Source organism: Streptomyces sp. NPDC026301 (assembly GCF_055567935.1).
Genome location: NZ_JBVHPN010000006.1, coordinates 169991 through 397221 on the forward strand (window position 1 = coordinate 169991; position 227231 = coordinate 397221).

At 72.2% G+C, this 227231-nt stretch carries 196 protein-coding genes, 1 tRNA gene and 1 pseudogene (2 of these 198 running past the window's edge); 83 read left to right on the forward strand and 115 right to left on the reverse strand.

The window, feature by feature from the left end:
- From secD to ACZ4MH_RS12420, 3 genes are all read right to left on the reverse strand, one after another.
- On the reverse strand, positions 1–67 hold the 5' end (the start) of the coding sequence (gene secD, locus ACZ4MH_RS12410) for a protein translocase subunit SecD (RefSeq protein WP_351591055.1). 2294 nt of this gene lie to the left of the window's left edge; the window shows 67 of its 2361 coding nt (coding positions 1–67); the start codon lies at positions 65–67; its stop codon lies off the left edge, out of view.
- A gap of 116 nt (positions 68–183) precedes the next feature.
- Positions 184–603: a hypothetical protein gene (locus tag ACZ4MH_RS12415; protein ID WP_351591058.1), complete on the reverse strand. Its 420-nt coding sequence runs from the start codon at positions 601–603 to the stop codon at positions 184–186.
- Between the two features lie 118 nt (positions 604–721).
- A complete protein-coding gene (locus ACZ4MH_RS12420; protein WP_351591061.1) occupies positions 722–1144 on the reverse strand; it encodes a globin domain-containing protein in 423 nt (140 codons plus the stop codon).
- Positions 1145–1296: 152 nt separating this feature from the next.
- On the opposite strand from ACZ4MH_RS12420, the gene ACZ4MH_RS12425 reads away from it, so the two are divergent.
- Positions 1297–1881 (forward strand): pyridoxamine 5'-phosphate oxidase family protein, encoded by a 585-nt coding sequence (locus ACZ4MH_RS12425; RefSeq protein ID WP_351591064.1) that lies wholly within the window; start codon positions 1297–1299, stop codon positions 1879–1881.
- An 88-nt stretch (positions 1882–1969) separates the two neighbouring features.
- Here ACZ4MH_RS12425 and ACZ4MH_RS12430 read toward each other — a convergent pair whose 3' ends face one another.
- The 5 genes from ACZ4MH_RS12430 to argC are packed head-to-tail and all read right to left on the reverse strand — an operon-like array spanning position 1970 to position 6828.
- Positions 1970–2509: an arginine repressor gene (locus tag ACZ4MH_RS12430; protein ID WP_351591067.1), complete on the reverse strand. Its 540-nt coding sequence runs from the start codon at positions 2507–2509 to the stop codon at positions 1970–1972.
- A gap of 8 nt (positions 2510–2517) precedes the next feature.
- The gene (locus tag ACZ4MH_RS12435; protein ID WP_351591070.1) at positions 2518–3738 is read right to left on the reverse strand and encodes an acetylornithine transaminase; all 1221 of its coding nucleotides are present in this window, start codon (positions 3736–3738) and stop codon (positions 2518–2520) included.
- Positions 3735–4655, reverse strand: a complete 921-nt coding sequence (argB, locus tag ACZ4MH_RS12440) for an acetylglutamate kinase (protein WP_351591072.1) — start codon at positions 4653–4655, stop codon at positions 3735–3737. The genes ACZ4MH_RS12435 and argB overlap by 4 nt, the downstream gene beginning before the upstream one ends.
- On the reverse strand, positions 4652–5803 hold the full coding sequence (gene argJ / locus ACZ4MH_RS12445; protein ID WP_351591074.1) for a bifunctional glutamate N-acetyltransferase/amino-acid acetyltransferase ArgJ: 1152 nt from the start codon (positions 5801–5803) through the stop codon (positions 4652–4654). The genes argB and argJ overlap by 4 nt, the downstream gene beginning before the upstream one ends.
- Entirely contained in the window at positions 5800–6828 is a 1029-nt protein-coding gene (argC, locus tag ACZ4MH_RS12450; RefSeq protein WP_351591077.1) for an N-acetyl-gamma-glutamyl-phosphate reductase, read from the reverse strand. The genes argJ and argC overlap by 4 nt, the downstream gene beginning before the upstream one ends.
- A gap of 157 nt (positions 6829–6985) precedes the next feature.
- Here argC and ACZ4MH_RS12455 point away from each other — a divergent pair, with 157 nt between their 5' ends.
- Positions 6986–7909: a TIGR03564 family F420-dependent LLM class oxidoreductase gene (locus tag ACZ4MH_RS12455; RefSeq protein WP_351591080.1), complete on the forward strand. Its 924-nt coding sequence runs from the start codon at positions 6986–6988 to the stop codon at positions 7907–7909.
- A 71-nt stretch (positions 7910–7980) separates the two neighbouring features.
- On the opposite strand, the gene ACZ4MH_RS12460 is transcribed toward ACZ4MH_RS12455, so the two are convergent.
- Positions 7981–9204 (reverse strand): beta-ketoacyl-[acyl-carrier-protein] synthase family protein, encoded by a 1224-nt coding sequence (locus ACZ4MH_RS12460; RefSeq protein WP_351591082.1) that lies wholly within the window; start codon positions 9202–9204, stop codon positions 7981–7983.
- 228 nt (positions 9205–9432) lie between these two features.
- On the opposite strand from ACZ4MH_RS12460, the gene ACZ4MH_RS12465 reads away from it, so the two are divergent.
- Both ACZ4MH_RS12465 and valS read left to right on the forward strand, forming a co-directional pair.
- The gene (locus ACZ4MH_RS12465; RefSeq protein WP_351591085.1) at positions 9433–10392 is read left to right on the forward strand and encodes a D-2-hydroxyacid dehydrogenase family protein; all 960 of its coding nucleotides are present in this window, start codon (positions 9433–9435) and stop codon (positions 10390–10392) included.
- An 81-nt stretch (positions 10393–10473) separates the two neighbouring features.
- A complete protein-coding gene (gene valS / locus ACZ4MH_RS12470) occupies positions 10474–13053 on the forward strand; it encodes a valine--tRNA ligase (protein WP_351591088.1) in 2580 nt (859 codons plus the stop codon).
- A gap of 3 nt (positions 13054–13056) precedes the next feature.
- On the opposite strand, the gene ACZ4MH_RS12475 is transcribed toward valS, so the two are convergent.
- The 3 genes from ACZ4MH_RS12475 to ACZ4MH_RS12485 form a co-directional block, all read right to left on the reverse strand.
- On the reverse strand, positions 13057–13626 hold the full coding sequence (locus ACZ4MH_RS12475; protein WP_351591091.1) for a histidine phosphatase family protein: 570 nt from the start codon (positions 13624–13626) through the stop codon (positions 13057–13059).
- A 215-nt stretch (positions 13627–13841) separates the two neighbouring features.
- Positions 13842–14039 carry a DUF1918 domain-containing protein gene (locus tag ACZ4MH_RS12480; RefSeq protein ID WP_351591094.1) on the reverse strand — a complete coding sequence of 66 codons (198 nt, stop codon included), beginning with the start codon at positions 14037–14039 and terminating at the stop codon, positions 13842–13844.
- A 190-nt stretch (positions 14040–14229) separates the two neighbouring features.
- Positions 14230–15531: a glycoside hydrolase family 10-like protein gene (locus tag ACZ4MH_RS12485; protein WP_467754499.1), complete on the reverse strand. Its 1302-nt coding sequence runs from the start codon at positions 15529–15531 to the stop codon at positions 14230–14232.
- Between the two features lie 166 nt (positions 15532–15697).
- On the opposite strand from ACZ4MH_RS12485, the gene ACZ4MH_RS12490 reads away from it, so the two are divergent.
- Together ACZ4MH_RS12490 and ACZ4MH_RS12495 are read left to right on the forward strand one after the other, a co-directional pair.
- Complete coding sequence (locus tag ACZ4MH_RS12490; RefSeq protein ID WP_351591100.1) at positions 15698–16555, forward strand: 3-hydroxybutyryl-CoA dehydrogenase; 858 nt, start codon at positions 15698–15700, stop codon at positions 16553–16555.
- A 465-nt stretch (positions 16556–17020) separates the two neighbouring features.
- A complete protein-coding gene (locus ACZ4MH_RS12495; RefSeq protein ID WP_351591103.1) occupies positions 17021–17278 on the forward strand; it encodes a hypothetical protein in 258 nt (85 codons plus the stop codon).
- 46 nt (positions 17279–17324) lie between these two features.
- On the opposite strand, the gene ACZ4MH_RS12500 is transcribed toward ACZ4MH_RS12495, so the two are convergent.
- The 10 genes and pseudogenes from ACZ4MH_RS12500 to infC all read right to left on the reverse strand — a co-directional run bounded on the left by ACZ4MH_RS12500 (position 17325) and on the right by infC (position 28204).
- A complete protein-coding gene (locus tag ACZ4MH_RS12500; RefSeq protein WP_351591106.1) occupies positions 17325–17855 on the reverse strand; it encodes an NUDIX hydrolase in 531 nt (176 codons plus the stop codon).
- Positions 17856–17905: 50 nt separating this feature from the next.
- On the reverse strand, positions 17906–19243 hold the full coding sequence (locus ACZ4MH_RS12505) for a transcriptional regulator (RefSeq protein WP_351591109.1): 1338 nt from the start codon (positions 19241–19243) through the stop codon (positions 17906–17908).
- A gap of 73 nt (positions 19244–19316) precedes the next feature.
- Positions 19317–20546, reverse strand: a complete 1230-nt coding sequence (locus tag ACZ4MH_RS12510; RefSeq protein WP_351591112.1) for a PP2C family protein-serine/threonine phosphatase — start codon at positions 20544–20546, stop codon at positions 19317–19319.
- Positions 20547–20810: 264 nt separating this feature from the next.
- Positions 20811–23336: a phenylalanine--tRNA ligase subunit beta gene (gene pheT / locus ACZ4MH_RS12515; protein ID WP_351591115.1), complete on the reverse strand. Its 2526-nt coding sequence runs from the start codon at positions 23334–23336 to the stop codon at positions 20811–20813.
- A complete protein-coding gene (pheS, locus tag ACZ4MH_RS12520) occupies positions 23336–24463 on the reverse strand; it encodes a phenylalanine--tRNA ligase subunit alpha (protein ID WP_351591118.1) in 1128 nt (375 codons plus the stop codon). Before pheS ends, pheT begins: the two co-directional genes overlap by 1 nt.
- A 140-nt stretch (positions 24464–24603) precedes the next feature.
- Positions 24604–25755: a sensor histidine kinase gene (locus ACZ4MH_RS12525; protein ID WP_351591121.1), complete on the reverse strand. Its 1152-nt coding sequence runs from the start codon at positions 25753–25755 to the stop codon at positions 24604–24606.
- A 36-nt stretch (positions 25756–25791) separates the two neighbouring features.
- Positions 25792–26646 (reverse strand): TrmH family RNA methyltransferase, encoded by an 855-nt coding sequence (locus ACZ4MH_RS12530; RefSeq protein WP_351591123.1) that lies wholly within the window; start codon positions 26644–26646, stop codon positions 25792–25794.
- Positions 26647–26747: 101 nt separating this feature from the next.
- A complete protein-coding gene (gene rplT / locus ACZ4MH_RS12535) occupies positions 26748–27131 on the reverse strand; it encodes a 50S ribosomal protein L20 (protein ID WP_351601715.1) in 384 nt (127 codons plus the stop codon).
- A 101-nt stretch (positions 27132–27232) separates the two neighbouring features.
- Positions 27233–27427: a 50S ribosomal protein L35 gene (rpmI, locus tag ACZ4MH_RS12540; RefSeq protein ID WP_030251934.1), complete on the reverse strand. Its 195-nt coding sequence runs from the start codon at positions 27425–27427 to the stop codon at positions 27233–27235.
- Positions 27428–27551: 124 nt separating this feature from the next.
- Positions 27552–28204: pseudogene (infC, locus tag ACZ4MH_RS12545) on the reverse strand (translation initiation factor IF-3).
- 411 nt (positions 28205–28615) lie between these two features.
- Here infC and ACZ4MH_RS12550 point away from each other — a divergent pair.
- Positions 28616–29005 (forward strand): DUF1844 domain-containing protein, encoded by a 390-nt coding sequence (locus tag ACZ4MH_RS12550; protein WP_351601721.1) that lies wholly within the window; start codon positions 28616–28618, stop codon positions 29003–29005.
- Between the two features lie 88 nt (positions 29006–29093).
- Here ACZ4MH_RS12550 and ACZ4MH_RS12555 read toward each other — a convergent pair whose 3' ends face one another.
- The 4 genes from ACZ4MH_RS12555 to ACZ4MH_RS12570 form a co-directional block, all read right to left on the reverse strand.
- Complete coding sequence (locus ACZ4MH_RS12555; RefSeq protein WP_351601723.1) at positions 29094–29840, reverse strand: MIP family channel protein; 747 nt, start codon at positions 29838–29840, stop codon at positions 29094–29096.
- Between the two features lie 91 nt (positions 29841–29931).
- Entirely contained in the window at positions 29932–30666 is a 735-nt protein-coding gene (locus tag ACZ4MH_RS12560; protein WP_351601726.1) for an SseB family protein, read from the reverse strand.
- A gap of 59 nt (positions 30667–30725) precedes the next feature.
- On the reverse strand, positions 30726–31913 hold the full coding sequence (gene mycP / locus ACZ4MH_RS12565) for a type VII secretion-associated serine protease mycosin (RefSeq protein ID WP_351601729.1): 1188 nt from the start codon (positions 31911–31913) through the stop codon (positions 30726–30728).
- Complete coding sequence (locus ACZ4MH_RS12570) at positions 31910–32860, reverse strand: hypothetical protein (protein WP_467754485.1); 951 nt, start codon at positions 32858–32860, stop codon at positions 31910–31912. Before ACZ4MH_RS12570 ends, mycP begins: the two co-directional genes overlap by 4 nt.
- Positions 32861–33402: 542 nt before the next feature.
- Between ACZ4MH_RS12570 and ACZ4MH_RS12575 the strand changes: the two genes are divergently transcribed.
- Positions 33403–34617 (forward strand): amino acid deaminase/aldolase, encoded by a 1215-nt coding sequence (locus tag ACZ4MH_RS12575; protein ID WP_351590083.1) that lies wholly within the window; start codon positions 33403–33405, stop codon positions 34615–34617.
- Between the two features lie 42 nt (positions 34618–34659).
- Here the strand turns inward: ACZ4MH_RS12575 and ACZ4MH_RS12580 are convergent, their stop codons facing one another.
- The 5 genes from ACZ4MH_RS12580 to ACZ4MH_RS12600 all read right to left on the reverse strand — a co-directional run bounded on the left by ACZ4MH_RS12580 (position 34660) and on the right by ACZ4MH_RS12600 (position 40649).
- Positions 34660–35676, reverse strand: coding sequence for a DUF2510 domain-containing protein (locus ACZ4MH_RS12580; protein WP_351590243.1), 1017 nt, complete (start codon positions 35674–35676; stop codon positions 34660–34662).
- Between the two features lie 28 nt (positions 35677–35704).
- Positions 35705–37003 carry an HAD family hydrolase gene (locus ACZ4MH_RS12585; RefSeq protein ID WP_351590085.1) on the reverse strand — a complete coding sequence of 433 codons (1299 nt, stop codon included), beginning with the start codon at positions 37001–37003 and terminating at the stop codon, positions 35705–35707.
- A 103-nt stretch (positions 37004–37106) separates the two neighbouring features.
- Complete coding sequence (locus ACZ4MH_RS12590) at positions 37107–37901, reverse strand: 3-oxoacyl-ACP reductase (protein ID WP_351590086.1); 795 nt, start codon at positions 37899–37901, stop codon at positions 37107–37109.
- A gap of 1 nt (position 37902) precedes the next feature.
- Positions 37903–39270: an aldehyde dehydrogenase family protein gene (locus tag ACZ4MH_RS12595; RefSeq protein ID WP_351590088.1), complete on the reverse strand. Its 1368-nt coding sequence runs from the start codon at positions 39268–39270 to the stop codon at positions 37903–37905.
- Between the two features lie 11 nt (positions 39271–39281).
- Complete coding sequence (locus tag ACZ4MH_RS12600; protein ID WP_351590090.1) at positions 39282–40649, reverse strand: glutamine synthetase family protein; 1368 nt, start codon at positions 40647–40649, stop codon at positions 39282–39284.
- A gap of 73 nt (positions 40650–40722) precedes the next feature.
- Between ACZ4MH_RS12600 and ACZ4MH_RS12605 the strand changes: the two genes are divergently transcribed.
- The 3 genes from ACZ4MH_RS12605 (at position 40723) to ACZ4MH_RS12615 (ending at position 43767) form a co-directional block, all read left to right on the forward strand.
- On the forward strand, positions 40723–41460 hold the full coding sequence (locus ACZ4MH_RS12605) for a FadR/GntR family transcriptional regulator (protein WP_351590092.1): 738 nt from the start codon (positions 40723–40725) through the stop codon (positions 41458–41460).
- Between the two features lie 92 nt (positions 41461–41552).
- Positions 41553–43022, forward strand: a complete 1470-nt coding sequence (eat, locus tag ACZ4MH_RS12610; protein WP_351590094.1) for an ethanolamine permease — start codon at positions 41553–41555, stop codon at positions 43020–43022.
- A 31-nt stretch (positions 43023–43053) separates the two neighbouring features.
- On the forward strand, positions 43054–43767 hold the full coding sequence (locus ACZ4MH_RS12615) for a gamma-glutamyl-gamma-aminobutyrate hydrolase family protein (RefSeq protein WP_351590097.1): 714 nt from the start codon (positions 43054–43056) through the stop codon (positions 43765–43767).
- A gap of 40 nt (positions 43768–43807) precedes the next feature.
- Here the strand turns inward: ACZ4MH_RS12615 and ACZ4MH_RS12620 are convergent, their stop codons facing one another.
- Positions 43808–44368, reverse strand: a complete 561-nt coding sequence (locus tag ACZ4MH_RS12620; RefSeq protein ID WP_351590100.1) for a helix-turn-helix domain-containing protein — start codon at positions 44366–44368, stop codon at positions 43808–43810.
- 124 nt (positions 44369–44492) lie between these two features.
- Between ACZ4MH_RS12620 and ACZ4MH_RS12625 the strand changes: the two genes are divergently transcribed.
- Complete coding sequence (locus tag ACZ4MH_RS12625; protein ID WP_351590103.1) at positions 44493–45626, forward strand: arylsulfotransferase family protein; 1134 nt, start codon at positions 44493–44495, stop codon at positions 45624–45626.
- 3 nt (positions 45627–45629) lie between these two features.
- On the forward strand, positions 45630–47069 hold the full coding sequence (locus ACZ4MH_RS12630) for a solute carrier family 23 protein (protein WP_351590106.1): 1440 nt from the start codon (positions 45630–45632) through the stop codon (positions 47067–47069).
- Here ACZ4MH_RS12630 and ACZ4MH_RS12635 read toward each other — a convergent pair.
- A complete protein-coding gene (locus ACZ4MH_RS12635) occupies positions 46972–47931 on the reverse strand; it encodes a LysR family transcriptional regulator (protein ID WP_351590109.1) in 960 nt (319 codons plus the stop codon). The two genes, ACZ4MH_RS12630 and ACZ4MH_RS12635, sit on opposite strands and share 98 nt — an antisense overlap.
- 94 nt (positions 47932–48025) lie before the next feature.
- Here ACZ4MH_RS12635 and ACZ4MH_RS12640 point away from each other — a divergent pair, with 94 nt between their 5' ends.
- Positions 48026–49174: a TDT family transporter gene (locus tag ACZ4MH_RS12640; RefSeq protein ID WP_351590112.1), complete on the forward strand. Its 1149-nt coding sequence runs from the start codon at positions 48026–48028 to the stop codon at positions 49172–49174.
- Between the two features lie 59 nt (positions 49175–49233).
- Here the strand turns inward: ACZ4MH_RS12640 and ACZ4MH_RS12645 are convergent, their stop codons facing one another.
- From ACZ4MH_RS12645 to ACZ4MH_RS12655, 3 genes are all read right to left on the reverse strand, one after another.
- Positions 49234–49971, reverse strand: a complete 738-nt coding sequence (locus ACZ4MH_RS12645) for a helical backbone metal receptor (RefSeq protein ID WP_351590115.1) — start codon at positions 49969–49971, stop codon at positions 49234–49236.
- Positions 49972–50087: 116 nt separating this feature from the next.
- Positions 50088–52691 (reverse strand): ABC transporter permease/substrate binding protein, encoded by a 2604-nt coding sequence (locus ACZ4MH_RS12650; RefSeq protein WP_351590118.1) that lies wholly within the window; start codon positions 52689–52691, stop codon positions 50088–50090.
- Positions 52684–53973: a quaternary amine ABC transporter ATP-binding protein gene (locus tag ACZ4MH_RS12655; protein WP_351590121.1), complete on the reverse strand. Its 1290-nt coding sequence runs from the start codon at positions 53971–53973 to the stop codon at positions 52684–52686. The genes ACZ4MH_RS12650 and ACZ4MH_RS12655 overlap by 8 nt, the downstream gene beginning before the upstream one ends.
- Before the next feature lie 352 nt (positions 53974–54325).
- Here ACZ4MH_RS12655 and ACZ4MH_RS12660 point away from each other — a divergent pair, with 352 nt between their 5' ends.
- Positions 54326–55240 (forward strand): 5'-3' exonuclease, encoded by a 915-nt coding sequence (locus tag ACZ4MH_RS12660; protein ID WP_351590246.1) that lies wholly within the window; start codon positions 54326–54328, stop codon positions 55238–55240.
- Positions 55241–55294: 54 nt separating this feature from the next.
- Positions 55295–56194, forward strand: a complete 900-nt coding sequence (locus tag ACZ4MH_RS12665; protein WP_351590124.1) for a siderophore-interacting protein — start codon at positions 55295–55297, stop codon at positions 56192–56194.
- 154 nt (positions 56195–56348) lie between these two features.
- On the opposite strand, the gene ACZ4MH_RS12670 is transcribed toward ACZ4MH_RS12665, so the two are convergent.
- On the reverse strand, positions 56349–56948 hold the full coding sequence (locus ACZ4MH_RS12670) for a MerR family transcriptional regulator (RefSeq protein ID WP_467754486.1): 600 nt from the start codon (positions 56946–56948) through the stop codon (positions 56349–56351).
- Between the two features lie 235 nt (positions 56949–57183).
- On the opposite strand from ACZ4MH_RS12670, the gene ACZ4MH_RS12675 reads away from it, so the two are divergent.
- From ACZ4MH_RS12675 to ACZ4MH_RS12685, 3 genes are all read left to right on the forward strand, one after another.
- Positions 57184–58107: a hypothetical protein gene (locus ACZ4MH_RS12675; protein ID WP_351590249.1), complete on the forward strand. Its 924-nt coding sequence runs from the start codon at positions 57184–57186 to the stop codon at positions 58105–58107.
- Positions 58104–58556, forward strand: a complete 453-nt coding sequence (locus ACZ4MH_RS12680) for an ABA4-like family protein (RefSeq protein ID WP_351590129.1) — start codon at positions 58104–58106, stop codon at positions 58554–58556. The genes ACZ4MH_RS12675 and ACZ4MH_RS12680 overlap by 4 nt, the downstream gene beginning before the upstream one ends.
- 120 nt (positions 58557–58676) lie before the next feature.
- The gene (locus ACZ4MH_RS12685) at positions 58677–60977 is read left to right on the forward strand and encodes an ATP-binding protein (RefSeq protein WP_351590132.1); all 2301 of its coding nucleotides are present in this window, start codon (positions 58677–58679) and stop codon (positions 60975–60977) included.
- A 168-nt stretch (positions 60978–61145) separates the two neighbouring features.
- Here ACZ4MH_RS12685 and ACZ4MH_RS12690 read toward each other — a convergent pair whose 3' ends face one another.
- Positions 61146–63971, reverse strand: coding sequence for a DEAD/DEAH box helicase (locus ACZ4MH_RS12690; RefSeq protein WP_351590134.1), 2826 nt, complete (start codon positions 63969–63971; stop codon positions 61146–61148).
- Positions 63972–64265: 294 nt separating this feature from the next.
- On the opposite strand from ACZ4MH_RS12690, the gene ACZ4MH_RS12695 reads away from it, so the two are divergent.
- Positions 64266–64592 carry a hypothetical protein gene (locus tag ACZ4MH_RS12695; protein WP_351590136.1) on the forward strand — a complete coding sequence of 109 codons (327 nt, stop codon included), beginning with the start codon at positions 64266–64268 and terminating at the stop codon, positions 64590–64592.
- A gap of 112 nt (positions 64593–64704) precedes the next feature.
- Here ACZ4MH_RS12695 and tatC read toward each other — a convergent pair whose 3' ends face one another.
- The 10 genes from tatC to ACZ4MH_RS12745 all read right to left on the reverse strand — a co-directional run bounded on the left by tatC (position 64705) and on the right by ACZ4MH_RS12745 (position 73358).
- Positions 64705–65676 (reverse strand): twin-arginine translocase subunit TatC, encoded by a 972-nt coding sequence (gene tatC / locus ACZ4MH_RS12700; RefSeq protein ID WP_351590139.1) that lies wholly within the window; start codon positions 65674–65676, stop codon positions 64705–64707.
- A 65-nt stretch (positions 65677–65741) separates the two neighbouring features.
- Complete coding sequence (tatA, locus tag ACZ4MH_RS12705; RefSeq protein ID WP_351590142.1) at positions 65742–66035, reverse strand: Sec-independent protein translocase subunit TatA; 294 nt, start codon at positions 66033–66035, stop codon at positions 65742–65744.
- A 196-nt stretch (positions 66036–66231) separates the two neighbouring features.
- The gene (locus ACZ4MH_RS12710) at positions 66232–66450 is read right to left on the reverse strand and encodes a hypothetical protein (RefSeq protein ID WP_351590145.1); all 219 of its coding nucleotides are present in this window, start codon (positions 66448–66450) and stop codon (positions 66232–66234) included.
- Between the two features lie 173 nt (positions 66451–66623).
- Positions 66624–66866 (reverse strand): hypothetical protein, encoded by a 243-nt coding sequence (locus ACZ4MH_RS12715; protein WP_223731428.1) that lies wholly within the window; start codon positions 66864–66866, stop codon positions 66624–66626.
- A gap of 60 nt (positions 66867–66926) precedes the next feature.
- Positions 66927–67877: a helix-turn-helix transcriptional regulator gene (locus ACZ4MH_RS12720; protein WP_351590148.1), complete on the reverse strand. Its 951-nt coding sequence runs from the start codon at positions 67875–67877 to the stop codon at positions 66927–66929.
- Positions 67878–67894: 17 nt separating this feature from the next.
- Entirely contained in the window at positions 67895–68893 is a 999-nt protein-coding gene (locus ACZ4MH_RS12725) for a helix-turn-helix transcriptional regulator (RefSeq protein WP_351590152.1), read from the reverse strand.
- Between the two features lie 227 nt (positions 68894–69120).
- On the reverse strand, positions 69121–69495 hold the full coding sequence (locus tag ACZ4MH_RS12730; RefSeq protein ID WP_351590155.1) for an FKBP-type peptidyl-prolyl cis-trans isomerase: 375 nt from the start codon (positions 69493–69495) through the stop codon (positions 69121–69123).
- A 99-nt stretch (positions 69496–69594) separates the two neighbouring features.
- Entirely contained in the window at positions 69595–70575 is a 981-nt protein-coding gene (locus tag ACZ4MH_RS12735; RefSeq protein ID WP_351590158.1) for an FKBP-type peptidyl-prolyl cis-trans isomerase, read from the reverse strand.
- A 152-nt stretch (positions 70576–70727) separates the two neighbouring features.
- A complete protein-coding gene (pafA, locus tag ACZ4MH_RS12740) occupies positions 70728–72089 on the reverse strand; it encodes a Pup--protein ligase (protein ID WP_351590161.1) in 1362 nt (453 codons plus the stop codon).
- Positions 72090–72098: 9 nt separating this feature from the next.
- On the reverse strand, positions 72099–73358 hold the full coding sequence (locus ACZ4MH_RS12745) for an MFS transporter (RefSeq protein ID WP_351590164.1): 1260 nt from the start codon (positions 73356–73358) through the stop codon (positions 72099–72101).
- 169 nt (positions 73359–73527) lie between these two features.
- On the opposite strand from ACZ4MH_RS12745, the gene ACZ4MH_RS12750 reads away from it, so the two are divergent.
- Positions 73528–74565, forward strand: coding sequence for a LacI family DNA-binding transcriptional regulator (locus tag ACZ4MH_RS12750; RefSeq protein WP_351590167.1), 1038 nt, complete (start codon positions 73528–73530; stop codon positions 74563–74565).
- Positions 74566–74668: 103 nt separating this feature from the next.
- On the opposite strand, the gene prcA is transcribed toward ACZ4MH_RS12750, so the two are convergent.
- From prcA to arc, 5 genes are all read right to left on the reverse strand, one after another.
- The gene (gene prcA / locus ACZ4MH_RS12755) at positions 74669–75487 is read right to left on the reverse strand and encodes a proteasome subunit alpha (RefSeq protein ID WP_351590170.1); all 819 of its coding nucleotides are present in this window, start codon (positions 75485–75487) and stop codon (positions 74669–74671) included.
- Between the two features lie 88 nt (positions 75488–75575).
- Positions 75576–76421, reverse strand: a complete 846-nt coding sequence (gene prcB / locus ACZ4MH_RS12760) for a proteasome subunit beta (protein WP_351590173.1) — start codon at positions 76419–76421, stop codon at positions 75576–75578.
- 193 nt (positions 76422–76614) lie between these two features.
- A complete protein-coding gene (locus ACZ4MH_RS12765) occupies positions 76615–76833 on the reverse strand; it encodes a ubiquitin-like protein Pup (protein ID WP_030616454.1) in 219 nt (72 codons plus the stop codon).
- A 215-nt stretch (positions 76834–77048) separates the two neighbouring features.
- Positions 77049–78560 (reverse strand): depupylase/deamidase Dop, encoded by a 1512-nt coding sequence (dop, locus tag ACZ4MH_RS12770; RefSeq protein WP_351590177.1) that lies wholly within the window; start codon positions 78558–78560, stop codon positions 77049–77051.
- A gap of 276 nt (positions 78561–78836) precedes the next feature.
- Positions 78837–80603, reverse strand: coding sequence for a proteasome ATPase (gene arc, locus ACZ4MH_RS12775; protein ID WP_351590180.1), 1767 nt, complete (start codon positions 80601–80603; stop codon positions 78837–78839).
- Between the two features lie 252 nt (positions 80604–80855).
- Here arc and ACZ4MH_RS12780 point away from each other — a divergent pair, with 252 nt between their 5' ends.
- Positions 80856–81149 carry a ferredoxin gene (locus tag ACZ4MH_RS12780; RefSeq protein WP_351590183.1) on the forward strand — a complete coding sequence of 98 codons (294 nt, stop codon included), beginning with the start codon at positions 80856–80858 and terminating at the stop codon, positions 81147–81149.
- Between the two features lie 146 nt (positions 81150–81295).
- Here ACZ4MH_RS12780 and ACZ4MH_RS12785 read toward each other — a convergent pair whose 3' ends face one another.
- The 3 genes from ACZ4MH_RS12785 to ACZ4MH_RS12795 form a co-directional block, all read right to left on the reverse strand.
- The gene (locus tag ACZ4MH_RS12785; protein ID WP_351590186.1) at positions 81296–81913 is read right to left on the reverse strand and encodes a hypothetical protein; all 618 of its coding nucleotides are present in this window, start codon (positions 81911–81913) and stop codon (positions 81296–81298) included.
- 242 nt (positions 81914–82155) lie between these two features.
- Entirely contained in the window at positions 82156–83151 is a 996-nt protein-coding gene (locus ACZ4MH_RS12790) for a tRNA (adenine-N1)-methyltransferase (protein WP_351590189.1), read from the reverse strand.
- Between the two features lie 200 nt (positions 83152–83351).
- On the reverse strand, positions 83352–84788 hold the full coding sequence (locus ACZ4MH_RS12795) for a site-2 protease family protein (protein WP_351590192.1): 1437 nt from the start codon (positions 84786–84788) through the stop codon (positions 83352–83354).
- A gap of 136 nt (positions 84789–84924) precedes the next feature.
- Between ACZ4MH_RS12795 and ACZ4MH_RS12800 the strand changes: the two genes are divergently transcribed.
- Together ACZ4MH_RS12800 and ACZ4MH_RS12805 are read left to right on the forward strand one after the other, a co-directional pair.
- Positions 84925–85872 carry a RecB family exonuclease gene (locus tag ACZ4MH_RS12800; RefSeq protein ID WP_351590195.1) on the forward strand — a complete coding sequence of 316 codons (948 nt, stop codon included), beginning with the start codon at positions 84925–84927 and terminating at the stop codon, positions 85870–85872.
- Positions 85869–86540: a response regulator gene (locus ACZ4MH_RS12805; protein ID WP_030252059.1), complete on the forward strand. Its 672-nt coding sequence runs from the start codon at positions 85869–85871 to the stop codon at positions 86538–86540. The genes ACZ4MH_RS12800 and ACZ4MH_RS12805 overlap by 4 nt, the downstream gene beginning before the upstream one ends.
- Before the next feature lie 111 nt (positions 86541–86651).
- Here ACZ4MH_RS12805 and ACZ4MH_RS12810 read toward each other — a convergent pair whose 3' ends face one another.
- From ACZ4MH_RS12810 to metH, 4 genes are all read right to left on the reverse strand, one after another.
- On the reverse strand, positions 86652–88238 hold the full coding sequence (locus ACZ4MH_RS12810; RefSeq protein WP_351590199.1) for an ABC transporter substrate-binding protein: 1587 nt from the start codon (positions 88236–88238) through the stop codon (positions 86652–86654).
- Positions 88239–88369: 131 nt separating this feature from the next.
- Complete coding sequence (locus ACZ4MH_RS12815; RefSeq protein ID WP_351590202.1) at positions 88370–89977, reverse strand: ABC transporter substrate-binding protein; 1608 nt, start codon at positions 89975–89977, stop codon at positions 88370–88372.
- A gap of 385 nt (positions 89978–90362) precedes the next feature.
- Positions 90363–91064: an HAD family hydrolase gene (locus ACZ4MH_RS12820; protein ID WP_351590204.1), complete on the reverse strand. Its 702-nt coding sequence runs from the start codon at positions 91062–91064 to the stop codon at positions 90363–90365.
- Between the two features lie 170 nt (positions 91065–91234).
- Entirely contained in the window at positions 91235–94744 is a 3510-nt protein-coding gene (gene metH, locus ACZ4MH_RS12825) for a methionine synthase (protein ID WP_351590207.1), read from the reverse strand.
- A 277-nt stretch (positions 94745–95021) separates the two neighbouring features.
- Between metH and ACZ4MH_RS12830 the strand changes: the two genes are divergently transcribed.
- The 8 genes from ACZ4MH_RS12830 (at position 95022) to ACZ4MH_RS12865 (ending at position 105115) form a co-directional block, all read left to right on the forward strand.
- Positions 95022–95786: an IclR family transcriptional regulator gene (locus tag ACZ4MH_RS12830; RefSeq protein ID WP_351590210.1), complete on the forward strand. Its 765-nt coding sequence runs from the start codon at positions 95022–95024 to the stop codon at positions 95784–95786.
- A 236-nt stretch (positions 95787–96022) separates the two neighbouring features.
- The gene (locus ACZ4MH_RS12835; RefSeq protein ID WP_351590213.1) at positions 96023–96811 is read left to right on the forward strand and encodes an MIP/aquaporin family protein; all 789 of its coding nucleotides are present in this window, start codon (positions 96023–96025) and stop codon (positions 96809–96811) included.
- Between the two features lie 73 nt (positions 96812–96884).
- Positions 96885–98411: a glycerol kinase GlpK gene (glpK, locus tag ACZ4MH_RS12840; RefSeq protein ID WP_351590215.1), complete on the forward strand. Its 1527-nt coding sequence runs from the start codon at positions 96885–96887 to the stop codon at positions 98409–98411.
- A 3-nt stretch (positions 98412–98414) separates the two neighbouring features.
- The gene (locus ACZ4MH_RS12845; RefSeq protein WP_351590218.1) at positions 98415–100028 is read left to right on the forward strand and encodes a glycerol-3-phosphate dehydrogenase/oxidase; all 1614 of its coding nucleotides are present in this window, start codon (positions 98415–98417) and stop codon (positions 100026–100028) included.
- A 174-nt stretch (positions 100029–100202) separates the two neighbouring features.
- Positions 100203–100874, forward strand: coding sequence for a FadR/GntR family transcriptional regulator (locus ACZ4MH_RS12850; protein WP_351590220.1), 672 nt, complete (start codon positions 100203–100205; stop codon positions 100872–100874).
- A gap of 355 nt (positions 100875–101229) precedes the next feature.
- Positions 101230–102360: a PAC2 family protein gene (locus ACZ4MH_RS12855; protein WP_351590222.1), complete on the forward strand. Its 1131-nt coding sequence runs from the start codon at positions 101230–101232 to the stop codon at positions 102358–102360.
- Between the two features lie 368 nt (positions 102361–102728).
- Positions 102729–104474: a S8 family peptidase gene (locus tag ACZ4MH_RS12860; RefSeq protein ID WP_351590225.1), complete on the forward strand. Its 1746-nt coding sequence runs from the start codon at positions 102729–102731 to the stop codon at positions 104472–104474.
- Positions 104475–104542: 68 nt separating this feature from the next.
- The gene (locus ACZ4MH_RS12865; protein ID WP_351590228.1) at positions 104543–105115 is read left to right on the forward strand and encodes a hypothetical protein; all 573 of its coding nucleotides are present in this window, start codon (positions 104543–104545) and stop codon (positions 105113–105115) included.
- A gap of 128 nt (positions 105116–105243) precedes the next feature.
- Here ACZ4MH_RS12865 and mshC read toward each other — a convergent pair whose 3' ends face one another.
- The 4 genes from mshC to ACZ4MH_RS12885 form a co-directional block, all read right to left on the reverse strand.
- Positions 105244–106473 carry a cysteine--1-D-myo-inosityl 2-amino-2-deoxy-alpha-D-glucopyranoside ligase gene (mshC, locus tag ACZ4MH_RS12870; protein WP_351590231.1) on the reverse strand — a complete coding sequence of 410 codons (1230 nt, stop codon included), beginning with the start codon at positions 106471–106473 and terminating at the stop codon, positions 105244–105246.
- A 111-nt stretch (positions 106474–106584) separates the two neighbouring features.
- A complete protein-coding gene (locus tag ACZ4MH_RS12875; RefSeq protein WP_351590234.1) occupies positions 106585–107421 on the reverse strand; it encodes an SCO1664 family protein in 837 nt (278 codons plus the stop codon).
- Positions 107385–107975, reverse strand: a complete 591-nt coding sequence (locus ACZ4MH_RS12880) for a DUF3090 domain-containing protein (RefSeq protein ID WP_351590237.1) — start codon at positions 107973–107975, stop codon at positions 107385–107387. The genes ACZ4MH_RS12875 and ACZ4MH_RS12880 overlap by 37 nt, the downstream gene beginning before the upstream one ends.
- Before the next feature lie 103 nt (positions 107976–108078).
- Complete coding sequence (locus tag ACZ4MH_RS12885; RefSeq protein ID WP_467754487.1) at positions 108079–108777, reverse strand: histidine phosphatase family protein; 699 nt, start codon at positions 108775–108777, stop codon at positions 108079–108081.
- Positions 108778–108885: 108 nt separating this feature from the next.
- Here ACZ4MH_RS12885 and corA point away from each other — a divergent pair, with 108 nt between their 5' ends.
- Complete coding sequence (gene corA, locus ACZ4MH_RS12890; RefSeq protein WP_351601953.1) at positions 108886–109896, forward strand: magnesium/cobalt transporter CorA; 1011 nt, start codon at positions 108886–108888, stop codon at positions 109894–109896.
- 119 nt (positions 109897–110015) lie between these two features.
- Here the strand turns inward: corA and ACZ4MH_RS12895 are convergent, their stop codons facing one another.
- Together ACZ4MH_RS12895 and ACZ4MH_RS12900 are read right to left on the reverse strand one after the other, a co-directional pair.
- Positions 110016–110804 carry a ferritin-like domain-containing protein gene (locus ACZ4MH_RS12895; RefSeq protein ID WP_351601950.1) on the reverse strand — a complete coding sequence of 263 codons (789 nt, stop codon included), beginning with the start codon at positions 110802–110804 and terminating at the stop codon, positions 110016–110018.
- A gap of 258 nt (positions 110805–111062) precedes the next feature.
- Positions 111063–112118, reverse strand: coding sequence for an LLM class F420-dependent oxidoreductase (locus ACZ4MH_RS12900; protein WP_351601947.1), 1056 nt, complete (start codon positions 112116–112118; stop codon positions 111063–111065).
- A 269-nt stretch (positions 112119–112387) separates the two neighbouring features.
- Between ACZ4MH_RS12900 and ACZ4MH_RS12905 the strand changes: the two genes are divergently transcribed.
- The gene (locus ACZ4MH_RS12905) at positions 112388–113371 is read left to right on the forward strand and encodes an aldo/keto reductase (protein WP_351601944.1); all 984 of its coding nucleotides are present in this window, start codon (positions 112388–112390) and stop codon (positions 113369–113371) included.
- A gap of 761 nt (positions 113372–114132) precedes the next feature.
- A complete protein-coding gene (locus ACZ4MH_RS12910) occupies positions 114133–116343 on the forward strand; it encodes a helix-hairpin-helix domain-containing protein (protein ID WP_467754488.1) in 2211 nt (736 codons plus the stop codon).
- 152 nt (positions 116344–116495) lie between these two features.
- Here ACZ4MH_RS12910 and ACZ4MH_RS12915 read toward each other — a convergent pair whose 3' ends face one another.
- On the reverse strand, positions 116496–117362 hold the full coding sequence (locus tag ACZ4MH_RS12915; RefSeq protein WP_351595531.1) for a hypothetical protein: 867 nt from the start codon (positions 117360–117362) through the stop codon (positions 116496–116498).
- Positions 117363–117409: 47 nt separating this feature from the next.
- Here ACZ4MH_RS12915 and ACZ4MH_RS12920 point away from each other — a divergent pair, with 47 nt between their 5' ends.
- Complete coding sequence (locus tag ACZ4MH_RS12920) at positions 117410–117598, forward strand: DUF5703 family protein (protein ID WP_030252120.1); 189 nt, start codon at positions 117410–117412, stop codon at positions 117596–117598.
- 302 nt (positions 117599–117900) lie between these two features.
- Here ACZ4MH_RS12920 and ACZ4MH_RS12925 read toward each other — a convergent pair whose 3' ends face one another.
- The 3 genes from ACZ4MH_RS12925 to ACZ4MH_RS12935 all read right to left on the reverse strand — a co-directional run bounded on the left by ACZ4MH_RS12925 (position 117901) and on the right by ACZ4MH_RS12935 (position 120726).
- Positions 117901–118770 (reverse strand): chaplin, encoded by an 870-nt coding sequence (locus ACZ4MH_RS12925; protein ID WP_351595527.1) that lies wholly within the window; start codon positions 118768–118770, stop codon positions 117901–117903.
- Positions 118771–118940: 170 nt separating this feature from the next.
- Positions 118941–119174, reverse strand: coding sequence for a chaplin ChpH (gene chpH / locus ACZ4MH_RS12930; protein WP_351595524.1), 234 nt, complete (start codon positions 119172–119174; stop codon positions 118941–118943).
- A gap of 205 nt (positions 119175–119379) precedes the next feature.
- The gene (locus tag ACZ4MH_RS12935) at positions 119380–120726 is read right to left on the reverse strand and encodes a M20/M25/M40 family metallo-hydrolase (RefSeq protein WP_351595521.1); all 1347 of its coding nucleotides are present in this window, start codon (positions 120724–120726) and stop codon (positions 119380–119382) included.
- A 249-nt stretch (positions 120727–120975) separates the two neighbouring features.
- Between ACZ4MH_RS12935 and ACZ4MH_RS12940 the strand changes: the two genes are divergently transcribed.
- Together ACZ4MH_RS12940 and ACZ4MH_RS12945 are read left to right on the forward strand one after the other, a co-directional pair.
- Positions 120976–121063 (forward strand) — tRNA-Leu (locus ACZ4MH_RS12940).
- Between the two features lie 170 nt (positions 121064–121233).
- Complete coding sequence (locus ACZ4MH_RS12945) at positions 121234–121938, forward strand: HAD family hydrolase (RefSeq protein WP_351595518.1); 705 nt, start codon at positions 121234–121236, stop codon at positions 121936–121938.
- Between the two features lie 32 nt (positions 121939–121970).
- Here the strand turns inward: ACZ4MH_RS12945 and ACZ4MH_RS12950 are convergent, their stop codons facing one another.
- Both ACZ4MH_RS12950 and ACZ4MH_RS12955 read right to left on the reverse strand, forming a co-directional pair.
- The gene (locus tag ACZ4MH_RS12950; RefSeq protein ID WP_351595515.1) at positions 121971–123608 is read right to left on the reverse strand and encodes an ABC-F family ATP-binding cassette domain-containing protein; all 1638 of its coding nucleotides are present in this window, start codon (positions 123606–123608) and stop codon (positions 121971–121973) included.
- A gap of 388 nt (positions 123609–123996) precedes the next feature.
- Entirely contained in the window at positions 123997–125397 is a 1401-nt protein-coding gene (locus tag ACZ4MH_RS12955) for a cytochrome P450 (protein ID WP_351595512.1), read from the reverse strand.
- Between the two features lie 102 nt (positions 125398–125499).
- Here ACZ4MH_RS12955 and ACZ4MH_RS12960 point away from each other — a divergent pair, with 102 nt between their 5' ends.
- Positions 125500–125901: a (2Fe-2S) ferredoxin domain-containing protein gene (locus ACZ4MH_RS12960; RefSeq protein ID WP_351595534.1), complete on the forward strand. Its 402-nt coding sequence runs from the start codon at positions 125500–125502 to the stop codon at positions 125899–125901.
- Here the strand turns inward: ACZ4MH_RS12960 and ACZ4MH_RS12965 are convergent.
- The gene (locus tag ACZ4MH_RS12965; protein ID WP_351595509.1) at positions 125879–127447 is read right to left on the reverse strand and encodes an APC family permease; all 1569 of its coding nucleotides are present in this window, start codon (positions 127445–127447) and stop codon (positions 125879–125881) included. The genes ACZ4MH_RS12960 and ACZ4MH_RS12965 overlap by 23 nt on opposite strands.
- A gap of 31 nt (positions 127448–127478) precedes the next feature.
- On the reverse strand, positions 127479–128477 hold the full coding sequence (locus tag ACZ4MH_RS12970; protein ID WP_351595506.1) for a hypothetical protein: 999 nt from the start codon (positions 128475–128477) through the stop codon (positions 127479–127481).
- Between the two features lie 297 nt (positions 128478–128774).
- Between ACZ4MH_RS12970 and ACZ4MH_RS12975 the strand changes: the two genes are divergently transcribed.
- From ACZ4MH_RS12975 to ACZ4MH_RS13015, 9 genes are all read left to right on the forward strand, one after another.
- The gene (locus ACZ4MH_RS12975) at positions 128775–129437 is read left to right on the forward strand and encodes a TetR/AcrR family transcriptional regulator (protein WP_351595503.1); all 663 of its coding nucleotides are present in this window, start codon (positions 128775–128777) and stop codon (positions 129435–129437) included.
- On the forward strand, positions 129434–130198 hold the full coding sequence (locus ACZ4MH_RS12980; protein WP_351595500.1) for a glucose 1-dehydrogenase: 765 nt from the start codon (positions 129434–129436) through the stop codon (positions 130196–130198). The genes ACZ4MH_RS12975 and ACZ4MH_RS12980 overlap by 4 nt, the downstream gene beginning before the upstream one ends.
- A gap of 43 nt (positions 130199–130241) precedes the next feature.
- Positions 130242–130784, forward strand: coding sequence for an NUDIX domain-containing protein (locus tag ACZ4MH_RS12985; RefSeq protein WP_351595498.1), 543 nt, complete (start codon positions 130242–130244; stop codon positions 130782–130784).
- Positions 130785–130794: 10 nt separating this feature from the next.
- The gene (locus tag ACZ4MH_RS12990) at positions 130795–131205 is read left to right on the forward strand and encodes a YidH family protein (RefSeq protein WP_351595495.1); all 411 of its coding nucleotides are present in this window, start codon (positions 130795–130797) and stop codon (positions 131203–131205) included.
- Positions 131206–131230: 25 nt separating this feature from the next.
- On the forward strand, positions 131231–131575 hold the full coding sequence (locus ACZ4MH_RS12995; protein ID WP_351595493.1) for a DUF202 domain-containing protein: 345 nt from the start codon (positions 131231–131233) through the stop codon (positions 131573–131575).
- Positions 131576–131803: 228 nt separating this feature from the next.
- On the forward strand, positions 131804–132844 hold the full coding sequence (locus ACZ4MH_RS13000) for a phosphotransferase family protein (RefSeq protein ID WP_351595491.1): 1041 nt from the start codon (positions 131804–131806) through the stop codon (positions 132842–132844).
- Positions 132845–132852: 8 nt separating this feature from the next.
- On the forward strand, positions 132853–134067 hold the full coding sequence (locus ACZ4MH_RS13005) for an acyl-CoA dehydrogenase family protein (RefSeq protein ID WP_351595490.1): 1215 nt from the start codon (positions 132853–132855) through the stop codon (positions 134065–134067).
- 255 nt (positions 134068–134322) lie between these two features.
- Positions 134323–134610, forward strand: coding sequence for a hypothetical protein (locus ACZ4MH_RS13010; protein WP_351595487.1), 288 nt, complete (start codon positions 134323–134325; stop codon positions 134608–134610).
- On the forward strand, positions 134592–135005 hold the full coding sequence (locus ACZ4MH_RS13015) for a DNA-binding protein (RefSeq protein WP_351595484.1): 414 nt from the start codon (positions 134592–134594) through the stop codon (positions 135003–135005). The genes ACZ4MH_RS13010 and ACZ4MH_RS13015 overlap by 19 nt, the downstream gene beginning before the upstream one ends.
- 214 nt (positions 135006–135219) lie before the next feature.
- Here the strand turns inward: ACZ4MH_RS13015 and ACZ4MH_RS13020 are convergent, their stop codons facing one another.
- The 3 genes from ACZ4MH_RS13020 to ACZ4MH_RS13030 all read right to left on the reverse strand — a co-directional run bounded on the left by ACZ4MH_RS13020 (position 135220) and on the right by ACZ4MH_RS13030 (position 138393).
- Entirely contained in the window at positions 135220–135813 is a 594-nt protein-coding gene (locus ACZ4MH_RS13020; RefSeq protein ID WP_351595481.1) for a TetR/AcrR family transcriptional regulator, read from the reverse strand.
- 47 nt (positions 135814–135860) lie between these two features.
- Positions 135861–137522: an AMP-binding protein gene (locus tag ACZ4MH_RS13025; protein ID WP_351595478.1), complete on the reverse strand. Its 1662-nt coding sequence runs from the start codon at positions 137520–137522 to the stop codon at positions 135861–135863.
- A 97-nt stretch (positions 137523–137619) separates the two neighbouring features.
- On the reverse strand, positions 137620–138393 hold the full coding sequence (locus ACZ4MH_RS13030) for an SDR family oxidoreductase (RefSeq protein WP_351595475.1): 774 nt from the start codon (positions 138391–138393) through the stop codon (positions 137620–137622).
- Between the two features lie 160 nt (positions 138394–138553).
- Here ACZ4MH_RS13030 and ACZ4MH_RS13035 point away from each other — a divergent pair, with 160 nt between their 5' ends.
- From ACZ4MH_RS13035 to ACZ4MH_RS13045, 3 genes are all read left to right on the forward strand, one after another.
- On the forward strand, positions 138554–139828 hold the full coding sequence (locus tag ACZ4MH_RS13035; RefSeq protein WP_351595473.1) for an exo-beta-N-acetylmuramidase NamZ family protein: 1275 nt from the start codon (positions 138554–138556) through the stop codon (positions 139826–139828).
- 90 nt (positions 139829–139918) lie between these two features.
- Positions 139919–141250, forward strand: coding sequence for an MFS transporter (locus tag ACZ4MH_RS13040; RefSeq protein WP_467754500.1), 1332 nt, complete (start codon positions 139919–139921; stop codon positions 141248–141250).
- Between the two features lie 96 nt (positions 141251–141346).
- Positions 141347–142678, forward strand: coding sequence for a serine-threonine protein kinase (locus ACZ4MH_RS13045; protein WP_351595469.1), 1332 nt, complete (start codon positions 141347–141349; stop codon positions 142676–142678).
- Positions 142679–142746: 68 nt separating this feature from the next.
- On the opposite strand, the gene ACZ4MH_RS13050 is transcribed toward ACZ4MH_RS13045, so the two are convergent.
- A complete protein-coding gene (locus tag ACZ4MH_RS13050; protein ID WP_351595466.1) occupies positions 142747–145569 on the reverse strand; it encodes a penicillin acylase family protein in 2823 nt (940 codons plus the stop codon).
- A 222-nt stretch (positions 145570–145791) separates the two neighbouring features.
- On the opposite strand from ACZ4MH_RS13050, the gene ACZ4MH_RS13055 reads away from it, so the two are divergent.
- The 3 genes from ACZ4MH_RS13055 (at position 145792) to ACZ4MH_RS13065 (ending at position 148110) form a co-directional block, all read left to right on the forward strand.
- Positions 145792–146403 (forward strand): hypothetical protein, encoded by a 612-nt coding sequence (locus tag ACZ4MH_RS13055; protein ID WP_351595463.1) that lies wholly within the window; start codon positions 145792–145794, stop codon positions 146401–146403.
- Between the two features lie 232 nt (positions 146404–146635).
- Positions 146636–148000: an L-lactate MFS transporter gene (locus tag ACZ4MH_RS13060; RefSeq protein ID WP_351595460.1), complete on the forward strand. Its 1365-nt coding sequence runs from the start codon at positions 146636–146638 to the stop codon at positions 147998–148000.
- Positions 147997–148110, forward strand: a complete 114-nt coding sequence (locus ACZ4MH_RS13065; RefSeq protein WP_467754489.1) for an MFS transporter small subunit — start codon at positions 147997–147999, stop codon at positions 148108–148110. The genes ACZ4MH_RS13060 and ACZ4MH_RS13065 overlap by 4 nt, the downstream gene beginning before the upstream one ends.
- A gap of 6 nt (positions 148111–148116) precedes the next feature.
- Here ACZ4MH_RS13065 and soxR read toward each other — a convergent pair whose 3' ends face one another.
- Positions 148117–148608: a redox-sensitive transcriptional activator SoxR gene (soxR, locus tag ACZ4MH_RS13070; RefSeq protein ID WP_351595457.1), complete on the reverse strand. Its 492-nt coding sequence runs from the start codon at positions 148606–148608 to the stop codon at positions 148117–148119.
- Positions 148609–148707: 99 nt separating this feature from the next.
- On the opposite strand from soxR, the gene ACZ4MH_RS13075 reads away from it, so the two are divergent.
- Entirely contained in the window at positions 148708–149169 is a 462-nt protein-coding gene (locus ACZ4MH_RS13075; RefSeq protein WP_351595454.1) for a MaoC family dehydratase, read from the forward strand.
- An 18-nt stretch (positions 149170–149187) separates the two neighbouring features.
- Here the strand turns inward: ACZ4MH_RS13075 and ACZ4MH_RS13080 are convergent, their stop codons facing one another.
- Positions 149188–149811 (reverse strand): TetR/AcrR family transcriptional regulator, encoded by a 624-nt coding sequence (locus ACZ4MH_RS13080; RefSeq protein WP_351595451.1) that lies wholly within the window; start codon positions 149809–149811, stop codon positions 149188–149190.
- Between the two features lie 118 nt (positions 149812–149929).
- Positions 149930–151084 (reverse strand): acyl-CoA dehydrogenase family protein, encoded by a 1155-nt coding sequence (locus ACZ4MH_RS13085; RefSeq protein ID WP_351595448.1) that lies wholly within the window; start codon positions 151082–151084, stop codon positions 149930–149932.
- Positions 151085–151198: 114 nt separating this feature from the next.
- On the opposite strand from ACZ4MH_RS13085, the gene ACZ4MH_RS13090 reads away from it, so the two are divergent.
- Positions 151199–151840 (forward strand): TetR/AcrR family transcriptional regulator, encoded by a 642-nt coding sequence (locus ACZ4MH_RS13090; RefSeq protein WP_351595445.1) that lies wholly within the window; start codon positions 151199–151201, stop codon positions 151838–151840.
- Positions 151841–151946: 106 nt separating this feature from the next.
- Entirely contained in the window at positions 151947–152954 is a 1008-nt protein-coding gene (locus ACZ4MH_RS13095) for an urea transporter (RefSeq protein WP_467754490.1), read from the forward strand.
- Here the strand turns inward: ACZ4MH_RS13095 and ACZ4MH_RS13100 are convergent.
- The 3 genes from ACZ4MH_RS13100 to ACZ4MH_RS13110 form a co-directional block, all read right to left on the reverse strand.
- Positions 152929–154317, reverse strand: a complete 1389-nt coding sequence (locus ACZ4MH_RS13100) for an MFS transporter (RefSeq protein WP_467754491.1) — start codon at positions 154315–154317, stop codon at positions 152929–152931. The genes ACZ4MH_RS13095 and ACZ4MH_RS13100 overlap by 26 nt on opposite strands.
- A 214-nt stretch (positions 154318–154531) precedes the next feature.
- Positions 154532–155611, reverse strand: a complete 1080-nt coding sequence (locus tag ACZ4MH_RS13105) for a zinc-binding dehydrogenase (protein WP_351599732.1) — start codon at positions 155609–155611, stop codon at positions 154532–154534.
- Between the two features lie 183 nt (positions 155612–155794).
- Positions 155795–157213: an aldehyde dehydrogenase family protein gene (locus ACZ4MH_RS13110; protein WP_351599733.1), complete on the reverse strand. Its 1419-nt coding sequence runs from the start codon at positions 157211–157213 to the stop codon at positions 155795–155797.
- 267 nt (positions 157214–157480) lie between these two features.
- Between ACZ4MH_RS13110 and ACZ4MH_RS13115 the strand changes: the two genes are divergently transcribed.
- Positions 157481–159838: an ATP-binding protein gene (locus ACZ4MH_RS13115; protein ID WP_351599734.1), complete on the forward strand. Its 2358-nt coding sequence runs from the start codon at positions 157481–157483 to the stop codon at positions 159836–159838.
- Here the strand turns inward: ACZ4MH_RS13115 and ACZ4MH_RS13120 are convergent.
- The 3 genes from ACZ4MH_RS13120 to ACZ4MH_RS13130 form a co-directional block, all read right to left on the reverse strand.
- Positions 159777–161060 (reverse strand): MFS transporter, encoded by a 1284-nt coding sequence (locus ACZ4MH_RS13120; RefSeq protein WP_351599735.1) that lies wholly within the window; start codon positions 161058–161060, stop codon positions 159777–159779. The genes ACZ4MH_RS13115 and ACZ4MH_RS13120 overlap by 62 nt on opposite strands.
- 3 nt (positions 161061–161063) lie before the next feature.
- Positions 161064–162521 (reverse strand): CitMHS family transporter, encoded by a 1458-nt coding sequence (locus ACZ4MH_RS13125; RefSeq protein ID WP_351599736.1) that lies wholly within the window; start codon positions 162519–162521, stop codon positions 161064–161066.
- Positions 162522–162671: 150 nt separating this feature from the next.
- Complete coding sequence (locus ACZ4MH_RS13130) at positions 162672–163286, reverse strand: TetR/AcrR family transcriptional regulator (RefSeq protein WP_351599737.1); 615 nt, start codon at positions 163284–163286, stop codon at positions 162672–162674.
- Between the two features lie 153 nt (positions 163287–163439).
- On the opposite strand from ACZ4MH_RS13130, the gene hmgA reads away from it, so the two are divergent.
- The 3 genes from hmgA to ACZ4MH_RS13145 all read left to right on the forward strand — a co-directional run bounded on the left by hmgA (position 163440) and on the right by ACZ4MH_RS13145 (position 166809).
- Entirely contained in the window at positions 163440–164765 is a 1326-nt protein-coding gene (hmgA, locus tag ACZ4MH_RS13135; protein ID WP_351599742.1) for a homogentisate 1,2-dioxygenase, read from the forward strand.
- 12 nt (positions 164766–164777) lie between these two features.
- Positions 164778–165527, forward strand: coding sequence for a GntR family transcriptional regulator (locus ACZ4MH_RS13140; protein ID WP_351599738.1), 750 nt, complete (start codon positions 164778–164780; stop codon positions 165525–165527).
- Between the two features lie 73 nt (positions 165528–165600).
- A complete protein-coding gene (locus ACZ4MH_RS13145) occupies positions 165601–166809 on the forward strand; it encodes a type ISP restriction/modification enzyme (protein WP_351599739.1) in 1209 nt (402 codons plus the stop codon).
- 42 nt (positions 166810–166851) lie between these two features.
- Here ACZ4MH_RS13145 and ACZ4MH_RS13150 read toward each other — a convergent pair whose 3' ends face one another.
- Together ACZ4MH_RS13150 and ACZ4MH_RS13155 are read right to left on the reverse strand one after the other, a co-directional pair.
- Positions 166852–168597 (reverse strand): amidohydrolase, encoded by a 1746-nt coding sequence (locus ACZ4MH_RS13150; RefSeq protein ID WP_351599740.1) that lies wholly within the window; start codon positions 168595–168597, stop codon positions 166852–166854.
- A gap of 369 nt (positions 168598–168966) precedes the next feature.
- Positions 168967–169227: a hypothetical protein gene (locus ACZ4MH_RS13155; protein WP_030252229.1), complete on the reverse strand. Its 261-nt coding sequence runs from the start codon at positions 169225–169227 to the stop codon at positions 168967–168969.
- A 344-nt stretch (positions 169228–169571) separates the two neighbouring features.
- Here ACZ4MH_RS13155 and ACZ4MH_RS13160 point away from each other — a divergent pair, with 344 nt between their 5' ends.
- On the forward strand, positions 169572–171368 hold the full coding sequence (locus ACZ4MH_RS13160; RefSeq protein ID WP_467754492.1) for a serine/threonine-protein kinase: 1797 nt from the start codon (positions 169572–169574) through the stop codon (positions 171366–171368).
- A 3-nt stretch (positions 171369–171371) separates the two neighbouring features.
- Here ACZ4MH_RS13160 and ACZ4MH_RS13165 read toward each other — a convergent pair whose 3' ends face one another.
- Positions 171372–172178 carry an SGNH/GDSL hydrolase family protein gene (locus ACZ4MH_RS13165; RefSeq protein ID WP_351601079.1) on the reverse strand — a complete coding sequence of 269 codons (807 nt, stop codon included), beginning with the start codon at positions 172176–172178 and terminating at the stop codon, positions 171372–171374.
- A gap of 302 nt (positions 172179–172480) precedes the next feature.
- Between ACZ4MH_RS13165 and ACZ4MH_RS13170 the strand changes: the two genes are divergently transcribed.
- From ACZ4MH_RS13170 to ACZ4MH_RS13200, 7 genes are all read left to right on the forward strand, one after another.
- Positions 172481–173716: a S8 family peptidase gene (locus ACZ4MH_RS13170; protein WP_351601076.1), complete on the forward strand. Its 1236-nt coding sequence runs from the start codon at positions 172481–172483 to the stop codon at positions 173714–173716.
- A 239-nt stretch (positions 173717–173955) separates the two neighbouring features.
- Positions 173956–174369 (forward strand): hypothetical protein, encoded by a 414-nt coding sequence (locus tag ACZ4MH_RS13175; protein ID WP_351601073.1) that lies wholly within the window; start codon positions 173956–173958, stop codon positions 174367–174369.
- A 2-nt stretch (positions 174370–174371) separates the two neighbouring features.
- Positions 174372–175514, forward strand: a complete 1143-nt coding sequence (locus ACZ4MH_RS13180) for a GNAT family N-acetyltransferase (RefSeq protein ID WP_351601070.1) — start codon at positions 174372–174374, stop codon at positions 175512–175514.
- Between the two features lie 315 nt (positions 175515–175829).
- Positions 175830–176642, forward strand: coding sequence for a glycosyltransferase family 2 protein (locus tag ACZ4MH_RS13185; protein ID WP_351601067.1), 813 nt, complete (start codon positions 175830–175832; stop codon positions 176640–176642).
- Positions 176639–177778 carry a glycosyltransferase family 2 protein gene (locus ACZ4MH_RS13190; protein ID WP_351601063.1) on the forward strand — a complete coding sequence of 380 codons (1140 nt, stop codon included), beginning with the start codon at positions 176639–176641 and terminating at the stop codon, positions 177776–177778. The genes ACZ4MH_RS13185 and ACZ4MH_RS13190 overlap by 4 nt, the downstream gene beginning before the upstream one ends.
- Before the next feature lie 41 nt (positions 177779–177819).
- Positions 177820–178590, forward strand: a complete 771-nt coding sequence (locus ACZ4MH_RS13195; RefSeq protein WP_351601082.1) for a polysaccharide deacetylase family protein — start codon at positions 177820–177822, stop codon at positions 178588–178590.
- 84 nt (positions 178591–178674) lie between these two features.
- Positions 178675–182595, forward strand: a complete 3921-nt coding sequence (locus ACZ4MH_RS13200; RefSeq protein WP_467754493.1) for a lipopolysaccharide biosynthesis protein — start codon at positions 178675–178677, stop codon at positions 182593–182595.
- A gap of 82 nt (positions 182596–182677) precedes the next feature.
- Here ACZ4MH_RS13200 and ACZ4MH_RS13205 read toward each other — a convergent pair whose 3' ends face one another.
- Positions 182678–184063: a GH39 family glycosyl hydrolase gene (locus ACZ4MH_RS13205; RefSeq protein ID WP_467754494.1), complete on the reverse strand. Its 1386-nt coding sequence runs from the start codon at positions 184061–184063 to the stop codon at positions 182678–182680.
- 182 nt (positions 184064–184245) lie between these two features.
- Here ACZ4MH_RS13205 and ACZ4MH_RS13210 point away from each other — a divergent pair, with 182 nt between their 5' ends.
- Positions 184246–185358 (forward strand): DUF5925 domain-containing protein, encoded by a 1113-nt coding sequence (locus ACZ4MH_RS13210; protein ID WP_351600213.1) that lies wholly within the window; start codon positions 184246–184248, stop codon positions 185356–185358.
- Positions 185359–185538: 180 nt separating this feature from the next.
- Here the strand turns inward: ACZ4MH_RS13210 and ACZ4MH_RS13215 are convergent, their stop codons facing one another.
- The 7 genes from ACZ4MH_RS13215 to ACZ4MH_RS13245 all read right to left on the reverse strand — a co-directional run bounded on the left by ACZ4MH_RS13215 (position 185539) and on the right by ACZ4MH_RS13245 (position 192372).
- Entirely contained in the window at positions 185539–186501 is a 963-nt protein-coding gene (locus ACZ4MH_RS13215) for a pirin family protein (RefSeq protein WP_351600211.1), read from the reverse strand.
- 18 nt (positions 186502–186519) lie between these two features.
- Positions 186520–187302, reverse strand: coding sequence for a dimethylargininase (gene ddaH, locus ACZ4MH_RS13220; protein WP_351600209.1), 783 nt, complete (start codon positions 187300–187302; stop codon positions 186520–186522).
- A 191-nt stretch (positions 187303–187493) separates the two neighbouring features.
- Positions 187494–187883, reverse strand: coding sequence for a GntR family transcriptional regulator (locus tag ACZ4MH_RS13225; RefSeq protein WP_351600207.1), 390 nt, complete (start codon positions 187881–187883; stop codon positions 187494–187496).
- 226 nt (positions 187884–188109) lie between these two features.
- The gene (locus ACZ4MH_RS13230; protein ID WP_351600205.1) at positions 188110–189282 is read right to left on the reverse strand and encodes a methyltransferase domain-containing protein; all 1173 of its coding nucleotides are present in this window, start codon (positions 189280–189282) and stop codon (positions 188110–188112) included.
- 67 nt (positions 189283–189349) lie between these two features.
- A complete protein-coding gene (locus ACZ4MH_RS13235) occupies positions 189350–190852 on the reverse strand; it encodes a tripartite tricarboxylate transporter permease (RefSeq protein WP_351600203.1) in 1503 nt (500 codons plus the stop codon).
- A 3-nt stretch (positions 190853–190855) separates the two neighbouring features.
- Positions 190856–191392 carry a tripartite tricarboxylate transporter TctB family protein gene (locus ACZ4MH_RS13240; protein ID WP_351600201.1) on the reverse strand — a complete coding sequence of 179 codons (537 nt, stop codon included), beginning with the start codon at positions 191390–191392 and terminating at the stop codon, positions 190856–190858.
- On the reverse strand, positions 191389–192372 hold the full coding sequence (locus tag ACZ4MH_RS13245) for a Bug family tripartite tricarboxylate transporter substrate binding protein (protein ID WP_351600221.1): 984 nt from the start codon (positions 192370–192372) through the stop codon (positions 191389–191391). The genes ACZ4MH_RS13240 and ACZ4MH_RS13245 overlap by 4 nt, the downstream gene beginning before the upstream one ends.
- Positions 192373–192526: 154 nt before the next feature.
- Between ACZ4MH_RS13245 and ACZ4MH_RS13250 the strand changes: the two genes are divergently transcribed.
- From ACZ4MH_RS13250 to ACZ4MH_RS13260, 3 genes are all read left to right on the forward strand, one after another.
- Positions 192527–193222: a response regulator gene (locus ACZ4MH_RS13250; protein WP_351600199.1), complete on the forward strand. Its 696-nt coding sequence runs from the start codon at positions 192527–192529 to the stop codon at positions 193220–193222.
- A gap of 118 nt (positions 193223–193340) precedes the next feature.
- On the forward strand, positions 193341–194390 hold the full coding sequence (locus ACZ4MH_RS13255) for a lytic polysaccharide monooxygenase (protein ID WP_351600197.1): 1050 nt from the start codon (positions 193341–193343) through the stop codon (positions 194388–194390).
- A 334-nt stretch (positions 194391–194724) separates the two neighbouring features.
- Positions 194725–195336: a pyridoxamine 5'-phosphate oxidase family protein gene (locus ACZ4MH_RS13260; protein WP_351600219.1), complete on the forward strand. Its 612-nt coding sequence runs from the start codon at positions 194725–194727 to the stop codon at positions 195334–195336.
- On the opposite strand, the gene ACZ4MH_RS13265 is transcribed toward ACZ4MH_RS13260, so the two are convergent.
- Together ACZ4MH_RS13265 and ACZ4MH_RS13270 are read right to left on the reverse strand one after the other, a co-directional pair.
- Complete coding sequence (locus ACZ4MH_RS13265; protein WP_467754495.1) at positions 195300–196463, reverse strand: DNA polymerase Y family protein; 1164 nt, start codon at positions 196461–196463, stop codon at positions 195300–195302. The two genes, ACZ4MH_RS13260 and ACZ4MH_RS13265, sit on opposite strands and share 37 nt — an antisense overlap.
- The gene (locus ACZ4MH_RS13270; protein ID WP_351594483.1) at positions 196460–200605 is read right to left on the reverse strand and encodes a DNA polymerase III subunit alpha; all 4146 of its coding nucleotides are present in this window, start codon (positions 200603–200605) and stop codon (positions 196460–196462) included. The genes ACZ4MH_RS13265 and ACZ4MH_RS13270 overlap by 4 nt, the downstream gene beginning before the upstream one ends.
- Positions 200606–200800: 195 nt before the next feature.
- Between ACZ4MH_RS13270 and ACZ4MH_RS13275 the strand changes: the two genes are divergently transcribed.
- Positions 200801–201901: an ABC transporter permease gene (locus tag ACZ4MH_RS13275; protein WP_351594486.1), complete on the forward strand. Its 1101-nt coding sequence runs from the start codon at positions 200801–200803 to the stop codon at positions 201899–201901.
- 75 nt (positions 201902–201976) lie between these two features.
- Here the strand turns inward: ACZ4MH_RS13275 and ACZ4MH_RS13280 are convergent, their stop codons facing one another.
- Positions 201977–202747 (reverse strand): SDR family NAD(P)-dependent oxidoreductase, encoded by a 771-nt coding sequence (locus tag ACZ4MH_RS13280; RefSeq protein WP_351594488.1) that lies wholly within the window; start codon positions 202745–202747, stop codon positions 201977–201979.
- A gap of 131 nt (positions 202748–202878) precedes the next feature.
- Between ACZ4MH_RS13280 and ACZ4MH_RS13285 the strand changes: the two genes are divergently transcribed.
- A complete protein-coding gene (locus ACZ4MH_RS13285; protein WP_351594489.1) occupies positions 202879–203517 on the forward strand; it encodes a TetR family transcriptional regulator in 639 nt (212 codons plus the stop codon).
- A gap of 21 nt (positions 203518–203538) precedes the next feature.
- On the opposite strand, the gene ACZ4MH_RS13290 is transcribed toward ACZ4MH_RS13285, so the two are convergent.
- Entirely contained in the window at positions 203539–205191 is a 1653-nt protein-coding gene (locus tag ACZ4MH_RS13290) for an amidohydrolase (protein ID WP_351594491.1), read from the reverse strand.
- 270 nt (positions 205192–205461) lie between these two features.
- On the opposite strand from ACZ4MH_RS13290, the gene ACZ4MH_RS13295 reads away from it, so the two are divergent.
- From ACZ4MH_RS13295 to ACZ4MH_RS13310, 4 genes are all read left to right on the forward strand, one after another.
- The gene (locus tag ACZ4MH_RS13295) at positions 205462–206058 is read left to right on the forward strand and encodes a TetR/AcrR family transcriptional regulator (protein WP_351594493.1); all 597 of its coding nucleotides are present in this window, start codon (positions 205462–205464) and stop codon (positions 206056–206058) included.
- A 13-nt stretch (positions 206059–206071) separates the two neighbouring features.
- Entirely contained in the window at positions 206072–206731 is a 660-nt protein-coding gene (locus tag ACZ4MH_RS13300; RefSeq protein WP_351594496.1) for an ATP-dependent endonuclease, read from the forward strand.
- Between the two features lie 125 nt (positions 206732–206856).
- On the forward strand, positions 206857–207585 hold the full coding sequence (locus ACZ4MH_RS13305) for a DinB family protein (protein ID WP_351594498.1): 729 nt from the start codon (positions 206857–206859) through the stop codon (positions 207583–207585).
- Positions 207582–208346, forward strand: coding sequence for a metallophosphoesterase family protein (locus ACZ4MH_RS13310; RefSeq protein ID WP_351594501.1), 765 nt, complete (start codon positions 207582–207584; stop codon positions 208344–208346). Before ACZ4MH_RS13305 ends, ACZ4MH_RS13310 begins: the two co-directional genes overlap by 4 nt.
- Positions 208347–208398: 52 nt before the next feature.
- On the opposite strand, the gene ACZ4MH_RS13315 is transcribed toward ACZ4MH_RS13310, so the two are convergent.
- The 11 genes from ACZ4MH_RS13315 to ACZ4MH_RS13365 form a co-directional block, all read right to left on the reverse strand.
- Positions 208399–209466 (reverse strand): S1 family peptidase, encoded by a 1068-nt coding sequence (locus ACZ4MH_RS13315; protein ID WP_351594504.1) that lies wholly within the window; start codon positions 209464–209466, stop codon positions 208399–208401.
- A gap of 388 nt (positions 209467–209854) precedes the next feature.
- Positions 209855–210946 (reverse strand): slipin family protein, encoded by a 1092-nt coding sequence (locus ACZ4MH_RS13320; RefSeq protein ID WP_351594507.1) that lies wholly within the window; start codon positions 210944–210946, stop codon positions 209855–209857.
- Positions 210947–211216: 270 nt separating this feature from the next.
- Positions 211217–212113: a S1 family peptidase gene (locus ACZ4MH_RS13325; RefSeq protein WP_351594510.1), complete on the reverse strand. Its 897-nt coding sequence runs from the start codon at positions 212111–212113 to the stop codon at positions 211217–211219.
- 284 nt (positions 212114–212397) lie between these two features.
- Entirely contained in the window at positions 212398–213183 is a 786-nt protein-coding gene (locus ACZ4MH_RS13330) for a DUF1684 domain-containing protein (RefSeq protein WP_351594513.1), read from the reverse strand.
- A gap of 5 nt (positions 213184–213188) precedes the next feature.
- Positions 213189–214505 (reverse strand): NtaA/DmoA family FMN-dependent monooxygenase, encoded by a 1317-nt coding sequence (locus ACZ4MH_RS13335; RefSeq protein ID WP_351594516.1) that lies wholly within the window; start codon positions 214503–214505, stop codon positions 213189–213191.
- Positions 214505–215536 (reverse strand): LLM class flavin-dependent oxidoreductase, encoded by a 1032-nt coding sequence (locus ACZ4MH_RS13340; protein ID WP_351594519.1) that lies wholly within the window; start codon positions 215534–215536, stop codon positions 214505–214507. The genes ACZ4MH_RS13335 and ACZ4MH_RS13340 overlap by 1 nt, the downstream gene beginning before the upstream one ends.
- Before the next feature lie 41 nt (positions 215537–215577).
- The gene (locus tag ACZ4MH_RS13345; RefSeq protein WP_467754496.1) at positions 215578–216582 is read right to left on the reverse strand and encodes an ABC transporter substrate-binding protein; all 1005 of its coding nucleotides are present in this window, start codon (positions 216580–216582) and stop codon (positions 215578–215580) included.
- A gap of 1 nt (position 216583) precedes the next feature.
- Entirely contained in the window at positions 216584–217345 is a 762-nt protein-coding gene (locus tag ACZ4MH_RS13350) for an amino acid ABC transporter ATP-binding protein (protein ID WP_351594525.1), read from the reverse strand.
- A complete protein-coding gene (locus ACZ4MH_RS13355) occupies positions 217342–218232 on the reverse strand; it encodes an amino acid ABC transporter permease (protein WP_351594528.1) in 891 nt (296 codons plus the stop codon). Before ACZ4MH_RS13355 ends, ACZ4MH_RS13350 begins: the two co-directional genes overlap by 4 nt.
- Positions 218216–220066: an FAD/NAD(P)-binding protein gene (locus ACZ4MH_RS13360; protein ID WP_351594531.1), complete on the reverse strand. Its 1851-nt coding sequence runs from the start codon at positions 220064–220066 to the stop codon at positions 218216–218218. Before ACZ4MH_RS13360 ends, ACZ4MH_RS13355 begins: the two co-directional genes overlap by 17 nt.
- Entirely contained in the window at positions 220063–220935 is an 873-nt protein-coding gene (locus tag ACZ4MH_RS13365) for an amino acid ABC transporter permease (protein ID WP_351594534.1), read from the reverse strand. Before ACZ4MH_RS13365 ends, ACZ4MH_RS13360 begins: the two co-directional genes overlap by 4 nt.
- Positions 220936–221371: 436 nt before the next feature.
- Between ACZ4MH_RS13365 and ACZ4MH_RS13370 the strand changes: the two genes are divergently transcribed.
- The 4 genes from ACZ4MH_RS13370 to ACZ4MH_RS13385 all read left to right on the forward strand — a co-directional run bounded on the left by ACZ4MH_RS13370 (position 221372) and on the right by ACZ4MH_RS13385 (position 224616).
- The gene (locus ACZ4MH_RS13370) at positions 221372–222418 is read left to right on the forward strand and encodes an LLM class flavin-dependent oxidoreductase (RefSeq protein ID WP_351594537.1); all 1047 of its coding nucleotides are present in this window, start codon (positions 221372–221374) and stop codon (positions 222416–222418) included.
- Positions 222415–222933 (forward strand): GNAT family N-acetyltransferase, encoded by a 519-nt coding sequence (locus ACZ4MH_RS13375; RefSeq protein ID WP_351594540.1) that lies wholly within the window; start codon positions 222415–222417, stop codon positions 222931–222933. Before ACZ4MH_RS13370 ends, ACZ4MH_RS13375 begins: the two co-directional genes overlap by 4 nt.
- Complete coding sequence (locus tag ACZ4MH_RS13380; RefSeq protein ID WP_351594543.1) at positions 222930–223865, forward strand: ABC transporter substrate-binding protein; 936 nt, start codon at positions 222930–222932, stop codon at positions 223863–223865. Before ACZ4MH_RS13375 ends, ACZ4MH_RS13380 begins: the two co-directional genes overlap by 4 nt.
- Positions 223866–224160: 295 nt before the next feature.
- Positions 224161–224616 (forward strand): cell division protein SepF, encoded by a 456-nt coding sequence (locus tag ACZ4MH_RS13385; RefSeq protein WP_351594545.1) that lies wholly within the window; start codon positions 224161–224163, stop codon positions 224614–224616.
- 51 nt (positions 224617–224667) lie between these two features.
- On the opposite strand, the gene ACZ4MH_RS13390 is transcribed toward ACZ4MH_RS13385, so the two are convergent.
- Together ACZ4MH_RS13390 and ACZ4MH_RS13395 are read right to left on the reverse strand one after the other, a co-directional pair.
- A complete protein-coding gene (locus ACZ4MH_RS13390; protein WP_351594548.1) occupies positions 224668–225855 on the reverse strand; it encodes an acyl-CoA dehydrogenase family protein in 1188 nt (395 codons plus the stop codon).
- A 130-nt stretch (positions 225856–225985) separates the two neighbouring features.
- Positions 225986–227231, reverse strand: partial view of an MFS transporter gene (locus tag ACZ4MH_RS13395; RefSeq protein WP_351594551.1) — the 3' portion only. Its footprint extends 380 nt past the window's final position; the window shows 1246 of its 1626 coding nt (coding positions 381–1626); its start codon lies off the right edge, out of view; its stop codon occupies positions 225986–225988.

The window sequence follows — 227231 nt, forward strand, 5'->3', positions numbered from 1 at the left end:
AGAGGTAGAGCGAGAGGGCGAGGACGGCGAGCGCGAGCAGCGCGCGCAGCCTCGAAGCGCGGTTCATGGGCAGGGGCCTCCAACAGGCGGTGCCGCGCGGCCGGTTGCGTACGGGCGCGGCGGAGAACCGGCGGACGCCCCCGGTGACCTGGTCCGGTCAGGGGGTGCCGCCGTCTGGCTCGATCACCTGTGGGAGAGGGGTGGGGCGCGGGCCGCCCAAAGGCCCGCGGCGCACTGCGGCCGGCCGTCGGCCTCCCGGCGCACGGACGGCCAGGGCAGTGCGCGCAGCCGGGGTGCGTAGTGGCTTGCGGGGTCCAGGCCCGGGGCCGGGTGCGCGGCGTGCTGTTCGGCCGGCGTCGCGCGGCCGGTGCGCGGGAGGGCGTGCAGACAGCCGGGCTGGGTGGGCCCGGAGTGCGCGTGCGGCGGGGACGTCTGGCCCGCGGAGGCGTACTGGGACGTCTGGCCCGCGGAGGCGTACGGCGCGCCGCCCTCGTACGAGGTCGTGGCAGCGGCCGCCGCCGTGGGGCTCAGCCCGCCGAGGACGAGCGCGAAGACCGCGAGCAGCGCCCGCAGGGCGGCCGTGGGCCGCATCCGCCGGTCCATGCCGCCTCCTCGTCCGGGCTCGCCGTCCGGATGCCGGCCTGATCGCCGCACCCGGACGGATGTCCGCACACTCTGCCACGGACGGGAGGTTTCCGGAGGGCCCCGGCCAGGACGCCTGCTAGGACGCCTTCGCCTCCGGCGCGGTCATGGCGTCCGTCATCACCGCGGTGACGGTCTCGTACAACGCCGCCCAGGACGCCTCGATCTCAGGGGTCCAGGCGTCCCCCGCGAAGTGCCGCAGCGCGGCGATCAGGCTGCCGCCGACGGCCGGGAAATGCTCGGGGAGGGCGCCGTACCCGGCGTGCCGGGCGCCGAGCCCCTGGAGGATGCGGACGACGGTGTCGGTGTCCTCCAGGTTGGCCACCAGCCCGCCGATCGCGTTCCAGAGGCGGTCCTCCTGCTCTTCGAGGTGCTGGGCGAACAGCGGCCGCACCCCGGGGTGATGGGCGAAGAGATGGGCGTAGAAGTACTTCGTCACGGCGGTGCCGTGGGGCTCGACGGCGGCGTAACTGCTTTTGACGAGCGCGGGGTTGAAGGTCATGACGGGACAGTAGGCAGCGCGCGTTTCCGTGGGCCGGTGCCGCCGTGACCGTACGGGAAGCGCTCCCTCAGCGAGGGCCGGGTGCCGTTGTGAGACGGGGGCAAATCCGGGCACCCGCCCAGCTCCGTTGCCACGGGCGGATACTGGGCCGCATGGGAAAGGTTCACGCACGTATAGACGGCAGGCTGCGCACGTTCATCGAGGCGCAGAAGATCTTCTTCACCGCGACCGCGCCGCTCTCGGGGGACGGCACCGTCAACCTCTCGCCCAAGGGCCTGTCCGGGTCGTTCGCGGTCCTCGACGAGCACACCGTGGCATACCTCGACTTCGCCGGCAGCAACGCCGAGACCGTCGCGCACCTGCGGGAGAACGGCCGCATCACGCTGATGTGGTGCGCCTTCGAGGGCCCGCCCAACATCGTCCGCGTGCACGGCCGCGGCGAGCCGGTCTTCCGCGACGACCCGCGGTGGGACGGCCTGCTCGCGCACTTCCCCGGCATCGACGGCGCCGCGCACGGCCTGCGCGCGGTCATCGTCGTCACCGCCGAGCTGATCCGCGACACCTGCGGCTACGGCGTGCCGTTCATGACGTACGACGAGGACCGCCCGCTGCACCGCTCGCGCTTCGAGCGGGAGACGGACGAAAGCCTGGACGCGTACTTCCAGAAGAAGGAGTGGATCGCGCAGAGCATCGACGGGCTGCCGGGGCTGCCCCTGCCGCTGCCGCCGCTGCCGTAGAAGCGCGCGGGCCCCGCAGAAGCGGACGGGCCCCGCCTCCCTCAGGGGAAGCGGGGCCCATGCGCGCCCGTGCGGAGTCAGCTGCTCGTCAGCCGTTCCGCTGCGCCAGCCGCAGCAGGTGATCGGCGAGCGCCTGGCCGCCGTCCGGGTCGCGGCTGATCAGCAGCAGCGTGTCGTCGCCGGCGATGGTGCCGAGGATGACGTGCAGCTCGGCCTGGTCGATGGCCGAGGCCAGGAACTGCGCCGCACCCGGCGGCGTACGCAGCACCACCAGGTTCGCCGACGCCTCGGCCGAGATCAGCAGCTCGCTGGAGAGGCGGCGCATCCGCTCCTCCTTGGCGGACTCGCCGAGCGGCGCCTTGGGCGTGCGGAAGCCGCCCTCGCTCGGCACCGCGTAGATCAGCTCTCCGTTGGTGTTGCGGATCTTCACCGCGCCCAGCTCGTCCAGGTCCCGGGAGAGCGTCGCCTGGGTGACGCTCAGCCCGTCGTCGGCCAGCAGCTTGGCCAGCTGGCTCTGGGACCTGACCGGCTCGCGGTTGAGAATGTCCACGATCCGGCGGTGCCGGGCGGTCCGTGTCTGCGGTACGGCGTGGCCGTGCAGCGAATCGTTGTCCTGCGCCTCGGTCATCGTTCTGCTCAGTCTCCGGATCGTCGTTCCCCGTCGGCCGCCTCCTGGGCCGCGTCGAGGACGCCGGGCAGCTTCTGGAGGAACACCTCCACCTCTGCGTCCGAGACGATCAGCGGCGGCGCGAGCCGGACCACGTCCGGCACGCAGGCGTTCACCAGGAGACCAGCGTCCTGAGCGGCCTGCTGCACCTTCGGCGCGTGCGGCCCCGTCAAGACGATACCCAGCAGCAGGCCCGCACCGCGGACCGAGCCGACCAGCGGGTGTCCGAGAGCCTCGATCCCGCCGCGCAGCCGCTCCCCGGCCCGCTTCACGTGATCGAGCAGCCCGTCCGCCTCGATGGTGTCCAGGACGGCCAGCGCGGCGGCGCAGACGACGGGGTTTCCGCTGAAGGTGGAGCCGTGCGCGCCGGGCGTGAGCAGCTCGGCGGCCTTCCCGTACGCGAGGGTCGCGCCGATCGGCAGCCCGCCGCCCAGCCCCTTGGCGAGCGTGACGACGTCCGCCTCGACGCCCTGGGCCTGCGCCTCCAGCCAGTTCCCGGTCCGGCCGATGCCGGTCTGGATCTCGTCCAGGACGAGCAGGGTGCCGGTGGCGGCGGTGATCTCGCGGGCGGCCCGGAGGTACCCGGCCGGGGGCACGATGACGCCGTTCTCGCCCTGCACCGGCTCCAGAATCACGAAGGCGGTGTCGGTGGTGACGGCCTCCCGCAGCGCCTCGGTGTCGCCGTACGGTACGTACGTCACGTCACCGGGCAGCGGGCGGAACGGGTCCTGCTTGGCGGGCTGGCCCGTCAGCGCGAGGGAGCCCATGGTCCGGCCGTGGAAGCCGCCGACGGTGGAGACGATGTGGGTCCGCCCGGTCAGCCGGCCGATCTTGAAGGCGGCCTCGTTGGCCTCGGCGCCCGAGTTGGAGAAGTACACCCGCCCTGGACGGCCGCCGGCGATCTGCAGCAGCCGCTCGGCGAGCGCGACGGTCGGCTCGGTGATGAAGAAGTTCGAGACGTGCCCGAGGGTGGCGACCTGGTCGGAGACGGCGCGGACGACGGCCGGGTGCGCGTGGCCGAGCGCGTTGACCGCGATGCCGCCGAGGAAGTCGAGGTACTCGGCCCCGTCGGCGTCCCAGACCTTGGCGCCCTCGCCGCGCACCAGTGGGATCCGGGGCGTGCCGAAGTTGTCCATCATGGCGCCCTGCCAGCGCCGGGTGAGCCCCGTGTTGCTCAGTCCGTTCGTCATGCCGCCCCCTCGTCCTCGTGTGCGTCGGGCACGACCATCGTGCCGATGCCCTCGTCGGTGAAGATCTCCAGCAGGATCGAGTGCTGGACCCGCCCGTCGATCACCCGGGCGGTGTGCACGCCGTTGCGTACCGCGTGCAGGCAGCCGCGCATCTTGGGCACCATGCCGCTGGCCAGGTCCGGCAGCAGCTTCTCCAGCTCGGTCGCGGTGAGCCGGGAGATGACCTCGTCGCTGTTCGGCCAGTCCTCGTACAGGCCCTCGACGTCGGTGAGGACCATCAGCGTCTCGGCGTTCAGCGCGGCGGCGAGCGCCGCGGCCGCCGTGTCGGCGTTCACGTTGTACACGTGGCCGTCGTCCGCGCTCCGGGCGATGGACGAGATCACCGGGATCCGGCCGTCGTCCAGCAGCGCCTCGACCGCACCCGCGTCGATGGCGGAGATCTCGCCGACCCGGCCGATGTCCACCCGCTCGCCGTCGATGTCCGCGTAGTGCTTGGTCGCGGACATCAGGTGGGCGTCCTCGCCGGTCATGCCGACGGCGAGCGGCCCGTGCTGGTTGAGCAGCCCGACCAGCTCCCGCTGGACCTGCCCGGCCAGCACCATCCGTACGACGTCCATGGCCTCGGGCGTGGTGACCCGCAGCCCGGCCTTGAACTCCGACTCGATGCCCAGCGTGGCCAGCTGCTTGCTGATCTGCGGGCCGCCGCCGTGCACGACGACCGGGCGGAGCCCGGCGTGCCGCAGGAACACCACGTCCTGCGCGAAGGCGGCCTTCAGCTCCTCGTCGATCATGGCGTTGCCGCCGAACTTGATGACGACGGTCTTGCCGTGGTGGCGGGTGAGCCAGGGCAGCGCCTCGATGAGGATGCGGGCCTTGGGCAGCGCCGTGTGTTTGCGTGCGGTGGTCGGCTCGCTCATGAGGAATACGCGCTGTTCTCGTGGACGTAATCGGCGGTGAGGTCGTTGGCCCAGATGATCGCGGACTCGGCACCGGCGGCGAGGTCGGCGGTGATCCGGACCTCCCGGTACCGCATGTCGACCAGGTCGCGGTCCTCCCCCACCGAGCCGTTCTTGCAGACCCACACGCCGTTGATCGCGACGTTCAGCTGGTCGGGCTCGAAGGCGGCGGAGGTGGTGCCGATGGCGGACAGCACCCGTCCCCAGTTCGGGTCCTCACCATGGATGGCGCACTTGAGCAGGTTGTTCCGCGCGATGGACCGCCCGACCTCCACGGCGTCGTCCTCGCTCGCCGCGTTGATCACCTCGATGCGGATGTCCTTGCTGGCGCCCTCGGCGTCGCCGATGAGCTGCCGCGCGAGGTCGTCGCAGACCTCGGTTACGGCGGCCGCGAATTCCGCGGCCTCCGGGGTCACGCCGGACGCGCCCGAGGCGAGCAGCAGCACGGTGTCGTTGGTCGACATGCAGCCGTCGGAGTCGACCCGGTCGAAGGTCGTACGGGTCGCGCCGCGCAGCGCCGTGTCCAGCTGCTCCGCCGGCACATCGGCATCCGTCGTCAGCACGACGAGCATGGTGGCCAGCCCCGGCGCGAGCATCCCCGCGCCCTTGGCCATGCCGCCGACGACCCAGCCGTCGCGCTCCGCGAATGCCGTCTTGTGCACGCTGTCGGTGGTCTTGATCGCGATGGCGGCCTTCTCGCCGCCGTGCGCGCTCAGCTCACCGGCCGCCTTCTCGATGCCCGGCAGCACCTTGTCCATCGGCAGCAGCTCGCCGATCAGCCCGGTCGAGCAGACCGCGACCTCCCCGGCGTTCTGGCCCAGCACCTCGGCGACCTTCTCGGCGGTCGCGTGGGTGTCCTGGAACCCCTTCGGCCCGGTGCAGGCATTCGCCCCGCCGGAGTTCAGTACGACGGCACTGACCTGCCCGGCCTTGAGCACCTGCTGGGACCAGAGGACCGGCGCCGCCTTGACGCGGTTGGCGGTGAAGACGCCGGCGGCGGCCAGTCGCGGACCGGTGTTCACCACGAGGGCGAGGTCCGCGTTCCCGTTCTCCTTGATCCCGGCGGCGATGCCCGCCGCCGTGAATCCCTTGGCTGCCGTAACCGTCACGGCGCGACTCCGATCGTGGAAAGTCCCGTGTCCTCGGGGAGCCCGAGGGCGATGTTCATGCTCTGTACGGCGCCACCGGCCGTACCCTTCGCGAGGTTGTCGATCGCGCAGATCACGATGATCCGCCCGGCGGCCGCGTCGTACGCGACCTGGAGCTGCGCCGCGTTCGACCCGTACACGGCCGCGGTGGCCGGCCACTGCCCCTCAGGCAGCAGCTGTACGAAGGGCTCGTCGCCGAACGCCTTCTCGTACGCGGCCCGCAGGTCCTCCCCCGTCAGCCCCGGCTTCGCCTTGGCCGTGCAGGTCGCGAGGATGCCGCGCGGCATGGGCGCGAGCGTCGGCGTGAAGGACACACTGACCGGCTCGCCCGCGGCAGCACTCAGGTTCTGGATCATCTCGGGGGTGTGCCGGTGCACGCCCCCCACGCCGTACGGGCTCATCGACCCCATGACCTCGGAGCCGAGCAGGTGCGGCTTGGCCGCCTTGCCCGCGCCCGACGTGCCGGACGCGGCGACGATCACGGCCTCCGGCTCGGCCAGCCCCGCCGCGTATGCGGGGAACAGCGCGAGCGAGACGGCGGTCGGGTAACACCCCGGGACGGCGATGCGCTTGGACCCCTCCAGCGCGGCGCGCGCCCCGGGAAGCTCGGGGAGCCCGTACGGCCAGGTACCGGCGTGCGGGGACCCGTAGTACTTCTCCCAGTCCCCCGCGTCCTTCAGCCGGAAGTCCGCGCCGCAGTCCACGACCAGCACGTCCGGCCCGAGCTCCTCGGCCACGGCGGCGGACTGCCCGTGCGGCAGCGCGAGAAAGACGACGTCGTGCCCGGCCAGCACCTCGGTGGTGGTCGGCTCCAGCACCCGGTCCGCCAGCGGCAGCAGGTGCGGCTGGAGCGCGCCGAGTCGCTGCCCCGCGTTGGAGTTCCCGGTCAGCGCCCCGATCTCCACCTCGGGGTGCGCCAGCAGCAGCCGCAGGACTTCCCCGCCCGCATACCCACTGGCCCCGGCCACCGCCGCTCGTACAGTCATCGAACCCTCCTCGTCGATGGCATGACTATACGGACTACGACACTTTTATGCAACGCCGCATAGCGCCCCTTGATCAAAGCGGCCGAGTTCACGCGACCGACAAGAAGCTGTCACGTACGGACGGAATGAGGGGGCGGCGGTGGGGGGTTTCAGGGGCATGACAGTGGGAGTAGCACTCAACGCGACCGGTGACGTCAATCAGATCGACGCCTCTGTGCGGCTGGCCGAGGAGGCCGCGGCGGCGGGGCTGCGGTCCGCCTGGTTCGGGCAGACCTTCGGCGCCGACTCGCCGCAGCTCGCGGCGATCGTCGGGCGTGCGGTACCGGGCCTGCAGGTGGGCACGTCCGCGATCCCCGTCTTCGGACGCCATCCGCTGGCCGTCGCCGGCCAGGCCCTGACCGCGCAGGCCGCCACGCACGGCCGCTACCACCTCGGCCTCGCGCTCGGCACCCAGCTCCTGACCGAGACGGGCTTCGGCATCCCCTTCGCACGGCCCATCGCCCGCCTGCGGGAATTCCTCACCGCGTTGCGGCAGTTGACCGAGACCGGCACCGCCGACTTCCACGGCGAGCTGCTCACCGCGACCACGCCGGTCCCCGCGCGCGTACCGGGCGCCGACGACGGCGTACCGCTGCTCGTCGCCGCGATGGGCCCGCAGGCGCTGCGGGCCAGCGGGGAGCTGGCGGACGGCATCCTGCCGAACCTCGCCGGCCCCCGCGCCCTGGCCGAGCACATCGTCCCGGCCGTCACCGCGGCGGCGGAGGCCGCCGGGCGTGCCGCGCCCCGCATCGTGGCGTTCGTGCACGGCGTGGTCACCGACGACGTCGACGCCGTGCGCGAGACGGTCACCGGACAGCTCGCGTTCTACGAGCAGATCCCGTCCTACGCCCGGGCCATCGAGCTCTCCGGCGGCAAGCGGGCCGTCGATGTGGCGGTGATCGGCGACGAGCGGACGGTCGCCGCCGAGGTGCGGCGCTACCGCGACGCCGGGGCGACGGAGGTGGTCTTCGTGGGGACGGAGGCCGCCGGGGACGCCGACCGCCGCCGCACCTGGGACCTCCTGGGAGAGCTGGCGGGCTGACCGAGGCGCCCCGCGGCCGGGGGTCCGCCCGCCACAGCGCGCCTCGGCGCCGGTGCGCGGGCGGCGTTCCGTCAGGGCGCCGGCGTGAAGACCAGCGACGCATTGTGGCCGCCGAAGCCGAAGGAGTTGGTGAGGGCGGCCGGGAGGGCGATCCGGCGCGGGGCGCCGGTGACGACGTCGAGCTTCACCTCCGGGTCGAGCGTCTCGACGTTCAGGGTGGCGGGCACGACGCCGTCGCGTACCGCGAGGATCGTCGCGAGCGCGCCGAGGGAGCCCGCCGCGCCGAAGAGGTGGCCGGTCATCGACTTGGTCGCGGTGACGGCCGGGTGGGTGCCGATCGCCTCGGTGACCGACTGCGCCTCGGCGAGGTCACCCTTGGGCGTGGAGGTCGCGTGGGCGTGCACCAGCCCGATGTCCTGCGGCGTGAGCCCGGCGGCGGCCAGCGCCCGGCGCATGGCCCGGACCTGGCCCTCCGGGTGCGCGGCCGTGATGTGGAAGGCGTCCGAGGTGACGCCGGCGCCCGCGAGGGTGGCGTGGGCACGGGCCGCCCGGGCGGCGGCGAACCCTGCGCTTTCCAGTACGACCACGGCCGCGCCCTCGCCGATGACGAAGCCGTCCCGGTCCACGTCGAAGGGGCGGGACGCCCGCTGCGGCTCGTCGTTGCGCGTCGAGTGGGCCTTGGCCTGCGCGAAGCCCGCCATCGTCAGCGCGCAGACGCACGCCTCGGCGCCGCCCGCCACGACCACGTCGGCGCGGCCGAGCCGGATCAGGTCCAGGCCCATGGCGATCGCCTCGGCCCCGGACGCGCAGGCGCTGACGGGGGTGTGGGCGCCGCCGCGGGCGCCGAGTTCGATGCTGACCCAGGCGGCCGGGCCGTTCGCCATCAGCATGGGGACGGTGTGCGGCGACACCCGGCGCACGCCGGACGCCTCCAGCACGTCGTCCTGGCCCAGCATGGTGAGCGCGCCGCCGGTGCCCGTGCCGATCACCACGGCCAGCCGCTCCGGGTCGACCTCGGGCGCGCCCGCGTCGGCCCATGCCTCGCGCGCCGCGACGAGCGCGACCTGCTCGCAGCGGTCCATGCGGCGGGCCTGTACCCGGTCCAGTACCTCGGTCGGTTCGACCGCGAGCCGGCCCGCGATCCGGCCGGGCAGTGCGGCCGCCCACTCCTCGTCGAGCGGGCCGATGCCGGACTGTCCGGCCAGCATCGCGCTCCAGGTCGACGCGGCGTCCCCGCCGAGCGGCGTGGTGGCGCCCAGGCCGGTGACCACGACGTTGTCGGTGTTCATGCTCATGAGCGAGCTCCGTTTGTAGTAGAGATACAACGCCCCGCGTGGCCGAGGGACCCATTCACGGGGCGAGTCGTCGACTCACCGGCCACTCTGCCAAGGAGATTGGGGAGAGGCAGGTAGCGTGATCAACGGAGTCCGGCCTTGGGATATTGTGGAGTCTCCACACAACCAGGAGCAAGATCGACAACGGTACGACCGGCCGGGGCCGGGTCCGGACAGGAGGGGCTGAGAATGAAGCTGCGGTGTGCGGTGCTCGACGACTACCAGGGCGTCGCGCTGTCCATGGCGGACTGGAGCGCGGTGGCCGGGGACGTCGACGTGCGCGTCGTACGGGAGTACATCGGGGACCGGGAGCGGCTGGTCGAAGCGGTCGGGGACTGCGAGATCCTCGTCGTGATGCGCGAACGGACGCCGTTCCCCGCGGAGTTGTTCGCCCGGCTCCCCCGGCTGCGACTGCTGATCACCTCCGGTATGCGCAACGCCGCGATCGACCTGGAAGCGGCGGCCCGGCACGGCGTGACCGTGTGCGGTACGGCCAGCAATACGGAGCCGCCGGTCGAGCTGACCTGGGCGCTGCTGCTGGGCCTGGCCCGCGGCCTCGTCCGGGAGAACACCGCGCTGCGGGAGGGTGGGCCGTGGCAGAGCACGGTGGGCGCCGACCTGCACGGGCGGCGGCTCGGGCTGCTGGGGCTGGGGAAGATCGGTACGAGGGTGGCAGCCGTCGGCCAGGCGTTCGGGATGGACGTCGTGGCGTGGAGCCGTAACCTCACGGACGAGCGGGCCGCGGCGGCAGGCGTCCGGCGGCTGCACACGAAGGAGGAGCTGCTGGAGAGCAGCGACTTCGTCTCCGTGCACCTGGTGCTCGGGGAGCGGACGCGGGGGCTGCTCGGCGCGGCGGAGCTGAAGCGGATGCGGCCGACGGCGTATCTCGTCAACACCTCGCGGGCCGCGATCATCGACCAGGACGCGCTCGCGGAGGCGCTGCGCGGCGGGTGGATCGCGGGCGCGGGGGTCGACGTGTTCGACGAGGAGCCGCTGTCCGCGGGGCATCCGTACAGGTCGCTGCCGAATCTGCTGGCCACGCCGCACCTGGGCTATGTGACGCGGCGCAATTACGAGGGGTACTTCCAGCAGGCGGTGGAGGACATCGCGGCGTTCGTGGCGGGGGCGCCGGTGCGGCAGCTGGGCTGAGGACCGCGGAAAGGCGGCCGGGTGGCGACGCGCGGAAAACGGGAGGCCGCGGGCGCGGGGGCGTGACTAGCATGGCCCCGCATGACGTCCCCTCAGCGCCCGCGCGGCGTTCCCGAGCGGCCCGTTCTCGACGGGCTGGAAGAGAAGTGGTCCCGGCAGTGGGAAGAGTCGGGCGTCCATGTATTCGACCGGTCCGCCGAGCGCGGCCGGGTCTTCTCGATCGACACCCCGCCGCCCACGGTCAGCGGCTCCCTCCACATCGGCCACGTCTTCTCGTACACGCACACCGACGCGGTCGCCCGCTACCAGCGGATGCGCGGCCGGGAGGTCTTCTACCCGATGGGGTGGGACGACAACGGGCTGCCGACCGAGCGGCGCGTCCAGCACCACTTCGGGGTGCGCTGCGACCCGTCGCTGCCGTACGACCCGGACTTCCGCCCGCCGGAGCGGCCAGGAAAGCGTCAACTGCCCGTCTCCCGGCGGAATTTCATCGAGCTGTGCGAGCGGCTGACCGCCGTCGACGAGGAGGCGTTCGAGGAGCTGTGGCGGCGCCTCGGCCTGTCGGTCGACTGGACGCTGACGTACCGCACGATCGGGGACACGGCCCGGACGGTCTCCCAGTACGCCTTCCTGCGGAACCTCGCGCGCGGCGAGGCGTACTCGGCCGAGGCGCCCACGCTGTGGGACGTCACGTTCCGTACGGCGGTCGCCCAGGCCGAGCTGGAGGACCGGGACCGCCCCGCCGCGTACCACCGGCTGGCGTTCGCGCGGACGGACGCCGCCTCCGGCCCCTCGCCCGTCCCGCCGCTCCTCGTCGAGACGACGCGTCCCGAGCTGCTGCCCGCGTGCGTCGCGGTCGTCGCGCATCCGGACGACGCGCGCTATCAGGAACTGTTCGGGAAGACCGTGCGCACCCCGCTCTTCGGGGTCGAGGTGCCCGTCCTCGCGCACCGGCTCGCCGACCCGGAGAAGGGCACCGGCGCCGCCATGATCTGCACCTTCGGCGACACGACGGACGTGACGTGGTGGCGTGAGCTGGCGCTGCCGACCCGCCCGGTCATCGGCTGGGACGGCCGCTTCGCCGCCGGGCCGCCCGCCTGGCTGGAGAGCGAGCGGGCCCGGGCGGCGTACGGAGAGCTGGCCGGGGCCACCGCGTTCACCGCCCGCGAGCGCGTCGTCGCCATGCTGCGGGAGAGCGGCGAGCTGACCGGCGAGCCCCGCCCCGTCACCCACCCGGTGAAGTTCTACGAGAAGGGCGACAAGCCGCTGGAGATCGTCACCACCCGCCAGTGGTACCTCCGCAACGGCGGCCGGGACCGGCCGCTGCGGGACGAACTGCTGCGGCGTGGCGCCGAGTTGCACTGGCACCCGGACCGGATGCGCGTCCGGTACGAGAACTGGGTCGGCGGCCTGAACGGTGACTGGCTGATCAGCCGGCAGCGGTTCTTCGGCGTGCCGATCCCCGTCTGGTACCCGCTGGACGCCACGGGCGCCCCCGATTACGGCACGCCGATCGTCCCGGACACGGCGGCGCTGCCCGTCGACCCGAGCGCCGAGGCACCGCCCGGGTACACGGAGGCGCAGCGCGGTGCCCCGGACGGCTTCATCGGGGATCCGGACGTCATGGACACCTGGGCGACCTCCTCCCTCACCCCGCAGATCGCGGCCGGCTGGCCGGCCGACCCCGACCTCTTCGAGCGGGTCTTCCCGATGGACGTCCGGCCGCAGGCTCACGAGATCATCCGTACCTGGCTGTTCTCCACGGTCGTCCGCGCGCACGCCGAGCACGGCACACTGCCGTGGCGGCACGCCACGATCTCCGGCTGGATCCTCGACCCGGACCGCAAGAAGATGTCGAAGTCGAAGGGGAACACCGTCACGCCGCTGGACCTGCTGGCGCACCACGGGTCCGACGCGGTGCGGTACTGGGCGGCGAGCGGGCGCCCCGGCACGGACACCGCGTTCGACACCGGCCAGATGAAGATCGGCCGCCGGCTGGCCACGAAGATCCTCAACGCGAGCCGGTTCGTCCTCGGCTTCGCGCCGGTCGCGGACGGCACACCGGTCACCGAACCACTCGACCGTTCCCTCCTCTCCGTCCTGGCCGCAACGGTCGAGGAAGCCACCGCCGCCTTCGAGGACTTCGACTACGCCCGCGCCCTGGACCACACCGAACGGTTCTTCTGGCGCTTCTGCGACGACTACCTGGAACTGGTCAAGGACCGGGCGTACGGAACGGCGGAGACCGACGCCGCCGGGGCGGCCTCGGCGCGGGCCACCCTCACGACCGTGCTGAGCACGCTGCTGCGCCTCTTCGCGCCGGTGCTGCCGTTCGTCACGGAGGAGGTCTGGTCGTGGTGGGCGCCCGGCTCGGTGCACCGCGCCCCCTGGCCGGAAGCGGACCCGCTGCGCGCGCTCGCGGACGGCACGGACCCCGCGCTGCTCGACACGGCGGCGGAGGTCCTCACCGCGGTCCGCCGGGCGAAGTCCGCGGCCAAGGTGTCCATGCGGACGACGGTGACGGGGGCGGTGATCACCGGACCGTCCACGGCACTGGAGGCGTTCACCCTGGTCGCCGCCGACGTCCGCGCGGCGGGGCGGATCGCCCGCACCGAAGAACGCCCCGGGCCGGCACCGCTCACGGTCGACGTCACGCTCTGAAATTCAGGACGACAGTACGAGGGTCCAGGAGCCCTGGTGGCCGTGGAGGGCGGTCACCGAGAGGGGGAGGACGTCGAGGTGCCAGTAGGCGTGCGGCGGGACCTTGAGGGCGTAGATGAGGGCGGCGCGGATCACGCCGGGTTCGGCGACGGCGAGGGCGCTGCCGCCGTCGCCGACCGGGCGGGTGTCGAGCCAGTTGCCGACCCGGATGATGAACGCGAGCAGGGACTCGCCGCCGTGCGGTGCCGTGCGCGGGTCCGCGAGCCAGGCGTCCACGGCCTGCGGCTCGGCGGCCGCCACGTCGCGCAGCGTGCGCCCGCGCCACCGGCCCATGTCGCAGTCGCGCAGCGCGGGCTGCACCAGGGGGGTGAGGCCGAGGAGCTCGCCGGTCTCGCGGCTGCGGGCCGAGGGTGAGCAGTAACGGAGCTCGGCGGCGGCCAGCGGGCTCAGGGCGGGCGCTGCCCGCTCGACCTCGTGCCACCCCATCACGTCCAGCGGCCGGTCGTCGTCGAAGCGCGCTTCGAGCAACGAGGAGCTGCGCCCGGCAGCGACCAGCGTGAGGCGAACAGTCATTCGGTGATGGTAAGAGCGCTTCCGCCGCCGAGAGCCCCGCTGTCACAGATGAAGTCACATATTTGCGGGGCATGTTCGGCATTGACGGCCGGAGTGTGATGTTCCGCCACCCCCGCCATGATCGACACCGGGCGCATGTGCACGGCAAGGGCCCGGCGGTCTCCCGCCGGGCCCTCGTCCTGTCGGTATCGCCGTCGGCCGTCTCGGTATGGCTGTCAGCCGTCCGTCGACTTCTCGTGCCGTACGACGGTGTCGGGGCCGGGCGACATGATCGCTTCATGGCCGTCCTCGAAGCGGACGCGGTACGGCGGGGTCCCGTTCATTCCGAGTACTTCGACGACCTCGGCTTCCCGGTCGTGCTGGCCGACGATCCTGCCGTGCACCAGCAACCGGTCGCCTTTGTGGGCCTCCATCAGAGCTGACCTCCATCCGGATGGTCGGGGATGCGCCCGGACCTGCCGGCACGCAGTCGTCGCGGGCGCTGAGCCGTGCCGCTGGGGAACCGCGCGCCCTCACGGTCAGTTTAGGCCCGGCGGCCGTTCCGGGCGCCGCTCGCGATCGGCCATCGGCGTGACGGGGCGGTGCCGGCCGGGTCCCGCCCGGTCAGCGCGGCGGCCGCACCCGTGACGGATAGTGGTCGGCCACCACCCGCGCCATCGCCCCCGTACGGTCCGTGGCCACCTCCTTCGCGGAGAAGTAGACGTTGCCGCGCACCTGCCGGTAGCCGCCGTCGAAGGTGAGGTGGCGGGAGAGTTCGAGCGGGTTCTGCCAGGGTGCGGGCTGGGCCGGGTCGCCGGCCTTGTAGAGGGCCTCGCCGATGTAGAGGTGCACGCGGGTGCCGTCCACGGTCCGGGCCCACCAGGGCACGAGCTTGGCGTAGTCGGCGGCGGCGAAGCCGATGTTCCAGTAGACCTGCGGGACGACGTAGTCGAGCCACTCCTCGCGGACCCACTTCCGCGTGTCGGCGTACAGATCGTCGTACGTCTGCACGCCCGCCCGGGTGTCGGAGCCCGTCGGGTCGGTGGCCTGGTTGCGCCAGACCCCGAACGGGCTGACGCCGAAGCGGGCCGTGCGCCGGGTCGTACGGACCCGTTCCCCCAGCTCGCGCACCAGCTGGTCGATGTTGTCGCGGCGCCAGCTCGCCCGGTCCGGGAAGGCGTCACCGTACTCCGCGTAGGCCGCGTCGTCGTCGAAGACCTGGCCCGCGACCGGATAGGGGTAGAAGTAGTCGTCGAAGTGGACGCCGTCCACGGGGTAGCGGCGCACCGCGTCCATGATCGCGTCGAGGACGAAGGCGCGGACCTCCGGCAGGCCGGGGTTGTAGTAGAGCTTGCCGCCGTAGGGCAGCACCCATTCCGGGTGCAGCCGGGCGGGGTGGGTGGGGACGAGTTTCGTGGGGTCGGTGTGGTTGGCGACGCGGTACGGGTTGAACCACGCGTGCAGCTCCAGATCGCGCGCGTGCGCCTCGCGGACGGCGAAGTCCAGCGGGTCCCAGCCGGGGTCGCGGCCCTGGACGCCGGTGAGGTACTGCGACCACGGCTCGTACGGGGAGGGCCACAGCGCGTCGGCGGTGGGGCGCACCTGGAAGATCACCGCGTTCAGCCGGGCGGCGGCCGCCTTGTCGAGGTACGCGACCAGTTCGGCCTGCTGCTGCGCGGCGGTCAGGCCCGGCTTGGAGGGCCAGTCGCGGTTGGCCACGGTCGCCAGCCACATCCCCCGGAACTCCGACCGACGGCTGACCTCGTCGTCCCGCCCCCGCCCGTGACCTGCGCCTTCGACGGGGTTCCCGGCCCCGCCCGGCGTGCTCGCCGCCGCACCCGGCGTCCAGAGCATCGAGGACGCCGCCCCGAGCGCCGCCACCGTGAAACCTCTGCGAGTGAAACTGTTCCGGGCGATTCTCCCTATTCGTCGCATACCGCCACCCCTTCCGTCCGGTACGTCCGGCTCTCCACGCTCAGAATGCCCGCCCCGCCCGCCCCTGCGCACCAGCGCGCGGAGTAACGTCGGGGCCGAGGCGGGCGTCGGACCCTTACGGCCCCCGCCGGTCCCGAAGATCAGCGAAAGGCACGATGTGACCGACATCGAACGCGTCGGAGTGGTCGGCTGCGGCCAGATGGGCGCCGGCATCGCCGAGGTATGTGCGCGGGCCGGCCTGGAGGTCATGGTCGCCGAGACCACCGGCGAGGCCCTGGAGCTCGGCCGCACCCGCCTGACCAATTCCCTCGGCAAGGCGGCCGAGCGCGGCAAGATCACCACCGCGGAGCGCGACGCGACGCTCGCCCGGCTCAGCTTCACCACCGACCTCGGCGAATTCTCCGACCGCGACCTCGTCATCGAGGCGGTCGTGGAGAACGAGCAGGTCAAGACCGAGATCTTCCAGGTGCTCGACCAGGTCGTCACGCGCCCCGACGCGATCCTGGCCTCCAACACCTCCTCCATCCCGCTGGTGAAGCTCGCCGTCGCGACCTCCCGCCCGGAGCAGGTCATCGGCATCCACTTCTTCAACCCCGCCCCGGTGCAGAAGCTGGTCGAGATCATCCCGGCGCTCACCACCGGCGAGGACACCATCAAGCGCGCCGAGGCGATGGTCCGCGACCACCTGGGCAAGCACGCCATCCGCGCCCAGGACCGCTCCGGCTTCGTCGTCAACGCGCTGCTGATCCCCTACCTGCTCTCCGCGATCCGGATGTTCGAGCAGGGCACCGCCAGCCGCGAGGACATCGACAACGGCATGGAGCTGGGCTGCGCCCACCCGATGGGCCCGCTGAAGCTGGCCGACCTGATCGGCCTGGACACCGTGGCCTCGGTCGCCGACTCGATGTACGAGGAGTTCAAGGAGCCGCTGTACGCCGCTCCCCCGCTGCTGCAGCGGATGGTCGACGCGGGCCGCCTGGGCCGCAAGACCAGCTCGGGCTTCTACGCGTACTGAGCCCGCTCGGCCGTTACGGAACGTAGCGGTCCGCACCTACGCGTCCGGCCCGTGCCGCTCCCTTCCTTCCGGAGCGGCACGGGCCGTCGTCGTCCCACGGGGGCGCCGGACGGCATCCGAAGGCGTGGGCCGTCCGGCCGTCCGCCGCCGCTCGGGGGAAAGACGGCGGTCGGACACCGCCGGCGGGCGCCCGTCCGCCGGCTGCTGCCCCCGTGGCCCTGTTGAGTCAACTCCTCGGCCACCATGGTCGGGACCGTGTGAAAGGGCCCGGTTGGGGTGCGCGATTCGCACCCCGTGTGAAGTCCGCGCACCCCTGCCGGGACGTCGGCGACGCCTGATTCACACGGGGTGTGCGCACTTGACTCGCATATTCCTGCCGCACACTCTCCCGCCCTGCCCCACAAAGCTGTTCACTGTCTGTAGTACGAAAAACACCGAGTATCCGAGAGGAATGAGGAGCGGACAGTGACCGCCCACCCTGAATCCGACCCAGTGGCCACCGACGTGGCGGAGCTGAGGCGCTGCTGCGATGTGCGTACCGCACGCGTCGACGGCCAGCTCGCCCTGCTGGCGCAGCGGTCCGAGCAGTACGAGCGCGAAGCGGACGAGCTGCACAGCCGGCTCACGCGCATCGAACACGGACGGTGGCCACTGCCGTCCATCGTCGCGCTCACGGGGATCGCGGCCCTGGCGGTCGCCGTGTGGCAGGTCCTGACGAACTGACCGGCGCGGGGCGCCGGTCAGCCCAGGGCCGTGGCGGACCCGCTGCTCAGCCGAGCCGGAGGTGATGCAGCATCAGCAGCGCCGCCGCCATGTTGGCGGCCGGCACCTCACCCCGCGCCACCATGTCCGGCACGAGCTTGAGCGGTACCCACTCCCGCCGGTCGGACTCGAAGTCGTCCTCGGGAGGGCCGACGTACTCCGCCCGGTCGGACCAGTAGATGTGGTGCCGGGCGTCCGTGAGGCCGTTGGACGGCTCCACGGACAGCAGATGGGTCAGGGGGCCGGGCCGCCAGCCGGTCTCCTCCTCCATCTCACGGGCGGCCGCGACGGCGACGTCCTCGCCGTCCTCGACCACCCCGGCGGCCAGCTCCCAGCCCCAGGTGTCGGTGATGAAGCGGTGCCGCCACAGCAGCAGCACCTCGTTCGCCTCGTTGACCACCGTGGCCACCGCTACGGCCCGCATACGGATCAGGTAGTGGTCCAGATGCCGCCCGTCCGGGAGTTCCACATCAGCGAGGTTGACCCGGAACCAGCGGTTCTCGTACACGGTCTGCTCCTTGAGGTTTTTCCATCGCACGTGCCTGCCACCTTCCGCCGAAGAGATGGCACGTGGACACGAGCCATCCGTCAGAGCGGAACGCGCAACGCCTCATCGATCAAGTCGGCCGCGGCGTCGGTGGCGCTGCTTCCGGTTCCGGCAAGGAGTTCGCGTACCGCCCGCAGGCGGTCACGTAACCGCTGCGACTCCATGCCCCGTGCCTGTTCCGCCATCTGCGTCGCGCTGGCAACGGCCTTTTCGGTCTCTCCCTGTCTCAGCTCGATGTGCGCGAGCATGGCGAGCCGGTGCACCCGGCCGCGGTCGTGCGCGGGGGTGTCGACGGCGGCGGTGGCCTGTTCCTGTGCGGCCCGCAGGTCGCCCAGGCTGAGCAGTGCCTCCGCCACCTGTACGTTGACCAGGCCCGGCTGGACGTAGCCGGTCTCGTCCGGCTCCAGACCCGGCCGGATGCGCTCCGCCGCGGCCTCGGCACGGCGGATGCAGGACAGCGCGCCGGCCCCGTCGCCCAGCCGCGCGTACGCCTTCGCCTGCATCGCGTACAGGTCGGCGGCCAGCGCAGCGGTGATGTGCGGGCCCGCGGCACGCAGCGCCGCCTCGGCGAAGGCGACCGCCTGGCGGTACTCGCGGGTGAACAGCGACTGGTTGACCAGCAGCGCGATGATGTACGCGCCGAGCCCGCGGTCGCCGCTCGCCTTGGCCAGCCGCAGCGCCTGGTGGAAGTAGCGCTGCGCGAGCCCGAAGGCGTCCGAGTCGTACGCACAGATGCCGGCCACGGCGACCAGCCCGCCCGTGGCGCGGTGCAGCTGACGGCCGGTGGCGTCGGTGTAGCTGCCGCGCAGCAGCGGCGCCGCCTCGGTGTTGAGGAAGCCGACGATGCGCGCCCTGGTCGCGACGCCGCCGGCCTTGCGGTACATCTGCTCGTAGTGCGTGCGCGCCGAGCGCAGCATCTCGATGTCGGCCATGCTCACCCGGGTCAGGCCGCTGCGCGAGACGTCGGAGTCCTCCGGTGGGTTCTCCCACTCCCATACGGGCATGACCGCCGAGGTCCCGGTCAGCGCGGGCGCGCTGAGGACGTGCGGGCGCTGCTGCTCGTCGGAGCGCCACAGGGCGGTGGCCCGTTCGACGAAGCCGGAGAGCGGGTGGTCGGCGGCGCGGCGGGCGCCGGGCCGGCTCAGCCCGATGTCGTCCAGGCCCACCGGGCGGTGCAGCCGGTCGCTGAGGATCTCGCAGATCAGGTCGGGGACCTGGCCGCGCGGCCGCTGGCCCTTCAACCAGCGGGCCACGGCGGTGTGTTCGTACCGCAGGGACAGGCCGCGCCGGCGGCCGAGCTGGTTGATGTGCACGGCCAGCCCGGCGTGCGAGATGCCCGCCTCGTCCAGGATCGCGTCGAGCAGGGTATTGGGCTCCATGGCCCCCTCCTGGTCCGCGCCCTCGCTCGTCGCGGGCGCGCTTCGCCTCACCACCAGCGTAATCAGGGGAAGTTCACACGGGGTGTGAACGCTGTGGGCCGGCGAGCGCGAGCAGGGCGACGTCGTCGGTGAGCCGGCCGCCCGCGTGCCGGACGATCCGGTCGCGCACGGCGGCGACGAGGGCGCGGGGGGCGAGCGGGCACGTGTCCGCCCCGGACAGGCACGCGAGCAGTTCCGTGTGCAGCGGGAAGAACGCACCGTGCGCGTCGCGGGCGTCCTCGGCGCCGTCCGTGTACAGCAACAGCCCCTCGCGGCCGGCCAGCCGCCCGGAGAACGGGCGGAGCCGGTCCGGGAGCGGGAACAGGCCGAGCGGGGGCAGCGGTTCGTCCTCGGCGACCGGCTCGGCCGTGCCGCCGCCGAACCGATACGGCCAGGGGTGACCGCAGTTCAGTGCGGTGTACTCGCCGCCGTGCGCGATCTGGAGCAGCAGGACGGTGACGAACTCCTCCGCCGCGCCCGGGTCCTCGGCTTCCGCCGCCAGGGGGCAGCCCGGCTCCGTCGTCCGGCTCCGCTCGGCCAGGTGCCGGGCCAGCGCGCGGTCCAGACGGCGTAACACCCCGGACAGCTCCGGCTCGTCGTGCGCGGCCTCGCGGAAGCAGCCGAGCATGGCCGAGACCGTGCCGATGGCCGTCAGGCCGTGGCCGCGCACGTCGCCGATGACGACCCGCAGGCCGTACCGCGTCGGCACCGCGTCGTACAGGTCCCCGCCGATGAGCGCGCCCTCGCCCGCCGACAGGTGCCCGGCGGCGATCCGTATGCCGTCGATCCGCTCCGGCAGCGGGCGCAGCACGAGCCGCTGCGCCGCCTCCGCGACGTCCCGGGTGCGCGCGAGCTCGCGGAGCAGGCGGGCCCGCCGCCCCGCCGTCAGATAGCTGGCGGCGACCACGACGAGGATCGCGGCGCAGGTGCCCAGCCGGGTCGCCGACGGGGTGTACTGGTCGGCCGCGCCGAACGGCACCAGCGCGATGAGCGCGCACAGGCCGCCGAGCACGACACACTCCCGGCGGCCGGTGCCGGCGCAGGCGATGGCCGGGGCGGCGGCGAGCAGTTGGAGTGGCTGGCCGTGGCCGGAACCGGTGAGCTCCCAGGCGAGGACTCCGGCCACCCAGACCCCGGGGAGGACGAGGACGAACAGCCGGCGGACGAAGCTCCCGAACGTTTCTCCCGCCACGGGCGGCAGCGGCCGCCACGCCCGGACGCGGAAGCAGGCCGTGCCGGGCCACCGCCTCCAGGTGCGGTTCATCCGGATGCTCCCCCTCGACCGTGCCGTCGCGTGGTCGCGTGCCGTCGCGCGCCGCCCGCCTGCCCTGGTGCCGCCGCATAAATGCTCCGCGGCGTGATCGATTCTGGCGACGCGAAGCGTCGGGCCCCCCGTCCACCGCCGCCTTCTCACCCCATCGAGTGACACGGGGAGTTGACGTTCCCCCGGCATACCGGCCGGCGGTCCGCACGCACGAGGGCGGGGGCTCGACCCTCGTCGAACCCCCGCCCTCGCAGTGCTGCTTCGTTACGCCCGGAGGGACGCGCCCGTACGCTCCACCGCCGTCGCCACCGCCGCGTCACGGGCCGCGGTGGCCTCGTCCGCGGTCAGCGTGCGGTCGGCCGCGCGGAAGCGCAGCGCGTACGCCAGGGACTTCTTGCCCTCGCCGACCTGCTCGCCGGTGAAGACGTCGAACAGCCGCAGGTCCTCCAGCAGTTCACCGGCCCCGGACCGCAGCGCGGACTCGACGTCGGCGGCCGGGACCGCGGAGTCGACGATCAGCGCGACGTCCTGGGTGGCGACCGGGAAGGTGGAGATCCGCGGCGCGGGCACCACACCCGCACCGGCCCGCTCCAGGAGGTCCAGGTCGATCTCCATCGCGCAGGTCCGCTCCGGCAGGCCCAGCGCCTTGATGACGCGCGGGTGCAGCTCACCGGCGTGGCCGACGAGCACCTCCGCGCCGTCCACGACCGCGCGCAGCGCGGCGCAGCGGCCCGGGTGCCAGGGCGCCTGCTGGTCCTGGCGGACGATCAGGTCCACGCCCGCCTCACGGGCCACCAGGCGGCCCGCCTCGACGGCGTCGGCCCAGGTCGCCGGGTAGCCCTTGCCCCACCAGCCGGCCTGCTCGCGGGCGCCCGCGAGGACCACGGCGGCGCGGCGCGGCTGCTCGGGCAGCGCGCCGTTCAGCGCGGCGATCTCCGCGTCGGTCGGACGGCGGTCGACGGGCAGCCGGGCGGCCGGCTTCTCGTCACCGGTGGGCAGGAAGACCAGGCCGGTCTCGAAGAGCGCCAGGTCGTGCGCGCCCCGGCCGTCGTTGCGGCGCAGCGCGGACAGCAGGCCCGGCAGCAGCGTCGTACGGAGCGAGGGCTCCTCGTCGGAAAGCGGGTTGGCCAGCTTGACGGTCCGGCGGCGCGCGTCGTCCGCCTCGATGCCGAGCTGGTCGAGGACCGCCTCGCCGATGAACGGGTAGTTCAGCGCCTCGACGTACCCGGCGCCTGCCAGCGCGCGGCCGGCCCGGCGGTGCAGCCGCTGCCGCTCGGTCAGGCCGGTGCCCGCGGGCGGCGTCGGCAGCGTGGCGGGCAGGTTCTCGTAGCCCTCCAGCCGGATGACCTCTTCGGCGAGGTCGTTCGGGTCGGTGAGGTCCGGGCGCCAGGACGGCACCGTCACCATCAGCTCGTCCTGGCCGTACACGTCACAGCCGACCTGCTGAAGGCGGCGCACGACGGTCTCGCGGCCGTACGCCACGCCCGCGACCTTGTCCGGGTGGTCCGCCGGGATGGTGATCGTGTGCGGCCCGCTGGGCGCCACGATCTCCGTCACGCCCGCCTCGGCGGTGCCGCCCGCGAGCAGGACCAGCAGGTCGACGGTCCGCTGGGCCGCGGCGGACGCGGCCTCGGGGTCCACGCCGCGCTCGAAGCGCTTGGACGCCTCGGAGGACAGCTTGTGGCGGCGGGCCGTGCGCGCGATGGTCAGCGCGTTGAAGTGCGCGGCCTCGATGACGACCTCGGTCGTGCCCCGCACCTCACCCGTCTCCGGGTCGGCCGCGTGGTCGGCGATCTCGGTGTTGGCGCCGCCCATGACGCCCGCCAGGCCGATCGGCCCGCGGTTGTCGGTGATGACCAGGTCCTCGGCGTCCAGCACGCGCTTCGTGCCGTCCAGCGTCGTGATCTTCTCGCCGGGCTCGGCTCGGCGGACCCCGATCGTGCCCTCGATGAGGGAGCGGTCGTAGGCGTGCAGCGGCTGGCCCAGTTCGAGCATCACGTAGTTGGTGACGTCGACGGCGAGCGAGATCGGGCGCATGCCGGCCTTCTGCAGCCGGCGCCGCAGCCAGATCGGCGAGCGGGCCTCGGGCTGGAGGCCCACGACCGTACGGGCGGTGAAGCGGTTGCAGCCGATCGGGTCGGTGACCTTGACCGGGTAGCCGTAGCTGTTCGGCGGCGGCACGTCCAGCAGCGCCGGGTCGCGCAGCGGCAGACCGTAGGCGGTGGCGGTCTCGCGGGCGACGCCGCGCATGGAGAGGCAGTAACCCCGGTCCGGGGTGACCGCGATGTCCAGTACCTCGTCGACCAGCTCAAGGAGCCGGATCGCGTCGGTGCCGACCTCGATCTCGGGCGGCAGCACGATGATGCCGTGCGTGCCGTCGTCGCCCATGCCCAGCTCGTCCCCGGAGCAGATCATGCCGTGCGAGACCTTGCCATAGGTCTTGCGCGCGGCGATCTTGAAGTCGCCGGGCAGCGTGGCGCCCGGAAGGACCACGACGACTTTGTCGCCGACGGCGAAGTTACGGGCGCCGCAGACGATCTCCTGCGGCTCGCCCGTGCCGTTCGCCGCTCCGACGTCGACCGTGCAGAAGCGGATCGGCTTCTTGAAGCCCTCCAGCTCCTCGATCGTGAGCACCTGGCCGACGACCAGCGGGCCCTCGATGCCGGCGCCCAACTGCTCGACGGTCTCCACCTCCAGACCGGAGGCAATCAGCTTGGTCTGCACGTCACGACCGGACTCACCGGCCGGCAGGTCGACGTACTCCCGCAGCCAAGAAAGCGGGACCCGCATCAGATCTCCATCCCGAAAGGCCGGGTGAAGCGCACGTCACCCTCGACCATGTCTCGCATGTCCTCGACGTTGTGGCGGAACATCAGCATCCGCTCGATGCCGAACCCGAAGGCGAATCCGCTGTACTTCTCCGGGTCGACGCCGCAGGCGGTCAGCACCCGCGGGTTGACCATGCCGCAGCCGCCCAGCTCGATCCAGCCCTCGCTGGAGCAGGTGCGGCAGGGCGCGTCGGGGTTCCCCACGGACGCGCCGCGGCACACGTAGCACACCATGTCCATCTCGGCGGACGGCTCGGTGAACGGGAAGTAGTTCGGGCGCAGCCGGGTCTCCATGCCCTCGCCGAACAGCGCCCGGACCATGTGGTCCAGGGTGCCCTTGAGGTCCGCCATGGTCAGGCCCTCGTCGATGGCGAGCAGCTCGACCTGGGTGAAGACGGGGGTGTGGGTGGCGTCCAGCTCGTCGGTGCGGTAGACGCGGCCCGGGCAGATCACGTAGAGCGGCGGCTCGCGGTCCAGCATCGAGCGGATCTGCACCGGCGAGGTGTGCGTGCGCAGCACCACGCCGGTCTGCCGCTCGTCGCCGTCGGCGGCCGACTCGACGAAGAAGGTGTCCTGCATCGTGCGGGCCGGGTGGTCCGGGGCGATGTTCAGCGCGTCGAAGTTCAGCCACTCCGACTCCACCTCGGGGCCCTCGGCGACCGCGTAGCCCATGGCCACGAAGACGTCCTCGATGCGCTCCGAGAGGGTGGTGAGCGGGTGCCGGGCGCCGGCCTGCACGCGGTCGTACGGCAGCGTGACGTCCACCGCCTCCTCGACCAGCACGCGGGCGTCCCGCTCGGCCTCCAGCTCCTCCTGGCGGACCTTGAGGGCCTGGTTCACGCGGCCGCGGGCCTGGCCGACGCGCTTGCCGGCGTCCGCCTTGGCGTGCGGGGGCAGGGCGCCGATCTCCCGGTTGGCGAGCGCGAGCGGCGAGGTGCCGCCGGTGTGGGCGGTCTTCGCCGAAGCGAGCTCGTCGAGGTCGGTCGCGGCGGCGAAGGCGGCGAGCGCCTCGTCCCGCATGCGCTCGATCTCTTCCGGTTTCAGGGCCTCGACCTCAACAGGGTCGTACGACTTATTGGGTGCGGACATCTCTTCCCGTGCTTCCGGTGGTCTTGGCGCGCGGCTTGCCCCCGACGCGTGAGTGCCAAAGGTGCCAAAGGTCAAGTCTAAGGGGCATCGCGGCCACGCCTCACCGACGCCCCAGGCAGGACGGCGCCCGTCGGTCCCGGTCAGGCCATGAAGGCCGGGGTGCCGACGGGCAGGGTAAATCGGAACTGCGCGCCGCCGGCCGGGGCCCGGCCGACCGTGATCGTGCCGCCGTGGGCCTCGACGATGCCCTTGACGATGTACAGGCCGAGGCCCGTGCCGCCGCGCTTGCTGCCCCGCCAGAAGCGGGTGAAGACGCGGCTCATCGACTCCTCGGGGATGCCGGGGCCCTCGTCGCTCACGGTGACGGTCGTCCCCTCCGTGCCGGTCGTCATGGGTGTCGGTGCCACCTCGATGGTGACCGTTCCCTCGCCGTGCCGCACCGCATTTTCCAGCAGGTTGCCCAGTACTTGATCAACCTTGTCCGGATCGGCCCACATGTCGGGGAGCGGTTCCCGCATGCGGATCAGGAAGCGGTCCGGGCGCTGGCCCGCGGTGGTCTGCGCCTGGACGTGCCGCCGTACCGCCGCGGCCATGTCGACCCGCTGCCGGCGCACCTCCAGCCGCCCCGAGTCGATCCGCGAGATGTCCAGCAGCTCGGCGATCAGCCGCGTCACACGGTTCGCGTCCGCGTCGACGGTCTCCAGCATCAGCCGCTTCTGGTCGTCGGTGAAGCGCTCCCACTTCTGCAGCAGGGTCGCGGTGAAGCCCTTCACGGAGGTCAGCGGCGAGCGCAGCTCGTGCGCGACGGTGGCGATCAGCTCGGCGTGGCTCAGCTCCGTACGGCGGCGCGCCTCGGTGCCGCGCAGCGTGACGACCAGGCGCCGCACGGGGCCCAGCGGCCGGACGCGTACGTACCGCGCGGAGACCAGCAGCTCCCGGCCGCCGAGCAGCAGATTGCGCTCCGGCTGGCCGGTGCGGATGGCCAGCCCGCCGTACGGGTCGGTCAGCTGCCACCAGCGGCGACCCTCGATGTCCTGCAGCGGCAGCGCGCTCTCCAGGGGCAGCCCGAGCACGTCGCCCGGGTCGACGGCCGTCAGCCGCGCGGCGGCGGCGTTGAAGCACACCACCCGGCCGGTCTCGTCGGCCACCACGAGGCCGTCGGGGAGCTCGTCCGGATCCAGTCCGGCGGCCGTGCCGGCCGCGTCGTACGGGAGCGGAGGGTTCTCGCCGGGGTCGCCCGAGAGGCAGACGTCCACCACGGACGCGCGTGTGCCGGAAGTCCGCACATTCATCCCGCTGCCCCCTTCCGGTGTGGGCACGCCACCCTACTATTCCGCGGCGGCCGAGCGGCACCCTCCGGGCGTGCGCTGGGCGCGCGCGGAGGCGTACAGGCACACCGCGGCCGCGGTCGCGAGGTTCAGGCTCTCGGCCTTGCCGTGGATGGGCACCCGCACGACCGCGTCGGCCAGCGCCCGGGTCTCCGCCGGCAGGCCCCATGCCTCGTTGCCGAAGATCCAGGCCGACGGGCCGCTCATCGTGCCCGCGTCCAGCTCGGCGTCCAGGTCGGCCTCCCCCGCGCCGTCCGCCGCCAGGATGCGCACGCCCGCGCCCTTGAGCCCGTCGACGACCCGCTCGACCGGCACGCCGACGGCGACCGGCAGGTGGAAGAGCGAACCGACCGAGGCCCGTACGGACTTGGGGTTGTACAGGTCCACGGAGGCGTCGGTGAGCACCACGGCGTCGGCACCCGCGGCGTCCGCGCAGCGCAGTACCGTACCGGCGTTCCCGGGGTCGCGGACGTTGGCCAGCACCGCGACCAGCTTGGGCCGCGCGGCCAGGATCTCCTCGAACGGCGAGTCCAGGAAGCGGCAGACGCCGACCAGGCCCTGCGGGGTCACGGTCTGCGAGAGGTCGGCGATCGTGTCGTCGTCGGCGAGCAGGACGCGTACCCCGGCGTCCTGGGCCGCGGCCACGATGGCCTCGTGCCGCTCGGCGGCCTCGGGCGTCGCGAAGACCTCCAGCAGGGTCGGCTCGCCGCCGTTGCTGTGCCGGACGGCCTCTCTGACCGCCTGCGGGCCCTCGGCGATGAACCGGCGCTCCTTGCCGCGGAAGTTGCGGCGGGCCAGCCGCCGGGCGGCGGCTACGCGCGGGGAACGCGGGGAGATCAGCTCGGGGGTGCCCATGGGCGGCGGCTCACTTCGTCGTAAGGGGGTGGTGCAAAACGGCGGCGGACCCGCAGGCTCGGGGCCTGCGGGTCCGCTCGACGACTTCCTCAGGCTGAGGTTCAGGCAGCCTTGGGAGCGTTCACGTCGCTCGGCAGCGCCTTCTGCGCCACCTCGACCAGCGCGGCGAACGCGTTCTGGTCGTTGACCGCGAGGTCGGCCAGGATCTTGCGGTCCACCTCGACGTTGGCGGCCTTCAGACCCTGGATGAAGCGGTTGTACGTCATGCCGTTGGCGCGGGCAGCGGCGTTGATGCGCTGGATCCACAGCTGACGGAAGTCGCCCTTGCGCTTCTTGCGGTCGTTGTAGTTGTAGACGAAGGAGTGGGTGACCTGCTCCTTGGCCTTGCGGTACAGGCGCGACCGCTGGCCGCGGTAGCCGCTGGCCTGCTCGAGGATCGCCCGGCGCTTCTTGTGGGCGTTGACTGCCCGCTTGACGCGTGCCACTTGTTAACTCCTTGTAGCGGGGCCGTGGTGGTCGGCACACGGCCCGGTTCGAAATAGGTCCCGGTCTTGGTCTCGCGCCGCCTTCACAGGGGCGCGACGACTCACTTGCCGAGAAGCTTCTTGATCTTCTTGGCGTCGCCCGGGGCCATCTCGGCGTTGCCGGTGAGGCGACGCGTCAGCTTGGACGACTTGTGCTCGAGCAGGTGGCGCTTGCCGGCGCGCTCGCGGAGCACCTTGCCGGAGCCCGTGATCTTGAAGCGCTTGCTGGAGCCGCTGTGCGTCTTGTTCTTCGGCATGCGCCGTTCTCTCCTCGTCAGTGGCGCTCCCGCCGGCCGGTGGGCCGGCATACGGGAGCGTCAGTTGTATCGATCGGTGTCCGGGGCGGTGACCCCGGCGCTCTCCGGGGTTCGCACCCCTGGATCACGCCTCGGCGGGCTCCTCGGCGGCCTGCTCCTGCTCCTCGGCAGGTGCAACGCCCTGGCGCTCCGCCTTGCGGGCGGCCTGCGCCTCGCGGGCCTCGGCCATCGCCTCGGTCTTCTTCTTGTGCGGACCGAGGACCATGATCATGTTCCGGCCGTCCTGCTTCGGGTTCGACTCGATGAACCCGAGGTCCTGGACATCCTCCGCGAGCCGCTGCAGCAGCCGGAAACCGAGCTCCGGGCGGGACTGCTCGCGACCACGGAACATGATCGTGATCTTGACCTTGTCACCCTGCTTGAGGAACCGGACGACGTGACCCTTCTTGGTGTCATAGTCGTGCGGGTCGATCTTCGGCCGGAGCTTCATCTCCTTGATGACCGTGTGCGCCTGGTTCTTGCGCGCTTCACGGGCCTTCATGGCCGACTCGTATTTGAACTTTCCGTAGTCCATGAGCTTGCAGACCGGCGGACGGGCGTTCGCCGCCACCTCGACCAGGTCGAGGTCGTACTCCTGCGCAAGCTCCAGGGCCTTGGCAAGCGGCACAATGCCGACCTGCTCGCCACTGGGACCGACGAGTCGCACCTCGGGGACGCGAATCCGGTCGTTGATGCGGGGCTCGGCGCTGATGGATCCTCCTCGGTTTAGCACCACACGACCGCCTGGCGGACAGCCGCGTAACGTCTGTTCGGTGTGACCATCCGCGCCGGAACATGCAAAACGCCCCGGACTGGGACACAGGCGGGGCTCCGGAAACTGGCTCGGGAGCACCGTCGCGAATGTCACCGCGGGGCGCAGCCTGACCGATGACCCGCCTGCCCTGAGGGCTGGAATCGGGTGGGAGATCGGAGCCTCCACTTGTGGGCCGGACACATAAGTGACCGGCCGGTCGAAGTCAATGGTACATGACCCGGGCGGGGCCTGTACCGGCCCTGGGCGCGCACGGCCTCGCCGGGTACGCGCGGCGGCGCCCCACGCGTGGGCGCGGGCGCGCCGGGGCCTACTCTGAGGGCAGCGCACCGGCCGCACGGAGCGGGCGCACCGATCGTACGGACAGATAGAGAGCCATGAGCGACGCCACCCCTCCCTCCTCCGACCCCGCAGCCGCCCAGGACGCGCAGCCCGCGGACTTCGACGCGATGACCCGCGACATCGCGGACGTGCCGGCCGTCGAGGTGATCACGACGGTCGCGGTGCACCTGATGAGCTCGGCCGCGGTCAACCTCGGCCTCGCCGAGGAGGGCGAGCAGCACAAGGACCTGGACGAGGCGCGCAAGCTGATCCACGCGCTGGCCGGGCTGGTGACCGCGAGCGCCACGGAGATCGGCTCGTACCACGCCGCGCCGCTGCGGGACGGGCTGAAGTCGCTGCAGCTGGCGTTCCGCGAGGCGTCGGTGGTGCCGGACGAGCCGGGGCAGGGTCCGGGCGAGAAGTACACCGGGCCGGTGTTCGGCTGAGCGGCCCGCTCCCCCGGCACGACAGTGGCCCCCTGTTCCACGGATTCCGTGGAACAGGGGGCCACTGTCGTGAGGGCGGACGGGGAGGTCAGACCGCCGAGCGTTCGTCGGCGGGCGGCTCCCGGTCGGCCGGGGGACGCAGCGGGCTGTACGGGGTGTGGGTGAGCCTGTGTGCCAGGGCCGCCAGCACGCCGCCGATCAGCGGCGCGACGATGAACAGCCACAGCTGGGAGAGGGCACCGCCGCCCGCGAAGAGCGCCGGGCCGAAGCTGCGCGCCGGGTTCACGGACGTGCCGGTGAGCGGGATGCCGATGAGGTGGATGGTGGCCAGCGCGATGCCGATGGCCAGGCCGTCGAAGCCGACCAGGGCCACCTTGTGGGTGACCGCGAGGACGACGAAGACCAGCAGGAAGGTGAGCACGATCTCGGCGACGAACGCGCCGCCGAGGTTGATGTGCACCGCCGAGCGGTCGGCGAAGCCGTTGCTGCCGAAGGCTCCGTCGGTCTTCAGGCCCGGCACCTGCTTGGCCACCAGGAAGAGCAGTGCGGCGCCGACGATGCCGCCCAGCAGCTGGGCGATCCAGTACTCGACGGCCGTACGGACGGTGATGCGGTGGGCCACCAGCATCCCGAGCGTCACCGCGGGATTGACGTGGCAGCCGGAAATGGGGCCGAGCGCGTAGGCCAGGGCCAGCAGCGTGAAGCCGAAGGACAGGGCGATGCCGAAGGTCCCGATGTACTCCCCGGCCAGCACGGCAGCGCCGACCGCGAAGAACACCAGGAGCAGCGTGCCGAGGAACTCGGCCACGACCGAGCGGGTCTCCGGGGTGTCCATGTAGGGGCCTTCCTCGAAGGGATCTTGCACCTGCTGCGATTGTGCGTCCGTCCCGAGGTCCGCGCCTGTCGTAGCGCCTGGTGGCGGCCGGTCAGCGGCTGAAGAGCGGTTCGCTCCGCGGGGTCGCGCCCGGCGCCAGGAGGGCCAGGTCGAGGCCCTTCACAAGGCGCTCGCGCAGCACGTCGTCCGAGGCCAGAGCGGTTGCCAGGCGCTGCGCGACCTCGCCGGCCGGGGCGTCGGGGGCGAGGCCGAGGGCGAGCGTGGCATCGGTGTCGGCGGACGGCGCCAGATGGGCTACCCGCACCCCCGGCTCGCTCGCGAGCACCGCGCGCAGCGCCTCGGTGACGGCGGGGTCGGCGAGCGGGTCGCCGGTGGTACGGCCCTCGGCGAGGGCGCGCAGGGCCCCGCCGGTCAGCGGGTACGTCACGGGGCCCGCGACGTCCACGACGATCGTGTCGGCCTTCTCGTGGGAGGCGGCGAGCAGCGCCTGCTGGAGCGGTACCGCGACGGGGCGGGCGTCCGGGCGCCAGCGGTGCAGCGTCTCGGTGGACGTGAAGGCGGGGAGCGCGCGGCGGCCGTCCGGGGCCTGCAGCGTCGGCACGGCCATGTCGCTGGTCTTCTCACGGGTGAGGCCGTCGGGGCCGGTCTCGGCCTCTCCCAGCAGGGCCACCACCGGGACGAGCAGCCGGGCGTCGCGGAGGGCGGCCAGCAGGCGGGGCTCGGCGGTGCGGTCCGCCGACCAGGCCGCCAGGGCGGCCGTGAGCTCGGGGGCGGCGGTGCCGTCGTCGTCGGAGAAGCCGGGGTCCGGGATGTTCTTCAGCGTCACGTCATGAGGCTAGCCGAGACCGGATGCGGCGCCGGAACCGGCCGGGCGCGGCACGCTGGTCAGGCGCGGCGCCGCCACAGGACCACCGCGGCCGCCACCAGCGCCGCGCCTGCGGCCGTGGCCGTCCATGGGAGCCAGGAGCCGGCGGTGCCCGTCGAGCGGGCGTCCGGACCGGCGCCGAAGTACCGCTTGCTGTACGTGGCCCGGCTGCTGGTCAGGGGCTTTGTGGGGGCGCCCTTGGCGAGGGCCGCCGCGGGGTCCACCAGGCCGGCGCCCAGGTCGTCGTTGCGGCCGTGGGCGGGGGTGTCGCGGGCGGTTTCGGTGAGCAGCTGCTTGATCTCGGCGGGCCGGAGGTGGGGGTGGGCCGCGCGTACCAGGGCGACCGCGCCCGAGACGTACGCGGCGGCGGCGCTCGTGCCCCAGCCCTCGTAGTACTTGCGGTCCGGGTTGGCGATGACGACGTCGACGCCGGGCGCGCTGACCGTGGCGTACCAGCGGCGGGTGGAGAAGCGGGCGCGGGTGCCGTAGCGGTCCACCGCGGTCACCGCGATCACGCCGGGGTAGGCCGCCGGGTAGGAGACGTGGTCGCCGTGCTGGCCGCCGTTGCCCGCGGAGGCGACGACCGGGACGCCCTTGCGCAGCGCGTACTGGACGGCGGCGTCCTCGCGCGGCTCCGGGTGAGCGGAGTCGCTGTCGTCGCCGAGGGAGAGATTGATGACGTCGGCGCCGTGGTCGGCGGCCCAGCGGATGCCGTCGGCGAGGGCGTTGGCGCGCTCGGTGCGGGCCTTCTTCCGCTCCGGGTCCGCGTCTTCGAGGATCACCCGGACAGGGAGGATCTTCGCCTCGGGCGCGATGCCGAGCACGCCGTCGGAGTGGCCGTGGCCGTGCCCGGCGATGATGCCGGACATCGCCGTGCCGTGGTCCGCCCAGGTCTTGTCGCCGCGCGCCGCGCCGAAGCCGATCAGGTCCTTGCCGGGGAGCACCTGGCCCTTGAGGTCGGGGTGGGTGGCGTCCACGCCGGTGTCGAGGACGGCGACCGTGATGCCGTCCCCCTTGGTGGTCCGCCAGGCGTCGTGGACGTGCAGGGCGTCCAGGGCCCATTCCTGGGTGCGTATGCCGTCGGCCCGGGCGGGCGGGGCCGTGAGGGCGGCCACGGCGGTGGCGGCGAGGACGGCGGCGAGCACGCGGGGCGTGCGTCGGGAGGCGTGGGTGCGCCGCTCAGCGCCGGAGGCGGTCCCGGGCGTCATTCGGCCGCCTCCGTCGCCTTGGCCAGCTGCGTGCGGAAGGTGCGTTCGATGCCGTCCGCGACCCCGGCGGCGTCGTGGCCGAGCCCCGCCTGGGCGGGCGCGGAGGTGGCGCCGGTACGGGTGGCCTCGTCGGCCGGCCGCGGGTCGGGCACGGCGCGGCCGTCGGCGAAGCCGGAGACCGCGTACACGACGAAGGGCGCGTCGGGCAGCACCTGGACGCTCCAGCCGGCGCGCTGGTCGGGCCCGAACTCCGCGGCGGGGGTGCCGGGTGCGGTGTACGGGCGGGGCATCAGGTCGCGGCGGGTGGCCAGCCGCTCGGTGGTGAACCGCTTGTTCAGCGCGCGCATCCCGGTGAGGTCGGTTCTGGTGGTGACCACGCCGACGGTGATCACGCTGCTGTGGGTCGCGTCCATGTAGTCCGCGCGCAGCAGGCGCTTGCAGCCTGCCGGGGCCAGCGCCTTGGCCAGCAGCGGGTCGAACGCCTTGGCGCAGCCGCCGTCGGGCGCGACCGCGATCCGGTACCAGGTGCGGTCGGCGCCCCCGGGGCCGGCGGCCGTGCCGTGCAGGGTGTGCGGGAAGAGGGTGCGCACGGGGACGCTGTGCCACAGGTCGCGCGCGTCGGTGAAGGTGGCGGCCGCGGCCTCGTCCCCGCTCGGTCCCCCGGCGAGCCAGCTGCCGGCCGCGGCCCCGCCGATGAGGCCGAGCCCGAGGACGAGGCAGGCAGCGGCGGCGGCCTTCCGCCAGGCGAGGCGACGCGACGGGGCGAGCACGGCGGGCGCGGCGGTGCCCGGGGCGCCCGGGGCGGCGACGGCCGGGGTCGCGAGCGGCGCCTTCTCCGGGGGCAGCGGCTTGCGCGCGGCGGGCTGCTCCTGGGGGGACGTTTCCGCTGGGGACGCCGGGGACGCCGGGGACGGTACGGCCGGCTTCCCGGCCGGTGCCGCCTTCATGGCCGGTGCCTTGGCGCTCTTCGCCCCGTGCCAGCTGGCCGCCCCCTGGGCGAGGTGGAAGGACGCGGTGTCCCGGTACCCGGGCGGCGCCGGACGGCTGGGCTTCGGCGGGACCGCGGGCCGGGGCGGAACGGCGGGGATGTCCGCCGCGGGTTCCTCGTGAGCGGCACCGGAAGGGGTGGCGCCGGAAGCGGCGGCGCCCGGGGCAGCGGCCCCCGGGGCAGCAGCGCCCGGGGCAGCAGCGGCCGGCCGGTACGGCGGTGGCGGAGGTATCGGAGGCAGGCGACGCGGGCCGGCGTAGTTCGCTTCGGTGCTCACCCGCGCTCCCCCTCGCGCAGTTCGGCCCCGTGCCCGGGCGGCGTGCGGGGCGGGACGGTATGGATCAGACCTGATGCCGCGGGTCTGCGGGCCGCGGTCTGCGCCACTTTACGGGCTGTCGCGCCCCCGGCCGCAACTCCTGTCCGGTACCGGTCCCTCCTTGTGTCCGGTCTGTCGCGATCTCTCCCCTACCCTGCGGTAATGCCGTCTGGCAGGCTGCCGTCATGAGCCGGTTCACGTCCGATTCCCCTGCCTTGGGGGCCCGTTACGACCGGGCCACCGCCCATCTCGACGCACCGCTGGCCATCGTCGACCTCGCGGCGTTCGATGCCAACGCCGCGGATCTGGTACGGCGCGCGCACGGCAAACCGGTGCGGGTGGCGAGCAAGTCCGTACGCTGCCGCGCCCTGCTGGAACGCGTGCTGGCCCGGGACGGGTTCGCCGGGATCATGAGCTTCACGCTCGCCGAGTCGCTCTGGCTGGCCCGCTCCGGCTTCTCCGACGTCCTGCTGGCCTATCCGTCGGCGGACCGGGCCGCGTTCGCCGAGCTGGCGGGCGATCCGAAGCTGGCCGCCGCGGTGACGGTACTGGTCGACGACGTGGCGCAGCTGGCGCTGATCGACGCGGCGCGGGGCGGCGGCCGGGCGGAGATCCGGGTGTGTCTGGAGCTGGACACGTCCTTCCGGACGGGCGGCGGCCGGGTGCGGGTGGGGGCACGCCGCTCGCCGCTGCGCGACCCCGCACAACTGGCTGAATTCGCGCGGGTGGTGGCGCGCCGCCCCGGCTTCAAGGTCGTCGGCCTGATGGCGTACGAGGGCCATGTGGCGGGCGTCGGGGACGCGGTGGCGGGCCGGCCGCTGTTCTCGCGCTCGGTGCGCGTCATGCAGGCCGCGGCGCGCAAGGAGCTGGCGCGGCGGCGCTGGGAGGCGGTGCGCGCCGTCCGGGCCGAGGCGCCGGACCTGGAGTTCGTCAACGGCGGCGGGACGGGCAGCGTGCAGCACACCGCGGCGGAGGCGGCGGTGACGGAGGTCGCGGCCGGATCGGGGCTGTACGTGCCGCGGCTGTTCGACAACTTCCGTTCGTTCAGCGGGCGGCCGGCGGCGCTGTTCGCGATGCCGGTCGTGCGGCGGCCGGGGCCCGGCGTGGTGACCGTACTGGGCGGCGGCTATCCCGCGTCCGGCGCGGCGGGCCCGGACCGGCTGCCGGAGCCGTATCTGCCCGCGGGGCTGGCGTACGACCCGCAGGAGGGGGCCGGCGAGGTGCAGACGCCGCTGCTGGGCGCGGCCGCCGACCGGCTGCGGGTCGGGGACAGGGTGTGGTTCCGGCACGCCAAGGCCGGTGAGCTGTGCGAGCGTTTCGACGCGCTGCGGCTGGTGGACGGGGACCGGGTGGTGGCGACCGTACCGACGTACCGGGGCGAGGGGCAGACGTTCCTGTGACCGGGGCGCGGGAGTACGGGGCGGCGGACCGCCCCGTACGCGCTACGCCGTCGGCTCGATGCCTTCGAGGATCTTGTCCATGTCGGCGAGCGGCGGGGCCTGGCCGCCGACGTCGAAATTGAAGCGGACGACGACCATCGAGCCGGAGCCGCCGGGCGAGGGGAAGGCGACGGACTGCGCGATGCCGTCCGGGCCCTTCTTGTTGGTGACCTTCCAGCGCACCAGGTAGCCCTGCTGGCCCGCGACGGTCACCTTCGCCGCCTTCAGCTCCTCGTGGTTCTCGACGCCGCCGTAGTGGTCCTTCTCCCCGTACTGGCCCTTGCCGTAGGTCTCCTCGACGTTCTTCTTGATGTCGGCCTCGGCGATGCCCCGGGCCGTGGTCTCGGCGAAGCCGGCCGCGGTCTCGGAGAGGACCTTGCCGCGCATGCACTGCTTGGACGCGTCGCCCTTGCACTCGTACGGACCGATGTACAGGTCCATGTCCCGGCCGAAGTCGTCCTTGTGCCAGCCGTCCAGGACCGGGATGGCGATGCTGTTCAGGGCGTCGACGAGGGTGTCCTCGTCGTCGCTGGGGGCCGGTTCGGGCGCGGCCGAGGTGGTGGCGGGCTCGGGGGACGGGCTCTCACTGGCACTCGCCGTCGCCGTCGGGCCTGGCTCGGGGTCGACGTGCGGCTCCTCACCGCCGCCGACGGCGAGGGTGATGCCGACGACGGCGGCGGCCACGACGACCGCCGCACCGGCGATCGCGGCGATCATCGGGCCGCGCTTCCTGCCCCCGCCGCCTTGCCCGGGGCCACCGGGCTGCGGGCCGCCGGGCTGCGCGGGCCCGAAACCGCCCGGCGCACCCTGCGGGTATCCGTAGCCGGGCTGCTGCTGCGCCTGCTGCGGATACCCGTAGGCGCCGGGCGTGCCTTGCTGCGGATAGCCGTACGCCGCCGGGGCGGCAGCCTGTGCCGCGCGGGTGTGGTCGGTCCACGCCGAGCCGTCCCACCAGCGTTCGGGGGCGGGACCGTTGCCTGTGTACCCCGGGTCTGGATACCAGCCCGGCGGTGTCGTCATGCTCACGCCGGACACCTTATGGCCGGAATCAGCCGCCGTACACACGGTCCTGCTGGTCGGGCACCACGCCGCCGTCGGCGCGGCGCAGCGGTCCGAAGCCGCCCTCGGGCTTGTTGTACGCCGCGGTGGAGCACGGGTAGCTGCCGGACTTGCGCGGCAGCGGCTCGATGAACATGGGGTTGACCACCCAGCGTCCGTCGGCGTTGTCGTAGGCCCGGCACATGACCTCGTTCTTGTTGCGGTTCAGCACGAGGTGCGCGCCGGTGGCGTCGCCGACGAAGGTGACGTCGGTGTCCGCGTCGCCGCCGCCCAGCGCGATGCGGTGCGCGAAGTCCTGCTGCTGCCACGCCTTCGGGCCCTTGATCCCGAAGATGTCCTGGTTGATCCAGCAGCGCTTGCCGTCGATGTACGGGATGGCCTCGCCCTTGGTGTCGCCGACACCGCCGCAGCCCTCGTTCTCGTACGTGATGCGGCCGTGCTTCACGACGCTGCGGATGGCGATGGTGTGCTTCTCGTCGACGCCGATGCCCTTCGACCAGACCTCGGTGACGGGCTCGGAGCCGGCGGAGACGATGTAGACGTCGAAGCCGGCGCGCTGGAGGGTGCCGACCAGGTCCCGCTGCTGCGCGTAGTAGCGGACGTAGCCGGGGACGGTGTGGCTGCCGACCTTGTCCTTGCTGCCGATCGGCGCGGCCAGGACGTGCTTGCGCGCGGCGGCGGCGTAGGAGCGCAGCTCGGCGACGGTGTGGCCGGCGAACAGCTGCGGGATCCAGGCGTACTGGGGCACGGTGCGCCGGTGGTTCCAGCTGCCCTCGAAGGCCGCTGCGCCGTCGGCGGTCTTGGCCTCGTCGCGGATGGCGAAGATCTCGTCGGCGCAGGCGGTGTTGGTGGAGGTGTGCAGCGGCGCGCCGACGGGCACGGAGGTGCCGCACGCCTTGGTCAGGGCGCGGTCGGCGGCCGGGGTCAGCCACTTGCTGGTGTCGCGCCAGTGCGCCGGGCGGAGGATCTTGTCGTGGTTCAGGGACCAGACGAGCGTCGCGTCGGTGACGTCGTTCTTGGTGATCGTGTTGTCCCAGTCGAAGGCGGCGACCGGGCGCTGCCCGTGGCCGTGCGCCAGTTCCGGATGGGAGCAGACGCCGCGTTCGTCGATGGTGCGCTGGAGCTTGTCGCGGTTGGTGCCGTACCACTTCAGGCTCTGCGACAGCTGCGGGCAGCCGGCCTGCGGGGTCTTCGGTGCGGCCGGGGCCGCGCCGGCGGGCACGGCGGCCGCCAGGGTCGCGGTGACGGCCAGGGCCAGGGCCGGGGCGAGGGTGTGCCGGATGCGCATACGTCCTCCGTTACGGGTGCGGGCCGTGGAGCGGAACGGCTCCGGGGCCGGCAGCCCCGTGCTGCCGGCCCCGTTCATGATCGGGAAACTTTACCCGTGGCGCTTACATGGGAGTGACATACGCTCCGGCGATTCCGCCGTCGACGAGGAATTCGGCCGCGTTGACGAACGAGGAGTCGTCGCTGGCGAGGAAGGCGACCGCGGCGGCCATCTCCTCGGGCTCGGCGAACCGGCCCACGGGCACGTGCACCAGGCGGCGCGCGGCGCGCTCCGGGTCCTTGGCGAACAGCTCCTTGAGGAGCGGGGTGTTGACGGGCCCGGGGCAGAGCGCGTTCACGCGGATGCCCTCGCGGGCGAACTGCACGCCCAGCTCGCGGGACATCGACAGCACGCCGCCCTTGGAGGCGGTGTAGCTGATCTGGGAGGTGGCGGCGCCCATGACGGCGACGAAGGAGGCGGTGTTGATGATGGAGCCCCTGCCCTGGCGCTGCATGTACGGGAGGGCGTACTTGCAGCACAGGTAGACGGAGGTGAGGTTGACCTCCTGGACCCGCTTCCAGGCGTCGAGCCCGGTGGTGAGGATGGAGTCGTCGTCGGGCGGCGAGATGCCCGCGTTGTTGAAGGCGACGTCGACGGAGCCGTAGGTGTCGTACGCGGTCTTGAACAGCGCCTCGACCTGGCCTTCGTCGGTGACGTCGACCTGGACGAAGAGCCCGCCGACCTCGGCCGCAGCGGCCTTGCCGGCGCTCTCGTCGATGTCGGCGCAGACCACGTTGGCGCCTTCGGAGGCCAGCCGGCGGGTGGTGGCCAGGCCGATGCCGCTGCCGGCACCGGTGATCACGGCGGTACGGCCGACCAGTCGGCGGCACACGGGGGTCTCGGCGGTCCGGTCGGTCATGTCACTGCTCCTCGGTGCTGATGAAGACGTTCTTGGTCTCGGTGAAGGCGGCGAGCGCGTCGGGGCCCAGCTCACGGCCGAGCCCGGACTGCTTGTAGCCGCCGAACGGGGTCCAGTAGCGGACGCTGCTGTGCGAGTTGACGGAGAGGTTCCCGGCGGCGACGGCGCCGGAGACGCGCAGCGCGCGGCCCACGTCGCGGGTCCAGATCGAGCCGGAGAGGCCGTAGTCGGTGGCGTTGGCGAGCCGGACGGCCTCGGCCTCGTCCTCGAAGGGCAGGACCACGGCGACCGGGCCGAAGATCTCCTCGGTGGCGGCGCGGTCCCCGGGCCGGCCCTCCAGGACGGTCGCGGGGTACCAGAAGCCCTTGCCCTCCGGTGCCTCGCCGCGGATGGCGACCGGGGCGCCGTCGGGGACGTAGGACCGTACGCGGTCGCGCTGGGCCGCGGAGATCAGCGGGCCCATGCCGGTGGCGGGGTCGGCCGGGTCGCCGACGGTGACGGCCTTGACCGCGGGCTCCAGCAGCTCCAGGAAGCGGTCGTACACGGACCGCTGGACGAGGATGCGGCTGCGGGCGCAGCAGTCCTGGCCGGTGTTGTCGAGGAAGGAGCCGGGCGCCGCGGCGGCTGCCTTCTCGATGTCGGCGTCGGCGAAGACGATGTTGGGGCTCTTGCCGCCCAGTTCGAGCGTCACCCGCTTCACGCCGTCGGCGCACTTGGCCATGATCTGCTTGCCGACGCCGGTGGAGCCGGTGAAGACGACCTTGGCGACGCCGGGGTGCTCGACCAGCGCGCTGCCCGCGACGGGTCCGGCGCCGGGCAGGACCTGGAACAGGCCCTCGGGGAGGCCCGCTTCCAGGCCGAGCTCGGCGAGCCGGAGGGCGGTGAGCGGGGTCGTCTCGGCGGGCTTGAGGAGGACGGCGTTGCCCGCGGCGAGGGCGGGCGCGGTGCCCCAGGCGGCGATGGGCATCGGGAAGTTCCACGGCGCGATGACGGCGACGACGCCGAGCGGTTCGTGGAGCGTGATGTTGAGGCCGCCGGCGACCGGGATCTGCGTACCGGTCAGCCGCTCGATGCCGCCGGCCGCGTATTCGAGCAGGTCGCGGGCGTTGCCGGCCTCCCAGCGCGCGTTGCCGACCGGGTGGCCGGCCTCCCGTACCTCCAGCTGGGCGAGCTCTTCGAGGTGGCTGTCGACGGTGGCGGCGAAGCGGCGCAGCAGCCGGGCGCGGTCGCCGGGGGCGAGCGCGGCCCACTGCGCCTGTGCCCTGGTGGCCCGCGCGACGGCGGCGTCGACGTCCTCGGCCGTGGCGGCCGGTACCGTCGCGATGACCTCTTCGGTCGCCGGGTTGAGGATCTGGTGCTCGGAAGACAAGTGCGTGGTCCTCACATGCGTTCGAAGGAGCGGAACCGCTCCCAGTCGGTCACGGCGGAGTCGTAGGCGTCGAGCTCCACCCGGGCCATGTGGAGGTAGTGCTCGACGACCTCGTCACCGAAGGCGGCGCGTGCGATGGGGCTCTTCTCCCACAGGTCGGCGGCCTCGCGGAGGGTGGTCGGCACGTGCTCGGCGTCGCCGGTGTACGCGTTGCCGGTACAGGCGTCCGGCAGCTCCAGCTTGTGCTCTATCCCGTACAGCCCGGCCGCGACCATGCCGGCCACCGCGAGGTACGGATTCACGTCGCCGCCGGGGAGGCGGTTCTCGAAGCGGTGGGCGTGGCCGTGGCCGATGACGCGGAGCGCGCAGGTGCGGTTGTCCGGGCCCCAGGCGACCGCGGTGGGCGCGAAGGAGCCGGGCCGGAAGCGCTTGTAGGAGTTGATGTTCGGCGCGTACAGCAGCGTGAAGTCGCGCATCGCGGCGATCTGTCCGGCCAGGAAGTGCCGCATCAGCGACGACATGCCGTACTCGCCGTCCGCGTCGGCCAGTACGGGGGCGCCGTCCTCGTCGCGCAGCGAGAGGTGGATGTGGCAGGAGTTGCCCTCGCGCTCGTCGTACTTCGCCATGAAGGTGAGCGCCATGCCCTCCTGGGCCGCGATCTCCTTGGCGCCGGTCTTGTAGACGGCATGCTGGTCGCAGGTGGTGAGCGCCTCGTCGTAACGGAAGGCGATCTCGTGCTGGCCGAGGTTGCACTCGCCCTTGGCGGACTCCACCGTCATGCCTGCCGCGCCCATCTCGTTGCGGATGCGGCGCAGCAGCGGCTCGACCCGGCTGGTGCCGAGCACGGAGTAGTCCACGTTGTAGAGGTTGGCGGGGTGCATGTCGCGGTAGCCGCGGGACCAGGCGTCCTCGTAGCTGTCCTTGAAGACCATGAACTCCAGCTCGGTACCGGCGTAGGCGCGCCAGCCGCGCTCGGCGAGCCGGTCCAGCTGGCGGCGGAGGATCTGCCGCGGGGAGGCGACGACGGGGCTGCCGTCGTGCCAGGCGAGGTCGGCGGTGAGCAGCGCCGTACCGGGGCTCCAGGGCGTGCGGCGCAGCGTCCCGGTGTCGCCGTGCATGCAGAAGTCGCCGTAGCCGCGCTCCCAGGAGGACATGGCGTAGCCGTCGACGGTGTTGAGGTCGACGTCGACGGCGAGGAGGTAGTTGCAGCCCTCGCTGCCATGGGCCAGGACGTCGTCGAGGAAGAACCGGGCCGCGAACCGCTTGCCCTGGAGCCTGCCTTGCATATCGGTGAAGGCGAGGACGACAGTGTCGATCTCCCCGGTGTCGACGAGCCTTCTCAGCTCCTCGACCGAGAGCGGGGGCGTGCGGTCTGCCACGGTGGTGCCTCCTGTCGCTGCGTCCGGAGGTCATAAGGTAGGCACACGAACCATTGATTGGGAAGGGGTTGCGGTGGACGGAGCGGCGGACCGACTGGCGCCGGTGCTGCGCCCGGTGCGGGCGGGCAACGGTTTCGAGGAGGCGCTGGAGCAGATACTCCAGATCGTGCGGCTGGGACTGGTCCCCCGGGGCGAGCGGCTGCCGGCCGAACGCGAACTGGCCGAGCGGCTGCAGATCAGCCGGGTCACGCTGCGCGAGGTGCTGAAGGTGCTGCAGGACGAGGGGCTGGTGGTCAGCAGACGCGGGCGGTACGGCGGCACGTTCGTACGGGAACGGGCGGAGACCCCCGGCGAGGACGAGCTGCGCCGCCGCATCGCGCAGGTCGACGTCGAGGACACGCTGCGGTTCCGCGAGGTGCTGGAGGTGGGCGCGGCCGGGCTGTGCGCGGGGTACGGGCTGGATGGGGAGCAGGCGGGGCGGCTGCGGGAGGCGCTGGCGGCCACGCACGACGCGCCGCTGGCCGACTACCGGCGGCGGGACACGCTGCTGCATCTGACGCTGGCCGAGCTGTCGGGCTCGGCGACGCTCGCCGCGCAGTACGCGGCCGTCCGGGCGACCGTCAACGACCTGCTGGACTGCATCCCGCTGCTGGTGCGCAACCTGGAGCACTCCCAAGCGCAGCACACCGCGCTGGTGGAGGCGGTGCTGGAGGGCGACGCGGACGGGGCGCGGGAGGTGATGCGCGAGCACTGCTGCGGGACGGCGGCCCTGCTGCGCGGCTTCCTCACGGGCCGGCCGCCGACGCCGTAACCGTTCTTTTACGGCACGGGTCTTGCGCCCCACCCTCTCGTACGACAAAGGTATGGTGCTAAACCTTTACCCCGCCGAGGCAGGAGCGGCTCATGGCCGACAGCACGGAACCGCGCACCGCACCGCCCACTCCCCCGCCACCCGGGGCCGCGCCCGAGGACGCCTACCTGGAGAAGCGCTCGCTGCGCCGGGGCAGCGCCGGCCCGCTGCTGCTCACGGGCCTGGGCGTCGCGTACGTCGTCTCCGGCGACTTCTCCGGCTGGAACAACGGCCTGGCCCAGGGCGGCTTCGGCGGTCTGGCGCTGGCCGCGCTGCTGATGGGCGTGATGTACACCTGCCTGGTCTTCGCGCTCGCGGAGCTGGCGTCCGTGCTGCCCACGGCGGGCGGCGGCTACGGCTTCGCGCGCCGCGCGCTCGGCACCTGGGGCGGCTTCCTGACCGGTACGGCCATCCTCATCGAGTACGTCCTCGCACCCGCCGCGATCTCCATCTTCATCGGCGACTACGTCGAGTCCCTCGGCCTGTTCGGCCTGACGTCCAGCTGGCCGGTCTACCTCGCCTGCTTCGTGATCTTCATCGGCATCCACCTGTGGGGCGTCGGCGAGGCGCTGCGCTTCAGCCTGGTCGTCACCGCGATCGCGGTGGCCGCGCTGGTCGTCTTCGCGCTCGCCGCGGTCACCGACTTCCACGTGAGCGCGCTGAACGACATCCCGGCGGACAAGGGCGCCTTCGGCGCGTCCTCCTGGCTGCCCTTCGGGATACTCGGGATCTGGGCGGCGTTCCCCTTCGGCATGTGGTTCTTCCTCGGTGTCGAGGGCGTGCCGCTGGCCGCCGAGGAGACCAAGGACCCGGCCCGCACCCTGCCGCGCGCGATGGCCGCCGCGATCGGCGTCCTGCTGCTGCTCGCCCTGGTCACCTTCCTCACCGCGACCGGGGCGCGCGGCGCCGCCGCCCTCCAGTCCGTCGGCGACCCGCTGGTCCAGGCCCTGCAGCCGCACGGCGAGCCGACCGTCACCTCCCGCATCGTCAACTACGCGGGCCTGGCGGGCCTGATCGCCTCCTTCTTCTCCCTCATCTACGCCGGGTCCCGGCAGCTCTTCGCCCTCTCCCGGGCCGGCTACCTGCCCCGCTTCCTCTCCCTCACCAGCCGCCGCAAGGCCCCCTACCTGGGCCTCCTCGTGCCCGGCGCGCTGGGCTTCGCACTGGCGGCGGCCACCGGCGACGGCGCCCGGATGCTGAACGTCGCGGTCTTCGGCGCCACCATCTCCTACGCCCTGATGGCCCTCTCCCACATCGTGCTGCGCCGCCGCGAGCCGGGACTGGCGCGCCCGTACCGCACCCCCGGCGGCATCCTGACCTCCTCGATCGCCTTCGTCCTCGCCTGTTCCGCGCTGGTCGCGACGTTCCTGGTGGACAAGGAGGCGGCCTTCATCGCACTGGGCGTGTACGCCGTCGCGCTGGCGTACTTCGCGCTGTACTCGCGGCACCGGCTGGTGGCCGCGGCACCGGAGGAGGAATTCGCAGCGCTGGCCGCCGCCGAGGCCGAACTCGACCGCAACTGACCGCTCACCTGCACCCCGACCGGAGGTCCCCGTGCCCACCCCGCCGCTCATCGGCATCAGCACCTACCTGGAAGACGAAGCCCGCTGGGGCGTGTGGACCCTCCCGGCCGCACTGCTGCCGGCCGGCTACCACCGCCTGGTCCAGCGCTCCGGTGGCCTCGCCGCCATGCTGCCGCCGCACGAGCCGGACCTGGACCGGGACGCGGCGAAGGAGGCGGCGGCCGCGGTCGTGGCCCGCCTCGACGGCGTGGTGATCGCGGGCGGCCCCGACGTACGGCCCGACCGGTACGACGCCGAGACCGATCCCCGCACCGGGCCGCCGGCCCTCGCCCGCGACACCTGGGAAACGGCCCTCATCGAGGCAGCCATCGACTCGGGCACGCCCCTGCTCGGCATCTGCCGCGGCATGCAGCTGCTGAACGTCGCGCTCGGCGGCACGCTGTACCAGCACATCGAGGGCCACGGCGGGCCACCCGGCGTCTTCGACCACCACAAGGTCACCGCCGTGGCGGACAGCCGGCTCGCCGGCATCCTGCCCGAGCCGGTCTCCGTACCGACGTACCACCATCAGTCCGTCGACCGGCTCGGCCGCGGGCTGCTGGCCTCCGCGTACGCCGAGGACGGCACGGTGGAGGCGCTCGAACTGCCGGACGCGCCGGCCTTCGCGCTGGGCGTGCAGTGGCACCCCGAGGCGGGCACGGACACCCGGGTCATGGACGCACTGGTGGCGGCCGCCGCCCGCTGACGCTGCCTCAGAAGGACAGCTGCCTCAGAAAGACATGGGCTCAGAGCCCGATGTCGTCCGCGACCCCCACCAGAAGCACCCGCGTGCCCGCCTCCCGGGCGCGCCAGCGGTGCGTCACGCCGCCCGTGCAGTAGAGCGTGTCGCCGCGCCCCAGCTCGTACCGCTCCCCCTCGGCCTCCGCCTCCACGGCACCCTCGACGACGTACAGCAGCTCGTCGTTCGGGTGCCGGAACTCCCGCCCCCACTCGTGGGCGCCGGTGAACTCCAAGGCGTGCAGCTGCTGTTGGCCGCGTACCAGCGGCCGCACCGTGCCCGCCGCGCCGTCCTCCAGCGCGGCCGCCGCATCCGCGCGCACGACGTCGACGGCGCGGCGGTCCTCCGCCGCGCCCAGCAGCTGGACCGCCGTGCTCTCCAGCGCGTCCGCGATCCGCTGCAGCGACCGCATGCTGGGGCGGGCCCGGTCGTTCTCGACCTGGCTGAGGAAGGGCTTGGACAGGCCGGTACGCCCGGCCAGCTCGGCGAGCGTCAGGTCCAGCGCGCGGCGGCGGCGCCGCACCGCCCGGCCGACCCGCGGCACCGGCCCCTCCTGATCTTCACGCATCCTGCACTCCCTCTCCCCTTTATCGCCACGTTCACGGCATTGCAACAAACGGTCCCTAGCATCGAACCTGTTTGATGTCATCAAACAAAGTTTGACACTCCGACGAACAAGGGACGGACCCGCCATGACCGCTGTCGATCAAAACACACGCCGCCGCCGCGGCACCGGCCTGCTCGCCCTCGACGAGGACGCCGCCTCCCCCGGCTACACCCTCTACGCGCCGCTCACCGGCACCGGCGAGGTCTACCTCGTCGACCTGCACGGCGAGGTCGTCCACCAGTGGAACCTCCCCTATCGCCCGGGCCGGCACGCCCGCATCCTCCCCAACGGCAACCTGGCCTACAACGGCGTACTCCCGGACCAGGAAGCCCTGTTCCCGATGTGGCACAAGTACCGCGGCGGCGTGATGCAGGAGATCACCCCCGACGGCACCGTCGTCCGCGAGCACATCGACCCGCTCCAGCACCACGACGCGCACCACTGCGGTGACGGCCGCATCCTCTACGCCGCGCTGGAGCCGCTCACCGGCGAGCGCGCGGCAGCGGTACGCGGCGGCGTCCCCGGCTCCGAGCCGACGACGGCCGAGGGCCCGACCGTCTATGCCGACACCATCAAGGAGGTCGACGCGGACGGCACCGAGCTGTGGTCCTGGCGCGTCGCCGACCACCTCGACCGCGACGAGTTCCCCCTGCACCCCGACTACTCCCGCGAGCACTACCCCCTCATCAACGCCGTCCTCCCGCTCGCCGACGGCAACATCCTCGCCAGCCTCCGCAGCGCCTCCGCGGTGATCGTCATCAGCCGCGAAACCGGCAAGATCCTCTGGCGCACCGAGCCCGGCATCGTCTCCCAGCAGCACAACCCCACCGAACTGCCCAACGGCAACATCCTCATCTTCGACAACGGCGTCTTCCGCCCCGGCTGGGACGTCCCCTTCTCCCGCGTCATCGAGGTCGACCGCTCCTCCGGAAAGATCGCCTGGGAGTACCACGACCCGGCCCGCGAGGCGTTCTTCGCCCCCTTCATGGGCAGCGCCCAACGCCTCCCCAACGGCAACACCCTCGTCTGCGACTCCCCCGCCGGCCGGATCTTCGAGGTCACCGCCGACGGCTACCTCTGCTGGGAGTACGTCGTCCCGCACTTCGGCGGCTACCGCGAGCCCGAGGTCGGCCGGATCTTCCCCGCCCAGCACAACGCCCTGTTCCGCGCGTACCGTTACGGTGCCGAGGAACTGCCCTGGCTGCCGGAACAGGGATGACCGGTGGCCGCCCCCGCCGGCACCACCCGCACCGGAGGCGACGCCCCTGACGGCGGACCGCCCGGCCCCGACGGCCGGCCGGTCCACCCGGTGGACGAGCGGCTCCCGCTGCTCCGTCTCCTCCCCCTGGCCGCGCAGCACGTCCTCGCGATGCTCGCGGCCCCGGTCTCCACGGCGTTCCTGATCGCCACCGGCCTCGGCCTGCCCCCGGACCGCACAGCAGCACTCCTCAGCGCAACACTTGTACTGTGCGGCGCGGGGGCCCTCCTCCAGTCCTTCGGCGTCCTGCGGATCGGCGCCCGGCTGCCGTTCATGATGCTGCCGGGCGGCGCGGCCGTCGCGATCTTCCTGCAGATCAGCAAGGAACACGGCCCGGCCACCGCGTCCGGCTCCGTCCTGATCGCGGCCGCCTTCCTGCTCGCCGTCCTCCCCCTCTACGGCCGCATCGTGCGCTTCTTCCCACCGGTAGTCCTGGGCTCCACCGTCCTCCTCATCGGCATCAACATGATCAACGTCACCGCGCCGATGATCGCCCACGACACCTGGCTCGCCCTCGTCACCATCGGCGCCACCGCGCTGTGCTACCTAGCACTGCGCGGCGTGTGGCGCCAGATGTCGGTACTGGCGGGCATCGCGGCCGGAACCGCGGCCGCGCTCCTGACGGGCACCGGCATGAAGGCCATGCCCGAAGGCGGCACGGTACTGGCCCTCCCGCATCCCTTCCCCTACGGCGCCCCGCACTTCGACCTGCTCGCAGCCGTCCCCCTCATCGTCTTCACCCTCGCCTCGCTCGCCGAGGCCACCGGGCAGACGGTCCTCAACAGCGAGGCGGTCGGCCGCACCCCGAACCCCGCCCGCGACGTCCCCCGCACGGTCCGCGCCGACGCACTCACCTCCCTCGCCGCGGGAGTGCTGGGCACCTCCATCATGGTCACCAGCGCCGAGAACATCGGCATCGTCCAACTCACCCGAGTCCGCAGCCGCTTCGTCACCGCCGGCGCCGGCGCCCTCCTCGTCCTCATCGGCCTGCTGGCCCCGGTCTCCCAACTCCTGGCCGCACTCCCCACCCCGGTCGTGGGCGGCGCGGGCCTCGTCATCTACGCGGTAATCGCCGCCATGGGCATAGGCATGCTCCGCCGCGCCGACACCTTCGAGGGCCCGGTCACCACAGTCCTGGCCCTCACCCTCCTGGCCGGCCTCCTCCCCGTCCTCGCCCCGGACCTCTACACCCCACTCCCGACCTGGGCCCGCACCCTCTTCGGCAGCGGGGTGCCGGCGGGGGCGATCACGGCGGTGGTACTTACGGCGTTGTTCACCAAGTCCTCCACGGCGCCATCCACTCCGGTCACCCCACCCCCCGAGTCAGCCCCAGCAGCTGCCGAGCCGGGCCCGCAGGGCGTTGGCCCGCCGGCCAGACCGCCCGCAAGTCGCGGCCCAGTCTGATCCCCGGTACCGGGATCTCGACCAGGCGCCTCGCCGCCAGTTCCTCGCCTACGGCGAGTTCGCTGAGGACCGACGGGCCCGCGCCGCTGACTGCTGCGGCCTTTACCGCCGTTGTGGAGGCCAGTTCGAGGAGGGGGGGTGCTAGTGGGGGGAGGGCTGCGTCCAGTACTTGGCGGGTGCCGGAGCCTTGTTCTCGGAGGATCAGGGGGGTTGCGGCCAGTTCGCGGGCGGTGAGTGGGGTGCGGCGGCGGGCCCAGGGGTGGGACGGGGCGGCGACCACCACCAGGCGGTCGTGGCCGATGACCGCGCCGTCCAGGCCGGGCGGCACGTCCAGGCCCTCCACGAAGCCGAGGTCGGCCTCGCCGGAGAGGACCCGCTCAGCGGCCACCGTGGAGTTGCCCGCGAAGAGTGACACCGCGGTGTCCGGGCGTTGGGTGCGCAGGGCGATCAGCCAGCCGGGCAGGAGGTACTCGGCGATGGTCATGCTCGCGGTCACGCGGAGGCGGGAGTCCCGTCGGCCGCGCAGCGCCTGCGCGCCCGCGTCGAACGCCTCGGCCGCTTCGACGATCCGGCGCGCCCAGTCCGTGACGAGCGTACCGGCGTCGGTCAGGCGCGAGCCGCGCGGCGAGCGTTCGACGAGGCCGACGCCCAACTGGCGCTCCATGGAACGGAGTCGGCTGGAGGCGGCGGGCTGGGAGATGCCCAGCTCCTTGGCGGCCCGGCCCAGGCTGCCCAGCCGGGCGACGGCGAGCAGTAGTTCCAGTGCGGCCAGATCCGGTACGCGGTATGCCAGCCTGCCGTTGTGCGGCCCCTCCGCCGCACCGATTTCAGATCCCCGCAATCCCCGCTCTGCTTCGCTCATAAGGCCAGCTTACCCGTTACTCATAACCCCAGCTTATGACCTCATAGACACGATGTCCCTGGTGGGGGCGGGCGCGCGGCGGAACCCTGGAGGCATGGCTACCCTCGCGCAACACCGCTCCCGCCCCGTGACGGGCTTCCAAGGCCGCGCCCGCGGCTCGGTACGGCACCTCGGCCCCAACTGGTACGCCGCCGTCATGGGCACGGCGATCATCGCCAACGCCGGTGCCACGCTCCCGGTGCAGGCCGGCGTGCTGCACGCTGCGTACGAGGTCGTCTGGGCGTTGTCGGCCGTCATGCTGGCCGTGCTGCTCGTCGCCCGCGCCGCGCACTGGATCCGCCACACCGACCAGGCCAGAGCCCACCTGCTCGACCCGATGGTGGCGCCGTTCTACGGCTGTCTGGCGATGGCCATGCTGGCGGTCGGCGGTGGCACGCTCGCCGTCGGCAAGGACGTGATCGGCGTGTCCGCCGCCGCGGCGGTCGACGGCGTGCTGTGGGTCGCGGGGACCGTGACCGGCCTGGTCGCCGCGGCGGCCATCCCGTACCTGATGGTGACCCGGCACCGGATCGACGTGGGGACGGCCTCCCCCGCCTGGCTGCTGCCGATCGTCGCTCCCATGGTCTCCGCGGCCATCGGCCCCGGCCTGATCCCGCATCTGCCGGCCGGCCAGTGGCGCTCCGCGATGCTGCTGGGCTGCTACGGCATGTTCGGACTGTCGCTGCTGACCGTGCTGGCGATGCTGCCGCTGGTCCTGTCGCGGCTGATCCACCACGGGCCGCTGCCGCTCGCCGCGACGCCCGCGCTCATCCTGGTCCTCGGCCCGCTCGGCCAGTCCACGACCGCGGTGAGCAACCTCGCGAACGCCGCGCCCGCCGCGGGCTCCTCGTACGCCGACGCGATGACCGCCTTCTCCGTGCTGTACGGCGTGCCGGTCATGGGCTTCGCGCTGCTGTGGCTGGGGCTGTCCGCCGCGATGGTGGTCCGCGCCTTCCGGAGCGGGATGCGCTTCTCGATGACCTGGTGGGCCTTCACCTTCCCCATCGGTACGTGTGTCACCGGCGCCGCCGGGCTGGCGGGCCACACCGGCCTGGCCCTGTACGACTGGCTCACCGTGGGCCTGTACCTGCTCCTGGTGGCGGGCTGGCTGACGGCCTTCGTGTACACCGCGCGCGGCCTCTTCCGCGGCACGCTCCTCGCGCCGCCCGCCTCGGCGCCGGCCCCGCAGCCCGCGGCCGTCTGAGCAGTCACTTCCCTACCCGGCGGTGCACCGGCCCTTGGCCCCGGTGCACCGCCGTACTGTCATGCGGCCGCCGCCAGCGCCGCCCTCAGCACGCCCGGCGCCTCCGCCAACGACGGCCCGTACCAGGTGAGATGGCGGCCGCTGACCAGCGCGGCGGGCAGCCCGGGGAAGGCCTCGGGCCCGTCGTCGGCGGCGAAGCGGTACGGCTCGTCGGGGAGTACGACGAGGTCGGCACCGCGGTCGTTCAGCTCGTCCAAGGGGATGCGCGGGTAGCGCTCGGCGTGGTCCGCGTACAGGTTGCGCACGCCCAGCCGGGCCAGCAGGTCGCCCGCGAAGGTGTCCCGGCCGAGCACCATCCACGGCCGCCGCCAGATGGGCACCACGGCCGCCGACCGCGGTTCCCCGGCCGGCACCTCCCGCCAGGCCGCCTCCGCCGCGTCCAGCCAGCCGGGGCGGGCCAGCCCGCAGCCGCGCACGAGGACGCGGTCCAGTTCGCGGAACGCCTGCGGCAGGTCGCGGACCTCGGTGACCAGCACGTCCAGGCCGGCGGCGCGCAGCGCGGCGAGGTCGGCCGGGCGGTTCTCCTCCTCGTTGGCGATCACCAGGTCGGGGCCGAGGGCGGCGATCCGCGCGGTGTCGGGGTTCTTGGTCCCGCCGATGCGCGGCACGTCGAGCCCTGCGGGGTGGCTGCACCAGTCGGTGACACCGGCCAGCAGCCCGGGCGCGGTCGCGGCGACCGCCTCGGTCAGGGAGGGAACGAGGGAGACCACACGGCGTACGGGGGTACGAGCGCTCATCGGCCCACCGTACGCGGACGGGCCCCGCCACCGGAGTGCGGTGGCGGGGCCCGTTCCCGAAGGGGTGTGACGGCCGGTCAGTACCAGCCTTACGGCCGGTCAGTACCGGTACGGCGTCACTTCACCGGGGCCATCTCATCGACGATGCCCGGGTGCGCGTCGACCCACTTCTTGACGCCTTCCTCCTCGTGGCCGGTGCCCGCGTCGTTGACGGCCTTCTCCAGGCTCGCCAGGTCATCGGGCTGCATGTGCCAGTTCTTCAGCCAGCTGTTGAACTCGGGGAACTTCTTGGGGAAGCTCTTGTGCGCGACCGACTTGATCTTGTTGCCGGCCCCCCAGGTGCCCTTCGGGTCCTTCAGCTTGGTCAGGGGGTACTTGTCGTACGCCCAGTGCGGCGACCACAGGACGACCGCGATCGGCTCCTTCTTGCCGATCGCCCGCTCCAGCTCGGCGAGCATGGCGCTGGTACCGGCCTCGGTGACCTTCATGTTCTGCAGGCCGTACGCGGGCAGGACCTTGCTCTTCAGGCGCTTCATCTCGCCGGTGCCCGGCTCGATGCCGATGATCTTGCCCTTGAACTCGTCCTTGTGCTTGCGCAGGTCGTCCATGGACTTCACGCCCTTCACATAGGAAGGCACCGCGATCTCCAGGGACGTCTTGTCGTACCACGCACCGAGGTCGACCAGATCGTTCTTGTACTTGTCCCAGTACTGCTTCTGCGCGACCGGCAGCCAGGCGTCCATCTCCACGTCGACCTGGCCGGTCGACAGCCCGGTCCACATCGGACCCACGTCGAGGTTGCGCATCTTCGGCTTGTAGCCGCGCTGCTCCAGGACGTACTTCCACAGGAACGAGGTGGCGATGCCCTCGTCCCAGGACGGGTAGCCGATGTTCGGCGCGGCGCCCGCGTCCTTGCCCTTGGCGTACGAGCCCGGGGCCGGGGCCAGCTTGTCGGCCATGCCCGGGTTCTTCTTCAGCCAGGCGCGGACACCGTCCTGCTCGTGCCCCTTGCCGGCGTCCTGGATCGCCGCCTCCAGGCCGGTGAGCTGCTTCTCGTCCAGGTGGAAGTTCTTCATCCACGAGGCGACCTGCGGCTCTTCCTTCGCGAAGCCCTTGCGGCCGAGCGTGTGGATGCCGTCACCGGAGCCGAAGGAGCCCTTGGTGTCCTTGAGCTTGGTCAGCTTGTACTTGCTGTACGCCCAGTGCGGGGACCACAGGGTCACCGCGATCGGCTTCTTCGCCTTGATGGAGCGGTCCAGCTCGGCCAGCATCGAGGAGGTGCTGGAGGACTGGAGCTTGTACTCGCCGTCCAGGCCGTAGTCCTTGAGGACCTTGTCCTTGACGATCTTCATCTCGCCGGCGCCCGGCTCGATGCCGACGATCTTGCCGCCGAACTCCTTGCCCTTGCCCTTGAGGTCGTCGAGCGTCTTGACGCCCTTGACGTAGGACGGGACGGCGACCTCCAGCGAGGTCTTGTCGTACCAGGCGCCGTAGTCCTCGAGCTTGTCCTTGTACTTCTTCCAGTACGACTCGTGCGTCACCGGCAGCCAGGAGTTGGTCTGCACGTCGATGTCGCCCTGGGCCTGGCCCGTGTAGAGCGCGCCGGCCTCCAGGGCCTGCGCCTTGGGCTTGAAGCCGCGCTGCTCCAGCAGCTCCTTCCACAGGTACGTGGTGGCCTTGCCCTCGTCCCAGTTGACGTAGCCGAGGTTGATCTGGCGGCCGTCGCCGATGCCGGCGGCGGCGTCGCCGCCCTTGCTGCCGAAGGCGTTCAGACCGCCGGCGGCCAGCGCGAGCACGACCACACCGGTCATCGCGAGCGAGGTCGCCGGGCGCCACTGCAGGAACTTCAGACCGCCGAGCGTGGCCTGTGCCTTGGCCAGCGCGCGCCGGCCGAGCGGCGAGACCCGCTGGTTCAGGGCGCCGGTCATGCGGTCGAGGTACATCGCGAGGATGACCACCGCGAGGCCGGCCTCGGTACCCAGGCCCACGTCGACGGAGCTGATCGCGTCGTAGACGGAGGAGCCCAGACCGCCGCCGCCGACCATGCCGGCGATGACGACCATGGACAGCGCCAGCATGATGACCTGGTTGATGCCGGCCATGATCGTGGGCAGCGCGAGCGGGATCTGCACGCGGAAGAGCGTGCGGCGCGGGTGCGTGCCGAACGCGTCGGCCGCCTCCACCAGCTCCTGGTCGACCTGGCGGATGCCCAGCTCGGTCATGCGGACGGCGGGCGGCATGGCGAAGACGATGGTCGCCACGATGCCGGGGACCACGCCGAGGCCGAAGAAGAGGATGCCCGGGATGAGGTAGACCATCGCCGGCATCGTCTGCATCAGGTCCAGCACCGGGCGCACCGCGCCGCTGACCGCGCGGTTGCGGGCGGCCCAGATGCCCAGCGGCACCGAGATGACCACGATGACCAGGCAGGCCACCAGGACCAGGGAGAGACTCTCCATGGTGGTGTCCCACTGTTCGATCGAGTCGATCAGTGCGAAACCGAGGAAGGTCAGGACGGCGGCCAGCAGGCCGCGCAGCCACCAGGCGAGCACCGCGAGGATGCCCGCGAGGATCAGCGGCTCGGGCGCGGCGAGCACCATGTGGAAGAAGCCGTACACCGCGTTGAGCACGTGGGTGATGAAGCCGAAGAGCCAGTCGACGTTCGACTGCAGCCACTTGACGGCCCCGGCGGCCCATGTGCCGATCTCGATCCTAGGCACCGGCGATCACCTTGCTCTCGTCGGCGTCCTTGCCGTCCGTGTCCTCGGGCGCGGCGTCCTCGGCGTCCTTGGCCGCGTCGTCCTTGGACAGGGGCTGCTTGTCCCCGGGCTTCTCGTCCTCGGGCTGCGCGCCCGCGGGCTTCGCGTCCTCGGGCTGCTTGTCCTCGGGGGCGGGCTGGGCCGGTACGGCGGCGACGGCGTCGTCCGGCGCCTGCGGCTCGGGCTCGCCGAGCGCGGCCAGCAGCTTCTGCGCCGGCACCGCGCCGATGAGCTCCCCGGCCGCGTCGGCCACGGCCACCGGGACCGCGCTGGCGGAGCAGGGCGCGAACAGGTCGACGAGCGGGGTGTCCTTCGTGACCGTGGCGGGCGCGGCGGCACGGAACTGCTCGGCGGTGGATATCTCCGTACCGTCGGCGTCCTTGCTGCCCAGCACCGACGCCACGTCCGTCATGATCGCGCCGGCGGTCAGCACCCGGGTGCGGTCGACGTCCTGGATGAAGGACGCGACGTAGTCGTTGGACGGCCGTACGAGGATGTCCTCGGCCGAGCCGTTCTGCACGATCCGGCCGTCGCGCATGACGGCGATCCGGTCGCCGAGCCGCATGGCCTCGTTCAGGTCGTGCGTGATGAAGACGATCGTCTTCTTCAGCGTCTTCTGCAGCTCCAGCAGCTGGTCCTGCATGTCGCGGCGGATCAGCGGGTCCAGCGCGCTGAAGGACTCGTCCATCAGCAGCAGGTCCGCGTCGGTCGCCAGCGCGCGGGCCAGGCCCACGCGCTGCTGCATGCCGCCGGACAGCTCGTCGGGCCAGGACTTCTCCCAGCCCTTCAGGCCGGCCAGCTCCAGCGCCTCATGGGCGCGCCGCCGGCGCTCGGCCTTCGGTACGCCCTGGACCTCCAGGCCGTACGCGGCGTTCTCCAGGACGCTGCGGTGCGGGAAGAGCGCGAAGTGCTGGAAGACCATGGAGATCTTCTGCGAACGGACCCTGCGCAGCTCTTTGGGGCTGAGCGTGGTCAGGTCCTGGCCGTCGAACCGCACACTGCCCGCGGTCGGCTCCAGCAGCCCGTTCAGCATGCGCAGCAGCGTGGACTTGCCGGAACCCGACAGACCCATGACGACGAAGATCTGGCCTTCGTCCACGGTGAACGACGAGTCGATCACCGCTGCCGTCGTACCCTCGGCGCGCAGCTCGTCACGGGTCGCCCCGCCCTCGAGTTTCCGCACGGCGTCATCGGGTCGTCTGCCGAACACTTTGTACAGGTGCTCGGCTTGCAGCCTGGACACATGCACCTCTCTGGTCGAACCAAGGAACGGCCCGTCCCAGCCATGGGTGATCCCCAGGCCGAAAGGCTGGGGAGGGGCCGTGGAGCGGCACGGCTTCGGGCCGCTTGCGCCGGGACAGAAAAAGTTGAATTCCTTACCGGTTCCGCTCCGGATGCGCGCCTGCCCCCCTTTATTCACGTCAAACACAACAGTGACTCGCCTCACAAGCGGCACACGTTTGACGCGAGGTCACACGCGACCCGGACACGGCGGCTCGCGACCCAGACGCGAGGGGGTGCGCGGCGTTGTCAGCGGCGTTGTCAGCGGCGTTGTCAGTGGCGTGCGGCATCATCGGCGTGTGACCCGACGCCTGATGCTCCTCGACACCGCCTCGCTGTACTTCCGCGCGTACTTCGGCGTGCCGGACTCCGTCCGCGCCCCGGACGGCACGCCCGTCAACGCCGTCCGCGGCCTGCTGGACTTCATCGCCCGCCTCCTCCAGGACCACCACCCGGACGACCTCGTGGCCTGCATGGACGCCGACTGGCGCCCCCAGTGGCGGGTCGACCTCATCCCGACGTACAAAGCGCACCGCGTCGCCGAGGAGGCCCCCGAGGGCTCCGCGGCGCCGGACGTCGAGGAGGTCCCGGACACGCTCTCGCCGCAGGTCCCGGTGATCGAGGCGGTACTGGACGCGCTGGGCATCGCGCGCGTGGGCGCGGCGGGATACGAGGCGGACGACGTCATCGGCACGCTCGCCACGCGCGCCGCCGGCCCGGTCGACATCGTCACCGGCGACCGCGATCTGTACCAGCTCGTCGACGACCGGCGCGGCGTGCGCGTGCTGTATCCGCTCAAGGGCGTCGGCACCCTCCAGGTCACCGACGAGGCCTGGCTCCGCGAGAAGTACGGCGTGGACGGCGCGGGCTATGCGGACCTGGCGCTGCTGCGCGGCGACCCGAGCGACGGCCTGCCGGGCGTGCCGGGCATCGGCGAGAAGACCGCGGCGAAGCTGCTGGCGTCCTTCGGCGACCTGGCCGGGATCATGGCCGCGGCCGACGACCCGGCGGCGAAGCTCACGCCCGCGCAGCGCAAGCGGCTGACCGAGGCCCGCCCGTACCTCGACGTCGCGCCCACGGTCGTCCGCGTCGCCTCGGACGTCGCGCTGCCCGACTTCGACCCGGAGGTGCCGAAGGAGCCGGCCGACCCCGCGACGCTGGAGGAGCTGGCCGGGCGGTGGGGCCTGGGCGGCTCGCTGCAGCGCGTCCTCTCGGCGCTTCCGGCGTGAACTGTTAGGTTAGGTGAACCTAACTTTTCATTCGCAGCGCCCAGGGGGCCCACCGTGGCAGCAGACCGTCCCGCCGAACGTCCCGCCCGTAGGAAGGCCGTCACCTACCGCGCCCGCGTGGTGCACACCGAACGCCTCAGCCCGCACATGATGCGGGTCGTCCTGGGCGGCGCGGGCCTGGCGGAGTTCCCCGCGGGCGAGTACACCGACCACTACATCAAGCTGCTCTTCCCGGTGCCGGGCGTGACTTACCCGGAGCCGTTCGACATGGCGCAGATCCGCGCCGACTTCCCGCGCGACCAGTGGCCGCGCACCCGGACGTACACGGTGCGCTCCTGGGACCCGCAGAGCCTGGAGCTGACGGTCGACTTCGTGATCCACGGCGACCAGGGGCTGGCCGGGCCGTGGGCGCAGCAGGCCGAGGCGGGCGCGGAGATCCGTTTCCTCGGCCCGGGCGGCGCGTACGCCCCGGAGGCCGCGGCCGACTGGCACCTGCTCGCCGGGGACGAGAGCGCGCTGCCGGCCATCGCGGCGTCGCTCGCCGGGATGCCGGAGGACGCCGTGGTGCGCGCCTTCATCGAGGTTCCGGACGCCCGCGAGGAGCAGAAGCTGCGGGCGCCGGCCGGCGCGGAGATCGTCTGGCTGCACCGCAACGCCGAGCCGGTGGGCGAGCGGCTGGTCGAGGCCGTGCGCGCGCTGGAGTTCCTCCCCGGCCGGGTCCAGGCGTTCGTGCACGGCGAGGCGGGCTTCGTGAAGGAGCTCCGCCGGCTGCTGCGGGTCGAGCGCGAGATCCCGCGCGCGGACCTCTCCATCTCCGGTTACTGGCGCCGCGGCCACGACGAGGACGGCTGGCAGGCGTCGAAGCAGGAGTGGAACGCGACGGTGGAGGCGGAACAGGAGACGGGTTCGGCGACGGGTTCGGTGACGGATTCAGTGACGCCGAACGCCTCCTGAGCGCGCAGCGGCTGACGTTGCGTCAGCTTTGACGCGTCAGCCTTGAGGCGTCAGCCTTGAGGGGAGCGGGCGCCTGCCGGGTGGCGGGCGCCCTCTTCGCGCGCCGGGCGGCGGGCGCCCTCGGCGCACGCACCGCCGTCCCCCGCCGAGCGACTCACCCCGCCTCGCCCCCGTACGCGCGCGACGAGGCGTCCGTGTGGGCCAGCCGACGCAGCGCCGCGAGGACGGCGTCCCCGATCACCGTGCCCACGACCACCCCCTCGACCAGCCGCTCCACGTCCGGCGCGCGCCGCACGTACGCCAGGTCCGCGGCCGCTATCCGCTCACAGGCGTCGGCGTAGACGTCGAGCACCTCCTCGAACCCGCCGTGCCCCAGCCCGCGCAGCGTGACCAGCGCGCCGGCCAGCGCCTCGCCCGGCGGGCCGTCCGGCGCCACCCGCCACCCGCGCCGCGCCACCAGCTCCGCGACGGCCTCCCGCGCCTCCGCCAGCTCCTCCGGCCCGGCACCCTGCGGCGGCGTCAGGCTCTTCTGTGCCGCGCCGAGCACCTTGTGCACCGGCCGGTCCGCGTCCTCGACCGCCGCCAGCACCTCGCGCACGGCCGAGACCGACAGCCCGCCGACGTCCAGCAGGCCGCGGATCAGCCGCAGCCTGCGCTCGTGCGCCTCGCCGTAATCCGCCTGGTTCGGGCTGGTCAGAGAGCCCGCCGGGAGCAGCCCTTCGCGGACGTAGTACTTGATCGTCGGTACCGCCACTCCGGTCCGCCGACTCAACTCCCCGATGCGCACTCGCTCTTCACGCCCTTCCGAAGTTCTTCAAGGGGTTGCCAACCACTCCCCCCATCATAGATAGTCCCACTATCAGATAGCGGCAAGTGCCACTATCTATTCAGCACCATGACGATGACGGGGGTTACTCATGTCTGCTCCACTCCTGCCCGCCCTGCGCTCGGCGGCCGTGCACCGCCCACTGACCTGGTTCTCGATCACGATGGCCGTCCTGGCCGTCGTCTCGGCGGTCGGCCTGGTCGCCGACGACCGGGTGCTCGTCGGTTCGCCGATCTGGTTCAAGCCGCTGAAGTTCGCGGTCTCGTTCGCCCTGTACGGGCTGACGCTCGCCTGGATGCTCGCCCGGCGCCCTGCGCCGAGCCGAATCGGCTGGTGGGCCGGCACGGTCGTCGCCGTGACCGGCGCCGTCGAAATGGCCGTCATCGTCGGCCAGACCGTCCGCGGCCGGCGCAGCCACTTCGACGTCGCCACCCCGCTGGACCAGGCGCTCTTCCAGGTCATGGGCGCGACCATCGTCGCGCTGTGGCTCGCCACCTTCGTGATAGCCGGGCTCCAGTTCCGCGGCGGCCGGGGCACCGACCGCGCCGCCACCTGGGCCGTTCGGCTCGGCGCGGTGATCGCGCTGGTCGGCCTGGCGCTCGGCGGCCTGATGCTCATGCCCACCCCCGACCAGCAGGCCGCCGCGGCCCACGGCATCCGGGACGTGATCGGCGCGCACAGCGTGGGCGTGCCGGACGGCGGGCCCACGATGCCGCTGACCGGCTGGAGCACCACCGGCGGTGACCTGCGCATACCGCACTTCGTCGGGATGCACGCGATGCAGGCCCTGCCGCTCTTCCTGCTCGGTCTCGACGCGCTCGGCCGCCGGGCGCCGCGGCTGCGGGCCGCGCGCGTACGGCTGCGGCTCGTCCTGGTCGCGGCCGGCTTCCTCACCGGGCTGCTGGCGCTGGTGACCTGGCAGGCGCTGCGCGGTCAGCCGCTCGTGCACCCGGACGCGGCGACGCTGGGCGCGCTGACGGCCCTGCTCGCCGCGACCGCGGGCGGCACGTACGCCGCGCTGCGCGCCCCTTCCCGTACGGACGACTCCGCAACGCCCTCCGCCATCGCCCAGGAGGTGACGGCATGACCGCCTTCCTCTTCGACCTCTCGTTCTGGCTCGCGGCGCCCGTCTGGGCACTGCTGATCCTCGCGCCCGGCCGGCGGTGGACCGATCGGATCGCCGCCTCCCCGCTGCCGATGGTCCCGGTGCTCCTGGTCTACCTGGCGCTGGCCGTACCGGTCTTCCCCCGGCTCTGGACCGCCGTGTCCCACCCCGAACTCGGCGGCTTCCAGGACCTGATGGCCCTGGACGGGGGCGCGGCGGCGATCTGGGCGCAGGTCATCGCCTGGGACCTCTTCCTCGGCCAGTGGATGTACCGCGAGGCCCGCCGCCTGGCCATCCACCCGCTCGTGATGGGCCCTCTGCTGGTCCTGACCGTCCTGCTCTCCCCGATCGGCGTCCTGCTCTTCCTCGCCATCCGCGCCACACGGCTGCGCACGACACGGGCCAACGAACCAAGCCCGTCCGGTCTTTGAGGACGGGCCCACCCGCGGCCCCCGTCCCTCCATCGGATGGCCGACCTCCGTTCCACCCACCCGGCCGGCCCGTACGGCGTACCGTATGGGCCCCGGCTGTCGGCACTTTGGACGGGTTACATGGCAGTTGAGTTCAGTCGGCGCAGTGGCACCCTTCCCCTCGAGCTGACCGGCTTCGTCGGCCGCACGGAAGAACTCGCGCAGGTGCGCCGGATGCTGGCCGAGGCCCGGCTGGTGACGCTCATGGGGCCGGGCGGGGTCGGCAAGACGCGGATCGCGCTGCGCACGGCCGCCGCCGTCAGGGAGGACTTCGCCGACGGCGTCCGCGTGGCCGAGCTGACCGCTCTGCGCGACCCCGAACTGCTGCCCAATGCCCTGTGTACGCTGCTCGGCGTCCCACCGCAGTCCGCCGCCGAGCCACTGGACGCCCTCGTCGACCATCTGCAGGACCGGCAGCTGCTGCTGATCATGGACACCTGTGAGCATCTGGTCGACGCCTGCGCGATGCTCGCCGACATCGTGCTCGGCGCGGCGCCCGGGGTGACCGTGCTCGCCACCAGCCGCCAGCCTCTCGACGTACCGGGCGAGCACGTCTTCCCGGTGCCACCGCTGCCCCTCGGTACGGCCGTCGAACTGTTCGCGCAGCGCGCCGCGGCCGTCACCCCGGGCTTCGCCCTCACGGACCGGAACCGCCCCGACGTCGAGGCCCTCTGCCGCCGCCTGGACGGCATTCCGCTGGCGATCGAACTGGCCACCGTCCGGCTGCGGGCCGTGGGACTCAAGCACCTGGTCGCCCTGCTCGAGGAGCGCTTCCGGGTGCTGACCGGTGGCCGGCGCACCGCCCTGGCCCGTCACCAGACGCTGCGCACGGCCATCGGCTGGAGCCACGAGCTGTGCACGGACGCCGAACGGCTGCTGTGGGCACGGCTGTCGGTCCTCGCGGGCTCGTTCGATCTGGAGGCCGTACGGCGCGTGTGCGGGGGCGGTGCGCTGCCCGCCCACGAAGTGGTCGAAACGCTCATCGGGCTCGTCGACAAGTCCGTTGTCATCCGCCTGGACGGCTCCGAGGCCGAGGAGGTCCGCTACCGCCTCCTGGACACGATCCGCGAGTACGGCGCCGACTGGCTCGCCGGGCTCGGTACGGACGAGGAAACCGCCTGCCGGGAACGGCACTTGGCGCACTACCGGGCATTGGCGCAGCGCTTCGCGGACCGCTGGTGCAGCAGTGAGCAGGTCGAGCTGTTCTGGACGGTGGACCGCGAGCGCGCCAATGTACGGGCCGCGCTCGAATACGCCTGCCTGCGGACGGGCCACGAACGGGAAGCGCTGGCCTTCGCGGTCACGCTCGGGCACTACTGGGGCCTCGGATCGTACTTCCGGGAGGGGCGGCGCTGGCTGACGCAGTGTCTGGAGCAGGTGCCCGAGCCGGTGCCGGAGCGGGCGGACGGGTTGCGCCTGCTGTGCTGGTACGCCATCCGTCAGGGCGACCGGGGACCGGCGCGGGCCACGGCCCGGGAGTCCCGGGCCGTCGCCGAGCGGCTGGGCGACGAGCGACTGCTCGCCCTCGCCGCCCACTACGTGGGAACCCAGAGCCTGATCTGCGGAGACCCGGCCACCGCCATCGCCGCCTTCGAGGAGGCCCGCGAGCGGTTCCCACGCCTCGGCGACCACCCCGGCCTGGCGCAGGCCCTGATGGACTACGCCGCCATGCACGCCATCGTCGGGGAGCCCGACAAGGCACTCGCCGTCGCCGAGGAGGCCCTGGACCTCCTCGCCGAGCATCCGGGCGAGGGCTGGGTCCGCGGCAATGTGTTCGCCGCGCAGGGCATCGCGTACTGGCGCGCCGGAGACATCGCGGCGGCCTCTTCCGCCGCGCGGGCGGCGGTCCGGCAGAAGTACCGGATGGCCGACAAGCACGGTGCGGCCGCCTGTCTGGCCATCCTGACCTGGCTCGCCGCCGCCCAGGGCCGGTACGGCCGCACCGCATGTCTCGTGGCGGCGGCCGAGCAGCTCGGCGAGGACCTGTCGGCCGTCCTGCTCGGCGTACCGGTCCTGATCGACGCCTACGACCGCGCGCGGGCCGAGGCCGGCAAGGCGCTGGGCGAAACCCGCTTCGAGCGCCTGCGCCGGTACGGCGCCGAGCTGTCCATGCGGGAAGCGGTCGACTTCGCGGAGGCGGACGAGGACACCCCCTGCACGATGACGCCGGCCGCCGACGCGCGGCGCGCGGGCGACGGCCTGACCCGGCGCGAGCACGAGGTCGCCGAGCTGGTGGGGCAGGGCCTGTCCAACCGGGAGATCGCCGAGCGGCTGGTGATCTCCAAACGCACCGCGGACGCGCACGTCGAGCACATCCTGGGCAAACTCGGCTGCTCGTCACGCACGGAGATCGCGCCCACGCTGGCGGAGAGGCAGCCCTGAGGCGCTCCCGCTCGATCGGGCCCCGGCTGCCGCCCCGACACCGGGGAGCCGGCAGCCGCCCCCGCCGACGCCCGGCACCGCGGTAACGAGGAAGCCGCTCCCACCGACGCCCGACACCGCGGTAACGAGGAAGCCGCAGTAACGAGGAAGTCCCCTGGAGGTCAGGGCCTACCCCACCGACGAGTAAGCCACCACTCCCCGCAGCACCCCGTCGACCGCCTTGCGGGCCGCCTTCGTCACCGTCGAACCCTCCGGGGCCGCGGCAGCGATCTGCCCCAGTACGTCGATCAGCTGCTTGCACCAGCGGACGAAGTCACCGGCCGGCATCTCCGCCTCGCGGAGCACCGCGTCGAGCCCCACTCCGGACGCCCACTGGTGTGCCGCCCACGCGAACCCGAGGTCCGGCTCGCGCTGGCCGACGCCCTCCGCCTGGCTGATCCGGTGGTCCTCCTCCAGGGCGTCCAGCCGCCCCCAGATCCGGACCATCTCGCCCAGCGCCGCCCGCGCCTTGCCCGAGGGCAGCTTCGGCGCGACCGCGTCGTCCGCCTGCCGTGCCTCGTACACCAGGGCCGACGCGCACGCCGCGAGCTCCTGGGGCGACAGCCCCTCCCAGACGCCCTCGCGCAGGCACTCGCTCGCCAGCAGGTCCAGCTCGCCGTACAGCCGCGCCAGCCGTCGGCCCTCGTCCGTGACCGTGTCGCCCTGCAGATAGTCCAGCTCGGTCAGCAGCGAGCAGATCCGGTCGAAGGTGCGCGCGATGGTGTTCGTACGACCCTCGATGCGGCGCTCCAGCTGACGCGTGTCCCGCCGCAGCCGGTGGTACCGCTCCGCCCACCGCGCGTGGTCCTCGCGCTCGTCGCAGCCGTGGCACGGATGCGCCCGGAGCTCGGTGCGCAGCCGCGCGATCTCCCTGTCGTCCGCGGCCGGGGACCGCTGCTTGCGGTGCCGCTCCGGCCGGATGTGCCCGGCCTTCGTACGCAGCGCGGACGCCAGGTCGCGGCGCGACTGGGGACTGCGCGCGTTGAAGGACTTCGGGATGCGCATCCGGTCCAGCGCCTGCACCGGCACCGGGAAGTCGATCGACGCCAGCCGCTTGACCTGCCGCTCCGCGGTGAGCACCAGCGGCCGCGGCCCGTCCTCGGCGTGGAATCCACGATGGCCGTTCGTCCGCCCCGAGGGCATCCCCGGATCGAGCACCAGCGCCAGCCCCGCGAACTTCCCCGTCGGTACGTGGATCACGTCGCCCGGCTTCAGCTTCTCCAGCGCCGCCGCGGCGGCCGACCGGCGCTGCGCCGCGCCCTGCTTGGCCAGCTCCGTCTCGCGGTCCTTCAGCTCCCGGCGCAGCCGCGAGTACTCCTCGAAGTCCCCGAGGTGGCAGGTCATCGCCTCGCGATAGCCCTCCAGCCCCTCTTCGTTCTTCTGCACCTGCCGCGAGATGCCGACGACCGACTTGTCGGCCTGGAACTGCGCGAAGGACATCTCCAGCAGCTCGCGCGAGCGGTGCCGGCCGAACTGGGAGACGAGGTTGACCGCCATGTTGTACGACGGCTTGAAGGAGGAGCGCAGCGGGTACGTACGCGTGCCCGCCAGGCCCGCGACCGCGGCCGGGTCCATGCCGCGCTGCCACAGGACCACCGCGTGGCCCTCGACGTCGATGCCGCGCCGCCCGGCCCGGCCGGTGAGCTGGGTGTACTCGCCGGGGGTGATGTCCGCGTGCTGCTCGCCGTTCCACTTGACGAGCTTCTCCAGGACGACCGAGCGCGCCGGCATGTTGATGCCGAGGGCCAGGGTCTCGGTGGCGAAGACCGCCTTGACCAGGCCCTTCACGAACAGCTCCTCGACCACCTCCTTGAAGGTGGGCAGCATGCCGGCGTGGTGCGCCGCGATGCCGCGCTCCAGGCCCTCCAGCCACTCGAAGTAGCCGAGGACGTGCAGGTCCTCGTCGGGGATGCCGGCCGTGCGGGCCTCAACGATCTTGCGGACCTTCTCCCGCGCCGCCTGGTCGTTCAGCCGCAGGCCCGCGTACAGGCACTGCTGGACCGCCGCCTCGCAGCCGGCCCGGCTGAAGATGAACGTGATCGCCGGGAGCAGGCCTTCATTGTCCAGCCGGTCGATCACCTCGGCGCGGCTGGGCGTCCAGATCCGGCTGCGCTGCCGCCGCTCGCGCTCGCGGTCCGCCTCGCGCAGGTTGTTGCGGCCGCGGCGCTTGTCGCGGCCGAAGGTGGGGCGGCTGTTCTCCATCCGGGCCAGCCGCACCAGGTCGGGGTTGACCTCGCGCTTGCCCTGGCCGGGCTCGGCGCCGTCCCGCTCCTCGAAGAGGTCGTACATCCGGCGCCCCGCCAGCACGTGCTGCCACAGCGGCACGGGGCGGTGCTCGGAGACGATCACCTCGGTGTCGCCGCGCACGGTGTCCAGCCAGTCGCCGAACTCCTCGGCGTTGGAGACCGTGGCGGAGAGCGAGACCAGCGTCACGGAGTCGGGGAGGTGAATGATCACCTCTTCCCACACCGCGCCGCGGAAGCGGTCGGAGAGGTAGTGCACCTCGTCCATGACCACATAGCCCAGGCCATTGAGGGTCTGGGAGCCGGCGTAGAGCATGTTGCGCAGCACTTCGGTGGTCATCACGATCACCGGTGCGTCGCCGTTGACGCTGTTGTCTCCGGTCAGCAGGCCGACCTTCTCCGCGCCGTACCGCTTGACCAGGTCCTGGTACTTCTGGTTCGAGAGGGCCTTGATGGGGGTCGTGTAGAAACACTTGCGGCCCTGTCTCAGGGCCAGGTGGACGGCGAACTCGCCGACAATCGTCTTACCGGATCCGGTCGGAGCGGCGACCAGCACACCCTTACCGGCCTCCAGGGCCTCGCACGCCTCGATCTGGAACGCGTCCAGCGCGAAGTCGTACATCTCCTTGAAGGGGAAGAGTGCGGTGGCCTGCTCGGCCGCGCGCGATCGCGCGGCGGCATAGCGCTCAGCAGGGGACATGTCCTCGGTCATCGTGTCTACGAGCCTACCGGCCACCTCTGACAGTCACGCGATCTTTAACCGACCCCTCCCGGAACGCCCTCCCCCTCCCAGCGGCCTGCCCACCTGAACGAGGGTGACTGTCCCTCCCCGAGCCGGCGTTCCGAACGCTCCGTGACCGAGTCACCAACGCGGAGTATCCGGCCGAAAATCGTCACTCTCCCACCAAGATCACCCAAACGCTGTACTATCCCTCGCGCTGCGCAAGATCATCTTGCGGCGTGGTTTGACCTTCCATAAGCGAAAAATGACAGAAAGGGTACGACTATGCGCTTCGGGACACGCGCCACTGGTGTGGCGATCGGCCTGGCGGCCACTCTCGGACTGGCGAACGCCGCTCCCGCGATGGCCGCCGACATGAGCACCCAGGCCGTACACAGAGGCAGCACCGGCTGCTTCAACTACTCCTGGGGCGATGGCACCGTCACGTGGACCGTCTATTACAGCAACACCTGTAACAGCAAGCAGGCGTTCTGGGTGAAGACCGGCATCGGGTCCGTCGGCGAGACCTGCATATCCGTAGGAGCCAAGGGCAACGGCTCCAAGGTCTTCTACAACAAGCCCATGAGCTTCGGAAACTCCAAGAGCTGCTGAGACCGGCGACTGCCGCCCGGGCCCGGTAACGCACTGGATCCCGCGGAACGAAAACGAGGGCGGGCCACCCGCAGGTGGCCCGCCCTCGTCGGCGTGTGCAACGTGACGGCTCTTACGTGATGTCGTCCATGTCGTCCCGGCGGGACTCCAGGGCGCGGCCGGGGCCGGACTGCTCCGGGAGGGCGCGCGGGGCGTCGACGGAATCGATGCTGCCGATGTCCTCGGGGGTGAGGTCCAGCTCGGAGGCTTCGTCGTCGGCGGGGCCTTCGGCGATGGCTCGGGCCTTGCGGCTGTCATTCAGGAGGGAGATGGCCACGGCGCCGAAGTACAGGAGCACGATGGGCGCAGCGAGCCCGATCATGGAGAAGGGGTCGACGCTGGGAGTGGCGATCGCCGCGAAGACGGTGATGCCCATGATCATGCCGCGCCACCAGCCGAGCATCCGCTTCCCGGAGAGCACACCGCCGAAGTTGAGCAGGATCAGCAGCAGCGGCAGCTCGAAGGAGAGACCGAAGACCACGATCATCCGGGTCACCAGGTCGAGCAGCTTGTCCAGCGTCAGGAGGTTGTCGATGCCCATCGGGGTGAAGTCGATGAGCACCTTCGCCGTCGTAGGCAGCATCTGGTACGCGAAGTACCCACCCATGAGGAACAGTGGGAAGCCGGCGCCCACGAAGCTGAGCGCGTACTTCTTCTCGTTGCGGTGCAGGCCGGGCGCGAGGAATGCCCAGAGCTGGTAAAGCCAGACCGGCGAAGACATGATCATGCCCGCCATCAGGGACACCTTCAGCGCGAGGGTGAAGGGTCCGAGCAAGTCCATCATCACGATGCGGGCGCAGGTCTCCCCGCCGCCCTTCTGCGCCAGCTCGGAGAACGACAGGCCGCAGCCCACCGTCTGCAGCACCGGCTTCGTGATCAGGTTGATGATGTCTTCGTAGAAGAAGGCCGAGACGACGCTCGCCACCACAATGGCCAGCACGGACTTCGCGAGCCGGTTGCGCAGCTCGCGGAGGTGCTCCGCGAGGGGCATCCGACCCTCGGGGTCCCTGTCCTTTTTATCCTTCTTCGGGGCAGACTTGAGCAACCCACGTCCTCATCTCGTGCGGCGGGCAGCGGTACCGGGCCGCCGCCCCAGTCGTCGGCCCTGGGTCAGCGCTTGGTCGTGCTGTCGGTCGGCTCGGCGACCGGGCGGGAGCTGTTCACGTCACCGGGCGACGCCTGGATCGTCTTCGGGGTCTCGCCCTGCGCGTCGTTCGGCGGGTCGGCCGGCGCGGACTGCGACTGCGAGCCCTCCGACTTCATCGCCTTGGCCTCGCTCTTGAGGATGCGCGCCGACTTGCCGAGGGAGCGGGCCATCTCGGGGAGCTTCTTGGCACCGAACAGGAGGATGACGACGACGAGGATGAGGATGATCTCGGGAGCGCCGATCTTTCCAGTGAACATAAGTGGTTACCTTCTCACCGAGGCGGCTGGGGTGGGGCTGCCCGACTGGTCGGACAAGCGTCCGTTTCGCCGTGCTGCCAGCGATCGTAACGCGCGGGGGTTAACCGGCGGCAATCCCTGTGCATACTCCCGATTGCGGGCCGTGCCTCGCTCGTCGTCCCGCATCCAGCAGCGTACCGCCCCCGCGCGGCCGATTTCAGACCCTCTGCCCGCCGGGTCCCGCCATCGCCCCGGCGTCCCCGGCCAGCGGCCCCGCGGCCCGCTCCAGGTCCTGCGCGGCGTGCTGGATCCGGCGGGAGGCCTCGTCCACCTGGCGGGCCAGCCTGCGCACCTCCACGAAGACGCGGACGGCCAGGACGCCGAGCACGGCGAGGCCGAGGAAGCCGAGGGCGATGGCGATCATGGGCCAGAGCATGGGGCGAGCCTACCGGCGCCTACGGGGCAAATCGAACGCCCCCGCACCCCCACCGGGGGATTACCCAGGGGAGCCGCGCGGGAACCGCTCGCGGCACCGCCCCCGCCCCCGCCCCGCCCGTGCGCAGGCGAAGCCCGTATGCGACTGTCGCTCGCCTCGTACGCGGCCGACGCTCACCCCGTATGCAGCCGCAGCGTCCGTACCCCGCCGCCGGTCAGCAGTTCCACGATCCGTTCGCCGGCCGGCTTGCGGACGGCGGAGCCGCAGTCGGGGCAGGTGAAGGAGTAGAAGGTGGTACGGCGGCTGCCGCCGATCGCCAGCCGCAGCGCGTCCGAAGCCAGCTCGAAGTGGCCCCGGCAGTCCGGGCAGGCCGCCTTGAAGATCACGGGCGCGGCCGGCGTGGTCACGGTCGTCATCGCACTCACAGCTCCCCTGCGGTTTCCTCGACTGTCCCTGCCTGCTCCGGGCCGCGCGCCTCAGCCGCCGTACGCGGCGAGCGCACGCGCCGCCGCGTCCCGCGCGCTGTCCGCCAGTTCCTGCGGGGCGACGATCCGCCCGTCCCGGCCCAGCCGCAGCGCGAGGCGCCGCAGCGAGGCGGGCTCCGGGGTACGGAGGGTGATGCGCAGGCCCCCCTCGGGCAGCTCCTCGGCGGTGTCGTGCGGGTAGTACTCCGCGACCCAGCGGCCGCCGGGCCCCACCTCGATCACGACCTCCGGGTCCTCGGCGGCCGGCTGCACCAGCCCCTCGGACAGGTCCCGCAGCTCGACGGGCGGCGGGTCGGAGGGCGCGTCCAGCAGCTTGATTTCGGCCACCCGGTCCAGCCGGAAAGTACGGCGCGCCTCGGAGAGCCGGCACCACGCCTCGACATAGGTGTGGCCGACGGCGAAGAGGCGGATGGGGTCCACCTCGCGCTCGGTGAGCTCGTCGCGGGCGGGCGAGTAGTACTTCAGCCACAGGCGACGGCGCTCGGCGATGGCCCGGTCCACGTCGGCGAAGACGCCGCCCTCGGACTCGAAGGTGACCGACAGCCGGGCGCTGGCCCCGGCCGCCTCGCCGGCGGCCGCCTCCAGCTTGGCGGTGGCGCGCAGCAGCGCCTGCCGGTCGCCTTCGCGCAGGCCGGGCAGGGTGGACACCGCGCGCGCCGCCACCAGCAGCGCGGTCGCCTCGTCGGCGGCCAGCCGCAGCGGCTCGGCGACGTCGTCGGGGTTGTGCCACCAGATGCGGTCGCCGTCGGTGTCGATGTCCAGCAGGTCGCCGCCGCGGAAGCTCGTACCGCACATGGGCAGCACGTCGAGGTCCGCGATCAGCTCGTCCTCGGTGATGCCGAAGGCCCTGGCCACGTCGCTGACGCGGGCGCCGGGGCGCTCGCGCAGGTACGTCACCAGGGACAGCATCCGGCGGGTCTGGTCGATGGCATTGCTCGCCATGGTCTGGTCGCTCCCCCTCAGCCCTTGGCCACGGCACGCAGCCGGTCCACGACGTCGGCCCGCAGCTCGGCCGGTTCCAGTACGACCACGTCCGGGCCCAGCTCCACGAGCCAGGCGTCCAGGCCGTGCCCGTACGGGATCTCCAGCTCGTCCCAGCCCCCGCCCGCCTCACGCACGGACAGCGCGCGGGCGCGCAGCGGGTAGCCGTGGTCGGCGCGCAGCTTGATGCGCGCGGTGCCGGTGGCGGTCTCGCCCGCCCAGCTCTCCACCGTCTCCCGTACGGTCACGTGGTCGGGCACCTCGGCGGTGAACTTCCCCGCGCGCGAGCGGACCTTGCCGGTGATGCGGGAGAGCCGGAAGACCCGCTCGGCCTGCCGGTCGCGGTCCCAGCCGGCGAGATACCAGTGGCCGCGCCAGCATTCGAGGATCCACGGCTCCACCTGGCGCTGCTCGGGCCGGGCCGCGTTGGCCTTGCGGTAGTCGAAGACGATCGGGCGGCGGTCCCGGCAGGCCAGCATCAGCGGCTCGAAGGCCGCCTCGTGGGCGGGGATGCGCGGCTCCAGGGCGCTGTGCGGCTGGGCGGGGTCGTACGGGCCCTCGTCCTCCGCCGCCAGCGGCATGCCGGCGGCGCGCAGCTTCTGGAGTGCGCCGCTGGCCGCGCCCGCGAGCCGGGCCTGCTGCCAGATCTTCGCGGCCAGGCCGAGGGCCGCGGCCTCCTCGGCGTCCAGGGTGATCGGCGGGAGCCGGTTGGAGTCCCGGCGGGCCAGGTAGCCGGTATCCCCCTCCAGGCCCTCGACGGTCTCGATGACCATGCCGAGCTCGCGCAGGTCGTCCTTGTCTCGCTCGAACATGCGGTTGAACGCGTCGTCGCCCGCGCCCGCCGGACCGTCCCCCGGGCCGAACGCCTCGACGTACGCCTCGATGGATCCGCGCAACTCCCGCTTGGTGAGCGGGCGCCGGGTCCCCAGCAGGCACAGCGCCAGGTTCATCAGCCGCTCGGCCTTGGCAATGGCCATCGACGCCCTTTCTCTAGCTCCCGACCGATGACCGTACCGCTACCGGGAGCCGCTTCAAAAGCCGAGGGCCCATACCCCCGAGGGGGGCATGGGCCCTTAAGGCTCGCGCCACGCGCCGTGCCGGTGCCGCACAAGGACGCAACCGGCGTCCGGACACGGTGTCCGCGTGGGCGAAGATCAGCGCCGGACCGGTATCCGGTCGCGGACGCTCCGTCTCCGGCCGGTTCTCAGACCGAGACCAGGTCGCAGACGAAGATCAGCGTCTCGCCCGGCGCGATGCGGCCGCCACCGGCGCCGCGGTCGCCGTACGCGAGGTGCGCGGGGATGGTCAGCCGGCGGCGGCCGCCGACCTTCATGCCCTGCACGCCCTGGTCCCAGCCGGCGATGACCTGGCCGGCGCCCAGCTGGAACTGCAGCGGCTTGCCGCGGTTCCAGCTCGCGTCGAACTCCTCGCCGGTGCTGAAGGACACGCCGACGTAGTGGACGGAGACGGTGTCCCCCGCCTTGGCGACCGGCCCGTCACCCTCCCACAGGTCCACGATCTCCAGATCGGCGGGCGCGGGGCCCTCGGGGAAGTCGATCTCGGGCTTGTCGATGCTCACGTGTGTGCTCCTACGAACGAATCGTTCTACAACGCGGGACAGTCTCGCAGATGGCCGGGCCGTGATCATCGCGGCGGGCGGCGTACCGCCCCGGCGCCCTCAGAACGTGTCGAGGATGTCCACCGAGAAGACCAACGTCTGGTTGGCCAGCTCGCCGCCCTGCGGGCTCGTACCGTACCCGTCCTTGGGCGGCACGACGATCTCGACACGGTCGCCGACGTGCTTGCCGACCAGGGCCTTGTCCCAGCCCTTGACGACCGCGTTGGTGCCGATCTGGAAGGCGGTCGCGCCGCCGTGCTTCCAGGAGGAGTCGAACATCTTGCCGTCCTCCCACTTCACGCCCGTGTACTGCGCGATCAGGCCCTGCCCGGCCTTCACCTTCGGGCCGTCGCCCTTGATGAGCACCTGGCTCTTGGTCTCCTTGGGGGCCTTCTCGCCCTTGGGGACGGTGATCTTCGCGGGCTTCCGGCTCGGCGCCTTCACCTCCGGCATACCGGCCTCCGGCGCCGCCTGCTCGCCCTTCGCCTCGCCGTTCTTGTCGGCCTTCTTGGCGGCGACCACGTCGACGACCCAGACCAGGCCGTCGGTGGGCTTCACGCCCGCCTGCGGGTTCAGCTGGTCACCGATGATCGCCTTCGCGGTGCCCTCGATCTCGAAGCGGGTGCCGACCTTCTTGCCGGTCACCGCCTCCATCACCTTCGTCGGCAGCTCCCGGGTCGCCTGCCCGGCCACGCCGACGGACTGCGAACGCGGCGCGTCCGCCTTCGCGCCCGGCTGCTTGGTCCAGCTGCTGCCCAGCGACTGACCCTTCGTCATCTGGCCCACGAAGTCGAGCCGGACGAACTCACCCTTCTGCACGGTCGCGCCCTTGCCCTCGGAGAGGGTCTTCACGACCGCCTTGTCCGGCGCCTTGGCCTTCTTGTCGACCTTGATCTTGGGCTGCTCGCCGGCCTTGCCTTCCACCGACGCGACGCTCGCGCCGGAGCCCTCGTCGTCGGACCCGCACGCGGCGGTGAACAACAGGAGGGGCACGGCGATCGCCGCGGCCGCGGCACGGCGGGTGTTCTTCGTGAGCTTCATCAGTCCAACTCGGGCTAGAGGGGTGGGTGGGCAATGCCCGCCACTCTACGACCTGACCCCCACCGCAATTCCAGAGACAACACGGCAGGAGACAACACGGCGGTGTGCCCCGGCGCAAAGGCCGTTGACACACCGCCGTGCCACGAATCGGGTCACATTCCCGCGATGAGCTTCTCCACCCGGTCATCCACCGACCGGAACGGGTCCTTGCACAGCACCGTGCGCTGCGCCTGGTCATTGAGCTTGAGATGCACCCAGTCGACCGTGAAGTCCCTGCGCTGTTCCTGTGCCCGGCGGATGAAATCGCCGCGCAGTCTCGCCCGCGTCGTCTGCGGCGGCACGGACTTGCCCTCGAAGATCTTCAGATCGTTGCACACCCGGGCCGCCTGGCCCTTTTTCTCCAGGAGGTAGTACAGACCCCGGCGGCGGTGGATGTCGTGGTACGCGAGGTCTATCTGCGCCACCCTCGGGTGTGACATCGTGATGTTGTTCTTCGCGCGGTAACGGTCGATCAGCTGGTACTTCATGACCCAGTCGATCTCCGTCGCGATCCGGTCCAGCTGCTCGTCCCGGATCGCCTCCAGCGTGCGGCCCCACAGCTCCAGGACCCGCTCGACGGTGCCCGTGCGGATGCCGCGGCGGTCGCAGAAGTCCACCGCCTTCTCGTAGTACTCCTGCTGGACTTCGAGGGCCGACGCCTCCCGGCCGCTCGCCAGCCGCACCTTGCGCTGACCGGTGATGTCGTGGCTGACCTCGCGGATCGCCCGGATCGGGTTCTCCAGCGTCAGGTCCCGCATCACCGTGCCCGCCTCGATCATGCGCAGTACGAGGTCGGTGGCGCCGACCTTCAGCAGCATGGTCGTCTCGGACATGTTGGAGTCACCCACGATGACGTGCAGCCGGCGGTACCGCTCGGCGTCGGCGTGCGGCTCGTCACGGGTGTTGATGATCGGCCGGGAGCGGGTCGTCGCCGAGGAGACCCCTTCCCAGATGTGTTCGGCGCGCTGACTGACGCAGTACACCGCGCCGCGCGGGGTCTGCAGCACCTTGCCGGCGCCGCACAGCAGCTGACGGGTCACCAGGAACGGAATGAGGATGTCCGCGAGCCTGGAGAACTCCCCGTGCCGCGCCACGAGGTAGTTCTCGTGACACCCGTAGGAGTTTCCCGCCGAATCGGTGTTGTTCTTGAAGAGATAGACGTCTCCGGCGATTCCCTCCTCGTGCAGGCGGCGTTCGGCGTCGACGAGCAAGCCTTCGAGAATGCGCTCGCCGGCCTTGTCGTGGGTGACCAGCTCGGTCACGTTGTCGCACTCGGGAGTTGCGTATTCCGGGTGCGATCCCACGTCCAAGTACAGGCGGGCACCGTTCCGCAGGAAGACATTGCTGCTGCGGCCCCATGACACGACACGGCGGAAGAGGTACCGCGCCACTTCGTCAGGAGACAGGCGGCGCTGTCCCCTGAACGTACACGTGACGCCGTACTCGTTCTCCAGCCCGAAAATGCGGCGGTCCATGACTGAACATTACGCCTGATGGCCTGCTCTGAAACCGGGTTCGACAGCACCGTTTCGATCATTTTCCGCCTGGCCGCCACCCACCGGACGCATGCCGGACGGCAGCAGAAAACGCCGCGCCGCGACCATCACCGCCAGCGCGGCGACACCACCGCCGCCCGCGACCGCGAAACCCGCCGCCGCGCCGCCCAGCTCCACCGCCGGGCCCACCACTGACGTACCCACGGCGGCCCCCACTCCGAACGTCGTGACCAGCCACGAGAACGCCTCCGTCACCGTGCCGCGCGGCGCGTGCCGGTCCACCACGATGAACGCGCAGGCCAGCGCAGGCGCCAGGAACACCCCCGCGAGCCCCGTCAGCGCCGTCATCCCCGCCACTCCCGGGACCAGCGCCAACGGCAGATACCCGAGGGCCAGCAGCCCGATCAGTATCCGCAGCCGGTGCTCCGGCTCCCCCGGCCACTCCCGCGCCCCGTACACCACGCCGCCGATCAACGCCCCCACGCCCAGCGCCGACAGGAGATAGCTGGAAACCATCTGCCCGCCGTGCGTATCGGCGTACGCCACCGCCGCCACCGCGATCGAACCGAGCGCGAGCCCCACGAAGAAGAACGACCCGATGAGGACGAGCATGCCGCGCGAGCGCAGCGCCCCCAGCCAGTGCGCCTCACGCGGCGCGCTGCGCCACTGCCGGGACGGCGGCGAGACCACCACCGACAGCGCGCCCAGCACCCCCAGCGCGTTGATGACCAGCAGCGCCACCCGCTCGGACCACGCCGCCACGCTCAGCGTCACCAGCAACGGGCCCACCGCGAACATCACTTCCTGCGCCACCGCGTCCAGTGCGTACGCCGCGTGCACCCGCTCCGGGCGCTTCAGCACCCCCGGCCACAGCGCGCGCAGCCCGCCCTCCAGGGGCGGCGTGAAGAGCCCGGCCACCACCATGGCCGCGTACGCCGGCCACAGCGGGTCGATGCCGACAACGGCCAGCAGAACCATGCCCAGCGCCGACAGGACGGCCGCGGGCAGCATGACGCGCGGCTGGCCCCACAGGTCCACCGCGCGGCCCAGCAGCGGCTGTCCTACGGCCGTACAGAGGCCGTACACGGCCGAGAGCACCCCGGCCAGGGCGTAGCTGCCACCCTCGGCGCGGGTGAAGAGGACCACCGCCAGCGCCGCCGTCGCGTTCGGCAGCCGTCCGATCAAGGTGCCGGTCAGCAGCCGCGCCGCGTGGCGCGTCCTGAGCAACTCCGCGTAACCCGCGGCCATACCCACCCCTCTCCGCCGGCCGTCCGGGCCGGGTACGTCCAGTGTTACGTATAACGTCGCCCGCCATACGTACCATGGCCGCTGACCGCGGGTCCACCGCAATTGAGGTGGCGCGCGCACGAGGCAGGGCACGGCGCGCAGCCGCCGACACGAAAGGGCAGCCACACCAGTGACGGAGCAGGCGACCACGTCCGGACGCGTCACCAGCAAGGACGTGGCGCGCGCCGCCGGTGTCTCGCAGGCGGCCGTCTCTCTCGTACTCGGCGACAAATGGCGCGGCCGCGTCTCCCTGGCCAAGGCCGACGCCGTACGCGCCGCCGCCCGCGAGCTCGGCTACCGCCCCAACCTCGCGGCCCGCAGCCTCCGCCTCGGCCGCACCCGCACGGTCCTCCTCGTCGTCCCCGTCCTCACCACCGAATTCTTCGCCCGGGTCTATACGGGCGCCGCCCGCATCGCCGCCGACAGCGGCTTCGGCCTCGTTCTGTACCCCTCCCCCGAGGGCATCGGTCCGGCCCGCGACCCCTTCGACTCCGCCCGTGCCACCCTGGACGGCGTCATCGCCTCCTCCATGGCCACCGACGCGCTCACCGCCCTCTACGGCGAGGGCCTGCCCCTGGTCATGCTCGACAACGACCCCGACGACACACCGGCCGCCGCCACCGTCAACCTCGACATCGCCGACGGCGCCCGGCAGACCGCCCGCCACCTGCTCGGCCTCGGCCACCGCCGGCTGACCCACCTCGCCGCCGCCGTCGACTCCTGGACCTTCCGCCGCCGCGGGGACGCCCTCGCCGAAGCCGTGGCCGCCGTGCCCGGCGCGACCCTGGAGGTACAGGCCGCGCCGCTCGACGTCGACGCCGGGCTGCGCGCCGCGCACGCGGCACTGACCGCCCCGGGGCCCCGCCCCACCGCCCTGGTCTGCGACGACGACATCCTCGCCGCCGGCGCCTGCAAGGCCGCCCGCCGGCTCGGCCTGCGCGTCCCCGAAGACGTCTCCGTCACCGGCTTCGACGACCTCGCCCTGGCCACCGCCGTCGAACCGGAGCTGACCACCGTACGGCTGCCCGCCGAGGAGTTCGGCGCGGCCGGTATGCGCGCCCTGATCGACGTACTGGCCGGCCGGCCGCCCGCCGCGCCCACCACGCTCCCGGTCGAGCTGATCACCCGCGGCTCGACGGCCGCCCCGCCCCAGGGACGACACTCCTGAAGCACCCCTGAAACGCCGCGCGCCCCGGCGGGCTGTGAACCCACCGGGGCGGCGCGACGAACGAGCGGAGCACGCGCACTCCCGTGCGCGCTCCGTGCGGTACTTACTCCGCCGAGCCTTCCGAGCCCTCCGAGCGCTCGGATCCGGTGTCCTCGGCCGGCGTACCGGACTCCGACTCCTGGTCCTCGGCGGAACCCGCCTCGGTGGCCGACTCCGACGACCCCTCCGAAGCCAGCAGCCGGGACAGCTGACTGCCCAGCACCCGCTTGAACTTGCGCTGCTGCGGCCGCTTGCGGTCCAGGACCGCGACCTCCAGCTGCTCGGGGGTCAGCGTGCGCTCCCCGCCGTTGTTGTCCCGCGACAGCGACTCCACGGCGAGGTTCAGCGCCTCGCCCAGCGACATGCCGTCCCGGTGATGCTGATCGAGGTAAGTACTGATCTGATCGGCATTGCCGCCGACCGCGACCGAACCGTGCTCGTCCACGATCGAACCGTCATGCGGCAGGCGATAGATCTGATCGTCCTCGGAGGTGCTCCCCACCTCCGCGACCAGCAACTCCACCTCGTACGGCTTCTCGGCCGCGCTGGAGAAGATCGCACCGAGCGTCTGGGCATACGTATTCGCCAGCCCGCGCGCGGTCACGTCCTCACGGTCGTAGGTGTACCCCCGCAGATCGGCGTAGCGCACCCCACCGATCCGGAGGTTCTCGAACTCGTTGTATTTACCGACCGCCGCAAAGGCGATCCGGTCATAAATCTCACTGACCTTGTGCAGTGCACGGGAAGGATTCTCGGCGACGAAAACGACGCCGTCGGCATACTGCAGAGCGACGACACTGCGCCCGCGCGCGATGCCCTTGCGGGCGTACTCGGCGCGGTCCGCCATGGCCTGCTGGGGTGAGACATAGAACGGCGTCGACACCGGCTATCCGTCCCTTTCTGTCAATGGCTCTCTCACTGGCGAAAGCACCTCCGGATCATCCGTCATCCGCAAGTCCGCTGCCGCCCCGTCAGAGCAGCGCCGCCCGCGGACCGTCCGGCTGCTCCAGGCGCCGCTCGTGCACCGCACGGGCGATCCGGGAGACCTCGTCATCGGGGAGCCTCTTGAAACCCTCATCGGTGATCACCGTGACGATCGGGTAGATCCGCCGGCCCATGTCCGGGCCGCCGGTCGCCGAGTCGTCGTCCGCCGCGTCGTACAGCGCCTGCACGACCGCGGTCGCCGCTTCGCTCTCCGAGAAGTCGTTCCGGAAGAGCTTCTTCAGCGCGCTGCGCGCGAACACCGAACCGGAACCGGTCGCGGCGTACCCGTGCTCCTCCGACCGCCCGCCGGTCACGTCGTAGGAGAAAATACGGCCCTTCTCCCGGTCGACGTCGAACCCCGCGAACAGCGGCACCACGGCCAGGCCCTGCATGGCCATGCCGAGATTGCTGCGGATCATCGTCGAGAGGCGGTTCGCCTTGCCCTCCAGGGACAGCTGCGCGCCCTCGACCTTTTCGAAGTGCTCCAGCTCGAGCTGGAAGAGCTTCACCATCTCCACGGCGAGCCCGGCCGTACCGGCGATCCCGACCGCGCTGTACTCGTCCGCCGGAAAGACCTTCTCGATGTCGCGCTGCGCGATGACGTTGCCCATCGTCGCCCGGCGGTCACCGGCGAGCACCACACCCCCGGGGAACGACGCCGCCACGATGGTCGTCCCGTGCGGCGCCTCGATCGCCCCCTGCACGGGCGGCAGCGGCCGGTTCCCCGGCAGCAGCTCCGGCGAGTGCTCGCTGAGAAAGTCCATGAAGGAGGAGGACCCAGGCGTCAGGAAGGCAGCTGGTAGACGCCCGGTGCTTCGAGTATTGGCTTCCACACGTTTCCTTCCGGATACTCGGCCGCCCGCCCGAGGCGGCCGGCCGATCCTTGACTTGGCCCAGCGCTGCGCCGCAGCTGAAGCACGTTGCGCCCCGGACCTTGTGCATACCGTTTACATGATCCACATGCGGCGAAGCGCATCGCCGGGCGCCCCCGACCTTTCGTCGGGACGCGCCCTGGCGGAATGCGCGTTACTCTCCGCCCTTCTGAACAAATGAGCGAACGAAGTCCTCGGCGTTCTCCTCGAGCACGTCGTCGATCTCGTCCAGCACGGAGTCCACGTCGTCCGACAGCTTTTCCTGGCGTTCCTTGAGGTCCTCGGACGCTTCCGCGTCCTGGGTCTGCTCCTCGACCTCTTCGGTGGTACGCGAAGCCTTCTGCTGCCCGCCGCCGGTGTCCTTGGTCGCCATATCCCTCACCCCGCTCGGTTCGCCCCGCTCGATGTGACTGTCAAGATCAGACCCTACAAGCTGGGTCCGACATCGGCCCTGTACTTTCCCTCAACGTCCGGGACTCACCTTGATGATTCCCGCCGGGCGGACTTTTCAGCCGCCCGGCGGGCCCCGGATCGGTCACGATCGGACCGCGAATGGGCCGTGAGCGGCCCGTACGCGCGCTTGCCGCCTCAGCCGCCGGAGAGGACCCGGACCAGGTCCTCGGCGGTGCGACAGCGGTCCAGGAGCTCCTTGACGTGATTGCGGGTGCCGCGCAGCGGCTCCAGTGTGGGGACCCGCTGGAGCGAGTCGCGGCCCGGCAGATCGAAGATCACGGAGTCCCAGGAAGCCGCCGCGACATCGTCCGCGTACTGCTCGAGGCAGCGGCCCCGGAAGTAGGCCCGGGTGTCCTCCGGGGGCTTGATCTCCGCCCTCTCGACGTCCGCCTCGGTCAGCAGGCGCTTCATCTTGCCGCGCTCCGCCAGTCGGTTGTACAGGCCCTTGTCGGGCCGTACGTCGGCGTACTGGAGGTCGACCAGGTGCAGCCGGGCCGCGTCCCATTCCAGGTTGTCGCGGCGCCGGTAGCCCTCCATGAGCTCCCGCTTGGCGACCCAGTCCAGCGTGCCCGACAGGCTCATCGGGTCGTTCTCCAGCCGGCCCAGCACGTCCTCCCACCGGGTGAGGACGTCCTTGGTCTGCTCGTCCGCGTCGGCCCCGAAGCGCTCCTCCACGTACTTGCGCGCCAGCTCGTAGTACTCCATCTGGAGCTGCACAGCGGTGAGTGTCCGGCCGCTGCGGAGCGTGATCAGGTGCTGGAGGCTCGGGTCGTGGGAGACCTGGTGCAGGGTGCGTACGGGCTGGTCGACGGCGAGGTCGACGTTGATGAAGCCGTCCTCGATCATGGAGAGGACCAGCGCCGTCGAGCCCAGCTTCAGATACGTGGAGATCTCGGAGAGGTTCGCGTCGCCGATGATCACGTGCAGCCGGCGGTACTTCTCGGCGTCCGCGTGCGGCTCGTCGCGGGTGTTGATGATGGGCCGCTTGAGCGTCGTCTCCAGGCCCACCTCCACCTCGAAGTAGTCCGCGCGCTGGCTGAGCTGGAAGCCGTGCTCGTGGCCGTCCTGGCCGATGCCGACCCGCCCGGCACCCGTGACGACCTGCCGGGAGACGAAGAACGGGGTCAGGTGGCGCACGATGTCCGAGAAGGGGGTCTCCCGCTTCATCAGGTAGTTCTCGTGCGTGCCGTAGGAGGCGCCCTTGTTGTCGGTGTTGTTCTTGTAGAGGTGGATCGGCTGGGCGCCGGGGACCTGGGCGGCCTTCTCGGCGGCCTCGGCCATGATGCGCTCGCCGGCCTTGTCCCACAGGACGGCGTCGCGCGGGTTGGTGACCTCGGGAGCGCTGTACTCGGGGTGCGCGTGGTCGACGTAGAGCCGCGCGCCGTTGGTGAGGATGACGTTGGCCAGACCGATGTCCTCGTCCGTGAGCTGGCTGGAGTCCGCGTTCTCACGTGCGAGGTCGAAGCCGCGGGCGTCCCGCAGCGGGTTCTCCTCCTCGAAGTCCCAGCGGGCGCGGCGCGCCCGGTGCATCGCCGCCGCGTAGGCGTTGACGACTTGGGACGAGGTGAGCATGGCATTGGCGTTCGGGTGGCCGGGGACGGAGATGCCGTACTCCGTCTCGATGCCCATTACTCGCCGTACGGTCATGCGGCCCTCCTTGCCCGGCGGCGCCCCCTGCTGGGGTCGGCGCTCAAGTACCGCTGCGCTTCCGGTCCGTATGCGGTCCCCGCTTCCGCACTGTGTGGTGGTGCGGTGGTACCGAAGAGCCTAGAACGCCGATGCGGCGCTGGGGAGATCATTACAGTCATTGCTCCAGTCCGGTTTTCCCTGTTCCGCCGGGTGATCTCCAGGGTGCGTCCCGGCCCCTGGAAAGCGTCCGGCTGCGGACGCCCCGTCTGGGACATCCGCAGCCGGTGAGCGGTGTTACAGGTACTGCCCGGTGTTCGCCACCGTGTCGATGGAGCGACCGGTGTCCGCGCCTTGCTTGCCGGTGACCAGGGTGCGGATGTAGACGATCCGCTCGCCCTTCTTGCCGGAGATCCGGGCCCAGTCGTCCGGGTTGGTCGTGTTGGGCAGGTCCTCGTTCTCCTTGAACTCGTCCACACATGCCTGGAGCAGGTGGGCGACGCGGAGACCCTTCTGGTTCTGTTCGAGGAATGCCTTGATGGCCATCTTCTTGGCGCGTCCGACGATGTTTTCGATCATGGCGCCGGAGTTGAAGTCCTTGAAGTACAGGACTTCCTTGTCACCGTTGGCGTAGGTGACCTCCAGGAAGCGGTTCTCCTCGGATTCCGCGTACATCTGCTCGACGACCGACTGGATCATGCCGCTCACCGCGGCCTTCTTCGAGCCGGCGTGCTCGGCGAGGTCGTCGGAGTGCAGCGGGAGCCGGTCGGTGAGGTACTTCGAGAAGATGTCCTTGGCCGCTTCGGCGTCCGGACGCTCGATCTTGATCTTGACGTCGAGCCGGCCGGGCCGCAGGATCGCCGGGTCGATCATGTCCTCTCGGTTCGAGGCACCGATGACGATCACATTTTCCAGGCCCTCCACACCGTCGATCTCAGAGAGCAGCTGCGGGACGATGGTGTTCTCCACGTCCGAGCTGACGCCCGAGCCCCGGGTGCGGAAGAGGGAGTCCATCTCGTCGAAGAAGACGATGACGGGCGTGCCCTCGCTGGCCTTCTCCCTGGCCCGCTGGAAGACCAGGCGGATGTGCCGCTCGGTCTCGCCGACGTACTTGTTGAGGAGCTCGGGGCCCTTGATGTTGAGGAAGAAGCTCTTCCCCGCGGGCTTGCCGGTCACCTCGGCGACCTTCTTGGCGAGGGAGTTGGCGACCGCCTTGGCGATGAGCGTCTTGCCGCAGCCGGGCGGGCCGTAGAGCAAGACGCCCTTGGGCGGGCGCAGTTCGTGCTCCTTGAACAGATCGGGGTAGAGATACGGGAGCTCGACGGCGTCCCGGATCAGCTCGATCTGGCCGCCCAGACCGCCGATCTTGGTGTAGTCGATGTCCGGTACCTCTTCGAGGACCAGCTCTTCGACCTCGCTCTTGGGAATGACTTCATAGACGTAGCCGGAGCGGGGCTCGAGAAGCAGGGCGTCGCCGGGGCGGATGGTGACGTCCATCAGAGGCTCGGCGAGCCTCACCACCCGTTCCTCGTCGGTGTGCCCGATGACCAGGGCGCGCTCGCCGTCCTCAAGGATTTCCTTGAGGGTGACGATGTCCCCGGCGCTCTCGAACTCCATGGCTTCGACCACGTTGAGCGCTTCGTTGAGCATGACCTCCTGGCCACGCCTGAGCTCTACGAGCTCGACGCTCGGGCTGACGTTCACCCGGAGCTTTCGGCCTCCGGTGAAAATGTCGGCCGTGCCGTCCTCGTTCGCCTGCAGGAAGACACCGAAGCCGGCCGGCGGCTGTGCGAGCCGGTCGACCTCCTCCTTGAGTGCGACGATCTGGTCGCGGGCCTCACGGAGTGTGTTGGCGAGTCGCTCGTTCTGAGCCGAAACGCCGGCCAGGTTGGTCTGCAGCTCGACGATCCGCTCTTCGAGAATCCTCGTGTGACGCGGAGAGTCGGCGAGCTTGCGTCGCAGGACGGCGATCTCCTGCTCGAGATAGGCAACCTGGCCGGCAGGGTCTTCAGACCCCCGCCCCGGCCGGATGCCGCGGTTGATGTCGTCGTCGTGGGCTGCCACGGTCCTCACCTCCTCCAAGGGGAGCTGGACGCTTCCTGACCCTACCTGGGCCGGTGCAGGTTGAAACCCCTAGATCGAAAAGACTGTCGGGGTGTGTCCGATCTTCACCCTTGCGCACGTCCTCACCCTGGGGTGATACCCACCCGACAACATCGGAAAGCGACCGGTTGTATCGTCGACACGGTCAACACCCGTCAGTGCTGGCACTACTTAGACAACATCGGTTAAACGTACGCAGGAACGGCAGGCGAGATGAGCGCCCAGGAAGAAGCCACCGAGCTCGAGGTCTGGATCGACCAGGACCTCTGCACCGGCGACGGCATCTGCGCGCAGTACGCGCCGGAGGTCTTCGAGCTCGACATCGACGGGCTGGCGTACGTGAAGAGCGCCGACGACGAGCTGCTGCAGGCGAAGGGCGCCACGACTCCGGTCCCGTTGCCGCTGCTCAACGACGTGCGGGACTCCGCGAAGGAGTGCCCCGGCGACTGCATTCACGTGCGCCGCGTGTCGGACAAGGCCGAGGTGTACGGGCCCGACGCCGAGTAACCGGAGGCCGGGCGGCCGTACGGCGAGCAGTCGGCCGAGCGGCCCGGCGACAGGGAGCAACGGACCGTGTCCGGCCGGAAACCGACGGCCGGACACGTAGCGAAACCGCGGACACCTCGTGATGCCGCGGTCACGCAACGGCGCGATCAGACCCCGCGGGCGGGGGGAAGCTCGCCCCCGTCGCTCTCCGCGACGGAAATTTCGCTCTGGACGAACTTGCCGTTCTGCCAAGTCCACTTGGCGCCCTTGTGGACATCGGGGCAGCAGCGCGGCACGTCGGTGCTGGAGTATCCCGAGAGCGTGGCGCTCAGCGCACGGCCGGTCAGTGTGAGGTCCTGCACATTCAGCTTGTCGGCGGGGTCGACGAGGGTGGCCACGACGCGCGGCGCGGCGCCTTTCACGGACGGCGCGGCGAGGACGTACACGCCGCTGGGCGGGGTGCCCATCTCGGCGTGGCAGCGGACCACGGCGACGGTCTCGGGGCCGCCGTCGCCGTCGAGGTCGCCGGAGAGCTTGTCCGTCACATCGACCTTGTTCGGTCCGCAGTCGAGCGGGTAATGGGCGGCGCGGGCGTCCGGAGCGGTGGCCGCGGGGGCGGAGCGGCCGGCGGTCGAGGTCGCGGCGGAGGCGGTGGAGACCGCGGCGCCGGCGGGCTGGACGAAGGAGGCCAGGGCCACCACACCCGCGACAGCGGTCGCGGTGGCGAGCCACTGCATGGGGGTCGTGCCGGTGTGCGGAAGGTCCGGGCCTGCCAAGGACTGCACGCGGAATAACTCCTGGGAAGAGCTGTGGCGGTGGGGGTTGCCCGGCATCGTTCCACACGACGCCCCGCCACGGAACCAACAAGTCCGGACCAAGAAGAAAACTTGAGGAACTCGGTCCTTGCCTTGGGAACGCGGGGCCCACGCCGGTGGTTCCCGGCTGTCCGGAAACGCTTCGGCGCCGCCGGGTTCCCGTGGGGGAACTCACCGGCGGCGCCGCGCGGTTCGGTACGGCTGCGAGCGCGTCAGCTCTCGGCGGCGTCCTGGCCGGCCTCGTCCCGCTGCTCGCGTTCCTTCTTCTCGCGGAGCTTCTGGGCCGGGGTCTTGTGCACCGGCTGCTCCTCGGCGGGAGCGGACTGGCCACCGGGGCCGCTGTAGTCCTCGCCGTACGCGCCCTTGGCGGGCCGGCGGCGGCGCAGCGGCGGCTCCACGCCGTCCGCGAGGCGGCGGGCGGTGAGCAGGAAGCCGGTGTGGCCGATCATGCGGTGGTCGGGGCGGACGGCCAGGCCCTCGACGTGCCAGGTGCGGACCATGGTCTCCCAGGCCGACGGCTCGTTGAAGGTGCCGTGCTCGCGGATGGCCTCGACGGTGCGCGCCATCTGTGTGGTCGTGGCGACGTACGCGCAGAGGATGCCGCCGGGGACGAGCGCCTTGGATACGGCGTCCAGGCACTCCCAGGGGGCGAGCATGTCCAGGATGACGCGGTCGACGTCGGTGTCGGAGAGGTTGTCCTGGAGGTCACCGACGGTGAGCGTCCAGGCGGGGTGCGGGCCCCCGAAGTACCGCTCGACGTTCTGGGTGGCGATCTCGGCGAAGTCGGCGCGCCGCTCGTAGCTGTGCAGCATGCCCTGGTCGCCGATGGCGCGCAGCAGGAAGCTGCTGAGCGAGCCGGATCCCACTCCCGCCTCGACGACGCGGGCGCCGGGGAAGATGTCGGCCATCGCCAGGATCTGCCCCGCGTCCTTGGGGTAGACCACGGCGGCACCGCGGGGCATGGACAGGACGTAGTCGGGGAGCAGGGGGCGCAGCGCGAGGTAGGCGACGTTCCCGGTGGTACGGACAACACTGCCCTCGGGAGCGCCGATCAGCTCGTCGTGGGGGAAGGCTCCCTTGTGGGTGTGGAAGCTCTTCCCCGCTTCGAGCGTGAACGTGTAGTGGCGACCCTTGGGATCGGTGAGCTGGACCTGGTCCCCGACCTTGAAGGGCCCGCGACGGCGGGCGGCACCGGTCGGTTCGGACATGTGACCAGCCTACCGGGCGTGCGGAGCGCTCCGTACCAGGGCGGGTCCGGGGGTGGGCGGCGCTGCGCTACGGGGGCGGTCGAACACCCGCGGCCCCCCAGCAGGGGGTTACCCAGGAGAGGCGGGGGATTACCCAGGAGAGGCGGGGGATTACCCGGGCGGGGCGGCGGAATGCGGCGGGAAGTGCGGCGTGGAGTCGCTCAGGACGGGCGGGCCATTGCCGCCACGAAGGCCTTCTCGACGTCGGCGGTGGAGAGCACGCCGTAGATCTCGCCGGTGTCCTCCACGACGAGGTACTCGGTCGCCGGGGTGGCGCGGAGGTGGTCCAGCAGGTCCTCGCCGGCCAGCTCGGCCGGGACCCGCATGCCCTCCTTGAGGTCCTGGGCGAGGCCGCTGACGGCGACCCAGGGGCGGCGGTGTTCCGGGATGCCCACGATGGCGGCCTCGCGGACGACGGCGGTGGGCACGCCGTGCCCGTCGACGACGACCAGCGCGCGGGCGCCCGCGTCGTTGGCCCGGCGCAGCGCCTCGGAGAGCGGCGTGTGCGACTCCACGGGGACGGCGCGCCGGGTGAGCGCACGGGCGCGGAGGTCCGGGAGGTGCGCGCGGAGCCGGGCCATGCGCAGGCTGTTGCCGGCGCCGGTCCAGATGATCGCGGCGAGGATCGCGGCGAGCAGGGCGTCGGTGAGGGAGTCGACGCCGCCGATGTCGGGGCGTTCGTTGCCCAGCGCCCCGGTGTGGGTGAGCAGCGGCAGTCCGACGAGGACGGCGACGGCGAGCGCGCGGCCGACCCAGGCGGCGGCGACGGTGCCGGTCATCGGCTTGCCGCTGATGGCCCAGACGACGGCGCGGAGCATCCGGCCGCCGTCGAGCGGGAGCCCGGGCAGCAGGTTGAAGATCGCGACGATGAGGTTGGAGATCATCAGGCCGGCGACCAGGACGCCGGGGACGGTGCCGGGCTCGACGAGGTACATCGCGCCGTAGAAGACGCCGGCCAGCACGAGGGAGAGCAGCGGGCCGACGAAGGCGAGGACGAATTCGCGGCCGGGGGTCTCGGACTCCTTCTCGATCTCCGAGACGCCACCGAAGAACTGGAGCTGGATACGGCGCACGGGGAGCTTGAAGCGGAGCGCGGCGACGGTGTGCGCCAGCTCGTGCACCAGGACGGAGGCGTAGAAGGCGACGGCGAAGAAGAGGGAGACGAGGTAGCGGGCGCCGCCGAGCTCGGGCAGTACGCGTTCCAGCTGGCCGCCGAAGACCCAGGTGATGAGGGCCGCGACGAGGAACCAGCTGGGGGCGACGTACACGGGGACGCCGAAGGGCTTGCCCATGAGGATGCCGCCGCCGAGACCGCGGCGTCCGTTGGCGGCGCCGTTGACGGAGCCGGGCGTGGCGCCGCGGCGCGGCTTCCCGGACGCGTTCCCGGCAGCGGTGCCGGGCGCGCTCTCCGCGGCCGTACCGGGCGTGTCGGTGTCCTCCCGCGGTGCTTCCGGGGAGCGCGGGGTGCCGCTCGGCTCGTCCGGTGCCCGCTCGGGCAGGTCCTTTCCGGCCTCCGGCGCCGCCTCCTGGGCAGTGTCCGGTGCGGTGGCGGACTCCTGGGCGTCCTGCGGGCCCTGCGGCTTCCCGCTCTCGTCCACGGTGTCCCCTCGTCGGTGTACGGCCTTCGCCCGTGACCGGCCTGTCCGGTCCGATACCACGATCATGCAGGGCGAAGCGGTCCGCCGTCGATGGTATGCGGAGTGTTGTCAGTGGCGGGCCGTAGGGTCTAGGGCTATGGACACGAGCACCGAGAAGGCCGTACGGGCCGCGCCTGCCCCGGCGCGCCCGGTGGCGCTGTCGCCCTCCCGCGCGAGCGACTTCATGCAGTGCCCGCTGCTGTACCGCTTCCGGGTGATCGACAAGCTGCCGGAGAAGCCCAGCGAGGCGGCGACGCGGGGCACGGTGGTGCACGCGGTCCTGGAGCGGCTCTTCGACGCGCCGGCGACGGAGCGTACGGCGCCTAGCGCGCGGGCGATGGTCCCCGGGGAGTGGCACAAGCTCCTGGAGAAGCGTCCCGAGCTGGCGGAGCTGTTCGCGGACGATCCGGAGGGCGAGCGCCTCGCGCGCTGGCTGTCGGACGCCGAGGCGCTGGTGGAGCGGTGGTTCACGCTGGAGGACCCGACGCGCCTGGAGCCGGCCGACCGCGAGCTGTACGTGGAGACGATGCTGGAGTCGGGGCTGCGGCTGCGCGGCTTCATCGACCGGGTGGACGTGGCGCCGACGGGCGAGGTGCGGCTGGTCGACTACAAGACGGGCAAGGCGCCCCGCCCGGAGTACAGCGAGGGCGCGCTCTTCCAGATGAAGTTCTACGCGCTGGTGCTGTGGCGGCTGCGCGGGCTGGTGCCGCGCCGGCTGCAGCTGGTCTATCTGGGCAGCGGTGACGTGCTGACGTACGACCCGTCCGAGGCGGACCTGCGCGGAGTGGAGCGCAAGCTCCTGGCGCTGTGGGACGCGATCCAGAAGGCGACGGACTCGGGCGACTGGCGGCCGCGCCCGACGAAGCTGTGCAACTGGTGCGACCACCAGGCGGTGTGTCCGGAATTCGGCGGCACTCCCCCGCCATATCCCTTGGCGAAGGAGCCCTCGGCGAAGGATCCGCTTCCGGTGATCCCCGGACCGCCGTCCGGTGACGCCGCTGCGGGGCAGAATGGGGCCGCAGGCCAATCGAAGGAGAGTTCGTGACTATCCGCGTCCTGCTGGTCGACGACCAGCCGCTGCTGCGTACGGGCTTCCGGATGATCCTGGAAGCCGAGCAGGACCTCGCGGTCGTCGGCGAGGCCGGTGACGGCATGCAGGCGCTGGATCAGGTGCGGGCGCTGCAGCCCGATGTGGTGCTGATGGACATCCGCATGCCGCGGATGGACGGGGTGGAGGCGACCCGCCGGATCACGGGCCCGGCGAAGGACGGCCCGGCGAAGGTCCTGGTGCTGACGACGTTCGATCTGGACGAGTACGTCGTGGAGGCGCTGCGGGCCGGTGCCAGCGGCTTCCTGCTGAAGGACGCCCCGGCGAACGAGCTGGTGCAGGCGATCCGGGTGGTGGCGGCGGGCGAGGCGATGCTCGCGCCGAGCATCACGCGCCGGCTGCTGGACAAGTACGCGACGCATCTGCCGTCGGGCGAGGAGCCGGTGCCGGACGCGCTCGGCACGCTCACCGAGCGCGAGGTGGAGGTGCTGAAGCTGGTCGCGCGGGGCCTGTCGAACGCGGAGATCGCGGCGGATCTGTTCGTGAGCGAGACGACGGTGAAGACGCACGTGGGGCATGTGCTGACGAAGCTGGGCCTGCGGGACCGGGTGCAGGCGGCGGTGTACGCGTACGAGAGCGGGCTGGTGCGCCCCGGCGCGCAGTAGGGCCGCCAACGGAGGAAGGCCCGGCGCGGTCCCCATGGCAGGGCGAAGGCCCGGCGCGAGCGATCGCGCCGGGCCTTTCCCGTGCCGTCGCGGCCGAAGGCCGCGGGCCGGCTACTCCTCGGCGCTCTTGCTGATCTCCCAGAAGCGGAAGACCGTCGAGGAGTCCAGCGTCCACTCCAGGCCGGAGACGGTGTCCCGGGCGACGGCGTACTGCTTGCCCTGCCACAGCGGGATGAGCGGCAGTTGGTCGGCGACGATCTGCTGGACCTCGCGGTAGTCCTTCTTGGTGGCGCCGCGGTCGGGCTCGGCCGCGGTCCTGGGCAGCAGGCTGCCGGTGATGCGCGAGGAGTCGAAGCCGTTGTTCAGGACGTTGCCCTTGCCGAAGAAGGGCTGGGTGAAGTTGTCGGGGTCCGGGTAGTCCGGGACCCAGCCCTTGACGTACACGCCGTACTTGCCGGCGGCGACGCCCTTCTCGTAGTCCTCGAACGGCACGCTCTTGACCTTGGCGTCGAAGAGGCCGCTGGCGTTGAGCTGCTGGGCGAGTTCTTGGAGGGCCGCGTCGGTGTCGGGGCCGTACCGGGTCGGGGTGGACCAGAGCGTGACCTTGGCCTTGCCCTGGACGCCGGCGGAGCGCAGCGCCGCCTCGGCCTTGTCGCGCTGCGGGCGGGAGCCGTAGGTGTCGAAGAAGGCCGTGGTGTGGCCGGTGATGCCGGCCGGGACGATGGAGAAGAGCGGCTCGACGGTGCGCTGGTAGACGTCGCGGACCAGGGAGGCGCGGTCGATGGTGTACGCCATGGCCTTGCGGACGCCGAGCTTGCCGACGACCGGGTCCTTCATGTTGAAGACCAGGTGCATGACCTCGGCGCTGTCGCCCTCGACGACCTGGGTGTGGCCGCTGTCGACGGCGTGGTCGAGGTCGGCGATGTCCTTGTTGGCGAGGCCGCGGTAGGCCAGGTCGATCTTCCCGTCCTGGACGGCGTGCTTCAGGGCCGTCTGGGAGTCGAAGAACTTCATGGTCATGCCGGAGTTCTTGACCTTCGCGGGGCCCTTGTAGGACCCGTTGACGGAGAAGACGGCCTGCTTGGTGCCGTAGCTGTCGAGCTTGTAGACGCCGGAGCCGATGGCCTCGCCGTCGGTGCGGAGCTTGTCGGCCGGGTATTCCTTGCGGTCGACGATGGAGCCGGCGCCGGAGGCGATCTTCATGGGGAAGGTCGCGTCGGGCGTCTTGAGGTGGAAGACGACAGTCTTCTCGTCGGGGGTGTCGATCTTGTCGAGCCCGGCGAGCATGACGGCGGGGCCGTTCTTGTCGTTGATCCGCAGGGTGCGGTCGAAGGAGTACTTCACGTCCTTGGACGTGAGGGCGTCCCCGTTGCTGAACTTCAGGCCGTCCTGCAGCCTGCAGCGGTAGACCTTGCTGCTGTTGTCGGTGAAGGTGCAGCTCTTGGCGGCTTCCGGCTGGGGCGTGGTGCCGCCCTTGGGGAAGCTGATCAGGGACTGGAAGACGTTGTTGAACAGCAGCCAGGAGCCGGGGTCGTAGCCGGACGCCGGGTCGATCGACTGGACCTTGTCCGTCATGCCCATGACCACGGGTTCACCGACCCCGGCACCCTCGTCGTCGCCCGAGCCGCAGCCTGCCAGCAGGGCTGCGGCCAGCCCCGCACACAAGGGGGCGGCGAGCAGCTGGTCACGTTTCCTCACGTGCGCGTTCCTCACAGTTGGTGTCGCGGTTGCCTGCCGACGAGGCCGTCGGCCGATGAGCGGGGAACCCGCTCTGCGGGCCGGCCGGCCGGTGCCCGTACTGCGGGCGCCGGCCGGCCGGTGCTCCGGCGTCAGTCGGCGACGCCTCGGCCCAGTTCCCAGATCTGCAGCGCGGAGGAGGAGTTGAGCGCCCACTCCACGCCGGTGATGTCGTCACGCGCGGCGACGTACTGCTTGCCCTGCCACAGGGGAAGGACCGGAACGTCGTCGGCCACGATGTTCTGCGCCTGCTTGAAGCTGCCGGCGGCGGCGTTGCGGTCGGTCTGCTGACGCGTGGCCGGGATCAGCTGGTCCTCGATCCGGTGGTTGCGGTACGGGGAGCCGAGGAAGTTGCCCTTGCCGATGAACGGCGCGAGGTAGTTGTCGGCGTCCGGGATGTCGGCGTACCAGCCCATGCCCCAGACCGGGTACTTGCCCTTGGCGGAGTCCTCGCGGAAGGTCTGCCAGTTGTCGACGCCCTTGAGCTTCACATCGAAGACGCCGCCCTTGTTCAGCTGCTTCCGCAGCTCCTTGAACTCGTCCTCGGTGATCGAGCCGTAGTGGTGCTCGGTGTAGGCGAGGGTGAGCTTGACCGGGGTGTTGATGCCCGCGCGCTGCAGGATGCGCTTCGCCTCGGCCGGGTCCGCGTTGCCGTACTTGCTGAAGAAGGAGTTGATGTGGCCGGTGAGGCCGGTCGGCACCAGAGAGTACAGCGGATCGCCGGTGTGCGCGTACACGTCGCGGACCAGCGCCGGGCGGTCGACCAGCTGGGCGATGGCCTGGCGCACCGCCTTGTTGCGGACGGCGGGCGCGTCGGTGTCGAAGGCGAGGTAGCGGATCTCCTGGCCCGGCATCTCCTGGAGCACGACGTGGGAGTCCCTGGAGCTCTGCAGGCCCTGCACCTGATGCGGCGACAGGCTGCGGTTCATCAGGTCGATGTCGCCCTTGCGGAGCGCCTTTTCCATGGCGTCCGAGTCGGCGAAGAACCGCATCTCGACCTTGTCGTTCTGCGGCTCGATGCCCCCCTTGTAGTGGGGGTTGCGGGTGAAGACGGCCTTGGTGACGCGGTTGCCGCTGTGCTCGGCCCGGAGCTGGTACGGGCCGGAGCCGACCAGGTCGAAGCCCTTGTAGAGGGCGCTTCGGGGATAGACGTTGCGGTCGACGATCGCGGCGGCGGGGGTGGCGAGCTTCTGCGGGAAGGTGGCGTCGGGCTTCTTGAGGTGGAAGACCACCTCACTGCGGCCGGCCGTCTCGACGGTGTCGACGTTGTTCATGAGCGACACCGGGCCGTTGGCGTAGTTGATCCGCAGCATCCGCTCGACGGAGAACTTCACGTCGGCGGCGGTGAGCGGGTCGCCGTTGCTGAACTTCAGGCCGTCCCGCAGGGTGCAGCGGTACTGCTCGTTCCGGGTGTCGCGGAAGCCGCAGGAGCGGGCCGCCTCGGGGACCGGTGCGGTACCGGTGCGGGGCAGCCGCATCAGCGTCTGGAAGGTGCCGCGCAGCACGTTCCAGGCGCCGACGTCGTAGGTCTGCACGGGATCGAAGGGGGCCGGGGCCGCCTTGGACGCCTCGACGGTGTCCGTGGTGCCGACGACGATCGCCTTACCGTCTCCGCCTGCGCTGTCGCCGCTCCCGCAGGCGGCCAGTACAGGGGCGAGCAGACCGGCCAGGGCCGGCAGCACCAAGGTCTTGCGATTCATCGTCGGCAGGTTCCTTATCAGCGCAGAGGTGTTGCTCGCGTCGACATTAGTAGGAACGGTCAGCGGGTCCGTGACACAGCAGAGTTGAGCGCATATCACGCCCAGATAACGCCCGCAGGGTGACCGATATCCGGACACCGGAACGATTCGTACGCCGATTGACCAATGCGGACACTTACCCCCGCCCGACCTTCCTCAGCACCCTCATGGAACACCATTCACCCCGCTTGTCGATGGCCCGACGCGTGATAAACGTCACGGATTGCAATGCAACCGGTGACATGAGAATTCAGCACCGCTATTCGTCACGGAAAATGAGCGGGCCACTCCTCAGCGTCCCTTCCGACCCCGTTCGGCCTTTCTCGCCACAACGCTCAGTGCACGGTCATCGCTTTTCCGTGATGAGGGCCCGCAGAAAAGGCAGATCGACCTCTTCCAGCGACGGTACGACGGTCCGGGTGGGGGCCGGCTCGATCGGCTGCACCGACGGCACGGCGACCACCCGGCAGCCGGCCGCCTCGGCCGCCGTCACGCCCGTCACGGTGTCCTCCACGACCGCGCAGCGCGCCGGGTCCACGCCGAGCCGGGCGGCGGCGGTCAGATACGGCTCGGGGTGCGGCTTGGTGCGGGCCAGGTCGTCACCGGCGAGGGTGAGGTGGAAGTTCTCCGCGCCCAGCGAATGGAGCATGCGCTCGATGATGTCGCGGTGCGAGGCGGAGACCAGCGCGGTCGGCACCTGATGGGCCGCCAGCTCGGCCAGCAGCCGGCGGGCGCCGGGCATCAGTGGCACGCCCCGCTCGATCCGGGCGGCGAAGCGGGCGTTGAGCAGCACGGTGAGCTCGGCGAGCGCGATCGTCGCGCCGGTGGCCTGGATCAGGTACGAGGCGCTGCGGGTCATCGGCCCGCCGACCACGACCTGGCGGTGCGCCTCGTCCAATACGTACCCGAGGTCGGCGAAGACCTCGGCCTCCGCCTCCCACCAGAAGCCTTCGGTGTCGACGAGGGTGCCGTCCAGATCGAGGAAGACGGCCTGGAGGGTGGAGCCTTCGGCCGTTCGGGTGCCGACGGCGGGGATGCTGCTGGTCATCCGTACACCTCCGTTGCAGGGGTCCCCGGAGGGACAAAAGGGCCGGCCGCCTTCCCGAGGGAAAGACGACCGGCCGCTACCGGACCGATAAGTGTACGACTGTGCCGGTCCGTGCGCTCTCGTCCTCGACCGGAAGCCCTGCTTCGGGCCCCGGCCGGGCGAGGAACGCGCTACCGCGCGTTGAAGTACTTCGCCTCCGGGTGGTGGATGACGATGGCGTCCGTGGACTGCTCCGGATGGAGCTGGAACTCCTCGGAGAGCTGGACGCCGATCCGCTCCGGCTGCAGCAGGTCCGCGATCTTCGCGCGGTCCTCCAGGTCCGGGCAGGCGCCGTACCCGAGGGAGAAGCGCGCGCCGCGGTACTTCAGCGCGAACATGTCCTCCATCTCGGCGGGGTCCTCGCCCTGGAAGCCCAGTTCGCCGCGGACCCGGGCGTGCCAGTACTCGGCGAGCGCCTCGGCGAGCTGGACGGAGAGGCCGTGCAGCTCGAGGTAGTCGCGGTAGGAGTCGGCCGCGAACAGCTTGGCCGTCTCCTCGCCGATCTTCGAGCCGACGGTGACGACCTGCAGGCCGACCACGTCGGTCTCGCCGGACTCCTCCGGGCGGAAGAAGTCCGCCAGGCACAGGCGGCGGCCGCGGCGCTGGCGCGGGAAGGTGAAGCGGGTGCGCTCGGTGCCGTCCTCGTTCAGCAGGATGAGGTCGTCGCCCTTGGAGTGGCAGGGGAAGTACCCGTGGACCACGGCCGCTTCCAGGAGGTTCCCGGTCTGCAGCTTGTCCAGCCAGCCGCGCAGCCGCGGCCGGCCCTCGGTCTCCACCAGCTCCTCGTACGTCGGGCCGTCACCCGTACGGGCCTGCTTCAGGCCCCACTGGCCCTTGAAGAGCGCGCCTTCGTCCAGCCAGGAGGCGTAGTCGGCGAGCTGGATGCCCTTGACGACGCGGGTGCCCCAGAACGGCGGGGTCGGGATCGGGTTGTCGATGGCGACATCCGAGCGGACGGAGCCCTCGGGCTCCTCGACCTCCAGGACCGGGGTGTCCCGCTTGGGCACCCGGCGCTGCTTGAGTTCCGGCAGGGTGGCGCCGGGCACGCCGCGCTTGACCGCGATCAGGGCGTCCATCAGGCGCAGGCCCTCGAACGCGTCGCGGGCGTAGCGGACCTCGCCCTCATAGATCTCGTGCAGGTCCTGCTCCACATAGGCGCGGGTCAGGGCGGCGCCGCCGAGGATGACGGGGAAGTCGGCGGCCATCTTGCGCTGGTTGAGCTCCTGCAGGTTCTCCTTCATGATCACCGTGGACTTCACCAGCAGCCCGGACATGCCGATCACGTCGGCCTTGTGCTCCTCGGCGGCCTCCAGGATCGCGGAGACCGGCTGCTTGATGCCCAGGTTCACGACGTTGTAGCCGTTGTTGGACAGGATGATGTCCACCAGGTTCTTGCCGATGTCGTGGACGTCGCCGCGGACGGTGGCCAGCACGATGGTGCCCTTGCCCTCGTCGTCGGTCTTTTCCATGTGCGGCTCCAGATAGGCCACCGCGGTCTTCATGACCTCGGCGGACTGGAGCACGAACGGCAGCTGCATCTGGCCGGAGCCGAACAGCTCACCGACCACCTTCATGCCCGCCAGCAGCGTGTCGTTGACGATCTCCAGCGCCGGACGGGTCTGCAGGGCCTCGTCGAGGTCCGCCTCCAGGCCGTTCTTCTCGCCGTCGATGATGCGCCGCTGCAGGCGCTCCTCCAGGGGGAGCTGCGCCAGCTCCTCGGCCGCCCCCGCCTTCAGCGACTTGGCCGTCGCCCCCTCAAAAAGCGCCATCAGCTTCTGCAGCGGGTCATAACCCTCGGCGCGCCGGTCATAGATCAGATCCAGCGCGACCTTGACCTGCTCCTCATCGAACCGCGCGATCGGCAGGATCTTGCTCGCGTGCACGATCGCGGAATCCAGACCCGCCTTGACGCACTCATCCAGGAACACGGAGTTCAGGACGATGCGGGCGGCCGGGTTCAGGCCAAAGGAAATGTTGGACAGGCCCAGCGTGGTCTGCACGTCCGGGTGGCGGCGCTTGAGCTCCCGGATCGCCTCGATGGTGGCGATGCCGTCCTTGCGGGACTCCTCCTGACCGGTGCAGATGGTGAAGGTCAAGGTGTCGATGAGGATGTCGGACTCGTGGATGCCCCAGTTGCCGGTCAGGTCCTCGATGAGCCGCTCGGCGATGGCGACCTTGTGCTCGGGCGTGCGGGCCTGGCCCTCCTCATCGATGGTCAGCGCGATCAGCGCCGCGCCGTGCTCCTTGGCCAGCGCGGTGACCTTCGCGAAGCGGGACTCGGGCCCGTCACCGTCCTCGTAGTTCACCGAGTTGATGACCGCCCGGCCGCCCAGCTTCTCCAGCCCGGCCTCGATGACCGGCACCTCGGTGGAGTCCAGCACGATCGGCAGCGTGGAAGCGGTGGCGAACCGGCCCGCCAGCTCCTCCATGTCCGCCACGCCGTCGCGGCCCACGTAGTCCACGCACAGGTCCAGCATGTGCGCGCCCTCACGGATCTGGTCCCGCGCCATCTCCACGCAGTCGTCCCAGCGGGCCTCCAGCATCGCCTCGCGGAACTTGCGCGAACCGTTGGCGTTGGTGCGCTCACCGATCGCCAGGTAGGAGGTGTCCTGACGGAAGGGGACGGTCTGGTAAAGCGAGGCGGCACCCGCCTCGGGGCGCGGGTTGCGCTCGGTGAGGGCCACGCCGCGCACCCGCTCCACGACCTGGCGCAGGTGCTCGGGCGTGGTGCCGCAGCAGCCACCCACCAGGGACAGGCCGTACTCGCCGACGAAGGTCTCCTGCGCGTCGGCCAGCTCGCCCGGGGTCAGCGGGTAGTGCGCGCCGTCCTTGCCCAGCACCGGCAGGCCCGCATTGGGCATGCAGGAGATCGGCACCCGGGAGTTGCGCGCCAGGTAGCGCAGGTGCTCGCTCATCTCGGCCGGGCCGGTCGCGCAGTTCAGCCCGATCATGTCGATGCCCAGCGGCTCCAGCGCGGTCAGCGCCGCGCCGATCTCCGAACCCAGCAGCATGGTGCCGGTGGTCTCCACCGTCACCGAGCAGATGATCGGCAGGTTGGTGCCGGTGACCTCCAGAGCGCGGCGGGCGCCCAGGATGGCGGCCTTGGTCTGCAGCAGGTCCTGGGTGGTCTCCACCAGCAGCGCGTCCGCGCCGCCGGCGATCATGCCCTCGGCGTTCTGCTGATAGGCGTCCCGCAGCGTGCGGTAGGGGGCGTGGCCCAGGGTGGGCAGCTTGGTGCCCGGGCCCATCGAGCCCAGCACCCAGCGCTGCTGCCCGGTGGAGGCGGTGAACTCATCCGCCACCTCACGGGCGATGCGCGCACCGGACTCGGACAGCTCGAAGACCCGCTCGGGAATGTCGTACTCGCCCAGCGCCGCATGGTTCGCGCCGAAGGTGTTGGTCTCCACACAGTCCACGCCCACCGCGAAGTACTCCGCGTGCACGGAGCGGACGATGTCCGGGCGGGTGATGTTCAGGATCTCGTTGCAGCCCTCGAGCTGCTGGAAGTCCTCCATGGAGGGGTCCTGGGCCTGGAGCATGGTGCCCATGGCTCCATCGGCGACCACGACGCGCGAGGCGAGCGCCTCGCGGAAGGCGTCGATGCGGGCTGAGGGGGTGGTCGTAGGCGTGTGCGAGGCCATGGAGCTGCTCCCGTGGTTGCGACGGCTGTCGGCTTTGCGTCTTCCGGTACGAAGGCGCACCGGGCCAGGGTAGCTGGCGGGCACCGTCCGGCAACGGCCGTCCCACGCCGTGGGACGACGCGGCACCCGTACGGCCTGGTGAGCGGGGACTCGTACGGCCGTGCGCGGGCCGTACGCGGTGGCGTGATCATGGAGCGGTGCACGGCCCACTCTGCTCGGGTCGGCATCGACCGATATCGTTTGGCATTGTCGAACCGCTCTTCCCGGAGGTTGCTCCATGGCACGGACCATTCAGTCGCTGGAGCGCGCCGCGGCCATGCTGCGGCTGCTGGCCGGCGGCGAACGGCGCCTGGGGCTGTCCGACATCGCCTCGTCGCTGGACCTGGCGAAGGGCACGGCCCACGGGATCCTGCGCACCCTCCAGCAGGAGGGCTTCGTGGAGCAGGACGCGGCCTCGGGCCGGTACCAGCTGGGCGCTGAGCTGCTGCGGCTGGGCAACAGCTACCTCGACGTGCACGAGCTGCGGGCGCGCGCCCTCGTATGGACCGACGACCTGGCCCGCTCCACCGGCGAGAGCGCCTATCTGGGCGTGCTGCACCAGCAGGGCGTACTGATCGTCCACCACGTCTTCCGGCCCGACGACAGCCGGCAGGTGCTGGAGGTGGGTGCCATGCAGCCGCTGCACAGTACGGCGCTGGGCAAGGTGCTGTCGGCGTACGACCCGGTGGCGCACAGCGAGGCGGTGGAGAACGCCCGGGAGGCGTTCACCGTGCACACCCTCACGGACCTGGAGGACTTCGAGGGCGTGCTGGATCTCACCCGCGCCCGGGGCTGGGCCGCGGACGTGGAGGAGACCTGGGAGGGCGTGGCGTCGGTGGCCGCGCCCATCCACGACCGGCGGCGGATGCCGGTGGGCGCGGTGGGGATCACCGGCGCCGTGGAGCGGGTGCGGCGGGACGGTGAGCTGCGTCCGGAGATCGTCGCCGCGGTGCGCGACTGTGCACGTGCCGTGTCCAGGGATCTCGGCGCCCAGCGCTTCTAACCGTTTTGTCGGCTATTTCCGCTTAGGTTTTCCCTCACAGAACCCTTGACGGGCTACTGGCCGTAAACAAAACTGCCGTTCGTCGGTCGGCATTGTCGAACGCAATACGACGATTGTCGTATGGTGGGCACTGCCGGATCGCCGACAACGCCCTCACCGAGGGCTCGCACCACCGGAGGGACCCGGGGTACGGCGCATCTCGGTGTCCATCTGGACGAAGGACAAAGGAGTCGCGGGTGTCCAGCTCCGACATCTTCATCAGCGAGACCATCGGTACCGCTGTGCTGATCCTGCTGGGCGGTGGCGTGTGCGCCGCCGTCACTTTCAAGCGCTCGAAGGCGTACGAGGCCGGCTGGGTGGCCATCGCCTTCGGCTGGGGATTCGCCGTCCTCACCGGCGCGTACATCGCCGCCAAGTCCGGCGCGCACCTGAACCCCGCCGTCACGGTCGGCCTGGCCATCCAGGGCGGCATCAAGTGGAGTCAGGTGCCGGTCTACTTCGCCGGTGAGCTGCTCGGCGCGATGATCGGCGCGCTCTGCGTGTGGCTCGCCTACCAGGGCCAGTTCAAGGCGCACCTCACGGATCCCGAGGTCATCAACCCCCCGAAGGGCGAGGAGGGCCTGGTCGACCAGGCCGAGGCCCCCAAGGCCGGCCCGGTGCTCGGCATCTTCTCCACGGGCCCGGAGATCCGTAACGCGTGGCAGAACCTCGTCACCGAGATCATCGCCACCATCGTGCTCGTGCTGGCGATCCTGACCCTGGGTCTGAGCGACGACGGCAAGGGCGTCGGCCCGCTCGGCAGCCTCCTGGTCGCCTTCGTGGTCGTCGGCATCGGCCTCTCGCTGGGCGGCCCGACCGGTTACGCCATCAACCCGGTCCGCGACCTCGGCCCGCGCATCGTGCACGCGCTGCTGCCGCTGCCCAACAAGGGCGGTTCGGACTGGGGCTACGCCTGGATCCCCGTCGTCGGGCCGCTGATCGGCGGCGCCATCGCGGGCGGCATCTACCAGCTCGCGTTCGCCTGAGCCGCCGAAGCCGAAGCCTGAGCCGAAGCCGCAAGAGCCGCACTCCCCCACCGCACCTCCTGGAGCACACACCATGAGCGACACCCACACCACCGGCCCGTTCATCGCGGCCATCGACCAGGGCACGACCTCCAGCCGCTGCATCGTCTTCGACCGCGACGGCCGCATCGTCTCGGTCGACCAGAAGGAACACGAGCAGATCTTCCCCAAGCCCGGCTGGGTCGAACACGACGCCACCGAGATCTGGGCGAACGTCCAGCAGGTCGTGGCCGGCGCGATCGAGAAGGCCGGCATCACCTCCGCCGACGTCAAGGCCATCGGCATCACCAACCAGCGCGAGACCACGCTGCTCTGGGACAAGAACACCGGCGAGCCGGTCCACAACGCCATCGTCTGGCAGGACACCCGCACCGACGCGCTCTGCAAGGAGCTCGGCCGCAACGTCGGCCAGGACCGCTTCCGCCGCGAGACCGGCCTCCCGCTCGCCTCGTACTTCGCCGGGCCGAAGATCCGCTGGCTGCTGGACAACGTCGAGGGCCTGCGCGAGCGCGCCGAGGCCGGCGACATCCTCTTCGGCACCATGGACTCCTGGGTCATCTGGAACCTCACCGGCGGCGTCAACGGCGGCAAGCACGTCACCGACGTCACCAACGCCTCCCGCACCCTGCTGATGAACCTGCGCACCCTCCAGTGGGAGCCCAAGATCCTCAGCTCCATGGGCATCCCCGCCGAGGTGCTCCCGGAGATCAGGTCCTCCGCCGAGGTGTACGGCGAGACCGCGTCCGGCGTGCTGGCCGGAGTGCCGGTCGCCTCCGCGCTCGGCGACCAGCAGGCGGCCCTCTTCGGCCAGACCTGCTTCGCCAGCGGCGAGGCCAAGTCCACGTACGGCACCGGCACCTTCATGCTGATGAACACCGGCGGCGAGCCGGTCAACTCCTACAACGGCCTGCTGACCACCGTCGGCTACCGCATCGGCGACGAGCCCACGGTCTACGCCCTGGAAGGCTCCATCGCCGTCACCGGCTCCCTGGTGCAGTGGATGCGCGACCAGATGGGCCTGATCAACTCCGCCGCCGAGATCGAGACCCTGGCCAGCACGGTCGAGGACAACGGCGGCGCCTACTTCGTACCGGCCTTCTCCGGCCTGTTCGCCCCCTACTGGCGCTCGGACGCGCGCGGTGTCATCGCGGGCCTGACCCGCTACGTCACCAAGGCGCACATCGCCCGCGCCGTCCTCGAGGCCACCGCCTGGCAGACCCGCGAGATCACCGACGCCATGACGAAGGACTCCGGCGTCGAGCTGACCGCACTGAAGGTCGACGGCGGCATGACCTCCAACAACCTGCTGATGCAGACGATCTCGGACTTCCTGGACGCGCCCGTGGTGCGCCCGATGGTCGCCGAGACCACCTGCCTCGGCGCTGCCTACGCGGCCGGCCTGGCCGTGGGCTTCTGGTCCGGCACCGACGAACTGCGCGCCAACTGGCGGCGGGCCGCCGAATGGACCCCCCGCATGGACGCGGCCACCCGTGACCGCGAGTACAAGAGCTGGCTCAAGGCCGTCGAGCGGACCATGGGCTGGATCGAGGACGAGGAGTAAGACATGAGCACCCTGCAGAGCGTCCCGGCACTCGGGACGCACCCGGCCGACGGTTCACTCCCGAGCCGCGCCGAGACCCGGGAGCGGCTCGACAAGGCGACGTACGACCTCCTGGTGATCGGCGGCGGCATCCTGGGCATCTCCACCGCCTGGCACGCCGCGCAGTCGGGACTGCGGGTGGCCCTGGTGGACGCCGGCGACTTCGCCGGCGCCACCTCCTCCGCCTCCTCCAAGCTGCTCCACGGCGGCCTGCGCTACCTGCAGACCGGCGCGGTGAAGCTGGTGGCGGAGAACCACTTCGAGCGCCGCGCCGTCTCCCGCCAGGTCGCCCCGCACCTGGCGAACCCGCTGACCTTCTACCTGCCGGTCTACAAGGGCGGCCCGCACGGTGCGGCCAAGCTCGGCGCGGGCGTCTTCGCCTACTCCGCGCTCTCCGCCTTCGGCGACGGCGTCGGCCACGTCATCAGCCCGGCCAAGGCCCAGCGCGACGTGCCCGAGCTGCGCACGGAGAACCTCAAGGCCGTGGCCGTGTACGGCGACGACCAGATGAACGACGCGCGGATGGCGCTGATGACGGTCCGCGCGGCCGTCGCGGCGGGCGCGACCGTACTGAACCACGCCGAGGTCACCGGGCTGCGCTTCACCCAGGGCCGGGTCACCGGCGCCGACCTGAAGGACCGCACGGACGGCGCCGAGTTCGGCGTCAACGCCCGGCTGGTGCTGAACGCCACCGGCCCGTGGGTGGACCACCTGCGCAAGATGGAGGACCCGAACTCGGCCCCCTCCATCCGTCTCTCCAAGGGCGCGCACCTGGTCCTCAAGCGCACTTCCCCCTGGAAGGCCGCGCTGGCGACCCCGATCGACAAGTACCGCATCACCTTCGCGCTGCCGTGGGAGGACCAGCTGCTGCTGGGCACCACCGACGAGGAGTACGAGGGCGACCCGGCGGATGTGTCGGTCACCGAGAAGGACATCAAGCAGATCCTGGACGAGGCCGCGTTCTCGGTCCGCGACCAGCAGCTGGACCGCGACCTGATCACGTACTCCTTCGCGGGCCTGCGGGTGCTGCCGGGCGGCCCCGGCGACACCTCCAAGGCCAAGCGCGAGACGGTGGTGACCGAGGGCAGCGGCGGCATGCTGTCGGTGGCCGGAGGCAAGTGGACGACGTTCCGGCACATCGGACGTACGGTCATGAACAAGCTCGCGGCGCTGCCCGGGCACCCGCTCGGCGAGGACCTGGAGCCGATCTCGGAGCTGCCGAAGAAGCTGCCGCTGCCGGGCATCGCCAACCCGCAGGCGGTCGCGCACCGGCTGCTGGTCGACGGCGGTACGCCGGGCCCGCGGATGTCCGCCGACACCGCCCGCCACCTGGCCACCCACTACGGCTCGCTGTCCTTCGACATCGCCCGGCTGGCCAACGAGGACGCGGCGCTGGCCGAGCGCATCCACCCCGACGCGCCCGAGATCTGGGCGCAGGTGGTGTACGCGCGGGACCACGAGTGGGCCGAGACCGCTGATGACGTGCTGCGCCGCCGTACGACGCTGACGATCCGCGGCCTGGCCACGGACGACGTCCGCGCGAAGGTCGAGGACGTACTGGCCGCCCGCAAGAGCTGAGGCCGGCACGCGCCGCGGGGCCGCCGGGCCCCGCCGGCCGGAACAGGGGCGGGATTCCGGGGTACCGGGGTCCCGCCCCTCGGCGTGCGCGCGCCATAATGGCTGCACCTCCAGACATCCGATGTCTGTGGGCGGTTTTCAGGCTTTCGGGCGTTCCGAGCGGGGAGGTCGGCCATGGCGGTCACGGACGAGGCCATCGAGAAGATCAAGGGCATGATCGTCTCCGGCGCGCTGCGGCCCGGCGACCGGCTGCCCAAGGAGAGCGAACTCGCCGCCGAGCTGGGCCTGTCCCGCAACTCCCTGCGCGAGGCGGTCCGCGCGCTGGCCCTGATCCGCATCCTGGACGTGCGCCAGGGCGACGGCACGTACGTCACGAGCCTGGACCCGCAGCTGCTGCTGGAGGCGATGAGCTTCGTGGTGGACTTCCACCGCGACGACACCGTCCTGGAGTTCCTGGCCGTCCGCCGCATCCTGGAGCCGGCCGCCACCGCGCTGGCCACGTCCCGGATCGGCCCGGCGCAACTGGACGCGCTGGACGCACAGCTGGACGCGCTCGGGACCGCGCCCTCGGTGGAGGACCTGGTCGCGTGCGACCTGGAGTTCCACCGCTCCATCGTGGCCGCCTCCGGCAACTCCGTGCTCTGCTCGCTGCTGGACGGCCTCTCCGGGCCGACCACGCGCGCCCGCATCTGGCGCGGGCTGACCCAGAAGGACGCGGTGGCCCGCACCCTCACCGAGCACCGCGCCATCCTCGGCGCGCTGCGGGCCCGGGACGCGGAGGCCGCGCGCGCCTGGGCGACGGTCCACATCGCCAGCGTGGAGCAGTGGCTGCGGGCGTCGCTGTGACGCGCGCCGCCCGGTGGGGCGGGCGGGCCGCAGCGGGGGCGGTCCGTAAGCCGCGGAAACCGGACGTCGTGCCGGGCGGCCGGGCGGCGCCACCGGGCCCGCTGCGGAGCCCTGCCGGGCGGTGGCACGGAGGGACATCCGATCTGTCTCGCGCTCCGATGTATGGACCCCGCCCCTTCGCCACCTCCCAGGTGGCGCCCGGCAGTTGACAGGGACAGATCGGATGAATGAGGACTCGTTAGTGCAGAGGGGCTGCGTTCGGGTACCACGGACGCCGTAGGCTGGGAGCGCACGGAACGGGAACTGCAACCGGCGGCCGCCGACGAGGGGCCGACCGGCCGGAAGGAGGCGCTGGGTGATCGAGCTGGAGGGGGTGCCCGAGCTGATCGATCCGGTCATGGTGGCCGCGTTCGAAGGCTGGAACGACGCCGGCGACGCCGCCTCCGCCGCGGTCGCGCACCTGGACCGGGAGTGGAAGGGCGAGGTCTTCGCCGCGCTGGACGCCGAGGACTACTACGACTTCCAGGTGAACCGGCCCACCGTCTTCCTGGAGGGCGGCGTCCGCAAGATCACCTGGCCCACGACCCGGCTGTCCGTCGTCCGGGTGGGCGGCGACAAGCCCCGCGACCTGGTGCTGGTCCGCGGCATCGAGCCCAGCATGCGCTGGCGGTCCTTCTGCAACGAGATCCTGGGCTTCGCGCACGAGCTGGGCGTGGAGATGCTGGTGGTACTGGGCGCACTGCTCGGCGACACCCCGCACACCCGCCCCGTCCCGGTCAGCGGCGTCACCTCCGACGCGGACCTGGCGCGCACGATGGGCCTGGAGGAGAGCAAGTACGAAGGCCCCACGGGCATCGTCGGCATCCTCCAGGAGGCGTGCACGCACGCCGGTGTCCCCGCGGTGAGCCTGTGGGCGGCCGTGCCGCACTACGTTTCGCAGCCGCCCAACCCCAAGGCGACGCTGGCCCTGCTCAACCGCCTGGAGGACCTGCTGGACCTGCGTATCCCGCTCGGTGAGCTGAGCGAGGACGCGCGGGCGTGGCAGCTGGGCGTGGACCAGCTGGCGGCCGAGGACAGCGAGGTCGCCGAGTACGTCCAGTCGCTGGAGGAGGCCCGGGACACCGCCGAGCTGCCGGAGGCGTCGGGCGAGGCGATCGCCCGGGAATTCGAGCGCTATCTGCGGCGGCGGGACCCGCAGGCCGGGCCCGGCGTGGCGACGGACGGCGGCGACGGCTCCTACCTGCGCGATTCCAGCAGCGGCCGGACCCGCCCTGCCAAGCCGCCGAAGCCGGAGGGCGCCGGCCAGGAGCCGGCCCGCGGCACGGAGGACGGCCCCGGGAAGCCGGGCGGCAAGCCCGCCGACACCCCCGGTGGAACGGACACTCCGGAAGCGCCCGGGGAGGCCGCGGAAGCGACCGGGGAGGCCGGTCCGGCGGCGCCGTCGGACCCGCCGGACTCCCCGGACGGCGATTCCTCGGAGGACTGACCGAAACGGAGCGGGGCGGTGCTGCGGCACCGCCCCGCTTCGTCGTTCCCGCCGCGCGGCGGGTGGCCCGCGGGCACTCCCGCCTCACCACAGCGCGTACGCCTCCGTAGTGTTTGACCTACTTGACAACCCGTCATCGCTTTCCGGTCGATTTGCCCATGGTTCCCATTCGACCGGATCCCAAACGTCAGGGGCGTCGACGGGTGGACGGGGGCGAGCGGAGGTAGCAGGGTGACGCACCGAAGCCCCGGCGACACAGCGCCGCAACATCCGGTACACACTCGCCGTTGCGCGGCGCGGACCGTACGGGGTGCAGGCACGGAGCGGCAGGGCACGGCGCAGCACCCCCGAAGGGAGCGGTCCCAGCGATGACCGACCAGGCACCTCCCGGTACGGGCCCCGGCATGGCGGGCCCCGGACCCGACGGAGCGGGATTCACCTACCAAGGAGCCGAACCGGAGCTGATCGTCGTCGCGCGGGCCGAACCCGGGCTCCGCGCCGGCACGGACGGCGTACGGTCCGCCTCCGGAGCGGACATCTCCGCGCTGGAGATGTTCCTCAGCGACCAACAGCTCTCTCTGGAGCCGCTGTTCGGCAGTGAAGAGCGGATACGGGCGGCCATGCCGCAGGAGCCGTCGGCGGGCGCCGGCACGCTCCCCGACCTCTCGCTCTTCTACCGGGTACGGGGCGGTGACACCCGGGCGGTGGAGCTGACCGCCCGGCTCTCCGCCCTCCCGGAGATCGAGACGGCGTACCTCAAGCCCGGCGCCGTGCCCGCCTCTTCGGCGGCGCGCGGCCCGGAGGAGAACCAGCGGCGCAAGGAAGGGGCGCCGGCCACCCCCGATTTCACCGGCCGCCAGGGCCACCTGGGGGCCGCGCCCGAGGGCGTGAACGCCGTATGGGCGTGGCAGCGGCAGGGCGGTGACGGCGAGGGTGTCACCATCGTCGACGTCGAGGGCGCCTGGCAGCTGGGCCACGAGGACCTGGCGGACCGGCTGGCCGGCATCGTGGTCGGCACCCCGATCCAGGACCTGGCCTGGCGCAACCACGGCACGGCCGTCCTCGGTGTCATCGGGGGCGACCGCGACGACAAGGGCGTGGTGGGCGTCGCGCCGGGCGCGGTGACCGCCGCGGCCTCGATCCAGGGCATCGGTTCGGCGGCGGCGATCCACGCGGCGGCCGAGCGGCTCTCGCACGGCGACATCCTGCTGGTCGAACTCCACCGGCCGGGGCCCCGGTTCGACTACGAGCACCGCGACGACCAGCGCGGCTACATCGCGCTGGAGTGGTGGCCTGACGACTTCGCCGCGATCCGCTGGGCGACCGCGAAGGGCGTCGTCGTGGTGGAGGCCGCCGGCAACGGCGCGGAGAGCCTGGACGACGCGCTGTACGAGCGCCGTCCGGACCGCTTCCCGCAGTGGTGGCGCAACCCCTTCAACCCCTCCAACCAGGCGTCCGGCGCGATCCTGGTCGGCGCGGGCGCCCCGCCGCCCGGCACCCACGGCCGCGATCACGGCCCGGACCGGTCGCGGCTGGGGTTCTCCAACTACGGCATGCGGCTGGACGCCCAGGGCTGGGGCCGCGAGGTCACCACGACCGGCGGCTTCTGGGACCGGCCCGGCGACCTGCAGGGCGGTACGGAGGAGATCGCCTGGTACACGGACAGCTTCTCGGGCACTTCATCGGCCTCTCCCGTCGTGGTCGGCGCGCTGGCGTCGCTGCAGGGCATGCTCAAGGCCGCGGGCGCGGACCCGATGAGTCCCGAACAGGCGCGTGAAGTGCTGCGGACCACCGGGTCGCCGCAGCAGGACGCGCCAGGCCGGCCGGCCTCCCAGCGGATCGGCAACCGGCCCGACATCAGGGCGGCAGTGACGCACCTGGTGCCCTCCTCGGTCGGCTCCGGCCAGGCCGAGCGGTACTGGGACGAGTTGCTCCCGTACCCCCGAGAACTCCCTCCGCGGCTCCGGCTCTTCGTGGCCGGTGCGTGGCGCAACCTGAACCGGCCGGCGCCCGAGGTGCGCCAGGCGGTGCACTCCGCCTTTGCGGGGGGACGGCCCGATGTACGTGTGTGGTACTCCGACGACGAGGTCGTCGGCCTGGTCATCACAGGCTGAAGAGCTGGTCGTCACCGGCTGAAGCACACCAACAAGTCAGGGAAGGCAGCACTCTTATGACCACTCAGATGAACCCTCTCGCCCAGCTCGGCCAGCAGGGCCAGCAGGGTCCCAGCACGTCCCCGTTCGGCCAGCAGGGCGGCATGGGTCAGCAGCAGCCGTTCCAGCAGGGCGGCATGGGCCAGCAGCAGCCGTTCGGCCAGCAGATGCAGCCCTTCCAGCAGCAGGGCCAGGGCATGCTGGAGCAGCTCCAGCAGCTCGGTCAGCAGCAGCCGTTCCAGCAGCTGCTGCAGCAGTTCGGGCAGGGCCAGCAGGGCCAGGTCGGCCAGCAGGAGCAGCAGCAGGAGCAGCAGGTCCTGCAGCACCTGCAGCAGGTCACCCAGTCCGCGGTGCAGCAGGTCACGGCGCAGCCTCTCCAGGCCGGTATCGCCAACGCCTACATCTCCGTCGTGCAGCCCCTCCCGGGCCAGCCGCGGCAGATCTTCCTGCGCATCAACAACCAGTTCCGCGTGCTCAACCACCCGACCGACGTGGTCTTCGAGCAGGTCCAGGAGGCCTTCGCCTTCGGTCACCAGGTCATCGGCATCTGGGACACGCAGACCCCGCACATCCTGCGTGCGATCTACGTCCGCAAGGTCTGAAACGCCGGACCGGGTGAGCACCGGCTGACCGGCTGACCGGTCGGCCACCTGAGAGAAACACGCGGGGCGCTTCCTCCTCGGAGGAAGCGCCCCGTTGCGTTCGGGCCCGAGTACGAGCCGTCAGCGGGTCACAGCGCCACGCCGAGCAGCGCGTCCACGGTCCGGGAGACCAGGCCGGGCGCGCCCTCGTCCGTACCGCCGGCGGCCTGCTGCCGCTCGGCCCAGCGGTCCACAGCGGCGAGCGCGGCCGGCGAGTCCAGGTCGTCGGCGAGCGCCTCGCGGACCTCCTCGACGAGCGCGTCGGCGGACGGGCCGTCGGGGCGGGAGACCGCGGCGCGCCAGCGGGCGAGCCGGTCCACGGCGTCCTGGAGAACCTGGTCGGTCCACTCCCAGTCGGCGCGGTAGTGGTGGGCCAGCAGGGCGAGCCGGATGGCGGCCGGGTCGGTACCGTCCCGGCGCACCTTGGAGACGAAGACGAGGTTGCCCTTGGACTTGGACATCTTCTCGCCGTGCAGCGCGACCATCCCGGCGTGCACGTACGCCTTGGCGAAGGGGTGCTCACCGGTCAGCGCCTGCGCGTGCGAGGCGCCCATCTCGTGGTGCGGGAAGGCCAGGTCGGACCCGCCGCCCTGCACGTCGAAGCCCATGCCCAGGTGGTCCAGGGCGATGGCGACGCACTCGATGTGCCAGCCGGGGCGGCCCCGGCCGAGCGAGCCGCCGTCCCAGCTGGGCTCGCCGTCGCGCGCGGCCATCCACAGCATCGGGTCGAGCGGGTTCTTCTTGCCCGGGCGCTCCGGGTCGCCGCCGCGCTCGGCGGACAGCAGCCGCATCGCCTCGGCGTCGAGGTTCGAGACCCCGCCGAAGTGCGGGTCGGACTCGACGGAGAAGTACACGTCGCCGTCGAGCTCGTACGCGGCGCCCGCGTCGCGGAGCCGCTCCACCATCGGCACGATGCCCGGTATGGCCTCGACGGCGCCGATGTAGTGCTTCGGGGGCAGCATCCGCAGGGCGGTCATGTCCTCGCGGAAGAGGGCGGTCTCGCGCTCGGCGAGCGCGGTCCAGTCGTCGCCGGTGGCCACGGCCCGCTCCAGCAGCGGATCGTCGACGTCGGTGACGTTCTGTACGTAGTGGACCTGCCGCTTCGTGTCGAGCCACACGCGCTGAACGAGGTCGAACGCGTTGTAGGTCGCCGCGTGCCCCATGTGGGTCGCGTCGTACGGCGTGATGCCGCAGACGTAGATACGGGCGACGGGACCGGGGGCGAGGGTCACCCGTCCGCCGGTCGCGGTGTCGTGGATCCTCAGGTCGCGGCCCTGGCCGGGCAGGGCGGGGACCTCAGAAGCGGGCCATGCATGCATGACATGCAGCGTAACCGGACGCAGGTTCCGGATACGAACCGGAGTGTGGGTCTTGGCCGGAAAGGCCCTCTTGAGTCTTCGGCCCGGCCGTGCATGGCCGGGCCGTCCGGGTCACACCGGCGGCCAGGGAATGGGCGGCCATTCCCCGCTGGGCTGCGGATGCACGCCGGAGCGCAGCATTCCGGCGATCCGCTCGCGCAGCGCGGCGATCTCCTCGCCGGTGAGACATTCGGCCAGTCGGGCGGCGAGCGGCTCTCCCTCGGCGGTCTCCTCGGCCAGCCGGTTCAGCACCGCGACGGCCTCCTCGGTCAGCGGCTCGCCCGCCCAGCCCCACAGGAGGGTGCGCAGCCGGTCCTCGGCGTGGAAGGTGACGCCGTGGTCGATGGCGTACACCCGGCCGTCGGCGGTGGGCAGCAGGTGGCCGCCCTTGCGGTCGCCGTTGTTGATCACCGCGTCCAGGACGGCGAGCCGGCGCAGCCGCGGGTCGTCGGCGTGCACGAGGAGCGCCGTCCGTCCCTCGCCGACCTGCGCGAGGCCGACGGCCTTCCAGCCGGGCCCCGGCTCCTCGTCCTCGATCAGCGCCAACAGCTCGGGGCTGTCGTCCTCGTCGGACGCCGCTATCCACTCCTGGACCATGCCGCGCCCGTACGGGCCGTCGCGCAGCACGGTGGGCGGGATCAGCTCCCAGCCGGTGGCCCGGGAGATCTCGTACGCGGCGACCTCGCGCTCGGCGAGCGTGCCGTCGGGGAAGTCCCACAGCGGGCGCTCCCCCGCGACCGGCTTGTACACGCAGTGGCCGGTCCGGCCCTCGTGCGTGATCGTGCAGTACAGGACGGCGTTGGACGCCTCGCGGACCCGGCCGCGCACCGTGAGCTCGCCGTGCCGGAGCCGTTCCTCCAGCTCGGCGGGCGTCAGGCGTCTCGCCGGTATCCGTTCTGGCGCGGACATACGTGTCCCTCCGGGTCGAGCGGCAGGCTGCACAGCGGGCACGGCGGACGGCCGGCGTTCACGACCTCCAGGGCGCGCTTGGCGAAGGCGCGGGCCATGGTGCCGGTGAGCCGGACGCGCAGCATCGGGGGGCCGTTCTCGTCGTCCTGGAGCAGCCGCTCCTCGGCCTCGGCGAGGTCCTCCTCGTCGTCGGCGTCCAGCTCGACCAGCGCCTGGGCCTCGACGATCATGCGTTCCTCGTCGCCGTCCCAGGCCAGCGCCATGGTGCCGACGCGGAACTCCTCCTCCACCGGGTTCTCCAGCGGCGCGGTGTCGGAGATCTCGGACGGGGCGACGGCCGGGACCGGGGCGTTGCCGCCGCTGCGGCGCACCACCTCGTCCAGCAGCTCGTCCATGCGCTCGGCGAGCGCGGCGACCTGGGTCTTCTCCAGCGCGACGCTGGTGGTGCGCCCGGCCGCTGTGGCCTGGAGGTAGAAGCTGCGACGGCCAGGCAGCCCGACCGTGCCGGCCACGAAGCGGTCCGGCGCGTCGTAGAAGAACACCTGACGGGACAAGGTCCTGCTCCGTTTGACTCGACTGCGGGGGTCTGTGGTCGGGATGAGGATCACAGGTGGCGTGGTGGGCAGCGCCGTCGCACCACCCTACTGCGCCTGCTGATCACGATGCTCCCGCGCCACCGCCGATCGCCGCGTCGCGCTCCGCGGCGGCGCCGGAGCCGTCCTCCTTGGGCGCCAGCGAGCCGAGGTCACCGGTGTCGCCGAGCCGGACGAGGTACGGGCGCAGCGGCGTGTAGCGGACGGCCGTCACCGAACAGGGCTCGACGGAGATCCGCTGGAAGAGGTCCAGGTGCATGCCGAGGGCGTCGGCGACGACGGACTTGATGATGTCCCCGTGCGAGCACATCACGTACACCGCTTCGGGGCCGTGCTCGTCCTCGATGCGGGCGTTCCAGGACCGGACCGCCTCCACGGCGCGGTGCTGCATGGTGCGCATGGTCTCGCCGCCGGGGAAGCCGGCGGCGGAGGGATGCTGCTGGACGGTCCGCATCAGCGGCTCGTCGGCCAGCTCGGCGAGCTTGCGCCCCGACCAGTCGCCGTAGTCGCACTCGTTGATGCCGTCCTCCGTGTGCAGCGGCAGCCCCGGGCGGGCCGCCAGCAACGGGCGCAGCGTCTCCTGGCAGCGCTGGAGGGGGCTGGCCACCGCGGCGACGAGCGGCACGGCGGCGAGCCGGCCGGGCAGCGCGGCGGCCTGTGCGACGCCGCGCTCGTCCAGGGCGACGCCGGGCGTGCGCCCCGCGAGGACGCCGGAATTGTTGGCGGTGGAGCGGCCGTGCCGTACCAGGAGCAGCGTGGGCATGGCGCCACCCTACGTTCTACGGGGCGAGCGGAGCACGGGGCCCACGGGGCGAGCGGAGGACGGGCCGCCCGGGGGCCGCCCTGGCAGGAGTGGCGCCCGGCAGCGAGAATGCCCCGTGTGATCGTGGATTGTGCCATCTACCGGAACGGCCGGCGGATCGAGAAGCCGGCGGGATACTCCACCGCGCTCGACGAAGCCCGCGCGGAGGGGCACTCCTTTCTGTGGCTCGGCATGCATGAGCCGACCGCGGAGGAGTTCGAGCAGGTCAGCGAGGAGTTCGCACTGCATCCGCTGGCCGTGGAGGACGCGCTCAAGGCCCATCAGCGGCCGAAGCTGGAGGTGTACGACGACTCCCTGTTCATGGTGCTGAAGCCGATCGTGTACGACGACTCCGAGGGCAGCGTCAGCTCGGGCGAGCTGATGCTCTTCATGGGGGACTCCTTCGTCGTCACCGTGCGGCACGGCGAGGGCAGCCCGCTGGCCTCCGTACGCGCGCGCCTGGAACACGACCCCGACGTCCTCAAGCAGGGCCCGACGGCGGTGCTGTACGCGGTCAGCGACGCGGTGGTCGACCACTACATCGACGTGGCGGCGGAACTCCAGCTCGACCTGGAAGAGTTGGAGGCCGACGTCTTCGCGCCGGCCGGCACGGACACCAAGAGCGGCGGAAACACTCGGAGCACCGCTCAGACGATCTACGCCTTCAAGCGCGAGGTGCTGGAATTCCGGCGCGCCACGGGACCGTTGGCCGAGCCGATGGCGCGCCTGCAGAACCCGGGCGTCCCCTTCGTGCACGACCGGGCGCGGCCCTTCTTCCGCGACGTGGACGACCACCTCACGCGGGCCAACGAGTCCGTGGAGGGCATGGACCGGCTGCTGTCGGACATCCTCTCGGCGCACCTGGCGCAGATGGGCGTGCGGCAGAACGACGACATGCGCAAGATCTCGGCGTGGGCCGCGCTGGCCGCCGTACCGACCATGATCGCGGGCATCTACGGCATGAACTTCGAGCACATGCCCGAGCTGAAGTGGTCCTTCGGCTATCCGGCGTGCCTGCTGGTCATGGCCGCCCTCGAAGTGACGCTGTACCGCCTCTTCAAGCGACGCGAGTGGCTGTAGGGCTGCGTACGTAGGCGCTGCGGCTGCGGGGGCTGCATCTTCAGGGGCTGCGGGGCTGCGTCTCCTGGGGCTGTGGGGAGCGTGTCCGTACGATGGCGCCTCGGGCGGCCTCCGGGGCGTCAGGCGAACTCCGGGGCCGTCGAGGCCGGGCCGCCCAAGGCGTCCGGCTTCTCGGGCATCCGAAGGCCGACCATGCGCCGCCACCCGAAGGCCCGCTCGTAGGCGTACACGGCGTGGATGCCGGCCGTGAGCAGCGCCCGCTTCGCCCGGGGCCAGCGCAGGATGTGGCCCATCCGCTCCATCACCGCGAGGCTGACGTCACGGTAGACGGCGATCTCGGTCCGCACGCTCTCCCGCAGGACCCGCCGGATCTCCTCGTCGTGTCCGGCACCGGCCAGCCGCAGCAGCTCCTCGTGACAGTACGCGAGGTGGTTGTCCTCGTCCCTGGCGATCATCCGGACCGCCTTGCCGACCTCCGGGTGGTCGCCGAAGTACTTCTTGAGCAGCGCCATCTGCTCGGCGGCCCGCTGCTCGGTGACCCGGCTGTGCGCCAGGTAGGCGACGATGTCGGGCTCCGTCAGCGGCTCGTCGCGCTGCAGCTTCTCGTGCGCGAGCCCGATGCCGCGGCGCTCCAGGAGCATCGTGTAGTCGGCGGCCGCGGGGACCGCGACGGCCTGCAGCCCGCGGCGGCGCAGCAGGGCGTTGAAGATCCGGCCGTGCTTCTCCTCGTCCGCGCCGTGCCGGGCGACCTTCGGGGCCATCGCGCGCTGGCTCTCCGGGACCAGCGCGGCGATCCGCCCGTTCTCCCAGCCGCCCTGCGACTCGCCGCTCGCGGCGATGGAGCAGAACAGCCGGAAGGACTCGTCGTGGTCCAGGATTTCTTGGAACAGACTCTTCGCCGTGAGCATCGACGGACCTCCAGGACGCCACTTCGAACAGGACACCCGCAAAGGAAAAGTCAAGTGCGGTGTGCTGTCTCCGGCAACACGGGGCCCGGTGAACTCGCCCGAACGATGGACCGGCGTGCGGTGCACGGGGCGTAACCACCCCGGGCGTCGGCGCGTTGTGCTGTGTGACGGCCGTGGCGGGGAAGACCCCCGAGCCCCCACCACGGCCGCAGACTTTCCGACGCGGACTTCCAGGCGCAGACCGTCAGGCGCAGGCTCTCAGGCCAGTCCGGCCCGCTCCAGGGCCTCGGTGCCCGCCCGCAGCGCGGCGATCCGCTCCTCCAGCGTGAAGCCCGCGGGCGACAGCGTCAGCGTGGTCACGCCGGCCGCCGCGTACGCCTGCATCCGCTCCGCGATCCGCTCCACCGAGCCGAGCAGGGTGGTGGAGTCGATGAGCTCGTGCGGGACGGCGGCCGCCGCCGCGTCCTTCTCGCCGGCCAGGTACTTCTCCTGGATGTCGGCGGCCGCCTGCTCGTAGCCCATCCGCCGCGCCAGCTGGTTGTAGAAGTTCTGCTTGCGGCTGCCCATGCCGCCCACGTAGAGCGCGGTGTACGGGCGGAAGGTGTCGGCGAGCGCCTCGACGTCCTTGTCCGCGCCGAGGGCCAGCGGCAGCGTCGGGCAGACGTCGAAGCCCTCCATCGTGAGCCCGGCCTTCTCCCGGCCCGCCCGGAGGTGCGAGATCGCCGTGTCCTGGAGGTGCTCGGCGGCCGGGAAGATCAGCAGCGCGCCGTCGGCGATCTCGCCCGTCTGCTCCAGGTTCTTCGGCCCGATCGCCGCGATGTAGAGCGGGACGCGCTCGCGCTTCGGGTGCACCGTGAGCTTGATCGGCTTGCCCGGCCCGCCGGGCAGCGGCAGCGTCCAGTGCGCGCCCTCGTAGGACAGCCGCTCCCGGGACATCGCCTTGCGGACGATCTCCACGTACTCCCGGGTGCGCGCCAGCGGCTTGTCGAACTTCACGCCGTACCAGCCTTCGGAGACCTGCGGCCCCGAGACGCCGAGCCCGAGCCGGAAACGGCCCTCCGACAGCGAGTCCAGCGTCGCGGCGGTCATGGCCGTCATGGCGGGCGTGCGCGCCGGGATCTGGAAGATCGCCGACCCGACGTCGATCCGCTCCGTCTGCGCGGCGACCCAGGACAGCACGGTCGGCCCGTCGGAGCCGTACGCCTCCGCCGCCCAGCAGACCGCGTACCCGAGCCGGTCGGCCTCCTGTGCCACGGCGAGGTTGTCCCCGTCCATACCGGCACCCCAGTAGCCGAGGTTGATCCCGAGCTTCATGCGGCTCCCTCACTCATCGATGACGCTCACTCGTCGGCTTCGACGGTCGCCGGTCGCGCCGGACACCGCGGTTCACCGGTCGCACCGGACACGGTGGCGATCCATCGGAACGCGGTGGCGATCCATCGAATTACTCATCGGTAATGATGCTGCTCGGGGACTGTAACGCGGGCCCCGCGCACTGCGTAAGAGGTGCACCGGACAGCGCCGCGCTGTGGGTTGTCCACAGGTCCCCGCAAGTCCGGGACGGGCCAGTAATCTCAGGGCCCATGGAGCAAAGGCACCTCGGCCGCACCGGCCTGCGCGTGTCCCGTCTCGGCCTGGGCACGCTGACCTGGGCGCGCGACACGGACGACCGCGACGCCGCCGACCAGCTCAAGACGTTCTGGGAGGCGGGCGGCACCCTCGTCGACACCGCCGACGTCTATGCCGACGGCGGCGCCGAGTACCTCCTGGGCCGGCTCGTGGAGGGCCTGGTGCCCCGCCGTGACCTGGTCATCGCGACCAAGGCCGGCAGCGTCCTGGAGGCGGACCGCAGGGTCGACGGCTCGCGCCGCCACCTGCTCGCGGCGCTCGACGACTCCCTGGAGCGCCTCGGCACCGACTACGTCGACCTCTGGCAGGTGCACGCCTTCGACCCGGAGACGCCGCTGGAGGAGACGCTGCAGGCCCTGGACACCGCCGTCAGCAGCGGCCGCGCGCGCTACGTCGGCGTCACGAACTTCTCCGGCTGGCAGCTCGCCAAGGCCGCCACCTGGCAGCTGGCGGCGCCGGCCGTGCGCGCCCGGCTGGCGAGCGCGCAGATGGAGTACTCCCTCCTGCAGCGCGGCGTCGAGCGCGAGGTGCTGCCCGCGGCGCTCGACCTCGGGCTGGGCCTGTTGCCCGCCTCCCCGCTCGGCCGCGGCGTCCTCACGGGCAAGTACCGGCACGCCACGCCGCCCGACTCGCGCGGTGCGTCCGCGCACCTGGCGCCGTTCGTCGCGCCGTATCTCGACGACGCCGCAGGACGCATCGTCGACGCGGTCGCCACGGCGGCGGACGGCCTCGCCGTCACCCCGCTCCAGGTCGCGCTGTGCTGGCTGCGGGACCGCCCCGGCGTGACCGCGCCGATCGTCGGCGCACGCACGGCGCAGCAGCTCAGAGCGGCATTGTCAGTGGAGACCCTTAGTCTTCCTGACGAGATCCGGCGTGCACTGGACGACGTCTCCGCGCCCGTGCACCGCTATCCCGACCACGACTGGAGCACCCTGTGAACACCGACCACCCCACCGGCGCCCCCGCCCCTGCCGAGGCCCCGGAGCCGCCGGCCCCGGCGGGCGACGGCACCGCGCGGCCCGAGGGCGATGACGCGGGGGCCGCGTCCGCCGGAGGTGAGGCCGGCACGGGCGGTGGTGCGGCGGGCGCCGGGGCCGGTGCGGCCGCCGGTACTGGGGCCGGTGCGACCGCCGGCGCCGGGATCGGTGCGGCCGCCGGTGGTGCGGGCGGGAGCAATGCCTCGGCTGCCGCGCTGGCCGCCGCTGTGCGGGCCGTGGAGAGCGGCGAGCGGTCGGCGGCGTCCTTCTTCAACGAGGCCCCGCGCGGCCCGGCTCCGGCGGGTCGGGGCGCGGCGGGCACGACGGCCGCTCCGGGTGCGTCGGGGGCATCCGGCGCGCCCGGTGCCCCGGGTGGCTCGACCTCCGCGGGAGCTCCGGCCGGTGGGGCCGGTGCTCCGACGAGGGGCGGACAGTCCGGTGCGCGGCCCGGCGATGGCTTCGGCCCCGAGGGGGGCCGGGCGGGCGATTCCGGTGCCGCTCCCGGGGGCCGCCCGATGACGAACGGCGGCACGCCGCCGGGTGGGTACGGCTCGGGTACGGCTGCCGGGCCGGGGACCGGCGGACCGGCACGCGCGGACGTCGGGACAGCGGGTGGCGCGCAGGGCGCCGGTGCGGCTCCTGGCGGCGGGCACGGGCCGGGCGGCCCGCAGGGGCCCGGGGCGCAGGGTTCCGGCACCTCGGGACCCGGTCCGCAGGGTGCCGTGGCGCGGGAAGTGCTGAGCGGGCCGCTCTCCCCCGGGGTCGACGGGGCGCGCCGCGTGCTTGCGGCGGGCGGCGCGCCCGAGGCGCTGGCCGAGAAGGCCGTGCGCGCGCTCGGCGAGCAGGCCGGCGAGACGCTGCGCGAGGACCCCTGGCGGCTCCTCGCCGTCGCGGGCGTACGGCTGGAGCAGGCCGACACCTTCGCCCGCGCCCTGCTCGGCCCCGAGTGCGGCCCGGGCGACGAGCGCCGCGGCCAGGCCCTGATCGGCTGGCTGCTGGAGCAGGCCGCGCTGGCGGGCCACTCAGCGCTGGAGGCGAGCGCCCTGCGCGCCGCGCTGGCCGCCCGAGCCGTTCCCGACCCGGACGAGGCACTGCAGACAGCGATCGCCGAGGGCGAGGTGCTGGTGTTCCAGGACGCCCTGGACGACCCGTCGGCGCCGCCGCGCCAGGCGGACGCCGAGGAGGACGAGGAGCAGCCCGTCCGGCTCCTGTTCGGCCTCGACCGCTTCGCGATGGCCGAGGAGAGCGTCGCGGACGGCCTCGCCCGCCTGCTCAACACCTTCGAGCCGGTCCCCGAGACGGACGCGGAAGCGGACAGCGGGACCCCCGCGGAGGAGGACGAGGAGGACGAGACAGGCCCGGACGCACCCGCATCCGCCGCCACCGAAGCCGCCGAGGAGGCGGCCCGGGAAGCGGACGCAGAGGGGGACGCGGAGGTGGACGTGGACCTGGCAGCCGAAGCCGGTACCGACACGGACACCCCCGCCATGGACGCCGCCGCTCCCGGCGCCGCCACCGCTCCGGAAGGCGCACCGTCCCCGGACGAGGCCCCGTCCGCCGGCGGACCGGCGGCCCCGGACGCCCACTCGGCGTACGACACCGCCCCGCGCCCGCCGCGCGTCTCGGCCGCGCGCTGGGAGGCCGTCGCCGCGGCCGCGCCGTCGTCCTCCGCCGGGGAGCTCATCCGGACCGCCGCGCACAGCGGCCTGGTCGCGCACACCGGCGGCGAGGCCGCCCGCGCGGAGCCCGCCGCGCTGATCGCCGCGGCCCGCGCGCTCGGCCTGCGGGCCGTCGGCGCCACCCACACCGCGGACGGCCGCCGCCGGTTCGCCGCCCTCGTCACCGAAGCCGCCAAAGCCACCGAAGCCACCGAAGCCACCGGCCAGTACGGCGCCGCCGGCACACCGGCCCCCGAAACCGCCCCCACTCCGCCCTCCGACGCCGCCTCCTCCGACGCCTCCTCCGCCGCCGTCACGCTCGGTGGCCTGCTGGCCGGGCGCGAAGGCCCCGGCCGGGACGCGGACGGCTCGCTCGCGCTGGACCTGCTCGTCGTGCTGGACGCGCCGCAGCTGGATCTGGAGACCGCCGCGCTGCTCATCGAGTCGCTGGCCGACGGCACCCGCCTCGTTCTCAGCGGCGACCCCGGTGTGCTGTGGTCCGCCGGCCCCGGTCGGCTCTTCGCCGACCTGCTCGCCGCCCGCTGCTGCCCGCAGGTGGCCTCCCGTACCCCTGACTTCGGACCCATCGGCGAGCTGGTCTCCGGCATCGGCATCGGCGAGCTGACGCAGGTCGAGGCGCCGGAGAAGGAGGTCGTGATCGTTCCGGTGCGGGACGCCGGCGAGGCGGTGCACCGTACGGTCCAGCTGGTCGCCGATTCAGTACCGCGCGCGATCGGCGTACCGACGGCGGAGACCCAGGTCATCACCGTGGGGCACGGCGGCGCCGCGGGCACCCGCGCGCTCAACGCCGCGCTCAAGGAGCGGCTCAACCCCGGCCCGGGCCGGTTCGGCGGCTTCGACCCCGGCGACCGGGTGGCGTACAGCCCGGCTCCCGGCCGTACGGTACCGGGGCAGGTCACCGGAGCGGACGCGGACGGACTGCACCTGGACTGCGGCGGCGCCCCCGTCGTCGTGCCCCGCGACGAGGTGGCGGGCGGCGCGCTGCGGCACGGCTGGGCGCTCACCGCCCACCAGGCCGCGGGGATGCGCTGGCCGGCGGCCGTCGTGGTGGTGCCGGGCGACGCGGCCCCGGGGCTGACCCGCTCCTGGGTCTACACCGCCTTCGGACGCGGCGAGCGCCATCTGTCCGTGGTCCAGGGCGCCGACCAGGCGCTCGCCCGCGCGGTCGCCGAAATCCCCGCCAAGGACCGCACGACCCGCCTGCGCACCCTCCTCAGCCTGCAGCAGGCCCAGTGGCAAACGGACGCGTCGTAACCCCGGCGCCGCGGGTCCGACCGAGCACGGCCCCGGAGCCCCGCACCCGCGGGACTCCGGGGCCCGCCGGTCCGTCACTCCGATTCCCGGGCCCGCCCGGGTCCGCCCGGGTCCGCCCGGGTCCGCCCGGTCCGCCGGGGCCGGTGGGCCCCTCAGCGCTCCCGGTCCATGACCTCCAGCTCGGGGTCGGCGGCGGCGCCGCCCCGGCCGCTCCCGTTGCCCCGGCGGGCCCCGTTCGCGTCCTCGTCCCCCGCCGCGTGCACAACCTCTCCCGAGTCCACGTCCACGTCCAAGACCTCGTCGTCCTGGCCGTCCTCGGCGTCCTCGTCGTGCTCCTCTTCCTCGTCGTGCTCGTCCTCGAAGTCCAGCTCTTCGTCGAAGACGGAGCTGACGTCGAAGCGGCAGACGACGCGCTGCGGGTCGGCCTGCTCGAAGGGGGCGGCGAGCCATTCGCCCGGCTCCGGCGGCTCCTCCGCGGCCGCCACCCACAGCGTGGAGTCGCCTTCCTCCAGGCCGAACTCCTTGTGCCGGGACGCGATCTCGTCCGGCTCGTACTCCCCGAAGAGCACGCCGAGCGCCGCGTGCACGCTGCTGCCGACCACCGCGGCCGCCGCGTTCCCGCCGGGCCTGGACGGGCTCTGCGCGGCGCCCGGTTCCGTGGCCGAGCCGGGGTCGAGGTCGGCGATGCGCTGCGCCTGCGACAGCAGCCGCTGCGGCTCCACGACGGTGTAGTCCCGGCGGATCAGCACGCTGAGCGCGCTCGGCTCCTCGGGCCCCGCGTACGCGGGCAGCCCGTCGCTGCCGGGGATCTCGAAGGGCGTGACCTCGTCGTAGGTGTCGTAGAGCAGCTCGTCGTACGCCTCGGCCGCCGCGGCCAGCTCGTCGAACGCGGCGTAAACGGCGGCATCGTCCTCACCCGAGCGGCGTTCGACCGCGTCGAGGTGACGGTCCAGCGCGGCTTTGACCGCCTCGGCGGCGGCACGTACCTCGGCAGCGGAGGGCTGCGCAGCATCAGACATAGTGCAGACGCTATCCGTACCCGGGCCGGTCCCGCACAATAGATGCGATGCCGGAATATGAATTCTGCGATGTGTATGTGCCGCGGGGGGTCTCCCGCAAGGCCGCCACACGCCTGCTGACCGACCACGCCGAGTACGGACACTGGGAGTTGGACCGCCTCCGCCTCAACCCGGACGGCAGCCGCAAGGTGCGGCTGCGCCGCCGGATCATCCGCCAGATTCGCGCGACCTGGTGACACGGGCCCGTACGGGTCCGATGACGCCCCGACCGCCGGGTCGGGCGGGGCGTGAAAAGCGCCCCGCCCCGGAACCCCGAGGGCGGGGCAGCACCGTAAAGCGCAGACATTCCTCCGGTTTTGTGCCGCTTCGCGGAATTACCTGGTCCGAGCAGGATCCACCTGCCGCCCCGCCGAGAACGGCTTATTCCGCGCGCCTGGCGGCCGATAATCATCCCTCGGCAGCACCTCGCGCGACGCGCCGTTCAGCCACGATCGGCCGTGTCCCCCTCCAGGCGGACCGCCGAGCGGACTGCCCGTAGCTATCCCCGCGTTCCTCCCGTCGTCCGGGCCTTGCGGTACACGAGGACGCCCGCGCCGAGCAGGGCCGCGCCGGCCGGGAGGAGCGCACCCACGGGGCCCGCGCCCGTCTGCGCCAGCTGTTCGTGCGCGGTGGCCGGGGCGTCGGCCGCGGGCGTGGTGACGATCTCCTCGTGCGAGCGCGGCGGGGTCTGCGGGTGCGGGGTCGAGCCCTCGTCGCCGCCCGGCTGCGTCGGGCCCGGGCCGCCCGGCTCGTGGGAAGGGGGTGTCGTGTCGTCTCCCGGCGGCTGGGACGACCCCGGCCCACCCGGCGACCCCGGTCCACCCGGCGACTGCGGCCCGCCCGGGGCCCCCGGCCCACCCGGCGACTCCGGGCCGCCCGGGGGCTTCGGCTCGCCGGGGTGGGACGGCGGCGTCGACGGCGCGTCGTTCCCGCAGTCGGCGCCCGTGGCCGGGTTGAGCGCGCCCACGACATTCACGCTGTTCCCGCAGATGTTGACCGGGACGTCCACGGACACCTGCACGCTGTTTCCCGAGCCGACGCCCGGGGAGTCGTGGGTACTGCCCTTCGCTCCGGCAGTCGGGCCCGAGCCCTCCCCCGAGCCGTGGCCGCCGTGGGCTCCGCCGCCGGAGCCGTTCCCGCAGCTGTTCCCCGCGGCCGGGTTGAGCAGGCCGACCACATTCACGGTGTTTCCGCAGACATTGACCGGGACATGGACCGGGACCTGGACCGTGTTTCCCGACAGCACCCCCGGTGAATGAGCGGACGCGCCGCTCGTGCCCGAATCCGCGTGCGCGTAACCGCCGGAAACGGCGAGCGCGCCACTCGCGGCCACGACGGTGATCAGGCTTTTCCTCGCGACCTTACGCATAGGTCGTCCCTTCCCCTTTTCGCTTTTCGAAGGGCGGACAGTGTGGGTTCCCGTCCGCCGGGACGGACGGTCGTGGGTGTCCGTCCGCCGAAAGCCCGTCGGCCCCGGAGCGCATGGCACGCGCTGCGGGGCCGACCGGGATCACGCCCTCATGGGGGTGATGCTCAACGTCAGTCGTTGACGCAGGTGTTGCCGAAGGCGGGGTTCAGCAGCCCGATCACGGAGACCGTGTTGCCGCAGGCGTTCACCGGGACGTGCACCGGCACCTGAACGGTGTTGCCGGAAAGGACACCGGGCGAATTGAGGGCAGCGCCCTGCGCGCCCGAGTCGGCGACGGCCAGACCCGCGCCCGCGAGCACCAGAGAACCAGCAGCAGCCGCAGCAGCGACGACCTTCTTGATCATTGTTCCTCCTTGTAGGCAATGCGACCGCAAACTTCGGGCCGCACTCCATGTAACGAGGAAGGCGTATTGAAGCTACGAGCCTATGGTTTCATTCACTCTTTTCAGTTAAGTGCTCACGAAAGGCTGACCCGGGTTGACGCACGGGGTCGACGGCGCCGCCCCGCGCGACCCCGGCTTCCGGCCGCCGCGGCGTCCTCGGCTCGGCTCAGCTCAGCTCGATGAACCGGTCGAGCACCCGCGTACCGAACTTGAGGGCATCCACCGGCACCCGCTCGTCCACGCCGTGGAACATGCCCGCGAAGTCCAGCTCCGGCGGCAGCTTCAGCGGCGCGAACCCGAAGCCGCGGATGCCGAGGTTGTCGAAGTGCTTCGCGTCCGTACCGGCGGAGAGCATGTACGGCACGGCCTTCGCGATCGGGTCCTCGGCCCGCAGCGCGGTCTGCATCGCGTCGACGAGGGCGCCGTCGAAGGTGGTCTCCAGCGCCTTGTCCGCGTGCATGGCCTCACGCTTGACCCGCGGCCCGAGGATCCGGTCCAGGTCGGCGTGGAACTCCTCCTCGTACCCCGGCAGGAAGCGCCCGTCGACGTGCGCGGTGGCCTGCCCGGGAATGACGTTGACCTTGTAGCCCGCGCCCAGCTGCGTCGGATTGGCGGTGTTCCGCAGCGAGGCGCCGATGAGCTTGGCGATGCCGCCGAGCTTGGCGAGCGTCTCGTCCATGTTCTCCGGGTCGAGCTCGGTGCCCAGCGCGTCCGAGAGCTCGTCGAGGAAGTGCCGCAGCGTCTTGGTCACCCGCACCGGGAACTCGTACCGCCCCAGCCGCGCGACCGCCTCGGACAGCTCGGTGATCGCGTTGTCCTTGTGGATCATCGAACCGTGGCCGGCCGTGCCGTCCACGGTCAGCTTCATCCAGTCCATGCCCTTCTGGGCCGTCTCGACGAGGTAGAGCCGCAGATTCTCGTTGACGGTGAACGAGAACCCGCCGACCTCGCTGATCGCCTCCGTGACGCCGTCGAACAGCTCCGGGTGCTCCCGGACGAGGTGCCCCGCGCCGTACACCCCACCGGCCTCCTCGTCCGCGAGGAACGCCAGCACGATGTCGCGCGGGGGCTTACGGCCGGAGCGCAGCCGGTCGCGCACGACCGCCAGCGTCATCGCGTCCATGTCCTTCATGTCGACGGCGCCGCGGCCCCACACGCACCCGTCCACGATCTCGCCGGAGAACGGGTGGTGCGTCCAGTCCACGGCGTTGGCCGGCACGACGTCCGTGTGCCCGTGGATCAGCAGCGCGGGCCGCGACGGGTCCTCGCCCTGGATCCGGGCCACGGTGGAGGCGCGCCCCTTGTGCGACTCAAAGATCTGCGGCTCCAGCCCGACCTCGGCGAGCTTCTCCGCAACGTACTCGGCGGCCACGCGCTCCCCCGGGCCCGAGTGATCGCCGTAGTTGCTGGTGTCCATCCGGATCAGATCGCGGCACAGGTCGACGACCTCGTCCTCGCCGGTGACGGCCGGTACCGGCCTCGTCGTGTCCGGTGCCGGCTTCGACTCGCTCACGCTGCCTCCTCATGCTTCACGGCCGCGGCTCGCACCGGTACGCGCGGTCACCGCGGCGGGGTCCGGTCCATCCTCCCTCTCCCCCGGCCCGCGCCCAAGGCCGCAATCCTCCCGACACACGCTGGTCACAGGCCCGCGCCGGCCCGGCCCTCGGAACGCCCCGGCCGAGCGCGTGATCGACCACCCCCAAATGTTTGCTATGGTTTTCCACGTCGGAACGGCCCAGGCGGCCCGCCCGACAGACACCTTGTCCGGGTGGCGGAATGGCAGACGCGCTAGCTTGAGGTGCTAGTGCCCTTTATCGGGCGTGGGGGTTCAAGTCCCCCCTCGGACACCACAGTGGTGAGGGCCGGTCGAGTCGATACTCGGCCGGCCCTTCGCCATGCGTACCGGCGGGTGCCGCCCCCGCCGATAACCCCGTGCGTCGGGGCGGGGCCGCTCACTACTCTGCGCGGGCCGGACGAACGACGTACGAGACGTACGAGTAGTGCACGGGGAGGAACTGCGTTGGGTGGTACGGAGAAGGTTCTGATCTTTGACGCGGATGACACGCTCTGGGAGAACAACGTCATCTTCGAGCGGGTCATCGAGGAGTTCCTGGACTGGATGACGCACCCCGAGGTCGGGCTGCGGCTCGGGCGGGACGGGGTGCGGGCGGCCCTGGACGCCGTGGAGGCGGCCAACGCCGAGGTCCACGGCTACGGCAGCAAGGTGTTCCTGCGCAGCCTGGGCGAGTGCCTGGCGCAGCTGCACGGGCGGGACGCCACCGCCGAGGAGCTGGCGCGGATCGCGGCCTGGGCGGCGTCGTTCGACGGCGAGACCGTGGAGCTGATCCCCGGGGTCGCCGCCACCCTCGCCGAGCTGGCGGGGCGGTACGAGTTGCTGCTGCTGACCAAGGGCGAGGCGGAGGAACAGCAGCGGAAGGTGAACAACTCGGCGCTGGCGCACCACTTCCGCGGGGTGCACATCGTCGCGGAGAAGGACGTCGGTACCTATCGGAATCTGGCGCGGGAGTACGCGCTGACGCCGGAGTCGGCCTGGATGATCGGCAACTCCCCCAAGTCGGACATCCTCCCCGCGCGTGCCGCCGGGATGAACGCGGTGTTCATCCCGAACGACAACACGTGGGTACTGGAGCACAGCGAGCTGGACCCGGCGGACGAGAAGGTGCTGCGGCTCTCCGCCTTCACGGAGCTGCTCCACCACTTCTGAGCCCCCTCTGTGGGCGATACCCGCCCGGAGCGCTACGCCTCCGGAGCGCCCGGCTCCGGAGTGGCGTCCGGGGGCGGGCTGCCCAGGTCCAGCGTGCGGGTGATGCCCGCCTCTGCCAGGAATCGTTCGTCGTGGCTCACCACGATCAGGGCTCCTTCGTATGCGTCGAGGGCGGCGACCAGCTGGCGCACGGACGCCAGGTCGAGGTTGTTGGTGGGCTCGTCGAGAAGCAGCAGCTGCGGGGCCGGCTCGGCGAGCATGAGGGCGGCGAGGGTCGCGCGGAAGCGCTCCCCGCCGGAGAGGGTCGCGGCCGGCTGGTCGGCGCGGGCTCCCTTGAAGAGGAAGCGGGCCAGCCGGGCCCGTACGTGGTTGGCGGTGGCCTGCGGGGCGAAGCGGGCGACGTTCTCCGCGACGGTCAGCCGGTCGTCGAGCACGTCCAGGCGCTGGGGCAGGAAGCGGTGCGGTACGTGGACCGTCGCCTCGCCGCTCTCCGGGGCGAGCTCGCCGGTGACCGTGCGGAGCAGCGTCGTCTTGCCGGAGCCGTTGGGCCCGGTGAGGGCGAGCCGCTCGGGGCCGCGCAGCTCCAGGTCGACGCGGGTGCCGCAGCGGGTCGTCAGGCCCTGGAGCGTGAGCACGCCGCGGCCCGGCGGCACGGCGGTGTACGGCAGGTCGATGCGGATCGCGTCGTCGTCGCGGACCGCGTCGGCCGCTTCGCTGAGCCGCTCCTTGGCCTCCTTGAGCTTCTCGGTGTGCATGATCCGGTGCTTGCCCGCCGAGACCTGGGCCTGGCGCTTGCGCTCGTTCATGATGATCTTCGGCTCGCGCTTGTTGGCGGACATCTTGTTGCCGTAGCGGACCCGGCGGGCCAGCTTGACGTGGGCGTCGGACAGCTCGCGGCGCTGGCGCTGCACGTCGGCCTCGGCGACCCGCACCATGCGCTCGGCCGCCTCCTGCTCGACGGCGAGGGCCGCTTCGTACGCGCTGAAGTTGCCGCCGTACCAGTGCACCTCGCCGGCCCGGAAGTCGGCGATCTGGTCGACCAGCTCCAGCAGCTCCCGGTCGTGGCTGACCACGACCAGCACGCCGGACCAGCGCTCGACCGCTTCGTGCAGCCGGGCGCGGGCCCGGCGGTCGAGGTTGTTGGTGGGCTCGTCCAGGAGGAGCACGTCCGGTCGGCGCAGCAGCAGCGCCGCCAGCCGCAGCAGGACGGACTCGCCGCCGGAGACCTCGCCGAGGGTGCGGTCCAGCTCGATGCCGTGCAGGCCGAGCTGGTCGAGGGTGGCGCGGGCGCGCTCCTCGACGTCCCAGTCGTCGCCGACGGCGGTGAAGTGGGCCTCGCTCGCGTCGCCGCCCTCGATGGCGTGCAGCGCCGCGCGGGTGCGGGCGATGCCCAGTACCTCGTCGACCGGGAGGGCCGTGTCCAGGGTGAGGTTCTGCGGGAGATAGCCGATGTCGCCGGCGGTCTTCACGCTGCCGGCGGTCGGCGTCAGCTCGCCGGCGATGAGCTTCAACAGGGTCGACTTTCCCGCGCCGTTGAGGCCGATGAGGCCCGTGCGGCCGGGGCCGATGGTGAGCTGGAAGTCGTCCAGGACGGTCGTGCCGTCGGGCCAGGCGAAGCCGAGGCCGGTGCAGACGATGGAGGCGGGGGCGGAATGCGGGGACATTGACATACGGGTCTCCTGGCGAGCGGGTGCGGGCTGAGGGGAAACAGCACGGAGAGACACCGCTGGAGCGGGGGACCGTAGAGGTGCCGGCCGCCGGGGATGCGTACGGAACTGCCGTACGCATCCCGCGTACACGGAGGTGTACGCGGGCGGCCGGACGGCCGTCGTGGGCACGATGGCACGCCGAGGTCGGGTCACGATGCGCTGGACCAGCGCGGTGTCTCAGGACCTCAGACGAGCAACGGCCTTCTCCAATCGACGGCAATGGGGCCGGGAAAGACGCTACGCCGAGCGCGGCCAAAATGCAAACGCTATTTTCGTTGCGTTTATGCGGAACGGTTTCGGCGCGCCCGGCGGGACCGCGGGACGACGGCCGCCGCGGCCGTCCCGGCCGTTACGCGCGCGGCCGCAGCCGGACCCGCGCCGGGCCCTTGGCCTGCAGGGTGATGCCCGCGGCGACCGGCACCTCGGCGTCGTCCGCCGCCTCCAGCTCGTACCCGCGCAGCAGCGTCGCCAGCGCCAGCACCGACTCCAGCATCGAGAAGTGCTGGCCGATGCAGGCCCGCGGGCCGCCGCCGAACGGGAACCACGCGTACCGGTGCCGCGCGGCCACCCGCTCCGGCGTGAACCGCTCGGGGTCGAAGCGCTCCGGGTCCTCCCACAGGTCCGGATTGCGGTGCGTCACCCAGGGGGCGACCACGACGTCCGAGCCGGCCCGGATGCGGTAGCCGCCGATCTCCGTGTCCGCGACGGCCCGGCGGCCGACCACCGGAGCGGCCGGGTACAGCCGCATGCCCTCCTTGAGCACCCGCGTCAGATACGGCAGCCGCTCCAGGTCGGCGGCGGTGGGCGCGCGGTCACCCAGTACCTCGTCGACCTCCTGCCGGGCGCGCGCCTGCTCCTCCGGGTGGCGCGAGAGCAGGTGCAGGGTGAAGGCCATGGACGTCGCGGTGGTCTCGTGCCCCGCGAGCAGGAACACGAGCACCTGGTCGCGGATCTCGGTCGCGTCCAGGCTGCCGTCCTCCTCGCTGCCGGCCTGCGCGAGAAGGGTGAGCAGGTCGTCGCCGACCGGCCCTTCGGGGGCCGCGCGGCGCTCGGCGATGATCCGGTCGCAGACCGCGTACACCTCCGCGATCGCGGCCATCGCGCGGCGGTTGCCGGGGGTCGGCCACTCGCGCGGCACGTTCACCGGTGCGTACGCGCGGCTCAGGGCATAGGCGTTGATCACGGGGAAGGAGCGGTGGATGACCTCCACGGCGGCCTCGACATCGGCCCCGAAGAGGATGCGCGCCACCGTGCGCAGCGCGAGCCGGCCCATCTCGGCGACGAGGTCGACGGTCGTCTCCTCGCCCCATCGTTCAACAACCGCGCCGGCCTCCTGCGCGATCGCGTCGGCGTACCCGTCCACCCTGCGCTTGGTGAAGAGCGGCTGCACCAGCCGCCGCTGCCGCAGATAGTCGGCGTCCTGGCTGGTCAGCAGGCCGTTTCCGAAGGCGGCCCGGACCTCTTCGTAGAACGGGTTGTCCTTGCGGAAGTTCGCCGACTCCGTGGCGAGCACCTGTTGCACGCCCTCGGCGGAGAAGACGCCGTGCAGGACCGTCCGCAGGCCGGGCGGCCCCGCCGACACCCGCACCACGTCACCGTGGTCGCGGCGGGCCCGCAGGAACGCCCCCAAGGAGTCCTGCTGCAGTTCGAACATCGACCCGAGGAGCGGCAGCCCCTTGGGGCCCGGTATGTGCGCCGCCGCACCAGAGGGCACGGCGCCGGAACCGGTGTGCGTATCAGTGTTGGTCATGCCAGCGGTCCTACCCCAAAAGCCCCCTGGTCACCGTGAGTTGAGGGCCACACCCGTGGTGCCTCTGGATCGGCGTCGGCACCCCCGTACGATGGACGGGTGATCAACAAGCGTTCCCGCCGCCCCGCCGCCCAGGCCGCCTCCTGCCGCGTCACGGTGTGCCGCGGCTGCTGCTGCGGTGACGCGGGCAAGATCCCCGGCGTCGACCACGCGGGCCAGATCCCGCGGCTGCGCGCGGCCCTGGACGGCGCTGCCCCGGTACGCGCTTCGGAGTGCCTGGACGTCTGCGACCAGGCGAACGTGGTCGTGGTCCAGCCGTCCCCCGAGGGGCGCGCGGCGGGCGGCCGGCCCGTGTGGCTGGGCCTGGTCAACGACGACGACGCGCTGGCGGACATCGCCGCGTGGATCCGGGCGGGCGGCCCGGGCATCGCCGAGCCGCCCGGCGTCCTGGACCTCTACGCCATGAAGGTCTCCCGCCGCGTCAGCGCGTCCCTGGAGGGCTGAGGAGGCCGCGGCCCGGCTCCGTGCCCGGCACCCCGTCGGCGGCGGCCTTCTCCAGTTGGAACGCCTCGTTGCCCAGGCCGATCCTGGCGTGCACCTCGGGGCGGGTGGCGCGCAGCACGCGCCCGTACACGAGGCCCACGACCGCCGCGAGGCCGATGAGCGCGGGCAGCAGCCAGCTCAGCGCGGAGCCCGCTCCGGCGCCGACCAGGACACCGAAGTCCTTGACCGCGTAGACCAGGACGACCAGCAGCGCGAGCCCTGCGAGGGCCGCGGCGGCGAGCCGCCCGGCCTGGGCGCGCCCTGCGCCGCGGCGTACGAAGAAGGCGATGACGGCGGCGCAGGCGGTGGCCATCAGGGCGATGACGCCGAGCGCGCCGAGGTTGCCGCCCCAGGTGAAGAGCTTCAGTACGGGGGCGGTGGGGTCGCCCGTGGGCGCGTGGTCGGTGACGGCGAACGCCACGACGACGAGCAGCGAGACGACGGTCTGCAGGAACGAGCCGAGGGCGGGCGCGCCGCTGGCCTTCGAAGTGCGGCCGAGCGCTGCGGGCAGCAGGCCCTCGCGGCCCATGGCGAAGGCGTAACGGGCCACGACGTTGTGGAAGCTGAGCATCGAGGCGAAGATGCCGGTCACGAAGAAGACGTGCAGGACGTCGGTGAAGAGGCCGCCGAGGCGGGGCTCGGCGAGCGCGAAGATCAGCCCGGGGCCTTCCTTGCCGGCGGTGGCGACGACGTGGTCAGGGCCGGTGGCGACGCCGATGAGCCAGGAGCTGAGGGCGAAGAAGACCGCGGAGAAGCCGACGGCGAGGAACATCACGCGCGCCACGACGGTCCCCGGCCGGCTGGTCTCCTCCGCGTACACCGGGGCCTGTTCGAAGCCGAGGAAGCCGGCGACGGCGAAGCACAGGGCCGTACCGAGGCCGGCGCCGCCCAGCGTCGCGGGGTCGAAGGCGTGCAGGGACAGACCCTGCGGCCCGGGCTGTGCGGCGAACGCGAGGTCGAAGACCACGATGAGGGCGACCTCGACGAGGAGCAGGACGCCCAGCACCTTCGCGTTGAGGTCGATCTTCAGGGCGCCGAGGGCGCCGGTGAGCAGGACGCCCAGGACGGCGGGGACCCACCACACGACGGTGACGCCGAAGAACGTGTCCAGCAGGGCGGCGAATTCGAAGCCGAAGATGCCGTAGATGCCGACCTGGAGGGCGCAGTAGGCGGCCAGCGCCACGAAGGACGCGCCGGCGCCCGCGGTGCCGCCCAGGCCCCTGGCGATGTACGCGTAGAAGGCGCCGGCGTTGTGCACGTGCCGGCTCATCTCGGCGTATCCGACGCTGAACAGCGCCATCACCACGCCGAGGATGACGAACAGCAGCGGCTGCCCGACGATGCCCATGACCTGGTACGTGGTCACCATGACGCCGGCCACGGCCATCAGCGGGGCGCTGGCGGCCAGTACGGACAGCAGGAGGCCGGGCGTGCCGATGCGGTCGGCGCGCAGGGCGCGTTCCTGTCCCTTGAAGGTGCTGATCTCGTGCGTACTACCGGTGGGCATGGCGGGGCGGTCCTTTCCGGGGCGGGCGGGATCAGGTGGCGCGCAGGGCGAGGTCGCGAGCGGCCCGGAAGGCGCGCGCCGGGTCGCGGTCGGGGTAGCCCCACGGCTCGGCGGTGACGTGCGGGCCGATGCGGTGGAAGAGGGCGGCCGCCTCGGCGAGCCGCCCTTCGCAGTACTTGGCGTGGGCGAGGAAGTTCAGGTCGACCTTGCCGCGCGGGTGGCCGGTGGCGCGCGGGTGTCCGGTGGTGGCGCGCGGGTGGCCGGTGGCGCCCTCCCACTCCAGCCACCAGTCGAAGGCGGCCTTCATGGCCTGGCGGGCGCGGCGGGTGGCCCAGTGCCCGGACGCCGCCGGGTCGGCGGGCTCCAGCCCCGCGGCCGCCAGGACGCGGTAGCGCTCGGCGTGGGCGACGACGGGCAGGACGGCCAGCGGGGAGTCGGCGGGGGCCTGCTCGGCGGCCCAGGCGGCGAAGTCGTAGACCTGGTGCAGCGGGTCGTCGGTGTCGCCCGGCTGGTGTTCGGCGAGGCACGCGGCCATGAGGTGGTGGGCGTGGTGGTGTCCGGGATGGCGGGCGCGCACCTGGTCGAAGGCGTACTCGCGGGCGTCGGGGGTGCCGGTGGCGCGGGCCAGCATCAGCAGGGCGAGCCAGGGCGTGGGGTCGTCGGGGGCCATCCGGGCGGCGGTCAGGCAGCTCTCGCGGGCGTTCTCGGCGGACTCCTTGCCGTGCAGTACGCGGTGGACCGCGGCGGTCGCGACGAAGGCGGCCGCGTCGGGGCTGTCGGGCTCGGCGAGCTGCCACTCACGGGCCCAGACGGCACCGGACCTGGCGGCACCGAGCGCGATCAGGCGGTGGCCGCGGCGGTCCCAGTCGGTGCCGGTCGCGGCGAGGAGGGTGCGGGCGGCGGTCCAGCGGCCCTGGGCGAGCGCTTCGAGGCCCGCGGCGAGCTCGGTGTCGTCGAGCGCCGGACGGACTCCGGCGGGGTCCTTGCGGCGGACGCGCCCCAGAGGTGGGGGTGGGGGCGGTGGAGTCATACCAGGGGTCTCTCCACGGCGCTCTTCCCTCCGGCGCCCCGCGCGGGGCAGACATGTGCAGGTTCGATGAACGGATCGACACGGGGTGATCACAGACAGCAAAGCGGCCCCAGGGGTTCCCGTCAACCCCCGTCCGGGCGCCCCGGGACGTCGCCAACGCCCCTACCTGCGCGGCTCGTTCGGAAGATCAAAAGCGTGCCGCCGGCACGGTCCGGCAGACGGAGAAGGCCGGCGACGCCCGCCGCACTCGCCCCACAGGCATGGCGCTTAATAATGGCCAGTATTAATATGAGGCCCATGGCGAGGACGTCGGGGTCCGTGACCCGGGAGAAGCTGATCCGCGCCGCGGAGGAGATCTTCGCGGCGCAGGGCGTCGACGGCGCCCAGACCCGCGACATCGTGCGGCTGGCCGGCCAGGGCAACCCCTCGGCGGTGCAGTACCACTTCGGTTCCCGCGCGGGCCTGTTGGACGCGGTGATGGCCGGCCGGCTGGCCCGTACGGAAGCGGCGCTCGTACCCCTCCTGACGGCGCTGCCGGAGCCGTCCCTGGAGGAGCTGGTCCGGGCGCTGGTCACGGCTGAGGCGACCCAGCTGGGCGACCCGCGGGGGCTGCGCTGCCTACGGATCTCCGCACAGCTCAGCCACGAGAGCGGCATCCGTACGCGGACGCCGCACCCGACGCTCGCGGGCACCGCCTACTGGCAGCTGATCGAACGGATCGAGACCTCCCTCGCGGCCGACGGGCTGCCCGAGGCGATCCGGCTGGAGCGCACGGACCTCGCGCTGACGCTGATCGGCGCGGCGCTCTCCGACCGGGCCCGGCAGTACCTCGACGGTGCACGCGCGCTCACCACGGAGCCCGTCTTCCTCGCCGACCTCGTCACGACCACGGTGGCGCTGCTGCGCGCCCCCGCACCGGAGCAGGGGCGCCCCGCTCCCCGACACAGGAGTGCACGATGACCGATCTGACCGGCAAGACCATTCTGATCACCGGCGGCGCGCGCGGGCTGGGCGCCGAGGCGGCGAAGCAGGCCGTGGACGCCGGCGCGAACGTCGTACTCACCGACGTACTGGCGGAGGACGGCGAGGCGACCGCCGCGGCGCTGGGCGACCGGGCCCGCTTCCGCACCCACGACGTGACGTCGGAGGAGGACTGGCAGCGCGCCGCGGACTTCGCGGTCGCGGAGTTCGGCGGCCTCGACGGGCTGGTCAACAACGCGGGCATAGCCACCGGCCAGCCGCTGGAGACCCTCTCGGTCGACTTCTTCCGGAAGGTGCTCGACGTCAACCTCACCGGCGTCTTCATCGGCATGAAGACCGCCATCCCCCTGATGCGGCAGCGCGGCGCGGGCTCCATCGTCAACATCTCCTCGGCGGCCGGCCTGATGGGCCTGGCGATGACCGGCGGCTACGGCGCGTCCAAGTGGGGCGTGCGCGGGTTGTCCAAGATCGCGGCGGTGGAGCTGGGCACGGACCGCATCCGGGTCAACTCCGTGCACCCGGGCATGACGTACACCCCGATGACGGCCGGCGTCGGCATCCAGAAGGGCGAGGGCAACTACCCCAACACCCCGATGGGCCGGGTCGGCGAGCCGCACGAGATCGCGAGCGCGGTGGTGTACCTGCTCTCCGACGCGGCGTCCTACGTGACCGGGGCCGAACTGGCGGTGGACGGCGGCTGGACGACCGGTCCGACGGTGAAGTACGTGATGGGACAGTGACCTCTTGGGGATGACGGGACGGGCCGTCTGATTGCATGGCCCCATGACCGATCAGCAGCCGCTCAGCGCGGACGAGATCCTCGACATCGTGGACGAGAACGATCAGGTCGTGGGGCAGGCCCCACGCGGCGAGGCATACGCGAAGAGGATGCGCCACCGCAGCGTATTCGTGCTGGCCCGGGACGCCGACGACCGGATCTTCGTGCACCGCCGCACCGCACAGAAGCTCATCTTCCCCTCGCACTACGACATGTGGGTCGGTGGCGTGGTCGGCGCGGGCGAGTCGTACGACGAGGCGGCGCTGCGCGAGGCGGAGGAGGAGCTCGGCGTCTCCGGGCTGCCCCGCCCCGTACCGCTGTTCACGTTCCTCTACGAGGCGCCCGAGCACACGTGGTGGTCGGCGCTCTACGAGGTGCGCTGCACGCTGCCGGTGAACCCGCAGGTGGAGGAGGTCGCATGGCACACGTTCCTCACGGACGAGGAACTGGAACGCCGGCTGCCCGAATGGCAGTGGGTACCGGACGGCCTGGAGGCGTTCCGGCGGCTGCGGGACTGGGAGGCCGCCGGGCGGCCGGCCGCCGGATAAGGTGCGAAACATGATCTTCACGGACCGGATGCGGGCGCTCGCCGCCGACCTGCGCCTGTGGTTCGCGCCCGCGCGGATCCGCAACGAGGGCTCCACCCCCGACTACCGCTTCTCGCTCGCCAACGAGCGCACGTTCCTGGCCTGGCTGCGCACGGCGTTCGCGCTGATCGGCGGCGGCTTCGCCGTCGACCAGTTCCTGCCGTCGCTGCACCAGACGGTGCGCACGGTCTTCACCGTGGCGCTGCTCGCGGGCGGCGCGCTGTGCGCGGTGCGCTCGGTCAGCCACTGGGTGCGCTGCGAGCGGGCGATGCGGCGCGGCGAGGACCTGCCGGCCTCCCGCTTCCCGTCGCTGCTGGGCGCGGGCGTCGGGCTGCTGGCGGTGGCCATCGCGGTGGTCGTGCTGCTGGGCTGGACGCGCTGATGCCGGCCGGTACGGGAGGCTGACGATGGCCGGCACGGAAGAGGGCACGGCCGCCGTCCGGGACCCGGGGCTGCAGCCCGAGCGGACCCGGATGGCGTGGCGGCGCACGACGCTGTCCTGCGCGGTGGCCGTGGTACTGGCCTGGCGTCAGGTGCTGCTCACCCGCGAGCCCACCGGGGCGGAGGTCGTCCTCGTCGCGCTGCTCGTCCTCGCCGGGCTGGCCTTCCTCACCGCGGCGCACACCCGGATGCGCACGCTGGCCGCGCCCGCCACCACGGGACGGCCGCGCACGATGGACGCCCGTACGGCACTGCTGGCGGCGGGCTGCACGCTGGTACTGGTGGGACTGGGCGCGGCGATCGTGCTGTAGGCGTCTTGCGGGGCGGTCGCGGTCCGCCTTCCCGGGCGGCCTCGGTACGCCCCGAGGCGGTCGTCACGGTCCGTCACCTCCCCCTATCCGCCTGGTCGGCGCCCCTCGTGTGACGCGCGGAACACCCCTCGCCCCCAACCGGTTCACTCCACCCTCTGGACGCCATACCGACTAGTCGGCATGATCGTGGACGGTCCCACTCCACCGGCCAGCACACGGAGGCGCACGATGAGCAAGGACAACCCGCCCGGCCTCGACCTGGAGCGGCTCCGCGCCCACCTGGACCGGGAGTGCCCGGGCCTGGTCGCGGGCCCGCTGACCGCCGAGCTGGTCCAGGGCGGCCGGTCCAACCTCACCTACCGCGTCACCGACGGCGCCGGCCACTGGGTCGTCCGCCGCCCGCCGCTCGGCCATGTCCTGGCCACCGCGCACGACATGGCGCGCGAGCACCGTGTCATCAGCGCGCTGCACGATACCCGGGTACCGGTCCCGGAGACGCTGGCGCTCTGCCGGGACGAGGACGTCATCGGGGCGCCGTTCTACGTGATGGAGCTCGTGGCCGGCACTCCGTACCGCACGGCCGACCAGCTGCGGCCGCTCGGCCCCGAGCGCACCCGCGACATCGTCCTCCGCCTCGTGGACACCCTCGTCGACCTGCACGCCGTCGACCCGGCGTCGGTGGGCCTGGGCGACTTCGGGCGGCCCGACGGCTTCCTGGAGCGGCAGCTGCGCCGCTGGGGCAAGCAGCTGGCCGCGTCCCGGAACCGCGAACTGCCCGGCATCGACGAGCTGCACGAGGCGCTGGGCAGGAAGCTGCCCGCTTCGCCCGCGCCCGCGATCGTGCACGGCGACTACCGCCTGGACAACGTACTGGTCGGCGCGGACGACCGGATCTCGGCGGTGCTGGACTGGGAGATGTCCACGCTCGGCGACCCGCTCACCGACCTGGGCCTGCTGGCCATGTACAGCGAGCAGGAGGAGTCCCCCGACTCGCCCGTCACCACGACCCGCAGCGCCCCGGGGCATCCCGAACCGGGCGAGCTGATCGAGCGGTACGCGGCCGGCTCCGGACGCGACGTCTCGCAGGTCGCCTGGTACACCGCGTTCGCCTACTTCAAACTCGCGGTGATCCTCGAAGGCATCCACTACCGCTACACGCTCGGGCAGACCGTCGGTGCCGGCTTCGACCGGATCGGCGAGGTCGTGCCGCGCTTCATCGACAACGGCCGCCGCACCCTTTCCACCCTGTCCCCCGTGAAGGAAGGCTGAGCACGCTCATGGACTTCGCATTCGACGCCCGCACGCAGGAGCTGCGCGAGAAACTGCTCGCGTTCATGGACGAGCACGTCCACCCCGCCGAGCAGGTCGCGCACGAGCAGCGGGCCGAGCTCGCCTCGCCCTGGGACACCCCGGCGATCGTGGAGGAGCTGAAGGCGGAGGCCCGCAAGCAGGGGCTGTGGAACCTCTTCCTGCCGGACGCGGAGCACGGCGCGGGGCTCACCAACCTCCAGTACGCGCCGCTCGCCGAGATCACCGGCCGCTCCCCGCAGCTCGCGCCGACCGCGCTGAACTGTGCCGCGCCGGACACCGGCAACATGGAAGTACTCGCCCAGTTCGGCAACGAACAGCAGCAGAAGCAGTGGCTGCAGCCGCTGCTGGCCGGCGAGATCCGCTCCGCGTTCGCGATGACCGAGCCGGACGTGGCCTCGTCCGATGCGACGAACATCGAGACGCGCATCCAGCGGGACGGCGACGACTACGTCATCAACGGCCGCAAGTGGTACATCTCCGGCGCGATGAACCCGCTCTGCCAGATCTTCATCGTGATGGGCAAGACCGACCCGGGCAGCGAGGACATCCGCCGCCAGCAGTCGATGATCCTCGTCCCGCGCGACACCCCGGGCCTGACGGTCAAGCGCGCCATGCAGGTCTACGGGTACGAGGACCACCACCACGGCGGCCACGCCGAGGTGGTCTTCGACAACGTACGCGTCCCGGCGGCGAACCTCGTCGGCGAGGAGGGCGGCGGCTTCGCCATCGCCCAGGCCCGCCTCGGCCCCGGCCGGATCCACCACTGCATGCGGCTGATCGGCATGGCCGAGCGGGCGATCGAGCTGATGTGCAAGCGGGCGGTGGCGCGTACCGCCTTCGGCAAGCCGCTGGCGCAGCAGGGCGTCGTCCAGGAGTGGATCGCGGACGCCCGGGTCGCCGTCGAACAGCTCCGCCTCCTCGTCCTCAAGACGGCGTGGCTGATGGACACGGTCGGCAACAAGGGCGCGCACACGGAGATCCAGTCCATCAAGATCGCGACGCCGCGCACGGTCGTGGACATCATCGACCAGGCGGTCCAGCTGCACGGCGCGGGCGGCGTCAGCCAGGACTTCCCGCTCGCCGAACTGTGGGCCGGCGCCCGCACGCTCCGCCTGGCCGACGGCCCGGACGAGGTCCACCAGCGCTCCCTGGCCCGCCGGGAGATCAAGAAGTACATGTGAGCGGTACGCGGACGAGCCGCACGAGGGCGAGCCGCACGCGCACGCCGATGCGCCGGTGAGCCGAGGCTTCACGCAGGCCCCCACCTGGGTAACCCCCTGGTGGGGGCCCACGGGTGTGCGCAATCGGGGCCAGCGCCGCAGTCATACAAATGAGCCCCGCCTACGGACGCGGCATCTCAGTCGCACGGAAGCACCGACCCGGACCCGTGCGCCCCATTCGGAGCCGATTTCCTACTCGATTGATACCATGCCCGTATGTCCTCCGAGACGACGTACGGCATCGGCGAGGGGCCGGCGACCCGGGTCAGTCTTTCCCTGCCCGAAGGGACCGCCGAGGCGATCCGGTCCAGGGTCGGCAAGCGTGAGTTCTCCGCTTTCATCGCCGCTGCCGTCGAGCGCGAGTTGCGCGGCCAGGCCATGGACGAGTACCTGGCCGACTACGAGCGCCGCAACGGACCGGTTTCCGAAGCCGCCCAGGACCGAGCGCGGAAGGTGTTCGACGAGGTCTTCGCCGAGGAGGACCAGTGGCCCGCCGCAGGCTGAGCCATGAAGGAACACTGGTCCTCGACAGTGAAGGGCTCTCGAAACTGCTGAGTGACGACGATTGCGTCGTCGCCCTGGTCGCGGAGGCACGACGACGGGGCATGGAGGTCGTGATCTGCGCGCTCACGCTCGTCGAGGCCGTGCATGCCCGTACCGACAGGGCCCGGCTGCACTGGCTGCTGTCGGGCCTGCGGGTGACCGCGGTCGGCGAGGAGGAGGCGAAGCGGGCCTCCGCGCTGCTGATGGCCGCCGGGCTGCACGGCCACAAGTACGCGATCGACGCGGCAGTGGCCGAGACCGCTCTGCGTCAGCAGCGGCCCGTGGTCATGCTGACCTCCGATGCCGACGACATGACGAAGCTCTGCGGTGGCCGGGTCCGGCTCGTCGCGGTGTGAAAGCGGCGGGAAGCAGTGTGAAAGCGGCGGGCAGGCGCTAGGGCGTGTCTTTTGGATCAGCCCGGATCGGGTCGCGGCGTCTGGTGCGGTGCATCGCAAGGCGGAGCATTGCCCGCGTACCGGGTTGTACGTGGGCATTGCGACAACGCCGCGAGGTGCCGTGCCAGGCGTCGCGGCCCCGGGATGATCCGAAAGACGCGCCCTAAGGCCCCGTCTACGGGCGCAGCGCCCGCAGCAGTAGGTCCGCCAGGTGGTCGGCGACCTCGCGGGGGGTGAGGGGGCCGCCCTCGCGGTACCAGGTGCCGAGGTGGTGGACCGAGCCGAAGTGGTAGTCGACGATCAGGTCGGCGGGGACGTCGGGGGTGAAGACGCCGGAGCGCTGGCCCTCTTCGATGAGGGCCCGGAAGCGTTCGTGGTAGCGGCGGCGCTCGGCGCGTACCTGCTTGTCCTTCTCCGGCGAGAGCTGGTGCATGGAGCGGAAGAAGATCTTCGTGTCGTCGAGGTTCTCGATGGTCGTGACGACCACGTCGGCCGCGGCGTCCCGCAGGCGCTGTTCCACCGGCGCGTCGGCGCCCGCGAACCGGTCCAGGCGCTCCTGCTGGAGGCGGAGCACCCGCCCGTAGACCTCGTGCAGCAGGTCGTCCTTGGAACCGAAGTAGTGGTACAGCGCGCCCTTGGTGACGCCCGCCGCCTCGACGATCTCCTGGACCGAGGTCCGGTCGTACCCCTGCTCGGCGAAGAGCCGGGTGGCGGTGGCCAGCAGCCGCTGTGCCACGGGCTTCGTGCTCCCGTCCGTCGTGCCGGCCATCGCCCTCACCTGTCCTTCTCCGTACTGACGTGCTGGTTCACCGGAGGCTAGCCGCGGTTGCGCAGCTCCCGTCGGAGGATCTTCCCACTCGTCGTCTTCGGCAGCTCGGGCAGGACCTCCACCTCCCGGGGATATTTGTACGCGGCCAGCCGTTCTTTGCAGTAGGCGGCCAGCTCGGCGGGGTCGGGGGCCTCGCCGGATCGCAGGCTCACGTATGCCTTGACGCTCTCGCCGCGGTAGGCGTCCGGCACGCCGACGACGGCGGCCTCGCGCACGGCGGGGTGGGTGTAGAGCACGTCCTCGACCTCGCGCGGCCAGACCTTGAAGCCGGAGGCGTTGATCATGTCCTTCTTGCGGTCGACGACGTACAGCCAGCCGTCGGTGTCCATGAAGCCGATGTCTCCGGTGCGCAGCTCGCCGCCGGGGAGCGCCTCGGCGGTGGCGTCGGGGCGGCGCCAGTAACCGGGCACGACCTGCGGGCCGCTGACGGCTATCTCGCCCTGTTCGCCGAAGGGCACGTCCCGGCCCTGTTCGTCGATGATCCGTACGACGGTGTCGGGGCCCGGTACGCCGACCGCGAGGGTGCCCGAGACCTTGTCGACGGGCGCTTCCAGCTGCGGCGGCACGCTGGCGCAGGGGGCCGTGCACTCGGTGAGGCCGTATCCGTTGCGGATGTACGGGCCGAATTCCGCGCGGAACTTCTCGACCAGGGCGGGCGGCAGCGGCGCGCCGCCGGAGGAGACGGTGGTGAAGGACGCGAAGTGGTCGCGGGAGACGTCCGAGTGGGCCATCAGGGCCATGTAGGCGGTGGACGGGCCGACGGTGAAGGCCGGGCGGTGCTCCAGGAAGGCGTCCAGGACGACGCCGGCCTCGAAGCGGTACGCCAGGGCCAGGGTGCCGCCGCCGGTGATGCAGGAGGCCAGCTCGCAGACCATGCCGGTGATGTGGAAGAGCGGCGCGAGCGCGAAGTAGGTGGCGCCGTCGGGGAGTCCGAGGCCGGTGCGCTGGCGTTCGGCGTTGTAGGAGATGTTGCCGTGGGTGTTGGTGGCGCCCTTGGGGGTGCCGCTGGTGCCCGAGGTGTAGCTGATCAGGGCGATGTCGTCGGCGGTGAGTTCGGGGACGCCGTCGGCGGGGCCGCGGCCCGCGTGCGCGCGGGCGGTGGCCAGCAGGTCGTCGGCGCCCTCGCGCGGCCCGAGGCGTGCGCCGCGCAGTACGCGGGCGTCGTCTCTGGTCTGCAGGTCCCGCTCGCAGGCGGTCAGTGCGATGCGTACGGAGGGGGCCGCGGCCGCGGTGTCGCGCAGGAAGGCGTCCCAGGTGTGGTCGGCGCAGACGACGGCGGTGACCTCGGCGTCGGTGAGGACGTGGGTCATCTCGCCCGACTTGTACATGGGGTTGACGGGGACGACGACGCCGCCCGCCTTCCAGACGCCGAACAGCGCGAGGACGAAGTGCGGGGTGTTCTGCAGCATGATCGCCGCCCGGTCGCCGGGCCGGAAGCCCCGGTCGCCCAGGTAGGCGGCGATGGCGTCGGAGAGCGCGTCGGTCTCGGCGTAGGACAGCCGGCCGTCGAAGTAGGCCAGCGCGGTCCGCTCGGGGACCCGGCGGGCCGCTTCCTTGAAGGCGTGCAGGGTGGAGGGGTGCGGGTGCACGGGGGCGCGCTGTGCCTCGTTCAGCTGCGGCAGCCACGGCTTGTCCTGGTACGACGTCATCGGCGTGCGGCCCTTCTCTCTTCTCGTCCCGGTGGTACTGATCCCGTACGGCGCGGTCGTCCCCGCCGCGCCGTACGGAGCTGTGGTCCCGTGCCGCTCAGGCGCCGGCGCCCTCGGCGGCGTCGAGCTTGCGCTGGAGGTGGTTCATGCCGCGGAGCCAGCGGTCGGGGTCGGCGGCGCGGGCCGCGTAGTAACCGGCGACCTCCGGGTGCGGCAGGACCAGGAAGCGCTTCTCGGTGATGGCTTCGAAGAGGGCGTCGGCGACGGCCGCGGGCTCGATGGCGCCGGGGGTGAGGACCAGGTCGCCGGCGGATCCGGTGTTGCTGAGCATGTCGGTCCGTACGCCCTGGGGGCAGATGGCGTGCACGTCGATGCCGCGGTGCCGGTAGGTGGCGGAGAGCCATTCGGCGAAGGCGTACGCGGCGTGCTTGGAAACGCTGTACGGGGCGGAGCCGATCATGGTGAGCAGCCCTGCGGCCGAGACGGTGGCGACGAAGCGGCCGCTGCCGCGCTCCAGCCACTCCGGTATCAGCTCGCGCGCGGCCCGCACGTGGGCCATGACGTTGACGTCCCAGGCGAGATCCCAGTCGCTGTCGGGTGCCTCGGGGCCGCCGCCGGTGCCCACGCCCGCGTTGGCGCAGAAGATGTCGATGCGGCCGCCGAGGGCCTCGCGGGCTGCCGGGACGATCGCCGAGGCGTCGCCGGGGACGGCGATGGCGCCCAGCTCGGCGGCGGTGCGCTCGGCCTTCTCCTTGTCCAGGTCGTTGACGACGACCCGTGCGCCCTCGGCGGTGAAGCGTGCCGCGAGCGCGGCACCGATGCCGCCGCCCGCCCCGGTGACCACCACGGTCTTGTCCCGCACGGCTTCCACTTGCGTCTCCCTCGGCTCGACCGGACCACGACCAGCAGGCAGACTAACCAGTCGGTATGTAGGAAGGGAAGAGCCCGACGCACCCTGTGCGGTGCGTTCCCCCGCGGCCTCGCGCGCGTTAGCGTCACAGCACACGAACCGCGATCACGGAGGTGTGCGCATGGCCTTGTCCAGACGGAGCCTGCTGACGGTCACCGGCGCGATGACCGGCGCGATCGCCGGTGCGCCCGGTACGGCGTCGGCGGCGCCCCCGCCACCCCCGCCGTCCGGCGGCCGCCGGGTGCGGACGGGTTTCGACCGGCTGTCTGCCGACGGGTACGCGCTGCTGTCCGGGCAGCGGGTCGGCGTCGTCACCAATCCGACCGGTGTCACGCAGGACGTCGAGCACCTCGTGGACGTCATGCACGCGGACAAGCGCGTGCGGCTGACCGCGGTGTTCGGACCCGAGCACGGCTTCCGCGGCACGGCGCAGGCGGGCGGTTCGGAGGGCCGGCACGAGGACCCGGCCACCGGGCTGCCGGTGTACGACACGTACCAGAAGAGCGGGCAGGCACTGGCGGACATCTTCACCGAGTCCGCGGTCGACACGGTCGTCTTCGACATCCAGGACGTGGGCGCGCGCTTCTACACCTACATCTGGACGCTGTACGACTGCATGGTGGCGGCGGCCATGGCGGGCAAGCGCTTCGTGGTGCTGGACCGGCCGAACCCGGTGACCGGCCGCTCGGCGACCGGCCCCGTGCTGGACAAGAAGTACGCCTCGTTCGTCGGCCGGGAGCCGATCGCGCAGGCGCACGGGATGACGGTGGCGGAGCTGGCGCTGCTCTTCAACGAGCGGTTCGTGCCCGCCGTCGCCGGCAAGAAGGTGCGGCTGGACACCGTGCTGATGAAGGGCTGGCGGCGGGCCGATTTCTTCGACGCGACCGGGCTGCCGTGGGTCCCGCCCAGCCCCAACATGCCCACCGCGGACACCGCGCTGGTCTACTCCGGCACCTGCCTCTTCGAGGGCACCAATCTCTCCGAAGGGCGGGGCACGACGCGCCCGTTCGAGCTGCTCGGCGCGGAGGGCATCGACCGCACGTGGGCGGCGGCGGTCAACGCCGAGCGGCTGCCGGGGGTCCGCTTCCGCGAGGCGTACTTCGCGCCGACGTTCTCCAAGTTCCAGGGCAAGACGATCGGCGGCGTGCAGCTGCACGTCCACGACCGGGCGGCGTTCGACCCGGTGCGGACCGGCATCGCACTGCTGGTCACCGCCAAGAAGGTGTGGAAGGACTTCGCCTGGCGCCCGGACCACGGAATCGACCGGCTCGCGGGCTCCGCCAAGGTACGCACGATGATCGACGCGGGGGCGGGGACGGACGAGGTCGTCGGCGCCTGGCAGGCGGAGCTCGCGAAGTTCCGTGCGCTGCGCGCCGGTTACCTCCGCTACCACTGAGCCGGGCCGCCCGGCCCGCCGAGGACAGCCGTCTCAAGAGACGAGACCACACGTCCCACCTATTGACTGCCCCCTACAACGACCGTGACCATGCGGCTCGTGCACAGCGAAGCGACAGCAGAAGAGACCACGGCCGGACCCGCCGGCGACGAGGGCAGCTCCGAGAGCCTGCGGCGGGTGGCCGTGGCGTCGTTCATCGGGACGGCCATCGAGTTCTACGACTTCTACATCTACGGGACCGCGGCCGCGCTCGTACTGAACCAGGCGTTCTTCCCGACCCTGGACCCGGTCAACGCCACCCTCGCCTCCTTCTCCACCTACGCGGTGGCGTTCGCGGCGCGGCCGCTCGGCTCGATCGTCTTCGGGCACTTCGGCGACCGGGTGGGCCGCAAGTCCGTACTGGTCGTCTCGCTGCTGCTGATGGGCCTGTCCACGGCCTTCGTCGGGCTGCTGCCCGGCTACGCCACGCTGGGCATCTGGGCCCCCGTACTGCTGATCCTGCTCCGCTTCGTCCAGGGCATCGGCCTGGGCGGCGAGTGGGGCGGCGCCGCGCTGCTCGCGGTCGAACACGCCCCGAAGAAACGGCGCGGCCTGTACGCCGCGTTCCCGCAACTTGGCCCGTCCGTCGGGTTCTTCGCCGCCACTGGCATCTTCTGGCTGCTGTCCGCCTCGCTGGACGACGCGGCCTTCCGGTCCTGGGGCTGGCGCATCCCGTTCCTGCTCTCGTTCCTGCTGGTCGCGGTCGGCCTGTTCGTCCGGCTGAAGATCAGCGAGACGCCGGTCTTCGCGAAGGTGATGGACGCGCAGGAGGCCAGCAAGGTCCCCACGCTGGACGTGATCCGCGGCCACTGGCGCGAGCTGCTGCTCGGCGCGGGCGGCATGATCATCGCGTACGGGCTCTTCTACACGGCCACGACGTACTGCCTCTCCTACGCCACCGGCACCCTCGGCATCTCCCGCAACATGATGCTGGGCCTGTCCCTGGTCGCCTGCCTCTTCCTCGCCGCCGGCACCTGGCTCGCCGCCACCCGCTCCGACGGCGCGGGCCGCCGCAGGCTCGTCCTGGCCGGCTGCGGCCTCGCCGCCGTCTGGGGCCTGGTCCTCTTCCCGCTGCTGGACACCGAGTCCCCGGTGCTGGTGGCCCTCGCGATCGGCGGCGCGCTGTTCTGCATGGGCGTGGTGTACGGGCCGATGGGCGCCTACCTGCCCGAGCTGTTCGGTACCAGGGTCCGTTACTCCGGCGCCTCGCTCGCCTACAACCTCGGCGGCGTCCTCGGCGGCGCGGTCTCCCCGCTGATCGCCACCCGCCTGCAGTCCGCCTTCGGCTCCTCCTCCGTCGGCTGGTACGTCTCCGCGATGGCCGTGGTCTCCCTGCTGTGCGTCCTGGCGCTGCCGGAGACCAGGGAGCGCGAGCTGGCCTGACCCGGAGCCTCCGCCGTTCGCCGTAGCGCTGCGTATGGCGGGAACGGCCGATGCGCAGGACGATGCGCTGCACGAGCGGCAGCGAAGGGGATCGTCATGGCGGGTGTCGGGGTGCGGCCGTACTGGGAACTGACGTTTGACGCCGACGGGGACGTCGATCAGCGGCAGCGCGACGCACTGCTCGCCGGGGCGGCGCGGGAGCGGCTGACCGATCTCGTGGTGTTCGCGCACGGGTGGAACAACGACCGGTCGATGGCCACCCGGTTGTACAGCCGGTTCTTCGAGCCCTTCCCGGAACTGCTGGCGGGCAGCGCGGCCCGGGTGGGGTACGCGGGCGTGATCTGGCCGGCGCTGCGCTTCACCGACGAGCCGATCCCCGACTTCGACCCCTCGCCGCGGGCCCGGGCCGCCGCCGTCGCCGCGGCCGCCGACGAACCGGTACTGGAGGACTCCGTGCGGCGCCAGTTGGCGCAGGCGTTCCCGGGCCGGGACATGGTGCTGGAGCGGCTCGCGCAGCTGCTGTCGGAACGGCCCGACGCGCGCTCGGCGTTCGACGAGTTCGCGCGGCTGGTGCGGGAGCTGGTGTCGGTCCGGCAGGACAGCCCGGCCCTGCTGTTCGCCGCGGACAGCGGGGACGGGCTGCCCGGCATGCTGACCGACGACGCGCTGGAGGTCTGCGAGGTCTACACGGCGGCGCTGCGGTCGGCGGGCGTGGCGGTGTGGCCGGGCGAGGCCGTGGACGCCGAGCAGCGCCCGCTGTTCGGCGGCGGGCTGACCCGGATGTGGAGCGGCGCCCGCGAACTCCTGCGGCAGGGCGCCTATTACGCGGTGAAGCGGCGTGCCGGGACGGTCGGCCAGCTGGGCCTGGGGCCGGTGCTCGGCCGGCTGGCGGGCGAGGCGGCCGGGCTGCGGGTGCACCTGGTGGGGCACTCCTTCGGCGCCCGGCTGGTCTCGTACGCGCTGCGCGGACTGCCGCCGGACGCGCGGCACGTGAAGTCGGTGACGCTGCTGCAAGGGGCCTTCTCGCACTACGCGTTCTGCTCGGAGCTGCCGCACGACCGGGCGCGCACCGGGACGCTGGACGGCATGCAGGAGCGGGTCGACGGCCCGCTGGTGTGCTGCTACTCCCGGCACGACGACGCGCTGGGCACCTTCTATCCCCTGGCGTCGAAGCTGGCCGGGGACTCCTCGGGCTTCCTCGCCGTGTTCGACCGGTGGGGCGCGAACGGGTTCGACGGCATCCAGGGCGTGGACGGGACCCGGCGCATCCGGCTGGGCGAGCAGCTGCCGACGTCGCCGGGGTGCGTGAACGTGGACGCCTCCGCCGTGGTCCGGCGCGGCGCGCCGCCGGCCGGCGCGCACAGCGACATCTGCCACCCGGAGCTGGCCCGGGTGGTCCTGGAAGCGGGCCGGATCGCCCGCGGCTGACCGGTGCGGGGGGGGGGGGGCCCCCCCCCCCCCCCCCCCCCCCCCCCCCCCCCCCGCCCGAGCGCCGGTTACCGGTGGCTCGGGAACTCCACCACCTGCTGGTAGGTGGGCCGGTTCTGCCAGCTGATCGGGTCGTGCGTGAGGCCGCCGACCGCGCGCTGGATGATCGCGTCCGAGCACCACTGGTCCCCGGCCTTGCAGGCGTCGTCGCCCGGGTAGACCTGCTCGGCGGTCTTCGCGGCCGCCTCGCGCAGCGTGCTGACGAGCGTGTCGTGGCACGCGGAGAGTTCACCGTCGCCGCAGTAGGTGTCGGCCAGCCCGCCGCGTACCTTCTCGCCGAGGACAGCCCGCAGGTCCTTGTCGGCGTAGGACCACCAGCCGTACTGGAAGGCGGAGCCGGCGTGGCTGCCGGTCGGCCCGTGCCCGGCCGAGGGCGACTCGTCGACGGCGATGTTGGTCTTCAGCCCGTCATAGAGGTCCTTCCCCAGGCCCGGCTCGAAGACCTTCTCGATCATCAGGGGCCACCAGGCGTCCATGATCCGCACTGCGTCGGAGTGGGCGTACGTCTTCGACCCCGGACTGGTCTCGTGGCGCTGCGCGCCGTCCTTGCGCCATGCCTCCAGCTGCTGGACGGCGGTCCTGACCTTCGGGTCGTCCACCGGTGCCGAGCGCAGCACCTTGAGCAGCTCCGGGAGCACGTCCTCGCCGCGCAGGTCGGTGACGGCGGCCTCGCTCATCGCGCGGGTCAGGGAGGCGCGGGTGACCCCGCCGTCCGCGACCAGCTCCTCGACCCGGTCATCGAGCAGGTTGCCGCGGTGTACGGAACCGTTGCCGAAGCCGGCCGAGTCGTAGTCCCTGGCCTGCTTGTTGTTCCAGGAGATGTAGTAGTCCTGGCCGACCGACTGCGGGTGCTGCGCCGGCGGGGTGAGGGCGGAGGTGTTGGCCTTGGGGTCCCAGTCCCGCCACTCGTAGGCCTTCTCCGCGCGGACGGGGAGGGACGGGTCGACGTCCGGGTTGCGGACCGGGTTCAGGCCGCTGTTGTAGTACGCGATGTCCTTGGAGTCGGCGTAGAACCAGTTGAAGGCGTACCCGATGTGCTGGGCGGCCTGCTGGAAGGACTTCGCGTCCTTGACGTAGGACGGGTCGTTGAACATCTGGAAGCCGATGATCGAGTCGGCCTCGTGGCGGTAGGTGGAGCGCTGCGCGGTGTAGGCGACGGGCCTGCCCTTGACGGTCGCGCGGTGCGTCACGACGCCGTAGTCGGTGCGGTACACCTGCATCCGGTAGGACCCGGCGGCCGTGGGGTCGGCGACGGTCGGCTGCCAGGAGTTGGTGCGTTCCAGCTTCTCCATGGGGACGCAGCGGCCGTCCTCGCGGTAGCCGGTGGAGTCCTCGGTGGGCGCCGAGCCGTCGGTGTCGCACAGCTCGACGGCGTAGGTGTCGGTGATGTCCTGGCTCGCGGAGGTGGCGCTCCAGGCGTAGTCCTGGCCGCGGCCGAGCTGGACGTACATGCCGACGCCCGCGAAGGACGCGCCGCGGGCGCTGATGCCCGGGCCCTGGATCTCCTGGAGCATCAGCAGCTGCGGGGCGAAGTAGCCGGTCTGCGGGCCGAAGACGGCGACCGGGTGGCCGCTCGCGGTGTGCTTGCCGGAGACCAGCAGCGCGTTGGACATGCCGCGGTGCTGGGTCGTATCGAAGCTGCCCTTGGGAAGCACGCCGTCCTGGAAGACGCCCTTGAGCGGCTTCAGCTTCTTCGGCGTCCTCACCTCGGCCTGCGGCGGGTCGCTCTTGGCGGTGGCCGCGCCCTTGCGGTCGTACACGAGCGGTTCGGCGGTGACCGAGCCACGGTCGGGGAGGGCCGTGCCCTTGGCGTTCTTCGGTTTGACCGCGTACGGGAAGGACTGGCCGTCGTGCAGCGTCATCGCCGCTTCGGGGTCGTTGCGCTCGCGGAAGGACTCCCAGACCTCGGTGCCCTTCTCGACGCCGTACTTCTGCTGCGCCGACAGCAGCGCGAGGGCCTGCGGTACCTCGCCGCCGCCTCCGTTGCCGAACAGCCCGCCGACGACGGACGCGAGGGCGATCAGGTCGGTGAGCTCGAAGGGCTTGATCTCCCCGGCGTTGGTGACCGCGTTCACGTGCCCGGTCAGCACGTACTCGCCGGGGAAGTAGCGGCCCTTCTTGGACTTCTCGCGGTAGGCGTTGATGCCGTCGACGTACGCCTGGGCGTCCGCCATGGCCTGCTCGCCGCGTGGCCCGTTGTTCTTCCGGATGGACTCGACCTGGTCCTTCAGGTCCTGCTCGGTGTACGGGGCCTTCGGCCAGAACTCCTGCTCCAGGCCCTGGTTGGCGAGCGCGCCGCCGGCGAAGGAGGTCAGCCGGCCGCGGCCGATGTGCCGGAAGAGGTCCATCAGCCAGAGCCGGTCCTGCGCTGCGGCGTAGCCCGCGCCGTACTCGGTGCCGTAGCGGGTGGTGCCCTTGATGTGCGGCACGCCCGTCTTCTTGTCGCGGGTGATCGTCACGTCGTCGCGCGGCTGGGTGACCTTGCCGACCTGGCCGTCCGGGACGCCGAAGGAGGCGTCGTTGAAGAAGTTCTTCAGGGTGTCGTCGGTGAGCGACTGGTGGCCGCCGTTCAAGTCGTTGTACGGACCGAGCTGGTCGGAGGCGTGCGCGGGGCGGGTGCCGAAGACCTTGTTGCCGAGGATCTCGGCGAGGGTGGCGTTGCCGTTCTCGCCGGGCGGCAGGATGTCGGCGCACTGGCCCTGGCAGTGGTCGGTGACGGGTGGGGGGTCCGCGGTGGCCGCGGCGGCGGGGAGGGGTGCCAGGGCGCTGGCACCCAGGGCGCACACCGCTGCCACGGCGGCAGCGGCGCGCCCTGCGGTACGTCGTCGCATTCCTGCTCCTTGGGAGGCGGGTGCGCTGGACGTTACCGGCGGTAAAACCGCGACGGAAGATGAACAACAGTCAACTTCTGCCCAACCCCCACTTTCCCCACACGCCACCTCTACAACCCAGGTAACGCCCGGTTCTCGCACGACAGTTCGATGGATCCAGATGCCGTTCCGTTACGTCCATTCCATGTCCAGTCGGGTTCCTCCCCACGGAGGTGGGATGAATTGGCCGGTTTCAGAGCTCTCGCCGAGCAGGTCCGTAACCCCGGTCTCGTCGCGACCCAGCGACGGACGGCGCTGCGCAAGTGCCTCGAACGGTTCGCCCCGTACGGGCACCGGGCGACGTGGCACCACTTGTGCACCCGCGCGGGCATCGGGACGCAGGACCGCAACCCCGACCCGGGCGGGCTGCTTGCCGCCCTGGCGGAACTGGAGGAGGCACGCAACCTCTGGCTCGCTTACGAAGCGGACTTCGCCGCCCGCCGGCGGCGTGAGAAGCACGAGGGCATCCGGCAGCCGGGCGCCCTGCACGAATGGCACCTGCGCACCTGGGGCGGGTGCGACATCGTGCCCTGCGAGTCACCGCACCGGCATCCGACCGCACGCCTGGCCGAGGTGCTGCGCCGGGTGATCGCGGCCATGGAGTCGGGCCGGCAGCGCGAGGACTGCCCGGTGTGCGGGGGCCGGCGCTTCGTCTGGCGCACGGACGGGGCACATTCGGTGAACGGGCCGGTCTGCCAGGAATGCGGAGTTGTCACCCCGTCGGCGGTCCTGACCACCGCCGTGCTCTCCGCCGCCCGGCGCGCCACCGCCGACCGGGCCTTCGCCGCGGCCTGAGCCACGCGCCGGCACACGGCAGTACGGAAGCGCACCAGGGGGAAACGGCAGCGCGCCGGGCGCGGCTGCCGCACCGAGCGGACGTGGGACCGGATGCGCCGGTACGGGGGACCCGCGCCGCACCGCCCACGGACACCGGACCACCCACGGACACCGATCGCCAACGGGCCGTTCCGGGCCGGGTATTGACGGCCTCTTCCCGCGGGTGCATGAAGCTTGTACGTTCGCGTGCATGCTCGCGCTCGCCCGTTCCGCCACCGTCGCCCCGCCGGGCTGGAGCCGCTGGCTCGTTCCGCCCGCCGCGCTCGCCATCCACCTCGCCATCGGCCAGGCGTACGCCTGGAGCGTGTTCAAGCCCCCGCTGGAGTCCTCGCTCGGGCTCTCCGGCACCGCCTCCGCGCTCCCCTTCCAGCTCGCCATCGTGATGCTCGGCCTGTCGGCGGCCTTCGGCGGCACGCTCGTCGAACGGCGCGGCCCGCGCTGGGCCATGCTCGTCTCCACCCTCTGCTTCTGCTCCGGCTTCCTCGTCGCCGCGCTCGGCGCCGCCACCGGCCAGTACTGGCTGGTCGTGCTCGGCTACGGCTTCATCGGCGGGATCGGCCTGGGCATCGGCTACATCTCCCCCGTCTCCACGCTGATCAAGTGGTTCCCGGACCGCCCCGGCATGGCCACCGGCATCGCCATCATGGGCTTCGGCGGCGGCGCGCTGATCGCCTCCCCGTGGTCCAGCCAGCTGCTGGCCACGCTCGGTGCCGACTCGGCCGGCATCGCGCAGACGTTCCTGGTGATGGGCCTGGTGTACGCGGTGTTCATGACGATGGGCGTGCTGCTGGTCCGCGTACCTCCGGACGGCTGGCGGCCCCCGGGCGCCGCGCCCACCACGACCGCGCCGCGCCCCCTGGTCACCACAGCCCAGGTCTCCGCGCGCAACGCGCTGCGCACCCCGCAGTTCTGGTGCCTGTGGGTCATCCTCTGCATGAACGTCACGGCCGGCATCGGCATCCTGGAGAAGGCCGCGCCGATGATCGCGGACTTCTTCGCGGACACCGCGACGCCCGTGAGCGCGGCGGCCGCCGCCGGATTCGTCGGCATGCTCTCGCTCGCCAACATGCTCGGCCGATTCGCCTGGTCCACCACCTCCGACCTGGTGGGCCGGAAGAACATCTACCGCCTCTACCTCGGCGTCGGCGCGCTGCTGTACCTCGTACTGGCACTGACCGGCGACGCCTCCAAGCCGCTGTTCGTCGGCTGCGCCGTGGTGATCCTGTCCTTCTACGGCGGCGGCTTCGCCACGGTCCCCGCGTACCTCAAGGACCTCTTCGGCACGTACCAGGTCGGCGCGATCCACGGGCGGCTGCTCACCGCCTGGTCCACCGCCGGCGTCCTCGGCCCGCTGATCGTCAACGCCATCGCGGACTCCCAGCACGCCGCCGGGCGCAGCGGCCCCGACCTCTACACCACGTCGTTCTTCATCATGATCGGCCTGCTGGTCGTCGGCTTCGCCGCCAACGAGCTGGTCCGGCCGGTGCACCCGCGCCACCACGAGCCGGCGCCGCCGCCCGGCCAGGAAGCACAGGAAGAAGGAGCCGCCCGGTGACCGGCCGCCGCACCGCCCTGCTCGCCCTCGTCTGGCTGTGGGTCGGAGTGCCCTTCGCCTACGGGCTGTACGAGCTGGCGCTCAAGATGACGCAGCTGTTCACCGGCTGACGGCGCTCACTCGGCGGGGGCCGGGTCCGCCGGGCGCCCTTCGCGGTCCACGCGCAGCCGCCGCGCGCCCGTCCCCTGCTCGCCGAGCTCGTCGTACGGGTTGGAGAGCGCGCACCGCTCCAGGGAGAGGCAGCCGCAGCCGATGCAGTCCGTCAGCCGGTCGCGCAGCTCCTGGAGCTGGCCGATGCGCTCGTCCAGCTCGCCGCGCCAGGCTTCGGAGAGCCGGGCCCAGTCCTCGCGGTTGGGCGTGCGCTCCTCCGGCAGCTCGGCGAGCGCGTCACGGATCACCGCGAGCGGGATGCCGACGCGCTGCGCCGCCCGGACGAACGCGACGCGGCGCAGCGTGTCACGGGTGAACCGGCGCTGGTTGCCCGCGGTCCTGGTGCTGCTGATCAGCCCCTTGGACTCGTAGAAGTGCAGGGCGGAGACGGCGGCGCCGCTGCGCGCGGCGAGCTGGCCGACGGTGAGTTCATGGACCTTGCGGGAAAGCTGGGGCACGTCCGCCAGCTTAAAGGGCTCCTGATCGGACGAGCCGTTGACAGCGGAGGATCCGCACAGCAAGCTGAGCAAGCGCTTAGTCGATCAGGAGGAACGGACATGGCAGACCCCCGGGTGTTTGGATCGCTGGACGAGCTGCGTGCCGCGGTCGGCGAGGAGCTCGGCCCGAGCGACTGGCTGGAGGTCGACCAGAAGCGGGTCGATCTGTTCGCCGACGCCACCGGCGACCACCAGTGGATCCACGTCGACCAGGAGAAGGCGAAGGCCGGGCCGTTCGGCACGACCATCGCGCACGGCTACCTCACGCTGTCGCTGCTGCCCGCGCTCGTACCGCAGCTGATGCGCGTCGACAACGTCAAGATGGGCATCAACTACGGCACGAACAAGGTGCGCTTCCCCTCCCCCGTGCCGGTCGGCTCGCGGGTGCGCGCCACCGCGAGGATCGCCGAGGTGACCGAGGTGCCGGGCGGCGTGCAGCTGACGACGACGGTGACCGTGGAGCGCGAGGGCGGCGAGAAGCCGGTCTGCGTCGCGGAGTCGGTCAGCCGCTTCTATCTGTAAGCACGGAGCGCGCCGCCCCTACGGGCGCCGCGCCCCCACCATGCCCAGCACCAGGTCGGCGTAGAGCTCGCCGACCTGGTCGGGCGTGCGCCGCCCGTCCGCGGTGAACCAGCGGGCGACGTCCACGCACAGCGACAGCACCGCCAGCGTCGTGCCGGGCACGTCCCGCACGGCGAACTCCCCGGCGTCCGCGCCGTCCTGGATGATCTCCCGCAGCAGCCGGTCCGTCTGCCGCCGCAGGCCGGCGATCTCGGCGTAGTGCTCCTCGCCCAGCGCCTTCAGCTCGTACTGGATGACGCGGGCCGTGGTGTGCCGCTCGGCGTGCCAGCTGGCGAAGGCGCGCACCGCGCAGCGCAGCCGGTCGGCGGCCGTGCCCTCGGCGCCGGCCGCGGCCGCCATGATCTTCAGCGCCCGCTCGTGCCCTGTGACGCTGATGCGGTAGAGCAGCTCTTCCTTGGTCTTGTAGTGGATGTAGAGCGCGGCCGGGCTCATGCCGGCCCGCCCGGCGATGTCACGGGTGGTCGTGGCGTGGTAGCCGCGCTCCGCGAAGGCCTCGACGGCGGCCCCGACCAGCCGCTGGGCCGCGTCCGGCGCCACCTCGGCCCATTCCCCTGCGGCCTCGTCCGCCCGCTCCGCTCCCATCGCGCACTCCGATCCTGCGGTCCGCCGCGGTCCGTCCGCGGCGGGCCATCAGATCGAACACCATACCCCAGCACTGAGCAAGCGCTTAGGGACCGTGTCCGGGAATGCGGGGCTCCGCTCAGAACGCGGAGACGCCCGTCAGCGCGCGCCCGATGAGCAGCTTCTGGATCTGGCTCGTGCCTTCGTAGAGCGTCATCACGCGGGCGTCGCGGACGAGCTTGCCGACCGGGTACTCGTCGATGTAGCCGTACCCGCCGAAGACCTGCAGGGCGTTGTTGGCACAGCGTACCGCCGCCTCGGAGGCGAACAGCTTCGCCTTGGAGGCCTCGGTGACGAACGGCTTCCCGCGGTCGATGAGGTCGGCGACCCGCCAGGTCAGCAGCCGGGCCGCGTCCACGTCCAGCGCGATGTCGCTCAGCAGCTCCTGGACGAGCTGGTGGTGGGCGATGGACTTGCCGAACTGGTCGCGCTCGCCGGCGTACCCCACCGCCGCGTCCAGCGCCGCCTGCGCGATGCCCACGCAGCCGGCCGCGACCGACATCCGGCCCTTGGCGAGCGCGGACATGGCGACGGAGAAGCCCTTGCCCTCGGGGGCGATCATCGCGGACGCCGGCACCCGCACGTCCTCCAGGACCAGCTCCGCGGTGGCCTGGCCGCGCAGGCCCAGCTTGCCGTGGATCTCCCGGCGGGACAGGCCGGGGGTGTCGGTGGGGACGAGGAAGGCGCTGACGCCCTTGTGGCCGGGCTCCGCGCCGGTGCGGGCGAAGAGCAGCACCACGTCGGCCCAGGTGCCGTTGGTGATGAACATCTTCGTCCCGTTGATCACCCAGTCCCCTCCCCCACCGCGGACGGCCCGGGTGGTGAGGTTGCCCGCGTCGGAGCCGGTACCGGGCTCGGTGAGGCCGAAGCAGCCCAGCACCTCGCCGGAGGTCAGCCGGGGCAGCCACGCCTGCTTCTGCTCCTCGCTCCCCCAGGCGGCGATGGACTTGGCGACCAGGCCGAGCGAGACGGAGACGATGCCGCGCACGGAGGAGTCGCCGCGCCCCAGCTCCTCGGTGACCAGCGCGTACGCGAAGTGGTCGCCGCCGGAGCCGCCGTACTCCTCGGGGATGGTCAGGCCCAGGAAGCCCAGGTCGCCCATGGTCTTCACGATCGAGCGGTCGACCTGCTCGGTGCGGTCCCACTCCGTGACGTGCGGGGCGACCTCGCGGTCGACGAAGTCCTTGGCGAGCTGCCGGACGGCGGCCTGCTCCTCGTTGAGTTCGAGGTTCATGATGCGTCTTCCTCTGAACGGTGGCGGTGACCACGGCGGGCGGCGCCCACGGGAGCGCCACCGCCATTAATTATCACTGCTAGTTTTTCGGCGGCAGGCTCTACTATGTGCGTCATGGCCCGACCCCGCAAGCCCCTGCTGAGCCGTGAGCGCATCGTCACGGCGGCCCTCGCGCTCATCGACGGGGAAGGACTGCAGGCGCTCTCCACCCGGCGGCTCGCCGCCGAGCTCGGGGTGAGCGGCCCCTCGCTGTACAACCACTTCACGACCAAGGACGAGATCCTGGACGCCGCGGCGGACATGGTGATCGCCAAGGTCGACGTCTCCGGCTTCGGGCCCGACGGGGACTGGCGGCGCGGGCTGCTGGAGTGGGCCCGCTCCTACCGCGCGGCGCTCGCCGCGCACCCGAACTTCGTGCCGTTCCTCGCCCAGGGGCCGGGCCGCCGCCCGGCGGGCCTGAAGATGGCCGACGCGGCGTTCGGCGGCATGGTCGAGGCCGGCTGGCCGCCCGCACAGGCCACGAAGGTCTGCGCGATGGTGCGGTACTTCGTCGCCGGCTCGGCGCTGGGCTCCTTCGCCCGCGGTTTCGTCGACGACGCGGCCGCCTACGACCCCGCCGACTACCCCCACCTCGGCCAGGCCCACCTGCTCGCCGAGCACCAGCAGCAGGTCGACGAGGGCGCCTTCGAGTCCGGCCTGCGGGCCCTCGTCGACGGGCTGGCCCTGCAGCACCAGCCGGTCCAGCCGGTCTCCTAGGGCGCGCCCCGCCCACCTTTAACGGACCCCACTCTGTCATCTACATGTAACACGCATGTAATATCCGGTCCGCCCGTGACGTACCGTGCGCGACAGGAGAACCCCCGTGCAGCAGCCGATACCGGACCGCCGGTGCTACGCCTTCCTGCTGCGCGTCCTGCGCGGCCAGGCACAGGTCGACTTCCTGCCCAGCGCGCTCGCCGGCCTCGTCTTCACCGTCGCGCTGTGCGCCGCCGGCTGGCAGTACGGCGTCTACGGGCTGTGCGGCACCGCGCTGGGCACGGCCACGGCGCAGGTACTCGGGGTGGCCCGCGACCGGGTCGGCGCGGGCCTGGAGGGCTTCAACTCCTGCCTGGTGGCGGTCGGTTTCGCCGCGTTCCTGGGTGCGGGGCACCTCTCGACCGTGCTGCTGGCGGCGGGCGGCTGCGTGGTCGTCACCGTGCTCACCGGGGCCGCCGGCACGCTGCTGCGCCCGTGGAACCTGCCCACGCTGACCCTGCCGTACTGCGTCACCGCCAGCGCCATGACCATCGCGGCGCCCGGCTTCGTCCGCGTCTGGCACCAGGGCCACGGGCTGGCCACGCTCACCCGCCCGGCGGCCGGCCGGACCGCGCTCGGCTGGCCCGACCTCTGGCACGCCTTCTTCTCGAACATCGCCCAGATCTTCTTCATGCCGCAGTGGTACGTCGGCGCGCTCTTCCTCCTCGGGATCTTCCTCGCCGACCGCCGGCTGGGCGCGCTGGCCTGCCTCGGCAGCGTGGTGGGCATCGCGGCGGCCTGGCTGCTGGGCGCGCCCGCCGGGCAGATCGCCGACGGCGGGATGGGATACAACGCGGTGCTCGTCACGATGGCGCTGGGCGGCGTCTTCCTGGCCACCGACCGCTGGTCGCTGGCGTACGCGGTGACCGGCGCGACCGCGGCGACCATCCTGACCTCGGCGGCCGCCGCGCTCTTCGCCCCGTCCGGCGGGCACACCTTCACCTGGCCGTTCGTGCTGACCACGCTGGCGTTCCTGGTCGCGGTGCCGGCCTTCCCGCGGTTGCGGAAGGCCGGCGAGCCCGCGGCACCCGAGGCGGCGCCGGGCCGCGCTACTCCGCCGGCCGCGGCCGCGTAGCCGGGACCGCCGCGGGCGGGGCCGCCGCCTCCGCGGCCGCCCGCCGGGCGCGCTTGGCGAGTACCGCGATGGAGCCCAGGGCGATCACCGCGAGCAGCATGATGTAGCCGGAGACGGCCATCGAGGTGCCGCTCGCCTCCAGCAGCAGGACCATCACGAACGGCGCCAGCCCGCCGCCCAGGACGGCGCTGATCTGGTAGCCGAGCGAGGCGCCCGTGTAGCGCATCTCCGCCGAGAACAGCTCGGCGAACAGCGCGGCCTGCGGCCCGTACATGATGCTCAGGAAACAGCTGGCGATGAAGGTGCCGACGGCCAGCCACACCAGCGAGGCGGTGTCGATCAGCAGGAACATCGGTATCGCCCAGACCAGCAGCCCGACCGCGCCGAGCGTGTAGACGCGCAGCCGGCCGATCCGGTCCGAGAGCGCCGCCGAGGCCGGGATCAGGGCCAGCTGGGTGAGGCTGACCAGGAGGGAGACGGTCAGTACGGCCGTGCGCTGCATGGCCAGCTCGCGGGTGGCGTAGTCCAGTACGCCGGTGATCAGGATGTAGAACGTCGCCGTATTTACCGTGAAGCTGCCGCCGGCCAGCAGGACCGTGCCGAGGTGCTCGCGGAGGATCGTGCGCAGCGGCGAGCGCTGGGCGTCCGCCTGCTTCTCGGCCGCGGACAACTGGCGCTCCGCGGCGCGGAATTCGGGCGTCTCCTCGACGCGGGTGTGGATGTACCAGGCGAGGATCAGCACGAGGATGCCGGCGAAGAACGGCAGCCGCCAGCCCCAGGAGGCGAACCCCGCGTCCCCGACGACCGCGCCGGCCACCAGGAAGACGGTGTTGGCGGTCACCACGCCGATCGGCACGCCGAGCTGGACCAGCGAGCCGTACAGCCCGCGCTTGCCCTCGGGGGCGTACTCGGTGGCCATCAGCATCGCGCCGCCCCACTGGGCGCCGACCGCGATGCCCTGCACGATGCGCAGCAGCACCAGGAGGATCGGCGCGGCGATGCCGATCGTCTCGTACGTGGGGAGCAGGCCGATGCCGGTCGTGGCCAGGCCCATCAGGGTCAGCGCCAGGACGAGCATGGGCTTGCGGCCGCGTTTGTCGCCGAGCTGGCCGGCGATGACGCCGCCGATGGGTCTGGCGAGGAAGCCGACCGCGAAGGTCGCGAACGCGGCGAGCACGCCGGCGACCTGGCTCCCCGAGGGGAAGAAGGCGTGGCCCAGTACGAGGGCAGCGGCGATGCCGAAGACGAAGTAGTCGTACCACTCGACGGCGGACGCCAGGGCGGCCGCGGTGGCCACCTTGCGGCGGTGCCGGGCGGTGGGGGCCGGGGTGGTGCTCGGTGTCGCGGGGGAGGCCGTGTCCATGCGTGCACGCTCCGAGGGGTGCTGGGGAACGGGGGGCGGCGCCGTGATTGCGGGTGACCGTACCGACCGGCTGGTACGGCGTCAACGGACTGCACAGCAGGACTTTTTACGGGGGGTTGGGGGGTGCTTTGCCCGGCGGAACGGGGTGTTTCCGGGCAGCCCGAAGGCCCCCGGGGCGAACGCTCCCGGGGGTGCTGCGGACCGTGCCGGGCCGTCAGAAGACGATCAGCGCGCGGCCTCCCTTGCCCGCGAGCATGGCGTCGAACGCTGCCGGGATGCCCTCCAGGCCGATCCGCTCCGTGACCAGCCCGGACAGGTCCAGCGCGCCGCTGCGGACGTGCTCGGCGATGACCGGGAGGTCCCGGGCCGGGTCGCTGTCGCCGTAGACGCAGCCGGAGAGCGTGCGGCCGAAGTAGAAGAGCTCCAGCGCGGAGAAGGTCACCTGCTGGTCCTGGCCGCCGACGCCGACGACCGTCGTACGGCCACCCCGGCGGGTCGAGGACCAGGCGGTACGGATCGTGTCGGCGCGGCCCACGCATTCGAGGGCGACGTCGGCGCCGATGCCGCCGGTGAGCTTGCGGATGCGCTTGGCGGTGTCCTCGGCCGCCACCAGGAACTCGGTGGCGCCGGCCGCGCGGGCCAGCTCCTCCTTCGCCGGAGAGACGTCGACGGCGATGATCGGGCCCGCGCCCGCGATCCGCGCGGCCTGGAGAGTGGCCAGGCCCACCCCGCCGACACCGAAGACCACGACCGACTCGCCCTTGCGGACCTTCGCGGAGTTGTGGACCGCGCCCCAGCCGGTGAGCACCGCGCAGCCGAGCAGCGCCGCCTCGGTGAGCGGTACGCCCGCGGGCAGCGGCAGCGCGGCGTGCGCGGCGACCACCGTCTCCTCGGCGAAGACGGCGGTGCCCAGGCCCGGGTACAGCTCGCTGCCGTCCGCCCGGGTGGCGTACGGCTTCGCGGCGGCCGCGGCCGAGTTGGCGCACAGCCACACCTCGCCCAGCCCGCAGAAGTGGCAGTCGCCGCAGGACGGCGCCCAGTTGAGGACGACCGGGTCGCCGGGCGCGAGGCCGGTGACGCCCTCGCCGACGGCGGTGACGGTGCCCGCGCCCTCGTGTCCGAGCACCGCGGGGACGGGCTGCTTGAGGGTGCCGTTGGACAGCGACAGGTCGGAGTGGCAGACCCCGGCCGCGGCGAGCTTGACCCGGACCTGGCCGGGTCCGGGGTCGGGCAGCTGGATCTCGGCGATCTCCAGCGGGGCGTTGACGGCGGGCAGTACGGCAGCGCGGACCACGGTGCGGTCTCCTCGGTGGGGAGTGCGGGAGTACGGGCGGGAACTGCGGGTGGCGGGGGGGGGGGGGGGGGGGGGGGGAGGGGGGGGGGGGGGGGGGGGGGGGTGGGTGGGGGGGGGGGGGGGGGGGGGGGGGGGGGGAGTGGGGGGGGGGGGGGCGCGGGGCGGCCCGCCCCCCCGGGCCGCTCAGAGCTGGAGCGACTTGGTCTGCAGGTACTCGGTCAGGCCGTGCGGGCCCAGCTCGCGGCCGACGCCGGACTGCTTGTACCCGCCGAAGGGCGCGAGCAGGTTGAAGCGGCCGCCGTTGATGTCGACCTGGCCGGTGTCCAGCTTGCGCGCGAAGGCCACCGCGGTCTCCTGGTCCGCGGCCCAGACGGCGCCCGCGAGACCGTAGACCGTGCCGTTGGCGATCTCCACGGCCTCGTCCTCGTCCCGGTACTTCAGGATCGAGATGACGGGCCCGAAGATCTCCTCCTGCGCGATGGTCATGCCGGGGGTGACGTCGGCGAAGACGGTGGGGCGGACGTAGTAGCCGGTGGGCAGGCCCTCGGGGGCCTCCGCGCCGCCGGTGACCAGGCGCGCGCCCTCCTCCTGGCCCTTGGCGATGAAGCCGCGCACCCGGTCGCGCTGCTTGGCGTTGACGACCGGGCCGAGGCGGCTGGCCTCGTCGTTCGGGTCGCCGGGCAGGTACTTGGCGACGATGTCGGCGGCGAGCTGTACGGCCTCCTCGTACTGGTCCTCGTGGACCAGCATCCGGGTCAGCGCGTTGCAGGACTGGCCGGAGTTGCGGATGACGTCGGCGACGTTGACCTTCACGGCCTTGGCGAGGTCGGCGCCGGGCAGGATGACGTTGGCGGACTTGCCGCCCAGCTCCAGCGCGACGCGCTTGACGGCGCCGCCGGCGATCGCGCCGATCTTCTTGCCGACCGCGGTGGAGCCGGTGAAGGAGACCAGGTCCACGCCCTCGTGCTCGGCGAGCGCCTGGCCCGCGACCGTGCCGAGGCCGGTGACCAGGTTGAAGACGCCGGCCGGCAGGCCCGCCGCGTCCACGCACTCGGCGAAGAGCTGGGCGGTGAGCGGGGTGTCCTCGGCGGGCTTGAGGACGACGGTGCAGCCGGCGGCGAGCGCCGGGGCGACCTTGTTGGTGATCTGGTGCAGCGGGTAGTTCCACGGCGTGATCGCGCCGACCACGCCGACCGGCTCGTGCAGCACGGTGGAGGTGCCGAGCTGCTCCTCGAAGGAGTGCTCGGCGGCGAGCTGGGCGTACGAGGCGGTGACCGCGATCGGCATGCCGGTCTGCACGTTCGCCGCGAAGGACTTCGGCGAGCCCAGCTCGGCGGTGATGGTCTCGGCGATCTCGTCGGCGTGCGCCTTGAGCTGCTCGACCAGCGCGGCGAGCTTGGCGGCACGCTCGGCGGGCGCGGTGGCGCGCCAGCCCGGGAGGGCGGCGCGCGCCGCCCGTACGGCGGCGTCGATGTCAGCGGCGGTACCGGCCGGAACGGTGGCGATCACCTGCTCGTCGGCGGGGTTGCGCACCTCGATGGTGTCGCCCCCTGCCGCGTCCCGCCAGGCTCCGTCGATGTACATGCCGTCGTGTGCCTTCATCTCGGCGTCCTCCCGGGGGTGGTCGTCAGGTGCGCTAAGCGGTTGCTCATACGTCGCGCGTACAAACTATCGCCGCTAGTTTGCGGGGCGCCACCCTTGCCGAGGATGCCATCTCGGCAGATACGGGTGACGGGCGGCGCAGTATCCCATTCCCGCCTCTCGGACGGGTGACAACCGGCGGAAGCGACGCACTCCCCACGCTCCCCCGCTACCGTGCGCGCCATCCGGCATCATTCACGAGTTCCCCGGTACGGGGTGGTGACGCGCATGGTCGAGGACACCGGACACCGGCGCAGCGGCGAGCTGCCCGCCGAGACGACCAGTTTCATCGGCAGGAAGCGGGAGATCGCCCAGGTCGCGGAGGTGCTCGACGGCTTCCGTATGGTGACCCTCACCGGCCCCGGCGGAGTCGGCAAGACCCGTACGGCGGTGCGCGCGGCGCATCAGCTGCGCGACCGGTTCCCGCACGGGGTCCATCTCGTGCCGCTCTCCGCGCTCACCGAACCCGAGCTGCTGCCCCACACCGTGGCGGCCGCGCTCGATCTGCCCGAGCAGGCCGCCCGGCCCGCCGTGGAAGTCCTCACCGGCTACCTGGAGGACAAGAATGCCCTGATCATCCTCGACACCTGCGAGCATCTGATCGACGCGTGCGCGCTGCTCGCCGAGGAGCTCCTGCGCACCGCATCGGACGTGCGGCTGATCGCGACCAGCCGGCAGCCGCTGGACATCGCGGGCGAGCACGTCCTGCCCATTCCCCCGCTGTCCGTGGCGGACGTCCCGGGCGCCGCGGCGGACCGGTGCGGCCTGCCCTGCGTACGTTCCGATGCCCTGCAGCTCTTCGCGGACCGTACTGCCGCGGCCGTACCCGGCTTCACCCTCACCGACGACAACCTCGCCGACGCCACGGCGCTGTGCCGCCGCCTGGACGGCATCCCCCTCGCCATCGAGCTGGCCGTGTCCCGGCTGCGCGCCCTGTCCCTGGAGGAGATCCTCGGCCGGCTCGACCGTCGTTTCCTGCTGCTCACCGGCGGCCGCCGCACCACCGTTCCCCGTCATCAGACACTGCGGACCACCATCGGCTGGAGTCATGATCTGTCCACCCCGCGGGAGCGAGTGCTGTGGACCCGGCTCTCCGTCTTCGCCGGGGAGTTCAGCCTGGAGGCGGCGGAAGGGATCTGCGCCGACGAGCGCGCCCTCCCGGCAGAGGACATCCTCGACGCGCTCTTCGGGCTGGTGGAGAAGTCCGTCGTGCAGCGCGTGGAGACCGAGGTGGGCACCCGTTACCGGATGCTCGACACGATCCGCGAGTTCGGCCGGGACCAGCTCGCCGCGGGAGCGGAGGAGGCGGGCCTGCGAAAGCGCCACGCGGACTGGTTCCTCGACCGGGCCGGGCAGTTCGATACCGAATGGACCGGCGACACCCAGCTCGCCTGGGTCCGCAGACTCCGCCATGACCAGGCCAATCTGCGGGCCGCGCTGGAGACGTTCGTCGGCACCCCGGGCCTGGCGTACGACGGCCTGTGCCTCGCGACCCGGCTGTGGGGCTACTGGCAGTGCACCGGCCTCTACATCGAGGGCCGCTACTGGCTGCGCCGCGCCCTCGAAAGCAGCCGCGAGCCGACCCCTGAACGCGTCAAGGCGCTGTGGCTCACCAGCTGGTACCTGGACGTCTCCGGCGAGCGGGGCGACAACTGGGCGCTGCTCGACGAGGCCGAGGAGATCGCCGCCCGCGCCGGTGATGCCCGCGGCCTCGCCTGGACGCTCGCCTTCCGGCAGCACGCCCGCTATTTCCGCGGCACCATCGACGGCGTCGCCGAGGGATACGACGACGCCCGTCGGCGCATGGCCGAAGCGGGCGACGAAGTGGCCCTGTTGATCACTGCCTACCAGCTCGCCTTCGCCCACTTCATGACCGGAGGCATCGGCGAGGGCATCGCCCTGTGCGACGAGTCCCTGCGCCGCAACGCCGCCCATCCGCAGGAACACTGGTCGCGCAGCTGGGCACTGTGGGTCAAGAGCGTCGGCCTGTGGCTGAAGGGCGAGTTCGCGCAGAGTATCGAGTGCTGCCGCGAGGGCATCCGCTCCAAGGCCGCCCTGCGCGACACGATGGGCATCGCGCACTTCCTGGAGGGCTTCGCCTGGTACGCCGCTGAGCAGGGCCACTTCGAGCGGGTGGGCACCCTGCAGGGCGCTGCTGACATGCTGTGGCGCAAGGGCGCCAAGGAAGCCCGGTTCGGCATCCTCGTGCTGCACGAGCTGCACGGCAAGGCGGCCGAGCCAGCCCTCCGGGCACTGGGCGCTGACGCGTTCCACCGGGCGTTCACCGAGGGCGGCTCGCTGACGCCGGCCGAGGCGGTGGAACGGGCGCTGGACGAGGACCTCACGAAGATGCCGGAGCTGCCGGTCCGGCCGGGCGGCACGGCCGACGAGCTCACCCCCCGCGAGCGCCAGGTCGCGGCGCTGGTCGCCCAGGGCCTCACCAACCGGGAGATCGCCGAGAAGCTCGTCGTCTCCAAGCGGACCGTCGACTCGCACATCGAGCACATCCTCGCCAAGCTCGGCTTCAGCTCCCGCGCCCAGATCGCCGCCCTCCAGGACAGCCGGCCGGCGCCTCCGCAGACCTAGCGGGCTTCTTGCGGGGCACGTCGGCCTTGCGCCGTGCCCCGCCCGCCTCCCGCGGCGACCGCACGGCGACCGCGGCCGAGCCCAGCAGCAACAGGCCGAGCAGGACGAAGGGCGCGGCGGCCCCGGCGACGCCGGCGGCGAGCCCCGCGCCGGCGGGCGCCGCGACCTGGCCGAGACGGTTGCCGGTGAGGCGCAGGGCGAGGGCGGTGGAGCGGGCGTCGTCGGGCGCCGCCTGCACGACGGTGGTCATGGACAGCGGCTGGCCGACGCCCAGACAGAAGCCCAGCGCGGCCAGGACGAGGGCCAGCGCCCAGACCGGCAGCGGCACGGCGATGGCCGCGCACAGGAAGGCCGCCGCCGCGCACGTGACGGTGAGCAGCACGGTACGGCCGAGGAGCCGCAGCATCGGGGTCATCACCAGCCGGCAGGCGATGGTGGCGGCAGCCCGCAGGCTCAGCAGCAGGCCGATCGTGGCGGGCGCGATGTGGTGGGCCTCGCCGACGACCGGGAGGTAGGCGGTGAGGATGTCGGTGGCGGAGAGCACCGAGAGGCTGATGAAGATGCCGGCGCCGACGCCGCGGGTGCGCAGGATGCCGAGGACCGGTACGCGGCGGGCATCGGTGCGCACCGCCGGGCGGGACGCGCCCCGCTGCTCCAGCCGCCACAGCGCGGTGACGGCACAGGCCGCGGCGGCCGCGGAGACCAGCAGCGCGGTGGCGCTGGTACGGGCCATGGCGCCGTCGTGCTCGGAGATCAGCAGCCCGGCGCCCGCCGGGCCGAGGAGCTGGCCGAGCGAGGCGCCGATGGTGAAGTGGCCGAAGTTGCGGTCGCGTTCCTCGGGGGCGCTGCGCCGGGCGACGATGGACTGGGCGCCGATCACGAAGCAGAGGTGGCCGAGGCCCATCACGCCGCTCCACGCGGCCATCGCGGGCAGTGAGGCGACCACGCCGCTGAGCGCGCAGCCGCCGGTGATCAGCGCGACGCCGGCGACCAGCAGGGGCGTGCAGCGGCCGTGGTCGGTGCGCCGGCCCAGGGGCACGGCGACGAGCAGCGGCAGCAGCGCGTACACGCCGGTGATGACGCCGACGGCGGTCTCGTCGGCGCCCAGCGCGAGCGCCCGGTAGGAGACGGCGGGCCGTGCCATGCTCACCGCCGCCTGTGCGAAGGAGAAGGTGAGGACCAGGCGCAGCAGCCAGCCCCGGCCGGGCGTCGCGACGTTCATGGGTCAGATGATTCCGTACAGCAGTCCGGCGCCGAGCACGACCAGGGAAGTGAGCGCGGCCCATTTCACGGTGAACTTGGTGTGGTCGCCGAACTCGACCTTGGCCATGCCGACCAGGACGTACACGGCGGGGACGAGCGGGCTGGACATGTGCAGCGCCTGGCCGACGAGGGAGGCGCGGGCGATCTCCAGCGCGGAGACGCCGTGGGACGCGCCGGCCTCGGCGAGGATCGGCACGATGCCGAAGTAGAAGCCGTCGTTGGACATGAAGTACGTCAGCGGGATGCTGAGGAGGCCGGTGACCAGGCCCATGTGCGGGCCCATCGCGTCGGGGATGTTGGAGACCAGCCAGCGGGCCATGTGCTCGACCATGCCGGTGCCGGTGAGGACCCCGGTGAAGACGGCGGCGGCGAAGACCATGCCGGAGACGTTCAGTACGTTCTCGGCGTGTGCGGCGATGCGCGCCTTCTGGTCCTTCATGTGCGGGAAGTTGACGGTGAGCGCGACGGCGGAGCCGAGCAGGAAGAGCACCGGGATGTCCAGCACCTGCAGGATCAGCAGGGTGAGGAGCGCGACGGTCAGGGCGGCGTTGAACCAGTACAGCTTGGGGCGCAGGGTGGCGCGCTGCGGGTCCAGGGCCTGGAACTCGACCTCGGCGGCCGGGCCGTCGCCGGTGCCGGCGGAGTCGGCGGAGTCGGCGGAGTCGGCGGAGCCGCCGCCGGTGTGCGGCGTACGGGCGGTGGTGCCGCCCTTGGTGCCGGCGCCCGCGCCGACGAGGACCGTCTCCTTCTCGGTGATCTCCTCGGTCTCCACGGCCTTGGCGCTGCCGGGCTCGCCGAGGGTGAGGGTGCCCAGCCGCTTGCGCTCGCGGCGGCCCAGCACGTAGGCGAGGGCGAAGACGGCGACCAGGCCGGTGGCCAGGGCGGGGATCATCGGGATGAAGATGTCGCCGGCGTCCAGCTTCAGCGCGGTCGCGGCGCGGGCCGTGGGTCCGCCCCAGGGGAGCGTGTTCATCACGCCGTTGGCGGTGGCGGCGACGCCGGTCATCACCACGAGGCTCATCTTCAGGCGCTTGTAGAGCGGATACAGCGCCGAGACGGTGATCATGAAGGTGGTGGAGCCGTCGCCGTCGAGCGAGACGATCGCGGCGAGCAGGGCCGTACCCACGACCACGCGGACCGGGTCGGCCTTGCAGAACCTGAGGATGGCGCGGACGATCGGGTCGAAGAGGCCGACATCGATCATCACTCCGAAGTAGATGATCGCGAACATCAGCATCGCGGCGGTGGGAGCCAGGTCGCCGATGCCCTTGATGACGTAGTCACCAAGGTGCGCGCCCTGCCCGACCAGGACGCAGAACAGCGCTGGAATGAGCACGAGTGCCGCCATCGGCGACATCTTCTTCATCATGATCAGCACCAAGAAGGTGGCAATCATGACAAACCCGAGGATGGTCAGCATTGGGGGTTACCTCACGTTCGCCCTTGAACACCTGCCAGGGGGGTGGCGGTCGTGGTGACGTTAGGTGCCGCCAACTTTTGTTAACAAGGTCTTGACGTGTGAGCAATACGAGCAAAACCCCAGGTCAATAGGGAGTGCGCCCGGGAGTGCTCAGTCCAGCACCCGCCCCAGGTACGCCCGCAGTAGTTCCTTGGTCTCCGTGACGATCGCCGGATCGCCTTCGGGCGCGACCCGGAAGGCCAGCTGGACCAGCGCGTCCGCCGCCTCCACGCCCACCAGGAACGCGGTCCGCAGCCGCTCCTCCGCCGGGTCCAGACCGAGCGGCCCGGCCAGCAGCGCCAGCAGCCGGTCGGCGACGCGGTGGTTGGCCTCCCGGGTGGCCTGCGGCGCGGGCACGGTGAACTCCACCAGCGCGAAGCCCGGCACGCACCGCTTCATGGCGAGGTACTCGTCGACCACCACGTCCATGGCGTACCGCCAGTCCAGCCGGTCACCGGCCGCCGCGATCCCGGCGGTGACCCGCTCCGCATACCCCTCCAGATTGCGCAGCGCCAGCGCCTCGGCCATCGCCCGCTTGTTGGGGAAGAAGCGGTAGACCGAGCCGATGGGCACCTCGGCGCGGGCGGCCACCGCGCGGGTGCTCAGGTCCTCGTACCCCTGCTCGTCGAGGACTTCGGCGCAGGCGTCGAGGATGCGGGTCAGGCGCTCGGCGCTGCGTCGCTGGACCGGGGCGCGGCGGAGTGACGGGGTATTCACGTACTCCATCCTGCACGCATTCCGGCCGGTTCCCGCCTCGCGCGAGCGCGTCACCGGGCGTTTCCGTTGACGGGCCCGGGCGCCAATCCTAGGGTCATGCACAGGATTCCCCGGGTCGCCCCGAACTTCCGGAATCCCCTGAGCGAGCGGCGGGAGCACGCGATGACAGGCACGGTCGGCGAGCAGGCGAGGAAGACGGCGCAGGGGCTCACGTACTCCCCCGGCTTCGGCAACGAGCACTGCTCCGAGGCCGCGCCGGGCGCGCTGCCCATCGGCCGCAACTCCCCCCAGCGGGCCCCGCTCGGCCTGTACGCCGAGCAGCTGAGCGGCACCGCGTTCACCGAGCCGCGGGCGCACAACCGCCGGTCCTGGCTGTACCGCATCCGCCCCTCGGCCGCCCACCCGCCGTTCCGCCGGACGGACAACGGCGGCGTACGGGCCGCGCCGTTCACCGGCACCGAGCCCGACCCGAACCGGCTGCGCTGGAACCCGCTCCCCGAGCCCGCGCCCGGCACGGACTTCGTCGCCGGGCTGTGGACGCTCGGCGGCAACGGCGACGCGCGGCAGCGCACCGGCATGGCCGTGCACCTGTACCACGCCAACGCCTCCATGGAACGGCGCGTGTTCAGCAGCGCGGACGGCGAGTTCCTGATCGTCCCCGAGCGCGGCGGGCTGCTGCTGCGCACGGAGTTCGGGCTGCTGCACGCCGAGCCGGGGCACGTCGCGCTGATCCCGCGCGGCGTCCGCTTCCGCGTCGAGCTGCTGGAGGCGTCGGCGCGGGGGTACGTCTGCGAGAACTACGGCCGCCCCTTCCAGCTCCCCGACCTCGGCCCGATCGGCGCCAACGGGCTGGCCAACGCGCGGGACTTCCTCGCGCCGGTCGCCGCGTACGAGGACGCCGACGAGCCCTGCGAAGTCCTCAACAAGTACTGCGGCAACCTCTGGACCGCGACCTACGACCACTCCCCCCTGGACGTCGTCGCCTGGCACGGCAACCACGTCCCGTACGTCTACGACCTGCGCCGGTTCAACGTCCTCGGCACGATCTCGTACGACCACCCCGATCCGTCGGTCTTCACCGTCCTCACCGCTCCCTCCGACACCCCGGGCCTGGCCGGCGTGGACTTCGTCGTCTTCGCGCCGCGCTGGCTGGTCGGCGAGAACACCTTCCGGCCGCCCTATTTCCACCGCAATGTGATGAGCGAGTACATGGGCCTCATCGAGGGCGCGTACGACGCGAAGGCGGAGGGCTTTGTACCGGGCGGCGGGTCGCTGCACAACATGATGTCCGCGCACGGCCCGGACCGCGCGACGTACGAGAAGGCGAGCACCGCCGAGCTGAAGCCGCAGAAGGTCGACGACGGGCTGGCGTTCATGTTCGAGACGCGCTGGCCGGTGCTGCTCACCGAGCAGGCCGCGGGCGCCGACCACCTGCAGAGCGGCTATGACGCCGTGTGGCAGGGTCTGGAGCGCCACTTCCGTCTCTAGAGGCTGGTGTCCGTGACGACCTTCGCGCCCGACTCGCTCGCCCTGAACCGCAAGCTGCCCCTGTGGTACCAGGTCTCGCAGTCGCTGCGGGCCTCGATACTGGGCCGCTCCCCCGAGGCGCCGCTGCGGCTGCCCACCGAGGAGGCGCTCGCCGCGCACTACGGGGTGAGCGTGCTGACCATGCGGCAGGCCCTGAAGGAGCTGGAGACCGAGGGACTGATCAGCCGGCACCGGCGGCGGGGCACGTTCATCGAGCCCGCCGCGCGGCGCGGCGCCCCGGTACGGCTGCTGGGCTCGGTGGACGCGATCGTGGCCCAGCAGTCCGGCATGGTGAGCGAGCTGCTGGAGCACGGCACGGCCCCGGTGCCGCCGGAGCTGGCCGAGCACTTCCCCGGGCTGCCGGACGTGGGCGTGTACCGGCGGCTGCGCAGCGACGAGCGGACCGGCGAGCCGACCAACCACGCCGTCAACCACGTCCGTCCGGACGTCGCGGCCCGCATCGACCCCGCCGAGCTGGAGCGCCACCCGATGACCAAGGTGCTGCGGGACGCGGTGGGGGTACGGATCGGGCGGATCACCGACACCGTCGAGGCGCGGCTGGCGGACCCGGAGACCGCGCGGCTGCTGGACGTCCCGCTGCTCAGCCCGATCCTGCACTACACGGGCATCACGTACGACGAGGCGGGGCAGGTGGTGGATGTGGCGCGCATCCATTACCGGGGCGACCGTTTCTCGTTCACGGTGACGCTGGACGCCCACTGAGCGACCCTGCCGCCGGTTCCGGGGGCGTGGTTACGATGCCGGGGTCATCCGAACCGTCCGGGAGGGTTGCCGCGTGACGGCGAAGCAGGACGTGCCCCTGCTGTCCGACCTGATGCCGTGGTCCGTCGCCGCGCCGCGGCTCGGCCGGGCCTGGATCATGGCGCCGGACACCGGCTCGCTGCGGGCGCGCTGGGACGCGCTGCTGCGCGCCGCGGACGCCGCCGACCGCGAGCGGCTCTTCCGCCCGTCCCGGGCCCGCACCCTGCACACCGCGGTCGGCCAGCTCCCCGGACAGGCCACCGCGACCGGCCGGCTGGCCCGGCTGGTCGCGGGCGACGCGCCCTGCCCGGAGCCGGTGCGGGTCCGGCACGGCGCGCACGACCAGCTGTGGCTGCTGCCCGACCACCGGCTGATCGACGCGGCCCGGCCCGAGCTGTGGCGGGTCGCGGACGCCGCCCAGCTCTTCGCCGTCGAGCAGCCGCGCGTCCCGCAGGACACCGGCCCCGCGCTCGCCCTCTCCACCGCCCTGCCCGTCGGCCGCCAGGGCCGCGTCCGCCCCCTCTACCGCCGCCCCGCCGGCACCGAACCGAACCTCGCGCCCGGCCTCCTCGGCCACCTCGGCGACCGCCTCGGGCACCCGGTCACCGCCGAGGACGCCTTCGCCTACCTCGCCGCCACCGCCCGGCACGACGGCGGCGGCATCACCGTCCCGCTGACCGCGGAACCGGAGCTGTGGGCGCGCGGGGTGGCGCTGGGGCGCGAGCTGATCCGGCTGCACACCCGGGGCGCGGGCAGCGGCGAGCGCCCCCGGCTGCCCGGCGGCCGCCGCCCGTACGTGCGCGCCGCGCTGCCCGCCCGGGGGCTGCCCACGGAGTTCGCGTACGCCCCGGAGGCGGAGGCGCTGCTCCTCGGCGGGGGCCGGATCTCCCCCGTACCGGCCGCCGCCTGGGACGCGCACGCGGGCGGCGTCCGCGTCCTGGAGGCGTGGCTGGAGCGGCGTACGGGCGCCGTCGAACCGGGCACGCTGGAGGCGGTACGCCCCGCCGCCTGGCCCCAGGAGTGGACCACCGACCTCCTGGAGCTGATCACCGTACTGGCCCTGCTCGGCGAACTGGGCCCCGAGCAGGACCGGTTGACGGCCGCGCTGGACGCCTCCACCCTCGTCAGCGCCACGGAGCTGACCGCCGCGTGCGTCCTCCCGGCCCCCGCGGCGACGCTCCGCCCGGCCTCCGTCCTGGACCACCACGAGGAGGGCCCGGACGGCCAGTTCGCGCTGCTGTAGCGGGGCGGCCCCGTCTGTAGCGGGGCGGCCCCGTCGGCGGGATTACTTCTGCGGCGCGAGCTCCGGCCCCAGCGAGCCGAACTTCTCGTTGCTCACCACGCGCTTCGGGGGCCAGGTGATGTTCGGCGGCGGCCAGGACTGACCGGTGCGCTCCAGGAACCACTGGGGCGGTTCGTACATGGGCGGCTCGTAGCCGTCCGGCAGGGCGGTCTTCCAGCGCACGCCCTTGGTCCGCTCGGCGAACTCGTCCTTGACCGCCTTCAGCCGCGCGGGCTGGGTGATCAGGTCCACCGCGGTCGCCGCGAGGTACTTCGCCGCCGCGAGGAGGGCCGCGTGGCCGGGCGCCGCCGCCGCGCACGCGGCCGTGGACCAGGTGTGCATCTTCGTGCCGATGGGGGCGAGGGCCGCGCCCATGGAGACGGTGGGCACGTTCCAGCTGATGTCGGCGACGTCGGTGGAACCGCCGCCCATGAAGACCGGGTTGGGCGGGGTCAGCTCGCCGATCTTGTCGTGCAGCCCCTTCTCGGGCAGGCCGAGCGACTTCTGCAGGTCCTTGGCCAGCCGCTGGGCCTCGTCGCTGAAGTCCGGCGGGCCGATCCGGCGCATTTTGTCGTGCATCAGCTCGGCGAAGGACCGGGACGGCAGCTGGTTCCAGCAGGCCGAGGTGATCCGGTGCCGGACGGTGGTCCGGCTGGCCTTGGCGGCCGCCTCGGACACCTCGATGACCTTGTCGAGCAGGACCTGGACCCGCTCCGGGCTGCCTTCGCGCACGTAGTACGAGATCTCGGAGATCTCCGGGGTGACGTTCGGGATGTCACCGCCGTTGTTGATCACCCAGTGCAGGCGGCCGGACGGCGCGAGGTTCTCCTCGCGCAGGAACTCCGACATCGTCGCCATCATCACCGCGGCGTCCAGCGCGCTCTTGTTGCCGAGCGGGGTGCCGCCGTGGCCCGCGACGCCCAGGAAGGTGAAGGTGACCGCGGTCATCGCGGTGGAGGAGCCCCAGCCGGTCGCGTTGGACGTGGACGGGTGCCAGTCCAGGAAGGCGTCCAGCCCGTCGTACACGCCCTTGCTGACCGCGTACGTCTTGCCGATCAGCTGCTCCTCGGCGGTGGAGCCGAAGAACTTCACCGTGACGTCGAGGCCGTGCGCCGTGGCGGCCTTGGCAACCGCGGCGGCCGCGGCCGCCGCCGCGGTGCCCAGGGCACAGTGGCCGCAGCCGTGGCCGGGCCCGTACCCGGGCGCGAACGGGTCGTGGACGTACTCCAGCGGGTCGTGGTGGCCCACGCCTCTGCGCTGCGACAGCCCCGGCAGCGCGTCGTACTCGCCGCTGAAGCCGAGCACCGGGCCGCCCTTGCCGTGCCGGAAGGTGGCGGTGAAGGCGGTCGGGAAGCCGGCCGTGCCGAACTCCACGTCGAAGCCGGCGGCCTTGAGGAAGTCCGCCTCGGCGAGCGAGGACTTCCACTCGCGCAGCGAGAGTTCGGCGTTCTCCCAGATCTCGTCGTCCAGCCCGGTGATCCTCGCCCGCTGGTCGTCGATCCAGGCCAGCGCGGCGGCCTTGGCCGGGGAGTCCGCGGCCAGCCCCTTGGGCGCTTCGTATCCGTCGGGGTCCGCCGCGGCCGCGTCGGACGCGGCGGCCATCGCGGGGTCGGCGGCCGCGCCCATGGCCGCGGTGCTCACCCCCGCGGCTCCCAGCAGCTGAACGATTCTGCGTCTGCTGAGCCCGCCGGGGGCCGCCCCCGCGTCGTGCCCGTGCTTGTGCTCGTGGTCGTCGTGCAGATCACACACCGGCGCCTCCCGCGGCAAAGTGGTTGTACGGGGCAAGCGATCTGCACCCTGGCGCGGAATGATCGTCACGTCAACAGCCCGGCGAGAGATCACCGTTACGAGTGAGGCGGTGATCCAGTACGAGTGACCGGGTGATCCGGCAGGTCGATACGGCTCACCGCCGGGCGGCCGCCGGGCGCCGGAAAAGCGGAACGCGCCCGCCCTGCCCCGGACTACCGGGAGAGGGACGGACGCGTACGACCGTGATACTGGGCTGCGATGGCCGGGACCGGGCGGTGTCCGGCGGCCCGCGGACGGGGCCGGATCAGCGGCGGGGAGCTGACGGGGCGCACTCGGGGCGCACCGGAGCACCGCTCGGCGCGGCCCCGCTCAGCCGTGACCGCCGAAGAGCGACCGGCGCAGCCGGCGCAGCGGCGCGAAGAGCGAGACCCGCGCCCCGCGGCTCTTCCGCGTCCGTGCGTGGTCACGCTTGGTGATCTCCTGCATCAGCGACGTGGCGCCCTCGGTCTCCCGCTGCGGTATCGCCGGTCCGCCGAGCACCGCGAGGTGGCGGTCCAGGCGCGCACTGGACGCGCCGCCGCATGTGATGGCAGGCACTCGCGGCCTGCTGCGTACTGCAATCTGTTCCATGACACTCCCCACCCGTACGAGGGCACCCGGCCCGGGCAGGGTAACCCTATCTCTCCCGCACGACCTTCGCGCAGCCCGGTATCAGTATTCACCTGCCCCGCAAGGGCGTTGACGAACACCATACGGAACGTCCGCGTACCGCACCTACTCCAGGCCGAGTTGACGGCGTACGGGGGCACGCCGCGGCCCCGAGCGTGCGCCCCCCATGACGGAGCGTCACCACCGGGCTCGCCGTCCCCCTCCCCGCCGCGCTCCGGATTGCCGCCGAAGGGGCGGCAACGGCGGCGGACCGGGGTACGTTTTTTCCACATCGCTCCTTTTGCCGGGTCGAGGGGGCTCGTGCCATGGACACAGGTGCGGGGAACGAACGGGTGCTGGCGGGCCGCTACCGCCTGCTGGACGAGCTGGGCCGCGGCGGCATGGGCGCGGTATGGCGGGCCCGGGACGAGCTGCTGGGTCGCGAGGTGGCCGTCAAGGAGGTGCGGGCGCCGCGCGAACTGCCCGCGCACGAGGAACGGTTGCTGTACGAGCGACTGGAGCGGGAGGGCCGGGCCGCGGCCCGGATCGCGCACCGCAATGTGGTGACCGTCTTCGACGTGGTCACCGAGGGCGGCCGCCCGTGGATCGTGATGGAGCTGATCCGCGGCCTCTCGCTCGCCGACACCCTGACGGCCGACGGGCCGCTGTCCCCCATGCGCGCGGCCCGGATCGGCGCCGAGGTGCTGGCCGCGCTGCGGGTGGCGCACGCGGCGGGCGTGCTGCACCGCGACGTCAAGCCGGGCAACGTACTGCTCGCGAACGACGGCCGGGTGGTGCTCACCGACTTCGGGATCGCGACGGTCGAGGGGTCCTCCGCGCTCACCCTGACCGGCGAGCTGATCGGCTCGCCCGAATTCCTCGCGCCGGAGCGGGCGCTCGGGCGGACGCCGGGCCCGGAGTCGGACCTGTGGTCGCTGGGCGTGACGCTGTACGCGGCGGTGGAGGGCGCGCCGCCGTTCCACGAGGAGACGCCGCTGGGCACGATGCGCGCGCTGGTCGACGAGGAACTGCCGCCGCCGCGCCGGGCGGGCCCGCTGGCGCCCGTACTCGCGGGGCTGCTGCGCAAGGACCCGCGCGAGCGGCTGCCGGCGGACGAGGCCGCGGGGATGCTCGCGGCGGTCGCGAGCGGCGGGCAGCCGGCCACGGTGACGGCCACCGCGCCGCCGCCCCCGTACTCCCCGACGCTCGCGGCGCACGGTCCGCCCCGGGACACCGGTCCGGGCTCCGCGTCGGGCGCCCCGCCGCCGCCTCCTCCGGCGGGCTCCTACGGCCCGCATGCCACGCCGCCGCGCCGGCGCCTGCGTCGCTCGGCCGCCGGGCTGGCCGCGACCGCCCTGGCCGTCGCGCTGGCGGCCGGCGGCGCCGCCTGGGCGCTACTGGGCAGGGACGGCGGCCCCGGGCCCGGGCCGGGCGACCGCACCGCGTCCGCGAGCGCGCGGCCCGGGTCCTCCGCCGAGCCGGACGCCGAGCAGGGCTACGGGAGTGACCGGCCCGGTACGGGCGGCGCGGACGAGGGCGGCGACGGGGGCGGGCGGCGCACCGCATCGCCCGCGGTCACGGTCACGGTCGCCGTCTCGACCGTACGCGGCGGCTATACGGGGAGGTGTCCGCCGCCCGTCGCCGCGGCCCCGGCATTCTCCGGGGTCATCACGGTCAGCCGCGGTCCGGCCGAGGTGGTCTACCGCTGGGACATCGACGGCGGCGGTTCCCCCGACGGGCCGTGGCGGACGGTCCGCTTCCCGGACGGCGGGGCGCAGCGGGTGACGGTGGGGCTCACGGTGACGGCGTACGAGCCGGGCGGCACACTGACGGGCCGGGCGGGGCTGAAGGTGCGGAGCCCGGAGGCGGTCACTTCGAACCGCGCCGCCTTCTCCCTGACGTGCGAGAGGGAGGCCCCGAGCGGCGGGGCCTCCCCTGCTCCTTCCTCCCCGGAGCCGTCCCCCACGGAGCCGTCCCCCACGGACACGGAGACGACTCCGGAACCGTCCCCTACGGACACGGGGGCCTCCCCCACGGACACGGGGGCTTCCCCTACGTACGGCGGGGACTCTCCCTCAGGGGACGAGAGCTCGCCTTCGGGGGGTGAGAGCTCGCCCTGGTAGGGGCTACGCGGTGGCGCGGAACACCGGCAGGTAGCCGCTGGACTGGCCGGTGGCGGTCGGGTGGTAGGACTCGTCGACGGGATAGCTGACGCTGTGCAGCCAGGCGCTGCCCGAGCAGATCTCGTGGCCGGCGAAGGTGGTGTTGGCGTCACCGAAGGCGAAGCCGTGGTCGGCGGCCCGCTTGGCGGTGACGGAGTTGATGTCGTCCGCCGCGGCGTTTATCGCGGCGCGTTCCTTCTCGGTGAGGCCGGCGACGCAGTCACCGCTCAGCTTGTAGAAGCGGGGGTAGCCCAGGACGGCCACGTGGGCGTTGGGCGCCTTGCCGGAGATGGCGCTGTACACCTGGTCCAGCTTCCCGGGGAGCGTGGTGTTGATGTACGTGCGCGCCTGCTGGACCCGGGCCAGGCAGGTGCTCTCGGAGTAGAGCACGCAGGTGGTCATGGTGTCCGCGAAGCCGGCGTCGTTGCCGCCGACGGTCAGGGAGACCAGGCTCGTGTCACCGTTCACAGCCGTCAATTGGCTGTTGAGGACATCACCCGTACGGGCGCCCGAGCAGGCCGCGAAGGTGAACGAGGCGGGTGAGTTCGCGGCGGCCCAGAGGGCGGGGTACGCCTTGCTGCTGCGCTTGCAGGAGCCGCTGCCACTGTCGTAGCTGCCGGCTCCGACGCCGGAGGAGTAGGAGTCGCCGAGCGCCACATAGCGTGCGGCGCCGTCGAGTTGGGCGGCGGAAGCGGGAGCGGCGCCGAAGAGCGCCAGGGACGAGGTGATGAGGAAGGCGGACAAGAAGCCCGCACATCTGGAAACTCTCATGGAACCTCCAATAGCAGGATCTCTGCCGCAACCGTGGTAGCAGTACGACACGGTTGATGGAAGTGTTCATGCCAACTTTGCTACTCGCGTAGAGCGTGAGTGGCCACGCGCCCCGGCGGATTGCCGCACTATGTCGTGCATATGACATCAAGCCAGGCCCTCTTGTCTCCTCTCCCGTCTCTCGGCGAATCTTTCGTCAGGGCGGCCCGTCGCATCCTCAACTGCCGCCCGTAGCGCACGAATCCGTGCGCCACCCCCCAAGCGCACGCACCACGCGCACCTGATGAGGAGGACCCCCTCGCATGGCAGTGATGCGTACCACCACCAAGGTTTTCGGCCGGATTCCGGCCAGGCTCCGGATCGCCACGGCGGTCACCGCGGCGTCGGCCGCCGTCACCCTCGGCGTCGCCGCGCTCCCGGCCCAGGCCGCGCCCGCCGAGGGCACGGTCATCGGCGCGGGCGCCGCGAACGCCGTCCCGGGCAGCTACCTCGTCACCCTCAAGAAGTCCGCGGGCCTCAAGGCCGCGTCCGCCGACGGCAGACGCCTGATATCCGCGCACGGCGGCACCGTGCGGCGGACGTACACCGCCGCGCTCAACGGCTACGCGGCCCGCCTCTCCGCCACCGAGGCGAGACGGCTCGCCGCCGACCCGGCCGTGGACCAGGTGTTCCAGGACACGACGGTGCACGCCACCGGCACCCAGGCCGCTCCCCCGTCCTGGGGTCTGGACCGCATCGACCAGACGAACCTCCCGCTGGACCGGAGATACACGTACCCGGACAGCGCCGGAAGCGGTACGACCGTGTACGTCATCGACACCGGAGTCCGGGTCACCCACCAGGACTTCGGCGGCCGCGCCGTGAACGGCTACGACGCGGTGGACAACGACAACGTCGCGCAGGACGGCAACGGCCACGGCACCCACGTCGCGGCCACCGCTGCCGGCACGAGTTACGGCGTCGCCAAGAAGGCCAAGGTCGTCGCCGTACGGGTGCTCAACAACTCCGGCTCCGGGACCACCGCCCAGGTCGTCGCGGGCATCGACTGGGTCACCAAGAACCACAGCGGCCCGTCGGTGGCGAACATGTCGCTGGGCGGCGGCGTGAGCACCGCGCTGGACAACGCCGTGAAGAACTCCATCGCGAGCGGCGTGACCTACGCGATCGCGGCCGGCAATTCCAACGCGGACGCGAACACCTCCTCGCCGGCCCGCGTCCCCGAAGCGATCACCGTCGGCGCCACCACCAGCACCGATGCCCGCGCCAGCTACTCCAACTACGGCTCCCGCCTGGACCTGTTCGCGCCCGGGAGCAGCATCACCAGCGCCTGGCGGACCTCCGACACCGCCACCAACACCATCTCCGGTACGTCCATGGCCACCCCGCACGTAGCCGGCGCGGCCGCCGTCTACCTCGCCGGGCACCCGTCCGCCTCGCCCGCCGCGGTGTCGAGCGCCCTGGTCGGCGGCGCCACGTCCGGCGTCGTGACCAGCCCCGGCAGCGGTTCCCCGAACAAGCTCCTGAAAATCGTTCCGTAACCTCCGGGCGCCCGCGCACGCCCGGCGCCCCACACGTTTCCGACACGACCGGAACTGACGGTTCCATGGCTCGGTACCACAGTTTGCCGACGGGCCACGTCCACCGCGACCAGTGCGGCGGACGTGGCTCGTTCACGTCTTCTTTGCATCTTGACGGGCGCCCGGCGGGCGGGCCACATTGAAGCCCGGCATCGGGTGCTTATGAGCATCAGGCCGCTTTATGGGGGGCAAAGCTGCCAATGCAGACCAAGACCATCAACAGCAACAGATCGAGCGGCAGCAGACCGGCCCGGGGGGAGCCGACGCCACTGCTCGCGGGAGCCGCCGTCGCGGTGGGGGGTGTGGGTGCCGTGCTGGCGCTCGCCGACCTCGCCTCGCCGCTGCGCGCGCCCTTCACGCTCTTCTTTCTGCTCGGCGCGCCGGCGGCCGCCATCGCCGCCGCCCTGGGCCGTCTGGACCCGCTCAGCCGCACGGTGGTCGCGGGCGCGGGGGCGCTCGCCGTCGACATGCTGGTCGCGCAGGCGATGCTGTCGCTGCACATGTGGTCGGCGCGCGGCGGGGTCGTGGCCGTGGCGGCGATCAGCGGCACCCTCTTCCTGCTGGCGAGCGTGCGGCGCCGGGGGGCGTCCGCGCCAGATGCACGGACGGACTGAACGTGGACATCAGCGTGTACCGCCCCGGCGAGCTGAGCGGCGCCGACCGGGCGGCGTGGACCGCCGTGCAGTCCCAGGCACACCTCCTGGGCGCACCGGTCCTGGGAAATCCTTTTCTCGCACCGGAGTTCGCGCTCGCGGTGGGCCGCTGTCGCCGCGGCGTGCGGGTCGCGGTGATCAGGGAGGACGGCGAGCCGGCCGCGTTCCTGCCCTTCCAGCGGAGCGCGCTGGGCGTCGGACGGGCGATCGGCCTCGGCGTCTCGGACGCCCAGGGTCTGGTGCACCGGCCCGGCTTCCAGTGGGAGGCGCGCGAGCTGCTGCACGCGTGCGGGCTGGCGGTGCTGGAGTTCGATCACCTGGTCGAGGGCCAGAAGCCGTTCGAGGCGCAGCCCCTGCAGCCGTTCCCGTCCCCGGTGATCGACGTGGACCAGGGCTTCGAGACGTACATGGCCCGGCTGCGGAAGCAGTCGCCGAAGTTCACCCGCACCACCCTCGCCAAGGAGCGCAAGCTCGGGCGGGACGTGGGCGAGGTGCGGTACGTCCACGACGAGCGCGATCCGGCCGTTCTGCGCCGGCTGATCGACTGGAAATCGGCGCAGTACCGAAGAACGGGGCGCAGCGACCGCTTCGCGCGGCCGTGGATCACGCACCTGGTGGAGCAGCTGTTCCACACCCGCACCGACTCCTTCGCGGGCGTGCTGTCGGTCCTGTACGCCGGCGAGCGGCCGGTCGCCGCGCACTTCGGGCTGCGTTCGGAGCGGGTGCTGGCGTGCTGGTTCCCGGCCTACGACCCGGAGTTCGCGAAGTTTTCGCCGGGGCTGATCCTGCATCTGCGGATGGCCGAGGGGGCCGCCGCGGATTCCATGGCGTATCTGGATCTCGGCCGTGGCGAGAAGGAGTACAAGGATTCTTTCAAGACACGGGAAATTCAGGTTTCCGAAGGGTGGGTGACGCGGCGCCACCCGGTGGCGCTGGGACATCGCGCACGGCGCGCGCCGGTAAAAGCACTGCGGAACACCGTGGTGACCCGGCCGGAATTGTTCGAGCCGGCCGACCGACTGCTCAAACGGATGGGCCGAATCCGTACCGGAGAACACGGAACGGTCCGCTCCCTTTCCACCGACAAGACAAAAGGGGATTTGTAGTTCCAGCTCTTGCCATAGAGTGCCAATCATCAATACGGTCGTACAATCCACCCGCAACGGATCGTCATCCAGCGGCTCTAGGGGAGGGCTCAAGCGCCGCGACGGGGCCCGGGGCGGGGCGCGGTAGGGGGGTGCCGTGCTCGATACGTATGCCAGCGTCGAGTCACGAGCCGCGGAAACACGCATGCCAGCTCGCTCTGTCCGTCCGGTGTTCCATGCCGTGCTGACCAGAGTGTGAACCCCCCTTTCGAACCGGAAACACATCCGGGCTGCCCGGGGGTGGGCGGCCTACCGGACGAGAGGGAAAAAAGACTCATGAGCTCGTTCCTTCGCCCTGCGGAGACGGATCAGAAATCCGCAGCGCGGATTCCCGCACAGGCGCAATACCGACCCGTTTCCTCACACTTGGCGATTGCTCCGCCGGTCAGCGTCGTGATACCTGCGATGAACGAAGCGGAAAATCTCCCGTACGTTTTCAAGACACTTCCGGACTGGATCCACGAAGTGGTCCTGGTGGACGGGAATTCCACCGACGACACCGTGCAGGTGGCACGGGACCTGTGGCCGGACGTCACGGTCGTGAAGCAGCGCGGCAAGGGCAAGGGAGACGCCCTGATCAGCGGCTTCGCGGCGTGCACCGGCGAGATCATCGTCATGATCGACGCGGACGGCTCGGCGGACGGCGCCGAGATCGTCTCCTATGTCTCGGCGCTGGTCGGCGGCGCCGACTTCGCCAAGGGCTCGCGGTTCGCCAACGGCGGCGGCACCGACGACATGACGCCCATCCGCAAGCTCGGCAACCGTGTGCTGACCACCCTGGTCAACACCAAGTTCGGCGCCCGCTACACCGACCTGTGCTACGGCTACAACGCCTTCTGGCGGCACTGCCTGGACGAGATCGCGCTGGACTGCGCGGGCTTCGAGGTCGAGACGCTGATGAACATCCGCGTCGTCAAGGCGGGATTGCGCGTCCAGGAGATCCCCAGCCACGAGTACAACCGCATCCACGGCGTCAGCAACCTGCGCGCGGTCCGGGACGGCATCCGCGTCCTGAAGGTCATCATGCGCGAACGCGGCACCCGTAAGCGCGCGGTGCGGCCCGCGATGATCACGGGAGAGGTGTCTTGAGCGTCCGCGTCTCCGTGGTGATCTGCGTGTACACCGAGGACCGCTGGGGCGACATTCTCGCCGCGGCGGCCTCGGTGCGTGACCAGCTGCACCCGGCACACGAGATCCTGCTCGTCGTCGACCACAACCCGGCCCTGCTGACGCGGCTGCGCGCGCAGTTCGCCGGGGCCACCGATATCAGCGTGCTGCCCAACGCCGGGCCCAGAGGCCTCTCCGCGGGCCGCAACACCGGCGTCGCGGAGTCCACCGGGGAGGTCATCGCCTTCCTCGACGACGACGCGGTCGCCGAGCGCGAGTGGCTGCTGCACTTCGCCGAGGGGTACGCCGACCCCAGGGTGATGGCGATCGGCGGCCGTACCGAGCCGATCTGGGCCTCCGGGCGCCGCCCCGCGTGGTTCCCCCGGGAGTTCGACTGGGTCGTCGGCTGCACCTACCTCGGCCTGCCGCCGGGCCGGACCCGGGTGCGCAACGTCCTCGGCGGCAACGCCTCGTTCCGCCGCGAGGCGTTCGAGATCGCCGGCGGGTTCGCCACCGGCATCGGCCGGGACGGCGACAAGCGGCCGCTGGGCTGCGAGGAGACCGAGCTGTGCATCCGGCTCACCCGCGCGTGCCCGGACGCCGTCCTGCTCATCGACGACCGGTCGGTGATCCACCACCGGGTCCCGGCGGGCCGCGAGCGCTTCGCTTACTTCCGCACCCGCGCCTACGCCGAGGGCCTGTCCAAGGCCCTGGTCGCGCGCAGCGTAGGCGCCCAGGAGGGGCTGTCGACGGAGCGCCGCTACACCACCCGCGTGCTGCCCTCCGGGGTGGCGCGCGGCGTCCGCGACGCGCTGCTGCGCAGGCCGGGCGGCGCGGCCCGGGCGGGCGCGATCGTCGCGGGCGTGGCGGCCGCGGCCGGCGGCTATCTGGTCGGCACGGCCCGCACCCGCCGCTCGGGCGGCGGATTCGTGATCGCTGCGGTACCGGGGCCGACAGCCGCGGCGGTACCGGGGCCGACGGCCGCCCGCCCGCCGGCGGAGCCCGTGCGGCTGGCCGTACGGGCCGAGAAGCCTGTACGGGCCGAGAAGCCCGTACGCGGCGACGCTCCGGCCCCCGGCAAGGGCGTGCTGCGCGGCGACGAGGGGGCGGTCGCGTGACCGGCCCCGAGGGCAGCGCCCTCTCCCCCGTGCCGATCCTCATGTACCACGCGGTCGCCCACAAGCCGGCCCCCGCGACGCACGGCCTGTCCGTCGCGCCCGGCGCGTTCGCCGAGCAGATGGCGGTCCTGGACGACGAGGGGTACCACCCGCTGACCACCGAGCGGCTCGCGGCGGCCTGGCGGGACGGCGGCCCGCTGCCCGACCGCCCGGTCCTGATCACCTTCGACGACGGCTACGAAGGCGTGCACCGGCACGCCCTGCCCGTCCTGGCCAAGTACGGCTTCCCGGCCACCCTCTTCGTCTCCACCGGCTGGCTGCCGGGGCCGTACGACACCGGTGGCGCGCTGGACACCATGCTCGGCTGGGAACAGGTGCGGGAACTGGCCGCGGCCGGCGTGGAGATCGGCGGCCACAGCCACACCCATCCCCAGCTGGACCAGCTCTCCGACGACCGGCTCTGGTCCGAGGTGCTGCGCTGCAAGGGGATCGTCGCCGAGCAGCTGGGCGCCGCCCCGGTGTCCTTCGCCTACCCGTACGGCTATTCCAGCCGGCGGGTGCGGCGGACGGTGCGCGCCGCCGGCTTCCACCAGTCGCTGGCGGTCGGCAACGGACTGGCCGGCCACCGGCAGGGCCCGTACGCGCTGCGCCGGCTGACCGTGCGGCGCGGCACGGACCTGGCGGAGTTCCGGCGGATCGTCGCGGGCGAGGCCATCGGCCGCATCTTCGCCAAGGACCACGTCCTCACCAAGGGCTACGCCCTGCTCCGCAGATCGCGTCAGGCGATCCGGCTCTGCACACCCGGGGGCTGACCCCGCGCTGCGGCGCCGACGTAAGGCCGTCAGTGGGGCCCGGTGACACACAGTGCCGGGCCTCAGGAAAGGGAACCCGAGCCAGTGTCTGACACGACCACCCGGACCGAGGAACGCACGCGGGGCCAACAGGCACCGGACGGGCGCAGGCTGCGGTTCCCGGGGCGCGGCGGTGGCACGCCCCTCTTCCGCAACGCCTACGCGCTGATGCTCAACACGGGCATCTCCGGGCTGCTGGGCCTCGGCTTCTGGCTGGTCGCCGCGCGCTACTACACCGAGTCGGCGGTCGGCCAGGGCTCGGCGGCGATCGCCGCGATGAAGCTGCTGGCCGGGCTCACCGCGGTGACGCTGACCGGCGCGCTGGCCCGCTTCATCCCGGTCGCCGGGCGGGCGACGGGCCGGCTGGTGTTCCGTACGTACGCGGGCAGTTCGCTGGTCGTGGCGGTGGCCGCCGGCGTCTTCCTGCTCACTCTGGACCTGTGGGGCCCGTCGTACCGCTTCCTGCACGGCCCGCTCAACGGCCTGGGCTTCGTCGTGGCGGTCATCGCCTGGTCGGTGCTGACCCTGCAGGACGGGGTGCTGACCGGGCTGCGCAGCGCCCTGTGGGTGCCGGTGGGCAATCTGGTCTTCTCGGCGGTGAAGCTGGCGCTGCTGGTCGCGATCGCGGCGGCGGCGCCCACCGCGGGCGTCTTCGTGTCCTGGGTCGCGGCGATCGCGGTGTCCGTGATCCCGCTGGGCTGCCTGGTCTTCCGGCGCCTCGTGCCGCGCCACATCGCGGCCACCGCGCGCACCGTACGGCCGCCCTCGCTGCGCGAGATGGGCCGCTTCCTGGCCGGCGACTACACCGGTTCCCTCTTCTCGCTCGCGGTGGTCTACCTCGTACCCGTACTCGTCGCCTCGCAGGTCAGTGCGGCCGACAACGCGTACTTCTACATCACCACCACCATCGGCGGCACGGTCAACCTCCTCGCCATCAACATGGGCGCCTCGCTGACCGTGGAGAGCTCGCACGACCCGGCGCGGCTGGCGGAGAACACCCGCGCGGTGCTGCGCCGGATGGCCCGCATCATGCTCCCGGTCTGTCTCTTCCTCTTCGTCTGCGCGCCGTACATCCTCGGCGTGTTCGGCAAGGGGTACGCGGACGCCGCGACGCCGCTGCTGCGCTGGTTCGCGGTCGGCGCGGTGCTGCGCGTGGTGATGGAGACGTACTTCGCTGTGCTGCGCGCGCAGAGCAGGACCTCCGGCCTCGCCTACCTCCAGGGCCTGCTGTGCCTCCTCGTGCTCGGCCTGACGCTGCTCCTGTTGCCGCGGATGGGGCTGACCGGCGCGGGCGTCGCGGAGGTGTGCAGCCTGACCGTGATCGCCTCGGTCGCGATGGTGAAGCTGTCCGGCGTGGTCCGGGGCCGCCCGGTGGCGCCGCTGGCCAAGGCGCCGGCCGACGGTGTGGCCCCCGACGGCGACCTGGCGGACCTGGCGATGCACGGCGACCTGGGCGACGCGATACGCACTCCCCGGGACGGCCGGGCCGCCGCCCCCGAGGACGAGGGGGCGCGCCGGCCCACATGGGCGCAGCGCGCCCGGCTCGACGTGGACACGATGCCGCTGGGCGTGCATGTGGACTTCGACCACATGGAGCGCCGCCCGGACGTGCGGCCGCCGCTGGCGGAGGAGCAGGCGCCGCCGCCCGCCGCCGGGAAGCCGTCCTGGGCGAAGGAGGCCGCGCGAGAGCCTGGCGGCTCCGCTGAGGCGCTCACGGTGCCGCTGCCGGTCGTCGTCCCGCCGAACGCGTCGGAGGCCCACACGGTGCCGCTGCCGGCCGTCGCTCCGGCCGCTCCGGCCGCTTCTGCCGCTCCTGCCGCTCCTGCCGCGGCGGGCGGCGGGGCCGGTACGCGCGGCACAGCGGGTACGCGCGGCACAGGGGGCCCGAGCGGCGCGGTCCCGGCCGCGCGCGGCGGCGTGGCCGCCCGCCTCGCCGCCCGGCCCGACCTCGGCGTCTGGGCCCTGCTCGGCGTCGCGCTCGCGCTCTTCTGGCTGCCGTTGCGCGGGATGGGCGACGCCGACCTGGACCGGATGGGCGGGCTCGGCCTGATCTCCGTCCTGCCCGTCGCCACGCTGATCGGCGCCGCCCTGCTCGCCGTGGCGTTCGCCGCGGGGCTGTGGCTCTCCCGGCCGCGCCGGGTCCTGCTGGCGGCGACGCTGCTGCTCACGGTCGTGGCGCTGCACGCGCTGCCCGCCGTCCTGGAGGCCGAGCCGCGCTTCGCCACCGCCTGGCAGCACCTGGGCTTCCTGGACTACATCGGCCGCACCGGCACCGCCGTACCGGACCTGGACGCGCGCTGGAGCTGGCCGGGCTTCTTCGCCGGGGCGCAGTTCCTCGCCGAGGCCTGCGGCGTCACCGACTTCGACGCGCTGCTCCGCTGGTGGCCGCTGACCATCCAACTTCTCTACCTCCCCCCGGTGTTCCTGCTGCTGCGCTCCGTACGGGCGGACTGGCGCGCGAAGTGGAGCGCGGCGTGGCTGTTCGCGCTGTGCGGCTGGGTCGGCCAGGACTACTTCTCGCCGCAGGGCTTCACGTACCTGCTCTACCTCGTGTTCGTCGCGGTCCTCATGGTGTGGTTCCGCGACCCCCGGGTGCTGCGCGGCAAGCTGCTCCCCGGTGAGGCCGAGGTGCGCCCGGCGGGCCGCAGACAGCGCGCGGTCCTGCTCGGTGTGCTGATCGCGCTGTTCGCGGTCTCCGTGGCAGGCCACCAGCTCACGCCCTTCGTGATGCTCGGCGTGCTCGTCTTCCTGGTGTTCGTGCGCCGTTCGACGCTGCGCGGCCTGCCTCTGTTGCTCGGCGTGCTGGTCGTCTTCTGGATCGGCTTCCTCGCCGAGCCCTACTGGTCGGGCCACTTCGACGAGCTGTTCGGCGGCATCGGCGGCCTCGGCTCCAATGTCACCTCCTCGGTGTCGGGCCGTATCGCGGGCGGCAGCAGCACCCACAAGCTCGTCCTGTACACCCGGGTTCTGCTGGCCGGTTCGGTGCTCGCGCTGGCCTGCTGGGGCGTGCTGCGGCGGCGCCTGGCGGGCTTCGCCGAGCGCTCCCTGCCGGTGCTCGCCTTCGTGCCGTTCCTCGCCTTCGGCATGCAGTCCTACGGTGGCGAGATGGCGCTGCGCGTCTTCATGTTCGCGCTGCCCGGCGCGTGCGTGCTCGCCGCGCTCGCGCTCTTCCCGCGCCCCGCCGCCACTCCCCTCACCGCCGATCCCTCCGCCACCGGCCGCCCCACAGTCGGCCGCCGCGGCCTCGGGCCGCTCGCGGCCCTGCTGGCGGGCCTGGTGCTGGTCTTCGGCTTCCTCGTGGCCCGCTGGGGCAACGAGCCGTTCGAGCGGACCCGGCCCGGCGAGGTCGCGGCGATGGACTACGTGTACGCCCACGACGAGCCGACCGTACGGCTGCTGTGGATGACCGACGACCCGGTCGACAACGTCACCCCGGACATGCCGTGGGGGGCCAAGGACATGGAGCGCGTCCAGTACGAGCCGACCCTCGCGCCGCGCGACCCGGTGCTCGTCGGCCCGATCGTCAAGGCGCTGAAGGACGCGGGACCGCAGTCGTACCTGATCGTCAACCGCGGCCAGTCCGAGGCGCTGCGGCTGGACGGCGGCTACCCGGACAGCTGGGAGCGGCGGCTGCGCGCGAACCTGGACCGCCGCCCCGAGCTGCGGCGGGTGGTCGTCAACGACGACGCCGTGCTGTACGAGCTGAAGGCCCCGGCGGCGGGCCCGGTACCGCAGCCCGCCCCCGGTCCGGCGGGCCCGAAGGTCACCTGGACGCCGTGGTCGGTGGCGGGCGGCCTGGCGGTGGTGGCGCTGATCGTGCTGCTGGGCACCCGCGAGATCGTGCGGGTGGCGCTCCCGCCGGGCGTCGGCAAGCAGCGCTGGGTCCAGGGCTCGTTCTGGTTCTCGCTGCCGCTCCTGGTGGTCTTCCTGGCCGCCCTCGTGCAGCGGTTCGTGACGCTGTCGTAGGAGGCGTGCTCGCTGTCGTGGCTGCGCCCCGCCCCGTACTGGTACGGGGCGGGGCGCAGCCGTTCTTCAGCGGTTCAGGGGTTCAGCGCTTCAGCCAGCGCAGCCCGTAGGCCGGCATGTCGAAGGTCCGGCCGTCGATCTTGGCCTGGATGGTCCGGTCGAGGGTGTTGATCACCAGCACCGTGTCGTCGTCGGCGAGCACCCGTACGTTCGGCCGGTCGTCCGGCGCGACGGAAACGGACCGGAACGTGGTCCCCGGCGGGAATTCCTTCCCGAATTTCCCGAGCAGTTTCATCATCGGCAATTCGCCGCCGCCATCGTCCAGTTGCGTGCTCCGCCACAGGCATCCGGGGCAGTCCTTGCCCTCGTTCTGCGGATTCCAGTACAGCGCGGTGGCGACGCCGGCCCGCGCCATCTCCATCATCGCGGTGGCCTGGACGGCGGTACGGTGCGGCTCGCTCCAGCCGTTCCGGTCGTCGTTCTCGTCGGCGACCTCGACGTACCACTCCGACCACCACACCGGCAGCCCGGTCTCCTCGCGCAGCCACCGCGTCACGTCGCCGAATTTCTCCGTCGCCCCGAATTCGTCCGGCGCGTACACATCGTCCTTGGTGTAACTGGACCCGTCGACGGCCAGGAAGTCGGCGCCGTCCTTGTGCTCGTTCCAGTACGAGACCGCGTCCAGAACCCGCTGGTCGACCGAGCCCCAGGGCCCCGCGAGATCGGACGCGTAGGAGTCCTCACCGGGGCGGTAGCTGTCCATCACGACGTACGGCCCGCCGACCTGGATTCCCGGGTCGACCTTCTTCAGCTCCTTGTACACGAGGTTGTACAACTTCGTGTAACCCTCGTAGTCCCAGCGGTTCTTGTCGTCGTCGAAGAATCCCTTGAATTCGTTCCAGACGATGAAGTGCCGGACCTCCGGATAGCGTTTCGCTATCTTCCCCGCCAGCTTCGCGAAGTCCTCGTAGTGGTCCGGGCTCGGCGCCTTCTCCAGCTCGCCCCAGTCCGTTTTCCCTGCCTTGCCGCCCTTCATCCAGTCCGGCGAACAGCACAGGGTCAGGACGGGTGTGCCGCCGGTGCTCCGGATCAGCGCCAGCCGCCGGTCCAGGTCGCGGAAGTTGTACTTCCCGGGGCTCGGTTCCGGATTGCGCGCGCCCCAGCCCATGATGTGTTGGTTCTGCGGCATCGGGTCGCCGGTGAGCAGCCGGTCGGCCTGCACCTTGGCGGTGTGCTCGCCGCGGTCGGCGCTGAACTCGGTGTGCGTGAACCCCCAGCCCAGCTGATCCATCGGGTTCGCGCTGCCGAACACTCCGTTGTTCGTGCCCCTGCCGTCCTGTCCCCCCGGCGGAAACCCGCACATGACCAGGAGTAACGCCAGAACTGCCACCCCCGTGCCGAGAAGCGCGGCGATCACCCACCGCGTGCGCCCCGGTATTGCCACCCGTAACCCCCCATGACGTCCCACAACGGGCAAGCCTAGTCAGATTCCCGGCTGTTGAGCGCCCGCACCGCGTAACGGTTGCGCTGTGGACAGAACTACCACCCCGCCTGTCAAGTGCCGGTCAAGCCCGCGTCCGTCTCCGGTCCGGCCCGGGTAATCCCGAAATTCCGTGTACGGCACGCGGGTCATGCCGGATCATGGCCAGCATGTGTGCCGATCACCTTCCGCCGGCCGCCGCCGAGGAGTCGCTGCCGATCCGTCTGACGATGGACGACAGCGACTCCCCGTCCGATGTGGTGGACGCCCTCTTCCTGGGGCGGTTCGCCAATGGACGGCAGCCGTACGCCCGCAGCCGCTCCGTGGAGCGCGTCAAGGCGGGCCTGACGCTGCTGCCGCCCGGCGCCGAAGTGCTGCGCTGCGCCCGCGACGACGACCGCAGCGCGACCCTCGCGGAGGGCGAGGGCTGGACGCTGCTCGTCTCGCGCTGGAACCGCGGCGCCGACATCACGGTCACGGCGGTCAGCGACGAGCTGGCCCAGAAGGTGCTGGGCCAGTCGGCGGACGGCGCCGAGGACGAGCCGGAGCCGCAGCCCGCCAACGTCACCATGGGCTTCTGGTACTACTCCCCGCGCCGCGGCCCGTACCGCACCACCCGGCAGATCTCCGCCGGCACCTGGGAGGACATCCGTCCGAACTACACGGCTCCGGTCGCCGACGCGCTGGACGGCCTGATGAAGGTCACCCCCGAGGAGATCGCCGGCCGGCTGCTGCTCCTGCACGGCCCGCCGGGCACGGGCAAGACGTCCGCGCTGCGCACGCTCGCCCGTTCCTGGCGCGACTGGTGCCAGGTCGACTGCGTGCTGGACCCGGAGCGGCTCTTCAACGACGTCGGCTATCTGATGGACATCGCCATCGGCGAGGACGACGTGACGGGCCGGGGGCGGTGGCGGCTGCTGCTCCTGGAGGACTGCGACGAGCTGATCCGCGGCGAGGCCCGGCACACCGCAGGGCAGGCGCTCTCCCGGCTGCTGAACCTCACGGACGGCCTGCTGGGCCAGGGACGCAACGTCCTCGTGGGCGTGACGACCAACGAGGACCTGGAGCGGCTGCACCCGGCGGTGGTCCGGCCCGGCCGCTGTCTGGCCCGTATCGAGGTCGGCCCGCTCACGCGCGCGGAAGCGGTCGGCTGGCTGGGCTCGGACGAGGGCATCGGCCGCGACGGCGCGAGCCTCGCCGAACTGTACGCACTCCGCCGCGGCACCCGCCCCGCCGCCGTCCCCTCCCAGGACACGGGCGCCGACGCGGGTCTGTACCTGTGAAGCGCTGACGCGGGCCGGTGCCTGCGAGGGGGCAGGCCGTGCGGGTCGCGTCTTCGGCGGTGCGGCCCGTGCCGGTGGCGGTGTGGCTCGTGCCTTCGGAGGCGGGGCCCGTGCCGGTGGCGGTGTGGCTCGTGCCTTCGGCAGTGCGGCCCGAACGCGCGTCGGTGCGGGCCGGCCGCCTCACCGCCGGCGCCCCCGCGGCTTGAGCGGCACCCGTGGCAGCGCCGGAGCGGGCAGCGGCGGCCCGTCGTAACCGTGCACCGTCCCGAAGCGCTCCCCCGCCATCCACGCCTCCCGCGCCGCCGCCACCTCCTCACCGCTGCGCGCGACGAAGTTCCACCACATGACGATCTGTTCCTCGAACGGCAGCCCGCCCAGCAGCATCAGGCTGCTGTGGACGTCCGCGCGCACCGGCAGCTCGCTCCGCCCGCACCCGAGGTACAGCAGCGAGCCGGGTCCGAGCCGTACGCCGTCCACCTCGGTCTCGCCCTCGATCGACAGCACGGCGTACTCGAAGTCGCTCTCCAGCGGCAGCCGTACGTGCGCCCCCGCGCCGATCGTGATGTCCGCGCCGACCAGCGGCGAGTAGATCGTGCCGGGCGACCGCGCGCCCGCCAGCTCCCCGAGGATCACGGTCGCGCTCACCCCGCCACCCCCGGTGATCACCGGCAGTTCGGCGTGGTGCTCGAACGACGGCGCCTTCCCCCGGTGCTCGTTCGGCAGCGCGACCCACAGCTGCGCGCCGTGCAGCACCCGGGTGTGGTCGCGCGGCGACTCCTCCGAGTGCGCGATCGCCCGGCCCGAGGTCATCAGGCCCAGCTCCCGCGGTCGTACGAGCTGCAGGGAGCCGAGGCTGTCGCGGTGCAGCACCTCGCCCTCGCGCAGCCAGCTGACCGTCTGCAGCCCCATGTGCGGATGCGGCGGCACCTGCATCCCGGGCTCCCCGGCGATGTCGTCCGGACCGTAGTGGTCCACGAAGCACCACGCGCCCACCATCCTGCGGCCGAGGTTCGGCAGCAGTCTGCGGACCAGCGTGGACTCCCCCAGCGGAACCTGCTTGCCTGGCTGGACGTCACGGACCGGTCCGGTCCGGCCTCCGCCCCCGCAGAGACTGGCCGCGGGCTTGAGATCGAGGTTGCTCATGCCGTCACGATATGGCGGTCATGCGGGCAGCTCCCGCAGGCGTACGGACAGACACGTCACACACCCCTCCAGCTTCTCGAACTCACCGATGTCGACGAGCACCGGCGTGTACCCGAGATCCGCGAACAGCTCGGCACTCTTCGGCGCACTGGCCGCCATCAGCAGTTTTCCCTCGCCCAGCAGCACGACGTGGGAGCCGCTCTCCTCCGGTACGGCCAGGAAGCGCGGGAAGAGCGCACGCGCCTCGGCGTCGACGAGCGGCGGATATCCGATGACGGTGCCGTCGGGAAGTGCGGTAACGGCCGACTTCAGGTGCAGTACCTTGCTGACCGGTACGGCGACGACCCGCGCCCCCAATGGCTCGAAAGCAGCTCGAATTTGGCGCACTCCGTCACCGTTGGTGCGCCCGCCGCGGCCCACGTACACCGTGTCGCCGATTTTCAGCACGTCCCCGCCGTCCAGCGTCCCCGGCTCACGGACCCGGCCCACGAAGCAGCCGAGCGCCTCGACGGTCGCCGCGGCCGCCGTGGTCTCCGGCTTCCGCTCGTCCGCGCCGGGCCGCGAGATCAGCGCGGCGTTGCGGAACACGACCATGGTGTCCTCGACGAAGGCGCCGTCCGGGCAGTCGTCGGCGGGCGGCACCTCGATGGTCTCCCAGCCGTGCGCCTGCATCGTCCCGACGTACGTCTCCCACTGCCGCAGCGCGAGCCCGGCGTCCGCCGGCCGCCGGTCGATGTGCGTGACCAGCCCTTCCGCGAGCCGCGGACTCGGCCGACGAACGAGCGCCTTCTTGCTGGCCATGGCGCGCCCACCTCCGGTTCTTACTGAACGATGAGTTAGCAGAGCTACCTTATGCGTGGCTCGGGCAACGGAACACCCTCCGGCGCATCCGGCGGGGCTGCGGGGCTGCGGGCCTGCGGGGCTCTCGCCGCTGGCGGATGGTCACCCGCCCTCTGCTGGTGGGTGGTCACCCGCCCTCTACCGGTGGATGGTCACCCGTCCTCGCCGTACGTGGCGCGCAGGGCCGTCACCGCGGCGGTCAGCGCGGCCTGGTGGTCGAGGCCGAGCCGCTGCGCCCGCTGGGCGAAGGCCAGGGCGGCCTCCGCGGCCTGCTGAGCGCCCGCGTCCCCCGCGGCCGCGACGAACGTACCGTTACGGCCCCGGGTCTCGATCACCCCGTCACCCTCCAGCGCCCGGTACGCCTTGGCCACGGTGTTCGCCGCCAGCCCCAGCTCCCCCGCCAGCCCGCGCACCGTCGGCAGCCGGAACCCGGCCGGCAGCCGTCCGCTCCGGGCCTGCTCGGCGATCTGGGTGCGGACCTGCTCGTACGGCGCGTCCGCCGCTTCCGGATCGACGACGAGCTGCAGAGGATGCAGGACCACGGTGACACTCCGAGACGTAGAGGCGAGGCTACAGAACCTTTGTCCCACCCATTGTGCTCCGCACCCGCCCCCGCACCCCGCCCACCACGCCCAATCCCCCACACCTCACGCCCACTACCGAGGCACGCCCCCACCCCCTCCTCGCCATCATTCGCCTCACCCTCGTCCGCCCCTCCTCGCCGTCGTCCGCCTCACCCTCGTCCGCCCCTCCTCGCCGTCGTCCTCCTCACCCTCGTCCCGCCGTTTCCGCCGTGCGGCCGGCCGTGCTCGGCGGCAGCGCCACCGCGCGGCCCGGGCCCGCCGGGTCGTAGGCGATGGAGTCGCCGGGCCGGTGCCAGTGCAGGACGAAGCGCCGGCCCGCGCGGTACGCGTCCAGGCCCGCTCTGCAGTACGCGACCATGTCGTCCGGCAGCGCGTCCAGCGGGAACCAGTCGAGCTGGGAGCACTTCTCCGGCTCGCGGTTGACGGGCTCGCCGCCCGCGCCGTACGCCGCCTCGAAGAACCAGCCGATCCGCGGCCGCCCGTCCGGCGCGCGGTGCTGCATGACCAGCGCGACCCGCAGGTCCGACGCGGTCAGCCGCAGCCCGGTCTCCTCGGCCGCTTCCCGGATCATCGCCTCCTGGACGTCCTCGCCGTCCTCGGCGTGCCCGCTCGGTGCGTGCAACAGCCCGTCGGCGTATCCGGTGTTCGCGCGCCGGGCGAGCAGTACCTCGTCGCCGCGGCGCAGGATCAGATGGACATCGATCACCTCCGTATGGCGGGCCGGCGGCGCGGGGTGGACCACGAGCGCGTACCGCTCGTCCCGCACCTCCCTGCCCCACAGCGCGGGATCACCCGCGAGTCTCTCCAGGTGCGTGCGGCGGGCCAGCGGAGCGGTCAGCCGTTCCAGCTCGGCGGCCGTGATGCCGACCGGGTCGGCCTCGCCCCACCGGCCCTCGATCAGCACCAGCCGGCCCCCGGGCCGCAGCAGCCCCACCCACCGGCGCAGCGCCGCCTCCGGATCGGGCAGCGCCCACAGCACGTGCCGGACCAGGACCACATCGAACTGCCGCTCCCCCGCCGGTGGTTCGGCGGCGTCCCCGACCAGCAGCCGCGCGGCCGGGGCCCGGTCCCCGAGCCGCGCCGCCGCGAACTTGGCGCGGGCCGCCTCCACCATCCGCGGCGAGCGGTCGACCCCCGTGACGCGGTGGCCCTGCTCGGCGGCGAGCAGGGCCAAGCTGCCCGTGCCGCAGCCGAGGTCGAGGACGTCGGACGGCCCGGCCGGCAGCCAGTCCCGCAGCCGGTCCGCCCATGCGCTTCGTACCGCCGGATCGCGCAGCCCGTGATCGGGCTCGTCGTCGAACCGCTCGGCGGCGGATTCCCAGTAACCGGCGTCGGTGACCGGCGTGTCGGTAGCCATGCACAGATAGTGACAGGCCCCACTGACAATCGGCGCTGACCTGCGACGACAGCCGATTGAGGGCTTATCAGTCCGCAGCGCGCGCGGAACGCCCGCGCGGCAGCGCCCGCTTGATCCACGGCCAGCCCAGCAGCACCACGATCACGGCGTAGACGGTGATCGAGAAGGGCGTGTTGACCAGGCCGGCGACGCTGCCGTCGCTGATCTGCAGTGCCCGCCGCAGCTGCTGTTCGGCGGCCGGGCCCAGGATGACGCCGATGACGGCGGGCAGTACCGGCAGGCCGTACCGCCGCATGCCCAGTCCGATCAGCCCGATGATCAGCAGAATGACCAGGTCCAGCGGCTCGCCGCCGACCGCGTACGCGCCGACCGCGGCGAAGAAGAGGATCCCGGCGTACAGGTACGGGCGCGGGATCCGCAGCAGCTTCGCCCAGACGGGCGCCAGCGGCAGGTTGAGGACGAGCAGCAGCACCATGCCGACGAACAGCGAGGCGATCAGGCCCCAGACGAGCTCCGGTTCGCGCTCGAAGAGCAGCGGCCCGGGCTGGATGCCGTACTGCTGGAAGGCCGCCAGCATGACCGCGGCGACGGCGGTCGTCGGCAGGCCGAGGGTCAGCATCGACACGAGCGTGCCGGCCGCCGACGCCGAGGACGCCGACTCGGGCCCGGCGACGCCCTCGATGGCGCCGCGGCCGAATTCGTCGCGGTGCTTGGAGAGCCGCTTCTCGGTGACGTACGAGAGGAAGGTGGGGATCTCGGCGCCGCCGGCCGGGATCGCGCCGAACGGGAAGCCGATGAGCGGCCCGCGCAGCCACGGCTTCCACGTGCGCCGCAGCTCCGCCTTGCCCAGCCAGGGGCGGCCCACCGGGATCGACTCACCCGATGTGCGCCGCAGATGGGCCGCCACCCACAGCGCTTCCCCGATGGCGAACAGTCCGACCGCCACGATGACGACGTCGATGCCGTCGGCGAGTTCGAGCGTCCCGAAGGTGAGCCGCTGCTGCCCGGTCATCTGGTCCAGGCCGACGAGCCCGAGGGTCAGGCCGATGAGCAGCGAGGCGAAGCCGCGTATCCGGGAGCTGCCGAGCACGGACGTCACGGCGATGAAGGCGAGCACCATGATGGCGAAGTAGTCGGGTGCGCCGATGTCCACGGCGAGCGAGGCGACCGTGGGCGCGAGCACGACCAGCAGGATCGTGCCGATCATGCCGCCCGCGAAGTGCCCGCAGGCGGCGGCCGCCAGGGCCTGGGCGCCGCGCCCGGCGCGCGCCATCGGGTTGCCTTCGATGGCGGCGACCACCGCCGCGCTCTCCCCGGGGGTGTTGAGCAGGATGGAGGTGGTGGAGCCGCCGAACATGCCCCCGTAGTAGATCCCGGCGAACATGATGAACGCGCCGGTCGGCTCCAGCCCGTAGGTGACGGGGAGGAGGAGGGCCACGGCCATGGCGGGGCCGATGCCCGGCAGTACTCCGATGGCGGTGCCGAGCAGCACCCCGATGGCGGCCCACAGCAGGTTGATCGGGGTGAGCGCCGTACCGAAGCCGTCGATGAGTGAGGACAGGGAGTCCATCGTCTACAGCACCCCCATGAGCGGGCCGCCGGGCAGCGGCACGCCCAGCAGATTGTTGAACACGACGTAGGTCAGCAGGGACAGGACGGCCGCGATGAGCGGGTCGCGGGTGAGGTTGCGGCTGCCGAGTGCGTACGCGGAGCCCCAGAAGAGCAGCGCGCCGGAGATCGGGAAGCCGAGCGGTTTGATGAGGACGGCGTTGGCGAGGAAGACGCCGGCGAGCAGGGCGACGGTGCGCCAGTCGCCGGGCTCGGTGAGGTCGATGTCCTCGCCGCCCTCGGCCTCGCCGCGGCCGCCCCGCAGGACGTCGACGGCGAGGAGTACGGCGACGACCAGGAGGAGCACGCCGACCACGATCGGCACGGTGGTGGGCCCGATGGGGCCGCGCTGGGTGATGTCGGCGTCCATCGTGACCGCGTCGGTGAGCACGAGGACGCCGAGGACCAGGAGGATGAGGCAGACGCCCAGTTCGGAGCGGCCGCGCAGGCGTGCGCGCAGGCCGCTGCCGGTCGGCGCCGCGGGTTCGGTACCGGTGCTCACAGCCCCAGCTCCTTCAGTACGGTGTCGACGCGCCGGTCCTGTGCGGCCAGGAAGCGGCCGAACCTGTCGCCGGTCATGAAGGCGTCGCTCCACCCGTTGCGCTTGAGCGCGTCCTTCCACTGCTTGGTTCCGTGCAGTTCGGTGAAGAGGGTGGTCAGCTTCTGCCGTTCGACGTCCGTGAGCCCCGGGGGCGCCACGATGCCGCGCCAGTTGGTGAACTCGGTGTTGACGCCGGCCTCCTTGAGGGTGGGCGCGTCCAGGCCCTTGACCCGCTCGGGGCCGGTGACGGCCAGCAGCCGCAGCTCCCCGGACTTGATCTGGTCGAGGTACTCGCCGACGCCGGAGACCCCGAAGGCGACCTTGCCGCCCAGTACGGAGGCGAGCAGCTCACCGCCGCCGTCGAACGGCACGTAGTTGACGGACTTGGGGGTGATCCCGGCGGCCTTCGCCATCAGCATCGGCGCCAGGTGGTCGGGCCCGCCGGCCGAGGAGCCGCCGCCGACCGGCATCTTGCGGGGGTTCTTCTTCCAGTCGGCGAGCAGCTGGTCGAACGTCTTGTACTTGGAGTCCTTGGCGACGACCACGATGTCCGGCTCTTCCGTGAGCCGCGCGATGGGCGTGGTGTCGCCGAGCCCGGAGGGCGAGTGGTTGGTGTGGACGGCGCCGACGACGCCGAGCCCCATGGACATCGCGAGCTTGCCGTTGCCGTGCTCGTTGACGATGCGGCTGAGGCCGACCGTGCCGCCCGCCCCGGGGAGGTTGAAGACCTCGACATTGTGGTTGAGCCCGGCGTCCTCGATGCTCTTCGCCGCCGTACGGGCCGTGATGTCGTATCCACCGCCCGGCGTGTTGGGCACCATGAACTGCAGGCCCGGAATCCGGGTCCCGGTGTCGGCCCCGCTGCCCGATGTCAGCAGGGGCGGGCCGAGGAGGACGATCAGAACCGCCCCCAGGAGGGCGAGGGGTGTGCGCGCACGCACAGATGACACCACCCTTCTCTTGCGTGTGGCTTCGTGGCTCTGTGGGGGGCGGAGATCGTGGTGAGGGCCACATGTTGCCCGGGGGTTAACTCCGCGTCTCGCTTCCGGTATTAAGGGTCGTTGTGAACGTTGTGGTCGCGGAAGGGATCGTTCGATGACCAAGGTGCTGGTCGTCGACGACGACTTCATGGTCGCCAAGCTGCACAGCCACTACGTGAACGCCACCGAGGGCTTCTCGGTGGCCGGCGTGGCACATACGGGGGCCGAGGCGCTGCGCGCGGCCGAACGGCTCCGCCCCGACCTCCTCCTGCTGGACATCTACCTGCCGGACATGGACGGCATCAGCGTGCTGCGCCGGCTGCGGGCCCTGGAGGGCGGGACGCACGCCGACGCGCTCTTCGTGACCGCGGCACGCGACGCGCACGTCATACGGGACGCGTTGCGGGCCGGTGCGCTGCACTACCTCATCAAGCCGTTCGACCGGTCCTCCCTTCAGGAGCAGCTGCGGCACGTGGCCGCGTTGCGCACCCGCCTGGACCGGCTCGGCGAGGCCAGCCAGGAGGACGTGGACCAGATCTTCGGCACCCGCCCGCGCGCCTCCAGAGGTCTGCCCAAAGGTCTCGCCGCCCATACGGCGGATCTGGTCGAACGCACCCTGCGACAGCACGAGGACGGCCTCTCGGCATCGGAGTGCGCGGCGGCGGGCGCGCTGTCCCGGGTGAGCGCGCGCCGCTACCTCGAGTACTTCACGGGCACCGGGCAGGCCGAGGTCTCGCTCCGGTACGGCGGCACCGGCCGCCCCGAGCGGCGCTACCGGTGGGTCGCCTCCCCGGGAATTAATCACCGCTGAGCGGTTCCTTAAGCCACCCATAAAGATCGCCAAGGTGTCGCTTCGGACGGCGAATTCGCTGGTCGGCGCAGCTAGCGTGCTGCCCGCCGGACGTCATGCCACGAAGGAGACCCCCACAATGACCGCTCGTCGCAAGGCCACAACACTCACCCTCGCCGCCCTCGCCCCGCTCGCCCTCACCGTGTTCGCCGCGGGCCCGGCGGCCGCGCACGGCTCGATGACGGACCCGGTGAGCCGGATCTCCGCGTGCTACGCCGAGGGCCCGGAATCACCGGACTCCGCGGCCTGCAAGGCGATGGTCGCGGCCGGCGGCGTGCAGGCCCTGTACGACTGGAACGGCGTACGGGACGGCGCGGCGGGCGGCCAGTCCAGGACGCGCATACCGGACGGCAAGCTCTGCAGCGCGAACAGCGAGGAGTACAAGGGCCTGGACCTGGCCCGGGACGACTGGCCGGCCGGCCCGATGACGGCGGGCGCCCACACGTTCCGGTACAAGGCCACCGCGCCGCACAAGGGCACGTTCGAGCTGTACCTCACCAAGGAAGGCTACGACCCGCGCAAGCCGCTGAAGTGGTCGGACCTGGAAGCGAAGCCGTTCGCGAAGGTCACCGACCCCACCCTGACCGGCGGCGACTACGTCTTCGAGGGCAAGGTGCCGGCCCGCTCCGGCCGCCACCTGATCTACAGCATCTGGCAGCGCTCGGACAGCCCGGAAGCCTTCTACACCTGCTCGGACGTGGTCTTCGGCAAGGACGGCGGCAGCGCGGGCACGGCAGCCGGTACCGGCACGGAGCCGCACTCCGCGGCCGCGCCCGCCCCCGCGGCCACCGCACCGACCGAGCGCCAACTCGCTGCCGGCGCGGACAAGTCGTCCATGGACCACACGCACATGCACCAAGGGAACGAGGGCACGGGCGGGGATCAGGGCACGAGCGGGGACGAAGGCACCAGCGGGGACAAGAGCACCGGCGGCGAGCACAAGCACCCGACCGCGGACGGCGTGCGCCCCGACGGCTCGTCGGGCAAGGCGGTGACCACGCAACTCGCCGAGACCGGCGGCGACGGCTCGACCGCTCCGCTCGCCGTCGGCGGCGCGGCCGTTCTCGCGCTGGGCGCCTCGCTGCTCTTCGCCGTCGCCCGCCGCAAGGCCGCACGGAACGGCGGCTGACGGGCGGCCCGCGCCGGCTCCCGGCGAGGCGGTGACGGCGGCGGCGTCCGGCCCGGGCGCCACCGCCACGGCGGCAGCGGTGGAGAAAGTGACACCCGATTCTCGCCGGACGAACGAGTTATCCACAGGCCCCCGCCGCTGTCGGCGGCCCGGCGTAGAGTCGTTGCCATGGCGCCCGCGAGCCGCGCGGGCCCGCCGTGACAGGGGGATTACGGCAATGAACACAGCATCAGCGGAGACGACGGGGCCGACGGCCGATCAGCCGGGAGCGGCCGCCGCGAAGCCGGCGGACAGGACGCGGACGGCAGCGGCGGGCGGGCCCTTGGAGGGCCTGGTGGAGGTCACGTCCGAGGCGGAGCTGCGCGAGCTGGTCGGCGAGCCGAACGCCCGCGCCGCCCACAAGACCCGTCCCGCGCTGCACGAGCTGGACCGGCAGTGGCTGGCCAACTCCCCGTTCTGCCTGCTCGCCACGGCCGACGCCGAGGGCCGTTGCGACGTCTCGCCCAAGGGCGACCCCGCGGGCTTCACGCACGTGCTGGACGACACCACGATCGTCATCCCCGACCGCCCGGGCAACAAGCGCGTGGACGGCTTCCTCAACGTCCTGGCCAACCCGCACGTGGGCCTGGCGTACGTCCTGCCCGGCCGCGGCGACACCCTGCGCATCAACGGACGGGCCCGGCTGCTGCGCGACGCCCCCTTCTTCGACGAGCTGGTCGTCAAGGGCCACCGTCCGGCGCTCGCACTGCTCGTGGAGATAGAAGAGGTCTTCCACCACTGCTCCAAGGCGTTCCTGCGGTCCGGTCTGTGGCGCACGGAGACCTGGCATCCCGAAGCCCTCCCCACCCGGGCCCGAATATGCAAGACCCTGGAGGCCCCGGACCTCCCGCTCGAAGCCATCGAGACCCACTACGGCCCGCGATACGCCGACCGTCTGTACGGCTGACCGTGAGCCTGGCGTCCCGCGGCCGGCGCGGGGGCGGCCGACGCGGCGGCGGGACGGGCGGCCTGCGGACCGAAGCGGGTGCGGGCGCGGTCGACGGCGGCTTCGATGCGGCGGGCCTTGTCGTCCGCCGGGTCGAACGTCAGCTGCCGGGCGGCGCGTTCGGCCCGGCGGAGGTCCTCGGCCCGTAGCGCCACCGACCGCACGCGAGCGCGTTGCAGACCGAGCGCGGCGTGCAGCGCGTAGGCGACCTCGGTCAGCGCGGGCCCGTGCGCGGTCGGTTCGGCCAGCCGCCGGGTGCGGGTCGTGGTGGAGCGGTCGGCGTAGCGGACGGTGAGCGTGAGCGCGCCTGCCACCTGACCGCCGCTGCGCATCCGGGAGCCGAGCTCGTCCGCGAGCGCGAGCAGCGCCCTGCGGCGCCGCGCCTCGTCCAGCTCGTCGTGGGCGAAGCGATGTTCGGCGGCCATCGAGCGGGACGGCGCGTTCGGGGTCACCGGCGTCGGGTCGATGCCGCGGGCCCGCTCGGACACCCGGCGGCCGGCCTTCGCGCCGAGGATGCGCTGCAGGGTCGCGGGGGGCGCCGCGGCGATCCGCCCGACGCTGTCGAGCCCGTACGCACACAGGGCGCGGGCCGCTGTGGGGCCGATGCCGTGCAGGGCGGCGGCGGGCCTGCGGTCGAGGAAGGCGGCGACGCCCTCGGGGTCGCCGGGGACGACGCGTACCTCTCCGGGTGCCGCGTCCTGGGCGGCCATCCGGGCGAGCAAAGGGTTGCCGGCGATGCCGATGACGCACTCGGTGTCGTACCACGCCAGGGCGCGCAGCCGGAGCAGCTCGGCGATGCCGGCGGCGTCCCGGCCGAAGTACCGCTGCGCACCGCGTACGTCGGCGAGCGCGGCGTCCGGCGGCAGCGCCTCGACCACGGGGGTGAACTCCCCCAGCAGCGCGATCAGCCGCTCGTACGTCTCCTCCCCGAGGGCCGGGGCGGCCGCCGCTCCGGCCACCGCGGCCGGACGGAACCGTACGTACAGCGCGACCCCGGTCCTGGACACCCGGCCCCGGCCCGGAGCACCGGCGGCATCCGTCGGAGAGTTTCCGGAAGGAGGTGAGGAAGGAGGCTTTTGGTCAGTCATCCCGCGCTCCCCGGGCTGGCGTGCCACAACTTGCGACCGGTGGCGGCGCGTTCGCCCGCGGGCTGGAGATCGGCCCACGGGTGCAGGGTGTAGCCGGTGGGCAGACGAATGACCCGCTCGTCGCCCGGCGCCGCCGAGTCGTCCACCATTGCCGAGTCGGCAGACGTCGCCGAGCCGGCAGGCATCGCCGAGTCGCCCGGCGCCGCCAAGTCGGCAGGCGTCGCCGAGTCGCCCGGCGTCCACGAGTCGGCAGGCGGGGTGGGGGTGCCATCGCCTCCGGGTGCTGTGCCGGTGCCCGCCTCCGCGGCGGCGTACCGCTCACGGTCGGCGGAACCGCTCCGACTGTGGGGGTGCCCAGTGACGCGCACACCCGGACTGCGCCCCGCGGGGGCGAGCGCGGGGGCGGGTGCGGGAGCCGTGGCGGGCGCGGAGGCCGGGGCCCCCGAGGCCGCGCCCCCGGGTGCTGGGGCGGACGCCGAGGCCGTGGCGGACGCCGATGCCGGGGCGGGCGCCGAGGCCGGGGCGAATGCGGGGGCTCGGGTTGCCTTGGAGGCTGGGGCCGCCTCTGAGGTGGAGTTCGCGGTAGCTGCCGGTACGGGGGCGGGGGTGGTGATTGGGGTGGAGGTGGTGGGGGCGGGGGTGGTGGGGGGTGGGGGGAGGGGAGGGTGGGAGGCCAGGTGGGACGTGACCGCCCGGAGCCCGCCCCTCTCCCGCAGCTCCGCCAGTTCCGCCAGGTTCCAGACCGCGGTGCCGACCACGCTGAGGCTGCGGGGGCCGCGGCGTTGGACCGTGCCGCGTACCAGGAGCAGCCAGGAGTGGAAGACGGTGTGGGCGCAGGTCTCGTGGCTGTCGTCGAAGAAGGCGCAGTCGACCAGGCCCGTGCTGTCGTCGAGGGTGGTGAAGATGACCCGGCGGCCGGAGCGGATCGGCGGCGTCTGGGTGGCCGCCTTGGCGCCGGCGACCAGGACCGTGTCACCGTGCCGGGCCTCGCGCAGCCGCTTGGCCGGGAGTACTCCCAGTTCGTTCAGGAACTGGGTGTGGTCCCCCATCAGGTGCCGGGAGGCGTCCATGCCCAGTACGCCCAGCTCGGCGCTGAGCCGTTCGGCGTCGCTCAGGTCCGGCAGGCCGGCCGGTGCCGAGGCAGCGGTGGTCAGCGGGAGTTGCGTGTCGGCCGGTGCGCCGCGCTGCTGGCGGTGCAGTTCGGCGATGTGCAGCAGCAGGTCGCGGCGGTTGGCGCCGAAGGCGTCCAACGCGCCGACCCTGGCGAGGCGTTCGAGGACGGGGCGGCCCGGGTGGGCCCGTCGCCACAGGTCCTGGAGCGAGGAGTAGGGGCGGCCGGCGGCGATCCGGCCGGCCTCCGCCTCGCTGATGCCGTGCACCTCGGAGAGCGCGAGGCGTAGCCCCCAGGCTCCACGCGCCTCGGAAGGACCGCGCTCCACCCCGGAAGGCCCGTGCCCCGCCCCGGAAGGCCCGCGCCCCACCCCGGAAGGACCGTGCCCCACAGGACCGTGCCCCGCCCCAGAAGGCCCGTGCCCCACCCCAGAAGGCCCGTGCCCCGCCCCAGTAGGGCCATATCCCACATTCCCCCCACCCATCCCAGACACCAGTTCGATTCGATAAGCGACATCGGACCGGTTCACGTCCAAGGGGAGGATCGGGACGCCGCGGCGGCGGGCGTCGGCGAGGAGGAGGCGTTTGGGGTACATGCCGGGGTCGTGGGTGAGCAGGCCGGCGTAGAAGGCGGCCGGGTGGTGGGCCTTGAGCCAGGCGGACTGGTAGGTCGGTACGGCGAAGGCCACCGCGTGCGCCTTGCAGAAGCCGTACGAACCGAACGATTCGATGATCTCCCAGGTGCGGGCGATGTCTTCGGAGGAGTAGCCGTGCCGCGCGGCGTGTTCCGCGAACCAGACGCGGATGCGGCCCTGCGACTCGGGGTCGGACAGGCCGCGCCGGACCCGGTCCGCCTCGTCCAGGCCGCAGTCGGTCATCCGGTCCAGGATGTGCATGACCTGTTCGTGGAAGACCACGACGCCGTATGTCTCGCGCAGGGATTCCGCCAGGTCGGGGTGGGGGTAGTGGACGGGTCTGCGGCCGTGCCGGGATTCGATGAAGGGCCGCACCATGTCGGCCGCGACCGGCCCCGGGCGGAAGAGCGAGATGTCCACGACCAGGTCGTGGAAGGTGGCGGGCTGGAGCCGGCCGATCAGGTCGCGCTGGCCCGGCGACTCGATCTGGAAGCAGCCGAGGGTCTCGGTGGAGCGGATCAGGCCGTACGTCGCGGGGTCGCCCGGCGGCACCTGTGCCGGGTCGTCGATGTCCGGCGCGGGCCGCCCGGTGGCGCGGCCGATCTCCGCGGTGGCGTGCGCCATCGCGGACTGCATCCGTACGCCGAGCACGTCGAGCTTGAGCAGGCCGAGGTCCTCGACGTCGTCCTTGTCGAACTGCGACATGGGGAAGCCCTCGCCGCCGGTGGGCACCACGGGGGTGCGGCCGGTGAGCGTGGCGTCGGAGAGCAGTACGCCGCAGGGGTGCATGGCGGTGCCGCGGGGCAGCGCGTCCAGGCCCTCCACCAGGTCCCAGAACGGCGGGGGCGGCGGGTTGTCCCGCAGGGCGCGCAGTTCGGGCAGTTCCTCCAGTGCCGCCCGCGCGTCCCGCGCCCGTATGTGCGGGAAGGACTTGGCGATCCGGTCCACCTCGTCGGGGTCCATGCCGAGTGCGGCGCCGACGTCGCGCACGGCATGGCGTACCCGATACGTCTCGGGCATGGCGACGGCGGCGACGCGTTCGGCGCCGAAGCGGTCGAAGATCGCGTGGTAGACCTCCAGGCGGCGGGCGGACTCCACGTCGATGTCGATGTCGGGGAGGACGGCGCGGCGCTTGGAGAGGAAGCGTTCCATCAGCAGGCCGTGCTCGACGGGGTCGGCGTGTGCGATGCCGAGCAGGTGGTTGACCAGCGAGCCGGCGCCGGAGCCGCGTGCGGTGACGCGGATGCCGAGGCGCCGGGTGTCCTCGACGACCTGGGCGACGGTGAGGAAGTACGACGCGAAGCCGTGGTGGTCGATGATGTCCAGCTCGCGGTGGAGGCGTTCCCAGTACGTGCGGGCGGCCGGGCCGCGGTCGTAGCCGCGGCGGACCATTCCGGCGGCGCTGCGGGAGCGGAGTACGCGGGAGGCGGTACGGTGCTCCGCGCCGACCAGCCGTGGTTCGGGGAAGTGGACGGTGCCGAGTCCGATGTCGTCCTGGGGGTCGACGAGGCACTCCCCCGCCGTCTCCTCGGTCATGGCGAGCAGCCGGTGGGCGGTGTCGCGGCGGTGGCCGGCGGCTTCGGCGATGCGTTCGGCGGTGCGGGCCATGGTGTCGGCGTCCTTGAGCCAGCGTTCGCCGCTGTCGCGGGCTTCGGGGCGGTGGCGGTCGATGGGGACGAGGCGGCGGGCGGAGTCCAGGACGTCGGCGACCGGGCCCTGGCCGGGGTCGGCGTAGCGGACGGCGTTGCTGAGGACGGCCCGGATGCCCTGGTCGACGGCGAAGCCGAGGGTGCGGGCCGCGAGCCGGAGGGAGCCGGGGCCGGTGCCGGTGCGGCCGTGGTGGACGGTTTCGAGGCGCAGCGCGTCGCCGTACAGCTCGCGCCAGGGGGCGATGAGGCGGGCGGCGCGGTCGGGGCGTCCGGCGGCGAGTGCGCGGCCGACTTCGGAGTCGGGGCCGAGGAGGACGACGGTGCCGTCCGTCGCGGTGGCCAGGTCGTCCCAGGGGAGGAGGGGGCGTTCGCGGTCGGTGGCGTGTGCGGCGGAGACCAGTCGGCACAGGGTGGCCCAGCCGCGGGCGCCGTCGCGGGCGAGGAAGACGGCGCGGGCGGCCGATTCGTCGATGAAGGCGCCGCCGCGCACGGGGGTGCGGCGGCGTGTCGTGGGGGTGGGGTCCGGCTGTCGTTCGGCGATCGCCAGCTCGGTGCCGAACAGCGGGCGGATGCCGGCTTCGGCGGCGGCCTTGGCGAAGCGTACGGCGCCGGAGAGCGAGTCGCGGTCGGTGAGGGCGAGGGCGTCCATGCCGCGTTCGGCCGCCTGTTCGGCGAGCCGTTCGGGGTGTGAGGCGCCGTACCGCACGGAGAATCCCGATGCGGTGTGCAGGTGCGTGAACCGGGACATTCGCACCTCCTACCGCGTGAGCACCCCCTGACTGACCTTGCATCCCCCGTCTCACTCACACCATAACGCTTTCTTCGAACGTCCGTGCGAACACGTGTGCGCGACGCGCCGGGGCACGCCCACTCAGCCACACATCCACCACCTCAAAAGGGAAGATATGAGGCTAATCCGTACGTACAGCGAGGAGCAGCGTCCATGGCCACAGCGGACGACGACGCCAGGACCGGTGCCGGGACCGATGCCAGAACCGGTGCCGGTACCGGCGCCAGGACCACCTTCGCCGGAGAGCTGAAGGACGCGGTGTCGGCGCGGGCCGCGCTGCTGATCATCGGGGTGCTGGCCCTGACGGCCGCGTTCATCGCCTCGTACGCGGGCGCCTTCCACTCCCCCAAGCCCAGGGACGTGGCGTTCGCGGTCGTCGCGCCCCCGCAGGAGCGCGGGCAGCTCGTCGCGAAGCTGGACCGGCTGCGGGGCTCGCCGCTCGACGCGCGCCCTGCCGGGTCGCGGGCCGCTGCCGTGCGGCAGCTGAAGGACCGGGAGATCGACGGGGCGCTGGTGGTCGACCCGCGCGGCAAGCAGGACGAGCTGCTGGTCGCCGGCGGCAGCGGCAGCGCGCTCTCCGACGCGCTGCAGAAGGTCCTCACCAAGGCGGAGCAGGCGCAGCAGCGGACCATCAGGACGACCGACGTGGCCCCGGCGGACCCGCAGGACGCCCGCGGACTGTCGTCGTTCTACCTGGTCGTGGGGTGGTGCGTGGGCGGCTACCTGTGTGCCGCGATCCTCGCGATCAGTTACGGGGCCCGCCCCACCAACGGCCGGCGGGCGGTCATCCGGCTCGGCGCGCTGCTGGTGTACTCGGTACTGGCCGGGCTGGCCGGTGCGCTCGTCATCGGCCCGGCACTCGGCGCGCTGCCGGGCAGCGTCGTGGCGCTGTGGGGGCTGGGCGCGCTCATCGTGTTCGCGGTGGGCGCGACCACCTTCGCCTTCCAGGGCATGGCCGGGATCCTCGGCATCGGGCTGACCATCCTCGTGGTCGTGATCGGCGGCAATCCCAGCGCGGGCGGCGCCTATCCGTATCCGCTGCTGCCGCCCTTCTGGCACGCCATCGGGCCCGCGCTGCCGCCGGGCGCGGGCACCTGGGCGACCCGTTCGATCGCGTACTTCGACGGGCGGGCGGTGACGGGGCCGCTGCTGGTGCTCGCCGCCTGGGCGGTGGTCGCCGCGGCGCTGACGCTGCTCTTCGCGGCCCTCTCCGTGGGGCGGGGCGCGATCCAGCGGAGCGAGCCGCGGCAGTAGGGGCGCGCCGCGCCGGTAGGAGCCGCAACCCCCACCGCGCCCTCCCCGTACGACGCACGCCCGCCTCCGTACACCTCACATGTGCGTGCCGCCGTCGATCCGGATCTCCGTGCCCGTGACAAAGGCGCCGTCCTCGGAGGCCAGCATCGCGATGACGCCCGCGACCGTCTCCGGGCCGGCGAAGCCCTCGCCGATGGCCGGCATCAGCTTCGTGAACAGGCTCATGTCGGCGTCCTCGGGCAGCCCCGGGCCGCGGCCCGTCGTCATGCCGCTGGCGATGGACCCCGGCGCGACGCACACCGCGCGCAGCCCCTGCTTGCTGTACTCGCTCGCGAGGGCGTGGGTCATGGACTGGACGCCGCCCTTGCTCGCCGCGTACGCCGCCATGTACGGGTGCGCGAACGAGGCGGAGGTGGAGCTGAAGTTGACGATCACCGGCCGCTCGCCCGCCAGGAGCGCGGGCAGCGCCTCGCGGATCATCAGGAACGTGCCGGTCAGGTTGGTCGAGACGACCTTGTTCCAGAAGTCCAGGGTGGTCTTGTGGGTGTGCTCGGACCGCAGGATGCCGGCCGCGTTGACCAGCACGTCCAGGCCGCCGAGCGCCTCCACGGCGGTGGCCGTGCCGGCGATGACCGCGGCCTCGTCGGAGATGTCCAGGACCGCGGTGGTGAGCCGGCCGGCGGTGCCGTCGGCGGCGGCGCGTTCGGCGGTGACCTTCAGGCCCTCCTCGCTGACGTCCGCCGCCACGACCCGGCCGCCCTCGGCGAGGACCCGGTGCACGGTGGCCTGGCCAATGCCGGACCCGCCGCCGGTGATCAGTACGCGGCGGCCCTCATAGCGGTTCATGGCGCATCTCCGTTCTCGTCGGTGCGCGGCTCTCCGTCGAGCCGCGACTCCGACACCGTACGCCTCAATGGCACACTGTGCCACCCATGCACTTCCTGTCACCTCGGCGCACAGCGGCGTAGACTCCGGCCATGCCCACCGCACCCGCCTCCCGCCCGTCCTCCCTCACCGAGCGGCGCAAGGCCGCGACCGAGCTGGAGATCGCCCGTACCGCGGCGGCGCTGTTCGCCGAGCGCGGCGCCGCCGTCACCGCGGAGGACATCGCCCGTGCCGCGGGCGTCGCGCCGCGCACGTTCTACCGCTACTTCCGTACGAAGGAAGATGCGGTCGCGCCGCTGCTGACCGGCGGCGTACGGGACTGGGCCGAGGGGCTGGCCGAGCTGGCCGTGCGGGAGCCCGAGCTGCCACTGGGCGAGGTACTGGAGCGGGCGGCCCGCGAGGCGCTGACGCCCGCCGACGCGCGGGCCCAGGAGGCGCTGGAGTGGACCCGGGGTCTGCTGCACGCGATGCAGGACAATCCGGCGCTGCGCGCGGTCTGGCACCGTGCGCACCACGAGTCCGAGCTGGCGCTGGTCGACGTACTGGCCCGGACGACGACGGCCGGGCCGCTGGAGGTACGGCTGACCGCGGCCGCGGCGGACGGAGCGCTGCGGGCCGCGGTCGAGGTGTGGGCGGCGGGTGAGAGCGATTCGCCTCCGGCGGAGCTGGCGGCGCGTGCGCTGCGGACGCTGGCGGCGGGACTGCCGTGGCTGGCGGAGCGGCGGGCGTAGGCGGCCGCCCGCAGCAGCCGGCTACGCCGTGTGGGTCACCTCCCCGCCCACCACGACCACCTCCGCCACCGTCCCCGGGATGTCCTCCGGCGCGCCGCGCAGGATGTCGCGGGATAGGACGACGAAGTCGGCGAGCTTGCCGACCGTGAGTGAACCGCGTTCGTTCTCGAGGAAGTTGGCGTACGCCGAGCCCATCGTGTAGCCGTGCACGGCGGTCTCGACGTCGATGGTCTCCTGCGGGCCCCACGGCTCGCCGCCGCCCAGCGGCTGCCGGGTGACGGCGGTGTAGATGCCGATCATCGGGTCCATCTCGGCGACGTTCCAGTCGCTGGAGAAGGCGAGGACCGCGCCTGCCTCCTTCAGGCTGCGCAGCGGCCACGCCTTGTGCCAGCGGTCGGCGCCGACGTTCTCCGCCCAGTCCTGGCCGGGCCCGGCGATCTCGGGGGCCGCGTGCCGGGGCTGCATGCAGGCGACCACGCCCAGTGCGGCGAAGCGCGGGGTGTCGGCGGGGTCGAGGCATTCGACGTGCACGATCTGGTGGCGGGCGTCGCGCGGCCCGTTGAACTCCCGGGCCCGCTCCACCGCGTCCAGGACGGTACGGATGCCGCGGTCGCCGGTGGCGTGCACGAAGCACTGGAAGCCGAGGGAGTCCAGCTCGGTCAGCAGCTCGGCGAACTCCTCGGGCGGGTAGAAGGTCTCGCCGCGGTGGTGGCGGCAGCCCGCGTACGGCGCGAGCAGCGCGGCGGTGCGCGGCTCGACCACGTCGTCGATGTAGAGCTTCAGGGGCCCGACGCTCAGCCGGTCGTCGTCGTACTTCTCGGCGGCGCGGGCGAAGTCGACGAGGTCGGCGCCGGTGGTGCCGCGCGGATGGAAGAGGGCCGCGACGATACGGGACCGCAGCCGGCCCTCCTCCCGGGCGCGCTCGAACAGCGCCAGGTCGTCGAGGGAGTTCTGCGGCTCGACGACCGTGGTGATGCCGAAGCGGATCGCGTCGTCGAGGCTGCCGGCCAGCCGGCGGTACTGGCGTTCGGCGGACGCCCACGGTAGGCCGAGGTCGCGCAGCGCGCGGTGGCCGTCCCGGGAGAGCCCGCGGACCGCGAAGTCCTTGAGGAATCCGGTGGGTTCGCCGGTCTCCGGGTCGGTCTCGGCACGCCCGTACGGCAGGTCCGTGCGGTCCTTGGTGATGCCGAGGCGGCGCAGCGCCGCGGTGTTGAGCCAGGCGGTGTGCACGTCGTAGCTCAGGACGAAGGCGGGGATGTCGCCGGTGACCGGGTCGAGGTCGGCGGCGCGCGGCATCCGGCCGCCGGGCAGGGCCGAGTAGTCCAGCGCCTCGGCCTCGATCCACTCGGCGTCCGGGTGCGCGTCCCGCCAGGCGCGGATGCGGCTGTGCACCTCGTCCAGGCTGCGGGCGCCGGCGAGCTGGACGCAGGCGTCGTCGGAGCCGAGCCGGACGTGGTTGTGCGCGTCGATGAAGCCGGGCAGCACCAACTTGCCGTGCGCGTCGAGCACTTCGGTACCCGAGGAGATCCATTCCGCGGCTTCGTCGTCCGGGCCGACCCAGACGATCCGGCCGTCCCGCACGGCGAGCGCCTCGGCCTCGGGCAGCGCGGGATCCACGGTGTGGAGGCGGGCGTTGTGCAGGACGAGGTCGGCGGCGGGGTGACGAGAAGACATGTGCGGGACCAACTCCTGTGAGGATGCGAACAGTTGCGGTGAGCGGGTTAGGGGGCGGGGGGGGCGGCACCGTGGCGCCACGAGCGGATGGACCGGCCGACGTTGATCGACTTTGAATGGCGTTCAAATTTCTTGAACGGCATTCAAAATGCGCCGAGCGGCCCGCACCCGTCAAGACCCCGCGGCGAATCGCCCGGGATAAGGTCGGGACGACGGACGCGCGGGGACATCGCGCGCACCCGCGGAACGGGACGAAGGGCAGGCCGGGCGGTGGCACGACGGCGGGACGGACAGGTCGCGGCCGACCGGATCCTGGAGGAGGCGATGGAGGCCATCGCCGAGGGCGGCCTCGCGGCGCTCACCATGTCCGCGCTGGCCCGGCGGCTCGGCACGAGCGGCGGCCACATCCTGTACTACTTCGGCAGCAAGGACCGGCTGCTGCTGGAGGCGCTGCGGTTCAGCGAGGCGAGGCTCGCCGAGGAGCGCCGGGCGCTGCTCGCCCGCCGGCTCGGCGCCGTGCGGATGCTGGACGCCTTCGTCGGCCTCTACCTGCCGCGCGGGCCGCGCGATCCGCGCTGGATGCTGTGGATCGAGCTGTGGGCCCGCACGGTCGCCAACGAACCGCTGCGCGAGACGCAGGAGGAGCTCGACCGGGGCTGGCGCGACGACCTGGCCGGGCTGCTGGCCAAGGGCGTCGCGCAGGGCCGCTTCGCCCCCGGGGACTGCACGGGCCGCGCCTCCGAACTGCTCGCCCTGCTGGACGGGCTCAGCACACGGGTGGTGCTGGGCCAGCACGGCGCGGACCGGACCGCGGCCCTGGCCACGGCGAGGTCGGCGGCGGCCCGGCTGGTGGAGCGCCGCGGCTGAGAAACTGGGGCCCATGGATGCGATGAGGCAGTTCCGTCGGGCGGTCGTCGAGTGGGCGGCCGGCGGTGCCGGGGCGCCGGCCGCAGCGGCGGTCGCACACGAACTGGCCGCCGGTACCGCTGTGCGCACGGTCGTCCTCGTGGAAGGGGCCAGCGACCGGGTCGCGCTCGAAGCGCTGGCCGCGCGGCACGGCCGCGTCCTCGATGCGGAGGGCATCGCCGTCGTCCCGCTCGGCGGCGCGACCAGCATCGGCAGATTCCTGACCCTGCTGGGTCCCCAGGGGCTCGACGTCGGGCTGGCGGGCCTGTGCGACGCCGGAGAGGAAGGCCACTTCGCGCGCGCCCTGGAACGCGCGGGTCTCGGCCGCGACCTCGCGCGCGCCGACATGGAGCCGCTCGGCTTCTACGTGTGCGTCGCCGACCTGGAGGAGGAGCTGATCCGCTCGCTCGGCGCCGCCTGCGTGCAGCAGGTCGTCGACGCCCAGGGCGACCTGCGGGCCTGGCACATCTTCCAGAAACAGCCCGCCCAGCGGGAGCGGAACGTCGAGCAGCAGCTGCGACGCTTCATGGGCACCATCAGCGGCCGGAAGAGCCAGTACGCCCGAGCGCTCGTCGATGACCTGGACCTCAGCCGGGTACCGCGGCCACTGGACCGCCTGCTCGCGCATCTGTAGTGCGCCGATGCGGGTGGTGGCGCACCGCTTCGGCAGCGGGAAAACCCCTCGCGCCCCGTGCGGTGAGCCGTTAACTTCCCTCTGAACGCGGCCAGTACGGTCCGCGGCCGCGAAGGGGGCCAGGCATGGAGACCGAGCGCGTGCGGACCGACCGCTTGGGCGTACTGCTCGACCAGTTCGACAAGGCCAGGGAGATGGCCCAGGTGCGGCTGACGGGGCTCGGCGACGAGGAGTACCTGTGGGAGCCGGTGCCCGGCTGCTGGTCGATCCGGCGCCGGGACGAGGCGGTGACGCCCAGGGCGTTCGGGCCGGGCGAGTGGGTGCTCGACCTGGGCGCCCCGGACATCCCGGCGAGCGAGTACGCCGAGGTCGCCCGGCAGGCCGCCGACGGCATGACCGTCGCCAAGATCGCCGACGACTGGAGCGTGAGCGTCGAGCGGGTCGAGCAGGTCCTCGCCCACACCGGCGCGCCGGAGCCCGACCGGACGCCGCTCACCACCATCGCGTGGCGGCTGGGACACCTGCACTTCCACTTCGCCGGCCCCTGGGAGTGGACCTTCGGCGAACGGCGGCGGGAGCCGAAGCTGCTGGTCGACTTCACCCCCTCCGCCGCCGTGGCGCTCCAGCGGTTCTGGGCGGCGATCGACCGCTGGCGCGAGAGCATCGCCACCGTCACCGACGAGCAGCTCGACACGGTCGGCTTCTCGCAGTACCCCTACGGCTCCGACCCCGACGACCCCTTCATCGCCGTGCTGGCGGGGGCCAACCTCGAATTCATCCACCACATGTCCGAGATCGCGCTCCTCCGCGACCTGTGGCGGACCCGCTCCGCCACTGCCACGCCCACCGCATGACCGACACCGCCGCGGTAGCCGTGCTGTCCGACATCCACGGAGTCGCCCCCGCGCTGGAAGCCGTACTGGCCGAGCCCGACGTGCGGGCGGCGCGCACCGTCGTCCTCACCGGCGACCTGCTGTCCGGGCCGCTCCCCCGCCAGACCCTCGACCTGCTGCGCGGCCTCGGCGACCGCGCCGTGTGGCTGGCCGGCAACGGCGAACGCGAGCTGATCGCGTGCCACCGCGACCGCGGCGCCCCGGCCCCCGACACGATCACGCCCTGGGCGGCCGGGCAGCTCTCCCCCGCCGACATCGAGCGGCTCGTCGCGCTCCCGGCGACGGTGACGCGGGACGTGCCGGGCCTCGGCGCGGTCCTCTTCTGCCATGCCACGCCGCGCGACGACGCGGAGGTGGTGCTCGCCGACTCCCGGCCGGAGCGCTTCGCCGAGGTACTGGCCGGGGTGGCGGACGGCGTACGGACGGTGGTCTGCGGCCACACCCACATGCCGTTCGTCCGGATCACGCACGGGCGGCTGGTGGTCAACCCGGGGAGCGTCGGGATGCCGTACGGGCGGCCCGGCGCGCACTGGGCGCTGCTCGGCCCCGGCGGCGGCGCGGTCGCGCTGCGCCGGACGGACTACGACCGGGACGCGGCGTGCGCCCGCATCGCGCGCGAGTCCGGCTTTCCGGACGCCGCCCGGTGGGCGGAGACGTACGTACGGAGCGCCCACACCGCCGAGGAAGCGCTGGCCGCCTTCGGGCCGCTGGACGGGCGGTGACGGCGAGCGGCCCGGCCCCCGTTCGGGAGCCGGGCCGTGGAGCCGGGGTGGATCAGCCGATCTGCGCGCCGTACGCCTGCAGGGCCTCGGTGACCGGCTGGAAGAAGGTCTCGCCGCCGCCGGAGCAGTCGCCGCTGCCGCCCGAGGTCAGGCCGATGGCCTTGTCGCCGTCGAACAGCGCGCCGCCGCTGTCGCCCGGCTCGGCGCAGACGTCGGTCTGGATCAGGCCGTCGACCGTGCCCTCCTGGTAGTTGACGCTGGCGTTCAGGGCCTTGACGGTGCCGTCGTGCACCTGGGTGGTGGAGCCGCTGCGCTGTACCTTCTCGCCGACGGTGGCCTCGGCCGCGCCGCTGATCTCCTGGCTGCTGCCGTTGTAGAGGTCGACGGCGCTGGGGTGGTCGGTGTCGGCGGTGTACTTCACCAGCGCGTAGTCGTTGCCGGGGAAGCTGGAGTCCTCGGTGGCGGCGATCTCGCCGCCGCCCTGGGAGTCCGACCAGCTCTTCACCGCGTTGCCGCAGTGGCCGGCGGTGAGGAAGTACGGCTGGCCGTCCTTGACGACGTTGAAGCCGAGCGAGCAGCGCGAGCCGCTGCCCCAGATGGCGTCGCCGCCGGCAATGAAGGGCTTGAACTCCCCCTTGCTGTGGGTGAGTTGCACCTTGCTGCCGAGGCTGTCGACGACCTTGGTGAGCTTCGCGAGCTGCGCGCCCTTGACCGTGCGGTCGGCGGTGACGACGACCTTGTTGCTCCGGGGGTCGATGCCCCAGGAGGTGCCGGGGATGGTGGCCTTGGACTTCAGGGTCTGCCGGGCGCCGTTCAGCTGGGCGAGGGTGTGCTGGACGATTCTGGGCTCGGCGCCCTTGGCCCGTACGGTGTCGGCCGCGGCCTTGTCCACGACGTTGACGACGAGCTTCTTGGCCTGTGCGTCGTAGTACGAGCCGGCGGTGCCGTCGGTGAGCTGCGCGGCGAGCTTGCCGGCCGCGGTGGGCGTCAGCGAGAGCGGCTGCGGTGCGGGGGCCGGACTGGCGTTGGCGCTGAGCGCGAAGCCGGCGCTGGCGGCGAGGGCGAGGGCGCCCGCTCCGGCGAGGGCGGCGCGGCGCTTGGGTATGCGTCGGTGCTTCAACTCAAGACCTCCCGTGGGGGGAAGGGCCCGCCGAAACGTGGGGGAAGCCGCGGGCCCTGAGGGGTGAGAGTCTGTGCCCGAGGTTCCAGACACGGACGTGCACGGACCGATAGTCGCGTCCATGCCAATGCGCGCCGCCGAGTATTCCCACCCCGCAGGGGCGCGCACAAGACCGTGTTCCGGTCTTGCGTACGACGATTCACCGATCGTCCACGGGTCCTGCACACCGATATCCGCGCATGTCCCTCCCCTTTCCGGTACCGGACGCACACGGTGGGCAGCCGGTGGTCAGCGCACAGTGAGGACCGCACCGGTCCGGAAACCGACGATCACCTTCCGCGCGCCCCAGCCCCTCCCCCATCTCCGCCCCCATGCCCTGCCCCGGGCGTCACTTCGCGGTGTCGTCCCGCGGCGCTGCCTCGGTCCCGGGCACCTCCACCCCTGGAACCTCCGCCCCGGGGACCTCGACGCCGGGGGCCTCCACGCCGGGGACCTCGACGCCCGGGATCTCGACGCCGGGGACCTCCACTTCCGGCAGGTCGATGCCCGACTCGATGCCGGGCAGGTCCTCCTCCGCCGTGTCCAGCGGTATCTCCTCGCGGCTCACGTCCTCCCGGGTCATGCTCTCCCTGCGGACCTCTTCCGGGCGCGCGTCCTCGGGAGCCCGGCCGCCGTCCCTGTCCCGCGCCCGCTCGTACGCCTCCGTCTGCGCCTGGGCCTGGAGGCCGGAGCGCTCCAGGAAGCGGAGCAGTTCGACGGGGAAGGGCAGGACCAGCGTGGAGTTCTTCTCCGCCGCGACCGCGACGACGGTCTGCAGCAGCCGCAGTTGGAGCGCGGCGGGCTGGTCGGACATCTGCGCGGCGGCCTCGGCCAGCTTCTTGGACGCCTGCAGCTCGGCGTCGGCGTTGATCACCCGGGCCCGCCGGTCGCGGGCCGCCTCCGCCTGCCGGGCCATCGACCGCTTCATGGTCTCCGGCAGCGAGACGTCCTTGATCTCCACCCGGTCGATCTGCACGCCCCAGCCCAGCGCGGGGCTGTCGATCATGACTTCCAGGCCCTGGTTGAGCTTCTCCCGGTTGGAGAGCAGATCGTCCAGGTCGCTCTTGCCGATGATCGAGCGCAGCGAGGTCTGGGCGACCTGGGAGACGGCGAAGCGGTAGTCCTCGACCCGGATGATCGCCTCGGCGGCGTCCACGACCTTGAAGTAGACCACCGCGTCCACTCGGACCGTGACGTTGTCGCGGGTGATGCCCTCCTGTGCGGGCACGGGCATCGTGACGATCTGCATGTTGACCTTGCGCATCCGGTCGACGCCCGGGATGACCATGGTGAATCCCGGTTCGCGTACGGATGAGGCCAGCCGCCCGAGCCGCAGCACCACACCGCGTTCGTACTGCTTGACCACGCGGGCCGCCGCCATGGCGTACACCGCGCCCGCCGCGGCGAGCGCCACGCCGGTCGTGACCAGTTCCTCGACCATCACGGCCCCCTAGACAGAGCTGTCAGCCGTCCGAGTCGCACGTAGTTACACGGTATGCCCGGTTGCCGGGGCGGTCGAGTGTCGGTGCGGATCGGAAACAAATAACCGATCATGGTCGACGCGCTGACCTGCGTAAACGCAAGGGCCCCCGCTCGCCGCGGCGAGCGGGGGCCTACTGCTGCTGGCTGCAGTCCAGTGGCGCAGTATCCCTCAGTACGTGCGGGGTGCCGAGAACACTCATCCGGCCATGGGGAAGGGCCGGGGCATTGCTCAGTACACGCTGACGCCGTAGGCGCTGAGCGCCTCGGTGACCGGCTGGAAGAACGTGGTGCCGCCGGAGGAGCAGTTGCCGCTGCCGCCGGAGGTGAGGCCGAGCGCCTTGGTGCTCGCGTACAGCGGGCCGCCGCTGTCGCCGGGCTCGGCGCAGACCGTGGTCTGGATCAGGCCGGAGACGACGTCGCCGCCGCCGTAGTTGACGGTGGCGTTCAGGGCGGTGACCTTGCCGCTGTGGATGCCGGTGGTGGAGCCGCGGCGGGTGACGGTCTGGCCGACGGACGGGGTGCCGGCGCTGGTGATGTCCTGGCTGCCGACGGTGCCCTCGTGCGAGACGGAACCGGTGTACTTGATGATGCCGTAGTCGTTGCCGGGGAAGCTGGAGCCGGCGGTCGGGCCGATCGACGCGCCGCTGCCGGTGGTCCACGGCGGGTTGCCGTCGGTGCAGTGGCCGGCGGTCAGGGCGTAGTAGGTGGTGCCGCTGCGTACGTTGAAGCCGAGCGAGCAGCGCCAGCTCGGGGCGTAGATCGCGTCGCCGCCGGAGATGTACTTCTGGAACGTGCCGGCCGTGCGCTCGATGCTGACGGCGCCGGCGTTCAGGCCGGCCGTCTTCTTGATCTTCGCTATCTCGGCCTGGGAGACGGTCTTGTCGACCGTGACGACGACGGTGTTCGTCGCTTTGTCGACCCGCCATGCGGTACCCGCGACGTCCGCCGCGCGGACCGAGTCGCTCGTCGCGGACAGCTGCGACGGGCTGAAGGTGGTGGCCGGGTGGACGTCGGCGCTGGCACTGGGTACGGCCACGGCGCCTGCGACGAGCAGGCCGGACGCCACGGCGATCAGCCGGGTGCGTCTGGTGACGCCGCTGCGGGGGGTGGTGCGCTCGTTCCTCACGTCTTCCTCCGAGGGGAATCGGGGGTCGCCTGTGGGCGGCCCGTGAGGCGCAGCCAGGCAGCACGGGTTCCACGGGTTCCGTTTTCCGCGTGCCCCTGACAAGCGCTGGACGGGAGTCTGGAGTGTCCGGGCGCGGTGCGCAAGAGGCCGTTTCCGGCCCGGGGCATGGCGAATGGCCCCGGCGGCGGAGATATCTGCTGCCGGGGCCGTGGTTCCGGCCCCCTCGGTCGGATCTTCGACGTGCGGCCCGCCGATCCGGTTCCTGCGCGGCGGGCCCGCGCGCCTCACCCCTCGCTGAGCTGCCGTTCTCCGGCGCGCAGCGCGAACGGGAGGGTGTTGCCCGGCGGGGGGAAGGGGCAGATGAAGTGGTCGGCGAAGGCGCAGGGCGGCAGCAGGGTGCGGTTCAGGTCGACGGTGACGGTGCCGTCGGCGGCGGGCGCGGGCGGCCGCAGGAACCGGAAGCGGTAGCTCTCGGTGCCGCTGGTGGCGTCCGCGAGCACGGCCCACAGCGAGCCGTCGGCCTCCACCGCGGCCTGGAGGGTGTGCTCCTCGCCGTCGACGGTGAAGGCGAGTTCGCCGCCGAGGCCGAGGCCCCGCTCCCGGCCGTCGGCGTTCGGGACCTGGACCGTGCGCCCCTGCTCGTACGGGCGGAACCGGCCGGTCAGCCGCCACCGCGCGTCGTACGGGAAGGCGTCGATGCCGGTGAAGGCGCGCAGCGCCGCGGAGTGCGGGTCGAAGACGCGGACGGCCCACAGGCCCTCGCGCCGCAGCACCACCAGCCGCCGGTCGCCGTGCGTGACGCGGGCCGTCTCCGGCCCGCCGTCCGCGCCGAGGCGCGCTTCGCCGTCGAGCGGTACGCCGTCCACGCGCAGCCCGTCCTGGGGGGCGGCGGTCAGGAGTACCGCGTCGCCGTCCTCGGTCCAGTGCCCGGGCACGCCCTCGATGCGGCCGCCGGGCTGGTCGGCGAGCCAGTACGTGCCGGTCAGCGCCAGGGGTCCGGACGGCCCGGAGACGGTCCGTTCGCGCGCGGCGTGCCAGGCCCGCCAGTCCTTCTCTGCTTCCGTGCTCATGGTCATCAACCCTTCCATACCGGGCGGGGAGCGGCCTCCGGCAGCCCCAGGTGGGAGCGGAGCGTGCTGCCTTCGTACTCCGTACGGAACGCGCCGCGCTCCTGCAGTAGCGGTACGACCCGGTCCACGAACTCGTCCAGGCCGCCGGGGGTGAGATGCGGTACGAGGATGAAGCCGTCGGCCGCGTCGGCGGTCACGAAGGCGTCCATCTCGGCCGCGACCGTCTCCGGGGTGCCGATGAAGGACTGCCGGCCGGTCGCCTCGATGACGGTCTCGCGGAGGGACAGCCCCTTGGCCTCGGAGAGTGCCCGCCAGCGGCCGGCGATCTCCTGGGGGTCGCCGAGCCGGGTCCGGCCCTGGGTGAGCTTGGGGTCGGGCTCGGGGTCGAAGTCGGGGAGCGGGCCGTCGGGGTCGAGGTGGGAGAGGTCCACGCCCCAGATCTGTTCCAGGGTGAGCAGCGCGTTCTGCGGGGAGACCTGCTGGCGGCGGATGTGGTGGGCCTTCTCCTGGGCCTCGGCCGCGGTGTCGCCGAGCACGAAGGTGACGCCCGGCATGATCTTCAGCGAGTCGTGCGTACGCCCGTGTGCGGCGAGCCGGCCCTTGACGTCGGCGTAAAAGGCGCGGCCCGCCTCCAGCGTGCCGTGCCGGGTGAAGATCACGTCGGCGGCGGAGGCGGCGAAGTCTCGGCCCGCGGGCGAGTCCCCGGCCTGGATGACGACGGGGTGCCCCTGGGGGCTGCGCGGGACGGTGAACTCGCCGCGGATGTCGAAGTGCTGCCCGGTGTGCGCGAAGGGCCGCGGCGTCCCGTCCTCGGACCAGGAGTCCCACAGCTCGCGTGCGGTGGCGACGAATTCGGCGGCCCGGGTGTAGCGGTCCGCGTGGTCGAGGTAGCCGCCGCGCCGGAAATTCTCACCCGTGAACGCGTCCGAGGAGGTGACCACATTCCAGGCGGCCCGCCCGTCGCTGAGGTGGTCCAGGGTGGCCAGCCGCCGGGCGAGTTCGTAGGGCTCGTTGAAGGTGGCGTTGACGGTGGCGGCCAGGCCCAGCCGTTCGGTGACCGCGGCCAGCGCGTTCAGTACGGTGAGCGACTCGGGCCTGCCCACCACGTCCAGGTCGTGGATGCGGCCCTTGTGCTCGCGCAGCCGCAGCCCCTCCGCGAGGAAGAAGAAGTCGAAGCGGCCGCGTTCGGCGGTCCTGGCCAGGTGCACGAAGGAGGAGAAGTCGATCTGGGAGCGGGACTTGGGGTCCTGCCAGACGGTTGTGTTGTTCACACCCGGGAAGTGAGCGGCCAGGTGCAGCCGCTTGCGGGGTTCGCTCGTCATCAGGATGCCTCTCCGGTGCGGACGGCGTAACGGCTGGCCGGGCGCGCAAGGCCGAGGTGCTCGCGCAGGGTGGCGCCCGGGTAGGAGCGGCGCAGCAGGCCGCGCCGGCGGAGTACGGGGACCGTGCCGTCGACGAGGCGGGCCAGGTCGCGTGCCGGGTCGGCGGTCCGCAGGTGGAAGCCGTCGGCCGTGTCGGCGGCGTGCCAGTCGGTGAGCAGGTCGGCGAGCCCGGCCGCGTCCCCGGGCGCCGCCAGCTCGACCGGCAGCGAGGCGAGCACCCGCAGATCGTCCGGGTTCCGGCCCGATTCCTCGGCGCGAGCGCGGAGTTCGACGCGGACCGCGAAGGCGGTGTCGGGGTCCTCGGCGCGGACCAGCGCGACGTCGGCGCGGGCCGCCGCGGCCTCCCGGGCCGCGTCCTCGGTGGCGTCGACGGCGATGACGGGCCGGCCCTGCGGGGGCCTGGGCACGATGGAGGGGCCGCGTACGGAGAAGGGCTCGCCGGTGGAGGAGGTGCCGCGGAAGTCGACGTAGTGGAGCTTGCCGCGGTCGATGAACCGGCCGGTGGCGGCGTCCCGGATCTCCGCGTCGTCCTCCCAGCTGTCCCAGAGCCGCCCTGCCACGTCGGCCACGTCGGCGGCCTCCCGCCACAGCGCGTCGGCGGGCGCCGCCGGCCGGCGCCCGAAGAGCGCGGCCTCGGCCCGCGTCCGGGACACCCCGGCCTGCCAGCCGGCCCGGCCGCCGCTGACCCAGTCCAGGGTCTGCACGGCGGTGGCGAGATGGAACGGCTCGGTGTGGGTGGTGGTCACCGTCGGGACCAGCCCGATGCGTTCAGTGTGCGGCGCGACCCGGGCCAGTACGGCGAGGGCGTCCGGGCCCGGCCGGGCGAAGGTGTCGCCGAGCGTGACGAAGTCGAGGGTGCCGCGCTCGGCGAGCCGGGCGAGGCGGACGTAGTGTGCGGCGTCGAAGGGCCCCTGTACATCGGGAGCGTCGAGCGCGACGGCGAGGTGCGGCAGCCGCTGGGGTACGGACATGGGAGTACGCCTTCCGGTGCGGCGGACGGATTCTGGAATGGTCATCGCGCGGTCCTGGGCAGTCCGCGCGGGTTGATCTCCGACTTCCGCACGGCCTCGCTGCGCAGGTTCCAGCGGGCGAGCACCTTCTCGTACGCGCCGTTGTCGATGACGTGCTGGAGGGCCGCGGCATACGCGTCGACCAGGCCGTTGCCCTTCTTCGTGGTGGCCGCGATCTTGCCCTGGACGAGGCGGCCGCCGCCGGAGAACCTGCCGACGATCTCGGTCTGCCCGGTCGTCGCGGCGTGGTACGCGGCGGTCGGGTTCGGGCCGAAGTAGCCGTCGATGCGGCCGGACTGGAGGGCGAGGTAGTAGTCGGAGGGGTTCTTGTAGTAGGCGATGTCGGCGGGCTTGCGGCCCGCCTTCTCGTTCTCCTCGTTCCACTCGACGAGGATCTTCTCCTGGTTGGTGCCGGAGTCGACGGCGATGCGCTTGCCGGCCACGTCCGCCGCGCCGCGCACCTTCCAGTGGCTGCCCTTGCGGGCCTCCAGGCCCAGTTCGTCCAGCCGGTAGGTGGCGAAGTCGTACTTCTCCTTGCGTTCCTCGGTGACCGTGACGTTGGAGAAGACGCCGTCGAGCTTGCCGCTGTCCAGGCCGACGAAGAGGTTCTCCCAGGACAGCGGCTCGAACTGCGGCTTGAGGCCGAGGGTGTCGGCGACGAGGGTGGCGAGGTCGCGCTCGACGCCGATCAGGGTGCGGTCGTCGGTGGCGTAGAAGCCGAGCGGGGGCGCGCTGCCGGTGCTCGCGCCGAGGTGGAGGGTGCCGCGCGCGCGGATGCGGGCGGGCACCAGCGCGGCGCTCTTCGGGTCCTTCGCGACATGGATGCGGTGCTGGTCGGGACTGGTGTTGATCTTCTTCGCGGCGGAGCCGCCCGGCGCCGCACCGGCATCCGCCGTCGAGGCCGTGCCGCTGCCGCAGGCCCCCAGCAGCAGGGACCCGGTGGCGGCGAGGGCGGTGGTCAGGGCGCGGCGGCGGTTCACGGAGGGGCTCCTTCTGAGGGTTGGCATGTCACAGGACCTTGGAGAGGAAGGACTTGGTGCGCTCGTGGCGCGGCGCGTCGAGCACCTGGGAGGGCGGGCCCTGTTCGACGACGCGTCCTTCGTCCATGAAGACGACGGTGTCGGCGACCTCGCGGGCGAAGCCGATCTCGTGGGTGACGACGATCATCGTGGTGCCCTGGTGCGCGAGGTCCTTGATGACGTCGAGGACCTCGCCGACCAGCTCCGGGTCGAGCGCGGACGTCGGCTCGTCGAAGAGGAGCAGCTTCGGTTCCAGGGCGAGGGCGCGGGCGATGGCCACCCGCTGCTGCTGGCCGCCGGAGAGCTGCTTGGGGTAGGCGTCGGCCTTCTCGGCGAGGCCGACCCGTTCGAGCAGCCGGCGGGCGGTGGCCTCGGCGTCCTTCCGGGACCTCTTCAGGGCCGAGACGGGCGCCTCGGTGATGTTCTCCAGCACGGTCAGGTGCGGAAAGAGGTGGAAGTTCTGGAAGACGAAGCCGATGTGCGTGCGCTGCTTGAGGATCTCGCGTTCGCGCAGCTCGTACAGCTTGTCGCCGGAGCGCCGGTAGCCGACCAGGGAGCCGTCCACGCTCACCTGGCCGCTGTCGACCTTCTCCAGGTGGTTGATGGTGCGCAGCAGCGTGGACTTGCCGGAGCCGGAGGGGCCGAGGACGACGGTGACCTCGCCGGTGCGGACCGTCAGGTCGATGCCGCGCAGCACCTCCACCGGGCCGAAGCTCTTGGTCACGGACCTGATGTCGACCATCGCGGTCATCGCGTGGCCCCCTTTGCGAAGTGTCGTTCGATGGCGTGCTGGACGAGGGAGAGGGCGCCGGTGAGCAGGACGTACCAGACGGTGGCGACCATCAGGAGCGGGACGACCCGGCCGTTGCGCCCGTAGATGACCTGGGCCTGGTAGAAGAGTTCGCCGATCGCCATGACGGAGACGATCGAGGTGCCCTTGAAGAGGGAGATGACCTCGTTGGCGGCGTTGGGCAGGATGCCGCGCATGGCCTGCGGCAGGACGATCCGGCGGAGCTGCCGTAGCCGGGGGATGCCGAGCGCGGCGGCGGCCTGGGTCTGGCCGCTGTCCACGGCCAGGACGCCGCCGCGCACGATCTCCGCGGCGTACGCGGCCTGGTGCAGCGCGAGCCCGAGGACGGCCGCGCTCATCGCGCCGACCAGGCCCGCCGTGTCGAAGGAGACGAAGCCGGGGCCGAAGGGGATGCCGACGTCGAGCCTTCTGTAGAGGTAGGCGAGGTTGAACCAGAACAGCAGCTGGACGATGAGCGGGATCGCGCGGAAGATCCAGATGTAGCCGACGGCCACCGCGCGCAGGAAGGGGCTGGCCGACAGCCGCATGAAGGCGAGTACCAGCCCGAGCAGGAAGCCCAGGGCCGTGCCGTAGACGGTGAGCTGGAGGGTGGTGCCGACCGCGCGCAGGATGGTCCCCGCGGTGAAGTACTGCGCGAAGACCGGCCACTCCCAGCCGGGGTTGGTGATCAGCCCGTGGGCGAACTGGGCGAGGAGGACGGCGGTGAGCGCGCAGGCGATCCAGCGTCCCGGGTGGCGTACGGGGACGATCTTCAGCGCGGCTTCCGGCGCGTCCGTACGGGCGCGTCCGGGGGCCTCGCTCAGCGGCGGGTCACTGGTCAGCGGCATAGGAGTCCTTGGGAGTTCGGGCGGCGAGGAAGGCGAGCAGGGTGCGCGCCGTGGCGTCGTTCTGGCGGAAGGAGGGGGCGTTGGTACCGGGGCGGGTGAAGGCGCCGGAGGCGCGCGCGTCGGTGTGCGGGCCGAGCGCGAAGCGGCGCGGGTGGGCCCGGCCGGAACGGTCCAGGACCCGGCCGTCGGCGGCGTCGACGCGCAGCAGCCCGCCGGGCGTGGCGGCGGCGCCGTCGGCGTACAGGTCGCGCAGCAGCGCGTCCCGGCTGTGCGCGACGGACGGTTCGGGGAGCCGGGCCTCCACCAGCGCCCGGGCGGTGACCTCGGCGCCGGGCAGGCTCGCGCTGCGGGCCCGGAAGACCCCGTGCGAGGCGTCGGCGGTGACCGTCGTATCGGCGCCGAGGAACTTCACGACGCCGGCCCGGGAGAGCGCGAGCAGCTGCCGCAGCCGGGGCCCGGGCGGTCCGGAGGCGAGGTAGCTGAAGAAGCCGTGCCACCACGGGCCGCGGTCGCCGATCCGGGTCAGCTGCCCGTAGACGGACAGCAGCGCGAGGAAGACGGCCTGGTCGGGGCTGTGCGCGGGGTCGTGGCGGCGGTCCAGGTCGGCCTGGATGTACGCGCGCAGGCCGTCCTGGAGCGCCGCCTCGCTCGCGAAGCGCACGCCGTCCAGCGGGTGGTCGAGCGCTTCGAGGTCGAGGCGGTCGGCGGGGTCGGGCACGGAGGCGGCGACCAGGGCCTGGAGCGCCGCGCTGCCGTGGTCGGTGGCCGCGTACTTCTCCTCGAAGTCGGTCCAGTGGACGGCCGTGCGCTCCGGGTGGGCGGTGAACAGCCGGTGGTAGTGGGCGAAGCCCAGCTCCTTGGCGATCAGCGGCCACACGTCCCGGGCGAAGTCGGCGCCACCGGGACGGGTGAGCAGCGCGTCCACCTCGGCGGGGCCGAAGAACCGGGGCAGCGGCGGCCGTTCGCCCGTCCAGCCGTACCCGATCTTGGAGTGGTACGGCACGCCGCGCCGCGACCCGACGTGCAGCACCGGCTCCTCGCCCGAGGGCAGGTACGCGAGCTCCCCGTCGGGCCGGGTCAGGTAGCTGCCGCCGCGGCCCTCGGTGAGCAGGATCATCAGGTCGACGAAGGCCAGGCCCATGCCCCGTACCAGCACCGGCTCGCCCGCGCGCAGCCCGGACAGGTCGCTGTCGGCGGTGAAGTCCGGCGGCAGGTAGGTCAGCCGGTGCTCGGCGGCGAAGGCGGCCAGCGCCCGCTGCTCGGGCGGCGGTTCGGCGCCGAGGTGGCCGAGGGTGAGCACGACGAGGTCGGCGACGAGCGGGGTGGGGCTGCCCGCCAGCCAGACCTGCTGGCGGCCCTCGCGCGGGCCCGCGACGCGGACGGCGGGCTGCCGGTGCTCGTGCACGGTGACGCCGGGCGGCAGCTCCGCGACCGTTCGCGCGTACACCCACTCCAGGTAGCCGCTCTGCAGCCGGCGGCCGGCGAAGTCCCGCGGCCCGAGCGCGCCGGCCTCGGCGGCCAGTTCGGGCGCCACCTCGACGGCGCCCTCCCCGGCCTGCCGCGCCCAGGCGGCCAGCGTGGGCCCCGGGCGGACCGGGCCCGCCATCTCCACCGAGTCGTCGGTGAACATCGTGACGTCCTCGGCGGTGGAGTTCATCCACAGCAGCGGGGACTGGTCGTGCCGCCAGATGCGGCCGCCGCCGGGCGGGTGCGGGTCGACGAGGTGGATGTCCAGCGGCCGGTCGCCGTACAGCGCGGCGGCGTTGGCGGCGATCCGCTCCAGCAGACCGGTCCCCCGCGGCCCGGCCCCCACGATCACCAGGGACGGCCTCATCGGGTGCGCTCCGCGCCGCGCCCGTAGTGCCGCTCCAGGTAGTACTGGCCGACGCTGAGCAGCGAGGTCACCAGGACGTACCAGAGGGTGGCGACCAGCAGCAGCGGGATCACCTGGTAGGTGCGGTGGTAGACCAACTGGACGGAGTACAGCAGGTCCTGGACGGCGATGACGCTGACGATCGAGGTGCCCTTGAGGGTGCCGATCAGCATGTTCCCGGCGGGCGGCACGATCGAGCGCATCGCCTGCGGCAGCACGATCCGCAGGCCGCGGCGCCACCGGCTCAGGCCGAGGGACTGCGCGGCCTCCAGCTGGCCGCGGTCGACGGAGAGGATGCCGCCGCGCACGACCTCGGCGGCGTAGGCGGCCTCGTGCAGGGTGAGGCCGATGAGGGCGACGGTGAGCGGACCGAAGAGGTTCACGGTCCTGATGCCGAGGATGTGCGGGTACAGCGCTCCGATGTTGAACCAGAACAGCAGCTGCACCAGGATCGGCATCGACCGGAACAGCCAGACGTAGCCCCAGGCGACGCTTCTGAGCACGGGGTTGGCGGACAGCCGCATCGCGGCGAGCAGCGTGCCGAGCGCGAAGCCGAGCACCATGACCAGCGCGGTGAGCCACAGCGTGAGGCCGAGGCCGCGCAGCACGGCGGTGGTGAGGAAGTACCCGGCGACCACGTCCCACTGGAACGCGTCGTTGCGGACGACGGAGGTGGCGGCGAGCGCGAGCAGGGCCAGGACGAGGGCTGCGGCGGCCCATTGGCCGGTGCGGCGGCGCGGGACGATGCGGGGCGCGGGGGCCGGCTCCGGGCCGGGCGGTAGCGCGGCGGGCGGGTCGAGGGTGCCGGAAACCGGCTGTACGGAAGGCATGCGAAGGCTCCGTGGATGCAGTGATCGAACACGGGTGGTACGCCTTCACACAGGCGGAGAAACGGTCGCGCCCCTCAGCACGGCCGGTCCTTGAGGCTATGGCGGGGGTACCGCGCCCTGTCAAGCCTGTCCACACTGTGAGAATCGGGTCTCAGAGGCAGTTGACGCGCAAACGGATGCCTGCTCCACTTGGCGGCATGTACTCATGGCAGCGGCTGGTCACACGCGACCACATCGACTTCGGTCGAGTGTGGTCGTCGTCCTGTTGAGCTGACCCCCTGCCTCCTGCCCGCCGCCCCGTCCGGCCGGGCCGTTTCGCGGTTCTGATCACCTCTCCCTGATCCGCCGCGCCTTCACACACCCTCCGCGCCTCCCTCGGCGCACCCTCCCCTCGCTCTTCCCGTTCCTTCGGCCTGCTCGAAGAAGGGCGCAGCCCATGCGCTTTGGCGTCATGACATTGATCGACAACGTCCCGGACGCGGTGTCCGGACGGCTCCTCACACCCCGCCAACGACTCCAGGAGGTCATCGAACTCGCCGTACTAGCCGAGGAGTTGGGCTACGACGCGTTCGGCGTCGGGGAACGGCACGGCCCGCCGTTCCTCTCCAGCTCCCCGTCCGCGGTCCTGGGCGCGATCGCCGCCCGCACCCACCGCATCCGGCTCTTCACCACCGTCACCGTCCTGTCCACCCTGGACCCGGTCCGGGTCGCCGAGGAGTACGCCACCGTCGACCAGCTCTCCGGCGGCCGCCTGGAGCTGATGACCGGCAAGGGCAACGCCCCCGAGCCCTGGCAGCTGTTCGGCCGCGACCCGGCGGACCAGTACGACCTCCAGGAGGAGAACTACGAGCTGCTGCGCCGGCTGTGGAGCGAGGAGAAGGTGACCTGGTCGGGCCGGTTCCGTCCACCCCTTGAGAACGCCACCACGCTCCCCCGGCCGTACCGGCGGCCGCCCACCATCTGGCACGGCAGCGCCACCAGCGAGCGCTCCGCCGACCTCGCCGCCCTGTGGGGCGACCCGCTGTTCACCGCCAACGTCATCCAGCCGGTCGCCGACTACGCCCGGCTGATCGACCACTACCGGCAACGCTGGGCGGAGTACGGGCACGACCCGTCGGCCGCGCTGGTCGGCGCGGGCGGCACGCTCTACGTCGCCCCCGACGACCACACCGCGCGCCGCGAGTTCGCGCCGTACTACGAAGCGGCGGTCGCGGCCCGGAACGTGCCCGGCAACAACACCCCGTTCCGCGACTACCCCGACGCCGCCGCCCACGGGCCGCTGCTGGCCGGCTCGCCGGACCGGGTCATCGACAAGATCCTCCAGCAGCACGCGGCGTACGGGCACGCGGTGCAGTTCTTCGGCGTGGAGAGCGCCGGACTGCCGTTCGCGCGCAAGGCCGAGGTGCTGCGGCTGGCCGCCGAACAGGTGCTGCCGGTGCTCCGCAAGGAGGCGCCCGACCCGCTCCCGTGGGACCGCGCATGACCGGCCCGGCACCACGCCTCGTCGACCTGACGGTGCGTCACACCACGGTCACCGACCCGCTGGCCCGCCCGCTGCTCGCCGAGCTGACGCACGAATACAGCACCCGTTACGAGAAACCGGTCGATCTGGACCGGGAGTATCCGCCCGAGGAGTTCGCCGCGCCCGGCGGCGCGTTCCTGCTGCTCCTGGAGGGCGGCCGGCCGGTGGCCGGCGGCGCGTACCGGCGGTACGACGCCACCACCGCCGAACTCAAGCGCATCTGGACCGACTCGGCGCACCGCCGCCGGGGACTGGCCCGGCAGGTGCTGCGCGTACTGGAGGCCGACGCGGCGAGCCGCGGGTACGTCCGGCTGTACCTGACCACCGGGCCCCGGCAGCCGGAGGCCAAGGGCCTGTACCTGGCGGCCGGTTACCGCCCGCTCTTCGACCTGACGGCCGACCCGGAGACGATCGGCCCGCTGCCGTTCGAGAAGGACCTGCCGGCCGCCCACCACCTGGAGAACCCGACCCCATGAACCCCCGCAGAGTCCGCGCCGCCACCACCCTGCTCGCCACCGCCGCCCTCGCCCTGACCGCCTGCGCCGCCCCGGACGGCGGCGGAACGAAGGCGTCGGCGGGCGGCTCGCAGGCGAAGATCCCCACCACCGATGTCACCGCGGACGTACGAAAGGACCCGGCCGCCGCGAAGCTGCTGCCCGCGGCGGTGCGCAAGCGCGGCGCGCTCACCATCGCCACCAGCGTCGGCACGCCGCCCGGCGCGGCCTACCTGCCGGACGGGAAGACCGTGGCCGGCCAGGACATCGACTTCGCCGACGCCGCGGCGAAGGTCCTCGGGCTGCGCCTCAAGCGCGAGGTGGCGAGCTTTGAAGCGATCCTGCCCGCGCTCGGGAGCGGCAAGTACGACCTGGGAACGGGCAATTTCGGCGTCACGAAGGAGCGCCGGCAGACGGTCGACTTCGTCACGTACATCAACGACGGCCAGGGTTTCGCGGTCCGCGACGACAGCCCGCTGAAGAAGGTCACCGACCTGACCCAGCTGTGCGGCCGGACGGTGGCGACCTCGGCGGGCACGACCTTCGAGGCGACGCTGGAGGCGAACCGCCCGAAGTGCGCACGGGCGGGCAAGAAGCCGTACGAGGTCAAGACCTATGCCGAGCAGGGCGCGCTGTGGATCTCCCTGCAGCAGGGCCGCAGCGATGTCGTCATGAGCACCATCAACGGGCTGCGCTACGCGGTGCGGCAGCAGAAGGGGCTGCGCTTCCTCAACGAGTACCAGCGGCTCGACGTGGGTTTCGCCTTCAAGAAGGGCAGCGCCCTCACGCCTGCTTTCCGGGCCGCGGTGAACCGGCTGCAGAAGGACGGCACGTACGACCGCATCCTGAAGAAATGGGGCACGAGCAGTTCGGCGATCGGCGCCTCCCGGATCAACCCGCCGGCGAAGGGATGACGCACGCCGACTGACCGGTCAACACGCATATGCCCTGGTCCCCTCCTTACGGACCCATTCTTTCCGGTATCTTCCACTCTGTCCTGCCGGAGGGGGCCAAGGGAGCACGCACACCGGGTGACACCCTTCGCACAGTCAGTTCGCGGTCGTCGCCTTGAAGCTGACGCTGTGCCATCCTCATTGCACCAGATGTGTCACGAACCCCCCATGCGGCGGCTATCCACTTGGCACATCATCCGCGTCATGGCCGACCATAGAGGGGCGGACAGCACACCGCGGGAGAGAGGAGGCGTCCATGGGATCGGTGCGCAAGGCGAGTGCGTGGCTTGGCCTCGTCGACGACAACGATGACGAGCGTTACTACGACGACGACTACGCCGAGGGGTCCGAGGCCGAACAGACGGGCGGCAACTCCTGGGTGACCGACCCCCGCGTGCGGGTGGCCGACCAGACCGCGCAGCAGCAGGGCACCCGGATCGCCACGATCACGCCGGACGGCTTCCGGGACGCCCGCGGGATCGGCGAGCTCTTCCGTTCCGGTGTGCCGGTGATCGTGAACCTCACGGCCATGGAGTCCACCGACGCCAAGCGCGTCGTCGACTTCGCCGCGGGGCTGACCTTCGGGCTGCGCGGCTCCATCGAGCGCGTGGCGACCCGGGTCTTCCTCCTCACGCCGCCCGACTACCGGATCGTCAGCGGCGGCGAGGCCGCGGGCCGCGGCCGCCAGGGCGGATTCTTCAACCAGAGTTAGGAGCTTTCTTGCGGACCGGCCGGTGCCGGTCCGCAGGAAAGCGCCGGCCCGTCACCGGAAGGCGTCGAGCCCCGTGAGCGCCTTGCCCAGCACCAGCTGGTGCATTTCCACGGTGCCCTCGTAGGTGAGCACCGATTCCAGATTCGTCGCGTGCCGCATGACGGGGTACTCCAGCGAGATCCCGTTCGCGCCCAGGATCGTGCGCGACGTACGGCAGATCTCGATCGCCTCCCGCACGTTGTTGAGCTTGCCGAAGCTGACCTGCTCGGGGCGGAGCCTCCCCGCGTCCAGCCGGCGCCCGAGGTGGTGCGCGAGCAGGACGCCCTTGTGCAGCTCGACCGCCATGTCGGCGAGCTTGGCCTGGGTGAGCTGGAAGCCGCCGATCGGCTTGCCGAACTGCTCGCGGGTCTTCGCGTACTCCAGCGCCGCCTCGAAGCTGGCGCGGGCCGCGCCCATCGCGCCCCAGACGATGCCGTACCGGGCGTGGCTGAGGCAGCTGAGCGGCCCGCGCAGCCCGGTGACCTCGGGGAGTACGGCGTCGGCGGGCAGCCGTACGTCGTCCAGGACCAGCTCGCTGGTGACCGAGGCGCGCAGCGACCACTTGTGCTTGATCTCGGGTGCGGAGAAGCCGGGGGTGTCGGTGGGCACGACGAAGCCGCGGACGCCGTCGTCGGTGCGGGCCCAGACCACCGCGACGCCGGCCACCGAGCCGTTGGTGATCCACATCTTGCGGCCGTTGAGCACCCAGTCCGAGCCGTCGCGCTTGGCGTACGTGCGCATCCCGGCCGGGTCGGAGCCGTGATCGGGCTCGGTCAGGCCGAAGCAGCCGATGACCTCGCCCGCGGCCATCCTCGGCAGCCACTGCTGCTTCTGCTCCTCGGAGCCGAACTTCCAGATCGCGTACATGGCGAGCGAGCCCTGCACGGAGACCAGCGAGCGGATGCCGGAGTCGGCGGCCTCCAGCTCCAGACAGGCCAGGCCGTACTGGACGGCGGAGGCGCCTGCACAGCCGTAGCCGGTGAGCGACATGCCGAGCGCGCCGATGGAGCCGAGCTCGCGGGCCAGCTCGCGGATGCCGGGCAGCTCGCCGTCCTCGTACCACTGGGCGACGTGCGGCAGCACGCGGTCCTCGGACCACTGCCGGACGGTGGCGCGGACGGCCTTGTCCTCGTCGGAGAGCAGGTCGTCGATGCCCAGCGGGTCGGCCGGGTCGAAGGGCGGCAGGGTGGATGCGGACATGACGAGGTGCCTCCTGCGGCTGCGCGAAAACTAGCAGTGGTAGTTATTGCTCACGGCAGACGGTACGACGCGCGCGGGCGCGCCACAAGAGGGCCCGCGACGGGGCCCGCAACAAGAAGGAGAGCGGCGCTCAGCGACCGGAGGCGGCGGGCGCCGGCTCGGCGTCGTGGCCCGGGCCCGGCGCCTCCCCGTCGGTGCGTTCCGCCGCGTCGGCCACCCGCCGCGGCAGCCGCAGCGCGATCGCCGCGCCGACCAGCAGCAGCACCGCGCTGGCGACGAGCGTGACGTGCAGGCCGTGCACGAAGGAGGCGCGGGCCGCCTCGCGCAGCGCGTGCCGCGCGTGCCGGCCCAGGCCGCCGGCCACCTGGTACGCCTCGCCGAGCGAGTGCCCGGCGGCGTGGCTCGCGCGGTGCGGCACACCGGCGACGCGGTGCAGGCCCGGCGCGTAGACGGCGTTCATGACGCTGCCGAGCACGGCCACGCCGATGCCCGCGCCGAGCTGGTAGGAGGTCTCGCCGATGGCCGCCGCGCCCCCGGACGCCTCGGCGGGCGCCTCGCTGAGCATCGATTCGTACGCGCCGAAGAGCGTGGACTGGAAGCCGAAGCCGAGCAGGACGAAGCCGGCGGACAGCTGCACGAGGTGGTCCTGGGTACCCATCGTGGTCAGGCACAGCACCGCGACGGCGGTGAGCACGAAGCCCCCCGAGACCATCACGCGCGGGCCGAGCACCTGCAGCATCCGCGAGCCGGTGAGCCCGGCCGCCATCGCGGCGAAGACCAGCGGCAGCATCCGCAGCCCGGTCTCCAGCGGGCTCATGCCGAGCACGAGCTGCAAGTACTGCACGGCTATGAGCTGCAGTCCGACCAGCGCCAGCATCGCCAGCACGATGCAGCCGACGGACGTGCCGAAGGCCGGGCGGGCGAAGAGCCGCATGTCGATCAGCGGGTGCTCACGGCGCCGCTGCCGGTGCACGAAGAAGGCCAGCAGCAGCGCTCCGACCAGCATCGGACACAGCGTCGTCCAGCCCAGGACGTGCGCGCCGCTGCCGATCCGCTTCACGCCCAGTACCAGCCCGAGCACGCCGAGCGCCGCGACGACCGCGCCGAGCACGTCCCAGGGGCCGTTCCGCTCGCCCCGGGACTCCGGCAGCAGCCAGCGGCCGACCAGCAGCATGACGGCCATCATCGGGATGTTGATGAGGAAGACCGAGCCCCACCAGAAGTTCTCCACGAGGAAGCCGCCGAGCACCGGGCCGACGGCCGCGCCGACGGCGGCGACCGCGCTCCACACGCCGATGGCCACGGCCCGCTCCCGCCGGTCGGGGAAGACCTGGCGCAGGATCGACAGCGTCGCGGGCATGATCATCGCGCCGCCG

Bases quoted from the DNA above. Each gene is read 5' to 3' on its own strand.
- ACZ4MH_RS13345 (WP_467754496.1), bottom strand. From the start codon at position 216,582: ATGCCAACCCTCAGAAGGAGCCCCTCCGTGAACCGCCGCCGCGCCCTG.
- ACZ4MH_RS13090 (WP_351595445.1), top strand. From the start codon at position 151,199: ATGGCCCGACCCCGCAAGCCCCTGCTGAGCCGTGAGCGCATCGTCACG.
- metH (WP_351590207.1), bottom strand. From the start codon at position 94,744: ATGGCCTCGCACACGCCTACGACCACCCCCTCAGCCCGCATCGACGCC.
- ACZ4MH_RS13350 (WP_351594525.1), bottom strand. From the start codon at position 217,345: ATGACCGCGATGGTCGACATCAGGTCCGTGACCAAGAGCTTCGGCCCG.
- ACZ4MH_RS13280 (WP_351594488.1), bottom strand. From the start codon at position 202,747: ATGAACCGCTATGAGGGCCGCCGCGTACTGATCACCGGCGGCGGGTCC.
- corA (WP_351601953.1), top strand. From the start codon at position 108,886: ATGCCCCGTGTGATCGTGGATTGTGCCATCTACCGGAACGGCCGGCGG.
- ACZ4MH_RS12575 (WP_351590083.1), top strand. From the start codon at position 33,403: ATGAGCCGGTTCACGTCCGATTCCCCTGCCTTGGGGGCCCGTTACGAC.
- ACZ4MH_RS13300 (WP_351594496.1), top strand. From the start codon at position 206,072: ATGGATGCGATGAGGCAGTTCCGTCGGGCGGTCGTCGAGTGGGCGGCC.
- ACZ4MH_RS12950 (WP_351595515.1), bottom strand. From the start codon at position 123,608: ATGTCAATGTCCCCGCATTCCGCCCCCGCCTCCATCGTCTGCACCGGC.
- ACZ4MH_RS13120 (WP_351599735.1), bottom strand. From the start codon at position 161,060: ATGAACGTCGCGACGCCCGGCCGGGGCTGGCTGCTGCGCCTGGTCCTC.
- ACZ4MH_RS12765 (WP_030616454.1), bottom strand. From the start codon at position 76,833: ATGGCGACCAAGGACACCGGCGGCGGGCAGCAGAAGGCTTCGCGTACC.
- ACZ4MH_RS13075 (WP_351595454.1), top strand. From the start codon at position 148,708: ATGGCAGACCCCCGGGTGTTTGGATCGCTGGACGAGCTGCGTGCCGCG.
- ACZ4MH_RS13340 (WP_351594519.1), bottom strand. From the start codon at position 215,536: ATGTCCGTACCCCAGCGGCTGCCGCACCTCGCCGTCGCGCTCGACGCT.
- ACZ4MH_RS13385 (WP_351594545.1), top strand. From the start codon at position 224,161: ATGGGATCGGTGCGCAAGGCGAGTGCGTGGCTTGGCCTCGTCGACGAC.
- ACZ4MH_RS12620 (WP_351590100.1), bottom strand. From the start codon at position 44,368: ATGCGTGAAGATCAGGAGGGGCCGGTGCCGCGGGTCGGCCGGGCGGTG.
- ACZ4MH_RS13100 (WP_467754491.1), bottom strand. From the start codon at position 154,317: ATGGACACGGCCTCCCCCGCGACACCGAGCACCACCCCGGCCCCCACC.
- ACZ4MH_RS13035 (WP_351595473.1), top strand. From the start codon at position 138,554: ATGGCCTTGTCCAGACGGAGCCTGCTGACGGTCACCGGCGCGATGACC.
- ACZ4MH_RS12975 (WP_351595503.1), top strand. From the start codon at position 128,775: ATGGCGAGGACGTCGGGGTCCGTGACCCGGGAGAAGCTGATCCGCGCC.
- ACZ4MH_RS13195 (WP_351601082.1), top strand. From the start codon at position 177,820: ATGTACCACGCGGTCGCCCACAAGCCGGCCCCCGCGACGCACGGCCTG.
- ACZ4MH_RS12970 (WP_351595506.1), bottom strand. From the start codon at position 128,477: ATGACTCCACCGCCCCCACCCCCACCTCTGGGGCGCGTCCGCCGCAAG.
- glpK (WP_351590215.1), top strand. From the start codon at position 96,885: ATGAGCGACACCCACACCACCGGCCCGTTCATCGCGGCCATCGACCAG.
- ACZ4MH_RS12820 (WP_351590204.1), bottom strand. From the start codon at position 91,064: ATGACCAGCAGCATCCCCGCCGTCGGCACCCGAACGGCCGAAGGCTCC.
- ACZ4MH_RS13115 (WP_351599734.1), top strand. From the start codon at position 157,481: ATGGTCGAGGACACCGGACACCGGCGCAGCGGCGAGCTGCCCGCCGAG.
- ACZ4MH_RS12430 (WP_351591067.1), bottom strand. From the start codon at position 2,509: ATGACCGAGGCGCAGGACAACGATTCGCTGCACGGCCACGCCGTACCG.
- ACZ4MH_RS12925 (WP_351595527.1), bottom strand. From the start codon at position 118,770: ATGCGTAAGGTCGCGAGGAAAAGCCTGATCACCGTCGTGGCCGCGAGT.
- pheT (WP_351591115.1), bottom strand. From the start codon at position 23,336: ATGCGGGTCCCGCTTTCTTGGCTGCGGGAGTACGTCGACCTGCCGGCC.
- ACZ4MH_RS12555 (WP_351601723.1), bottom strand. From the start codon at position 29,840: ATGGACACCCCGGAGACCCGCTCGGTCGTGGCCGAGTTCCTCGGCACG.
- ACZ4MH_RS12875 (WP_351590234.1), bottom strand. From the start codon at position 107,421: ATGTCCGCGCCAGAACGGATACCGGCGAGACGCCTGACGCCCGCCGAG.
- ACZ4MH_RS13000 (WP_351595491.1), top strand. From the start codon at position 131,804: ATGAGCAAGGACAACCCGCCCGGCCTCGACCTGGAGCGGCTCCGCGCC.
- tatA (WP_351590142.1), bottom strand. From the start codon at position 66,035: ATGTTCACTGGAAAGATCGGCGCTCCCGAGATCATCCTCATCCTCGTC.
- ACZ4MH_RS12955 (WP_351595512.1), bottom strand. From the start codon at position 125,397: ATGACCAACACTGATACGCACACCGGTTCCGGCGCCGTGCCCTCTGGT.
- ACZ4MH_RS12735 (WP_351590158.1), bottom strand. From the start codon at position 70,575: ATGAAGCTCACGAAGAACACCCGCCGTGCCGCGGCCGCGGCGATCGCC.
- ACZ4MH_RS12980 (WP_351595500.1), top strand. From the start codon at position 129,434: ATGACCGATCTGACCGGCAAGACCATTCTGATCACCGGCGGCGCGCGC.
- ACZ4MH_RS12435 (WP_351591070.1), bottom strand. From the start codon at position 3,738: ATGACGAACGGACTGAGCAACACGGGGCTCACCCGGCGCTGGCAGGGC.
- ACZ4MH_RS12800 (WP_351590195.1), top strand. From the start codon at position 84,925: ATGGACACGAGCACCGAGAAGGCCGTACGGGCCGCGCCTGCCCCGGCG.
- ACZ4MH_RS12455 (WP_351591080.1), top strand. From the start codon at position 6,986: ATGACAGTGGGAGTAGCACTCAACGCGACCGGTGACGTCAATCAGATC.
- ACZ4MH_RS13165 (WP_351601079.1), bottom strand. From the start codon at position 172,178: ATGAGAGTTTCCAGATGTGCGGGCTTCTTGTCCGCCTTCCTCATCACC.
- ACZ4MH_RS13335 (WP_351594516.1), bottom strand. From the start codon at position 214,505: ATGACGAGCGAACCCCGCAAGCGGCTGCACCTGGCCGCTCACTTCCCG.
- ACZ4MH_RS12505 (WP_351591109.1), bottom strand. From the start codon at position 19,243: ATGGAGCCCAATACCCTGCTCGACGCGATCCTGGACGAGGCGGGCATC.
- ACZ4MH_RS13365 (WP_351594534.1), bottom strand. From the start codon at position 220,935: ATGCCTTCCGTACAGCCGGTTTCCGGCACCCTCGACCCGCCCGCCGCG.
- ACZ4MH_RS12690 (WP_351590134.1), bottom strand. From the start codon at position 63,971: ATGACCGAGGACATGTCCCCTGCTGAGCGCTATGCCGCCGCGCGATCG.
- ACZ4MH_RS13215 (WP_351600211.1), bottom strand. From the start codon at position 186,501: ATGAGCAACCTCGATCTCAAGCCCGCGGCCAGTCTCTGCGGGGGCGGA.
- ACZ4MH_RS13185 (WP_351601067.1), top strand. From the start codon at position 175,830: ATGAGCTCGTTCCTTCGCCCTGCGGAGACGGATCAGAAATCCGCAGCG.
- ACZ4MH_RS13020 (WP_351595481.1), bottom strand. From the start codon at position 135,813: ATGGCCGGCACGACGGACGGGAGCACGAAGCCCGTGGCACAGCGGCTG.
- ddaH (WP_351600209.1), bottom strand. From the start codon at position 187,302: ATGGCCAGCAAGAAGGCGCTCGTTCGTCGGCCGAGTCCGCGGCTCGCG.
- ACZ4MH_RS13060 (WP_351595460.1), top strand. From the start codon at position 146,636: ATGCTCGCGCTCGCCCGTTCCGCCACCGTCGCCCCGCCGGGCTGGAGC.
- ACZ4MH_RS12965 (WP_351595509.1), bottom strand. From the start codon at position 127,447: ATGCCCACCGGTAGTACGCACGAGATCAGCACCTTCAAGGGACAGGAA.
- ACZ4MH_RS12995 (WP_351595493.1), top strand. From the start codon at position 131,231: ATGGCCGGCACGGAAGAGGGCACGGCCGCCGTCCGGGACCCGGGGCTG.
- ACZ4MH_RS13370 (WP_351594537.1), top strand. From the start codon at position 221,372: ATGCGCTTTGGCGTCATGACATTGATCGACAACGTCCCGGACGCGGTG.
- pafA (WP_351590161.1), bottom strand. From the start codon at position 72,089: ATGGACCGCCGCATTTTCGGGCTGGAGAACGAGTACGGCGTCACGTGT.
- pheS (WP_351591118.1), bottom strand. From the start codon at position 24,463: ATGTCCGCACCCAATAAGTCGTACGACCCTGTTGAGGTCGAGGCCCTG.
- ACZ4MH_RS12725 (WP_351590152.1), bottom strand. From the start codon at position 68,893: ATGGCCATTGCCAAGGCCGAGCGGCTGATGAACCTGGCGCTGTGCCTG.
- ACZ4MH_RS12990 (WP_351595495.1), top strand. From the start codon at position 130,795: ATGATCTTCACGGACCGGATGCGGGCGCTCGCCGCCGACCTGCGCCTG.
- ACZ4MH_RS13005 (WP_351595490.1), top strand. From the start codon at position 132,853: ATGGACTTCGCATTCGACGCCCGCACGCAGGAGCTGCGCGAGAAACTG.
- ACZ4MH_RS12695 (WP_351590136.1), top strand. From the start codon at position 64,266: ATGCGCTTCGGGACACGCGCCACTGGTGTGGCGATCGGCCTGGCGGCC.
- ACZ4MH_RS13305 (WP_351594498.1), top strand. From the start codon at position 206,857: ATGGAGACCGAGCGCGTGCGGACCGACCGCTTGGGCGTACTGCTCGAC.
- ACZ4MH_RS13290 (WP_351594491.1), bottom strand. From the start codon at position 205,191: ATGTCTTCTCGTCACCCCGCCGCCGACCTCGTCCTGCACAACGCCCGC.
- ACZ4MH_RS12580 (WP_351590243.1), bottom strand. From the start codon at position 35,676: ATGACGACACCGCCGGGCTGGTATCCAGACCCGGGGTACACAGGCAAC.
- ACZ4MH_RS13125 (WP_351599736.1), bottom strand. From the start codon at position 162,521: ATGCTGACCATCCTCGGGTTTGTCATGATTGCCACCTTCTTGGTGCTG.
- ACZ4MH_RS12425 (WP_351591064.1), top strand. From the start codon at position 1,297: ATGGGAAAGGTTCACGCACGTATAGACGGCAGGCTGCGCACGTTCATC.
- ACZ4MH_RS12460 (WP_351591082.1), bottom strand. From the start codon at position 9,204: ATGAGCATGAACACCGACAACGTCGTGGTCACCGGCCTGGGCGCCACC.
- ACZ4MH_RS12745 (WP_351590164.1), bottom strand. From the start codon at position 73,358: ATGGCCGCGGGTTACGCGGAGTTGCTCAGGACGCGCCACGCGGCGCGG.
- ACZ4MH_RS13160 (WP_467754492.1), top strand. From the start codon at position 169,572: ATGGACACAGGTGCGGGGAACGAACGGGTGCTGGCGGGCCGCTACCGC.
- rpmI (WP_030251934.1), bottom strand. From the start codon at position 27,427: ATGCCGAAGAACAAGACGCACAGCGGCTCCAGCAAGCGCTTCAAGATC.
- ACZ4MH_RS13045 (WP_351595469.1), top strand. From the start codon at position 141,347: ATGGCGGGTGTCGGGGTGCGGCCGTACTGGGAACTGACGTTTGACGCC.
- ACZ4MH_RS13265 (WP_467754495.1), bottom strand. From the start codon at position 196,463: ATGACTGACCAAAAGCCTCCTTCCTCACCTCCTTCCGGAAACTCTCCG.
- ACZ4MH_RS13155 (WP_030252229.1), bottom strand. From the start codon at position 169,227: ATGGAACAGATTGCAGTACGCAGCAGGCCGCGAGTGCCTGCCATCACA.
- ACZ4MH_RS12790 (WP_351590189.1), bottom strand. From the start codon at position 83,151: ATGTCCGAACCGACCGGTGCCGCCCGCCGTCGCGGGCCCTTCAAGGTC.
- ACZ4MH_RS12780 (WP_351590183.1), top strand. From the start codon at position 80,856: ATGAGCGCCCAGGAAGAAGCCACCGAGCTCGAGGTCTGGATCGACCAG.
- ACZ4MH_RS13270 (WP_351594483.1), bottom strand. From the start codon at position 200,605: ATGTCCCGGTTCACGCACCTGCACACCGCATCGGGATTCTCCGTGCGG.
- ACZ4MH_RS13085 (WP_351595448.1), bottom strand. From the start codon at position 151,084: ATGAACCTCGAACTCAACGAGGAGCAGGCCGCCGTCCGGCAGCTCGCC.
- ACZ4MH_RS12905 (WP_351601944.1), top strand. From the start codon at position 112,388: ATGGAGCAAAGGCACCTCGGCCGCACCGGCCTGCGCGTGTCCCGTCTC.
- ACZ4MH_RS13130 (WP_351599737.1), bottom strand. From the start codon at position 163,286: ATGGAGTACGTGAATACCCCGTCACTCCGCCGCGCCCCGGTCCAGCGA.
- ACZ4MH_RS13110 (WP_351599733.1), bottom strand. From the start codon at position 157,213: ATGAAGGCACACGACGGCATGTACATCGACGGAGCCTGGCGGGACGCG.
- eat (WP_351590094.1), top strand. From the start codon at position 41,553: ATGGCCGACAGCACGGAACCGCGCACCGCACCGCCCACTCCCCCGCCA.
- ACZ4MH_RS13375 (WP_351594540.1), top strand. From the start codon at position 222,415: ATGACCGGCCCGGCACCACGCCTCGTCGACCTGACGGTGCGTCACACC.
- ACZ4MH_RS13175 (WP_351601073.1), top strand. From the start codon at position 173,956: ATGCAGACCAAGACCATCAACAGCAACAGATCGAGCGGCAGCAGACCG.
- ACZ4MH_RS12715 (WP_223731428.1), bottom strand. From the start codon at position 66,866: ATGACGACCGTGACCACGCCGGCCGCGCCCGTGATCTTCAAGGCGGCC.
- ACZ4MH_RS12830 (WP_351590210.1), top strand. From the start codon at position 95,022: ATGGCACGGACCATTCAGTCGCTGGAGCGCGCCGCGGCCATGCTGCGG.
- ACZ4MH_RS13250 (WP_351600199.1), top strand. From the start codon at position 192,527: ATGACCAAGGTGCTGGTCGTCGACGACGACTTCATGGTCGCCAAGCTG.
- ACZ4MH_RS12640 (WP_351590112.1), top strand. From the start codon at position 48,026: ATGGCTACCCTCGCGCAACACCGCTCCCGCCCCGTGACGGGCTTCCAA.
- ACZ4MH_RS13320 (WP_351594507.1), bottom strand. From the start codon at position 210,946: ATGGTCGAGGAACTGGTCACGACCGGCGTGGCGCTCGCCGCGGCGGGC.
- ACZ4MH_RS12635 (WP_351590109.1), bottom strand. From the start codon at position 47,931: ATGAGCGAAGCAGAGCGGGGATTGCGGGGATCTGAAATCGGTGCGGCG.
- ACZ4MH_RS13360 (WP_351594531.1), bottom strand. From the start codon at position 220,066: ATGAGGCCGTCCCTGGTGATCGTGGGGGCCGGGCCGCGGGGGACCGGT.
- ACZ4MH_RS13330 (WP_351594513.1), bottom strand. From the start codon at position 213,183: ATGAGCACGGAAGCAGAGAAGGACTGGCGGGCCTGGCACGCCGCGCGC.
- ACZ4MH_RS12850 (WP_351590220.1), top strand. From the start codon at position 100,203: ATGGCGGTCACGGACGAGGCCATCGAGAAGATCAAGGGCATGATCGTC.
- ACZ4MH_RS12985 (WP_351595498.1), top strand. From the start codon at position 130,242: ATGACCGATCAGCAGCCGCTCAGCGCGGACGAGATCCTCGACATCGTG.
- ACZ4MH_RS13010 (WP_351595487.1), top strand. From the start codon at position 134,323: ATGTCCTCCGAGACGACGTACGGCATCGGCGAGGGGCCGGCGACCCGG.
- chpH (WP_351595524.1), bottom strand. From the start codon at position 119,174: ATGATCAAGAAGGTCGTCGCTGCTGCGGCTGCTGCTGGTTCTCTGGTG.
- ACZ4MH_RS12415 (WP_351591058.1), bottom strand. From the start codon at position 603: ATGGACCGGCGGATGCGGCCCACGGCCGCCCTGCGGGCGCTGCTCGCG.
- ACZ4MH_RS12625 (WP_351590103.1), top strand. From the start codon at position 44,493: ATGACCGCTGTCGATCAAAACACACGCCGCCGCCGCGGCACCGGCCTG.
- ACZ4MH_RS12480 (WP_351591094.1), bottom strand. From the start codon at position 14,039: ATGGAGGCCCACAAAGGCGACCGGTTGCTGGTGCACGGCAGGATCGTC.
- ACZ4MH_RS12590 (WP_351590086.1), bottom strand. From the start codon at position 37,901: ATGACCGACCGGACCGCCGAGACCCCCGTGTGCCGCCGACTGGTCGGC.
- ACZ4MH_RS12420 (WP_351591061.1), bottom strand. From the start codon at position 1,144: ATGACCTTCAACCCCGCGCTCGTCAAAAGCAGTTACGCCGCCGTCGAG.
- ACZ4MH_RS13255 (WP_351600197.1), top strand. From the start codon at position 193,341: ATGACCGCTCGTCGCAAGGCCACAACACTCACCCTCGCCGCCCTCGCC.
- ACZ4MH_RS13285 (WP_351594489.1), top strand. From the start codon at position 202,879: ATGCCCACCGCACCCGCCTCCCGCCCGTCCTCCCTCACCGAGCGGCGC.
- ACZ4MH_RS12860 (WP_351590225.1), top strand. From the start codon at position 102,729: ATGACCGACCAGGCACCTCCCGGTACGGGCCCCGGCATGGCGGGCCCC.
- ACZ4MH_RS12550 (WP_351601721.1), top strand. From the start codon at position 28,616: ATGAGCGACGCCACCCCTCCCTCCTCCGACCCCGCAGCCGCCCAGGAC.
- ACZ4MH_RS12525 (WP_351591121.1), bottom strand. From the start codon at position 25,755: ATGAATGTGCGGACTTCCGGCACACGCGCGTCCGTGGTGGACGTCTGC.
- ACZ4MH_RS12900 (WP_351601947.1), bottom strand. From the start codon at position 112,118: ATGAAGCTCGGGATCAACCTCGGCTACTGGGGTGCCGGTATGGACGGG.
- ACZ4MH_RS12915 (WP_351595531.1), bottom strand. From the start codon at position 117,362: ATGTCTGATGCTGCGCAGCCCTCCGCTGCCGAGGTACGTGCCGCCGCC.
- dop (WP_351590177.1), bottom strand. From the start codon at position 78,560: ATGACCGTACGGCGAGTAATGGGCATCGAGACGGAGTACGGCATCTCC.
- ACZ4MH_RS12585 (WP_351590085.1), bottom strand. From the start codon at position 37,003: ATGCGCATCCGGCACACCCTCGCCCCGGCCCTGGCCCTGGCCGTCACC.
- valS (WP_351591088.1), top strand. From the start codon at position 10,474: ATGACGTCCCCTCAGCGCCCGCGCGGCGTTCCCGAGCGGCCCGTTCTC.
- ACZ4MH_RS12675 (WP_351590249.1), top strand. From the start codon at position 57,184: ATGGCCGTCCTGGCCGTCGTCTCGGCGGTCGGCCTGGTCGCCGACGAC.
- ACZ4MH_RS12895 (WP_351601950.1), bottom strand. From the start codon at position 110,804: ATGCTCACGGCGAAGAGTCTGTTCCAAGAAATCCTGGACCACGACGAG.
- mycP (WP_351601729.1), bottom strand. From the start codon at position 31,913: ATGACGCCCGGGACCGCCTCCGGCGCTGAGCGGCGCACCCACGCCTCC.
- ACZ4MH_RS13355 (WP_351594528.1), bottom strand. From the start codon at position 218,232: ATGCCGCTGACCAGTGACCCGCCGCTGAGCGAGGCCCCCGGACGCGCC.
- ACZ4MH_RS12680 (WP_351590129.1), top strand. From the start codon at position 58,104: ATGACCGCCTTCCTCTTCGACCTCTCGTTCTGGCTCGCGGCGCCCGTC.
- ACZ4MH_RS12645 (WP_351590115.1), bottom strand. From the start codon at position 49,971: ATGAGCGCTCGTACCCCCGTACGCCGTGTGGTCTCCCTCGTTCCCTCC.
- ACZ4MH_RS13380 (WP_351594543.1), top strand. From the start codon at position 222,930: ATGAACCCCCGCAGAGTCCGCGCCGCCACCACCCTGCTCGCCACCGCC.
- argC (WP_351591077.1), bottom strand. From the start codon at position 6,828: ATGACTGTACGAGCGGCGGTGGCCGGGGCCAGTGGGTATGCGGGCGGG.
- ACZ4MH_RS12885 (WP_467754487.1), bottom strand. From the start codon at position 108,777: ATGCCCACGCTGCTCCTGGTACGGCACGGCCGCTCCACCGCCAACAAT.
- ACZ4MH_RS12510 (WP_351591112.1), bottom strand. From the start codon at position 20,546: ATGAACCGCACCTGGAGGCGGTGGCCCGGCACGGCCTGCTTCCGCGTC.
- ACZ4MH_RS13210 (WP_351600213.1), top strand. From the start codon at position 184,246: ATGTGTGCCGATCACCTTCCGCCGGCCGCCGCCGAGGAGTCGCTGCCG.
- ACZ4MH_RS13390 (WP_351594548.1), bottom strand. From the start codon at position 225,855: ATGTCCGCATCCACCCTGCCGCCCTTCGACCCGGCCGACCCGCTGGGC.
- hmgA (WP_351599742.1), top strand. From the start codon at position 163,440: ATGACAGGCACGGTCGGCGAGCAGGCGAGGAAGACGGCGCAGGGGCTC.
- ACZ4MH_RS12475 (WP_351591091.1), bottom strand. From the start codon at position 13,626: ATGACTGTTCGCCTCACGCTGGTCGCTGCCGGGCGCAGCTCCTCGTTG.
- ACZ4MH_RS13275 (WP_351594486.1), top strand. From the start codon at position 200,801: ATGGCCACAGCGGACGACGACGCCAGGACCGGTGCCGGGACCGATGCC.
- ACZ4MH_RS13235 (WP_351600203.1), bottom strand. From the start codon at position 190,852: ATGGACTCCCTGTCCTCACTCATCGACGGCTTCGGTACGGCGCTCACC.
- ACZ4MH_RS12530 (WP_351591123.1), bottom strand. From the start codon at position 26,646: ATGGGCACCCCCGAGCTGATCTCCCCGCGTTCCCCGCGCGTAGCCGCC.
- ACZ4MH_RS13080 (WP_351595451.1), bottom strand. From the start codon at position 149,811: ATGGGAGCGGAGCGGGCGGACGAGGCCGCAGGGGAATGGGCCGAGGTG.
- ACZ4MH_RS12660 (WP_351590246.1), top strand. From the start codon at position 54,326: ATGCTCCTCGACACCGCCTCGCTGTACTTCCGCGCGTACTTCGGCGTG.
- ACZ4MH_RS13170 (WP_351601076.1), top strand. From the start codon at position 172,481: ATGGCAGTGATGCGTACCACCACCAAGGTTTTCGGCCGGATTCCGGCC.
- ACZ4MH_RS13040 (WP_467754500.1), top strand. From the start codon at position 139,919: ATGCGGCTCGTGCACAGCGAAGCGACAGCAGAAGAGACCACGGCCGGA.
- ACZ4MH_RS12570 (WP_467754485.1), bottom strand. From the start codon at position 32,860: ATGAAGGCGGCACCGGCCGGGAAGCCGGCCGTACCGTCCCCGGCGTCC.
- ACZ4MH_RS12865 (WP_351590228.1), top strand. From the start codon at position 104,543: ATGAACCCTCTCGCCCAGCTCGGCCAGCAGGGCCAGCAGGGTCCCAGC.
- ACZ4MH_RS13230 (WP_351600205.1), bottom strand. From the start codon at position 189,282: ATGGCTACCGACACGCCGGTCACCGACGCCGGTTACTGGGAATCCGCC.
- ACZ4MH_RS12710 (WP_351590145.1), bottom strand. From the start codon at position 66,450: ATGCTCTGGCCCATGATCGCCATCGCCCTCGGCTTCCTCGGCCTCGCC.
- argB (WP_351591072.1), bottom strand. From the start codon at position 4,655: ATGAGCGAGCCGACCACCGCACGCAAACACACGGCGCTGCCCAAGGCC.
- ACZ4MH_RS12465 (WP_351591085.1), top strand. From the start codon at position 9,433: ATGAAGCTGCGGTGTGCGGTGCTCGACGACTACCAGGGCGTCGCGCTG.
- ACZ4MH_RS13310 (WP_351594501.1), top strand. From the start codon at position 207,582: ATGACCGACACCGCCGCGGTAGCCGTGCTGTCCGACATCCACGGAGTC.
- mshC (WP_351590231.1), bottom strand. From the start codon at position 106,473: ATGCATGCATGGCCCGCTTCTGAGGTCCCCGCCCTGCCCGGCCAGGGC.
- ACZ4MH_RS12815 (WP_351590202.1), bottom strand. From the start codon at position 89,977: ATGAATCGCAAGACCTTGGTGCTGCCGGCCCTGGCCGGTCTGCTCGCC.
- ACZ4MH_RS13050 (WP_351595466.1), bottom strand. From the start codon at position 145,569: ATGCGACGACGTACCGCAGGGCGCGCCGCTGCCGCCGTGGCAGCGGTG.
- ACZ4MH_RS12720 (WP_351590148.1), bottom strand. From the start codon at position 67,877: ATGGCGAGCAATGCCATCGACCAGACCCGCCGGATGCTGTCCCTGGTG.
- ACZ4MH_RS12845 (WP_351590218.1), top strand. From the start codon at position 98,415: ATGAGCACCCTGCAGAGCGTCCCGGCACTCGGGACGCACCCGGCCGAC.
- ACZ4MH_RS12685 (WP_351590132.1), top strand. From the start codon at position 58,677: ATGGCAGTTGAGTTCAGTCGGCGCAGTGGCACCCTTCCCCTCGAGCTG.
- ACZ4MH_RS13025 (WP_351595478.1), bottom strand. From the start codon at position 137,522: ATGACGTCGTACCAGGACAAGCCGTGGCTGCCGCAGCTGAACGAGGCA.
- ACZ4MH_RS12920 (WP_030252120.1), top strand. From the start codon at position 117,410: ATGCCGGAATATGAATTCTGCGATGTGTATGTGCCGCGGGGGGTCTCC.